The organism is Psychrobacter sp. JB385, assembly GCF_900163785.1.
Classification (GTDB): domain Bacteria; phylum Pseudomonadota; class Gammaproteobacteria; order Pseudomonadales; family Moraxellaceae; genus Psychrobacter.
In genome coordinates, this window is record NZ_FUKN01000012.1 from 57672 (window position 1) to 223532 (window position 165861).

Annotated in this window: 139 protein-coding genes and 3 tRNA genes (1 of these 142 cut by a window edge); 76 read left to right on the top strand and 66 right to left on the bottom strand. The window is 42.8% G+C overall.

What is annotated here, in order from left to right; genetic code table 11:
* Both CZ794_RS06600 and CZ794_RS06605 read right to left on the bottom strand, forming a co-directional pair.
* Window positions 1-42: the beginning of a YchJ family protein gene (locus CZ794_RS06600; RefSeq protein ID WP_087040857.1), read on the bottom strand. It extends 522 nt beyond the left edge of the window; the window shows 42 of its 564 coding nt (coding positions 1-42); it begins with the start codon at window positions 40-42; its stop codon lies beyond the left edge, outside the window.
* Between the two features lie 118 nt (window positions 43-160).
* On the bottom strand, window positions 161-886 hold the full coding sequence (locus tag CZ794_RS06605; RefSeq protein WP_087040858.1) for a metal-dependent hydrolase: 726 nt from the start codon (window positions 884-886) through the stop codon (window positions 161-163).
* A gap of 113 nt (window positions 887-999) precedes the next feature.
* On the opposite strand from CZ794_RS06605, the gene CZ794_RS06610 reads away from it, so the two are divergent.
* Both CZ794_RS06610 and acnA read left to right on the top strand, forming a co-directional pair.
* Window positions 1000-1995, top strand: coding sequence for a DUF3025 domain-containing protein (locus CZ794_RS06610; protein WP_087040859.1), 996 nt, complete (start codon window positions 1000-1002; stop codon window positions 1993-1995).
* Between the two features lie 347 nt (window positions 1996-2342).
* On the top strand, window positions 2343-5183 hold the full coding sequence (gene acnA, locus CZ794_RS06615; RefSeq protein ID WP_087040860.1) for an aconitate hydratase AcnA: 2841 nt from the start codon (window positions 2343-2345) through the stop codon (window positions 5181-5183).
* A gap of 244 nt (window positions 5184-5427) precedes the next feature.
* On the opposite strand, the gene CZ794_RS06620 is transcribed toward acnA, so the two are convergent.
* The 7 genes from CZ794_RS06620 to gltX all read right to left on the bottom strand — a co-directional run bounded on the left by CZ794_RS06620 (window position 5428) and on the right by gltX (window position 14385).
* The gene (locus CZ794_RS06620) at window positions 5428-9327 is read right to left on the bottom strand and encodes a triacylglycerol lipase (protein ID WP_087040861.1); all 3900 of its coding nucleotides are present in this window, start codon (window positions 9325-9327) and stop codon (window positions 5428-5430) included.
* 196 nt (window positions 9328-9523) lie between these two features.
* On the bottom strand, window positions 9524-10177 hold the full coding sequence (locus CZ794_RS06625; RefSeq protein WP_087040862.1) for a LysE family translocator: 654 nt from the start codon (window positions 10175-10177) through the stop codon (window positions 9524-9526).
* Between the two features lie 261 nt (window positions 10178-10438).
* Entirely contained in the window at window positions 10439-11479 is a 1041-nt protein-coding gene (locus CZ794_RS06630) for a hypothetical protein (RefSeq protein ID WP_087040863.1), read from the bottom strand.
* Window positions 11480-11910: 431 nt separating this feature from the next.
* Window positions 11911-11986: transfer RNA gene (locus tag CZ794_RS06635), tRNA-Glu, on the bottom strand.
* A 155-nt stretch (window positions 11987-12141) separates the two neighbouring features.
* Window positions 12142-12217: transfer RNA gene (locus CZ794_RS06640), tRNA-Ala, on the bottom strand.
* Window positions 12218-12339: 122 nt separating this feature from the next.
* On the bottom strand, window positions 12340-12705 hold the full coding sequence (locus CZ794_RS06645) for a hypothetical protein (RefSeq protein WP_087040864.1): 366 nt from the start codon (window positions 12703-12705) through the stop codon (window positions 12340-12342).
* A gap of 144 nt (window positions 12706-12849) precedes the next feature.
* Window positions 12850-14385, bottom strand: a complete 1536-nt coding sequence (gltX, locus tag CZ794_RS06650) for a glutamate--tRNA ligase (RefSeq protein ID WP_087040865.1) — start codon at window positions 14383-14385, stop codon at window positions 12850-12852.
* Window positions 14386-14778: 393 nt separating this feature from the next.
* Here gltX and rsmH point away from each other — a divergent pair, with 393 nt between their 5' ends.
* The 8 genes from rsmH (at window position 14779) to CZ794_RS06690 (ending at window position 25243) form a co-directional block, all read left to right on the top strand.
* Window positions 14779-15813 carry a 16S rRNA (cytosine(1402)-N(4))-methyltransferase RsmH gene (gene rsmH / locus CZ794_RS06655; protein ID WP_087040977.1) on the top strand — a complete coding sequence of 345 codons (1035 nt, stop codon included), beginning with the start codon at window positions 14779-14781 and terminating at the stop codon, window positions 15811-15813.
* Window positions 15814-16047: 234 nt separating this feature from the next.
* Window positions 16048-16590 carry a cell division protein FtsL gene (locus tag CZ794_RS06660; RefSeq protein ID WP_087040866.1) on the top strand — a complete coding sequence of 181 codons (543 nt, stop codon included), beginning with the start codon at window positions 16048-16050 and terminating at the stop codon, window positions 16588-16590.
* On the top strand, window positions 16587-18695 hold the full coding sequence (locus tag CZ794_RS06665) for a penicillin-binding protein 2 (RefSeq protein WP_087040867.1): 2109 nt from the start codon (window positions 16587-16589) through the stop codon (window positions 18693-18695). Before CZ794_RS06660 ends, CZ794_RS06665 begins: the two co-directional genes overlap by 4 nt.
* 71 nt (window positions 18696-18766) lie before the next feature.
* On the top strand, window positions 18767-20533 hold the full coding sequence (locus CZ794_RS06670) for a UDP-N-acetylmuramoyl-L-alanyl-D-glutamate--2,6-diaminopimelate ligase (protein ID WP_087040868.1): 1767 nt from the start codon (window positions 18767-18769) through the stop codon (window positions 20531-20533).
* A gap of 110 nt (window positions 20534-20643) precedes the next feature.
* Window positions 20644-22098 (top strand): UDP-N-acetylmuramoyl-tripeptide--D-alanyl-D-alanine ligase, encoded by a 1455-nt coding sequence (gene murF, locus CZ794_RS06675; protein WP_087040869.1) that lies wholly within the window; start codon window positions 20644-20646, stop codon window positions 22096-22098.
* 3 nt (window positions 22099-22101) lie between these two features.
* Window positions 22102-23220, top strand: coding sequence for a phospho-N-acetylmuramoyl-pentapeptide-transferase (gene mraY, locus CZ794_RS06680; RefSeq protein WP_062845672.1), 1119 nt, complete (start codon window positions 22102-22104; stop codon window positions 23218-23220).
* A gap of 126 nt (window positions 23221-23346) precedes the next feature.
* Window positions 23347-24318 (top strand): putative RNA methyltransferase, encoded by a 972-nt coding sequence (locus CZ794_RS06685; RefSeq protein WP_087040870.1) that lies wholly within the window; start codon window positions 23347-23349, stop codon window positions 24316-24318.
* Window positions 24319-24649: 331 nt separating this feature from the next.
* Window positions 24650-25243, top strand: coding sequence for a PepSY domain-containing protein (locus tag CZ794_RS06690; RefSeq protein WP_227681114.1), 594 nt, complete (start codon window positions 24650-24652; stop codon window positions 25241-25243).
* 163 nt (window positions 25244-25406) lie between these two features.
* On the opposite strand, the gene CZ794_RS06695 is transcribed toward CZ794_RS06690, so the two are convergent.
* Window positions 25407-25607, bottom strand: a complete 201-nt coding sequence (locus tag CZ794_RS06695; protein WP_087040871.1) for a hypothetical protein — start codon at window positions 25605-25607, stop codon at window positions 25407-25409.
* A gap of 398 nt (window positions 25608-26005) precedes the next feature.
* Here CZ794_RS06695 and CZ794_RS06700 point away from each other — a divergent pair, with 398 nt between their 5' ends.
* Window positions 26006-26266, top strand: coding sequence for a hypothetical protein (locus CZ794_RS06700; RefSeq protein WP_087040872.1), 261 nt, complete (start codon window positions 26006-26008; stop codon window positions 26264-26266).
* 127 nt (window positions 26267-26393) lie between these two features.
* Here CZ794_RS06700 and CZ794_RS06705 read toward each other — a convergent pair whose 3' ends face one another.
* From CZ794_RS06705 to CZ794_RS06720, 4 genes are all read right to left on the bottom strand, one after another.
* Window positions 26394-27095 carry a hypothetical protein gene (locus CZ794_RS06705; protein ID WP_087040873.1) on the bottom strand — a complete coding sequence of 234 codons (702 nt, stop codon included), beginning with the start codon at window positions 27093-27095 and terminating at the stop codon, window positions 26394-26396.
* A gap of 452 nt (window positions 27096-27547) precedes the next feature.
* Entirely contained in the window at window positions 27548-28471 is a 924-nt protein-coding gene (locus tag CZ794_RS06710) for a hypothetical protein (RefSeq protein WP_087040874.1), read from the bottom strand.
* Between the two features lie 155 nt (window positions 28472-28626).
* Complete coding sequence (locus tag CZ794_RS06715; protein WP_087040979.1) at window positions 28627-30018, bottom strand: GntP family permease; 1392 nt, start codon at window positions 30016-30018, stop codon at window positions 28627-28629.
* Window positions 30019-30598: 580 nt separating this feature from the next.
* A complete protein-coding gene (locus CZ794_RS06720) occupies window positions 30599-31522 on the bottom strand; it encodes a hypothetical protein (protein ID WP_087040875.1) in 924 nt (307 codons plus the stop codon).
* Window positions 31523-31636: 114 nt separating this feature from the next.
* Between CZ794_RS06720 and CZ794_RS06725 the strand changes: the two genes are divergently transcribed.
* The 13 genes from CZ794_RS06725 (at window position 31637) to CZ794_RS06785 (ending at window position 48062) form a co-directional block, all read left to right on the top strand.
* Window positions 31637-31810 carry a M48 family metallopeptidase gene (locus CZ794_RS06725; RefSeq protein WP_256958911.1) on the top strand — a complete coding sequence of 58 codons (174 nt, stop codon included), beginning with the start codon at window positions 31637-31639 and terminating at the stop codon, window positions 31808-31810.
* An 863-nt stretch (window positions 31811-32673) separates the two neighbouring features.
* Window positions 32674-33285, top strand: a complete 612-nt coding sequence (locus CZ794_RS06730) for a restriction endonuclease subunit S (protein WP_179207265.1) — start codon at window positions 32674-32676, stop codon at window positions 33283-33285.
* Window positions 33285-33920, top strand: coding sequence for a hypothetical protein (locus tag CZ794_RS06735; RefSeq protein WP_087040878.1), 636 nt, complete (start codon window positions 33285-33287; stop codon window positions 33918-33920). Before CZ794_RS06730 ends, CZ794_RS06735 begins: the two co-directional genes overlap by 1 nt.
* Window positions 33921-34017: 97 nt before the next feature.
* On the top strand, window positions 34018-35547 hold the full coding sequence (locus CZ794_RS06740) for a type I restriction-modification system subunit M (protein WP_087040879.1): 1530 nt from the start codon (window positions 34018-34020) through the stop codon (window positions 35545-35547).
* 3 nt (window positions 35548-35550) lie between these two features.
* Window positions 35551-36825: a restriction endonuclease subunit S gene (locus CZ794_RS06745; RefSeq protein ID WP_087040880.1), complete on the top strand. Its 1275-nt coding sequence runs from the start codon at window positions 35551-35553 to the stop codon at window positions 36823-36825.
* Complete coding sequence (locus tag CZ794_RS06750) at window positions 36825-37358, top strand: hypothetical protein (protein WP_087040881.1); 534 nt, start codon at window positions 36825-36827, stop codon at window positions 37356-37358. Before CZ794_RS06745 ends, CZ794_RS06750 begins: the two co-directional genes overlap by 1 nt.
* 14 nt (window positions 37359-37372) lie before the next feature.
* Window positions 37373-38107 carry an adenylate/guanylate cyclase domain-containing protein gene (locus CZ794_RS06755; protein WP_087040882.1) on the top strand — a complete coding sequence of 245 codons (735 nt, stop codon included), beginning with the start codon at window positions 37373-37375 and terminating at the stop codon, window positions 38105-38107.
* Between the two features lie 149 nt (window positions 38108-38256).
* Window positions 38257-39627: a P-loop NTPase fold protein gene (locus CZ794_RS06760; protein ID WP_218778311.1), complete on the top strand. Its 1371-nt coding sequence runs from the start codon at window positions 38257-38259 to the stop codon at window positions 39625-39627.
* A gap of 12 nt (window positions 39628-39639) precedes the next feature.
* A complete protein-coding gene (locus CZ794_RS06765) occupies window positions 39640-42978 on the top strand; it encodes a type I restriction endonuclease subunit R (protein WP_087040883.1) in 3339 nt (1112 codons plus the stop codon).
* Between the two features lie 10 nt (window positions 42979-42988).
* A complete protein-coding gene (locus CZ794_RS06770) occupies window positions 42989-43813 on the top strand; it encodes a M48 family metallopeptidase (protein ID WP_087040884.1) in 825 nt (274 codons plus the stop codon).
* A 305-nt stretch (window positions 43814-44118) separates the two neighbouring features.
* Window positions 44119-44820: a M15 family metallopeptidase gene (locus CZ794_RS06775; RefSeq protein WP_087040885.1), complete on the top strand. Its 702-nt coding sequence runs from the start codon at window positions 44119-44121 to the stop codon at window positions 44818-44820.
* 50 nt (window positions 44821-44870) lie between these two features.
* Window positions 44871-46094: a DUF819 domain-containing protein gene (locus CZ794_RS06780; protein WP_208855347.1), complete on the top strand. Its 1224-nt coding sequence runs from the start codon at window positions 44871-44873 to the stop codon at window positions 46092-46094.
* 804 nt (window positions 46095-46898) lie between these two features.
* Window positions 46899-48062, top strand: a complete 1164-nt coding sequence (locus tag CZ794_RS06785) for a zinc-dependent alcohol dehydrogenase (RefSeq protein ID WP_087040886.1) — start codon at window positions 46899-46901, stop codon at window positions 48060-48062.
* A 212-nt stretch (window positions 48063-48274) separates the two neighbouring features.
* Here CZ794_RS06785 and CZ794_RS06790 read toward each other — a convergent pair whose 3' ends face one another.
* Together CZ794_RS06790 and CZ794_RS06795 are read right to left on the bottom strand one after the other, a co-directional pair.
* Window positions 48275-48475, bottom strand: coding sequence for a hypothetical protein (locus tag CZ794_RS06790; RefSeq protein WP_179207266.1), 201 nt, complete (start codon window positions 48473-48475; stop codon window positions 48275-48277).
* 231 nt (window positions 48476-48706) lie between these two features.
* Window positions 48707-49126, bottom strand: a complete 420-nt coding sequence (locus CZ794_RS06795; RefSeq protein WP_039255596.1) for a PPC domain-containing protein — start codon at window positions 49124-49126, stop codon at window positions 48707-48709.
* A gap of 262 nt (window positions 49127-49388) precedes the next feature.
* Between CZ794_RS06795 and CZ794_RS06800 the strand changes: the two genes are divergently transcribed.
* Window positions 49389-49817 (top strand): hypothetical protein, encoded by a 429-nt coding sequence (locus tag CZ794_RS06800; protein WP_087040888.1) that lies wholly within the window; start codon window positions 49389-49391, stop codon window positions 49815-49817.
* Between the two features lie 310 nt (window positions 49818-50127).
* Here the strand turns inward: CZ794_RS06800 and CZ794_RS06805 are convergent, their stop codons facing one another.
* The 6 genes from CZ794_RS06805 to CZ794_RS06830 form a co-directional block, all read right to left on the bottom strand.
* Window positions 50128-50388 carry an AlpA family transcriptional regulator gene (locus tag CZ794_RS06805; protein ID WP_087040889.1) on the bottom strand — a complete coding sequence of 87 codons (261 nt, stop codon included), beginning with the start codon at window positions 50386-50388 and terminating at the stop codon, window positions 50128-50130.
* 167 nt (window positions 50389-50555) lie between these two features.
* A complete protein-coding gene (locus CZ794_RS06810; RefSeq protein WP_087040890.1) occupies window positions 50556-51467 on the bottom strand; it encodes a hydrolase or metal-binding protein in 912 nt (303 codons plus the stop codon).
* A gap of 132 nt (window positions 51468-51599) precedes the next feature.
* A complete protein-coding gene (locus CZ794_RS06815) occupies window positions 51600-52634 on the bottom strand; it encodes a YqaJ viral recombinase family protein (RefSeq protein ID WP_256958912.1) in 1035 nt (344 codons plus the stop codon).
* 243 nt (window positions 52635-52877) lie between these two features.
* On the bottom strand, window positions 52878-53873 hold the full coding sequence (locus tag CZ794_RS06820; protein WP_087040892.1) for a DUF932 domain-containing protein: 996 nt from the start codon (window positions 53871-53873) through the stop codon (window positions 52878-52880).
* A gap of 64 nt (window positions 53874-53937) precedes the next feature.
* Complete coding sequence (locus CZ794_RS06825; RefSeq protein ID WP_087040893.1) at window positions 53938-54225, bottom strand: hypothetical protein; 288 nt, start codon at window positions 54223-54225, stop codon at window positions 53938-53940.
* A 129-nt stretch (window positions 54226-54354) separates the two neighbouring features.
* The gene (locus CZ794_RS06830; protein WP_256958907.1) at window positions 54355-55215 is read right to left on the bottom strand and encodes an inovirus Gp2 family protein; all 861 of its coding nucleotides are present in this window, start codon (window positions 55213-55215) and stop codon (window positions 54355-54357) included.
* 682 nt (window positions 55216-55897) lie between these two features.
* Here CZ794_RS06830 and CZ794_RS06835 point away from each other — a divergent pair.
* The gene (locus tag CZ794_RS06835) at window positions 55898-57121 is read left to right on the top strand and encodes a hypothetical protein (RefSeq protein ID WP_087040895.1); all 1224 of its coding nucleotides are present in this window, start codon (window positions 55898-55900) and stop codon (window positions 57119-57121) included.
* Between the two features lie 91 nt (window positions 57122-57212).
* On the opposite strand, the gene CZ794_RS06840 is transcribed toward CZ794_RS06835, so the two are convergent.
* Both CZ794_RS06840 and CZ794_RS06845 read right to left on the bottom strand, forming a co-directional pair.
* Complete coding sequence (locus tag CZ794_RS06840; protein ID WP_087040896.1) at window positions 57213-58562, bottom strand: integrase arm-type DNA-binding domain-containing protein; 1350 nt, start codon at window positions 58560-58562, stop codon at window positions 57213-57215.
* A 283-nt stretch (window positions 58563-58845) separates the two neighbouring features.
* Window positions 58846-58936 (bottom strand) — tRNA-Ser (locus CZ794_RS06845).
* A 195-nt stretch (window positions 58937-59131) separates the two neighbouring features.
* Here CZ794_RS06845 and CZ794_RS06850 point away from each other — a divergent pair.
* The 3 genes from CZ794_RS06850 (at window position 59132) to CZ794_RS06860 (ending at window position 61047) form a co-directional block, all read left to right on the top strand.
* On the top strand, window positions 59132-59986 hold the full coding sequence (locus CZ794_RS06850; RefSeq protein ID WP_256958908.1) for a DNA/RNA non-specific endonuclease: 855 nt from the start codon (window positions 59132-59134) through the stop codon (window positions 59984-59986).
* A gap of 164 nt (window positions 59987-60150) precedes the next feature.
* Window positions 60151-60414 carry a hypothetical protein gene (locus CZ794_RS06855; protein WP_087040898.1) on the top strand — a complete coding sequence of 88 codons (264 nt, stop codon included), beginning with the start codon at window positions 60151-60153 and terminating at the stop codon, window positions 60412-60414.
* Between the two features lie 249 nt (window positions 60415-60663).
* Window positions 60664-61047, top strand: coding sequence for a DUF2147 domain-containing protein (locus CZ794_RS06860; RefSeq protein ID WP_087040899.1), 384 nt, complete (start codon window positions 60664-60666; stop codon window positions 61045-61047).
* Window positions 61048-61142: 95 nt separating this feature from the next.
* Here the strand turns inward: CZ794_RS06860 and CZ794_RS06865 are convergent, their stop codons facing one another.
* The 4 genes from CZ794_RS06865 to CZ794_RS06880 form a co-directional block, all read right to left on the bottom strand.
* Window positions 61143-62405 carry an ammonium transporter gene (locus CZ794_RS06865; protein WP_087040900.1) on the bottom strand — a complete coding sequence of 421 codons (1263 nt, stop codon included), beginning with the start codon at window positions 62403-62405 and terminating at the stop codon, window positions 61143-61145.
* A gap of 76 nt (window positions 62406-62481) precedes the next feature.
* Window positions 62482-62820, bottom strand: coding sequence for a P-II family nitrogen regulator (locus tag CZ794_RS06870; RefSeq protein ID WP_010197981.1), 339 nt, complete (start codon window positions 62818-62820; stop codon window positions 62482-62484).
* A 442-nt stretch (window positions 62821-63262) separates the two neighbouring features.
* Window positions 63263-64123, bottom strand: coding sequence for a universal stress protein (locus tag CZ794_RS06875; RefSeq protein ID WP_087040901.1), 861 nt, complete (start codon window positions 64121-64123; stop codon window positions 63263-63265).
* A gap of 158 nt (window positions 64124-64281) precedes the next feature.
* Window positions 64282-65781 carry a SulP family inorganic anion transporter gene (locus CZ794_RS06880; RefSeq protein ID WP_087040902.1) on the bottom strand — a complete coding sequence of 500 codons (1500 nt, stop codon included), beginning with the start codon at window positions 65779-65781 and terminating at the stop codon, window positions 64282-64284.
* Between the two features lie 657 nt (window positions 65782-66438).
* Between CZ794_RS06880 and murD the strand changes: the two genes are divergently transcribed.
* The gene (gene murD, locus CZ794_RS06885) at window positions 66439-67863 is read left to right on the top strand and encodes a UDP-N-acetylmuramoyl-L-alanine--D-glutamate ligase (RefSeq protein ID WP_087040903.1); all 1425 of its coding nucleotides are present in this window, start codon (window positions 66439-66441) and stop codon (window positions 67861-67863) included.
* A 282-nt stretch (window positions 67864-68145) separates the two neighbouring features.
* Complete coding sequence (ftsW, locus tag CZ794_RS06890) at window positions 68146-69342, top strand: putative lipid II flippase FtsW (protein ID WP_179207267.1); 1197 nt, start codon at window positions 68146-68148, stop codon at window positions 69340-69342.
* Window positions 69343-69524: 182 nt separating this feature from the next.
* Here the strand turns inward: ftsW and gluQRS are convergent, their stop codons facing one another.
* From gluQRS to CZ794_RS06920, 6 genes are all read right to left on the bottom strand, one after another.
* Entirely contained in the window at window positions 69525-70466 is a 942-nt protein-coding gene (gene gluQRS, locus CZ794_RS06895; protein ID WP_179207268.1) for a tRNA glutamyl-Q(34) synthetase GluQRS, read from the bottom strand.
* Window positions 70467-70746: 280 nt separating this feature from the next.
* Window positions 70747-71184, bottom strand: a complete 438-nt coding sequence (dksA, locus tag CZ794_RS06900) for an RNA polymerase-binding protein DksA (protein WP_087040904.1) — start codon at window positions 71182-71184, stop codon at window positions 70747-70749.
* A gap of 491 nt (window positions 71185-71675) precedes the next feature.
* Window positions 71676-72512, bottom strand: a complete 837-nt coding sequence (locus CZ794_RS06905; RefSeq protein ID WP_087040905.1) for a metallophosphoesterase — start codon at window positions 72510-72512, stop codon at window positions 71676-71678.
* Window positions 72513-72755: 243 nt separating this feature from the next.
* A complete protein-coding gene (locus tag CZ794_RS06910; RefSeq protein ID WP_087040906.1) occupies window positions 72756-73574 on the bottom strand; it encodes a metal ABC transporter permease in 819 nt (272 codons plus the stop codon).
* Between the two features lie 83 nt (window positions 73575-73657).
* On the bottom strand, window positions 73658-74461 hold the full coding sequence (locus CZ794_RS06915; protein WP_179207269.1) for a metal ABC transporter ATP-binding protein: 804 nt from the start codon (window positions 74459-74461) through the stop codon (window positions 73658-73660).
* Between the two features lie 52 nt (window positions 74462-74513).
* Window positions 74514-75068 (bottom strand): Fur family transcriptional regulator, encoded by a 555-nt coding sequence (locus CZ794_RS06920; protein ID WP_087040907.1) that lies wholly within the window; start codon window positions 75066-75068, stop codon window positions 74514-74516.
* 208 nt (window positions 75069-75276) lie between these two features.
* On the opposite strand from CZ794_RS06920, the gene CZ794_RS06925 reads away from it, so the two are divergent.
* The 13 genes from CZ794_RS06925 (at window position 75277) to CZ794_RS06985 (ending at window position 88280) form a co-directional block, all read left to right on the top strand.
* Window positions 75277-76170: a metal ABC transporter solute-binding protein, Zn/Mn family gene (locus CZ794_RS06925; protein WP_087040908.1), complete on the top strand. Its 894-nt coding sequence runs from the start codon at window positions 75277-75279 to the stop codon at window positions 76168-76170.
* 272 nt (window positions 76171-76442) lie between these two features.
* Window positions 76443-76844, top strand: a complete 402-nt coding sequence (locus CZ794_RS06930) for an ATP synthase subunit I (RefSeq protein WP_087040909.1) — start codon at window positions 76443-76445, stop codon at window positions 76842-76844.
* Between the two features lie 676 nt (window positions 76845-77520).
* A complete protein-coding gene (gene atpB, locus CZ794_RS06935) occupies window positions 77521-78387 on the top strand; it encodes a F0F1 ATP synthase subunit A (protein WP_087040910.1) in 867 nt (288 codons plus the stop codon).
* 33 nt (window positions 78388-78420) lie between these two features.
* Entirely contained in the window at window positions 78421-78669 is a 249-nt protein-coding gene (gene atpE / locus CZ794_RS06940; RefSeq protein ID WP_010197960.1) for a F0F1 ATP synthase subunit C, read from the top strand.
* Window positions 78670-78786: 117 nt separating this feature from the next.
* Window positions 78787-79257: a F0F1 ATP synthase subunit B gene (locus tag CZ794_RS06945; protein ID WP_062845639.1), complete on the top strand. Its 471-nt coding sequence runs from the start codon at window positions 78787-78789 to the stop codon at window positions 79255-79257.
* A gap of 13 nt (window positions 79258-79270) precedes the next feature.
* A complete protein-coding gene (locus CZ794_RS06950) occupies window positions 79271-79894 on the top strand; it encodes a F0F1 ATP synthase subunit delta (protein ID WP_087040911.1) in 624 nt (207 codons plus the stop codon).
* Between the two features lie 93 nt (window positions 79895-79987).
* Window positions 79988-81532 (top strand): F0F1 ATP synthase subunit alpha, encoded by a 1545-nt coding sequence (atpA, locus tag CZ794_RS06955; protein WP_087040912.1) that lies wholly within the window; start codon window positions 79988-79990, stop codon window positions 81530-81532.
* Between the two features lie 207 nt (window positions 81533-81739).
* Complete coding sequence (gene atpG / locus CZ794_RS06960) at window positions 81740-82621, top strand: F0F1 ATP synthase subunit gamma (protein ID WP_087040913.1); 882 nt, start codon at window positions 81740-81742, stop codon at window positions 82619-82621.
* Window positions 82622-82659: 38 nt separating this feature from the next.
* Window positions 82660-84093, top strand: a complete 1434-nt coding sequence (gene atpD / locus CZ794_RS06965; protein WP_087040914.1) for a F0F1 ATP synthase subunit beta — start codon at window positions 82660-82662, stop codon at window positions 84091-84093.
* 95 nt (window positions 84094-84188) lie between these two features.
* Window positions 84189-84605 carry a F0F1 ATP synthase subunit epsilon gene (locus CZ794_RS06970; RefSeq protein WP_087040915.1) on the top strand — a complete coding sequence of 139 codons (417 nt, stop codon included), beginning with the start codon at window positions 84189-84191 and terminating at the stop codon, window positions 84603-84605.
* A 616-nt stretch (window positions 84606-85221) separates the two neighbouring features.
* Window positions 85222-85938 (top strand): response regulator, encoded by a 717-nt coding sequence (locus CZ794_RS06975; protein WP_010197939.1) that lies wholly within the window; start codon window positions 85222-85224, stop codon window positions 85936-85938.
* A 313-nt stretch (window positions 85939-86251) separates the two neighbouring features.
* Window positions 86252-87940 (top strand): ATP-binding protein, encoded by a 1689-nt coding sequence (locus CZ794_RS06980; protein WP_087040916.1) that lies wholly within the window; start codon window positions 86252-86254, stop codon window positions 87938-87940.
* Between the two features lie 160 nt (window positions 87941-88100).
* On the top strand, window positions 88101-88280 hold the full coding sequence (locus tag CZ794_RS06985) for a hypothetical protein (protein ID WP_087040917.1): 180 nt from the start codon (window positions 88101-88103) through the stop codon (window positions 88278-88280).
* A gap of 69 nt (window positions 88281-88349) precedes the next feature.
* Here the strand turns inward: CZ794_RS06985 and CZ794_RS06990 are convergent, their stop codons facing one another.
* The gene (locus tag CZ794_RS06990) at window positions 88350-89837 is read right to left on the bottom strand and encodes an ATP-binding protein (RefSeq protein ID WP_087040918.1); all 1488 of its coding nucleotides are present in this window, start codon (window positions 89835-89837) and stop codon (window positions 88350-88352) included.
* Window positions 89838-90260: 423 nt separating this feature from the next.
* Here CZ794_RS06990 and rpsP point away from each other — a divergent pair, with 423 nt between their 5' ends.
* The 4 genes from rpsP (at window position 90261) to rplS (ending at window position 92687) form a co-directional block, all read left to right on the top strand.
* Complete coding sequence (gene rpsP / locus CZ794_RS06995) at window positions 90261-90530, top strand: 30S ribosomal protein S16 (RefSeq protein WP_021812802.1); 270 nt, start codon at window positions 90261-90263, stop codon at window positions 90528-90530.
* A gap of 157 nt (window positions 90531-90687) precedes the next feature.
* On the top strand, window positions 90688-91221 hold the full coding sequence (rimM, locus tag CZ794_RS07000) for a ribosome maturation factor RimM (protein WP_087040919.1): 534 nt from the start codon (window positions 90688-90690) through the stop codon (window positions 91219-91221).
* 76 nt (window positions 91222-91297) lie between these two features.
* The gene (gene trmD, locus CZ794_RS07005) at window positions 91298-92062 is read left to right on the top strand and encodes a tRNA (guanosine(37)-N1)-methyltransferase TrmD (protein WP_087040920.1); all 765 of its coding nucleotides are present in this window, start codon (window positions 91298-91300) and stop codon (window positions 92060-92062) included.
* Between the two features lie 205 nt (window positions 92063-92267).
* Window positions 92268-92687: a 50S ribosomal protein L19 gene (gene rplS, locus CZ794_RS07010; protein ID WP_087040921.1), complete on the top strand. Its 420-nt coding sequence runs from the start codon at window positions 92268-92270 to the stop codon at window positions 92685-92687.
* Window positions 92688-92912: 225 nt separating this feature from the next.
* On the opposite strand, the gene CZ794_RS07015 is transcribed toward rplS, so the two are convergent.
* Entirely contained in the window at window positions 92913-93470 is a 558-nt protein-coding gene (locus CZ794_RS07015; protein WP_087040922.1) for a DUF4442 domain-containing protein, read from the bottom strand.
* 453 nt (window positions 93471-93923) lie between these two features.
* Here CZ794_RS07015 and CZ794_RS07020 point away from each other — a divergent pair, with 453 nt between their 5' ends.
* Both CZ794_RS07020 and uvrC read left to right on the top strand, forming a co-directional pair.
* Window positions 93924-95444: a DUF3360 family protein gene (locus CZ794_RS07020; protein ID WP_087040923.1), complete on the top strand. Its 1521-nt coding sequence runs from the start codon at window positions 93924-93926 to the stop codon at window positions 95442-95444.
* A gap of 139 nt (window positions 95445-95583) precedes the next feature.
* Window positions 95584-97428, top strand: a complete 1845-nt coding sequence (uvrC, locus tag CZ794_RS07025) for an excinuclease ABC subunit UvrC (protein WP_087040924.1) — start codon at window positions 95584-95586, stop codon at window positions 97426-97428.
* Window positions 97429-97552: 124 nt separating this feature from the next.
* Here the strand turns inward: uvrC and CZ794_RS07030 are convergent, their stop codons facing one another.
* The 3 genes from CZ794_RS07030 to lgt all read right to left on the bottom strand — a co-directional run bounded on the left by CZ794_RS07030 (window position 97553) and on the right by lgt (window position 100004).
* Entirely contained in the window at window positions 97553-98125 is a 573-nt protein-coding gene (locus tag CZ794_RS07030) for a dihydrofolate reductase (protein WP_087040925.1), read from the bottom strand.
* Window positions 98126-98170: 45 nt separating this feature from the next.
* On the bottom strand, window positions 98171-99058 hold the full coding sequence (locus CZ794_RS07035; RefSeq protein WP_087040926.1) for a thymidylate synthase: 888 nt from the start codon (window positions 99056-99058) through the stop codon (window positions 98171-98173).
* Window positions 99059-99119: 61 nt separating this feature from the next.
* Window positions 99120-100004: a prolipoprotein diacylglyceryl transferase gene (gene lgt, locus CZ794_RS07040; protein WP_087040927.1), complete on the bottom strand. Its 885-nt coding sequence runs from the start codon at window positions 100002-100004 to the stop codon at window positions 99120-99122.
* A gap of 438 nt (window positions 100005-100442) precedes the next feature.
* On the opposite strand from lgt, the gene CZ794_RS07050 reads away from it, so the two are divergent.
* Together CZ794_RS07050 and CZ794_RS07055 are read left to right on the top strand one after the other, a co-directional pair.
* Window positions 100443-102092, top strand: coding sequence for a DUF4139 domain-containing protein (locus CZ794_RS07050; RefSeq protein ID WP_087040929.1), 1650 nt, complete (start codon window positions 100443-100445; stop codon window positions 102090-102092).
* Between the two features lie 90 nt (window positions 102093-102182).
* A complete protein-coding gene (locus CZ794_RS07055) occupies window positions 102183-102995 on the top strand; it encodes an NRDE family protein (RefSeq protein ID WP_087040930.1) in 813 nt (270 codons plus the stop codon).
* A gap of 87 nt (window positions 102996-103082) precedes the next feature.
* Here the strand turns inward: CZ794_RS07055 and CZ794_RS07060 are convergent, their stop codons facing one another.
* Window positions 103083-103604 carry an RNA pyrophosphohydrolase gene (locus CZ794_RS07060; protein ID WP_062845620.1) on the bottom strand — a complete coding sequence of 174 codons (522 nt, stop codon included), beginning with the start codon at window positions 103602-103604 and terminating at the stop codon, window positions 103083-103085.
* Between the two features lie 645 nt (window positions 103605-104249).
* Here CZ794_RS07060 and CZ794_RS07065 point away from each other — a divergent pair.
* Together CZ794_RS07065 and CZ794_RS07070 are read left to right on the top strand one after the other, a co-directional pair.
* Window positions 104250-104663, top strand: coding sequence for an OsmC family protein (locus CZ794_RS07065; RefSeq protein ID WP_087040931.1), 414 nt, complete (start codon window positions 104250-104252; stop codon window positions 104661-104663).
* Window positions 104664-104677: 14 nt separating this feature from the next.
* Entirely contained in the window at window positions 104678-105103 is a 426-nt protein-coding gene (locus CZ794_RS07070; RefSeq protein WP_087040932.1) for an MAPEG family protein, read from the top strand.
* A 45-nt stretch (window positions 105104-105148) separates the two neighbouring features.
* On the opposite strand, the gene CZ794_RS07075 is transcribed toward CZ794_RS07070, so the two are convergent.
* The 7 genes from CZ794_RS07075 to CZ794_RS07105 form a co-directional block, all read right to left on the bottom strand.
* Entirely contained in the window at window positions 105149-106183 is a 1035-nt protein-coding gene (locus tag CZ794_RS07075) for a tRNA-dihydrouridine synthase (protein WP_087040933.1), read from the bottom strand.
* Window positions 106184-106259: 76 nt separating this feature from the next.
* The gene (locus CZ794_RS07080; RefSeq protein ID WP_087040934.1) at window positions 106260-107759 is read right to left on the bottom strand and encodes a UvrD-helicase domain-containing protein; all 1500 of its coding nucleotides are present in this window, start codon (window positions 107757-107759) and stop codon (window positions 106260-106262) included.
* Window positions 107760-107966: 207 nt separating this feature from the next.
* Window positions 107967-108854 carry a twin-arginine translocase subunit TatC gene (gene tatC, locus CZ794_RS07085; RefSeq protein ID WP_087040935.1) on the bottom strand — a complete coding sequence of 296 codons (888 nt, stop codon included), beginning with the start codon at window positions 108852-108854 and terminating at the stop codon, window positions 107967-107969.
* Complete coding sequence (gene tatB, locus CZ794_RS07090) at window positions 108854-109462, bottom strand: Sec-independent protein translocase protein TatB (RefSeq protein ID WP_087040936.1); 609 nt, start codon at window positions 109460-109462, stop codon at window positions 108854-108856. The genes tatC and tatB overlap by 1 nt, the downstream gene beginning before the upstream one ends.
* A 50-nt stretch (window positions 109463-109512) precedes the next feature.
* Window positions 109513-109785 (bottom strand): Sec-independent protein translocase subunit TatA, encoded by a 273-nt coding sequence (gene tatA, locus CZ794_RS07095; RefSeq protein WP_087040937.1) that lies wholly within the window; start codon window positions 109783-109785, stop codon window positions 109513-109515.
* Between the two features lie 188 nt (window positions 109786-109973).
* Entirely contained in the window at window positions 109974-110810 is an 837-nt protein-coding gene (hisIE, locus tag CZ794_RS07100) for a bifunctional phosphoribosyl-AMP cyclohydrolase/phosphoribosyl-ATP diphosphatase HisIE (RefSeq protein ID WP_087040938.1), read from the bottom strand.
* A gap of 119 nt (window positions 110811-110929) precedes the next feature.
* Window positions 110930-111373 (bottom strand): thioesterase family protein, encoded by a 444-nt coding sequence (locus CZ794_RS07105; protein ID WP_087040939.1) that lies wholly within the window; start codon window positions 111371-111373, stop codon window positions 110930-110932.
* 459 nt (window positions 111374-111832) lie between these two features.
* Here CZ794_RS07105 and rpmI point away from each other — a divergent pair, with 459 nt between their 5' ends.
* The 5 genes from rpmI (at window position 111833) to CZ794_RS07130 (ending at window position 116973) form a co-directional block, all read left to right on the top strand.
* The gene (rpmI, locus tag CZ794_RS07110; protein WP_058023536.1) at window positions 111833-112030 is read left to right on the top strand and encodes a 50S ribosomal protein L35; all 198 of its coding nucleotides are present in this window, start codon (window positions 111833-111835) and stop codon (window positions 112028-112030) included.
* Window positions 112031-112149: 119 nt separating this feature from the next.
* On the top strand, window positions 112150-112506 hold the full coding sequence (gene rplT / locus CZ794_RS07115) for a 50S ribosomal protein L20 (RefSeq protein ID WP_011281252.1): 357 nt from the start codon (window positions 112150-112152) through the stop codon (window positions 112504-112506).
* Between the two features lie 335 nt (window positions 112507-112841).
* Window positions 112842-113897 (top strand): phenylalanine--tRNA ligase subunit alpha, encoded by a 1056-nt coding sequence (gene pheS / locus CZ794_RS07120; RefSeq protein ID WP_087040940.1) that lies wholly within the window; start codon window positions 112842-112844, stop codon window positions 113895-113897.
* A 103-nt stretch (window positions 113898-114000) separates the two neighbouring features.
* Window positions 114001-116418 (top strand): phenylalanine--tRNA ligase subunit beta, encoded by a 2418-nt coding sequence (gene pheT, locus CZ794_RS07125; protein WP_087040941.1) that lies wholly within the window; start codon window positions 114001-114003, stop codon window positions 116416-116418.
* Window positions 116419-116673: 255 nt separating this feature from the next.
* A complete protein-coding gene (locus CZ794_RS07130) occupies window positions 116674-116973 on the top strand; it encodes an integration host factor subunit alpha (protein WP_062845608.1) in 300 nt (99 codons plus the stop codon).
* Window positions 116974-117215: 242 nt separating this feature from the next.
* Here CZ794_RS07130 and CZ794_RS07135 read toward each other — a convergent pair whose 3' ends face one another.
* Window positions 117216-117578, bottom strand: a complete 363-nt coding sequence (locus CZ794_RS07135) for a hypothetical protein (RefSeq protein WP_087040942.1) — start codon at window positions 117576-117578, stop codon at window positions 117216-117218.
* Between the two features lie 518 nt (window positions 117579-118096).
* Here CZ794_RS07135 and CZ794_RS07140 point away from each other — a divergent pair.
* On the top strand, window positions 118097-118990 hold the full coding sequence (locus CZ794_RS07140) for a neutral zinc metallopeptidase (protein WP_087040943.1): 894 nt from the start codon (window positions 118097-118099) through the stop codon (window positions 118988-118990).
* A gap of 154 nt (window positions 118991-119144) precedes the next feature.
* Here CZ794_RS07140 and CZ794_RS07145 read toward each other — a convergent pair whose 3' ends face one another.
* The 3 genes from CZ794_RS07145 to trxA form a co-directional block, all read right to left on the bottom strand.
* Window positions 119145-119390 (bottom strand): hypothetical protein, encoded by a 246-nt coding sequence (locus tag CZ794_RS07145; protein WP_062845605.1) that lies wholly within the window; start codon window positions 119388-119390, stop codon window positions 119145-119147.
* A gap of 452 nt (window positions 119391-119842) precedes the next feature.
* The gene (rho, locus tag CZ794_RS07150) at window positions 119843-121111 is read right to left on the bottom strand and encodes a transcription termination factor Rho (protein ID WP_087040944.1); all 1269 of its coding nucleotides are present in this window, start codon (window positions 121109-121111) and stop codon (window positions 119843-119845) included.
* Window positions 121112-121647: 536 nt separating this feature from the next.
* Complete coding sequence (gene trxA / locus CZ794_RS07155) at window positions 121648-121974, bottom strand: thioredoxin (RefSeq protein WP_087040945.1); 327 nt, start codon at window positions 121972-121974, stop codon at window positions 121648-121650.
* Between the two features lie 370 nt (window positions 121975-122344).
* Here trxA and CZ794_RS07160 point away from each other — a divergent pair, with 370 nt between their 5' ends.
* Both CZ794_RS07160 and CZ794_RS07165 read left to right on the top strand, forming a co-directional pair.
* Window positions 122345-123058 carry an RluA family pseudouridine synthase gene (locus CZ794_RS07160; RefSeq protein WP_087040946.1) on the top strand — a complete coding sequence of 238 codons (714 nt, stop codon included), beginning with the start codon at window positions 122345-122347 and terminating at the stop codon, window positions 123056-123058.
* A 245-nt stretch (window positions 123059-123303) separates the two neighbouring features.
* Window positions 123304-124926 (top strand): NAD(P)/FAD-dependent oxidoreductase, encoded by a 1623-nt coding sequence (locus tag CZ794_RS07165; protein ID WP_087040947.1) that lies wholly within the window; start codon window positions 123304-123306, stop codon window positions 124924-124926.
* A gap of 170 nt (window positions 124927-125096) precedes the next feature.
* On the opposite strand, the gene CZ794_RS07170 is transcribed toward CZ794_RS07165, so the two are convergent.
* On the bottom strand, window positions 125097-126044 hold the full coding sequence (locus tag CZ794_RS07170; protein WP_087040948.1) for a D-2-hydroxyacid dehydrogenase: 948 nt from the start codon (window positions 126042-126044) through the stop codon (window positions 125097-125099).
* Between the two features lie 383 nt (window positions 126045-126427).
* Here CZ794_RS07170 and rapA point away from each other — a divergent pair, with 383 nt between their 5' ends.
* Together rapA and CZ794_RS07180 are read left to right on the top strand one after the other, a co-directional pair.
* The gene (gene rapA / locus CZ794_RS07175; protein ID WP_179207270.1) at window positions 126428-129316 is read left to right on the top strand and encodes an RNA polymerase-associated protein RapA; all 2889 of its coding nucleotides are present in this window, start codon (window positions 126428-126430) and stop codon (window positions 129314-129316) included.
* A gap of 379 nt (window positions 129317-129695) precedes the next feature.
* Entirely contained in the window at window positions 129696-130598 is a 903-nt protein-coding gene (locus CZ794_RS07180) for an acyl-CoA thioesterase II (RefSeq protein WP_087040949.1), read from the top strand.
* A gap of 64 nt (window positions 130599-130662) precedes the next feature.
* Here CZ794_RS07180 and CZ794_RS07185 read toward each other — a convergent pair whose 3' ends face one another.
* The 6 genes from CZ794_RS07185 to CZ794_RS07210 form a co-directional block, all read right to left on the bottom strand.
* On the bottom strand, window positions 130663-131940 hold the full coding sequence (locus CZ794_RS07185) for a hypothetical protein (protein WP_087040950.1): 1278 nt from the start codon (window positions 131938-131940) through the stop codon (window positions 130663-130665).
* Window positions 131941-131986: 46 nt separating this feature from the next.
* Window positions 131987-133261, bottom strand: a complete 1275-nt coding sequence (gene mutY / locus CZ794_RS07190) for an A/G-specific adenine glycosylase (RefSeq protein ID WP_087040951.1) — start codon at window positions 133259-133261, stop codon at window positions 131987-131989.
* 168 nt (window positions 133262-133429) lie between these two features.
* Window positions 133430-134362, bottom strand: coding sequence for a GIY-YIG nuclease family protein (locus CZ794_RS07195; RefSeq protein ID WP_087040952.1), 933 nt, complete (start codon window positions 134360-134362; stop codon window positions 133430-133432).
* A 23-nt stretch (window positions 134363-134385) separates the two neighbouring features.
* Window positions 134386-135342, bottom strand: a complete 957-nt coding sequence (gene ylqF, locus CZ794_RS07200; protein WP_087040953.1) for a ribosome biogenesis GTPase YlqF — start codon at window positions 135340-135342, stop codon at window positions 134386-134388.
* Between the two features lie 143 nt (window positions 135343-135485).
* Complete coding sequence (locus CZ794_RS07205; RefSeq protein ID WP_087040954.1) at window positions 135486-138596, bottom strand: DUF2339 domain-containing protein; 3111 nt, start codon at window positions 138594-138596, stop codon at window positions 135486-135488.
* Between the two features lie 231 nt (window positions 138597-138827).
* Window positions 138828-139565 (bottom strand): dienelactone hydrolase family protein, encoded by a 738-nt coding sequence (locus tag CZ794_RS07210; protein ID WP_087040955.1) that lies wholly within the window; start codon window positions 139563-139565, stop codon window positions 138828-138830.
* 146 nt (window positions 139566-139711) lie between these two features.
* Between CZ794_RS07210 and CZ794_RS07215 the strand changes: the two genes are divergently transcribed.
* Window positions 139712-140317 (top strand): YcgN family cysteine cluster protein, encoded by a 606-nt coding sequence (locus CZ794_RS07215; RefSeq protein WP_087040956.1) that lies wholly within the window; start codon window positions 139712-139714, stop codon window positions 140315-140317.
* 108 nt (window positions 140318-140425) lie between these two features.
* Here CZ794_RS07215 and CZ794_RS07220 read toward each other — a convergent pair whose 3' ends face one another.
* Window positions 140426-141775: a DUF4105 domain-containing protein gene (locus CZ794_RS07220; RefSeq protein ID WP_087040957.1), complete on the bottom strand. Its 1350-nt coding sequence runs from the start codon at window positions 141773-141775 to the stop codon at window positions 140426-140428.
* A gap of 242 nt (window positions 141776-142017) precedes the next feature.
* Between CZ794_RS07220 and CZ794_RS07225 the strand changes: the two genes are divergently transcribed.
* The 5 genes from CZ794_RS07225 to CZ794_RS07245 all read left to right on the top strand — a co-directional run bounded on the left by CZ794_RS07225 (window position 142018) and on the right by CZ794_RS07245 (window position 149401).
* On the top strand, window positions 142018-142917 hold the full coding sequence (locus tag CZ794_RS07225; RefSeq protein ID WP_062845593.1) for a transporter associated domain-containing protein: 900 nt from the start codon (window positions 142018-142020) through the stop codon (window positions 142915-142917).
* 246 nt (window positions 142918-143163) lie between these two features.
* Entirely contained in the window at window positions 143164-144738 is a 1575-nt protein-coding gene (lnt, locus tag CZ794_RS07230; RefSeq protein WP_087040958.1) for an apolipoprotein N-acyltransferase, read from the top strand.
* Between the two features lie 155 nt (window positions 144739-144893).
* Complete coding sequence (locus CZ794_RS07235) at window positions 144894-145337, top strand: hypothetical protein (protein ID WP_087040959.1); 444 nt, start codon at window positions 144894-144896, stop codon at window positions 145335-145337.
* Window positions 145338-145707: 370 nt separating this feature from the next.
* Window positions 145708-147270, top strand: a complete 1563-nt coding sequence (locus CZ794_RS07240) for a peptide MFS transporter (RefSeq protein WP_087040960.1) — start codon at window positions 145708-145710, stop codon at window positions 147268-147270.
* A 313-nt stretch (window positions 147271-147583) separates the two neighbouring features.
* The gene (locus CZ794_RS07245; RefSeq protein WP_087040961.1) at window positions 147584-149401 is read left to right on the top strand and encodes an aminopeptidase P family protein; all 1818 of its coding nucleotides are present in this window, start codon (window positions 147584-147586) and stop codon (window positions 149399-149401) included.
* 175 nt (window positions 149402-149576) lie between these two features.
* On the opposite strand, the gene CZ794_RS07250 is transcribed toward CZ794_RS07245, so the two are convergent.
* From CZ794_RS07250 to CZ794_RS07260, 3 genes are all read right to left on the bottom strand, one after another.
* Window positions 149577-150416: a hypothetical protein gene (locus tag CZ794_RS07250; protein ID WP_087040962.1), complete on the bottom strand. Its 840-nt coding sequence runs from the start codon at window positions 150414-150416 to the stop codon at window positions 149577-149579.
* A 124-nt stretch (window positions 150417-150540) separates the two neighbouring features.
* Window positions 150541-151920: a beta-ketoacyl-ACP synthase II gene (gene fabF / locus CZ794_RS07255; RefSeq protein ID WP_087040963.1), complete on the bottom strand. Its 1380-nt coding sequence runs from the start codon at window positions 151918-151920 to the stop codon at window positions 150541-150543.
* Window positions 151921-152069: 149 nt separating this feature from the next.
* Window positions 152070-153410 (bottom strand): anhydro-N-acetylmuramic acid kinase, encoded by a 1341-nt coding sequence (locus tag CZ794_RS07260; RefSeq protein WP_373407903.1) that lies wholly within the window; start codon window positions 153408-153410, stop codon window positions 152070-152072.
* 137 nt (window positions 153411-153547) lie between these two features.
* Here CZ794_RS07260 and tyrS point away from each other — a divergent pair, with 137 nt between their 5' ends.
* From tyrS to CZ794_RS07275, 3 genes are read left to right on the top strand one after another with little or no spacing between them, the layout of a single operon-like run.
* Entirely contained in the window at window positions 153548-154762 is a 1215-nt protein-coding gene (gene tyrS, locus CZ794_RS07265) for a tyrosine--tRNA ligase (protein ID WP_087040965.1), read from the top strand.
* Window position 154763: 1 nt separating this feature from the next.
* Window positions 154764-155534 (top strand): TIR domain-containing protein, encoded by a 771-nt coding sequence (locus CZ794_RS07270; RefSeq protein WP_087040966.1) that lies wholly within the window; start codon window positions 154764-154766, stop codon window positions 155532-155534.
* A 2-nt stretch (window positions 155535-155536) separates the two neighbouring features.
* Complete coding sequence (locus tag CZ794_RS07275; protein WP_087040967.1) at window positions 155537-155758, top strand: DUF1653 domain-containing protein; 222 nt, start codon at window positions 155537-155539, stop codon at window positions 155756-155758.
* A 230-nt stretch (window positions 155759-155988) separates the two neighbouring features.
* Here CZ794_RS07275 and CZ794_RS07280 read toward each other — a convergent pair whose 3' ends face one another.
* Both CZ794_RS07280 and CZ794_RS07285 read right to left on the bottom strand, forming a co-directional pair.
* Window positions 155989-156825, bottom strand: coding sequence for an alpha/beta fold hydrolase (locus CZ794_RS07280; protein WP_087040968.1), 837 nt, complete (start codon window positions 156823-156825; stop codon window positions 155989-155991).
* A gap of 218 nt (window positions 156826-157043) precedes the next feature.
* Complete coding sequence (locus tag CZ794_RS07285; protein ID WP_087040969.1) at window positions 157044-157997, bottom strand: alpha/beta fold hydrolase; 954 nt, start codon at window positions 157995-157997, stop codon at window positions 157044-157046.
* Window positions 157998-158188: 191 nt separating this feature from the next.
* On the opposite strand from CZ794_RS07285, the gene CZ794_RS07290 reads away from it, so the two are divergent.
* Window positions 158189-158857, top strand: a complete 669-nt coding sequence (locus CZ794_RS07290; protein WP_087040970.1) for a hypothetical protein — start codon at window positions 158189-158191, stop codon at window positions 158855-158857.
* 27 nt (window positions 158858-158884) lie between these two features.
* On the opposite strand, the gene CZ794_RS07295 is transcribed toward CZ794_RS07290, so the two are convergent.
* Window positions 158885-159634 (bottom strand): SDR family NAD(P)-dependent oxidoreductase, encoded by a 750-nt coding sequence (locus tag CZ794_RS07295; protein WP_087040971.1) that lies wholly within the window; start codon window positions 159632-159634, stop codon window positions 158885-158887.
* Between the two features lie 67 nt (window positions 159635-159701).
* Window positions 159702-160361 carry a uracil phosphoribosyltransferase gene (gene upp / locus CZ794_RS07300; RefSeq protein ID WP_058023728.1) on the bottom strand — a complete coding sequence of 220 codons (660 nt, stop codon included), beginning with the start codon at window positions 160359-160361 and terminating at the stop codon, window positions 159702-159704.
* A 286-nt stretch (window positions 160362-160647) separates the two neighbouring features.
* Here upp and CZ794_RS07305 point away from each other — a divergent pair, with 286 nt between their 5' ends.
* The gene (locus CZ794_RS07305; protein WP_087040972.1) at window positions 160648-161343 is read left to right on the top strand and encodes a DNA glycosylase; all 696 of its coding nucleotides are present in this window, start codon (window positions 160648-160650) and stop codon (window positions 161341-161343) included.
* A gap of 527 nt (window positions 161344-161870) precedes the next feature.
* Window positions 161871-165257: an ESPR-type extended signal peptide-containing protein gene (locus CZ794_RS07310; protein ID WP_087040973.1), complete on the top strand. Its 3387-nt coding sequence runs from the start codon at window positions 161871-161873 to the stop codon at window positions 165255-165257.
* Window positions 165258-165861: the final 604 nt, after the last annotated feature.

Genomic DNA, 165861 nt, shown 5'->3' on the forward strand with positions numbered 1-165861 from the left:
AAAAGTCAACGAGGGTGCGATTCGGCAAGGGCATAGTTTCATAAGGTTTATCCTCTGTCTGCGCAGGCACAGCAAGCTAGAAAATTGATATTAGCCGTGCTTGATATATCGACATTACTTTTCACTGATTATAATAAAGCATTTTGATCGTCAAGCATCATCATGGCCTCTCACGCAGCATGTCTTCTACGATGTCAGGCAAAATTCCTACTTTTAACTGTGCCCACGGTGCTGGGTCTCGAAGCTGTTGCCAAAAAGGGTCAAAGGGCGGGGACAGATACAGCAGCATAGCCAGTACCGCATATATTAATAAGTACCACCACTTATCTTTGTGTTGATAAAATTTCATCGCTGTACCGGATGAGCGCTTCATTTTCATGTTGGATAAATTGACGCTATACAGCTCATCAAGTGCCAAATGTACCAACGCTCCGCCAAATAAAAATAAACCATAAAACCAACTGGCCATCAGCGGAATTTGCAACCCATAATAACTAAGACAGGTGAGTCCCAGTCCCATTATCGCCATATAAGGCACAGAATGGATGACACCGCGGTGCACTGTTATATTGGTAAAGACCGAAAAAACGGTATAACGCATGAAGCAGTAACCTGCTAACCATAACGCTATTAGCGCCAATAAACTCAACTCACTGCGCCAATGCATGACAAGACCGAAGGCAAATACAAAAGAAGTAATGTTAAACCCAAGCTTGATCGGTGTTGAGTGATCAGAGTCCAAATCGGGCAAAAGCCCGCCGATGGTACCCAGCGCCACGCACATCAAAAACCCTGAATCGTCAACTAACCCTGCTTTATAAACCGTTAAACTTAGCGTACCACTCACCATAAATGCAGTGTTTAAGTGGGTATTAAAATTTGCCATAGACACTCATTAATCAATCGCGCTCAAAAAGACCTTTCGAGCGGCTCATCTAGCTGTAAAAAAGCGCACCATGATACCATAGACCAGCCATACGTCTAATAGGGATCGCTCATATGACCGCGACTGATTTACCTTTCAAAACACCTTCTCATGCCTCCTTTAATGATTTACCTATACTTGATAATCAATTTGCTGATATTGACTGGCAAGCGCCTTGGCTTTGTCATTTAAACCAGTTAGATTATCTGAGTAAAACGGTTCATCATTTAAGCAGTTTTTATGAGGAAAGCAACGGTGAAATACGTGACGACCAACCAATTGATATTGTCGCTGGGATATTAAATAACGCTTTACACTTACACCAAAAAAACGTGCAAGTTGATGTCCCAACCACCAAGCCCACTCAGGGCAATCAAGCACAGACGTTAACATTCGTTTCACAAAACGCGCTACCTGAAGGGGACGCGTACGAGAGTTTTATCGCGAAGACGGGCAATATACCCACGCGTGATAATTTGCATGACTTATTTAACGGCAGTATTTGGCTGACATTCCCAAAGACCAAAGCGCTGCTAAATTATCACCATATGCTAGAAATTGCTGCGCAGGGCATTGGCGAGCGTCGAGGGCGGGTTCGCGATACGATTACTGTCTTTGATGAGAATGGTGCAATACTGGTTACGTCTGATAGAGGCATTGGTGAAGGATTAAAAGCATTTGATTGGCAAGCAAGTTTGGTTACGTCGCGTGCGCAGTGGGACAATCCAACACAAGTGAATCGTCACGCACAAGCAGCGGTCTATATTTTTGGTCATGCGCTGCTAGAGCAGTTGATACAACCCCGCAAACCCTTGTGCGCGCACAGTCTTGTTATTTATGTGACACAGGATTTCTTTGTATTGCCCTTGTCTGAACGCATGGCGTATCTAGACGATGCACTTGCTCAACAGATGAACGAGGTATTATGTCAAGATGGGGTTACGCCGCGTCATTTATCGCCACTGCCAATTTTGGGTGTGCCGCACTTTTGCTCTGAAAATGAGCACACTCATTTTTACGATGATCCCTATGTCTTTCGTAGTGGACGTCGCCAAAAAGCAAAAGGATAAAAGCTTCTAGATACTTATCAATAAAGCGTTAAACCATTGTGCCGTTTACGATTGTGCCACGATTTGACAACGTCTAAGCGTTCACAAAGTAATGGATGTTTGTTATGGTAAATAGAGATAGTGTTGAGCACTCAGAAGTATGTTTGTACTATTGTATGGTCGTACTGTGACTGCCAACGTATATCTCTATTTTGAATGGTTCTCTATTAACGACTAATCATTACTAACAGTCATTTTTAGTAAATAATAGATAGTGAGCAACATCTTTAGTTATCTAGCCACCAATCATCCGCATAAACATTTAACGGTTTATGTCCAGAACCCATAACAACGATAAGGAAGCTACCATGAGTGATATTTTTAATGTAAAAGATACGATCTCGGTCGATGGCAAGGAACATGCCTATTATAGTTTGCCAAAGCTGACCAAAAACTTTGCAAATATCAGCAAACTGCCATTTTGTATGAAAATCGTCTTAGAGAATTTATTGCGCAATGAAGATGGTGGTCAATCTGTTGGTGAAAACCATATCGAAGCCGTTGCCAATTGGGATGCAGGTGCCGAAGCGTCAAAAGAGATCGCTTTTATGCCAGCGCGCGTGGTGTTGCAAGATTTTACAGGCGTGCCATCGGTCGTCGATCTAGCAGCCATGCGTGATGCGGTGGTGGAGCTTGGCGGTAAAGCCGAGCAAATCAACCCATTTATCCCAAGTGAATTGGTTGTGGATCACTCTGTACAAGTCGATGCTTATGGCCGCGAAGATGCGCTAGATTTAAACGAAAAAATCGAATTTAAGCGCAATAATGAGCGTTATGAGTTTTTGCATTGGGGCCGTAACGCATTTGAGAACTTCGTTGTCGTACCGCCAGCAACAGGTATTGTACATCAGGTCAACCTTGAGTATCTAGCGCGTGTGGTGATGGCAGCCGATGTAGACGGTGAGCTGACAGCGTATCCAGATACCGTGTTTGGTACAGACAGTCATACGACGATGATTAATGGTATCGGTGTGCTCGGTTGGGGCGTGGGCGGTATTGAAGCGGAAGCGGCGATGCTTGGTCAACCTTCCTCAATGCTGATTCCGCAAGTGGTTGGGTTTGAGCTGAAGGGCAAGCTGACCGAAGGGGTCACAGCAACAGATTTGGTATTGCGTGTCGTTGAGATGCTACGTGCACATGGTGTGGTTGGTAAATTCGTTGAGTTCTATGGTGAAGGCTTACACAGTATGCCGCTTGCCGATCGTGCCACCATTGCCAATATGTCTCCAGAGTATGGCGCAACTTGTGGTATTTTCCCAATCGATCAAATGGCGATTGATTATCTGCGTCTATCAGGTCGTGACGAAGCACAAATTGAGCTGGTCGAAAAATATGCGAAGGCGCAAGGCTTGTGGCATGATGCAGACACGCCAGCCGCTACGTATTCTAGCAAGCTGGAGTTGGATTTATCCTCTGTACAGCCAGCACTGGCAGGTCCCAACTTACCGCAGCAACGCATTAATCTGTCTGATATGCATGAGAAGTTCGGTGAAACGTTAGAAAAAATGACCAAAGATCGTAAGTCAGAAGTTGAAGGCAAAGTTCGTTTTGACCAAGAAGGCGGCGAGCAAGTACAGGCCGATACGTTAGCTGCTGAACCAAAGATTGATGTAGATACCAAAACTGACGATAGCAAAGGCTACCAGCCAGCTAATAATGTGTTCTCAAGCGTCAATATTGATGACAAAGAGCACAAACTGCGCGACGGTTCAGTCGTGATTGCCGCCATTACCTCTTGTACCAACACCTCAAACCCAGCCGTTATGATTGGTGCCGGTCTGGTGGCCAAGAAAGCCGCTGCCAAAGGTCTAAAAGCCAAGCCATGGGTCAAAACCTCACTCGCACCGGGTTCTAAAGTCGTTACTGATTATTTAGAAAAAACCCATCTGATGGATGAGCTAGAAAAAACAGGCTTTTATCTCGTCGGTTATGGTTGTACCACTTGTATTGGTAACTCAGGCCCATTGTCAGAAGAGATTGAAAAAGGCATCGAAGAGAATGATTTGGTAGCGGCAGCGGTGCTATCTGGTAACCGTAACTTTGAAGGTCGTATTCACTCGCATGTCAAAGCCAGTTACTTGGCATCGCCACCGTTGGTTGTCGCCTATGCGCTGGCTGGTACAGTCGATATCGATATGACGACCCATCCGCTAGGCCAAGACCAAGACGGCAATGATGTCTATCTAAAAGACATCTGGCCAACCTCAGAAGAAATTAACGAGCTAATTGCCAATAACATCGATGCTGATATGTTCCGTAAAAACTACGGCGAAGTATTCGACGGTAGCAAGGCGTGGAACGCGATCAGCTCAGCGGATAGCCAACTGTATCCATGGGATGAAGCGTCAACGTATATCAAAAACCCTCCGTTCTTTGATGGTATGACCATGGAGCCAGAAGGTATTCCTGATATCGAAGGTGCGCGTATCCTCGGATTATTCGGCGATTCAATCACGACCGATCATATCTCGCCAGCAGGTAATATCGATCCAGATTCACCAGCCGGTAAGTACTTGCAAGAGCGTGGTGTGATGCAAGCCGACTTTAATAGCTATGGCTCACGTCGTGGTAACGATGCGGTCATGACTCGTGGTACCTTTGCCAATATTCGTATCAAAAATACTATGATGGGTGGCAAAGAGGGTGGTTATACCTATTACTTCAGAGGCGACAATGCCACATTACAAGATGGTGAAGAAATGGCCATCTATGATGCAGCAATGAAGTACAAGGAAGATAAGCGTCCACTCGTAGTATTGGGCGGAGCTGAGTACGGTTCTGGCTCTAGCCGTGATTGGGCGGCTAAAGGGACCATTCTACTGGGCGTAAAAGCGGTATTGACCAGCTCGTTTGAGCGTATTCACCGCTCTAACCTCGTCGGTATGGGTGTATTACCATTGACCTTTAAAGAGGGCGAAAATGCTGAGACTTACAAGCTCGATGGCTCAGAGGTGCTCAGCATCACAGGCCTCGACAATGGTGAGAGCAAGACCGCAAGCGTCACTGCCACACGCGCTAATGGTTCGACTGAAACGTTTGACGTCAACGTCATGCTACAGACACCAAAAGAGCGTGAATATGTGCGTCATGGCGGCGTATTGCACTATGTACTACGTCAATTGGCTGCTGAGAGCAAAGAGGCAGGCTAGTAATTAGTTAAGCTTTATATGACAAAAAGCCCAATCCCCGTCAAAGTAAGGGATTGGGCTTTTTTATGGGTTTATATAAACACTTCACCTTCGACAAAAGATGTTTAAGAGCAACGAGCTTGAATAGGTGTTGCTAAGATAAAGAAAATAAAAATATTTCCACTAAAGAGTCTGTGACATGGCAAACTATTTTCTGATTATATCAAGTTATTATACAACTCGCTGGGAAGATATTTTGAAATTATCAGTAAAGCCCAAAGCCATGCTCTTCATCTCGTCTTGACTCTTCATCTATTTGGCGATTGATATAAGAAATATGGTCTTTAACCCAACTTCTCACATTTAAATTTTCATGATTTAACAAAGGGGTAAAAGCAGCTTTATCAGATTTTAAATAAGGAACTAGAGAGCCTGACCAACCACGGGAACTCATATTGGCTCTAAGCGAACTAGCAACACTTTGATTAGTGCCAAAATTCTCAAGCAATTTTAGAAACAATTGCGTTGGCTGTACTTCATTATCAATTGTTTCTAAAATATTCAAAGATTGAGCTATAAAAACTGGCGCAATCTCTGGGTGTGTTTTGCACCAATGTATGATATCGCTTACAGGGATTACAGATAGTACACTAGGTAAGTTACGTACCAATCCATTTGTTCGACCTAGTAGTTGTTTTAACCAATAACGCTTTCTTACATCTGCCTCAATTATAGCATTGCTGAATATTGGCCAGAGAATATCGCTGTAATTACGCATTAGATTTAATAATAGAGGTTTGATATATGACCAGATATCACCATGATCCAAACCATCCTCAGAATCAGCTATAATCTTTTTAGAAAGTGCAACGGCAAATACAGGATCGTTTACTTTCATCAGCTTTTCTGCTAAATCATTCCAGTGATGAATATCTATACGTGTATCGTTAAGTTTACTATGTAGAGGTACAGTAATAATTAAGTGCTTAAGGGAGCAACGTAACTCTTTCATACTATCTGCATTACTAAAGCAGTACATATAAATTATATTAAGTGCTGTCCAACTTGCTTGTTCCCCTAATTCGGAAAGTTGCAAACAAAAATTAGCTATCACAAGAGGTTCAACACTATTAGTTACACTACCATAACTAAGAACATTCGCACTATTTGGTGATAGTATTTCGCCCTGAATGAGCTGTAATAGTGTGTCTAAGTGTGCTTTTTGGATATTACCAGTTCTAATAAAATCAGGATAAAAATGTACTAAATAGCTATCTAAAACTAGTCGATCAATATTTTTTTGCCATAGTTTTGGTGATTGCTCGAATAAGCCTTTATAGAAACCTAAAATTAACCTCGTATCAGGCTGTTCGATACTAACTAAGCACTCAAATGCCAAATCAATCAATGGTGTAATGTCAGTTAACTCGTATGCCAATTGGTAACCGAAGGAATAGGATTGCTTTTGATCACCTTGCAACAATATACTAATATGAGGTAGAAATTCTTCAATATTATTGGAGAGCTCTTTCGCAAGGGCTTTTGCATTTTCTGCAGCCACATCAATGTATTTGTTGTTTTCATCTTGATGATGTTCCCAAGGAGGGTCAGTCACAATGATTTTTAGTTTCTCTGGTAGTTCAGAATCCTGTGGGCTTAACAAAGCTAACCAACTGTTAAGCATCTCTGTTGTTTCTTGATTCATACCTTCCGAGTCATACTTTAAGGTATTTTTAATACTGGTTAGAGCTGCTGGCCAATAACGACCATTGATATCTACTATTTTTTTTATGGCAGTGTCCAACATTGCTATACGACCTTGACTAACAAACCCTCTAATTGAATTACCTATATTAAAAAGGACTTTAGCTTTTTGAGTATCACCCCGTTCAAGTAGAACTATCATTAAATCAAAAGCTATATTCCAGAAATCAAAAACTTGCTGCCATAGCTCCGGCCGCCACTCTTCAAGTCCAGCTTTGGTCCCCTGATATTCAGCACCAACTGTTCGTCTGTCCCCGTAAGTATCAATGGCCTGCCTCAAAGCTTCTAGGACTACGATGTCAATATTAGAGTCTTCAGTATTAATAGCCCGTTTTAGTACATCGAAGCGAACTTTAGGATTTGCCTGTGTTCCAGATAGATTTACTTGAAATAACTGAGCGAACATACCAGTTGCATTGTTACTCCAACTTTCATTTTCAGCTGATGCAAGCAGTAACATACACCATGCTGACTTTTCAAATACATCAGAATGAAAACATAGTTTCTCTAGTCCCCAAACCAAGTTTCTTCGAGTGTTTCCATCTATAGCTTCAAGATCTTTGTGACTGAATGTAGACAAAATATTGTACAGGGCATTGCTAGTTGATTCACGATTTACTTCTACAAATGCGCGGAAGAGTTTCGAACCCTTTTCTGTAAGTAACGCTTCCGCTTGAACAAAAGGGCTAATCCCTCCAAACAATTGATCTGAAAATCGTTGAACGCTTGGCTGGCTATCAAGATATGCTACTTGCGTACAAAAACTTTGCATGAGAGATTCAGGCATAGTATCAATTAGTTGTTGTTTACGTTCATAAGATGCCTCTTCCCACCATTCAGAGGCTAATGTCACAGCAAGTGGCTTAGGAACTAGCCTAGCGTACCTTCCTGCACGATTTATGATCTGCCGACGAGTGAATTCTCTTAGTACCTTATCAAATATCCTTAGGCTTGATTCAGCGACAACTTCTGCAATGTACTTAGCTTCTTCACCAGCTGTACCTTCTTCTGTACCAAAAACATCGAATAGTGAACAAGCAGACAATATTTCTTTTTCTGCATCCGTTATACCCCCGTCACCATCAATCAGCTTTCTTATTACAGAACTACTCTCAATAGAGCCTAGTAGCTGGCCTTCTTTTTGATATTGTTCAGCTATGAGTGTCGCCATCAAGGGATAGCCTTGAGCAAATTGAGCTACTCGATCAACCTCACCTGAATCCATTTCAACCAGTATTGGCAATAGAATTTGTTTTATAGAGTCGTTCTTCAAAGGAGAAAGTTTAATGTGAATAGAGTCGTCCACTTGTTCATCAGAGTAACCAATGGTAACAACTTTTAGCAAGCACTCTGTTTTATTGACCTCTTTCACCAGTTTTTCGTGCAAATCAACACTGCAGTTTTCAATAACAACTAGGCCATGAACGCGATCTTCAACCATTCTTTTGATACTTTCTTTAATTATTGTATCGTGTCCAGACGAATCAAAAATAAGCACACAGGAATCATCAATAGAGGTAGAGGTTTCAATAGCTTCTAACAGTAAGCGTGTTTTACCTAGCCCAGATGCACCCGTTAATCTTATAACTATAGCTTTTTTTAATTCTAGTGCATCAGTAAGGGCTTCAAAGTTATTTTTTCGCGCGTCATCACTTACGTAAGGATAACTATGTTTTCTTTCGACACTTTTCCAATCTTCAAGGTTGCGGGAAGCCGAGTTCCTATATCTGGATACTGTGTTTTTTTTTAAAACAAAACCCTTAAAAACAATATAAGCTGACGAAAAGGTATCTTTTGGCTTAACAATTGAACGGTGGTTGACGTTGTTGATTGTTTCAACTGCATGTCCTCTAAAAATACTTTTCGAGCTAGAAGAAGAGACGATATCATCATTAGCTGAAATAATACTTAAAATATCTAGAACACCATTAAGATTAGTATTGCTCCACTGATCATTTAGGTCATCCAGTTCACTAGAATCACGACGTAAACCCTTTAAGTGATAATTCCTCCATGAAATAAAAGCTAAAGCATTTGCGAAACTTGAACCATCATGTGGAACATCGAAAAAGCAAACTTTTACTATTTTATGGGAGATATGCTTATTTGCTAAAAGTAAAAGCACTTTCTTTACTATGACTCCACCTAGGCTATGACCTACCAAAATAATTTCATCATTCTCTATGTCACAATGAGCTTTGATGTCAGTTAATAAACCAGCAGCAATATTGACAATGCTTGGAGTTCGCTTCCATACTTGCCATAGACTTGGAGACTCATAACCAAGAAGGAGAATATCAAAATCTATATCGCTGTCTCCTTCTAGAAGATTCGGGAATTGCCCCCAAGTACCATCTTTAGTACCACCTAACCCATGGACCAGTATTATTTTTTTTGCCATTTAAAAATCCATATATGAATAATCTGACTATTTAATAATTGTGAAGTTTATTATAAGCATATTAATTAAATTGATATCAGGTCGATTAGACTACGTATGTCTAGTAATTACAAGGTTGTATTTTCATATTTTGAAAATTACTTGGCATAGTGCTTATCTGCCACAGAGCCTAAATGAATAACTTAGGCACTTCTACCTAACCCTTCTCAGTCAATAATTTAATCCCTAAACCAATAAAGACAAGACCGCTGATCTTGTTTAATATGACTTCAATAGAAGGTTTTTCTCGCAGTTTTTTGCTGAACCGAGCCGCTAATAATGCCAAACACGAACACCATACAAAACCCGTGGTCGCAAAGGTCAGTCCCAATATTAAAAATGACAGCATGCCATAAGCGTAACTGGGATTGATAAACTGCGGAAAAAAGGCGATAAAAAATAAGGCAACCTTTGGATTAAACACATTGGTCAAGACGCCTTGTTTATAAATTTGCCAACCCTCTATCTTGCGCTGTCTGATAACGCATGTGTTTTGAGGCAGACTGCTTACTATCGATGAGGATTGTTTGCTCGTGAGCATTTTGAATCCTAAATAACACAAGTAACCTGCACCAACATATTTGACAAGCATAAAGACAGTGGGGGAGCTAGCCAATAAAACCGACAAGCCTAACGAGGCTAACAAAGTATGAATTAAACTGCCCGTGGTGATACCCAAAACAGAATACAGTCCTGCGCTCTGCCCTTGAGAGACACTACGAGTAATGATATACATACTGTCTGTACCAGGAGTAAGATTGAGTAAAATAGCCGCGAGGATAAACCCTAGGTAGTTTTCAATACCGAACATAGCCAACCACGTCCTTTCATAGCGCCAATCATTATTGTTTAAAACCTGCGAATACAGGTCATAAAAGCTCCCATCGTAGCGATAGTAACGAGTATTAAATGAGTTGGCAATAAGGTTTATAACCATGAATGACTAAAAGTAGAAATAAAGGATAGGCTAAAAATAATAACCATAAAAAAGCCCAATCACCAATGATGATCGGGCTTTTTTTATGTCATACGAATAGGATATTAGTGTCGCTTTGATTTTTTAGCCAGTATCTTAGCGAACGTTGTCATTTAGCGTAACCATAGGCTTGGCTAAACGATATTTTGAAGCGGCGCTTCTTGCACCCATAGTGGCAGCAATGAAAGTCAACAATGTGCTGATTAACCAAAATAGACCACTATATAATGCTGCTTTACGGGCAACATCTTCAGCTTGCTGTAGTCTTTGCTCAGCTGCTTGTCTGGCTTCTGCAATTGTCTGCTCAGTTTTCATTTTGTATTCGTTAAATGACTGCTGAACTTCCGTACGAACCTGAATTGCTTCTGCTTCGCTCAAACCTTCTTGTTGCAAGCGAGCGATAAATTCAGGGCCTTCTAAAGTTTGCTCGATAGATGCCATACGTTGTTTTGCATAATCATCAATGTTGCGCCATGTATCTAAATCGGTGAAGTCCATTTCAGCAACTTCATTTTTAGTACCGTTGACAAGGTCTTCCACCACACGGCTGGTCGCTGCAACTTGCTGTTGATCTAAATTCTGCGTATTTTTTGCAACCATGGCTTGGATATCTTGTTCGCTGATATCACCCGATACACGCTGGTAAATCTCTTGCGCTTTTTGTTGTACGCCTTCGCTTTGAGAGGCTTTACCAGCAGCAGCTGTGCCAGCGGCAGCAGCGCCACCCGCTGTTTTAGCGACTGTACTTACGGTTCCGCCAACCACATTACCTGCTGATGCCAAAATACCAGTGGCACTACTGAGTGTGAAAAAAGTAGTCAATAAAACGATCAAAGCCGCCGTCAACATACCCGTAAGCGTAGCATCTTTTGGATCAATGTCTGTACCATCACCAAACAAAGCTTCTGGCGCTGAAAACTTGATCGCAAAATAACCTGCCACGAACGCACTAACCAAGGCGGTAACAGCTGCATAAATACCACCAGCAATACTAGTACCTTTTAAATCAAACGGTAAGAATGAGCTGAGTACCAAAGCGAGAGCAATCATCGCCATGACCACAATCATTCCCATGACAAGACCGGCAATGACACCGCGCCACGATGGACGACGCTGAGGGGTATAAGTAGATAACATAACCATTCCTTTTAAAAATCACTAATTATTCGTTATTTGTTTAAATTTTTTACTATGTAGACAACAAAGTTTTCTATAATTTCGTTTTTGCCAAATATTATCCATAGTGAATATACGGCAATCATAAGGAAAAAATAATGAGATTAATAATGTGATTGAGTAGGAAAATACAAGCGTTTTGTAGAGGATTGTTAAACTAGGTGAAAAAATCGAGGCTATGTAAGAATGTGTAAAACACCTAAATTGAAGGTTTAAGTGATGGTTGATGAATATAGACAGTCGTTTAGTAAATTAAAGAAAAGTGCAGTGGTGATTCATAAATTTAAGCCATAAAAAAAACCCAGTCATCATATGATGACTGGGTTTTTTAGTGTTCGCTTATTAGTCTTATCTGATGCTAAGCAAAAGTGCTAATAAGTGACGCCGAATAGTGGCGTCCCCAGGGGGATTCGAACCCCCGTTACCGCCGTGAAAGGGCGGTGTCCTAGGCCTCTAGACGATGGGGACGCATAGAGTGTCATAACCAAGGTTACAACGGTACTTCACAATATCAGAGTGCTTATCTATGAATAGAGCAAGCCTTGCCTAGGTGCTGATACTGTTCTACTAGCGAGTATTTATGATGACGTTTCAGTAATACTGAGCGTTGCTATAAATAAGTATGGTGGAGCTAAACGGAGTCGAACCGTTGACCCCTTGCATGCCATGCAAGTGCTCTACCAACTGAGCTATAGCCCCTCGCTAAGAGTGAGCACATTTTAGGGAAGTAACGGGTATGTGTCAACACCTATTTTTAAAAAAAGTCATAAATATGCAAAAAAAATCGTTTTAGTCTATTTTAAAGGCTTAATAAACCTAAATTAGCGTGGATTTTGCTTAAGCGCGATCTCTTTAATGGCTTTATCGGTATAAAACGCTGCTTCGCTACCATCAGAAAAAATAATCGCACCGCATTCCGTTGGTACATACTGACCGCCTTTCTCTCGGATCGTTCTTATACCTTTGACGCCAATGATGTCATATTCGCCCAATTTATCTAGGTTGTGCTTGGTATAGCTACAATAAGTGGTATATATCCATTTTAAATCTTCAAAATCCTGACCTGTGGTTAGGGTAAGGTTTGCCTCAAAAAGCTCTTTTACAATGGCATCATAATATTTCTGTGCTTCTTTTAATGTGTTAAAGACATAATCTTTGCTTTCTATTGTGACGGTTTTAGCGGCCATGTTTATTTCCAATTAAAATTTTGATGATATCGGAGTAGTTGTCTTGACTAACAACAAAAAAAGGGTCAGAGATGGTCTGACCCTTTTAAATTCGACAAGTTTCGCTAATTAACTATTTAGCAGAGAAGTTATTCAGCTTCTAAACTACTCAGCAGCCAAAAAATCTGGCAATTCAGCCGCTTGCTTCTCTAATTTTTTCAGTTTCTTTTTGCCAAGACCGCCAAGGACATCAACGGCATGACGCAAGCGAGTCAGCGTCATATCCGCACCGATAATCGCCATAGAGTTCATGACGGGCGTCGATGAGGTACTACCCGCAATCGCGATAAAGAACGGTGCCATAAAGTCACGCATTTTAATATCAAGATGAGCGGCTAGACCTTTTAGCGTGGCGTAGATATTTTCTTCCGACCACGTTGGTAAGGTCTCAAGCTGCCAAAGCGCCAATTGTAGCGTCTCGATGATTTGCTCAGGCGTCAGCGTTTTATGCGCAAAGCTCTCCGCGGTAATATTAGGTAGGTTTTGGAAATAAAAACCACCCCAGTTCACCGCATCAGACAATAGCTCAATACGTGGCTGAATCGCGGCGGCAATGGCGGTAAGCTTGTCGCTGTTGCTCGCCCACTCAAGAATTTTGTTTTTTAGCTCTTCAGGCGTGAGGGCGCGTAGCCACTCGCTGTTTACCCAGTTGAGTTTTTCGATATCGAAGATCGGCCCACCAAGTGACACGCGCTGAATATCGAAGCTTGCAATCATCTCATCTAAGGTGAATTTTTCAGCGTCATCAGGCATTGAGTAGCCCATGCGACCAAGATAGTTTAGCAACGCCTCTGGCAATACGCCTGCATCACGATAATAAGTGATGGAGGTTGGGTTTTTACGCTTAGACAGTTTTGATTTGTCAGGGTTACGCAGGAGTGGCATGTGGCAAAGCGTTGGCATCTCCCAGCCAAAATACTCATAAAGCAGCTGATGCTTGGGCGCAGAGTTGAGCCACTCTTCACCGCGCATCACATGAGTGATTTCCATCAAGTGATCATCGACGACGTTGGCCAAATGATACGTTGGCATACCGTCTGTTTTTAGCAGCACTTGCATATCCACTTGTGTCCAAGGAATCTCAACCGTACCGCGTAACATATCCTGAACCTGACAAGTGCCTTCGGTTGGCACGCGCATACGAATTACGTGCGGTTTGCCCTCATTGACCAACTGTGCGGTTTTTTCTGGGGCGAGGTGGGCACAGCGACCATCATAACGCGGCGTCTCGCCATTGGCCATTTGCTCAGCGCGCATAGCATCTAGCTCTTCGCTGGTACAAAAACAGCGGAATGCATGATCTTTTTCTATGAGTATCTCTGCATGCTGTTTATAAATATCACTGCGCTCGCTTTGGCGATAAGGGGCGTGCGGGCCACCGATATCTGGGCCTTCGCTCCAATCGAGACCGACCCAATGTAGGGCATCTAAAATCATCTGCTCAGACTGTTCAGTCGAGCGGGTTTGGTCAGTATCTTCGATACGCAAAATAAACTCACCGCCATGGGCTTTGGCAAAGGCTAAGTTAAAAAGAGCGATATAAGCTGTCCCTACATGCGGAAAACCAGTTGGCGATGGCGCAATACGCGTGCGGACAGGACGATTGCTGTCAGTGGTAGAGGGTGTCGAGGTTTGCATCATAAAAATCTCAAAATGTGGTGATGAAAGAAAAGTGACAAATAAAACGATGAATAAAGAAGATGACTAAAAAATACAGGCGAAAGAATAGAAGTCAACGTGAAAAAATAGCGTAAAATATGCCGTTAGTATAACAGACGGACGGGATATTTTTAATGAAAAGCCCGTCTAGCGCTTGACTACCTGCGTATCCTTGCGATAATAATGCTCAGTAAGTCATAACTTGTTTATTTTCATCCGATTTTTTACTATTACTGGCCAACATGGTCATCATCTACTGAGTTGTTTGTGTCCCTATCAAAGTCTAAATCAAATACCAACGCCCATTCTTCTTTAGTCACTGACCATGCTGAGTCAGAGGTAAGTTTGTCTGCTGTCGAAAAAGATGCCAATCACATGCTGATACAGGCATCGATTCAAGACTCGGCCACGTCTGATGAAGTGGATTTTGTCCACGATGCGGTACTGTTGCCAGAGACCGTCGCGGCAGTGCTGGGTGTAAAATCATTACCCACGCAAGCAGAGGGCAATGACCAAAATTGCTTAAATATGAGCGGTATATACGTTGATGCAACCTTTGGTCGTGGCGGCCATAGCAGGCTATTGTTAAGTCAACTTGCCGATGATGCAAAACTGATTGTTTTTGACAAAGATCCGACAGCCATTAGCGTGGCTCAAGAGCTGGCAAGCAAAGACAGCCGTGTGCATGTGGTTCACGATAGTTTTGCTACTTTAACGACCAGTTTGGCAGCCCTTGGTATCACCCAAGTTGACGGGCTCATGGCGGATTTAGGCATTTCCTCTCCGCAGATCGATGACGGTAGCCGAGGTTTTAGCTTTATGCGGGATGGCGCGGTTGATATGCGGATGGACACCAGCCGTGGTCAGTCCGTTGCCGAGTGGCTTGAATACGTCGATGAAGAAACCTTGGCCAATGTGTTGTATGAATTCGGCGAAGAGCGCCATAGTCGCCGCATCGCCCGTGCCATCAAGCAAATGGAGAGCTATGACTCAACGCTTGCGCTGGCAGAAGTGATTAAGGTGGCGCATCCTAATTGGCAGCGTGGCAAACATCCAGCCACACAGAGCTTTCAAGCCATGCGTATTTTTATCAATAATGAGCTTGGCGATGTTGACGATTTTTTAGCACAAAGCATACCGCTTTTAAAAGTAGGCGGGCAGCTGGCAGTGATCAGCTTTCACTCGTTAGAAGATCGCCGCATCAAGCAGTTTTTGCAGCGTCACAGCAAAGGTCAGTATCCAGAAGATGAGAATTTACCGATGCCACCCAAGCGCCCGCGTTATTTTAGCAAGCCCAAACGCGTGGGTCCAAGCAAGACTGAAACCAGTCGCAATCCACGTGCTCGAAGTGCTTGGTTGCGAATGGCCACTCGTACAGACAGTGATTATGTCATCGACGATGCGCCATAAAACGGTGATAAATTGATCGACGTAATGGACAGTTGGTTTTTTATGAGTGGTATATGCCTGAATGTTTCAATGATTACGCTGCTGTTAAAAAGCTGTAAACATTATCTGCTAGGCTCGGCGTTTACTTTTGCATTTGGCTGTATATGTATTGATGGTGCGGATAACTGACAAGGGTTTTAACTCGCAATTGGTTATCGCTTTTTATATTTTTAAGTTCACTTTTTTGAGATAGTCATGGCAATATCTGACAAAACCACAAACCGTCGTGCCGCAATACCTCCTAATGCCGATATTGGCGAATTATTTGTGCGCCGATTCAATATGGTCAGTATTTATGTCGCCATATTAATGCTGCTAGCGGCGGCTATTATTTGGAGTGGAATTAAAACTGCCGAGGGCATTCAGCAATACCATCAGGATTATAAAGCTTTGCAAGACATGAAAAAACAAGAGAGAAAGCTCCAAATCGAACACCAGCGCCTATTGATTGAACAGCAAACATTTAGTGCAACTCCGCAAATTGCCAGTCGTGCCGTCGCTGAGTTGGGTATGTTCTCTCCTATGCTCGAAGATAAGTTGATTATCCAGCCAGGGGTAGCAGGCGCAGAAGCACCAGTCGAGACGACAGATTCTACTGCTGTGGCGACCAATGATTCAGATATCGTTGGTGAAGGACGAGCGAGTAATGTACCACCTACGGTGCCTGCGGAAACCGGCTCTGCCGAGACAAATGAGGTTGCTCCAAGCGAAGCCGACCTAACGGAGGCAGGACAATGAGCGATAAAAAACCCAATACCAAAAACACTAAAGCCGCCTCAAAAAATACCAGTAAAAAAACTGCCAGTGGTAAAGTCATTAAGCCTTTGCGCCGTACTAATGCCGCCAAGTCTGGACAAGCAGGTGGTAAATCTGATTCTAAAGCTGCCAATAGCCGTAAAGAAAGATTATTTGGTCGTCTCAAAAAGAATGATGAACAAGGTGCCTATACCAGCGTCAAAAACCAAAAAAGCAAAAGAGGGTTTTTGGGTAAAGCGTCTGGTGCATCCTCTCGTGGTGGTTTTGAGCAGGACAAAAACCGCTTTCGCATGATTTGGGTCATCTCTTTGGTCATTTTGGGTCTGCTCATCGCCCGTGCTTATTATTTACAAGTGGCCAATGCACAGTTTTATCAAGACAAAGGCAATGAGCTTATCACCAGTGTGCGTACGCAAAAATCCTATCGCGGTATGATTACCGATCGCAACAATCTGCCATTGGCCATCAGTGCGCCTCTTGCGACAGTGACGTTTAGTCCGCACGATTATGCACGTGAATACTATGAGCTCAAACGCATCATTCTGACCAACCCTGATAGTCCGAAGTTGGTCGCACGTATGCAAAAGCGTTTGGACAATATGGATTTAACCAAATTGGCAGCAGCGGCTAATGTACCGGTCGATGAGCTCAAGAAAGTCACTGCCATTGATGCTAGTGTCGATGTGACAGATGAAGAGGCAGTCAAAGCAGCCCTACCCAAGGGTGCAGGTTCCCATTATCTCCCCCTTTTAAACAAAGTCACGCCAGAGATTGCCCAAAGCGTCAGCTCGCTTGATTTTCCTGGTGTTTATGAGAAAAACTTCTTCCAGCGTTACTATCCACAGCCGCAACCAAATTCTCAGCTTTTGGGTTTTATGGGACAAAACTCAACCGATCCTGAAGGGGGCTATGAAGGACGTGCTGGTATAGAGCATCAATACGAAACAGAGCTGTCAGGCTCCGATGGTAAAGTGTTGGTACTCAAAGATGCCAAACAAAACAGCCTAAAAGAGCTGAAACAGATTGAACCTGAAGTTGCTGGCAAAGATGTGGCATTGACCATTGATTCGCGCTTGCAGTATTTACTTTATAAAGAATTAGAAAAGGCAGGACGTGTCCAAAAAGCGCGTTGGTCTACTGGTATGATCGTCGACGTACAAACAGGTGAGGTACTAGCCTTATCGACATGGCCATCATTTAACTCCAATAACCTGAATGAGATGACGGGTGAAAACCAGCGTAACCGTGCCCTCCTTGATGTTTTTGAGCCAGGTTCGGTGATGAAGCCGTTTACCGTTGCTACCGCCTTGGATTCAGGCAAGTATACGCCAACTTCTTTGATTGATACCAACCCAGGCTCTATTCGTGTTCGTGGTTATACCATTCGAGATCATAATAATTTGGGTCGCATTAACTTGGCAACCTTGTTACAAAAATCCAGTAACGTGGCATCAACTAAGATTGCTCTGTCGCTACCACCTGAAGCCATTACCAATATGCAAAGGCAGTTTGGTTTTGGTAAAAAAACACCGCTACAGTTCCCAGGGGAAGGTAGTGGAATGATTGTTACCCCAAAAGAGAAAGAGACGGCAAGACGGGCGACGGTCAGTTACGGGTATGGCCTACAAGTGACGTTGGCGCAAGTTGCACAGGCTTATTCGGCATTGGCTGCGGGCGGCGTTATGCATCCATTGACCCTCATCAAAGACGATAAAACCAAGCCGAGCAAGCGTATTATGGCCCATGAGCAGGCGATGTCTATTGTACAGATGCTGGAGAGTGTCACCGAAACAGGTGGTACGGCAAAAGCAGCTGCTATCGATGGCTACCGCGTCGCGGGTAAAACTGGGACATCGCGCCGTATCAACCCAGAGGGTGGCTATTATTCGGATCAATATCGTAACGTCTTTGCAGGTATAGTGCCTGCATCAAATCCAAGATTGGTGGGTGTGATGTTGATTGAAGACCCGCGTGGTCAGATGTATGCAGGGTTAACCGTAGCACCTGTCTTTCACAATGTGATGAAAGAAGCGCTGCGTTTATATAATGTGCCGTTGGACAAACCGCTAGAAACAAAAGCCAAGTAGATATTGGTAGTCGGTTTTTACATGTTTAGCCATTCTCTTTTTGATTTGTTTTAACTGTTTAGGATTTGCCAATGACCGTGTCTACTTCATCGCTCAACCGCACTACTGTCACCTTGCAACAATTGGTCGAATCCAGTAAGAAACACAGTTTGCAGCAAGCCCTAACAGCGATGATAGCTGAATTTGCGCAATCGCCATTGGCACAGACAGTATCGACGCATACTCGCTACAATCAACAGGACTCAATTGAGGCTATTCCATTCCATCAGTTTTGTTTGCACAGCCGTCAGCTCAAAACCAATGATGTGTTTGTCTTATTAAAAAGCCAAGCACTACAAAACCAAACACGACACAGTCAAAAAAGTCGTGACTATCTGATACAAGCGGCCAACAGTGCCGCATTTATCTTATCTGAAATCGATCCTATCGCTTTACTGACCACAGACGATGTAAATGCGTCTTCACTAGCAGATGATGCACAATCAGTTGTACAGCAGCTTAGCGCGTTGCCTTGTCCCGTTTTATACGTGCCACATATTCGGGATTTTTTGGGTGATTTGATTCAGGCGCGTTTGCAATATCAGCAACCAGTGACTTTGCCAGCAGTCGTAGCCGTTACGGGCACCAACGGTAAAACCACCATCAGTCAACTGGTCGCGCAATTGGCGCAACTAATGGGCATGAGTAGTGCTGTTATGGGTACAGCGGGCAATGGTAAGCTTGGGGCATTGGTGCAAGCCAGTCACACGACAGGGGATGCATTAGCCGTCCAGCAATTCTTGTATCAAATGGGGCAAGAAAACGCTGATCTACTTGCATTGGAAGCAAGTTCGCACGGTCTGGATCAGCAGCGCCTACAAGGCATGCCGGTGTCAGTGGCGATTTATACCAATTTGAGCCGTGATCATTTGGACTATCACGCCGATATGGCAGAGTATGCCGCAGCCAAAGCTAAGCTGTTTGACAAAACGCACTTTTCAGAGTTGACCCATGCCATTATCAATCTTGATGATGAACATGCACAGATTATGCTAGATATGGCGCACGCCAGTGCTTTAACCGTGTGGACATACAGCTTAAACCCTTCCAGCAATGCAACTTTTGTCGCCGCCAGTATCAATCCGAGTTTACAAGGGGTTGAGATTGCTGTGCGCTATAACGTCAGTGATAATACTGGCGACACTCATACAGATTCTCATCAAGACAAAGCCAACACCATAACGGTCATAAGTCCATTGTTGGGCCGCTTTAACGTAGCCAACTTGCTGGCAGCCATTGCCGCAACAGTGGCGCTTGGGTCTGACATTGATCAGGATATCGAGCGTATCGCAGCCGTTGTACCGCAGCTGCAAGGCGCTGTTGGGCGTATGCAGCGCGTACCCTCTCATGAAGGCTGTTTTATTGTGGATTATGCGCACACGCCTGACGCTTTACAACAAGTACTTGCCAGTCTTAAAACCCATTGTGATGGTCAGCTATGGGCGGTATTTGGTTGTGGCGGCGACCGTGATGCTGGTAAGCGCCCATTAATGGCACAAGCGGGTTTGGCAGGTGCAGATCAAGTCATACTGACAGCAGACAATCCTCGTACCGAAGATCCGAATATGATTTTGCAAGACATGCAAGCTGGCATGAGTGCTGAGCAATATCAGCGTACGCATATTGAGCCTGCACGTCAAAAAGCAATTGAGTATGCTGTCCAACAAGCCGCCGCCGCTGATATCGTGGTCATCGCTGGTAAGGGACATGAGACCTACCAAGAAATTAACCATGTGCGTTATGATTTTGATGACAGTGTTGTTTTACAAAATGCGCTTAAGCAAGCTGGACGAGCATAAATCATAGCGGTTGCAGTTGCGTTTTAATTTTTTCTAGAACACGCCCTAGTACGTATAAATCAGTACATTCAAATATAAGAAACAAGTAGTCATCATATAAGGTAACCACTATGACAGCCGACAACGATAACACCATCCAGTCACAAGGGCTGTATGTTTGGCAGGCAGACAATTTGCTTGCGGCCACACAGTCGCTTAATGGACATTGGCAGCTACCAGAAGTCCAAGCAAACGCCGGTCAGGCAGAGCCAGCGAATCATGGGGTAATCAGTAATCGTATTGCCACCGATACGCGTACCATAAAAACAGGTGATATCTTTTTGGCATTAAGTGGTGATAATTTTGATGGTCATCATTATATCAATATGGCAGCATCAAAAGGGGCTGTCGCCGCTATCGTCTCTCGTCCTATCTCTACCAGTATTCCACAGCTGGTTGTGAGTGACACACGATTGGCACTTGGACAACTGGCCGCTTATCGTCGTCAGCAGCATCAAGATTTGACTGTGATTGCCATCACAGGCTCTAGTGGTAAGACCACTTGTAAAGAGATGCTGGGTAGCATTTTTGGTCGCTTGGCACCGACACTGATTACCCGTGGCAACCTAAACAATGATTTGGGTGTGCCAATGATGCTTCTTGAATTGTCTGATCATCATCGTTACGCCATTTTAGAATTGGGTGCCAATCACATTGGCGAGATTGCGTATACCACTGAGATTGTCCAGCCTGATGTCGCTTGTATCTTAAATATTGGTACGGCGCATTTGGGTGAGTTTGGTAGTCGTGAAGGCATTTGCCAAACCAAAGCAGAAATTTATCATACCTTGACCGACACGCAGTTTGCGATTGTTCCTGATAAAGACGATTTTACCAACCAGTTACGCCGTATCGCTGAAAAACACACTTCACACGTTATCGGGTTTGGTAATACCGATGTGAGTGCCAGTCATTTGGATGTAGAGCCTGAACGCAGTGAGTTTAAGCTACATATTGGTAGTCAATTGCACGATATCAATTTGCCACTTGCAGGCGAGCATAATGTCAATAATGCGCTCGCTGCTGCTGCCTGTGCTCATGCATTAAATATTGATGCAAAAGATATCGTCATTGGTCTTGAGAATTCACGTCCTGCCAAAGGTCGTTTGAATAGCCAACTGCTTGGTATGCATCGCTTGATTGATGATACTTATAATGCCAATCCTCATTCGGTACGTGCCGCGGCAAAAGTATTGGCCGCGCAGACGGGCATACAAGTCATGGTGTTGGGTGATATTGGAGAGCTTGGCGATGCGGCAGTGAGCGAGCATCAGAGTTTAGGTCGTACCATTGCGACCACAGGCATAGATGTATTGCTTTGTGTGGGCGAGTATGCGCCTTATACGGTAGCAGGAGCGCAAGAGATTGCTAATATCAGCGCTCACGCGTTCGCCGATAAAGAGCGTTTATTACAATATTTGCAGCCGTATTTGCAAGCGCAACAAGCTCAGACTTGTACCGTGTTATTCAAAGGCTCTCGTTCCATGCAGATGGAAACCCTTATCAATGCGCTAGTCGAGGAGTAGGCGGTGTTAGTTTGGTTGTTTGGCTGGCTTGGTCAGTATTATACGCCGTTTTCGGCGGTTTCTTCGTTGACGCTACGCGCGCTACTTGCGGTCATTACCGCACTTGCCTTTAGTATGATTTTTGGCGGACGTGTCATTAAACATCTACGCTCGCTCAAATACGGACAGGCGATTCGTGATGATGGCCCGCAGTCTCATTTGGTCAAAACGGGCACGCCAACCATGGGCGGCGTGTTGATTCTCAGTGCTATCGGTATATCGACGTTGCTTTGGGCGCGCCTGAACAATCCCTATGTGTGGATTTTGCTGGTCGTGATGGTCATTTTTGGGGCAGTAGGTTGGGCAGATGATTGGCTAAAAATCAAATACAAAGACCCCAAAGGCTTAATCGCCCGCAAGAAGTATTTTTGGTTGTCGATAGGGGCGTTATTTGTTGGTGTGTCTTTATACTATATTGCCACGCTACAGCCTGATATCAATACCACGCGTGAGATGCAAGATTTGTTATTACCGATCTTTAAAGACTGGATGATTCCATTTTCAGTCGTACCCTTTGGTATTGGCTTCATCATTTTTACGTATTTTGTGATCAATGGCGCGTCTAATGCGGTCAATTTAACCGACGGTTTGGATGGTTTGGCGATTTTGCCAGTGGTACTGGTGGCAGCAGGTTTGGGTGCCATGGCCTATGTATCAGGTGATGTGCGTTTTGCTGATTATTTGCATGTACCTTATATCGCTTATAACTCTGAGGTCATCATTGTTTGTGGCGCTATGATTGGCGCAGGGCTGGGTTTCTTATGGTTCAACGCCCATCCAGCACAAGTGTTTATGGGTGATGTCGGTGCGCTGGCACTTGGGGCGATGCTGGGCACCATTGCGGTCATGACACGTCAAGAGATTGCTTTTGCGATTATGGGTGGTCTGTTTGTCGCTGAAGCCTTGTCGGTTATGTTGCAAGTGGGTTCATACAAGCTGCGCAAAAAGCGTGTTTTTCGTATGGCGCCGCTGCATCATCATTTTGAAGAAATCGGCTGGAAAGAAACCCAAGTGGTGGCACGATTTTGGATCATTGCCATCATATTAGTTATTCTTGGCCTAATGACGCTAAAACTGCGGTAAAGAAACGCCTCAAATATTCCTATATTATATTTATAGATGCCATCTCAATGATTATTGAGGTGGCTTTTTATCGCTTAAGGCCCATGAATTTTGTTAAAATGCCAGTCATATTGCTACGATTTTGAGATGCCTGTGTCCTTATTTACCTGTCCCCTTTGTCACTCTCCCATACAGCCTGCACCAGATACATGGCGCTGTGACGGCAGCCTAAATCCCAAACAGACTGTCCATACTTTTGATGTGGCACGGCAAGGTTATGTCAACCTATTACCAGTACAACAAAAAAAATCCAAAGCGCCTGGTGATAGCCAAGATTCTATCGAGGCACGCAAGCGCTTCTTGAAGGCAGGCCATTATCAACCGTTGCAGGCATTGGTTGGTCAACAAATGCAGGCATTGTTGGCAAAGCAATTAAAAGATGAACAAGGTAAAGCCCCTATCAACTGGTTAGATATTGGGTGCGGTGAAGGCTATTACACTCAAGCGATGGCAGAGCTAGAATCAGGTCTTATCGATAATTTGATCGCCGCTGATATTAGTAAGCCTGCGTTGGTTGAGTTGGCCAAGGTAGGGAAGGCAGCAGGCAGGCTCTGGTATCAGCAAGATAAAGCCACCTCTGCTAGAGCGACTATTATTTATCCATTGGTGACGAGTGCGGCGAATCTACCGCTAAGTGCTCATAGTATGACAGGTATCAGTAGTATTTTTAGTCCCATCTTACCAAGCGCATTTGCTGAGGTACTGGTTGACGATGGCTATTTGATCATTGCAAAACCAGACGCAGGACATTTGGCATCGATGCGCGAGGCACTATTTGATGATGTGCGTGAGCATGATTCCGATAAGTTTTTACAAGAGCTGTCCTCTGAATTCACGCTTTTACATACGCATCGGGTCAGTCATGAGTTGGCTTTATCTGCTGATGATTTAAGGGATTTGATGACGATGACGCCATATGCGTACCGTGCTAAAAGCGAAAAAAGACAAGCGCTATTAGAGGCTGTTGCAGCACAAGACTTTAATACAGAAGCAAAGTTTGTGCTTTACGTTTTACAAAAAATCTCTAAACGGTCGGATACTATGAAACCTTTATCGTAATCGTACGATTCGATTTTATACGATATGAGTTTTACGAGTTATGATGTTTGGCTGTAGATGATAGCGCCACAATTTTGTTTAACGAATTCTACATTTTGAAAAGCGGCAAATAATTTGGCTACTTTTTGACATATCTATAAAAGGTTTAGCGCTGTAAACGCTACATTCGTTACTTTTTATCAGCATAAATCATTTAGACATCAAGATTGACACTGTGTCATTATCCTAATCGCAATAGACATTTTATAAAGAGTGTCATGATGGATTCATGACATTATTTCACTGAATACTTGTCTTCAAAGGATATTTGGAGATGCATTAGGATATTATTATGAAAACAACACCAATGACGAAAATAACACCAATGATGAAAAAAACCTCAACATTAAAAAAATCATTAGCGGTAGCACTGAGTGTCGCAACCCTTAGCATGGCCTCTATTTCAGCCAGCCAAGCGGCCACTTCTATGAATGAGATTACCGCTGCTTCGCAAAGCAAGATCAGTCTAGAGCAGGCACTGACGCTTGCCAATAAAGCAGTAAAAGGCGATATCATTAGTGCAGATTTTGATCAAGAAGATCGTGCAGAAGATAGTCACTATGACATCAAAATCATCGCCAATAACAATGAACAAGAAGTCAGAGTGAATGCGAGCACTGGAAAAGTCACAAAAGATGAGACAGAGCGTCTAGATAAAGACGATTTGGCAGAATATAACACCATGAAACAAGCAAAAGTGAGCTTGTCTCAAGCCATCAAGAATGCCAATAAAACGCTAAAAGGATCCGTACTTGAAGCTGAATTCGATATGGATTTTGGCAAGCCCGTTTATAAGATTGAAATTGGCAAAGGCAATCAAGTCCATAAAGTGGTTGTCGATAGTATGACTGGCAAGATTACGAGCAGTCAGATCGACAATGATTAATCACTGACGGTTTAAATCGACTACTAAAAAGCCCCAAACTGCTTCTACGAGTGGTTTGGGGCTTTTTAGTATGCGCTTAATGGTTCAGTCCAAGCAAATGAGCAATACTGTTTAAACCTTATTGAATCAAACCATATTTTACTAAACGATGGCCAAAGTAGGGCTATGTCTCTGTGTGAATGGCTGTTTTGAGCTGACGAATGACTGAGCTGAGTAACATCTCGTCGATATCAGTCATGGCGTTCAACCCGTAGTCATAAGTCTTTAAGATCATGGCTTGTTGGTCTTGCGATAGATGGACGGTGACATCTTTGCTGGCGACCAGATGCCTATAGTCTTCTATGGTCTTTTTATCCTTACTCATATTCAGCTCCTTTTCTCATTATAAACGCCGCTTACCTATGATCATTTTTGAGCTTTTTTATCAAAACATTAGCTAGATTTTATGAAGCCCTGATGACATTGACAACCCTTTTTTAAAGGTGTTGAGTTAGCAATCGCAATAACAACGCTTTGCCATAGGCTTGGTTACTATCTTAGCTTATAACTATTTAAGCGCGATATTTTTTATTTGGAGTAAGCGTATCAAGTAGAATCGAGCCGCGAGCAATAATCGCAACCTTTCTTCAAGTTTCATAAAGCTACTTAATACTAAAGTTGTTTATCATCTCCCTTGTCGATAGAGCGCCGCTTTATCACGATATTTTATTTGATACTTTATAAAGTGTCTGTAATCATCATTTATCAAATTGGGAAACAACAATGAAAAAAATCATAATCAGTTCAATTTTTGCGGTAACTGCTTGCTTATCAATGGTTGGTCAAGCCAATGCAGCGCCTCATTTTACTCAGCATCAGGCGTCTCAAGTACAGCATCAAAAACATGGGAATAAAGACAACCATAAGCACAAGCAGATGAATAATAAGAAAAAAAGTGTCTATTATCACTCAAAGGCTGCGCCAGCTAAATATAAGGTGAAAGGCAAGTATCAAGGTAAACATATCGAAGGACACCGCGGTTAATGGTTAGGGCGTGTTCAACAGGTTCTAAGTCTACACATACAACAATGGCGCCTTAAATAGGCGCCATTGTTGTTTAACGATAAAATCTTACGCATTTATGGACGATATATTAACGCAATCACAAGGACTACTGACTGGTAAATATCACTTTATTCTTACCATTATTAGCAGGCTGGCTAATAGTGACTTTGCTATCTAATATATCGCCTCGGGCATTGATTTTGTAGCATTCTGACGATGTGCCTTGAGGGTCAACCTTGAGGAGTAGATTGCCGGACGTTTCAATACAGAACCACGCCGTATTATTGCTATCTCGCGTCAAAGACCAGTCTTGGTCATAGGTGCCTATTTTTTTGCGCATACTACTATCGCTATACACAGTTTCAGTAATCAATTTGCTAGAAGAACCTACCGTCGCCATTTTAGGAATGGTGGTTGTTTGATTCGAGAGTGAGTATTTGCCAGAGCTGTCTGTAAACCCGTGGAATACCAAAGGATTCAGGGTAAAGTAGTTGATAGCCACCGATTGATCGGTGATTTGATTATTCACTTTATTGATGGTGTTGACCTCGGCACCTTGTACCGCTTTGTTATTGAACATCATCCGGCCTTTAGGCGTGACGTTGATCTCGGCTGAGGCACTTTGATTACCAATCGTCGCCATTAATTTATCACTGCGCGCTTTGGTATAGATATTGAGCATCGCGGTTTCAATAGGATATTGTGTCACTACGTTATTTTGAGTATTGCCCGTTGTTCCGCTGTTCATACCTGTTGCACAAGCACTCAAACTCAAGGCTGCCACCGTACATAATCCAAGTGTTTTCATGATTTGATTCCTCAGTGAGTTTAAATAAATATTATCAATATCCACTATAATCGAATTCATGAGTGAAGGCATCTGTCAACTACCACAGACACGGCCTTCATTACATCACTATAACAACCAGTAATCCTCTAGTGTCTAATGCAAAGGTTTGTATCGAAGAATAGGGCAGTTTTGAGGAGTAAGATGAGTGAACAATAGGGTAAGTGTGGGTATTAAAAAGAGAAAGTATCGATAAAAAGGTGACTGATAACACCTTTAGTTGTTGTATAAAAATCACTCTGAATCTACGACATCAAATAAATAGGAACATGATGACATTTGCAGAATTTGCCGTATTGTTATCCTTCCTAAATTAAGTAAATAGCTATTATTACATAATAAAATAGCGCCTATTTTAGGCGCTATTTTCTATTTATATATATAAGTAGCTAGGTCTTCATGCATAGCTAATATTAATAGCTGGCTTTGACTTGTGTTTCAAAGAAATCGGCCGCTACATCGTTGTATAAGTTGCAATCTACGACATCTTTTGTAAAGTCAGTCATAGCAGCATCTTTCACGCCCTTTTGGTAATAGTAAGCATTATAGACTAAACCATTGTATTGTACGGCTCCTACCATATCGCCGTATTCATCAGTATACCTAACGGCTGGTAGCTCGTTGTTGCGTCCGACTTTCTCTTTGACAAGATCAGTAGCGGTATTGGCTTCTTCTTCGTCAGCGATCCACTCGTCAAGCGTTATATCTTGACCAGCATCATAATCATAAAATGCATAGTAGGACTGGGTAGGTGTTTCTTGTAAGATGTAGCACTGAGAGCCATTAGGGAAAGTAGCACTAAAGTTATCAGAGAAAGAGTTTAAGTCAGTCCTGATACCGGTCGTCGCACTAGACGGAAGCCTACCTACGCCACTAAGGTCAATCGTGACAATATCATAAGTAGAGTCGATAGAAGAGCCATCCATTTGGATGCTTGACTTGAACGTATTGCTATCAGTGAAGTTGGCTTTATAAAATTTATCTTCAGACCCTGCGGGAACTGCCACAAACGTGTTTTTACCTGCATAATACTCTATGTCAGTATATTCACTTGTACTCTCTTGATAAGCGGTAGGTGAGTTACCCACGACGGTAGAGATAGTTTCAGAAAACTTGTTGTTACCGATGACATAAGCGAGCTTACCCCAGCCCCCTTGGAACTGACCATTCACCACCTCAGTGAAAGAATCGAACACCGTATAACTTAGTTCGTTATTAACGATAGGACCGCCATTGTTATCTGGGTTTGACACATTGTTATCGTCATCATCACCGCATCCTGTCAATATTAGTGTACTTGCCAATGCGATCCCTGCGTATAGCTTATTGATTTTCATATTGTTACCTATTGATAGCTTCCCGTAAGAAATCTAAGGTTAGTCTTATAACTTTCTATTTGCAAAACAAATATTCAGTTTTAACAGTGTTGCTACAATAGATCTGCTTTTCTAAAAACCAATGATATTTATATTATTAAAACCAAAAACGCTTTTTAAAAAGAGCCAAACATACTGCCTAGTACAATAACGAGGATAAGCGCAATGATAGGAACGATCACTGCGACCACAAATATATCTTTGTACGATTCTCTATGCGTTAAACCACAAATAGTGAGCATGGTTATGATAGCGCCGTTATGGGGTAGAGAATCTAGACCGCCTGAGGCAAGCGAGGCGATACGGTGCATCAGTTCAGGGTCAATATTGTATTGCTCTGCCAACTGCATATAGTTATCACCCATGATTTCTAATGCAATACCCAAGCCACCGGAAGCAGAGCCTGTCACGCCTGCTAGGACGTTAACCATGATGGCCTCTGATATGAGCGGGTTTTCGGGTGAAATACCCATAAGGTATTGTTTGATCACCGCAAAACCAGCAAGCGTCGCAATCACAGAGCCATAACCCACTTCTGATGCTGTATTGAAAATGGGAAGCAAAGATCCCATTGCGCCTTTGTTCAGGCTTTCTGTCACACTGCCTATTCTTTTAAAATTTAAAGCAATGACAAAAACACAGGCCAAAAACAATGACAAAATAATCGCCCAAATACCAATCACTGAGCTTAAGGCGATCCCGCCAAATTGCTCATCAGCCAAATAGCTGTTATTCCACATCGGGATAATCAGTTTGGAAAATGCGTAATTACCGATAATAACGATAAAAATCGGGGTCAGTGCCAACCAAAAATTCGGTACATCGATACCTGAGTGAGGCGCCTTTTCATTTAACATATGATTGCCATAGCCTTCATGATTAGCATGAGCAACCTGTAATTGGCGATACATCCATAGCATACCGCCACCTAACATGACAATCGCTGCAATGATGCCTAGACCTGGAGCAGCAAAAGCATCGGTCCCAAAATAGGGCATGGGTATGACATTATGGATGGCAGGGGAGCCGGGTAAGGCAGTCATGGTTAAGGTGAGCGCACCAATACAAATTGCTCCTGGTATCAGCCTTTTGGGAATATTTGTCTGCTTAAATAAGGCTGCTGCGATAGGATAGATGGCAAACGTTACAACAAAAGCGGATATACCCCCATAAGTGAGAATACAGCAGGCTAGCACGACCGCTAGCAAAGCATGTTTGTCACCCAATTTTTCGACTATGTTGTGAGCGATACTATAGGCATAACCAGAATCTTCCATTAACGTGCCAAAAATAGCGCCCAATATAAATAATGGAAAATATTTGATAGCAAAGCCGCCCAAGCCTTGCATGAACACTTCTGTATACATACCCATAGTTTGAGTGCTTTCGCCACTTAAAACCACGGCCAAAATAGCGAGTACAGGGGCGAGCACTAAGACGCTAACACCTCTATAAGCAAAATATATCAAGAGTGACAAAGACAACAAAATAGCAAAAATACTCATAATTTTGATTTCCTTCCATGGAAAAACGATGTTGTTGAATATGTTTGTCAAACAAGCTTGATTGTCAGCAACAGATACGGCTTAACCTATTGCTTTTATCTAAAAGAACAGGCGTTATAACTGTACGATGGCTAGATGCTAAAAAATATGGATGCTTTTGAGTTTGACTGTGCGAAAGGCATTTTGAACGGTGGAAGCAGATTTGGTAAATGATCGTTCATCATAGCTATCCTTGGCATGAACTAAATTGACTGACATAACCACTATCAAGGGTATTTTGATGTGGTGAAAAAAACACTATCCATAGTGTTTATTAAAAACGATACGTTTTGTATCGTATTAAAATTTAACAGAGCGACAAACAAAGGTCAACCGTTAAGTATTTATATTGTTTATTCTTACTAAGCTGATTTGTATTGTCGTTTATCTATCTTACGGGATAATGGGCATAGCCGTATGCTATATAGATTCAGAATGAGATAGTAGAGAAGGTGTTAAAATGGATAAAAAAATAGCGCCCATTGTAGGCGCTATTTTTTGTCTTGATGTATACAAGTAGCTAGGTCTTAACTCACAGCTAATACTAATAATTGGCTTTGATTTGTGTTTCAAAGAATTTAGTCGCTACATCGTTATACAGATTACAGTAAACCTCGGAAGTTTCAGGATCAGTATTTTCTTTTTCTTGAATGCCTTTTTGATTGTAGAACGCGTCGTAAATCAACCCTTTGTATCGGACAACGGCAATGGTATCTCCATCCTCGTCGGTATATCTAGCAGCTGGTAATTCATTATTGAGTCCGATATTTTCTTGCACAAGATTAGTGACGGTATTGTTTTCTCTTTCATTAGCAATCCACTGCTCAATAGTCATGCTACCTACATCATCACCATCAGCAAAGCTATAGTAATTTTGCTCAGGGGTCTCTAAAATAATATAGCATTGAGAGCCACTAGGGAAAGTGGCATTAAAGCCCTCAGGGAAATAGTCTAAATCAGTATCTATACCTGTAGTAGCATTGCGTGGTTGCTTGCCTACGCCCGTAAGGTCAAGAGTAGTAATGTCATAAGTAGAGTTAAAAGTTGAATTATCCATTTGAACTTTTAATGTAAAGGTATCGCTATCAACAAAGTTGATTTTATAGAACTTACTATCAAAATTCTCAGGAACAGCGGCAAACGTGTTTTTACCGACATAATATTCCAACTCATTATCGTCACCTCTACTGTCTTGATAAGCAGTAGGTGAGCTTCCTATCACGGTAGATATTGTTTCCGTCAATCCCCTGTTACTGATTTTGTACGCCAGCTTGCCCCAAGCTTCTTCATATTTATCATTTGACATGTCAGTGAAAGGATCGAAAGTTGCATAGTTCAGTTCATTATTAACGATAGGCCCCCCATTATTATCTGAGTTTGATACATTGTCATCGTTATCATTACCGCACCCTGTCAATACTAGTGTAGTTGCCAATGCAATCCCTGCGTATAGCTTATTGGTTTTCATAATGTTACCTATTGTTAGCTTCCCGTAAGAAATATAAGATTAGTCTTATAATTTTCTATTTGCAAAACAAATATTCAGTTTTAACAGTGTTGCTACAATAGCATCCATTTCTATATATTAGTATTTCCGCGTCAGCGACTTGACAACGTAATATTGCACGAGCTGTGTCATATCGCCGAGCACAATCATAATGAGCATTTTTGGCGCTTGTTAACTCAAGTTATGCCGAACTGGAAAGAGGTAAAAGCGAGACTTGATGGTATGGCCGAGCTGTATTTGAATGAGTGAGCAAGAGCGACATTTTAAAATTTTTAAGACAATGGCATTGATCGTTTTAAGGTACAAATGAATATTAAATAAGTCACGCTCTTGAGATGCCTGACATATCTTAGAAGTGTTTCGGACAGCAGTAGATAATTAGTATGGACTGAAAGTCATACTATTAAAAAATTCAAGAGGTTTTAGGAGCGTTTAGGACAAGATAGGAAAACTGAAATAAAAGATGATTTTATAAGATTGGCGGTGAAGGAGGAAGTCGTACTTATATTATAAGTTATTGATTTTAAAATATTTTTTATTATAATTTAAAGATATAGACCAACTATTAGACCAACACCTTTTAAGTATTGGATGCGAAACAGATAATGGGATTTATCTCATATTAAATTGAAACAAAATGTTTCTGGGTTATTATTTAGTTTCAAACACATATTTTTCCTAAAAAACCATTTCTAATAGAATGGTTCAAGTGAACTCTTCTCCACAATACCTGCGTAACGCTCATTATACACACGTAAGATAATATTCTTATCTAGTATCAATTGCCTGTCAACGAAACCACCATTTATCAGCGCAATCGCAATGTCTTGATAGCATTCTATCAGTGAGCGATCAACGATTAATAGATCGTTAGATTAGATAGTGATATTAACTAGACTATTATCCTTCATTTTGACTAGATAAATTGATGCAGAGTAGCGTCTAAACAGATTACTAAAATAGATATGGTTCTACATATAGTTACGTGGTTCAAAAAATAAAGCAAAAATATTTTATGCATAATTGATGTTTATGCATAAAAGTCGTTGACTCCTGTGCTAACTTAGTAGATACTTGCATAACTTGGAATTATGCATAAAAATGGAGTATCTGTGAAGAACCAATATAAGCATTTGGAACTTATTCAAATATGTGAAATAAAATCAGGTCGTTCGATCCGTGGTGCTATCACTGAAGTTGAGGATACTGGTATAAGAATTGTGCAAATGAAAGACTTATCTGTAGATGGTATTTCTTGGGATTCTTGTATTTCTACTGAATTGACAGGTAAAAGCGCGCCTGACTGGCTTGTTAAAGGGGATATTCTAGTACTGGCACGTGGTAATCAAAATTATGCAGTTTTAGTTGATGACTTTATAAACGATATAAATGCTAAGGTGATAGCAGCACCTTATTTTTTTATATTGCAAGCTAAAACTGAAAAAGTACACTCTACCTATTTAACATGGTGGCTGAACCAGAAACCAGTACAAAACTACTTTAAAACTAAGTCTAGAGGTACAGGGTCACTTAGTTTGCCCCGTTCTGCACTAGAGGAAACAGAGATTGTACTACCTACTGTTAAGGAACAACAGATTATCGCCAGTTTATATAGCAATCTCGCTCAGCAGAAGGCTGTGCAGCAAGAACTGATATCCAATAGTGAACAGTTATTAGCTGGGATAGCCCAGAGAATTAATAACAATAAAGAAGGATCTCGCTAATGCTAAAAATTGAAGGTTTGAATTTAGTATTGGTAGGGCTTACTGCGTCAATACCATTGCTATCGCCTTTTCTTCCATTCTTAAGGGATTTTATCTCAGCTACAATAAGTCGAGTGGTTAAAGATAGAGCTGCAATAGAGAAGCTGAGACTAGATTTAGATAATTTGCTAAGTAAAGAAAAATATATACAGGATATTAACGTTTTAAACGTAAAAATGCTTAGAAATATACCGTTTGAAAAGATAAATATCTTGCTGCGTAAAAATATCAGTTTGACACACCTTATAGAAATGAGTGATATCACTAAAAAAGGTTTATGCACCTATGTACCAGAATCCGAAAAAATAGGAATAGTAAGCGCAAAAGAATGTATAGCTGTTAAGAAAAAAGATATTATTTTGCATCTATATTTTATTTCATTTTTAATGACTGTCTTATTACTTTTTATAGATATCGTTTGGCTTCAAGAGCCTATAACAATAGTATTATTGTTTATTTTCTTTTGCATTCTTGAGATTGCTTGGCTCACAAGGAGAAGTCCCTATGAGTCATATAAAGAGCTGACTAAAAATGAAGAAAGCATAAATGAACTTCGTAATCAGGGCATTATAGTTGCTCAGACTATTACTAGCTAAGTCATGCGAACAATTGTAGATACCAGTCATATACAAATCAGTTCTTCAAATAGAACCAATAGAATAAATAATTTTAGCTTATCAATAGGAACAGAGAATGAGTACAACCGATACGATTGCCACCACCCAAATCAATCAAGACGATATCAATAAAGCCGTATGGAACGCCTGCGACACCTTTCGCGGGGTTATCAGCGCCGACACCTATAAAGACTTTATCTTAACCATGCTGTTCCTCAAGTATTTATCTGACGTTTACCGCGATGAGTACATCAAGCTGGTCGAGCAGTTCGGCGACAACCCCGAGCTGATCCACGCCATGATGTCCAAGCAGCGTTTTGTATTGCCTGAGGGCGCAAGCTTTTGGGATCTATACGAGCAGCGTCATCAGCCAGGCAACGGTCAACGTATCGATGAGGCGCTACATGTGATTGAAGAAGCCAACGGAACCAAGCTCAAAAACGTCTTCCAAGACATCAGCTTTAACACCGATAAACTCGGTCAAGAAAAACAAAAGAACGAACTATTACGCCACTTATTAGAAGACTTTGGCAAAGACATTCTCAATCTAAGTGCCGAGCGTGTCGGTAGCCTCGATGTGATCGGTAATGCGTACGAGTATTTAATCAAGCACTTTGCTGCCAGTAGTGGCGCGACGGCTGGTGAGTTTTATACGCCGCCTGAAGTGTCCAATTTGCTAGCGACTATCCTTGAGCCTGTCGAAGGTGATGAAATCTGTGATCCAGCCTGTGGTTCGGGTTCGCTACTCATTAAGTGCGGGGCGATGGTACGCAAAAACTCAAACTCTAAGAAGTATGCACTATACGGTCAAGAAGCCATTGGCTCGACATGGGCACTGGCCAAGATGAATATGTTTTTGCATGGTGAGGACAACCACCGTATTGAGTGGGGCGATACCATCCGTAATCCGCTGCTACTCGACAAAGACGGCAAGCGTTTACTACAGTTCGATGTGGTGACCGCCAATCCGCCGTTTTCACTAGATAAATGGGGTCATGACGATGCCAGCAGCGATCCCTATGGTCGCTTCCATCGCGGCGTACCGCCCAAGACCAAGGGCGACTATGCCTTTATCAGTCATATGATCGAAACGCTCAAACCTGCGACTGGTCGCATGGGCGTGGTCGTACCGCATGGCGTGCTGTTCCGTGCGTCAAGTGAAGGCAAAATCCGTCAGCAGCTCATCGAAGAAAACCTGCTCGATACGGTAATAGGCTTACCAGAAAAGCTATTCTTTGGAACAGGTATTCCAGCGGCTATTTTATTGTTTAAAAAGAACAAAACTGATGACACGGTACTGTTTATCGATGCTAGCAATGAGTTTAAATCAGGTAAAAATCAAAACCAGCTGACTGAAGATAATATTGCTAGGATCATTGAGACCTATAAGGCGAGAGAAAGCGTTGATAAATATGCGTATCTAGCGAGCTTTGATGAGATAGCAGAAAACGATTTTAACCTAAACATTCCACGCTATGTCGATACCTTTGAAGAAGAGGCGGAGATTGATCTGGATGCGGTGCGTAATGAGCGTCTTGAGTTAAAAGCTGAACTCGATAAATTAGAGACTGAGATGGCAGATTTTTTAAAAAGTTTGGGGTATTGATCTATGCGACTATTAGCTAAAGAAGAAACACCTTTAGACTGGACTTCTAAAAAAATAGGTTCTTATGTTTTAGGGCATAAAGGTGGTGCTGCACTACGTCCAAGTGACTTCAGTGATGTTGGATTTCCTGTCATACCAAAAAAAGCTATCCAGCCTACTGGCGAATTGTTGATTGAAAGCCCTACATATTGTACTAATGAATTTGCTAGTAATAACAAGCGTTCTATTGTCGATAATTCTTATACTATAACTACTCTTCGAGATCTTGTTCCAACCGGACCAACTATAGGAACGGTAGTTAATTTTACTAGTGAAGAAAAATATATTCTATCTCAAGGAATATACGGGCTAAAACTTAATGATGATCTTGATAAAAAGTACCTTTCATATTTGAGTAATACGTCTTTTTATAGAAAAGTAATGCAAAGAATTATGGTCGGAAGTACCCAAGTCCACATCCGCACCCCAGAATACCTTGATTTAGAAATTCAAATTCCACCTCTCCCAGAACAACAAAAAATCTCCAACATCCTATCCACTTGGGACAAAGCGATCAGCACGACTGAGCGTTTGATTGAGAATAGTACCCAGCAGAAAAAAGCGTTGATGCAGCAATTGCTGACGGGTAAAAAGCGGTTGCTGGATGATAATGGGGAACGATTTGCGGGGGAGTGGGAAGAGGTTAAGTTAGAAGATATAACTATTGTTAATCCTAAAAAACCATCTCAGCCTGAAGACAGCTTTGTCTCTTTTATACCGATGGAAGCAGTTTCAGAAAATGCTAAGTTGATTAAACAAGAAATTAGGAAGTATGAAGACGTATCTAAGGGCTTTACGGCCTTCATGAATCAAGATGTTGTAGTAGCAAAGATAACCCCGTGCTTTGAAAATGGTAAAGGCGCATTTGTAGATGATCTTCGTAATGGCATTGGTTTTGGTTCAACAGAATTTCACGTACTTCGTGCCAAAAGACAAAATCATCCAAGATTCATTTATTATCTAAGTTTGACTAATGATTTCAGAGGTAGAGGTCAACTAAACATGCAGGGCTCAGCAGGCCATAAACGAGTTACTACTGATTACGTCAAACTGTATAAGTTCTTAGTGCCACCAACCTATAAAGAACAACAAAAAGTCGCCACCGTATTAACCAATGCCGATAAAGAAATCGAATTGCTTGAACAGCAGCTGGCTGATTTACAGCAAGAGAAAAAGGCGTTGATGCAGGTGTTGTTGACGGGTAAGAGGCGGGTGGTAGTTGATGGGGAAGCAATTTAATGGAAGTTAGTCCTCGAATAAGTGATGAAATACTAGAGAGAAATTTAGAGAGAATAATAGGCTTTGTGGCGAACTGTGATAGCAAAGTATCCTACTTACTCTCTGCTGTAGGAATTATTCTTACTATCTTATTTGCTATAAAGCCTACAAATCTCAACTTTCTGAAATCAGCTCTAGGTAGTGATGAGACGAATGTACTCCTTGGATTTAGTGTATTAACAATTATTTTGTCTTCATTCTATTTTCTACAAGGGGTATATCAATTATCACAAGCATTAACAGCACGAACAAAAATACATTCTGGAAATAGCAGCTCTATGATCTTCTTTGGTGCGATATCCGCTCAAGCAGGTAGTCATGATTACTTACAGAATATCGAGAAAAGTGAGTATAGCTACAGAGAGGATCTAGCTTGTCAGATATACATTAATTCAAAAATATGCACAGAGAAATTCGAAAGATACAACAAAGGCTTTAAACTCATTTTATTTAGTTTGCCATTACTTGTAGTTTCTTGGTCCTACTTGTTTTAAATAGGGAGAAAAAAATGTCGGAATATGATTATAAGCAAGGAAAGAACAGAGTGGAGTCTATCCTTGATAACTACATGAAAATAGAAGAAAAAAATAAGCTTCCAAGTGATGATAACTTCACTTTTGAAAATGGTTATTTGTCATGGGTGACTGCTATATTTGTTGATATAAGAGACTCTACTTCTTTATTTTCTAAAAATGATGAACCTACTGCTAAGTTAGTTAGAGCATTTACTTCAGAGATTATTGAGATTCTTAGAGATGATGAAAATATGCGTGAAATAGGTATTCGTGGAGACTGCGTTTATGCGATTTATACTACCCCTGAAAAATCCGATATTCTAGAATGTGCTAACAAAACTTTTTATATTAATACTTTTATTAATATGTTTAACAAATTACTCGAAAATAGAGGACAGGATAAAATTAGAGTAGGGATTGGTATGGCTACCGATAAAGAACTAGTAATTAAAGCGGGTAGGAAAGGAGTAAGTATTAACAGTAAAGTATGGATAGGAAAGGCTGTAACTATTGCATCGAAATTGTCTTCTTATGGTGATAAAAACTTCTATTCTAGATTAATGTATTCTCCAGTATCTTACGAAAACTTTATTGACGGTTTTGAAAAGAAACAACCAAACGATAATGTAAGAAACTGGTTTTCTTATCAAAGCGGCTTAAATGCTTATGGATCAGGGATTTTGATGAGTGAATTTGATGATTGGATCAAAGGTGGTTTCGCAGAATAAGCAGAAACTTAGATGTATATAACCAAACCTAAGAAAATTAAGCTAAAAATCTCCTGGCTTAATCTTGCTTGTGATGCTGGATTGCTAGTTTGTTCTGTAGCAGTTATTAATGCGTGAAAATTATCAATTCCAATTAGAGGAACAATAAAGTGAATGTGACTATTACGAAAAAAACATTCGATGAAGAACAAGGTGGGCGTGATGAGTTTCAACGTAAAAGCATCGCTGTAAAAGTTATTAAGCTTCTGAAATCTGATATAGATATTTCACCAATGGTTATTGATGGCAGCTGGGGCACAGGTAAAACTGAGTTTTGCCATAAACTTATAAATCTAATGAAGCAAGATAATACACACAATATAATTTATATTGACGCTTTCAAAGCTGATCATGTTGATGAGCCTTTGATGACTGTACTCGCAGAGATTATTAAAATCTTACCTGACGGTCCACGTAGAAAGGCTTTTATAAATAGAGTGTTACCAGCTGTACGATATAGTCTAAAAACAGTTGCTAAAGCTGGGGTTTCCCATCTTCTAAGACAAGACTTTGCTGATCTTACAAACGATTTTGATGAGGCAATTCAAAAAGCAGCTGACGATTCAATAGATAAAACAGCAGAGTTAATACTCAAAGATCATGTGGAGGCAGAAAAGAGTTTACAGACGTTACAAACTGCTTTAACTGCTATCGCATCTCAAAATCCTATTATCATATTTATCGATGAACTTGATCGCTGTAGACCAAACTTCGCGGTCGATATGCTTGAGATAATAAAACATACTTTTGATGTTGAAGGCGTTAGCTTTGTACTTATTACTAATACTCAACAACTTAAAGCCTCGATTAATCATTGTTATGGTCAAGCAGTGGATGCACAGCGTTATCTAGATAAGTTTATAAAGTTTCGATTTGAGTTGTCACCGCATTCTCAACGACATATGACAAATCCCGTTTTAGCTGCTAATGCTTACTTTTACCAGCTGATAGGAGAAAAAGGTTTTTTATCTAGTAGACTACTATCAAATACCCTTTTAAAAAAATTTATTGCAAAATTTATTGGTCATCAAGGTCTTTCTCTCAGAGAGATAGAGACATTAGCTCTACATATAGAAGTTGTACAAGTACTATCCAATTCGACTCGTTTTGTTCCTGACGAATATATTGGTTATTCGTTGTTGAGATTAGTTGGTGTTATGCTAGTTTGCTTTAGACCTGATATTTTAAGAAAGATTAGAAAAGGTGTTGTTGATGCTGATTTGCTCGGTGATTTCTTGGGTGTAACAAAATTACCTTACCTTGAAGAGGACGGTCGTGAAATACCTGAAGTATGCGAATTTATCATGGCTTCTCTGATTACCGACTTCAATGAAAATAAGGTTAACTATGCTATATCAGAAGATCAGCAAAGAAAATGGGATTCATACATGAGACATGTCAGTTTTATGGAAGAAATACCATATAGAGGTAGAGCGGTAGCTCAATTTATAGAAACAGCAAATATAATGGCGTTCGAATAATAGGAGTACCTAATGACATCAGCCATAAACTTCGCTGAAGACTTCAGCTCAAAAATCCCTGCCTTAACCTTACTTACTACACTCGGCTATGAGTTTATTCCGCCCAGCCAATGCAACGCCATGCGCTCAAAGGTGGTTTCAAGCAAAGCCACTAACCAAGTGGTACTATTGCCCATCATGCGTGCGTTCTTAGCCAAGCAAACCTTTATGTTTGAAGGCACACCGCATTATTTATCAGATAGTGCCATTGATAAAATCATGCACGAGCTAAACCCAGCGATGAACTTAGGCTTGCAGCTCGCTAATGAAAAGCTCTATAACGCCATGCTATATGGCGTGACGGTGACTGAGTTTATCGATGGTAAAAAAACCTCGCAAACCATCAGCTTGATAGATTGGAATCATATCGATAATAATAGCTTTCATGTGACCGAAGAGCTAGTCGTGCAGAATGCCGAGGGCACCGGCAACATCATTCCTGATATCGTCTGCTTCGTAAATGGTCTACCGTTGGCAGTGATCGAAGCCAAGCGCCCTGACTCCAGTAGAGAGTGGCAATCGACCAATGCTCAAGCTGTCTCCCAGCACATCCGTAATCAAGGTCAAAAACAAATCCCGCACCTGTTTGCCTATAGCCAGTTATTACTAGCGGTCAATGGTAATGACGGTCTATATGCCACTTGCGGTACGCCTGAGAAATTTTGGGCAAAATGGGTCGAAGAAGAGATATCAGAGGCCGAATTTGCCCGATTAAAAAACCAAAAGCTTAATAGTGAGCAGATTGAGAGTTTGTTTAACCATCGTCCTGCCTCAGCTAAAAAAGAATATCTGTCACTGATTAATGCTGGTGATCTGGTCGTTACCGATCAAGACCGCTTAATTATCAGCTTATTACAGCCTGAGCGTTTGCTTGAGATGACACGCCTGTTTACCTTATTTGATAAAAAGGCCGGTAAAATTGTCGCTCGTTATCAGCAAGTCTTTGGTATCAAAGCGCTGATTAAACGTATTAGCAGTTTCGATGAAAAGGGCAGTCGCGAAGGTGGAGTGATTTGGCACACTACAGGCAGTGGTAAATCTTTCACGATGGTGTTCTTCTCCAAGGCGCTCATTTGGTTAGAAGAGCTCGCGAAGTGCCGTGTTATTGTCGTCACCGATCGTGTCGATCTTGAAACTCAGCTTAGTCAAACCTTTGCTTCTGGTGGCGTATTATCCGATCGCGACAAAACGGGTGCCATGGCTACCTCTGGTCGCCGTCTAGCACAGCAAATCGGTCATGGTAATGAGCGCGTTATTTTCTCTATCATTAACAAGTTTGGCTCAGCCGTTAAGTACGATGAATGCTATAACGACAGCCCAAACATCATAGTCATGGTTGATGAAGGTCACCGTAGCCAAAACGGTGAGAATAATATCCGCATGGCACAAGCCCTGCCAAACGCTGCTTTTATTGCCTTTACAGGTACGCCGTTGCTTAAGGATGATAAGACCGAAAACAAATTTGGTAGCATTATTCACTCCTACACCATGCAGCAAGCGGTCAAAGACGAAACCGTCACGCCACTGTTATACGAAGAGCGTATCCCTGAGCTGAATACCAATGACCAAGCCATCGATAGCTGGTTTGACCGTATTACCCAAAAGCTCACCAATGATCAAAAAACGGATCTCAAACGTAAGTTCTCCCAAAAGGGTCAAATATATCAGGTTGAAGGTCGTATTGAGCTAATCGCTCATGACATCTCTGATCACTTCCAAAACTTTAAACAGCAGCATCTAAAAGGTCAATTGGCGTGTGATTCTAAAGCCTCAGCTATCCGTTATAAGATGGCTTTGGATAAGATTGGTAAAGTGACCTCAGTGGTTGCCATGTCACCACCCGATACCCGTGAAGGGCATGATACCGTTGATGGGGAATCAAAAGACATAGTACAAAACTGGTGGCAAGCCAATGTCGTCAAAGAGTACGGCGGTGATGAAAAAGCCTACACCAAAGCCATCATAGAAGCCTTTAGTCAGGACGATGGTCCTGACATTATGATCGTCGTTGATAAGTTATTAACGGGCTTTGATGAGCCAAAGAATACCGTCCTGTATATAGACAAGCCGTTAAAGCAGCATAACCTCATTCAGGCGATTGCACGGGTGAACCGCTTACATGAGAAAAAACGCTTTGGTTATCTGATTGATTATCGTGGCATCTTAAAAGAGCTGGATATCACCATTGAGAAATACCAAGACTTAGCCGAGCGTACACAAGGTGGCTTTGATATCGAAGACCTTAAGGGTCTGTATAACGCGATGGATACCGAGTATAAGCAGCTCCCAAGACTACATAGTGATCTATGGGCTATCTTCTTATCAGTGAAGAATAAACAGGATGGACAAGCGTTAAGACAAGTACTTGCACCAAAAATGCAGGAAATAGATGGCAGGGTAGTCGATACCAAGCTCAAAGAACGTGACGACTTTTATGCGGCTTTGACCAGATTTTCTAACGCCATGAAAATTGCGTTGCAGTCAGCGTCTTTCTTTGAAGATGCCTCGTTTGATGGCAAGCGTGATCGTTATAAACAAGATCTAAAAGCTTTCATCAATTTACGTAAGCAAGTACGCGCTGATGCGGACGAAACTATTGATTATGACGAGTATGAAGCAGATATTCGTAGCTTGCTTGATAAACATATCGCAGGGCTTGAGGTTCGCGAAGCCAAAGGCGTTTACCTAATAGACAACCTAGGAAAAAACGCTAAGCCTGAGGCGATGAGTGATGATGAAGCGCGTAACCAAACAGATAAAATCACTGGTCGTGTGACCAAGATGATTGAACAAGATCTAGCTGATGATCCTTATGCACAAGAGTATTTTTCAAAATTACTTAAGCAAGCAATTGCTGATGCCAAGGCCATGTTTGATGCACCAGTGAAGCAGTACATGATGTTTGCTGACTTCGAGCAAGCCGTAAAAGACCGCGATGTCGCTGATGTACCCGATGACTTTATCGATGATAGTGGCAAATTAAACAAACATGCTCAGGCGTATTTTGGTTTGTTTAAGCATTTATTTGATGCTGGTTTCTTGATAGATAAAGAGTTAAATAACGATAAGCTCGTTGCTTACGCCTTTGAGATTGATAAGATTGTTAAGACAGCAGTGGCTGAGTATTCTATTAATCCAGCAGAAATTGAAAATGCGATTAATAGACGCTTATTGCCAATGTTATTTGCTGACTTAGGTATCGATAAAGCGCAGCAGCTCATTGAAGCAGTACTAAAAATTACCCGACTTGGGCTTTCAAGAGAAACAAGAAATACGAGAGAGAAAAGCAGCGCAAGAGCAGCAAGAGGGTAGGTAATAGGCAATGACTGAGAATGGCATTTTTTATTATGGTCAAGATAAGATCTACTACGAAATCGTGCGTAAAGAAGTAACGTATAAAGCAACAACAGGTAAGTCTAAAGCTGACATTCTGACCACTGAAAAAAGCAAACCTCGCAAAGTTGTGATTAAGGTACATCCTGATCAACGTGTGGTTGCCACCGCACCTATCGATGCGACGAATGAGATGATACATGACGCGATGATAAAGCGTGCGCGCTGGATATGGCAAAACCTACAGGACTTTGCTAAGCAAAAAGACCATGTATTGCCCAAACGTTATGTCAGCGGTGAGACTCAGTTTTATCTGGGTCGTCGTTATGTGTTAAAAGTGATAGCAGATGCAAAAACTAACGATAGAATAAATAGCACGGTGAAGCTCAGTCGCGGTAAGTTACATGTAGAATTGTCTCAAAGTGATTCTGAATTAGACGCTGAAAAAAGAGCGGTTCTAGTGAAAAGCTTGATTGATAAATGGTATAAAAATAAATTTACGTCGGTCTCTAGAGAGAGGCTTGAAGCCTTGATACATAAGGCCTCATGGGTGAAAAATAATCCTTCATTGAAGTTAATAATAATGAAAAAACAATGGGGAAGTTGCTCAAATAAAGGAAATTTAATCCTCAATCCGCACTTAGTCAAAGCGCCGAAAGAATGCATCGATTATGTGATACTGCATGAACTGTGTCATATCGCCGAGCACAATCATAGTGAGCATTTTTGGCGCTTGTTAACCCAAGTTATGCCGAACTGGAAAGAGGTAAAAGCGAGGCTTGATGGTATGGCTGAGTTGTATTTGAATGATTAGCTTTATATAGTTGGAGTAGTAGTCATACATAGTCTTATCTATCAAGATACTCATCAAGACTGTTCTACATTTTGTGATACGTCTTTTTTAGTCTAAAAACATATATATGTTTCTAAGATATCTATGCTAGTATATTTTTTGACTATGTAAATCAAGAAAAAATGTTTTTGGAAATTAATAGTTGATGGTGCGTTAAGACTCGAACTAAGGTTAGTTTAGGTGTCAATATTATTCAGTCTTATCTAAGCATCAAAGATACGTTCAACATTATTTTCTAAAAAATATAGAACCATGTTGAGAGAAAAATGCTTTTATCTTCAATACCTACTCCTATCGAACACGACTGGAGACATATAGAAAATATATCTATATTCGAATCAAATGAATCATTATTAGCTGTTCCAAACACTCAAAACCTTAAGCAACTTCCTATTTATTTTGATAGTAACGTCAAGCATGCCATTAATATTTGTGTGGCAAGGCAATCTGTTATTCAAAAATTACAACAAGCTGCTGATTTGCTTCCTAACCATTTAGGGATTTTGGTACTTGATGCTTGGCGTTCAAGCGCCGTACAAAAAGCCCTGCAAGAAAAAATTGGCGACAATATTAAAACCATATACCCACATCTTAGCGTTGATGAACAACAACAGCTCCTATCGGATTTTGTTGCACCAGTGCGAGCGGATTTTATTAGCCCTCACTTAACAGGAGGCTCTGTAGATATCACTTTGTTCAATCGTGAAACAAATGAATGGCTTGATATGGGTGCTGGTTTTGATGAGCCTACTGAGCGCTCACATACGCATTTTTATGAAGACCAACCTACACATCCTGCTTGCCAAAACCGACGCTTACTGTATTCGGTAATGAATCTTGTAGGTTTTAGCAACTTACCTACTGAGTGGTGGCATTTTGATTATGGCAATTCACTTTGGGCATATTATAACCAAAAAAGCCATGCTATTTATGGTGCCGCTCACTGGGATGTTATAAGCCGTCAATGACTGTAATTTCAAAATTTTGACATTTATCAATATTAGGTTCAAGGAGGAACATGATGGAAACATTGATTCAGGCAGATGATCATTTAGCGCTATGGACATTTGTGATGGTTGCAGCCACTTCTGCTATTTTTATTGAACAACGTTATAAGTGGGCCAGTAAAATACCAGGCGCAATAATTGCATTACTGATTGCAATTATTGCCTCCAATCTAAAAGTTATTCCAACAGACGCTCCTACCTATGACATCGTCTGGGGTTATATTGTTCCTTTAGCAATACCTTTGCTCCTATTTAAAACAAACATACAGTCTCTTGTCAAAGAAAGCTGGAAGTTACTACTGTTATTTTTGACTTCGTCTATAGCGACTATGATTGGTACTGTCTTTGCGTTTATGGCACTACGGCACTACATTCCAGAACTAGACAAAGTAAGTGGCATGATTTCAGCTTCGTATAGTGGTGGAGGGGTAAACTACGCTGCTATGTCAGCTAAGTTAGCACCAAGTGAAAGTATTAATGCTGCGACTATTGTCGCTGACAATATGATGATGGCCGTATATTTCTTAATATTGATTGGATTGGCTGGAGTCCCTATCATACGTCGAGTATGGGGTTCACCGCATACAGACGCAATTGAGAAAAATCCAGAAATGTCGAATAGTCGGACATTGTCTGAAGCATACTGGAAACCCAACCTGATTTCCTTAAAAGATATAGCGATTTGTTTGGCTGCTTCTATGCTCATAGTTTTAATATCATTTAAGCTATCCGCATTTTTACAAGCCTTATTGGGTACTAGCGATAATGTCGTGATTGGTCTGCTTATTAGTTTGATTACTGATAAGTACCTTTTGCTAACAACAATAACCTTTGTAATAGTTTCTATTTTTAAGAGCAGTTTCGAAAAGTTAAATGGTAGCCAAGAGCTGGGAACTTATTGTATTTATCTGTTCTTTGTGGTCATTGGTATTCCAGCCTCTATTGGTCTAATTGTGACCAAAGCACCATTATTATTCGTATTTGTACTCATAATTGCGCTGATTAATCTAGCTATCACTATGGGTGTGGGAAAGCTATTCAAGTTTAGTATTGAGGAAGTCATATTGGCTTGTAATGCCAATATTGGTGGTCCAACAACTGCAGCCGCTTTAGCAATTAGTAAAGGCTGGACGAATTTAGTGGGGCCTATTTTAGTTATCGGTACGGTAGGTTATGTCATTGGTAACTACATAGGCACTATTATTTACTTTATAGTGACCCAGATTGGTATGTAATTATTAGAATATAAAGACGCTATTAATATTGATCTTTTACTTTTTGAAGGCTAGACGAGAAACAGTTATATACGCGGATGCTTTTATATATTTCATAAAACTGATGGACTTACACATAAAAAGAGCCTTTCCTAAATTTCGTGTAAGTACTTCTACAATCTAAATGATAGTTACACACTTTTTAAGAAAGGCTCGATACCCCCCCCTATTACGTCAAGTAGTAGGGGGGGCATTTTTTATATGTTCTAAATTTCCTAGAGAAACAATAGTTTTTTAATGAGATTATGAAGCTTTCATTGTAGACGAGCAGAGTGACGGATTCATTTACTGATTTAATATAACTAAGCTGTTGATTCAAAAATGATCTGTATTTAAAGCCTTCTCGATATCTTCTTTAGACTCAGCACCGACCTCTCTAAAAATATCAACCATATCATTGAGTGAAAATTGACCACCTGACACAAGCTGCCATAACTCGTCACCTACTAACAGATCTTGGCGGTCATAAAAGTTGCCTCAACGCTTATAATTATTATCCGTTCTCGACTCAGGGTTATAAGGAATGGCGATGTAGGTTTGAATTTTATTAGTGTCCTAAATTAGTTGACCGCTACAACTTTTCACTTACAACACGCAACCTTTTTAACACACGTTGATTATAAATCTCGATTTTCAAGGTGCTAATATAATTGAGTAATACTTAACTTAGATAACATAAACCACTGATTCTAATAATTTTCATCTTGTATTATCACAGCTTATTGTTTAGCTAGATTTTGCAATCTTTATTTAATTGGAGAAATTATGCGTGCTTTAACCTACCACGGTGCTAAAGATGTGCGAGTGGACAATGTCCCAGACCCTAAACTGCAAGAAAAAGATGATGTTATTTTACGTGTGACTGCGACTGCAATTTGTGGCTCAGATTTACACTTGTATCGTGGCAAAATGCCTGCAACCGAGGAAGGCGATATTTTCGGTCATGAGTTTATGGGTGTGGTTGAAGAAGTAGGCTCTGAAGTCACTGCTGTTAAGAAAGGCGACAGAGTTGTTATTCCTTTTGTTATTGCATGTGGTAACTGCTTTTTCTGTCAGCATGACTTAATGTCTGCTTGTGAGACTACAAATACAGGCCCAGGCGCTGCTATTAATAAAAAAATAATTCCGCCACCGGCTGCTTTATTTGGTTTTAGCCATTTATATGGTGGGATTCCTGGTGGACAAGCAGAATTTGTACGGGTTCCTAAAGGTAATTTTAATCCGTTCAAAGTACCTGGCTCACTGTCAGATGAGAAGGTTTTATTTTTATCAGATATTTTACCGACTGCTTGGCAGGCCGTGACTAATGCCAATATTACTAAAGGTTCAACCGTAGCTATTTATGGTGCGGGTCCTGTGGGGTTATTATCAGCAGCTTGTGCCAAAATGTTAGGCGCTGAGCAGATCTTCGTGGTAGATCATAATGACTACCGTTTGCAGTATGCCAAAGACACGTACGGCGCTATTCCGGTTAATTTCGATAAGGTAGATGCTGCTGAATTCATCATTGAACAGACCAAAGGACATCGCGGCGTTGACGGCGTTATTGATGCGATTGGCTTTGAAGCCAAAGGCAGTATGCTAGAAACAATAATGACCAATTTGAAAATTGAAGGGTCAAGTGGTGCAGCTTTACGTCAATGTATTGCAGCTGTGCGTCGTGGCGGGGTCGTTAGTGTTCCGGGTGTGTATGCAGGACCCATTCATGGTTTCTTATTTGGTGATGCTTTTGATAAAGGGCTTACTTTCAAAATGGGTCAAACCCATGTACACAAGTATTTACCACAATTATTAGAATATATTGAAAATGGTGATTTATCACCTGAAGCTATTATTACTCACCGTATGAATTTGTCTGACGCTGCTAAAGGTTACGAAATTTTCGAAAAGCGTGAAGAAGAATGTCGTAAAGTCATTTTAACTCCTTAATTTTTCAAATTTACCCTTAACTTTTAACATTTAAAGGTTAGGTCATAGCTGCTTTAACGAGATTATCCTAAATAATGGTTATCGCTAAAGCAGCTAGTAAAAAAATCTTTGACTTGCTTTTCTCTGCACACGGCAAAAAAATCACCCCCCAACCGATTTTCATGGGTTTAGGGATTAAAAAACTAATTAACTGTCTTAGATGGTCTTAAAGCTTAGAAGTGTAAAGCACAATAAACTTTCTTATATTTATCAGGATCATCTTTATTAGCTACAAACCCTTTGCTAACCAACTTTACCGAGTTAAATGTTTCACCTTCATCATTAGTTATCATAACAATCAAGTTTTGATCTTCAAAACTTTGGAGTTCTTTAATCAGCTCTTTAATTGTCTTAGTTCTATCTTCCCATTGCACTATAATCTATTGTAAGTATGCCTATGGCAAACCAGTCAGGCGTCTTTACTGGTATAGTTCCCTAGTGAGGAATTGAATATTTGGCTGTAGGCTAAGAAATAGTCCCAGTGTACTTACCATACAAATTTTATTTGTGATCGGTGCGCTACACAGACTGTAATACTCAGCATGAGTATTACAGTCTGTATATGTGATAGCGTAGGTCAGCATTATAATATTAAGCTTATATAACTATAAAATAGATACTTCTAGCCAATATGGAGGTGTTTTTCCTTTAGAAGCTTGAGAACGTGGCTGAAGAATACGCAATTCATATTTACCTGAATATGGAAGCGTGTAATAACCTTGGTTATCTAGTTCAGAGGAATATTCTCCTACATTGACAGAATCTGATAAATTCTTATTAAATAAATAAGAATCTACATTCCCTCCCGTTGTTTTAACAGAAAGCTTTTGGTTCTTTTTGGCATAAAATGTATAGGAATCGTACTTACTACCCTTTAATTTCCCATAATAGTTAGCTGAACTAGCGCCTTTTTTAAATTGAACATCAACAGTTTTAGCCACTGCATCTGAAGATGCGGCCATGACTGTAGGGCTTACCATTAGAACAGGAAGCGCAATTAGAATAGCAGCAGTTAAGTTTTTCATATTTTAAGTCCCCGAGCAGTAAAAAATACCGATTTTAACTTACTTCACGCTGTTAAATTTTATAGATATGTTACATTAGAATTACTAATATAAAGAGTGTATCGGCAAGGTATTAATGGCGTTACCTGTAATGAATAGTGTGAATCAATGCGCTAGCCTACCGCAAACCAAACTATGATAGCCAAAATCTGAATTTCATCACGTAAACCAAGAGAATACTGCTAGATAGCAGTGTTCTCTTATTATATTCAAAGGGAAAATTATGCGTTCTTTGCTTCTAACGACAATATGCTTAACGGGCAGTTTAGCTCTAGTGGCGTGTAATAACCATCGAGCCGAAACCACGGATCTTAGTCAGCAATCTACAATGAAAATGCCGGTAGCATCAGCGGCATTTACCGCTTTTGGCAATAAAGGAAAAAGTTGGCGGACAGTGGTTAAAGGAAATAAATTAAGTGTAGAAGCAGATTTCTTAAAGCCCACTACAGTTGTAGTAGTGGGCGCCGCTAATACTAACGGCTTCGAATACGAGAGCACAATAAACGGGCAACCTATTATTTTGAATATACGAAAAAATATTTGTATTGATGACAATGGTTATCAAAATGAATTTATTGCCACATTAAGCTATGCAGACAGAACATATCAGGGTTGTGCTGTTACTGGTGCAATAGAAATTGCGCCCACATAGACGATAAGCTTAAGTGGTATCGGAAAAGGCTGCTATCTTATCGAATGAATAGCATACCCCAGCGGAACAAGCTATTTCATCCCTCAAACCTATTAATAGACTACTTAAAATAGACTACTTAAAATAGACTGATGTAATGGAACCACTTATAACAGACTATTTTAGGTGTTTAATTTATCAGAATTCACTTTGCAGTTTTTATAAGATAAAAATTCGTAAGACTTGTTAACAATGGGTTATTCAAATACAAAGCTTTGAAATCTATTAAGAAAACTGCCTTATCTATTTGAGTTAAGGCAGCTTAATAAACTCATGCTGAACGCTCTAAAATCTTGGTATTAATCCACTCAGCGACTTCACTTTCCACCCAGGCAACACGCCCCTTTGATAACTTGACTTGTGTAGGGAAGGTTGGGTCATAGCGGTTTGATCTTTTATCCAGCATATCGTAAATCGTTGTACTACTAAGTCCAGTATAATATATGACCTGCTTGAGTGGTATCATACGCGGTATCTGTAACGTACTAGGTATGGATACGTTTGGTGGTTTGCTCTCGTTTAAATTTTCCATTACTTGCTCCTTATAAGTTAATGAGAACTTTTCTTCTCATACAGTTACGGAGTCCCATATTTTTTTACGGCATCCCATACCGTCCGGCTTCTAACTTTGACTCAGACAATAAAAAAAGAGCTGAATCAATCAGCTCCTGTTTATGCCTCATATCTGACTCGAATGCTTTAACTTACCGCTGTCACGCTTTTTCGTAAACCTTGCTCAATGCTGCTCATGTTCTGAGTGGCTAACCCGTTCTGATAGTTCCTCTGCTGAGTACTACTCACATCCTCTGTCTCCATCGGATAAAACTCTTCAGCCACATCAAGTAGACCATCGCTATCGATCTCAAAGCAGGAATTCACATAGCCTTGTTTGGCCGCTGTCTCTAATGCCGCTTGATCAAAGCCGTGTTCGCTAAGCTCACGATCAATGACCCCAGCATCTTGTACTGCTTGCTTGAGTGTCACATCATCACGCAACGTTAAATCCACAAAGTAAATCGGCGTCCGATAGCTCTGGGTTGTGCTTTTGCCTCGTAAGGTGAGTTGTAGTGGTAAACACGACAGCTTATTACCTGATACTGCGGCAAAGTAGCTTAAGCGTGCTGCAAGCGTTCGAATACTATTAAAGCCAGTGGTTCGAAAGATAAATGTACCTAGCTCATCGTCCTCAGACAGATTGACGTAGAGACGGCCATAAGGCTTACAAGCACCGCCTTGCGCCAACGGACAACGATCGGGTGATAGGCAAGGAAGCTGCTCGACACCATTATTAGTACGACGCTGACAATGTTCACCGTCACCCACGCATAGTGGGCGGCCAGTTTGTCTATCAAATAGCGTGTATTCTGCGCGTAAATTCAGCTCAGGATCATTAAACAACATGCGTACCGGTATTTGTCTGAGCTTACCGTCATTATTTTCGCGTAGCTTTGCATCAAGTGGATGGTTAACCCAGCCATCTTTGTTTTGGATTTGACTGGTAATCGTGAATTGATCGTCTTTGGCAGGCAGACGCTTGCCGTCTTTTTCAATGACACGGCCAATGCTGATGCGACCTAATACGGGCGGGGTAATTGTTAGACCTTTAATCATGGTGATATTCCTTATGTGTTTTTGTTTTGATAAGCCATAAAAAAGCCCACCTGTGATAGGTGGGCTTTATGCGCTGTGATTGATTTGCTTTGATTTGTTGATTGCTGTGTTGATGATTGAGTGACTGACAGCTTAGTCATCTAAGATAACAAAGCGTCTGCTGCCGTGCTTTGTTTTACTAAACTGCTTAAGCAATTCAGGATGTGCCTTGATGACAGCCTTGCTATCAAGACCGACACTGTCTTTCGAACGCTTCCAAGAAATAGCGCCTTTACCGAACACAGCCACCTCATTATCGGCAATCAGTGTTTGCAGTTGATGCTTGACCTGGTCATGACGCTGCTCAATGTCTTCAATGGATGCTCGGTAGCTAAGCAGTTGTTCAAACAACCTGTTGGCCCCGTCATCGCCTCGTAGATCGATCTTGCTTGATGGTTTAGGCGTTGGATACAGCTGTTTTAATGCTCTTGCTGCTGACTCGCTATGATCAGGGGTTGGCGGCGTGTCTGTTTCTACGTATTGCCAGAACAGTCGCTCATGCTCAGTGATGGACTCAATTAAGCGCTCGTCACGCTCAACCTTATAAATCTTCGCTTCATGTCCACACAGCAGTACGCAGATATGGGCAGCTTGTTTACCAGTCACCGCCAGTTGATGTTGTACTTGGCAGGTCACATACAAAGGCACGCCATATTTCCACAGTTTGGCTCCATGTTCACCAGCGGTTTTACACTCTAAAATCTGTACTTCATCATTGCCAGTGATGGCATAGTCTAAATTCGCCAGCATAAACGCTTTATCAGGATCGGGATGCTGCAAGACAGCATTAACGCGGCGTACTTTATTACCTGTATGCTCTTGATAATATTTAGCGACCATGGGCTCTAACGTATTGCCCCAGTAAAGCGGCGAATACCCATCAATACCGTTATTACTACTGGCATCAATGTTTGAGCTCATGCGTCCTGTCTTAATCATCCATAGCTCAAGCATGGATAGATACGGATGGATACCGCAGGCAGCGGCGGCGTCACTACTACCAATACCTTGTCTACGTACCTCAAGCCAGTCTTCACGGCTTAGTTTTTTGGTGTTGATCAAACGCTTAGGCGTGGTTGATGGCTTTGGTTGAGCAAGTTTATCAAACTTCTTATTTTGCTTTAGCATGACTTCTGCTGTTTTGGCCTTGGTTTTAGGTTTAGCAGTTCTGGACGTTTTACCTGTCATGACTGAACGTTTGGGTTTTAGCTGAGTCGTGGTGGTATGGTTTACTGCGATCAGGTTCATGGTGAACTCCTTTAATAGATTTATTCTTAGCGATATGCGCATGTGATTTATTTGGTTGACGGCATAAAAAAACCACGCGCAAAGGCGTGGTTGATTTAAGAGATAGGTAGAGCGGCTAAGCGACTAGGCAATTAAGCGTAGCGCTTCATCAAGGCTTTTGTCTTTGAGCTTAGCACCAGCCCCAAACCAGGCGGAATCCAAACGATGGTCTTGCGACATCGCACGGCGTTCATGATCAACAAACTCCGTCATCGCATTCAATAAACCATAAGCCGTGTCTTTAGCGGACGCCATATCTGCACCGCGACCTTGACCGTTAAACATGGACATGACTTGGTTCATCGCTTTTGCATTAGGAACCGCATCCTTTTCTTTCTTAGCCGTATTAAACAGAATCAAGCCATCGTCTTTGACATCGTTAAACACACGGTTTAAGTAGTTGGCCGCTTCTGCTTGCGTGACGCGTCTATTGGTTAATTGCTTCATCTCATAATTGAAGTCATCCCATTGGCTGACGGAGACGCCCAGTTGTTGCTTGACCTTTTCTGCATCAAAGGTCGTGCTATGCGGTACTTTCACCACACTGCCACTGCCATTAGCCAAGCTGATCGCTAAGGTGTTATTACACACCACGCGAATATTGGTGAACTGTGCTGTGGTGGCAAGCGTACCATCACAAGCGGTTGCTAGTAGCAGATAGCCATGACTGACATCACCGCCACGTAGCGTCGCTGATTGACCAGTACGGGCGAGTGCCCAGAACTTACGGCCTTCTTTAAGTACACCAGCGGTTTCTAATTCAAAGTCTGCTTGTTCAGTCAGATCACGATAAAACTCTAATATCTCACTTGGTTGTACTTCTTGGTAGCGCTGACTCACCACTGATAACGGCTCAAGCGTGTCTGAGCGATACAGCACCTTATTATTGTCATAAGGCATGATCAGGTTTTGACCTTTATCATTGGTTGCCATGTAGCTGACATCTGAGGATTCAATACGCCAATCCATCCCAGCCTCGCGTGCCCAGACCTCAATCGGCTGCTTGGGAGATAGCTCGTTACCCAAGCCGTGCCAAGGGGTTTCACCGACGTATGCCATGCTTTCGATTAAATGTGCCATGATGATTTTCCTTTTAAGTTCAATAAAATAAGTGGTTTGATAAACACGTAAATAAATGAGGACGTCAGATACTAAAGGTATGCTGACAGGTACTGCACAGATAGCGCGGCAGGATAGCCGCTTTCAGTAGTGGCGGCTGCATCAGCCGTTGTTGTGCCAGATTAATCATAGTGGCAATAGCGCCACCTGCAACCATCCCGATCATGGGGTTGATCTTGTAGTACTTGCAGACGCTCATCCCAATACTGACTAATAGCTTGGGTGAGCACAGATGCTCTGACATGCTTTGCATACTGGTATCCGTATTCTCTATAACGTGTGCTGAATGACAGTTCGGACAGATAGGTTTCATAGGATCTCCTTGATAGTGGCGCATAAAAAAGGCCTGCTATAAGCAGACCTTGATTAGACGTTGAGTGATAGACGGATAAGGCAGCGACGGCTTCTTATCTCATCTCATGGGGATACTGTATATCTGAAATTATTTTGCTATTGGTGGTAAGCCTCTACGTTTTGATGTTCTATAAACACCATGACCGAAAGTACGCATATTTGGTAGCAATAGTTTTAGTTGCTGCTTATCCTTATTAGGCCGCTGCTTATCCTTATTAGGCCGCTGCTTATCCTTATTAGGATCAGTTAAATATAGAGCTGATCGCACTGCGTTTTCTACTTCTTGAGGGTTATCACGATGAATCATACCGATACCTAACTTGCCATATTGCTTATACTGCTGCTTACGCTCTGGATCGTGATAGCTATAGTACTCACCTAGACCACCAGTGATGGCTTTCCACTTCTCACCCACTTCTTTAGCAATATGCCAGTCATTCTGTCGCTTTGATCCATCGTACATAAGTAGCAAATGACAGTGCAATCCACCATTGATTCCTCCTTGCTCAAGAGCCCAAGCATTGCCTTGCAGGTGCTCAAAGCAACTTTTTGTTTTACCAATAAGCTCTCTCAATTTGTTCATATGACAGTAGAAATCCTCAAGACTAACGAGATGGCTCGTTTCTTGTGCATATTTTAAATCTATACGGACAAATAGCAGCCTTGAATAGTGGGTGATCAGATTATTAACGTAGCAACGTAACCGTCTTTTATTTTGAGATTCTTGGTAAGTGAACGCATTTCGTTCATTCTCAATATCGTTTTTATAACATGACAGCGTGGCGATGAATCGCTGGGTTTTATCATGATCCCAAATCACATTTTCTGGATAGGTATCGCCAACGACAGCTTGTGTACTACTAAAGAATGCCACGACTGCTTGTGAATAAATTAGATCAGAATTTAGATGATTCATGAACGGGTAATACCACCCGTTCAGTTTATCCATGATCTCGTTAAAACTGACAGTGTTTGCCAGTATATCCGTGACCAAATTATGAACGTTTGCGACAACTAGCGGCTGGTTTAGGTGTGAGTAAGACATGATAGGGTTCCTATGAAGTTGGTTTCATAGGGTGAGGTAAGTCTGTATTTTTATAACTCGATGAATAGATGAATCAGTGCTAAGCGATAAGCGCTTAGCTGTAATAATTAGATAAGCTTAATAGTAATTAGTAATAATATAAATAACCCATTAAGAGCAGGCTGCTAGAGAGCAGATTTTTTCTTGTGTGCTTGGAGTTTTTTTTTCAGATCCGATGGCAGATCGCTGTCTGCTTTGGAGTTTGTATTGGGGTGGAGTTAGCGGACTGTGGATGTTGAGACGTGTCATCAAGTGTCCTTATTTAGTGCGGAGATTATCTGTTCCAACGAACATAGGTAGCGCTTAAACGAAGTGTTGATGTTGAGATAAAGCAATCCAAATTTAGTGCTAGGACGAAGTTTACATACAAGGTATAGTTAAACCGGAAAGTGAAAGAATAAATTCAGTCTATTTTAAGGTAAGAAAGGACATAGGACTGCTCACGCCCCTACATTAGGGAGTTTTAAAGTACCAGATACGTAGTTTTTTCCTACTAAAACAGACTATATACCTACTTTTTAAGAGTTTTTTTGAAGGAAATTTGGCTATGACAGACGCTAATGACACAAATTATAATGATGCAAACTTCGTTTGTACTGATGATCAGTTTAACGATGACTCCGAAGTCTCAGTCGAAGAAAGTGGAGAAGGTACTACAGCTTTAGCCACTACAGTTGATAATAATGAGGTCGTAACAGAAGACCATCATCAGTCAATTAGCAGATTAAATCAGGAATTGTTAAACCAAGCTAATGCATATCATTTGGCCCAACAATATAAATTTAATACTGATTTATATTTTTATCATTTAAACCAAAACTGGAAAAACTCAGAGGACTTTTATAAGACGATTGGACGTTTTAATGAGGAAGAGTGCAAGAGCTTGGTATTTGCGCACAATATGTATTTGGGGAATTTATCAGCTAATATTGATTTAGATAAAGGGGCCTTCAAGTCTATTTTGCTAAGTATCTTTGAATCCCAACAATATCCAATCCCATATTTTCATGAGTTGATGCGGTTTAAAATTAACAATCAACTACCAGATAGTTTGCTCAACTGGATCAAAGATGATCTCCGTAGCGCTCTGCATATTGCTTATTTAGTTCAAGGTATTCTTTACAATAAGACTATGGTTGGAGGTAATGAATTAGTTGCACACATTTTAAATTATTTAAAGTATGAGATCATTCATTTCAATTACATCCCACTCATTTTACCGTATTATGCAAATCATGTAGACGTAAACAGCTATCCGTTGATAGGTACTATTGAAACAGTTAAGTCCAACTATTTTAGAAATCGTACTGATAGAGAAATTAAGTGGCTCAAGGATGATGATAGCAATCAAATTGAATGGGCTTATAATTATCTGAGCTCAGACAAGAGAGACTATCTTGTACTTCAGAATATTTTCATACCCACCTCTCTAGAAGACAAGTACAATTTAATCTTAGCGAGTCTTGATGTCCTATCAAATGTAGAATACACATATGAGACTTATACTCAAGATATAAATATAAACGACTCTACAATTGATCTTGAGTCAATAGCAGAAATATCATATAGAGCTAAAATCATAGAGAACATGAAAGACGCATGGAATAAATTTTCAGCGAGCAACAAGAACGAAGACCTAAGTGAGGTCAAGATATATAAGAAAAACCAAGATCAATTGGACTCTATTATGAAAATCAGAGGCACAACGGCCACTAAGGTTATCAATCAGCTCGTTGAAGATGATTACAAAAAAAAATTCAACAAAGTCTAAATGGATTTAGTAGGTAAAGCCACTTGATTCGATGTAGTTGTTGAGTATTTTATATAAACAGCAGTTATACAGCATCTGGGATGGTATTAAATTATAATAGCTCTTGTAACTCTGTTTTTGTCATACCTTTATTAATGAGTGCTTGAATAAGTTGTTGTTTATTCCTTGCTTCAAGGCTGTCAGATTGATGATTGACTAACGACTGCTCAATTTGCTGCCTAGCAGTTTGAAAGTCTACTACCTCACCTTTGTCTCTGAGCAGATCTAAAAAATCAGCCCAAACTTGCATGATCTTACGGCGCTCTTCTAAGTGTTGCGCGTGGTTATAAACTGCGCGAATGCTGCTTTTTTTATCATGGGCCATCTGCTTTTCGATGGCATCTCCCATATAGCCAAGCTCATTTAGGTTAGTGGATGCGATATGACGGAAACCGTGTCCGGTCTGTCTACCAGCATATCCTAGTATATCTAGCGCGTTATTGATGAATTCTTCGCTATAAGGCTGGTGCATACCAGTATGATAGAACACATATTCGTATTGGCCTGTGATGGGTCTCATCTCTTCTAACGCTGCTAGCATTTGGTCTGACAAAGGAACAACATGCTTACGTGCAATCTTAAGGTTATCAATATCGACACGCCATAGACGGTTGGGGAAGTCGATATGTTCCCATTTCATCATACGTAGCTCGATAGTACGACAGAATGAATAGGCTAAAAATTTCATGCCCAATCGAGTTTGGTCATGACCATGATAGCTTTCAATATCTTGCAAAAGCTTAGGTAGCTCACTAAGCTCAACATGTTTCATGTGCTTAGTCTTGGCTTTTGGATATAGCTCTTTCAACCCTTCAGTATGATTTACCTCGATTAGACGCTCTCTCTTAGCTCTTTTAAGAATATTAGCAACGAGATCAATAGTGCGTCTGGTTACTTCTCGTGGTGGTGTCCCTTTTTTAGCTCTACTTTCAATATTATCTGCCATTGACTTACAATCTTCGAATGTCACATCTTTTAAAGCGATACCTTTAAAGCTCGGCAGCACGTCTTTGTGCATTCGGTTGTAGTCTTGCTGATAGGTGCGAGGTTTCACGTTGCGTTCACGCTCCTCTAGCCATTCAAGCGCATATTCATTGAACATTTTAGCTTGCTCGTTGGCAAGCTTATCTTGACGTTTTTTATTCTTTGGATTGACCCCATTAGCTACTAAAGCCTTGATATCAGAGTTAGCTACTCTCGCTTCTGCTAAGCCCATCTGCGGGTATGTACCTAAGGTAGTCTTCTGCTGCTTACCATCGAAGCGATATGCACTTACCCATGTTCGCGTGCCTGAGCTACGTACCAGTAACTGCAAACCTTGCTGATCGCTATATTTATCTGGCCGAGAAGGGGTGCATTTATCAGTGGGTTTGAGCTTACGAATTTTAGTATCACTTAACATGTTGGTCTATTTCCTATACCTACGAGCTATATGTTTAAAGCGTTAAGACGATTACGTTGGTCTAAGGCATATAAAAATAGATCGAATGTTGGTCTAATTGATGAATATATAGATAATAGACCAACGAATAGACCAACACAAGAAACGGGATAGGTGGGTTATGTTCGGATAGCTTGGGAAAACAGTAGACATAAAAAAAACGCTAGACGCGTTATTTATAAAGGGATTAAGGGGGGTTGAGGAGAGGGTGGGACAGGATAGGAAAACTAGGGTTTTATAAGATTGGCGGTGAAGGAGGGATTCGAACCCTCGATACGCGATTAACGTATACACACTTTCCAGGCGTGCGGTTTCAGCCACTCACCCACTTCACCGTTTTGAGACGGCTTAGTATAGCCGATAGCATTTAAAATGTCACGACTTACGCCTTATCTTTATTTATTGGCAGACGCCTGCTAGGATAGCGTCTATGTAATGACACACATAAACGCCGCAACAGGTATAGATGGTTGAAAGTTAACATGATCAGTCTTGGTAGACTCAAATATAGTTTTAGAAGTGGCCTCTTCGTGGCAGTGATAGCGACGCTAGTCCCAATAGCGACTATCACCTCAGTACAAGCCAACGACTTTAGTCAATGCAGCCAGTCCTTTTATGGCGGTATTTACCCTGAGTTTACAAATGCCAAATTAAGCAATAAAACGCAAGCACTATGCATGGATGGTTTTGCAGTGATGTACTCTGGTGTATCGCGGACGCCACTATGGTCAGCAGAATATTTGGATCGCACCCGTCTACAGCAAGCCAAGCAAATAGACCGCGAAGACAGCTTTCACGAGGAGAGTAGATTACCAAAATCCATGCGCGCCTCATTATCGGACTATTCAGGCTCTGGTTATGACCGTGGGCATTTATCACCCAATGGTGATATGGCAACACGGAGCCAGCAATACGATAGCTTTAGTCTAGCAAATATTGCCCCGCAGTCGCCACGTAACAACCGCTACATTTGGCGCAATATCGAATCGGCGACCCGTTACTTAACTCAGCAGTATGGTGAGGTTTATGCGGTAACAGGAGTCACTTTTACGGACAAAAAAACCAAGCAACTGGCGAATCGAGTGCTCGTACCCAGTCATTTCTATAAAGCTGTTTATATTCCAGCGATTAATCAAGCAGGGGTTTATTATGCGCCCAATGACGAGTCAGAGCGTATAGAAATCATCAGTATTGATGAGTTAATGGATAAGACAGGTATCGATGCATTACCTGTGCTTGATACCGAAACCAGAGCGCAAGCTTTTGACTTGCCACTAAAGGCAGGGGAGAGCTTAGGTGTGCCCGAAGCGTCACAAAAAGAGCCTGAATGGATGCTATTTGTTTGGGCAATTATTGATTGGATATTGACGCAGCTACAAGCGTAAAGCGTAAAAGAACAGTAAGCTCAGTCAATATCGACTTTATGGTCCCCTATTTTAAATCATTATCTAAAAAACCGTTGGTCGGATATGATTAATGATAAGTTGTTTGGTCATAAAGACTGATGAATAAATATAAGTAAAAGCGTGTCAATAAAAAGGATGACAAGATGATTGAACCATTTGCTAACAACCACCAAAGCATGCAGATAGGCGAGCTTGTCATTGAGAATCAAGAAGATAAAATCATTATGTATGGTGATGTTGAATTGACGCTAGACCCCGCTGGGTATGAGCAAGCCAAGCAGTTGCAGGAGCTGGCAAACAGAGTTGTCCAAGCGTTTGAAAGTCATAGCCTGTATAGTAACTCTGAGACCAAGTCAAAAGAAAAAGATGACCAAGTGGGCAAAAATATCGACAACCCCTTCTTGTAACTCTTTGATATGGTTTTGTTTTCTGGAAAGAATAATGCGCAAAAAAATTACTAGGCAAATGCTAAAAATTGCTTATAATGAATTCAAGACATCGCTTATGTCTTTGAAAAAACTAGCAGGCAAACACGATACATATCTTTTACATTATATAAAATCGTGGTGTCTATAGTAGGAAATTCTAGCAAAGGATAAGCATAGAAATCAGAAACATCATGTTTCGAGCAATCATTGTATGAAGGGAGTCAATCTATGAAACTATTTACAAAAACCACATTAGCTGTTGTTGGTATCAGTGTTGCTAGCATGGCATTTGCCGCCGACCCATTAGCCAACACCACTTGGCAGACGTTTGATGAAGGTCAGCCAAAAGGTACTGTAAAAATCACTGAATCTAATGGCGTATTGACTGGTAAACTCATTGCTGCCAATACAGAAAAAGGTAAACAATATATCGGTACGACAGTCATCAAGGGTTTGAAGTCTGATGGCAATGGCAAATATAGTGGCGGTACTATCACTGATCCAGCAAAAGGTAAAGACTATCGTATGACAGCCAGCTTAAGTGGCAATACCTTAAACATCAAAGGGTATATCGGGCCATTTTCACGCAGTCAACAATGGAAAAAGAAATAAGCTGATCTATATTTTTTTATAAAGTTATAACCAATAAAAAACCCGCAGAACCTTTTGGCTCTGCGGGTTTTTTGTTGGATAGTTATTTAGTCATATTATCTGACAAACTCTGGATACGCTTCCATACCACACTCAGCAATATCGGCACCTTCATATTCATCTTCTTCAGAGATACGTAGACCAATCACTAATTTGATAATTGACCAGACGATTAAGCTTGCAACGAATACCCATACAAAGATGGTGGCAGCACCAGCAAGCTGTCCAATAAACGTGACGTCTGGATTGGTAATTGGTACGATAAGTAGACCGAACAAACCTACCACACCGTGAACTGAAATAGCACCAACTGGATCATCTATTTTTATTTTATCCAATGCTAAGATAGACAGTACCACGATGACACCAGCGATCAAACCAAAGATAGTGGCTTGCAGGGCAGAAGGCGTAGAAGGTTCTGCCGTAATTGCAACCAAACCTGCAAGTGCACCATTTAAGAGCATGGTTAAATCTGCTTTACCAAAAATCAAGCGAGCGATTAATAATGCGCCAATAGCACCGCCTGCTGCTGCTGCATTGGTATTCAAAAATACCATGGCAACTGAGTTGGCACTCGCAATATCACCAAGCTTCAACACAGAGCCACCATTGAAGCCGAACCAGCCCATCCATAAGATAAGTGTACCAAGTGCCGCAAGTGGTAAGTTTGCCCCAGGAATGGCACGTATCTCGCCATTAGAGCCATATTTGCCTTTACGTGCACCTAGTAATAAGACACCCGCCAAAGCTGCTGCTGCCCCTGCCATATGGACGATACCAGAGCCGGCAAAGTCAGAAAAACCCATGTCGCCAAGATTGTATAAGCCAAAGACGTCGTTGCCGCCCCATGTCCAGCTGCCTTCCAATGGATAAATAAATCCAGTCATAATGACGGCAAATAGTAAGAAAGACCATAGCTTCATACGCTCAGCCACTGCACCCGATACGATTGACATACAGGTGGCAACAAATACCACTTGGAAAAAGAAGTCAGACGCAGCGGAATAAACAGAATCACCATCAAAGCCATTTTCTGCTGAAGCAGCCAACGCATCTTGTACCAATGTTTCACCGCCTGCGATACCGCTTAAGAAAAAATCGCCGCCATACATAATGGCGTAACCACATACCATGTACATGATACTGGCAGTAGCAAAAAGCGCGACGTTTTTGGTTAAGATTTCAACTGTGTTTTTTGAACGAACCAGACCAGCTTCTAGCATGGTGAAGCCCGCCGCCATCCACATGACTAGCGCCCCACATATTAAAAAATAAAAGGTATCAAGTGCGTACTGGAGCTCGAAGATTTGGTTTTGCATGTTAATTCCCCCTTGAATTGATGCAATAAGCTATAGGTATGACTGTTATGATCTGTCTATAGAGTGGTCTGGTGCGTTAGATAGCATCAGGACCCGTCTCGCCTGTACGGATACGGATGACTTGCTCAAGCGCCGTGACAAAGATTTTGCCATCACCGATTTTACCTGTACTAGCAATGCGAGTAATGGCTTCGATAGCAGGTTCAACCATCTCATCGATAACCGCCACTTCAACTTTTACTTTAGGTAAAAAATCCACCACGTACTCTGCGCCACGATAAAGTTCTGTGTGACCTTTTTGACGACCGAAACCTTTGACCTCAGTAACAGTGACACCTTTTACTCCGATGTCAGAAAGCGCTTCACGTACATCATCGAGCTTAAACGGTTTTAAGATCGCAGTGATTAGCTTCATAAAAAATTCCTTATTTGTGTGATGCCGCAGGTTGATAGAGACTATTAGTATGTATCGTATCGCTGCCTTGCTTACTATTAGTCATTCAAGAACTGTGCCAATTTACTCAAGGGGGGAGGTAAATTGGCTATATTTTCTAAAAATGAGTACAGCAGTGGCAAAAGATACTGACCCGACTGCAACGGCAACAGCAATTGTAATCAGCATCACTAATGTCTATTAACCGTTGGCGTGAACCAACGAAAACTTTATTATAACCAACTTTTTGAGTGCTTGGGGAGGCTATCCCCTTATTTCATGTGATGTTTTGCTAACCTGATTTGACAATACAATGTCAGAGTCTGATAAAACGAGAATGCAGAGAAGAGGTCGATAATGACAAGCAGCAGAGCATGGTACTACTCATGCTCTGCGTGTAGATAGAGGGGGCTTGGGCCCAAGACTACGCGTAGGCTTTCGGTAAAAGAAGATAAGGGGTTTTAGTACTGTGTAGCAGTTTTTTGGTATCGCTGCCTTTTAGTAGGCCACGCAGACGAGATTGACCAAAAGCACCCGTCATCAAAAGCCCGATATTATTTTGCGTCTGATAGTAATTCAAAGCCGCAGTCACGTCACGGCAGTCCAATAGGGCTTTTTTGGATTTGATACCGGCTTGTCTAAGGCGTGCATAGGCTTCACGTAGCGCATCACAGTTCTCAGAATTCTCTTTACCCACCATGACAATGTGAACCGTCAAGGCACGAACGAGAGACGTTTTGCACAGCCAATTAAGGAGTTTGTGGGACGTTGGACTGTTATCAAAGGCAAATAGTGCGGTAGTAGGGGGCAAAAATGGTGCATGCGTCACCAAAATGGGGCAGTGACTGACTCTAATCAGTTGGCCCAATGTTGATTTGCAGGTCACATGGTGACCGATCACAATCAATTGTGCTTCATCATCGACATAATCGATACTTTCGCTCAAGTTTTCGTGACGATGTAAGGTATAGGTCTTGAGCTTGTGACGCTGCTGTTCGCAATAGGTAGTGGCTTGATGTAGGAGCAGCTTGCCTTGCGATTTTAGCTCACAATTACCCAAATGCTCTGTGGTTGTGAACTGCTCTAGCAATGTGTTTTCATCATCAATATTCAAACAGCCTGAATAATTGACAGCGGCTTTTTGCTGTAAGCTGGGTACAGAATGTAGCAATCCCACAGGCGCTTGCATACGGGTAGAAGCCCACATACTTGCTTCTAGTACGGCCTGTACGTGATCTGGGCAGTCTAAACAGGCTATCACACTATCGGGTTTTAAATTACTCATAAGACCACTCTATCATTGCAGTAATAAGATGCAGCTGCTTGCTTCAAGTCAGGGCATCAGATTGACACCCCGTCTTTTATGCCAGTACAGCTGTTTATTCAACCGTTTATTGATGATCGATATCTAACTGTTGGTTCGATCAATAGATATAGCGTTGGCTAATCGAGCAAACCAATCTCGCGAAGATCATGGACAGAAAAGCGATCAATCAATGTTCGGCTTGCATGATTGAGTCCTACCACTTTGACATCTGTACCTTCGCGTTGCAAGCGCATAACCAGCTTATCTAGCGTATCGACGGCACTGACATCCCAAAAATGTGCTTGGCTGACGTCGATCTGAACGTTGTCCAATGCTTCTTTGGTATCAAAACTGCCTAAAAATTGTGTCGTAGACGCAAAGAAAACTTGCCCTTGCACATAATAATAGCGCGTGTTGCTGCTTTCATCATACTCACTAAATATGGTTAAAAATTGACCAATCTTATTGGCAAATGCCAAGGCAGAGAACAACACACCCACGCCGACGCCATAAGCCAAGTTGTGTGTAAACACGGTAGTCAAAACGGTCGCTAACATCACAATATTGAAGGACATAGGATGCGTTTTAAACTCGCGAATAGATTGCCAATTAAACGTACCGATGGAGACCATAATCATCACTGCCACGAGGGCTGCCATTGGAATTTGGCTGACCCACTCACTTAAAAACACCACCATGATGAGCAACACCACCCCTGCGATTAAGGTAGACAACCGTGTCCGCCCACCTGATTTGACATTGATCATAGACTGACCAATCATCGCACAGCCTGCCATACCACCAAAAAAACCAGACACAACGTTTGCCATACCTTGACCGCGACATTCACGGTTTTTATCACTTGGTGTGTCTGTCAACTCATCGACAATCGTGGCTGTCATCATAGACTCTAATAAACCAACGATGGCAAGCGCGATAGAATAAGGCGCAATAATAAACAACGTGTTTAGGTTCAATGGAATATCAGGCAGTAAAAACATCGGTAATGAGTCAGGTAGATCACCCATACTGCCAACATTACGAATATCCAGATTCATATACATCGCGACAGCGGTTAATCCAACAATACAAATGAGCGGTGAAGGAATGACACGTCCAATCTTAGGAATAAGCGGGAACAGATAGATAATTGCTAAACCCGCTGCGGTCATGATATACACCGTCATACCAACGCCTTCAGTCATTGGGTTTAGCTCTGGCAACTGGGCAGCAAATATCAATATTGCCAGCGCATTGACAAAGCCAATGACCACTGAGCGCGACACAAAGCGCATCAAGTTACCAAGTTTTAAGATACCCATCACAATCTGAAAGACACCGCATAGTAAAGTCGCTGCCAGTAAATACTGCAAGCCATGCTCGGCAACCAGATCGACCATCACCAGTGCCATTGCCCCTGTCGCTGCCGAAATCATAGCAGGACGACCTCCGACAAAACTGATGACCACAGCGATACAAAACGAAGCGTATAAGCCAACTTTTGGGTCAACCCCTGCGATAATAGAAAAGGCAATGGCTTCTGGAATTAAGGCCAGTGCAACGACCAAGCCTGATAAAACGTCCCCGCGAATATTGGAAAACCACTCATCACGCAAGTTATCAATAAAAGATGTCATAAGTAAACTGTATAAGGTTGGAGGCAAAAAAAGTAATCATTATTCACTGATAAAATGATTGCGTCGCTATAATCATAGCGGTTCATTTTTTACAACAACATGAGCTTCGTCGTGTTGTGGCATTGAAGTATTAAAGACCAATACGAATCATGGCTACTGATTTATTAACCCATATCATGCATACGCTCGACAATCATCAACACAAGAGTAAACGCTGTGAGATTGCCGAAAAATCGTGTTTAAAATAGGATGCGCAAAGTCAGGTATTAAAAATAGCGTATATAATAACGAATAGCGTCAGCAGTGAGGTGCTGCGTTAGAGAGTGACAAATAACCTGTCAGATAAAAGTGACAGTCTGATATATCATGATCACATACGGACTGCTGCTAAAGGAACGACAGTAGCGCGTCACGTGTGACAACATGATAAACTAAAATGGGTGAGTTAATACCCAATCATATATCAATCAGAATGACTATTATAACATTAGCTTCTGTATATAAAAACAGGCGCATCATAGCATAAAGTCATAAAAAAGCAGTACCGAAATCTAAGCGATACCGTTATGATGCTTCTCATCTCAGCGGCATCGTTTTGCTTATTGCCACCCTAGGTTTGTTTGATGCCATTTTGTGCATTTTATAGAAGGAATAGATATGACCACCAGTACCGCAGCAGACGTTTTACTTCATAAAGGCAGTGGGCTACAAGTTGTGGTCGGTTTGGGACAGTCTGGGCTATCGGTTGCGCGCTATTTGGCCGAGCAAGGTTATCAGGTAGCCGTCACAGACGCGCAAGAGACTCCCAGCTTAGCCAGTCAGCTACCGCCTGAGGTTAGCATTCGCCAGTTTGGTAACATCGACGCAGAGCTATTACAGAAAGCCGCGCGTATTATTATTAGTCCTGGCATCTCTCTTGCTACTGATGCTGTGGCAGCTGCACGGCAAGCCAACATTCCTGTCGTTAGTGACATTCAGCTATTCTGTGAGGCTTGTACTGTACCAATAATAGCGATAACAGGCTCTAACGCCAAAAGTACGGTGACGACATTGGTTGGACAGATGGCAGCGGATGCTGGCGTCAATGTGGGTGTCGGTGGCAACATAGGCGTACCAGCCTTGACACTACTTACCAATGACGACATGGAGTTGGCTGTGCTTGAGCTGTCGAGCTTCCAGCTAGAAACGGTGACTAACTTGGGAGCGCAGGTGGCTACAGTATTGAATATGTCGCCTGATCATTTGGATCGCCATGGCGATATGCTTGGCTATCATCAAGCAAAACATCGTATCTTTCAAGGTGCCAAATCCGTCGTCATCAATCGAGAAGACGCCTTAACTCGTCCACTGGTTGCCGATAACCTGCCGAGAGTGAGTACCAGTATTCAGGCTCCTGATAAAGGACAGTATGGTCTTATCCTCGATTCTGAAGGTCAAACTTATCTGGCGCGTGGTACAGAAAGGCTACTGTCGGCAGACAAACTGTTGATTAAAGGTCGTCATAATCTGCTCAATGCGCAAGCTGCGTTGGCATTGGGCGAGCTTGCTGGTTTGCCACTTGATAGCATGCTACAGACTTTGCAACAGTTTTCAGGACTTGATCATCGCTGTCAGTACGTGGCCAAAGTTGCCGATATCGATTACTTTAATGATTCAAAAGGCACTAATATTGGCTCGACCATAGCTGCTATTCAGGGTTTGGGCGAGGTCTATGCGCCAAAAGATGGTAAGCTATTATTGATTTTAGGCGGGCAGGGTAAAGGTCAGCAATTTGGTGAGTTGACGCCTTTTATCAACCAATATGTCAGTCATGTGCTAATGATTGGAGAAGATGCCAAGATGATTGAGCAGCATCTTCGAGCCGCTAAGCTCAGTGAGGATGTCACACTTTATCAGTGTCAGACCATGGAAAATGCTTTTGCTACTGTACCGCAAGTGACTAAAAGCAGCCTATCACAAGTGCAGGCTGTATTATTGTCACCCGCGTGTGCCAGCTTTGATCAATACAGCGGTTATGCTGCCCGTGGTGAACATTTCAGTCAGATCGTCGCTCAGCTAGGTATGGACAATCAGGCAGTCTGAGTAAATAGACACTTGTATTTTCTGTATAAATGATTGTTTTGGCTATAGATTACTGCTACTGTCAACCATGATTGGCCTATTGGGTAGTAACCTCTACGGTTTGCTCAACGATATGTTTCATATTGAGGCTATATTGAATGAGGAATGGATGTTACATATAACATGATTCCTCTATTAGGGTCGTGTCGTACTATCGGCATCTGATTCGATTTACTTCTTATTTTTCAAACGGTGGCGTTTAATAGACGCCGTGTTTTTTCGTTCGTTAGTGTATATAAAATTATGGCGCTCTCTTCTTTGTTTCGTTCCTCATCTCAGCCAAAACCAGCCTCAGGTACAGATGGTGTGCTATCTATACCATCAGCCCGTGCCATTTTAATCTCAAGCGTTGGCTGTATGATGGTGCTGAGTTTATTGATGGTGGCTTCTGCATCCATTCCTTTTGCCCTTAGTCGCGGTATGACAGAGCTATACTTTTTTGACAACCAGCTTCTGTATATGGCCATCGGTCTGATAATTGCCGCTATTCCTTATTACGGTGTGTCTCTACGAACCTTATATAAGACTGAAACCCAGTTTATATTACTGGGCATCACTGGTTTATTGTTAGTCGCTACTTTATTTAGTACGCCAATTAATGGTTCTAAACGCTGGCTAAATTTGGGCGTTTTTAACTTTCAGGTGGCAGAGCTGGCCAAATTGGTGATGATTGTCTTTGTCTCGGACTTTGTGGTTCGACGCTCGTTTGAAGTACGTAATGGCTTGGATGGCTTTTTACGGATTATGTTGGTGGTGGCACTGATAACCATCTTACTATTGTCACAACCAGACTTTGGTTCCTTCGTGGTGATTTTGGGTACCATTTTTGCAATTTTTTATATTGCTGGTGCGCCTTATAAGCATTTTTTAGCGTTGGGTGCAGCTGCCATTGGTGGTGCAGTTCTCATGGTGACGACAGCACAATATCGATTGGTGCGTGTATTGTCGTTTGTCGATCCTTTTGATGATGTGCAAGATACCGATTATCAGTTAGCACGCAGCTTGATTGCTTTTGGTCGCGGGGAGTTTGCTGGTGTCGGTTATGGTGAGAGTATACAAAAACTCTCGCATCTACCAGAGGCACATACCGATTTCTTGTTGGCGATTACGGGTGAAGAGTTGGGGTTTGTTGGTGTCGCTATGGTACTGATACTCGAAGCATTGATTATCGGTAGTGCGATGCGTATCAGTTATAATGCGCTAAAACGTCGTCAAATGCGTATGAGCTATACCGCGTTTGGTATCGGTGTGGTATTTATCGCGCAGACAATCATTAACGCTGGTATGAATATGGGTGCGCTCCCAACCAAAGGCTTGACCATGCCGTTCTTCAGTTACGGTGGTTCGTCTATGCTGATTAGTCTCGTGATGGTTGCATTACTACTAAAAATCTACAAAGAGAGCCCTGAGATTGAAAAAAGTCAGTGTCGTTATTACTAGATAAAAATTGAATGTGCTACGTGCGAGACTGGTATGAGTTTTATTCGCTTGCTGCGTGTTTGGCACGTCAGAGGCTTTGAAAAATTTAGCCCAATCTTATGGTAGCGTTTATCGTAATAATGGTCTTAATAAATGACTTTTGAGTTTGGTAAAGCGTCGCTAATAGCGGCGCTTTTTTGTGCTTATGGCTCAATAGCGCTGAGCTGTTGTTTGCCTTGTAAAGGCGTATTATCCCATTGAGCAATCGCCTGTTTGAGCATGTTGGCAGGTGTGTCTTTGTCGACATCAGGCTGTTGTAATAGTTGTAGCGCCATGGCTATTAAACTGCTAGGGTCACGTGTATCAATAGGCTGAGCGAGATTTTGTTTAGAGAGTTTTTGCCCGTCTGCATTGCAGATGAGTGGTAAATGATACCAATGGTCGACAGCTGGCAGCTGAGCGGCATGCATGATGCTGACTTGTGCTGTGGTCATAGGCAATATATCCAAACCACGCATGATATGAGAGACCTTTTGCAAACCATCATCGATACTTGCTGCCAATATATAATTGATCATACCATCTTGGCGACGAGCTACCATATCTCCCAGTGTCTGCTGAGGATTGTCCCATTGTATGCCTTGGATGCCGTCATTAAAACCAACCCAATAATCTGGTAGCTGTATGCGTAGCTTGTGCTGCTGTCTATCTAGCTGCTTAGAGACACAGTAGCGTGGGTAATGCGTTCTATTTGGCTGTAATTGATGGGGTTCATCGAGAGCATTTGCCTGCTGTTCTTTCGCCCAGTACTGCTCCAAATCCTTGCGTGAGCACTCACAACCATAGGTTAAAGGGCGTAGCGCAGAGGATAAATAATCATTATAAATATCAATGCGTTCAGATTGATAAATAATATCGCCATCCCAGTGTAGCCCAAGCGCTTCTAGGTCTATGAGGATTTGTTCAGTAAATTGCTGATCGCAGCGCTCGTTATCAGTATCTTCAATACGCAATAGCCATCGACCACCCAATGATTTTATGTGGCAAAAGCTAGCAAGGGCGGTCGTTAATGAACCCAGATGCAACTCCCCAGTGGGCGAAGGGGCAAAGCGGCCAATAGGCGGTGGTGTGATTGAGGTTGGCATAAGAATTTGAATGGCTTATAAAATAAAAGAGGCGTGATAAAAAAGATATATGTCTAGAATAATAAAGATGGTCGCAAAAAGATATGCATAAAATAAATCTATTTTAGGCAGATTTGGTTCATCACCGTCATTATGCCTATTACCAGTTTTTACTTTAGCGCATGCAAGACAGTCAGGTATGATTGCTTAGCAAAATTGCATACCATAAAACGCAAAGAGCGACCAATAGTATGGTCGCTCGCGTTGTTACTTAAGGCATCGTATTGTGTGAAAAAGCGTTCTAAGCGCCTTGGTTTTGACGTTCTTTGATTTCAGACAGTGTCTTACAATCAATACATTGGGTCGCTGTGGGACGCGCTTCAAGGCGACGTAGACCAATCTCTACACCACAAGTCTCACAAAATCCATAGTCATCATTTTCAATTTCTGCCATAGATTTGTCGATTTTGCGGATGAGCTTGCGTTCACGGTCACGCGTACGTAGAGCTAAGGCAAACTCTTCTTCTTGAGTGGCACGATCGTTGATATCTGGCATGGCACTTGATTCGTCTTGGATATAGGTCTTAGTACGATCCGCTTCGCCAATCAATTGGTTTTTCCAGTCTAATAAAATAGCCTTAAAGTGCTCTAGCTGCGCATCAGACATATACTCTTCGCCGTCGGCAGGCACATAAGGAGTAAACTTCACTTCACTCGGGTTTGTGGTCAGGGTGCTCATATAGGTATCCTACTTTTCTCAAATTAATTCAATAAAACGACGTATCAAAAGACAAGACGCTATCAATTTACCAACGCTATGATTTGTCCCTTTACTAAACGTTTTACCACTTGGTGACACAAGTAACACAGCTGATCTAATAGTACAGTATCTCGATGTGCTGACATTGACACATTGCTAGTCAGGTATATTGTTGTATATTTTTTTATTTAAATAGCATCGCCTAAACAATGCTACAAATCGTTGACTGTGAAAGCTTAGCTTGTGGTCGATTAAGCCATCCTAGCTACTATAATTCTGCCCAATATCCAGTATCGGGCAGTTCTCGTTTTATTTTATAAGTTGTATCATTGTTTCCAAAAATAATGAAGTCCTTTTTCATATTGCCGACCGCTTTGCTTAGTAAAGCCTTTTTCATTTGACCAAAACATATGGGTGAAAACCATAACGCATACGGGCTAGACTCATTAAGTCGTCAATAAATCTGGGCATCAAGTATCCAGTCTTTCAACCCAGCTTGCAACCTCTCCATTGTTGGCTAATTGCAACCAGCGATAACCAGGCTGCGTGTTTTTATCATAAGCAAAATCGTTTTCAAAAGGTTTGAACTGGTAACAAGTAGAGGGTGTGCTATAAACTGTTACCCCTTGACGCTGACGAATCTGATCTTGATGGGTATGACCACTGATAATAACTTTTAAGTGGTCATATGCAGCCATATGTTGCCAAAAATCTTCAGCATTTTCTGTCATATGGCCATCAATCCAAGCAGAATCTACTGGTATTACATGGTGATGGAGGGCAATTAAAGCAGGCTTATCGCAGCTCTCTAATCTCTTACACAACCAATCAATATCCGCAGGTGTCACTTCGCCTGCCACTTTACCCGTAATAGACGAATCCAATAACAACAACTGCCAGTAGTCTGTATCAATAACATGTCGAGTCAGTAAACGGGTATCGGCTGGCTGAGGAATCAGCTGGCGCTGTAAAAATGGTAGGTCGGAACCTGCCTCATCGGTGACGTCATGGTTGCCAGCAATACACGCAAACGGAATACCAGTTGCGTGCAGAGTCTCAAAAATATGATCATAAATCGTGGTCTTAACGTGACTGACCAAGTCGCCAGTCACAATGATCAGATCACAACGAATCTCTGTACTCAATGCTTGGTGTAAAACGGTCTCAAAGCAATCTTGACAAACCGCTGCTTTATTATCGCCATCCGCTGTAGATGTCAGAGGCGTTGATAAGTGCAAATCTGTGATTTGTAGGATGTTTACCTGTTTATCTGCTGTGCTGATTTTATGAGCCGGATAGGTGGGCATTGGATGGGCTCCTTATCGAGTCAAAACAATGAATGTTGCTAAAATAAATAAGTAAGCGCCTTCTATCGTTTATTGCCATTATGAGTCATATCCATGAACGTCATTAATAAAAACTCAATGTGGTTGTCGATAATGTTAAGAAAAATTTATAACATAAAGTCCATGAAAGCTCTAGCATTATTGATAAAATAAAGTTGAATCGAAGAATAGCGCAAAACACTAATGTTTTGCACTATACAGCAATCAGTGACGAGCGGACCCAAACTTCTTAGCGATCAATTTTGAGACAATTAAGGCCACAAAGAATAAAATGGCTAAAATTAATACGATAGAGAGTCCTGTCTGTATATCAAGCCAAATGCTACCCCAAACGCCTAATGTGACACCAAGCTGTGCAATAACCAACGCTATGATCACCATATGCTTTGGTGATTTTGACCAGAGGCGCGCTGTGAGTGCTGGCAAGACCAACAAGCCACTGATTAATAAACTGCCCACCGCTTGCAAGGCAATCGCGCAAAATCCTGCCAGCACACCCATAAAAAACAGTCGCTGGCGGGTTGGGTTGATGCCCTGAATACGGGCCAATGCCTCATGGGTGGCAAGTTTGATTTGCGCCGGCCATATATAAATAAGCAGGCCCAATCCGACGACGACGCTACCAGCAATCAGTGGTAAGTCAGCCCAATCCAGCTCAAGCAGGTTCCCAAATAAGAATCCTAATACATTGGCCTGATGGTCGGTCAACTGCGTCAAGGTTAATAACCCCAAGCATAGCAAGGATACCGCCACAACGGCCAATACTGCATCGGATGGCAAGCGCTCATCATCAATCAATACCAAGCCAAATACCACCACAAGACTGACCAAGCCAATACCAATACCCATTGGTAATTGCCACCATACTGCCAAGGCTACGCCGAGTAAAGTACCATGTGCCAATGCATCCGCAAAAAATGCCATACGTCGCCACAATACTAAGCAGCCTAAGGGCGCTGATAATAGCGCTAAAATACTGCCAGCGATCCAAGCAGGGGCGATGATGGCTAACCAAGCAGTCATAATATATATCCGTAAAATTTTATAAGGCACAACGCTAAATACAGGTTATATGCATTCAGCTTAGGTGAGTTTGATGAGAATAATTAGAGCTCAAGTTCGCTTGGTGCGCGATGTGTACAAGCGTGAGGCTGATGTACATAGGGCTGTTCGTAGTAATGTCCAAATAGTTTTTGAAATTCTGTACTAATCGCAAGCTCGCTTGGTTGACCCTCGCAACAAATATGCTTATTCAGACAAATCACTCGGCGACTGCCTCTCATGACCCAATGTAAGTCATGGGATACCACGAGCATGGCACAGCGCAAAAAATCTGGTAACTGATCGATGAACTGATACAACCAAACCTCAGTATCAGGATCTAGCCCTTGCATCGGCTCATCCAAAATCAATAAATTGGGCTTGTCTAGTAATGCCCGAGCCAACAATACGCGCTGGGTTTCCCCGCCTGACAAATGCAGCATTTGTCGCGATAATAAATGCGTTAAGGATAAGTTATCAAAAATGAATTGGCGCTGATCAGAGGTCAATCTTTTTTTGTTGGCTTGACCCAATAAATCACTGACACGTAGCGGCAATATGGGTGGTACAGCAAAACGCTGCGGAACATAGCCAAGCTGTAATGGCTGATGTGCGGTAATGCCACCTTTGGTTGGATCAATCAACCCTAAAATCAGCTTTACCAATGTTGACTTGCCGGCGCCATTAGGACCGACAAGACTCACCGTTTCGTTGACAGCAATATCAATATCAATATCTGAGAGCAATCGCTGTTGCCCAATGGAGTAACTGACGTTTTGCAAACTCAATAGTTGCGTTTTGGCGTCGATAACGGGAGTATCAATAGGGGAGACCGATTGTTTATTCGAAGGTGAAGCAGAAGGTTTCATAAGGTCACAGCGGCTTAATTAAAAAAGAATAGAAATAAGAAAGGAGAACGATCTATCTTGACTGGCACGTCTGACACAAACCGCTCAGCTCAATCACACTACGTGCGACAACAAAACCAATGTCTTGCTCAGCAAACCCCATCATTTCTTGTACCGGTAAGCTGCTACATTCTTGGACACGCTGGCACTGCTCACAAATCAAAAATGCTGCTGTATGCTGCGCTCTTGGATGACAACAAGGGACATAAGCATTGATAGACGTCAATTGATGAATCAAGCCTTCACCTAACAAAAACTCCAAACTGCGATAAACGGTTGGCGGTGCAACATTCTTCGGAGCTTGCTTTTTTGATGATGCTTTTGACGGCTCATCTGAAGGATCAGATTCCAACGAGCGCATTTGTTGCAACTGAGTGATTAAATCGTAGGCACCAATGGGTTTATTGGCTTCTAATACCAATTGATATATTTGTTGACGCAACGCGGTGAAGCGTGCGCCTGTTAAGGTGCATTGTTCTTTGGCTGCCGCCAAACGTTCAGACACATCTTGAGGCGTAAAGTCTTGTACATCATGCAAATGTTCGCACATAGATAAACCGTTGGACATACTGCATGCTCCTAAAAATAAAATGGCTCATTTTATTATAGTGTTTTTTGTTTTATCATAGTATTTCTTATTGTTATAGTATAACATAATAAAGTGAAAAAAAGAGGAGTTGTCTTAAACCATTTGGACATATCTCTATTTTCAATCATCCAATCGCTATCAAGATGTTGATTCATCCTTCTATTATTCATCTATCTAAGAACTTACTATGATCTCAGTTTCCAAACGTCCCCTACGTTCAAACCTCTTATCAAAAAGCGTGCTGATGACAAGTGCTATGCTACTTGGCTCTTTAGCTATACAGGCACAAGCAGCAACGGTTAGCGTCAGTAATCATCCAATGGCTCTACTTAGCAAAGCGGTCACTGAAGGCACGCCCGCTGCCAATCAAATCTTACAAGCTGGCGATGTTGGCCATCATGGGAGTATCAGCCCAAGTGATAAAAAAGCCATTAAAGACAGCAAATATGTGGTTTGGTTTGGTGATGCTTTAGAGAATAGCCTGAAAGGAAGCCTAGATACCGCTCCTAATGCCATTGCATTGTTTGATTTCAAAGCATTTAATCGTCATCCGCTTCGTGATATCACAGGCGCACCGATTGCAGGGACTCTTGACCCTCACATCTGGCTCGATCCAGAAAACGCTAAAGCCATTACCCGTGCATTGGCAGTCATTCATAGCAACGCCAATCCGGAGTACAAAGAAACGTACCAAGCCAATACCAAAAAATTCGCTCAGCGTATGGATGCCGCCGTCGCTCAAATCCAAAAAACCAACTCAAAAGACCGTCCTTATTGGGCCTATCATGACGCGTATCAATACATAGAGGGTGCAGCACAAGTAAAGCTGGCTGGTAGCTTAAGCCCAGATCATCACCTGTCTCCAAAAGCCAGTCAATTGCGCTGGTTAAACGAGCATCGCCCTGCCAAACAGATGTGTCTGGTCAATCAGAGCACAGCCTCAAAAGGCCTACTTGCTAAGCTACAGCCAGTGAGCACTACCACTACCGTACAAATTGAAGACATGAGTGACAGTCAAGAATTTGTAGAAGGTTGGACGCGTATGGCGCAACAAATCAATGATTGTATCGATGGTAAATGAGATTAAATGCAACCAGTGACCAAATAAGTGTTAGTATACACATGATTCCAGTCAATCAAATGTAGACAGTGCTTGGCTTTGGTCATAGGTTGTTGTTAAATAACTGACAAATTTAATATTATGCTTGCTTAAAGGAGATAGGCTCCTTATAATAAGTAGCGTTTTATTTTGGTTAAAAAGTAATGATATAGCGTAAGCTGTGTAAGGATAAAAAATATCGTACGCATAGGTATACGACATTATCCCACTGCGATAGGTCTATAAAAATACTCATGACCAAGCCTGCTAAACGCACACAAAAAGATAAAATCGGCATCTATATCAAACGCCAAGCATGGATATTATTCATTCTTATCCTAATTGTTTCGATATTAGATACGGTTTGGTTTAACAGTAGTCAGCTGACCATAGCGAAAAATACCGCGATTGGTGCGCTACTTAGTTTTGTCACTCAAGCAGTATTTGCTTTTTTTATTTTTTGGTACACAGGTTATCGCGCGCGCCAACATATTGTTAGCCAGCTTTACCGAGGTCAGATGGCCAAATGGTTATTGACCGTGTTTGGTTTCGCACTAATTTTTATTACCGTACAACCCCTATCAGCGCCTGCGCTGTTTATCGGTTTTATGGTAATGCAAATTAGTCACAGTTGGATGTTGTGGCATATACGCTAGTGTTAATAAATAATCGCTATGCAGATAATTGATTAATAGCACTCAGCAAGTCACCCTGCCGTCCAGCTTCTCTATGACTAGTTTTATCAAGTCAAAGCATAAAAGCTGTTTATAAACAGTACCGATGATTTTTAGACCACTGTATGAGCGTTTGAAACAAACGTGATAGGCAATGAATGAGTAATGGGATAGACAAAAAGGTCTGTCTGAAGTGATTGAATGTTTACGAGTCAATTATCTTTATAAGGCTATATTAGTAAACATTGCTAATGGCTAACTTATTCATACAACGGATAAAAAAATCATAATTGACTTTACACGAATACAACGCTGCATTAATATAAGCGGCTCAATATTCTGCTTATAGGCGCTGCACTAAGCGCAAGCTGTGAAAACACGGTACTAAGCAAGCACACATATAATAATTTTGCGTATACATTCAAGGGCTATTACTGAATTATCATAAGCCCTTTTTTGATAACCAAAATTTATTTCAAGTTATTACATTTTGCATTAGCAATAGAACTATGGGTTGGATGTTATTGGTTATATGAGTGCTTTAATATAATTTATTTATTTGCTAATTAGTATGATAAATGAATATATCGAACCTCATCAGATGACAACCATATTTTTGGTAGTTGATTAAATCGTTGATTAATAAGAAGCTTACATTATGGCAGCCGAGCAAACATCATCAGAATATATCTCTCACCACTTAACGAACTGGACGTACGGCTATCTGCCGGGCGAAGGCTGGAAAGTTGCCTATACTGCTGAAGAAGCGGGGCAAATGGGCTTCAACGCTATCCACCTTGACTCTATGCTTTGGTCAATTGGTCTGGGTATTTTATTTTGCACCATTTTTTGGATGGTTGCAAAAAAAGTGACGTCAGGCGTGCCAGGTAAAACGCAAGCAGCGGTTGAGATGATCGTTGAGTTTGTCGATAGCAATGTTCGTGATTCGTATAGTGGAACGTCAAAATTGATTGCGCCTTTGGCGTTAACCATTTTTGTTTGGATCTTCTTGATGAACTTGATGGACTTAATACCTGTTGACTTTATTCCAGGTATTGCGGGTCAAATTGGTGCTGCAATGGGCCACGATCCCCATCATGTTTTCTTTAAGATTGTTCCAACGACTGATCCCAACATCACGCTTGGCATGTCATTTTCTGTCTTTGCACTGATTATCTTTTATAGCATTAAAGAAAAAGGTTTGGGCGGCTTTATTGGTGAATTAACATTACATCCATTTAGTGCCAAAAACCCAATCGTACAAGCAATTTTGATCCCTATCAACTTCATCTTAGAAGCCGTTACTTTGATTGCTAAGCCAGTATCACTTGGTTTGCGTCTATTCGGTAACATGTATGCTGGTGAGTTGATTTTCATACTGATTGCTCTAATGCCGTTTTGGATTCAATGGGCGTTATCGGTACCGTGGGCTATCTTCCACATCTTAGTTATTACACTTCAAGCGTTCGTATTTATGATGCTGACGATAGTTTACATGTCGCTTGCATCATCAACTGAACATTAATTAGACATTCAATAGGTAAATGAGGATACATCAATGGATCCAGTATTAGGTGGTTACACAGTTATCGCAGTAGCGCTACTTATCGGTCTTGGCGCACTTGGCACAGGTATTGGTTTTGCTATTTTAGGTGGCAAATTCTTGGAAGGTGTTGCGCGTCAGCCAGAGCTTGGCTCACAATTGCAAACTCGTATGTTCATCGTAGCAGGTCTTCTTGATGCTATTCCGATGATCGGTGTTGGTATTGCTATGCTATTGTTGTTCGCTAACCCTCTAGCAGGTTAATCCGAAAGCTCAGTTGTAAATGTTTGGTACTCAAGTGCTTTCTATCAAATATAGTCAAAATTTGACTGCCAAACATGATCAATGAAACTGATTTTTCATTAACAAAGAGGTGATCACGTGAATATCAATTTTACCCTCGTCGGTCAAGCCATTGCTTTTGCAATATTTGTGATTTTTTGCATGAAATTCGTGTGGCCACCACTTATCGGTGCCATTAATGAACGTCAGCGTAAAATCACTGAAGGCCTGAATGCCGCAGAAAAAGCGAAAGCAGATTTGGCAACCGCGGAGCAAGAGGTCCAGAACGAACTTGATCTTGCAAAGACCAAAGCTGCTGCTTTAATCGAGCAAGCGAACAAGAGTGCCAATCAGCTTGTTGAAGATGCTAAAGCGCAAGCCCAAGCGGAAAGCGAGCGTATTCGTCAACAAGCTCAAGCGTCTATCGACCAAGAAATCAATCAAGCGCGTGAGTCATTGCGTGCCCAAGTCGCTGAACTAGCGGTACTTGGTGCAGAAAAGATTTTGCAAGACAAAGTCGATGTGCAAAAACATGCCAGCATGTTAGACCAACTGGCGGCGAAGCTATAATTGTGAGGATATAATGGCTGACTTATCAACATTAGCACGACCGTACGCTAAAGCCGCGTTTGACTATGCCAACGAAAACGGGGTAGTAAATGAGTGGGAAGATTTCTTATTTATTGCCAGTACCGTTGTCAATGACAAGTCTTTTAGCACTTGGCTAGACAATCCAGCTGTTTCTGCTGAGCATAAGTCAGCTGCTTTGATCGATCTTTATGATACGCAAATAGCTAGCCCTAGCGATTCTGCTTTTAAGCAATTGTTAGGTGAGACTCGAGGGGTTCGCCCTGACAGTAGTGCCAGTTATCCAAAGGTATCAGTAGCACTTAGTAACTTCGTTAAACAGTTATCAGAACAAGAGCGTCTGGCGCTGCTTCCTGAAGTTTATGAGCATTATCGCCGTCACAAGGCAATAAGCTTAAAGCAGCTTGACGCATATGTGACCTCTGCCTATCCATTGACCGACGCCCAGCGTGAAACGCTTCAAACGCGTCTTGCCGCATCGCTAAATGCTAGTGTGGTGATTCACGAGTCGGTCGATCCGAGTCTATTGGCAGGCGCCACCATCAAGGTCGGTGACAAAGTCATTGATGACTCGATGCGCGGCAAGTTACAACAGTTAAAAACACAGCTAACTGCCTGATACCATTTATTGACGTAGCCATATAATAACTACGCAATTATCAGAGTATTCAAGTCAGTGGGCGGGTTATCATAAATTAAAGGAAACAAGGCAATGCAACAATTGAATCCAGCGGAAATCAGTAACCTGATTAAGCAGCGTATTCAAGACCTTGATGCGGGTGCAACTGCAAAGAATGAAGGCACGATTGTCAAAGTATCTGACGGTATCGTGCAGATTCATGGTCTTGAAGATGCCATGTACGGCGAAATGATTGAGTTTGAAGGCGAAATCTATGGAATGGCGCTTAACTTAGAGCGTGATTCTGTCGGCGCGGTAGTACTTGGTGATTACCTAAAGCTGCAAGAAGGTCAAAAAGCCTATTGTACTGGTCGTATCCTTGAAGTGCCAGTAGGTCCTGAGCTGCTAGGTCGTGTTGTTGACGCCTTAGGTAATCCTATTGATGGCAAAGGTCCTATCGATGCCAAAATGACTGATAAAGTCGAGAAAATCGCCCCAGGCGTTATCGATCGTCAATCAGTAGATCAGCCAGTAATGACTGGTTATAAAGCCGTTGATACCATGATCCCAATCGGTCGTGGCCAGCGTGAGCTTATCATTGGTGACCGTCAGACGGGTAAAACCGCGATGGCTATCGATGCGATCATTGCTCAGAAGTCATCTGGTATTAAGTGTGTATATGTGGCAATCGGTCAAAAACGTTCGACCATTGCTAACGTTGTACGTAAGCTTGAGCAAACTGGTGCCCTAGAATATACCACGGTTGTGGTTGCTTCAGCGTCAGAGCCAGCAGCACTACAGTACATCGCACCATATTCAGGCTGTACGATGGGTGAGTACTTCCGTGACCGCGGTGAAGATGCATTGATTGTATTTGATGACTTATCAAAGCAAGCAGTGGCTTATCGCCAAATTTCACTACTATTACGTCGTCCACCAGGCCGCGAAGCGTATCCTGGGGATGTCTTCTATTTACATTCACGCTTACTTGAGCGTGCATCACGTGTAAATGCTGATTACGTAGAAAAATTCACTAATGGTGAAGTGAAAGGTAAAACAGGTTCTCTAACTGCTCTACCTATCATTGAAACCCAAGCAGGTGACGTATCTGCATTCGTACCGACCAACGTGATCTCAATCACTGACGGTCAGATTTTCTTAGAATCAAGCTTGTTCAACTCAGGTATCCGTCCAGCAGTCAACGCTGGTATCTCGGTATCTCGTGTGGGCGGTGCTGCTCAGACTAAGATTATCAAGAAGCTATCTGGCGGTATTCGTACGGCGCTAGCTCAGTATCGTGAACTGGCTGCATTCGCTCAGTTTGCTTCTGACCTTGACGATGCGACTCGCGAACAGCTTGATCATGGCGAGCGCGTTACTGAACTTATGAAGCAAAAGCAGTATCAGCCGATGTCAATTGCTGAACAAGCGGCGGTTATTTATGCTTCTAACGAAGGGTTCTTAGCTGACGTTCCTGTTGAAAAGATTGGTTCTTTTGAAGAAGCTTACTTACGTTACATGCATGATGAACAAAGTGAATTGATGCGTGAGATTGATGATACTGCGAACTATAACGATGATATCGCAGGTCGTTTAAAGTCAGCTTTAGAGACCTTTAAACAAAATCACAGTTATTAATTTAACGGGTTAAACCGAATTGGTTATAACAGCCTTTTAAAGGTGGCGCGTTATCTGACCAGATATTTGCGCCACTGTTTTAACCATTAGCGGTATTAGATCGCGTAATGCACAAGATATAGAATATTATTCTGTAAGATTGATGTTATATATTAAATAATTGTCGCATGCGCCAATGCTTTTTAACCCTCTTATATTGGAATCATTATGGCAAGCTTAAAAGAGATACGTGCCAAAGTCACCAGTATTAAAAGCACCCAGAAAATTACTCGCGCTATGCAAATGGTAGCAGCAAGTAAAATGCGTCGTGCTCAAGAGCGCATGGAAGTGGGTCGCCCGTATGCTGATAGTATGCGCCGGGTTATTTCACATTTGGTGCATGCCTCATCAGACTATAAGCATCCGTATATGGTATCGCGTCCAGTCAATAAGGTTGGCTATATTGTCATTACCTCTGACCGCGGTCTAGCGGGTGGCTTGAATGTTAATCTATTCAAAGCTTTATCTAAAAGTATCCAGCAATATCAAGACCAGTCAGTACAAGCTGAATTTGCAGTCATTGGCGCTAAGGGTGTGAGCTTTTTCAAAAACTTTGGTGGAAAAGTGACATCAGCAGTGACTGATTATGGCGATAAACCAACGTTTGAGCAATTGAACGCCCCAGTGCAAGCAATGCTTGAAGACTACAGTAACGGTAAATTAGACCGTATCTATGTGGTATACAATCAGTTTATCAATGCCATGACGCAAAAGCCGACCGTCAATCAATTAGTGCCTTTGCCAGAAGGTTCACTAGAAGATGAAGACAGCGGTATGCAAACAGAACTGAGCTGGGATTACATCTACGAGCCTGACATCAAGACGTTGATTGATGAATTGCTCGGCCGTTATATTGAGTCGATTGTCTATCAGGCGGTAATGGAAAACATCGCTTCTGAGCAGTCCTCGCGTATGGTAGCGATGAAAGCAGCAACAGATAATGCTGGTGACCTTATTAACGATTTACAGTTGGTTTATAACAAGCTGCGTCAAGCGGCGATTACCCGAGAGATCTCGGAAATCGTTGGCGGTGCTGCTGCTGTTTCATAATTGACTACACCTATATATAGAAGTTCAAGGAGAACGCAATGAGTAGCGGTCGTATTGTACAGATTATTGGCGCGGTTCTTGACGTTGAGTTCAACCGTAACGAAGTTCCTCAAATTTTTGATGCCTTGCAAGTTGATGGCACTGAAACCACACTAGAAGTACAGCAACAGCTGGGTGACGGCATCGTACGTACTATTGCGATGGGCTCAACTGAAGGTCTAAAGCGTAACTTACCTGTTACCAATACTGGTGCGCCTATTTCTGTGCCTGTTGGTACTGGTACGCTAGGTCGTATCATGGATGTTCTTGGTCGTCCTATCGATGAAGAAGGTCCTGTTGTTGCTGACGATAAATGGTCTATCCATCGTAACGCACCAAGCTATGCAGAACAGTCAAATAGTACTGAATTGCTAGAAACAGGTATTAAAGTTATTGATCTGCTTTGCCCGTTTGCTAAAGGTGGTAAAGTTGGTCTGTTTGGTGGTGCTGGTGTTGGTAAAACCGTCAACATGATGGAATTGATCAATAATATCGCACTTAAACACGAAGGTTTGTCAGTGTTTGCGGGTGTCGGTGAGCGTACTCGTGAAGGTAACGATTTCTATCACGAAATGCAAGAAGCTGGCGTTGTTAATACCGAAGACTTTAGTAAATCTAAAGTAGCAATGGTATATGGCCAGATGAATGAGCCACCAGGTAACCGTTTACGTGTTGCTCTGTCTGGTTTGACCATGGCTGAATACTTCCGTGATACGAAAGATCCTGCTACTGGCAAAGGTCGTGACGTACTATTGTTTGTTGATAACATCTACCGTTATACCCTAGCAGGTACGGAAGTATCAGCACTGCTTGGCCGTATGCCATCAGCGGTTGGTTACCAGCCAACACTAGCTGAAGAGATGGGTTTATTGCAAGAGCGTATTACCTCAACGCAGTCAGGCTCAATCACTTCAGTTCAAGCAGTATATGTACCTGCAGATGATTTGACCGATCCATCACCAGCAACAACGTTTGCTCACTTGGATGCAACAGTTGTACTAAGCCGTGATATTGCTTCACAAGGTATCTATCCTGCGGTTGATCCACTTGATTCAACGTCTCGTCAGCTAGACCCACAAGTCATTGGCGAAGAGCATTATAATGTTGCTCGCGGCGTACAGGTAGTCTTGCAGCGCTATAAAGAGCTAAAAGACATTATCGCCATTTTGGGTATGGATGAGTTATCAGAAGAAGATAAATTGGTTGTTTATCGTGCTCGTAAGATTCAGCGCTTCTTGTCACAACCATTCCACGTAGCCGAAGTCTTTACTGGCGCACCTGGTAAATACGTACCATTACGCGATACCATTGCTAGCTTTAAAGCAATCATTGCAGGTGAATATGATGATCTACCAGAGCAAGCATTCTACATGGCTGGTGGCATTGACGAAGTGGTTGCTAAAGCCGAGAAAATGAAATCTACTGCAGCGTAAGTTGTGTTAGCATTTGCTAAAGAGCAAATAGGTTTTTTATAGCCTATTTGCTGGTAGGTATAACGCATCGCAGTTTTGATTGTAAGGAGTTAAGTATGGCAACGTTACAATGTCGCGTCGTAAGTGCTCGCGAAGAGCTGTATTCAGGCGAAATTAGCATGTTAATAGCGACTGGCACCGAAGGCGAGATTGGTGTATTGCCAGGTCACACACCGCTTATTACTTTGCTAAAACCGGGTGCAATGCGAGTGCAAACAGCAGACGGTGAAGAAGAAGTAATTTACGTCTCAGGTGGTGTGCTAGAAGTGCAACCAAAGATGGTAACAGTGTTGGCTGATACGGCTACGCGCGCACACAATCTTGACGAAAGTAAGATCGTTGCAGCACGCCAGAAAGCTGAACAGATGCTGGTCAACCAATCTGATACGGTACAAACCAATGCAGCCTTAGCTTCATTAGCAGAGTCAGTGGCACAGCTACAGACCATCCGTAAATATAAGAACCGTGCTTAAGATTATTGTTTTTAAGGTTGAATCTGACTTTAGACGATAATAAAAAACAGTCCATTATGGGCTGTTTTTTTATACCTATTGTTCGACTTTTTAGCTATCTTAGCATGTATCAAACTAAGATATGAATCGGGTAGGATCTATAGGATAGATATTATTGAAAGCATTTTTTGTAGCAGGTGTATGTACCATAAGCATATGAAATAATATTAAGAAATTATTAAAAATGTTACTGGCGACAATGATAATATGTCGTTATATTAGATGTGATAGATAATAAGTATTGAGTGGGAATCGAACGCGATGTTACTGTAAAAGCTACTAAGCTTGATTGCTTCTAGATATTTAAAGAGTAAAAGGTTTATGAAACTACTTTGCTCACTGTCATTCACTTAGCGTGCGTAATATTCGGACGTAGACTAAAGTTTTAATGAGTGTAGTTTATAGGTTTTGTTAACGACTATAAGCTATAGTATAGGAAGCTGTAGGTTTAATAGTATACTGTGCTACCAAGCTTGTAACAGCTATACGAACATCGATTGTACCAATTTATGGTGCTATTAATTTTACCGCTCTTACTTTTACTGCTTTTAAATTAGATGTATTAGAGGATATAACAATGACAACGACTGAAGAAGACAACACCCCCCGAATCTTAATTGTTGAGGATGATGAGCGTCTGGCCATGTTGACGCAAGATTACTTGGTCAAAAACGGTTTAGAAGTAGCTATTGAAACTGATGGTAACCGTGCGATTCGCCGCATCGTCAATGAGCAACCAGATTTGGTCGTACTTGATGTCATGCTTCCTGGTAGCGATGGCCTAACGGTGTGCCGTGAAGTTCGCCCGCATTATCAGAATCCTATTTTGATGTTGACTGCGCGTACTGAGGATATGGATCAGGTATTGGGTCTTGAGATGGGTGCTGATGATTATGTCGCAAAACCTGCTCAACCTCGCGTATTGCTTGCTCGTATTCGTGCTTTGCTACGTCGTTCAGAAAATGCACCATCAGAAGATGTGCCACAGCGCTTAGAGTTTGGTGAACTGGTTATCGATAATGGTGGACGCTCTGTCAACCTAGGCGATGAGTTGGTTGATTTCACCAGTGCTGAATATGATCTATTGTGGTTGCTTGCTTCGAACGCTGGTCGCATTCTATCACGTGAAGATATTTTTGAGCGTCTACGCGGTATTGAGTATGACGGTCAAGATCGTTCAATTGATGTACGTATTTCTCGTATTCGTCCAAAAATTGGTGACGATCCAGAAAACCCAAAACGCATCAAAACAGTACGTAGTAAGGGTTATTTGTTTGTGAAAGAAGGCAACTAAGTCTATTTTGCTTGTCTAGTCGCCTTTTGAGGTTTACAGTACAGAAAAAACCAGCCTATATGCTGGTTTTTTTTTGACTAAATTTTAATTTTTAAACTTAAATGCAGCGTTATGTGGTTTAATTAAGCGATTATTGATGAGTGCTGACTAAATAGATAGGATTGAAATGCCGTTTTAGTAAATAGGCACATATCAGGTAAAATATAGCAGCCAAAATGGTCTTTATTCAACAGTGCTTCACATCACTTACAATGCAATATTCATTTATAAATGATGTGAGCAGTTTTTATTCATTAAGTTGGTCACGGCACGTATGTCATTAGTTTCTTCTTTAAAACATAGTATTTTTGTTCGTATTTATGCTGGACTACTCATAGTCTGTCTGTGCGTAGCATTGTTTGCTCAGCTGTTGATGGATACAATCAATAAAGAACGTGTGCAGTCATACCGTGAGAGTATGGCAAAAGGCGCATTTCATTTGGTGAGTGAGGGCATTGCCCATCAGGACAGTGAACAGCAACGCGAATACTGGTTATCAGATGCCAGCAGTTTATTTGGCTCAAAATTCAGTATTATTCCTATCGATGAAGTAGATTTTAACGGCAGTGAACTGAGACGCTTTGAAAGTGGGAGTACGGTCGTTCGTTATGTCAGTCAGCCTGTCTATGCTGATGTCTATTATCGCCTTCCAAATAAAAAGAGTGTGTTGACGGCAAGAATATCGCAAGTGACTGAGCAGCAAGTACGAGCAATCGCAGTTTTCTTATTAGATGATTTGTCATATCACATGACACTGGCCGATAAACGAGCACGTTTGGCGCAATTAGAAGAAAAATTTACTTTTCCGCTGCAACTAAGAGCAGCGAATACATTGGATCTAGATACAGATCAGATGGCGCGCTTGCGACGTGATGAAGTGGTTATCTCATTACAAGATACCAATAGTAGTAAAAGTAACTCGGCCATTAAAATCGTGGTGCCTTCTGAAATCAACGATATGGCCATTCTGATTGGGCCTGTTCCGTTATTCAATTGGTTCCCTCTCAATCTGATCATCAGTATGATTCTTATCAGTATGTTCTTGATAAGCTTGGGGGTCTATGCACTGATTTTCCCACTTGAGCGCAAATTACAGTTGATTCAAGTCGGTGTTAATGAAGTCAGTAAAGGCAATCTTGATATTCAAGTTCAGGTCATAGGACAAGATGAAATTGCTCGTTTATCGGCAACCTTCAACGCGATGACCTCGCATATCAAACGTTTGATTGAGTCACAGCGAGAGCTTACGCGGGCCGTCTCGCATGAGTTACGTACACCCGTTGCTCGTATTCGTTTTGCTGTAGACATGTTGGCAGATACTGACGATGAAGATTCTCGATTCATGCAGCGTGATTATATCGATGAAGATATTGAAGCACTAAATGGTTTGATTGATGAGATTTTGACTTATGCTAAGCTAGAAGAAGGCTCACCGAAGTTGGATTTGGAGCCTGTTAATCTCAGAGAGCTGTTAGAGCAAGTCGAACGTGAGACCAATGCTTTAGGTAAGCCGATCAAAATCGTGACTAAATTGCCAAGTGCTAAAGTAACAGCAATTGCAGATCGTCGTTACTTACACCGTGTGATTCAAAACCTTGCTGGTAATGCTCTGCGTTATGCAGAAACGACAATTATTATTAGTGCTGGGGTCAAAAAGGGCAATGCCTTTGTGACAGTCGAAGATGATGGTCATGGTATCCCTGAAGCAGACCGTGAAAAAGTATTCATTCCCTTCTCACGTTTGGATGACAGTCGCACACGCGCCTCTGGTGGCTATGGCTTGGGCCTATCGATTGTGTCGCGCATTGCTTTTTGGTTTAATGGTGGTATGAAGGTCGATGAGAGTGAAGAGCTTGGCGGCGCCCGATTTGTCATGACATGGCCGATCAAACCGCTCACACAAATCCTTGCTGCGGATGAATTGACGCAAGAAAAAAGCGAGCGTGATTTTGACACCAAATAATGTTGCCATATTAGGTGATTGGTTTATTTTGGTTGAAAATACACACATAGGTTAATCAGATTATAGAACTCTTTGATTAACCTATAGACAGACATCTTATTGATCTGCTCATTATTAATAGTGATTCTAGAAGTAGCTTGAAAATAGAGGAGGGCAAAGGATGCCATATTTATTCGGCAGTTTGGTACTTTTAAATGCGATAACATTGGGCTATTACCTGTTCTTGCAGCAGCCATCTACAACGCAAACCTTAAAGGCGGCGCAAGCGGACATTACCCAACCTTTAGCGTTTACCAATAGTGCCAAATATATTCCGCCAATGATAGGGACTAAAGATTAGACGCTGTCCGGCAATATGGTCATCACAAAGCGTTTGATACAGACTCTCGTCCCTTTTTTACTTAATTAATTACTTACTTTCAGTTTTTTGATTCATCTCATTGTCATCAGAGCTGATGTTTTTTTCTGTATCTGCAGGTACGCTCGTATCGCCTGCTACTTTAGACAGTAGGGGAATACGCACACAGACTTGCAAACCGCCATCAGGGTGATTAATAGCCTCTACGGTGCCGTGATGCAACCTTGCAATACGATCTACAATGGCAAGACCTAGACCACTGCCTTGTGTGGTACGGGCGGTCTCTCCGCGCTCAAACGGTTGCATGATTCGCTCTAGCTGATCTTCTGCCACGCCATCACCGCAGTCACGCACACATATCAATAGCTGCTCTTGTGCTTCTTTATTGACGACATTTTCACTGACAACATCATCATCGTCTTCTGCAACGGTTTCTATAAATGTTGGCACGACAGTCGCCGATAGATAAATGGGTGGCTCGCCATAACGTTTGGCATTATTAACCAAATTGATAATCAGTCGTTTGATAGATAAAGGACGTATAGGCACCACTTTGTGACACTCTGACTGATAAACAAAAGCCATCGGCGCAAACTGCACCATGATCTCATTAAAGATGGTGTCTAGATTGGTTAGGCTAACGGGTTCATCGGAGCCATCTTTCATAAATGAGATGAATTGCTCCAAAATGGCATCCATATCCTCAATATCGTAAATTAGCCCTTCACGAAAAAAGTCATCTGGTAGCATCTCAGCGGTCAACCGCATACGAGTTAAGGGTGTACGCAGATCATGCGAGATACCAGCGAGCATAATCGTGCGCTCTTTTTGGGCTTGATTTAACGTTGTGAATAGACGGTTGAAAGCCATATTCACTTGACGTATCTCAGTAGGGCCTTTTTGCGTTGGCAGTGTGGTCGCATGACCCAGACGAATATAGTTAGTCGCTGCACGTTGTAAGTATCGCAGTGGTCGGTTCAATTGTCGTGCCAATAGGATAATGGTCAGTAGCGATAAAATAGGCAAGCCAATGAGAAATAGTACCAGTAATCCTGGACTATATTGTGAGTAGTAAACCACCGGTTCGCGAATCCAAAAGCTATCATCTCGACTGTCTTGTACCCATAGTTGCGGTGTTGGCTTGAATTTAAAATATACCTCAACAGGTCGGCCTAGCTGTGCACTGATTTCACGCTGTAATACGTCAGTAAATACGCCTACAAAGGCTTTATCAGACACCTTTGGAAAGTCATTGGGATTGTTTACCACTACCACATGTGAGTGCTCATACACCCATCGACGTACTTCAGGCTGATCTTTCCAGTCTTCGTTGACGCTAATCATAAGCCGTAACTCGCTGGTGAGATAGCGGGCATGGTTTTTGAGTTCGGGCAAATACAGACTGCGCCAAAAAAACAAGATCGACAAGCTTACACTGATGAGAACAATGAAAGACACCATCAAGGTTGTCAGCCAAGTGTTGGAATAAGAGCGTGCGAGCCAACTTCTGCGGCGGGGTGGTGGGTTGTGTGTGGTCATATGAGTCCAAGATGTGAAGAGGCGTTTTTTAAATCCAGTACGAAGCCGATGCCCAGCTTATATCGCAAGGCTGACTTCTTTCACTATTATATCAGTGCAACGCTATTAGAGTATGGCAGTGACATATTGTCATAGAGTAGCACAGTCCCTGAGTGACACTCATGGCTTTAAAATATAGTCACTCTACCAAGCCTGATATTAATATACGTTATAGTATTTGATGACTTTGGCCTAAGTCAGAGGTAGATGAGTATAAAAATTACAGGGCAATTATCAAGGATGGCGAGCAATTGTATTGTACATCGATACGCATTTAAGCTATTGTTAATAAATAATTAAATAAGCGCAGTTTATGTTTTCAATAAATCAAGACTGTGATATAATTATGCCCTTTTTGGTATACCTGCGAAAGAGAGAATTCACATGGTTGTTATTCGTTTAGCACGGGGCGGTGCCAAGAAACGCCCATTTTATCAAGTAGTTGTTGCTGATCAACGCCGCGCGCGTGACGGTCGCTATATTGAAAACATCGGCTTTTTTAACCCACTCGCTAAAGAGTCTGAAGAAGCAGTACGTTTGAACATGGAAGCGTACAATGCGTGGATCGCAAAAGGTGCACAACCTTCAGATCGCGTTGCTTCATTAGCAAAAGCTTACAACAAGTCTGCAGCTCAAACTGAAGCAACTGCTTAAGTTTTCGTGACTGTTATCAAGGTGCCAATGGCATGACTTGATAGACTTTAGAACACATAGCGTAACTGGTCTAACCAGGGTACGCCATTAACTGTTTATCGCTTTTGACTCAATTGTCTTTACAATTGCTGTTTAAATCATCGTTAGGTTAGCTGTTATGTCATCTGTTCCAAATGCTAGTGCCCTTATGAAAATTGGTCAGCTTAAGAAGCCTTATGGTATCAAAGGCTGGCTTTGGGTGTTTAGCGATACGGATGATCGAACAGCAATATTCGACATGCAGCCGTGGTGGATGAAGACTGCCACAGGCATGAAGCCTTTGACTGTTAAAGCTTGGCGTGAGCAAGGGACAGGAATTGTGGCTCAATTTGAGCAAGTTCCTGACCGTAATGTCGCTGAGACCATGAACGGTGTGACCGTTTGGGTTGAGCAAGACGTTTTGCCGGAGACAGCAGAGGACGAATATTATTGGTCGGATTTGGTCAGTCTGCGCGTGATGAACGAGCAGGATGAGTATTTAGGTAACATCACCGAAATGTTTGAAACGGGTGCCCATGACATTATGCGCGTGGCAGCCAATTCAGACAGTTTGGATGACGAAGAGCGCCTAATTCCATGGCATAAGCAAACTGTAATAGAAGTCAATATGACTGAAAAAACAGTACTTGTGGCATGGCCAAGTGACTATTAATACAACTTTTGGTTTCATAGCCAAGCGTTTTTAATAGCAACCCCGATTTTTTAGCCGTTATTCAAGTAGATATCAGATGTATTGTGCCGTCATTAGTATTTTTCCTGAGATGTTCGCTACGATTCGTGAGTTTGGTATTACGGGTCGAGCAGTGACTCAGGGACAAGTTACGATTGATTGTATTAATCCACGTGATTATACCGAGGATAACTATCGTCGCATTGACGAACGTCCGTATGGTGGCGGTCCTGGAATGGTGATGATGGCTGAGCCATTGTCGAAAGCTATTGAGGATGCGCGCCTTCGAGCCGGTCAGCACGGTTGCCGTGTCGATAGTGAGCATTGTCCGGTGATTTATATGTCGCCACAAGGACAAACGCTTAATGAAAGCAGCGTGGTCAGTATGGCTAAGTATGACGGTATGATTTTATTATGCGGTCGTTACGAAGGTATTGATGAGCGTTTGCTGTCACACTATGTCGATATGGAAGTATCGATCGGCGATTATGTGCTGACAGGTGGTGAATTGCCAGCGATGGTACTGATGGATAGTGTGATACGTCGTTTGCCTGATACTATGGGTGATGATAAGTCAGCTGAGCAAGACTCCTTTGTTGATGGACTGCTTGACTGCCCACATTATACTAAGCCTCATGAGTTTGCAGGTGTGGCGGTTCCTGAAGTATTACTGTCAGGTCACCATGCCAATATCGCCAAGTGGCGCTTTAGTCAACAAGTTAGTCGTACGCAAGCGCGTCGTCCAGATTTGTGGCAAGCGTTTACCCCAACGGTAGAGCAAGCGAAGTGGCTAAAAGCGCTAGCAAAAGCAGATAAAAAGTAGGGTATTAACCTTTGATTTTATCGTCTTTAGGTTTGATAAACAGTTAAGAAACAGAGTTTTGAGCAATAATAAAACGGGTCATCACATAATGGCCGTTGGTTATAACCCATTTACGTTGTGTCTCACTATAAAGAGATACGATTAATTATTACAAACAGGTGATATGCGTTAAGCCTCTATTATCTAATGTGAGGAGATAACTCTCATGAGCAACAAGCATCCATTGGTTCAGGTCATCGAAAACGCTCAATTGCTTGAGCGCCCAAGCTTTGCACCCGGCGATACCGTTGTGGTTCAAGTAAAAGTACGTGAAGGTGAGCGTGAGCGTCTACAGGCTTTTGAAGGCATTGTAATCGCTAAGCGTAACCGCGGTGTAAACTCAGCGTTCACTGTACGTAAAATCTCAAGCGGCGTTGGTGTTGAGCGTGCATTCCAATTGCATTCACCAATCATTGACAGCATTGAAGTGAAACGCCGTGGTGCTGTTCGCCGTGCGAAACTGTACTACTTACGTGAGCGTTCTGGTAAATCAGCACGTATCCGCGAAAAGCTTCCTGCTCGTTCAGCTCAGAAAAAAACTGACGCTGGCGTACCTAAAGCAGTTGACACTGCACCTGGTATTTAAGCAGCAGCTTACTGTTTTCGGTTGATCGTAAAATTTGCGATTGATTGAAGATAAAGTAAAAGTAGATACAAGCCCTTATTCATAGGTTTATTTATAAATAAGCGGGCCATACCAAAAAAGACAATACCCCAATCTATGCGAATGCGAGATTGGGGTTTTTGTATGTGCAAAGATAATTTTAAATTAAGCGCTCAGTATTGATCTGTATTTTTTATACCCTTCAAGCTAGTTATCAAAGTTCTCTATCCGACTACTTTGGTCTTTAGACTTACTGTACTTACGTAATCGAATATATATTGTCTTAGTGACTGTGGCGATCACTTTTTGTTGATCATCGACGATATCAGCTTGGTATTCACGAAACACAGCATCGCCATCTTTTGCCAGCTCTTGGATAGTCATAATCTCAGAGCTAGGTATCTTCATCCGTGTGGTAACTTTGCTATTACCTGGTGCGATAAATTCAATGTGTGAGCTTTTATCCCAGACTACATAACTGTTACCCAATTGGTGCATGAGTATCAGCATATAAAATGGATCAACCATTGAGTATAAGCTACCACCAAACTGCGTGCCAACGATGTTTTTATTCAGGCTATTTAATCCCATACTCACTACGCAAAGCCCTTGGTCAAGGTCGATGTGATCAATTTTGATACCTGCGCCAACATAGGGTGCATACGTGTTGATACGTAGCTTGAGCAAATGAGGCGTCAGCAACGGCATGATGTTCTTTTTAGCTTTGCGTTTTAGTGTCTCAAAGTTGATGGGTAGTAAACTCATAAATTAATCCTACTATCTTGCTTCTGAAGCTTTTGTAGTTACCAGTTGAGAGACGTGTATCAGGTCTTCAAGATCAATGGATAATAAAAGCCCTTATCATAATTAAAAATTATGCAGGTCGCTAGTCTTAAAATGGGTTAGGACCACACTACCATAACAATGATAGTAAGCCGCAAAAACGTTCCACCCAATTACTTTCATAGTAACGTATCAGTATCTTATATTCTAATGTTACTTTCAAAATACGGAGGTAGTCTTTAAAAAGCTGGCCATAAAGGTTGAGTGACGGCTTACTATAATGAACATAATATCTCTAAATGGTTATAAGTTCGTATTTTGGGGTTCATTCACATACAATAGTCTGCAATTCTTGGCGAGCTATAGAGATTGGATGAACATTTACGTCTCTACATGCTTAGTCAACCGCAACCTCAGCCGATATTAGGAAATGTGATGAGTGATACACAGCTTCCCACTTCAGGAGCCAATCCGCAGCACCCGCGCCCATCTAGTAATGATTTGCAGACAAGCTATGCAGATTTGTATAAGCCCAGTTCAAGTTTTGAAGATCGTAACGCTTACTTAAATCATGAACTACAGATCATGCAGCCAAAACGCTGGCGACCTAATCTGCCGTTTCGCGATTATCGTTTTGAGTATGAAGATACCATTCCAGCGATGGCCGCAACCATTGGAAAAGTAGTCATGGTCGGTGCCATTGCGGCAACGTTTGCAGGGCCCCTAGGTTTGAGCGATGCTTTCGTTTTAGAAAATGTACGCTATGAGCTATTGATTGTTTCATTTTTTGTGATTTTGTTTTCAGGGTTTTTGCTACCGACTGCCAATCTTGCTGGTACTCATGGGCCGCTTATTCCACTCATTCCTATTGTCGTCGCTGCCGGCGGTCACCCCATGGCATTTGGTTTGCTCATTGGCGCTTTTGGTTTGTTGCTGGCAATCAGTAAAGGCGGCAGCTTGCTGGCAAATTTGACCAGTAAAGGCGTGTGTGGCGGTTTGCTACTTTATCTGGGTTTTATCGGAACCACCTCTCAAGTCAAAAATTTATTTGCTTGGGCAGAAGGCATTGGCATGGCACACATTGCTTTTGTGGTGATTCTTCTGACGATTGTTCTTTATGCGGTACTAGAGAATTTTCAAAAGCGCTGGCTTGCGGTTCCTCTTAGCTGTTTGTTAGGAGGCGGCGTTGCGTTTGCCATGGGCGCACCATTTGCATTTGAAACAGCGCCTGGTCTGCCAAACATGAACCCAATGTATTGGTGGGGTGAAAATACAGGTTGGATGTTGGGGCTGCCCACGGTTGAGAGTTTTATTGTGGTCTTGCCATTTGCGGTATTAGCAGTAGCCATGTGGTCACCAGACTTTTTAGGTCATCAGGTATTCCAAAAAATCAGCTATCCAAAACGTACTGAACGTGTGCTCATGGATATCGATGATACGATGACCAGCGCTTCTATTCGTCAAGTTGCAGGCTCAATACTTGGTGGCGCAAATTTTGCGTCATCGTGGGGGACTTATATTGTGCCTGCAGCGATTGCCAAGCGCCCCATTCCCGCAGGAGCAATTCTGACAGGACTGTTTTGTCTCATTGCTGGTATCTGGGGCTATCCGATGGATCTGGCCATTTGGGAACCAGTCATGTGTGTGGCGTTGATCGTTGGGGTCTTTATCCCGCTGCTTGAGGCAGGGATGGAGATGACACGTGAAGGCAAAACAACGCAGTCTGCTGCCATTGTGGTATTTGCATCCGCCTTAGTCAATCCTGCTTTTGGTTGGTCGATTACTTTAGTATTGGATAACCTAGGTCTTATTGGTTCAAAAGAGCGCAGTGCCAGCTTATCAAAAATGAGCCGCTGGATTATCCCTGTCGTGACTTTTGTGATTTTAACTGGAGTCATGGCAATCGTCGGCATGTTGCCGGGTATTCCAGCGTTACTGCCAAATTTTCGCCATTAGATAGCTGGTTTCTTATCCGAAAGCCAGCTTTGTGCTGGTTTTTTTATGGCGTTTGCAAAATCGTACGTTGGCTTGCAAAACCCGTTACGCTGCCCCATAAATATTGGTATTACTCACATTTTTGAGAGCAAAAAATTCTATGGTCAATGTCTCAGCACCGAGTCCCGTCGACGATAAAAAAGCCCGCCTTAAGCATTTGATTCAACGTCTACCGAACCTACCTGGAGTATATAAGATGCTGGGTAAAAATGGCGATATTTTATACGTTGGTAAAGCCAAATCATTAAAAAGCCGTGTGAACAGCTATTTTGCTAAGACGATTGATCATCCAAAAACTCGGGCGCTGGTGGCGCGTATTCATAATATTGAAACCATCATTACTCGTAGTGAAACGGAAGCGTTGTTGCTTGAGCAAAACCTAATCAAAGAGCATCGTCCTCCTTACAATGTGCTACTGCGTGATGATAAATCTTATCTTTACGTATTTATCTCAGCCGACAAGCCGTATCCAAGGTTGGCCTATGGTCGCGGCAAAGGCAATCACCAAAAAGGTCGATTTTTTGGCCCATTCCCCTCAGCCCATGCGGCCAAAGAAACGCTGGTATTGATGCAAAAAATGTTTCAAATGCGCCAGTGTACCAATACTTTTTTTAAGCAGCGTAAGCGCCCTTGTCTTGAGTATCAGATTAAGCGTTGTCGTGCGCCTTGCGTGGGTTTGGTCTCACCCGAGGAATATAGCGAAGACGTCAATAACACCATTCGCTTTTTGAAGGGCGATTCTGGTGATATTCATAGTACTTTGATTGAGAAAATGGAAGGCGCTGCTGACGCATTGGATTTTGAAAAGGCCGTTTTCTACCGTGATCAGCTGTCAATGCTGCGAGAAGTACAGGCTCGGCAGGCGGTTTATACAGTAGAAGGTGAGGCGGATGTGATTGCTATTGCCAGCCAGGCAGGCATGACTTGCGTCAATGTATTGACCGTACGCGGCGGGCGTGTATTGGGCGGTAAAAATTACTTCCCTGATGTCGATAGTAGCGAGTCACTGGCGGATAACTTATCGGCCTTTATCACCTCATTTTATTTTCAGGTGACCGATGACTTGCCAGCAGAGATTATCTTAAGTCATGAGTTGCCCGACCAAAACGCGGTTGGGGAAGCACTGGCGACACATTTTGGCAGTAAGGTGGTTATAAAGACTAGCGTGCGTGAGCATCGGTCAGAATGGTTAGATTTGGCCAAATTAAATACCAATAACGCCCTAAAAACCAAACTGGGTGATTATTTGGAGCTGCATGCGCGTTTTGGTGCGCTAAAAGATGTGTTGACCAATGTCACAGAGCGTACCATTGATCGGATTGAGTGTTTTGATATTTCTCATACGATGGGTGAAGCAACGATTGGTAGCTGCGTGGTCTTCGATCAAGGCGGCTCGCGCAGGCGAGATTATCGTCAGTACGCCATTCATGACATTCAAGGTGGTGATGACTATGCTGCGATGAAGCAAGTATTGACGCGTCGCTATAAAAAGCAGCCGTTGCCTGATTTATTGCTCATTGATGGGGGTAAAGGTCAGCTTGGCATCGCAAAAGAAGTGCTGACAGAATTGGGTATCTTGGGAGATACGTTGCTCGTCAGTGTGGCAAAAGGCGAGGGGCGCAAAGCAGGTCTTGAAGTCTTACACTTTATCGATCATGAGCCATTAGATTTGCCCATGGATAGCAAGGCGCTGCATTTACTGATGCATATTCGTGATGAGGCGCATCGTTTTGCGATTACCGCGCATCGTAAGAAGCGTGACAAGCGTCGTTCCTCATCGGTGCTGGAGGTTATACCAGGTCTTGGTGAAAAGCGTCGCCGTGACTTGCTCAATCACTTTGGTGGTATGCAGCAATTACTTGGTGCCTCTCAGCAAGAGCTGGCAGGTGTACAAGGGATTGGGCCTGTATTGGCAAAAACGGTCTATAAAGTATTGCATGAGTAACTTGGTAGGATTAAAACTGTAGAGCTATTCGACAGTTATTAAATAACTATTAAACAAAGAAGGGTCTGCCTCTGATAATTTTATTCATCAAAGGCAGCCCCATTTTTTGATATTCCAAAATCTACTATTTAGCAGTATCTACTCTATAAGTGGTAAATTTAAAGCTCAAATCACTCTTTTCGTCATGCATCAGCTCAGATTCTACTACTACTTTGAAGCGTTCTGGTAACTCAGGATAAAATGCCTCACCATCCGTAATGTCAGTATCGACGTGGGTTAGCTCAATACGATCGGTATACATCAGCGCATCATTGAACACGCGCTCGCCGCCAATGACCCAAATTGTCTCAAGGTGAGCGCCATGAGCAAGGCTGGCTGCTTGCGTCAGGGCATCGTCTAAATTATGCACCACATGGGCGTTATTTTTGCCGACCAAACCTTTTTGCTCAGCATAATCCATTTGAGTGCTGATGATAAAGCTTACGCGTTTTGGTAACGGCTTGCTGCCCATCGACTCAAATGTCTTGCGACCCATAATGACAATACCTTGTATGTCACCATCATTTTGTGTGGTGGTCATCTGTTTAAAATGCTGCAAATCTGCTGAGATATGCCACGGCAACTCGTTGTTCTTACCGATACAGCGATTGCTACTAATTGCAGCGATTTGGGCAACTTCAGTGTGGGCATAACTCATAATTCATCCTTATTGTTCTTTTTAAAATATGGTAAAAACCACCATTTATACAGCGACTTTTGCTTTGATGGCAGGGTGTGACTCATAACCATTAACGCTAATATCTTCATAGTTGAAAGCAAAAATATCATCAACATCAGGGTTGAGCGTTAAGGTTGGCAGCTCATAAAGTGAGCGGGTCAATTGCAACTCGACTTGTTCGCGATGGTTTTGATAAATGTGGCAATCACCGCCTGTCCAGATAAATTCACCAACGTCCAATCCGCAAACCTGTGCGACCATGTGGGTCAATAGCGCGTAACTGGCAATATTAAATGGCACACCTAAAAATAAATCTGCTGAGCGCTGATATAGCTGACACGATAGCTTATTATCAGCGACAAAGAATTGAAACAGGGTATGGCAAGGCGGCAAGGCGACTTGTTCGGCCTCTCCTGGGTTCCAACCCGATACGATTAAGCGGCGTGAATTGGGATTGCTTTTTATTTGCTCGACAACTTGTGTGATTTGATCGACGCCATCGTTGTGGTAGCTGCCGTCATCCAGCTGGCTTGCACCATAATTACGCCATTGATGACCATACACAGGACCCAAATCGCCTTCAGGACGATTGAAGCGGGCCGTCTGTTCTGCTGTCGCCCATTCATTCCAAATACGAACGCCATTTTTTTGCAGATAATCAACATGAGTGCTGCCACTCAAAAACCACAGTAGCTCATAAACAATAGATTTAAAATGGACTTTTTTTGTGGTTAATAAAGGAAACCCTGACGCTAAGTCAAAGCGCAATTGCGCGCCAAAGTGACTGAGTGTACCAGTACCTGTGCGGTCACCTTTTTCTGTTCCTTCGGTTAGTACCTGATGTAGCAAATTCAGATACGCCTGCTCATTTTTATTATTCAAAGGTTTATTATCAAGGTTACTACTGTTCATAAAACGGCTCTTCTATGCTCTCAAAGCATATGATTAATTTGATACTCGCTAAAAATAACGCTTAATAAGCGGCTTGCTTACCCCAGTCATAAATACCGCGCTTGTAAGCATAAATCAGTAAAATAAAGCCAATAATGACCATTGGTGCACTTAACATTTGACCTTTGGTGAGCCATCCAAGCAACACAAAACCTTGATCAGCATCTGGCTGGCGGAAGAACTCAATGATAAAGCGACTGATACCATAACCCAATAAAAATACAGCGGTGACGGCCATACGTGGACGCGGTTTTGATGAATACCACCAAAGAAAAAGGAATAACAATAAACCTTCAGCAAGCGCTTCGTACAACTGCGATGGATGGCGCGGCAATAGGTATTGTCCGTTTACTTCAGCCATCAATTCTTGTAGCTGAGGGTTGGCTTGTAGTTGCTGCACATCAAACGGAGCGGCTTGCGGGAAATAGGTCAGCCAGTTATAACCGCCATCCGACACACGGCCCCATAATTCACCATTGATATAATTGCCGATACGGCCAAACAACAAACCTGTCGGTACGCAAGGCACGATAAAATCGAGCACTTGAAACGGTGTTTTTTTGTATTTGCGGGCAAAGTACAACATGCCAAGCAAGACACCAATCATACCGCCATGGAAAGACATGCCACCTTCCCAAACTTTGAAAAGATAGGCAGGGTTTTGTAGCAATTCACCAAATTGATAAAATAAGACATAACCGACGCGGCCACCTAAAATAACGCCAAGGGCGCCATAAAAGACCAAGTCAGAGACCATATCAGCCGTCCAATTGTCGCGTTTGGTGCTGCGATACCAAGCCAAACCGTAAGCTGCGGCAAATGCCAGCAGATACATGAGGCCATACCAATGGACTTCGACTGGTCCAAGTGCCAAGGCTACCGGATCGTACTGAGGATGAATCATCATAAGGGCATCATAATATTGGTAATAAAGTGCTGACTATAATAGCAAATTTCATGCGTCGGGCATACATTATTGCTATACCGACAATCAGCGAGGGTGAGTCAAAACATCTGCCGTACAGTCTCTCACTAAGCTGGTTGGTACAAGAGATAATGAATAAAATGCAGCAGGTATCAATGATAAAGGGTGTGGTCGGAAGATTTTTTGGGCAAATAGAGGTGGTATTGATAATGGATAAGAGTAAACTATAGTTTTTAGATTAGTCATATGATAGAGCGTGACTTTATAAAGATATTTATTATCGCTATCGTAAAAAAGTGGTAATCATGCGTTTAATACAGTCATACATTTAATATTTTGTTGTGCGTTTATCTCATATGAGATGTGCGCTGACATTATGAGAAATCTCACTTCTAATATTTCAATTCTAGGGAAAGATATATGAAAGCACGCCCAACCCTCTGGTCTGTATCAACTCATGATATAGGCGCATTATCACCGCTTAATCTAATGAATAAATGCTTTGTCTTACCGCTTGTATTTGGCGGGAGTACCATATTGGGATTGTCTAGCGCACAGGCGGCAATAAGTAGTATCGAGCAAGTGACCGTTTACCAAGGCATGGCAAGCGTCACACGGGCATTACCGCTCACAGGGAATGGTGAGCAAACCGTTGTATTTTCGTGCTTATCGCCTTATCTTGATAAAGAAAGTCTGAGCGTACAGTCAATGGACAACGTCAATATTGGTGAAATCAGTATTGAAGAGTTTGCAGGGGAGCAAGCAGCCGAGTGTCAATATCAGGGTAATGCTAAGGCTCAGCAAAACACCCTAGCCAGTATCAATGCTGAATTAGAAGCGGCGCGCTTAGCAAAAGCATACTTACAAAATCTGACCATAGTCACGCAAGTCAATATGGATGGAACGATTGCCAACAATGCACGCGATATAGAGACTCAAGCTGCCAGTCTTAACCAAAAGATTTTGGAGATCGAGCAGCGTCGGGTAAGTGCCCAAGACGCACTGAGTCAGCTGATCGCAGGCAACTCAACGTCCATTTCTAATAGTGTGATACAGGTGAGTGTGCGTACCGCCAGTCGCTCGCCAAGTACGCTTAAATTGCATTATCAGGTACAAGGCGCAGGTTGGGAGCCGACCTATCAAGCGCGTCTAAACACCAATAGCGATCAGTTGAGTATCACCGCCTCTGCAATCATCGCCCAACAAACTGGCGAGAACTGGTCCAACGTACCTGTGACACTTAGTACGGCCAATCCCAACCAAAGGGCGACAGGACAGCTGCCTTATGTGCCGCGCTTATCGCTATATGAAGAAAATAAAAACAACAATGTGGTCAATGTACCCCCTATGGCAGAGAGCATGCCTGTCGTGGTGGTCTCTGGAAGAGAAGAGTATGGTAATGCTATTGCGGGATCATCGCTACCAAGCTTTGCTGTTAGCAGCCAAAACAAAAATGGTATTATTGAGTATCGGTTGCCACAATTAGTGACTATTCCCAGTGGTGGTAGGCGAGTGCGTACGGTCATTGGAGAGCAATCTGGCCGTAGCAAGCTGTGGGTTCGGAGCACACCTAGTGTTGAAACCGCTGCCTATTGGTATGCGTCTGCACCATTCTTAACGTCAGATTGGGTAGATGGTTCCTTGCAGCTGTACCGTGACGATAACTATGTTGGACAGTCACATTACAATTATCAGATGCTAAAAGAGCAGGGGCTTGGCTTTGGCCGTGATCCAAATATCATGGTGAAAGAGATAATAAATGAAGATAAGCAGAGTGAGAGAGGCGTGCTAAGCCGTACACAAACCTTAACCACAACCAAAGCTTATCAATTTGCCAACCAGCATAACCGATCTGTGCGCTTGCAAGTATTAGGTAGTGAGCCCATCAGTCGCGATGACAATCTAAAAGTGTCGGTCACTCATACACCGCCCGTCACTAAGCAGAATTGGAATGACAATCAAGGGATGGTAGCATGGGAGTTTGACTTACCAAGTAAGCAGTCACAAGTGATACGATCGACGTCTCAAATCAGCTACCCTGCCAATAAACTATTGGATGGCAACCCATGATTGATGTTTTGTTAGCCAATACGCTATAAACAATGTCTTTTATCTTTGTTAAAAAGTGCTCGCACGACACAATATTATAAAAGGAATACTATGTGTATCGTCGCCATTGCTTGGCAATTATTTGATAAGCTGCCTGTGGTATTACTCTCTAATCGTGATGAGTTTTTAGAGCGTCCAACACAAGAGTTGCATCAGTGGCCTGATCAACCCATCTATGCTGGACGTGACAGCCAAAGCGGTGGTACGTGGTTAGGGATTCATCAAGCAGGGCATAAGGGCGTGTATCAACAAAATGGACGCTGGGCGGCAATCTTAAATTTTCGCGATGGGGTGCAAGCTGGTCGTGATGAGCGCTCACGTGGCGAGCTTGTGACCGAGTTTTTAACCACTGATATAAGTCCGATGGATTTTGCGCGAAATATCAGACTACAAGATTATGCTGGTTTCAACCTGATTATTGGTGATGCAACGCAAGCGGTTATTGTCAATAATCGCGGTCATGCGCCCACACCGTTGTATGCAGGATTGCATGTGATATCTAACGGTCAGCCAGAAGACAGTTGGTTCAAAACCGAGCGATTACGAGGCAGGCTACGGCAAGAAGTGTTACCTCTAATCGCTGAGAACAACTCACCTGAATACTGGCAACAGGCTGCGTTTGACGTATTATCCGATACTGTGCAAGCACCAAAAGAGCAGTTGCCGCATACGGGTGTGGCTGTTGAAGTTGAGCATGTTTTGTCGTCTGTTTATATTAAACCGGTCGCTTTTGGTAATGGAGCAAAAGACGTACCAACCTATGGCACACGCACGCAAAGTATTATGACACTGACCAAAAACAGTGAGGCAACTACCAAGGTTGCTGCACAGATAATCAGCCGAGAGTGCATTTACGCTTCATGAACTGCGCTCATAAAAAATGTCCACGATTATCGCTAAAATTTCTAGCGATAATCGTGGACATCTATTACTACGTTTTTATCAAGCGGCTTATTCTACCAATAAATGGTTGTCTTGCTCAGGAATAATCAGCTCTTGTTTTAGGGGCAACTCGCGCACCAACTCTTGCAAAGCACGACGATATACCCCACGTTTAAAGTGAATCACTTGTCCGAGTGGATACCAGTAACTGACCCATTGCCAATGGTCAAATTCTGGCTTTCCTTCATCAAAGCGGATATGTTGTGTATTTGGCTCATCTAAGCGCAGCAAAAACCATTTCTGTTTTTGCCCAATACATAAAGGGTGCTGTCCATGCCGTACGTAACGTTTTGGCAGCCGATAACGCAACCAGTCTTGCGTCACTGCCAATAAGTCTACATGACGCGGATGTAAGCCGACCTCTTCCCAGAGCTCTCGATACATCGCATCCATCGGCGTCTCCCCGCGGTCGATACCACCTTGCGGAAACTGCCAAGCGTTGTGACCAATGCGTTTTGCCCACAGTACTTGCCCTTGTGTATTTGCCAAGATGATGCCGACATTGGCGCGAAAGCCGTCTGCATCTATCATGACTAACCCTTTCTAATTTGTTTAAGACATAGCCTATTCAGACAAGACATCGTGACAGCAATCATAATTATTATAGGGTGATTATTATCGACATCCAGTTAGAATAGGATTCATTACCATCATTAAACCAAGAAACAAGCAAAATGTGTAACAGTATTTTGCTATAAAATGTTTCACGAGTTTTACTGTTTAAAATCAGATAGTTATAAATGGACTTTTGTAAACTTTTTCAGAAAGTTTTACGTTAAGGACAGGTTGCTGTTAGAACAAAAAAATGGTGACGACCTTTGGCAAATAGCATTTATAAGAAATGAGCAATAAAAGGAGAGATACGCCACTTGCATTGCGCTGATTTTGAGGACAATCTGAGACAAGGGTGCTATAAAACCTCATATTGGCTTATGCTACACTAGGACAGATTTCTATTAGAACCATTATAGCTAGGAGAATATTAATAGCTAAATGGCTAAGAAATGATCAGAAAATAATTCAGTTGATTGATATTGCCTGTGAGAATTTTTTCAATTGGCTCATATTTATTACATGTGATTATGAAAATCAACATTAAGGCACGTTTTAACAAGCTAGATCGTTTTTAAAAATAAAAAACAGATAATTTATCAACTACTATAAGGATTACTCAAAATGTCAGAATTAAAAGCAAGTGTTGCATGGCAAGACAATAAAGCATTCATGGGCGTGTCACCATCAGGGCACAATGTACAAATGGATGGCGGTAAAGAAAAGGGTGCCAGCCCAATGGAGCTGATTTTGTTAGGGCTTGGTGGTTGTGCCAGTTACGATGTGGTATCGATCTTACAAAAATCTCGCCAAGAAGTGCAGGATGTGCGCTGCGAGCTGACGGCACAGCGCGCTGAGACCGTACCAGCGGTGTATACGGATATTCATCTGCACTTTATCGTGATTGGTAAAGATATCAAAGACAAGCAAGTGGAAAAAGCGGTAAATCTGTCAGCAGAAAAGTACTGCTCAGCCAGTCGTATGCTCGCGCAAGGTGGCGTAAATATTACCCATGATTTTGAAATTGTTGCAGGGTAGGGGCAAAGACGCTAATGAATGCACTCTTTGGAATGGTCTCTGATACAGCCGCATCCGCCATTTGGGCGATGGTGGTAGCAAGCTTACTGCCATTACTAATGGCCATATCAGCCAAGGTGTTTGGTGGTTTTCATTTGGCTGATAACGCGCATCCGCGTGATTTTTTGCAACAGACAACAGGTGTGGCTGCCCGTGCAAATGCGGCACAGCAAAACAGTTATGAGACATTGCCAGTATTTTTGGCTGCCGTCTTGGTGGCGATGCTGTTCTTTGTACCGCAATTGATTATCAACACATTGGCTTGGTTATATGTGCTGATTCGGGTTGGTTATTGCGTAGCTTATATCACCAATTTGGCAACGTTTCGCTCCATACTTTGGGTGCTGTCTATTGCTTGTTGTTTGATGCTGTTTTATTTAGCGATTCGTATCAGCACTTAACTTAACGGCTGTGATCGCCGTCATTTATTCAAAAGAGACAGTTGGTTATTGTCGAACACTGGCTTGCAGTGCGTCAATAATCACTGTCTTATTTTTTTCTCGCTTGATCTCTTCCCACAGGGTGTGGGCCTCACTAAATCCTTTGGTAAGCATGCCTAGCCATTGCTTATAACGACCGACCAAGACGATATCGTTCTTTGCTGCCCCTTCCAAAAATTTAATCTGATGCGCAATCAAATCTTGCCATAACAATGTAGATGTATTTTCTAGGCTGTCAGCATTGTTTTCAGTGTGGTTATCGACTTGTGCAACCAAATCAGGACGTGTGACCGCGCCGCGACCTAGCATGAGGTGTTTGGTTGCTGCTTGCTGCATACAGTTTTGTGCTTGCTCTACATTCCAAATTTCACCATTGGCAATTACAGGAATATCGAGCGCGTTAAAGCTTTGAATTTTATCCCAATAAGCAGGCGGTTTATAGCCTTGGGTTTTGGTGCGGGCATGAATGGTGAGCCAGTCCGCACCGCTTGACGCAATCGCACCGCGAATATCATCCATGCGACTGGTATCGGTATACCCCAAACGAATCTTGGCAGATACGGGAATATGGTCAGGCACTGCCCCGCGCACCGCACTGATAATTTGATACATGGTTTCAGGCTCATCAAGCAAGACAGAGCCGCCGCGGTGGCTATTCACCGTTTTGGCAGGACAACCAAAATTGATATCAATCGCAGGTGCGCCAAGCTCGGCAGCATAAGCGGCGTTTTCTGCCATAAGCTGCGCATCACTGCCCAATAGCTGTACTTGAATGGGCGTGCCAGATGATGTCTTGGCATCATGACGCAGCTCAGGCACGTACTTATAAAAGACATGCGCAGGCAAGACATGCTGCGTAATGCGAATAAACTCGCTGACCGACCAATCATAAGGACGACCCAAATCCGTCGCAATTTGCGTTAAGATTTGGCGCATTAGTGGGTCAGTCAAGCCTTCCATCGGGGCGAGGAGGCGGACGGGAGCTGCAAATAACTGGCTTATTGTGTTTCGACGTTCTTGGAGCTGCTGACAATTATTCATGCTGGTTATTCACTGCTAAAAGGTCGTTGTAAATAGAGATAGACTAGGGACTGAAATTGGCAAACATGAAAAGTGACTAAGTATTACCAAAAATTACTTTTTTGCCTGTCTGCAAGCCAGATATTAAGTCTTTAATATGATGAATATCCAAATTACTCTGGGCGCGTGTGCAGGCGACATAAAGCAGGCGCAATTCCTCTGGGCTTATTTTGACCGCATTGGTGGTCACATCATAGTAAAAATCATCATCTAGTTGTACTTTGCCCCATTCCAGCCCTTTGGCTTTATGGGCTGTTGAGATGACATAATCCGCATTTTCGATACTGGTAAGACTGTTGACCGCTTGGCTGAGCACATTGGTACCATGATCGTCGACCAGTTTAACCAATGTCTTCAGGTCACTGCCTTCATTGGTTTCAGAGTATTCTTGGACATCGCCCCAATTATAAAAATACGCCAGCTCAGGGACACCATAAGCCGATTTGCCATTCTTTAAGTTTTCTGCTGCTTGACAGAATTTGAGCATACGATCGGTGTCCGCTTGTAGTGCTACTCGATGACCTAACTTTAGGCCTGTCAATAATTGCGCCATGGCGGCCGCGTTGGTACGGCATAAAATAGCATCTTTTTTACTATGTACCATACCTTTGTCAGTTGAGGACTGTTTGTTTGGATTGCCCTTTAGCGGTACGTCTTCTTGTAGGGCTTTTAGTAAGGTATTGGCCACTTCTGCGATGGGCTCACCAAAGCGAAACGACTGCGTTAATAAGGTCTGCGGTAGTGGCAGTTTTTTCATGGCATTGACTGCACCGCGCCATTCATAAATCTGCTGATGCGCGTCACCCACATAGATAACCTGCCTTGACTGCTGAGTCAAGATACCCATCATCAAGGGATCCGCATCTTGCGCTTCGTCAAACAAAATAAAGTCCGCAGGAATGCTGGGTTTAGATAGCGCCCATAGTTTGAGATAAATATCATGGCCAATACCCGCAGGGTGACGTGCATCAATCGACTGTAGCCAACGCTGTTCAACGGCAGGGTAGAGCATTTCGCGCAGTTGCTCGGCGTCTGAATCATCGAGCCAGCTGGGAAACAATATATGCCTTGGCGCAGGATAGCTGGCATGGGTACTACAGAAATTGCTGACCGCGTCGCTAACGAATCGAGACAATCGCGCTGGCGTGAGCGTGATGTATTTATTAACGCCATCCATTTGCCGACGGACTTGTACAGGCTGCAATCCCAAATCATCACCGAGTCGCTTGGGTGAAAAGCGCGGCAAAGACAGCTTGGCAGTAATATCACGAGCGACATGACGGTAGGCCAGTGAGTGAAAAGTACGGCACTCGACGTGAGGCGGAAATTTGGAACGAGCGTCATTGGCAATCGCTTTGTTGAAAGCCAGATACAGTCCGCGACCCCGCAAGCGCTCACCAATCAATTTTAGTGTCGTTGTCTTACCAGCGCCTGCATACGCCACCACTTTAAAAGACTTGTGATCCATCGCCATATTCAGCGCGCTTAGCTGCTCATCAGTGGGGTCGCTCATATAAGCTGGCATTGATGCGGACATAATAAAGCTACCTAAAATGCAAAAAGTGATTAAAAACAAGGACGGTAAAAAAAGCCACTGAATAGACAATGGCTGATAGATTGTGATGATGCGCAATCGTGATAATAAGCATTAAGCTTATTGATGGGATAAGAAGAATTAAACAATCAAAATCGTATTCTATATATTGACTAGACTCACATCGAGCCAAGTGAAGACGTAATTATTTTACTCTTTATTGGTGGTAGATAAAACAGGCGTCTGCTCTTCTTTAATTAAAACTTTGGCCAATAACAAACCAAGTTCAAATAACAACCACATAGGGATCGCGAGCATCAGCATAGACACCCCATCAGGTGGCGTCACAACAGCAGCCACCGCAAAGCAGCCCACGATAATATAACGACGTTTGTCTTCTAGGCTATGAATGGAGACAATGCCCGTCAATATCAAGAGCAAAGTGACGACTGGAATCTCAAACGTTAACCCAAATACCATAAATAGTTTTAGGGCGAAGCTCAGATAACTGTCAATATCTGTCATCGGTAGAACGTTTTGCGGGGCAAACATAATAAAGAATTTCAGCACGCCTTTGAGCACAATAAAATAAGAAAACGCCACGCCAGCATAAAATAAAAGTATAGAGGAGAGTAATACTGGAATCGCAATTTTCTTTTCTTTTTTATATAAACCGGGCGCGACGAATGACCAAATTTGATACAAGATATAAGGCATTGCCAAAAATGCTGCCACAAATACCGTCAGACGTATGGGTGCCATAAAGTTGGAGGTGATATCGGTTGCAATCATGGTGGAATTAGCAGGGAGCTGAGCCACTAGAGGGTCTGATAACAAGTTATACAGCTCACGCGAAAACCCAGCTAGTGCCAAAAAGATGACCAGTACCGCCACACAGATTTTGATCAGGTGTCGACGCAGCTCAATCAAATGCTCAGTGATCGGCATGTCGCCCAATGTACTTAATACATCGGTAGGCGACTCTTCATAGGCACTATCTGTCGGGGTATCGACGCCTAAATCCGCGTTGTCCGCCCCAGCAATGTCCGAATCCATGATTTTTTCTTGACGGCTTTTTTTACGTTTAAACAATCCCATCAATCAGCCTCCTGTTTTTTGATGAAGGCTGGTTGCGCTAATGAAGGATCTGGGTGAGCGTTTAATAAAACGTCCGCTTTGTAATTCGGTAAATAGGGCGGCATGGGGAGACGGCGCGCTTTATCATAGGCACCCAGACGAAACCACATGTTCTCCCACGGTTTGGTTATAATAGGCTGTAGGGATTGATGTGTCTGAGCAGTGGTGGCGGTGTCCGAAACATCTTCTGTGCTTTGTACGGCTATATTCTCATGCTCAGTCTTATCGCTTTGACTATTGTCAATGACGTCAGTTGTAGTCTGGGAGGTTTTTAGGTGCTGATTGTGAGAATGGGCAAACTCTTGCATATTGCCGCGCATCTCCGCCATTTCACGCCGCATGTCGGCCTCAGTTTGGCGAATTTTAGCAAGCTCTTTTTGCATTTGTTGCCGCGTTTCAGCCAAGTCCAGCTCCGCTTCTATTTCAGACTGTAAGGTAGCGACCGTTCGACGTATTTTGGCGTACCATTGACCAGCCGTCCGCGCTGCCTGAGGCAGTTTTTCTGGACCCAAGACGATGAGGGCGATAACACCAAAGAGAAGTAATTCAGAAAACCCAATATCAAACATAATGGTTGAATATCACTATTTTAATTGAGACAGGCTAGATACGATAAATACTATACATTGTGCTTATCATCAACAGGAGTAGAGTGGGTGCTACCAGTATCAACCTTGCTACTTGCTGTGCGCTCGCTGGTATGAGCATTGCCATCATGATCCAGTACCACCTGTTTTTTAGCGTGCTCTGTGTTCTCGTCTTTAACAGCTTCCTTAAAACCTTTGACTGCACCACCCAAATCTTTACCTGCATTTTTAAGTTTTGCAGTGCCAAACACGACCACCACCACAACCAACAATATCAGCCAATGTGTAATAGAAAAACTGCCCATAATGGTATCCTCTTGACTTGGTTTTCAGTCTGTATCATAGGTGCTTTGAGTAGGTAGGAGATGGATATCTACTTACAGCACCCAATATAATATGAAGTAAAAAACGATATTATAACCTGCACTTATGACAAATAGGTGAAACCAAACACAATCCCCGCAGGTAGGTGATTATTTTGTTATTAGACCGATTATCGCGCCGCTTTTTCATCAATGCCTGAGAGACCAAAGCGTCGACCCAGCTCATTTAGTACCGCATCCGATTCTATGTCGAACCATGCCAGCCCAACTAAGGTGTGAAACCAGACATCTGCCACTTCATAAATAAGCTCATGACGGGCCTCATCGTATTGCGCTTTGTCTTTATTTTCATCACAGTGGGCAAAATCTTTGGCAGCGATGATGCTCTCTACGCTTTCTTCGCCTACTTTTTCTAAGATTTTATTTAAGCCTTTGGCATATAAGCTCGCCACATAAGAACTATCGGCATCGGCTTGTTTTCGTTCTGCCAATACGTGATCCAGTTGTTGCAAGATAGAGCGCTTATCCACTGGCGTAGAGTGAGAGTCGGTATCAATATGAGTGCTCAAGTTGGTGTCTTGAACAGCCTTGCCGTCTGATGTCTTTGAATGATAAATATCAGAAGGATCCTTTAAAACTTTATCCACGGTTTGCCATTCTGGGGTCTGACCAGATAGATCCAGACGTCGATAGAAACAAGACTCTCGTCCGGTATGACAAGCAATACCGCCCGCTTGAGTGACACTCAGTACAATAACATCGGCATCGCAGTCCAAGCGGATATCATGGACGGTTTGAGTATGCCCTGAGGATTCTCCTTTATGCCATAACTTGGCACGTGAGCGCGAAAAATAAACAGCCGTTTGAGTTTGTGCAGTCAGCTGTAGCGCTTCTGCATTCATCCAAGCCATCATCAAAATACGGCCAGATTTGTGATCTTGAGCAATGGCAGGAATCAATCCATCAGCGTTAAAATTTATGGCAGCTAGCCAAGCAGGTAAAGTCATCATTCATCCATTTATTAAGGGTATTGTTATCTGGTTACTTTGTTTGTGTTTTAGACAAAAAGCCATTTATACAAAAATATGGTTCGTTTGATAAATACTGTTTGTTGGACCAAACAGCATCAATGCTTGCATGAGCGTGGGTAAAGCGCTCTTTTAATCGTGTTATCAAGCGCAGTTACTTTATTGAGTCTAAAGTCGTAATTGACGAAATGCTGTCTTGCATGTGCCACCAACTCACCTGTGTGCATCCGAGTGACCTTTATTTCTACATGACCGCCATTGTCATAAGAAGGCTTAATGCCTACCTCAAACAATAACTCTTCGCGCACTTTGACACGGCTGCGAATGTTCAGCTGTAACTCATCAATAATCAAACCTTGGTAGTCGGCATTGACTTCTTTAATACCTTTGGCGTACAAAAATCTTAGCCAAGACTCAGTTAGTAAGGCTGTCAGCGATTCAAGTGTCAGATACTGATTTGCATCGGCTTCAGCGTGGCGGACACGCATCACAGTTTCAAAAGCTAAGAATTCATCATCAACGTCTAATTTTTTTTCTGACATGTTGTTTCTCCTAGTGATTACAGACGAGGTATTCTGCATATCATGATGTTAAAGGAGCAAGGTTGTACGGTTGAGCAACTGAACAAAGCATTTAGCCTTGTTGGTCATTAAATTGTTGGTAACTAAACTAGTAGTGCTTAGATAGTCGGTGCTTATATTATACCAAATGTTAGTGTCTACTTAAGCACAGCCTAAGCTGACATTCAATCTATTTGGCGGCAATTCTTAACTTTACTGAGATTTTGAGAGAGTGAGTAAGGAGTCAAATTGTATAATGAGGGTATTCTTGTTGCTGGCTAGAGAGGCGCTAAAACTTTACTTGGCAAAACAACGCGCTATCTGCTAAAATAGCGCCTCCCACCTCGAGGCAAATAGAGGTTTAGTGGTTATTTAGGTAACAACTATTCAGTCCGACTATTTGACGACCAGGTTCTAACACAGAAAAAGAGGCAAATCATCATGAAAGTTAAGATGAAAACCAGAAGCGGTGCCGCTAAACGTTTCAAAAAAACAGCGAACGGCTTCAAGCGTAAGCAAGCATTCAAAAGCCATATTTTGACCAAGAAATCACCTAAGCGTATTCGCCAGTTGCGTGGTCTTAAGTTGGTGCACAAGTCTGACGAAGCAGCAATTCGTCGTATGTGCCCATACATTTAATAGCCTATCGTCACTTATCTTTAATTAAATATATTTGACTTTGCAATCTGACAATGATGTTTGTGATCTAACAACATCATCATTCGCTTAACAGTGATTAAAATATCTTGGAGTAAATTATGGCCCGTGTAAAACGTGGTGTACAGGCAAATCGCCGTCACAAAAAAATCTTAAAGCGCGCAAAAGGCTACTACGGTGCCCGTTCACGTGTTTACCGCGTAGCGGTACAGGCAGTGACCAAAGCTGGTCAATATGCTTATCGTGACCGTCGCAACAAAAAACGTACTTTCCGTCGTCTTTGGATCGCACGTATCAATGCTGGTGCACGTTTAAATGGCTTAAGCTATAGCCGCTTCATCAATGGCATGAAAAAAGCCAACATCGCAATCGATCGTCGCGTACTTGCTGACATCGCTATGCATGATGCTGCAACTTTCACCGCATTGGTCGAAAAAGCAAAAGCGGAATTGGCCTAAATATTAGCCATCCTTTAGATATTCAGTTTATTAAGTGAGTATTTAAATAGATATTCAGTTTATTAAGTGAGTATTTAAATGGACAGCACTGATATTGATTAATAGTACGATATTAATAGAAGCTACCGCTGGTCGGTGGCTTTTTTTATATTGTATGATTTTGCTTGTGGTGTATATAAAATTGAAGCTTAATCCCAAGCCATGCTGAGCTTTGTCTAAATATTCAAGCCATTCATAATCTTCAATTTTTATCAAAATGATTGAGTAAATGGTTTGCAATATTTGGTCAAACCCCTACAATTAATAGTCCGTTCAAATCAGGAATGATGCGTCTTATGACTACCCCTGCTGCCACTATCGACTTGTCGGCGCTACCGACTTTATCTTCAGAGCTGAATGATCTTAATGAAGCGCAATTGACTGCCTTTACCGATGCGGCTGAAGCGCTGATCTTGCAAGTAACTGATACTCGTGTATTGCAAGACTTGCGTGTGCAATTGACTGGTAAGAAGAGCTTACTCACCAGTTGGTCAAAACAGATGGGTAAGCTTGAAGCAGATGACAAAAAGCTCTATGGTGGCTGGTTGCATCAGGTACGTAGCCGTATTCAGCAAGTACTGACTGATCAGCAACAACAGCTCGAAGTCGCTGCGCTAAATGCCAAGCTAGAGGCTGAGAGTATTGATATTACTTTACCGGCTCGTGGTGGCAAAAAAGGCCATTTGCATCCAGTCACGATGATCACCCAGCGTATGCAGCAATATTTTGTGCAAGCGGGTTTCAATGTGGCGACAGGGCCTGAAGTTGAGAGTGATTACTACAATTTTGAAGCGCTGAATATTCCGTCACACCATCCTGCACGTGCTATGCACGACACCTTTTATTTTGATGCACATTATCTACTGCGTACGCATACCAGTCCGGTACAGATTCGCACGATGGAAAAAAATGAGCCGCCGATTCGTATTATTTGTCCTGGTCGTGTTTACCGCAATGACTCAGACCAAACCCACTCGCCAATGTTCCATCAGCTAGAAGGTCTTATGGTCACAGAGTCGAGCACTTTTGCTGAGCTAAAAGGTCTGATCAGTGAGTTTTTGGAAGCGTTCTTTGCCAAAGAATTGACCGTTCGCTTCCGTCCTTCATTTTTCCCATTCACTGAGCCGTCTGCTGAAGTGGATATCTTAGATGACAATGGCAAATGGCTTGAGGTAATGGGCTGCGGTATGGTGCATCCACAAGTACTGACCAACTGCGGTATTGATAGCGATAAATACACAGGCTTTGCGTTTGGTATGGGTATTGAACGCTTTGCCATGCTGTATTATGGCATTGATGATTTGCGTTTGTTTTTCCAAAATGATGTACGCTTCTTAAAGCAGTTTGGCTAGAGGACTTTTTGTTTGTATAAAAGTGCTCCTTGTTTATATGACAAGAGAACTTGCCAACCTTTACTTCAAAATCTTTATTATAAAATTCTGATCCGAGATATTTATGAAAATTAGCGAACAGTGGCTACGTCAATGGGTAAACCCTGAGAATACCAGTGAACAGTTGGCCGAACAGTTAACCATGGCTGGACTTGAAATTGATGATCGTTACGCGGTTGCTCGTGCTTTTACGGGCGTGGTCGTTGGCGAAGTCATGAGCGTCGAGCAACATCCTGACGCGGATAAGCTGCGTGTCACACAGGTAAATATCGGTGACGCTGAGCCATTGCAAATTGTCTGCGGCGCGCCGAATGTGACCGTCGGTATGAAAGTACCTGTTGCTACCGTTGGTGCGGTATTGCCCAGCGATGACGTCAGTAATGGTAAAGCGGGTTTTAAAATCAAAAAAAGCAAACTACGCGGTGTGGCTTCTAACGGCATGCTGTGCGGTGCTTCTGAAATTGATTTGGTTGATAGTATCGATGGTTTGCTTGAGCTGCCAGAAGATGCACCGATTGGGACAGATATCCGTAGTTATTTGGGCTTAGACAATCAAATACTAGATATTTCAATCACACCAAACCGTGGTGATTGCTTTAGTGTACGCGGTATCGCTCGTGAGATATCAGTGCTCAATGACTTGCCTATGCAAATGCCAGAAATCGCTGACAACGTAGCAGACATTGACAATGGTAAGACGCCAGTCGTAACGGTAACAGCGGTAGAAGCTTGCCCACGTTATTTGTTACAGTCGATTAGTCAAATCGATCGTAGCATTGAGACCCCAAAATGGATGCAAGATGCGCTAGTTCAATCAGGCCTACGCTCGCATAACTTTTTGGTCGACGTGACCAACTATGTACTTATGGAGCTTGGTCAACCGCTGCATGCGTTTGATGCAGATAAGATTGAAGGCGACATTGTTGTACGATTGGCACAACCAAAAGAGAGTCTGACGCTATTGAATGAGCAAACCATTACCTTAGTAGGTGATGAGCTGGTGATTGCAGATGATAAAGGTGCCTTGGCGCTTGCTGGTATCATGGGCGGTCAGCGTAGTAGTGTGACGGATAGCACAAGCAATATTGTACTAGAGAGTGCTTTTTTTAATCCTTTAGCAATTGCTGCGCGCGCCCGTCGTTTTGGACTGCATACTGACGCCTCACAACGCTTTGAGCGCGGGGTAGACTTTGAGTTGCCAGCGCTTGCACTGGCACGTGCGCGTGACTTGATTACTAGTGTCACGGCTGGTCAAGCAGGGTCAATCGTAAACGTAGAAAGCCAAGAGCAACTGCCAGCGCGCGCACCTATTAGCTTACCGATTACTAAGGTTCGTGATGTCATCGGCATCGATATCGAGCCTACAGTGATGGTACGCATTTTAACTCAGCTAGGGTTTGAGGTGGAGCAACAAGCGGACGCATTGGTTTGTACGCCACCCTCATACCGTTTTGATATGAGTATCCGCGAGGATCTTATCGAAGAGATTGCTCGTATCTATGGTTATGACAATATTCCAAGTGTATTGCCACATTTACAAGTCAGCATGGACTATGACGATACCGCAGATCTGACTCATGAAATGAAGCTGGCGCTGGTCGATAATGGCTACATGGAGGCGATTAGCTTTAGCTTTAGTGATGCCAAACTAGAAGCATTGCTCGATGATAAAGCGCTGGGAGAAGTGCTGGCATTGGCCAATCCAATCTCTAGCGATTTGGCTGTGATGCGCCGTACGCTACTATCAAGTCTATTGCCTTGTGTACAGTACAATCTAAACCGTCAGCAACCCCGTGTGCGTTTCTTTGAGACTGGTCTTAGTTTTGTTGGTCAGAGTATTAGCGAGTTGGTACAAACCCCAAGCATTGCCTTGGTCGCAGTGGGTGATATTTGGGATGAGCAAGCCTATCAAAACCGTGCGCTAGATTTTTATGATTTAAAACATGACATTGAACAATTATTGCCTGCACAGATTGATAGCGCCCGCATCCGTTATGAGCGTAGCGCCTTAAGTTTCTTGCATCCTGGACAAAGTGCGAAGCTATATATCGACGACGTATATGTCGGCTGGCTTGGACAACTGCATCCCAATACAGCCAAACAGTTAGATTTGCCCGCTACTTGGGTCGCTCAGTTGTCACTGGCACCATTACTGACGCTTGCCCGAGAACAGCATACCATCAGTACGCCAAGTAAGTTCCCGCAAGTACGCCGCGATATCGCCATGTTAGTCGACAGTGAGGTTAGCTTGCAAACCCTAGAGTCAACGATACGCGCTACGGCGGGCGACTTGTTAACCGATCTTTGGTTGTTTGATGTTTACCAAGGCGATAAAGTGCCAGCAGGTCAGCGTTCATTAGCCTTTGCCTTAATATGGCAAGACCGCATGCACACTTTATCTGATGAGGCGGTAAAAACAGCCACTGATAACGTGGTACAAGCATTGATCGAACAACATGCTGTACAGCTGCGTGACAGTTAAAACGTCACATTGAAATACCAGATGCTCTATAGTCTTTTTTGGGCTATGGAGCATTGTTATTCATGACAATGATTATGAATACAAGATATTGTTTTAAAAAATCCAGTTTGGATATAAGTTAAGTCGTTATTAATAAAAGATTTTTATAATGTCTTTGTTAAAAAGACATCAAAAAAGCTTTATAATAACTGACACTAACCTTCATAACGCTAAACCATGATATTCGACATCACGACATAGCATAGGAGTCGTACTGTGAGCACCTTAACCAAATCTGACATGATTGAGCATTTGATGAGTCACCTTAACCTAACACGCCAAGAAGGTCGCTGTTTGGTCGAGAACTTCTTTGATGAGTTGTCAGAGAGTTTGATTGATGGCAAAGAGGTCAAGCTTTCAGGCTTTGGCAACTTTGAGCTTAAAGATAAAAATAGTCGTCCAGGACGCAACCCTAAGACAGGTGAGCCAGTGGCCGTATCTGCACGCCGTGTGGTAACCTTTAAAACGGGTCAAAAGTTTCGTCAGCAAGTCGATGAGAAATTGTTTGATGCCTAGAGATTGGGATTTACTTGGCTATCTGATTGCTTTGGCATTTTAAGGTAGCTTTGTTAACCTAGTGTCTTACTTATCATCGTTTCTCATATTGCTATAAGCGTTTGATGAGAGTATAAGTGTGCTGCAAGACGCTAATAGTTATCGGTCTTTATTATATTTTGTTTTATAAATTGCGCACATAAAAAGAGAGAGCATACGCTCTCTCTTTTAACTACACTGTTTCTATCTTATAAAAGATAAAATTACTGAGCTGGTTGCTCAACAACAACTTCGTCAGAAGCTTCAACAGCAGCAGTATCAGGAGTTTCGCTAGCTACGTCTACGCTAGTAGTAGTACCGTCTACAGGAACTTCAGCGTCCATTTCGTCAGTAGCAGTTGCAGCTTGTGCATCAGCGATGTCAGCTTCAGCGCCAGCAACAGCAGCATCAGCGTCAGCAGTAACTTCGCCTTCAGCAGCAGCTTGGTCTAGTTCTTGTGAAGCGTCTTGCACTTCTTCTTGCGCGTCAGATAAATCTTCAGCAGCGTTTTCTTTGTTGCTGTCACAGGCAGTTAGGCCCATAGTTGCAGTCATGATACCAGCTAGAGCAAGTAATTTAAGTTTCATAAGGTATTCTCCGGAAAAATGAAATGAGCAGTAGCAGCAACAAAGGTTGAAATCCAAGATACCCCGGAAATCAACTCGTCTTAGTCACAGCTACTCAGCTTTCACGCATTCTATATGTTTTTTATTTAAATAGAAATAGCTTGTACAATTAAGTAACAATAAAATGTGAAATAATTTTTAAAATTGTTTACACAGTATAATTTTTAATACAACAACCCTGATTAATCGACGTATAATCAATGACATCGCTCTAGTCTTAAGGGCTTGCTGCGCCTAGATTTTTGCTATATTTTTTAGCATTTTATCGTTGTGATATGCGAAAAACCATCGGTAAACGAGTGATTTATAGCGTTTGTGGTTGCATAAATAGAAACAAAATATCTAAAGAATTTTTTAACGATTTACTTTTACTCTCTCAAATTCAAGCAGCAATGTAGAGAATAGAGTGTAAAAGCATATTATATGAATAACTATTGATACGAATAGCATTGTCTATCGTAAGTTTGAGGAAGAGTACTATGAAATGGCAAGGTAGACGAGGCAGCACGAACGTACGCTCAAGTAAGGGCGGTGGTAAGATGATAGGCGGTGGTATCGGCGGGATTATCATTGCTGGTATCTTATGGCTCGTCTTTGGTGTCAATCCCATGACCGCGTTGCAAACAGGTCAAGTAATTGCAGGAGGCAATGGCGGCGAGGCATCGACTGAACCTGCAACAGAGACGGATAGAGACACGCAATTTGTAAAAGTAGTGCTGGCAGATACCGAAGAGGTATGGAACCAAGTCTTTAATGAAGCGGGCAGTACCTATAAAGAGCCGTCATTGATACTTTTTAATGGACAAGTCAATTCGGCCTGCGGTAGTGCTAGTGCAGCGACGGGCCCTTTTTATTGCCCAGGTGATCAAACCGTATATTTGGACACCTCATTTTTTGTAGAGATGCGTCAGAACTTGGGCATCACTGGCGATCAGCAAGGATCAGGTGGTGAAGACAACCAAGGCAAAGCAGGTGACTTTGCTCAAGCATATGTCATTGCGCATGAAGTTGGTCATCATGTTCAGACATTGTTAGGCATCACGCAACAAGTCAATGAAGCCAGTCGTCAAGTTACGCGAGCACAAGCCAATAAGTTATCAGTGTTACAAGAATTGCAAGCAGATTGCTTTGCTGGCGTTTGGGCGCAGCGCAATCAAGAACGTGTACAGTTCTTAGAAGCGGGTGATATTGATGAAGCCATTAATGCGGCGGGTCAAATTGGTGATGATCGTCTAGCAAAAGCCAGTGGTGGAGAGGTGGTGCCAGATAACTTTACTCATGGCACAAGTCAGCAACGTATTCAGTGGTTCACGCGTGGACTAGAGAGTGGCAATATTCAATCTTGCGATACGTTTAGTGGCGCGTTGTCTTAACCATTTGCCAGCAACCTAAATCTTAAAAACTGTCCATTAAAAAGCCTGCAATATTGCAGGCTTTTTTATACTTTAAGCTATTTAGCTAGGTTAAATTGCTTTGAATCAAATCACAAAAAGTGAAGCGCCAAGAGCCATAACCAGACTTCAGCAATTATCTGCTGTTGTTAAGGATGTAAGCACCTGCACCACCAACTGCAGCACCACCAAGTGCGCCACGAGCGATGTCTTTGCTGTTTCCGCCACTTCTGATCAATGCACCAGCAGCCGCACCAGCAGCCGCGCCTTTAGCTGTATTACTTACACCGCTATTGTAGCCGTAGCCACCGCTTGCACAGCCACCCATGATAAGCGCTGAGCTAGTAAGAGCAGTCATTGCGATAGTTTTAGCAAATTTCATAGTATCACCTATTAGGTTATCAAATTGGTTTGTCAAAATTAGAAGACGATATTTTCATTACGTTAGCTTTTTGTACCAATACATTGGAGTAAAGCTTTTAAGTAATTATCCTAAAATAATCTATTGTGCTACCGCAAAACATAATAAGGTCTGCATTAGTAAGGATTATTAAGCATGGCAAATATCTCAAAAATACTACTATCGATATCTGATAGCAGAGTATATCTATACTGGCTCTTATGCTAACTCATAATCTTGTTTCTAGGCGTAGTAAAAGCGCTAAGCTTTGCAAGAGGTCTGTAAAATATGTTGCCCCACTGTATCCATATCAGGCGTTTGCAAAGTAAGGTATCTTTTTAAATGAGAAAAACCACAAACAAAAAGACCGCACAGAGGCGGTCTTAGGGAATTAAGATATTTTACGTGGCCAGCAAATACGTTGTTGGCTGGTCTTAGTTCTGTGATTTGCGTTTCATTTGCTCAAAAAATTCATCATTGGTTTTTGCTTCTTTGAGACGCTCTAACAAGAACTCAGTGGCTTGAACACCATCCATCGGTTGCAGCAATTTACGTAAGATCCAGACCTTACGCAATTTGTCTTCATCCAATAGACGCTCTTCGCGGCGCGTACCAGATTTTTTGATATTAATCGCAGGGAAGACGCGTTTTTCGGCCAAGTCACGCTCAAGCGTAATCTCTTGGTTGCCTGTACCTTTGAATTCTTCAAAGATAACGCTATCCATTTTACTACCAGTATCAATCAATGCACTGGCAATAATGGTCAAACTACCGCCTTCTTCGACATTACGTGCAGCACCAAAGAAACGCTTTGGACGCTCTAACGCATTGGCATCTAAACCACCAGTCAGTACTTTACCTGATGATGGGATAACCGTGTTATAAGCACGGGCGAGACGAGTGATTGAATCAAGCAAAATAACCACGTCTTGCTTGTGCTCCACCAAACGCTTGGCCTTTTCGATGACCATTTCGGCCACTTGTACGTGACGCTGTGGCGGCTCATCGAAAGTAGAGGCAACCACTTCACCGCGGACAGTACGTACCATCTCGGTCACTTCTTCTGGACGCTCATCAATCAATAGTACAATCAGATAACACTCAGGATTATTACGGGTAATTGACTGAGCGATGGTCTGTAGTAGCATCGTTTTACCCGCTTTTGGCGGTGCCACGATAATAGAGCGTTGACCTTTACCAATCGGAGCAATCAGGTCAATGATACGACCTGTCAAATCTTCAGTGGTGCCATTACCAAGCTCAAGCTTTAATTGCTCGGTTGGAAATAGAGGCGTTAAGTTCTCAAAAATCAGCTTATGACGTGAACGATCTGGCGTGTCAAAGTTAATCTCGCCAACCTTCAATAGCGCAAAATAACGTTCGGAATCTTTTGGGGGACGAATCGTACCAGCAATACTGTCACCCGTCTTGAGACTAAAACGGCGAATTTGGCTGGGGCTGACGTAGATGTCATCAGGGCCTGCCAAATAAGAGCCTTCTGAGGAACGCAAAAAGCCAAAACCGTCAGGAAGAACCTCAAGCACGCCGTCACCATAAATGGCTTCGCCATTACGGGCATGGGTTTTTAGGATAGCAAAGATAATGTCTTGTTTACGGCTACGCGCCATATTATCAAGACCCATTTCCTTGGCGATTGCCAATAGCTCAGCGATTGATTTTTTCTTTAATTCAGTTAGATTCATAGATAGGTCATTAGCAATTGATCAGATGAGAGATGCCATTAGCAGCACAAATCACGACAGTGATTAAAATAACGGTAATATGATGATATAGGTGTGTGCACAGCGCTGTATTTTATGTAGTTTTGGTTTTGCATGTCTGCTTATATACGCACTGCAATCATGGGATGCAAGGTAATAAGAAATAAGGATAAAAAAGGCTACATAAGAGTCTGCGTCAAAAACCCAATATCAGTAATTGCGTTTAGTCATTTTGTTCAGTAATGGTGTTTATAATGACGATTGTGTTTTTGTTGATAAACACGAGGAGAATAGCGACAAGATACTAGGAAAACAGTTGGTTTTCTCTTGTCAGCAGACTATACGGTCTTCACAATAGCGTTGTCAATAAATTTTGCCAAAAAAGTCATATAATTGAGTTTTTTGCATAAAAAATAAGCAAAAAAGCCATCATCTGAGGCAGATGATAGCTTTCTGAAACATAGCATTACTGTTGCTAAACGTGAGCATCAAATGGGCTGATGCCAACGGTTATCCACTTATAGATGCTTGTCTAATACTTTGGCCAATTCCGCTTTTGGCTGTAGACCCATGACTGAATCTACTTTTTCACCGTCTTTGAACACAAACAGTGTTGGGATGTTACGGATACCAAAACGGCTGGCTGCTTGTGGGTTGCTGTCCACATCAACTTTAACGATTTTAACTTTACCTTGGTATTCGGTCGCCAGTTCTTCTAAAATAGGCGCGATAGCTTTACATGGGCCACACCAAGCTGCCCAAAAATCTACCAGTACAGGCACATCTGATTCTAGAACGTCTTGGTCAAAAGCTGTATCGGTGGTGTTAACAATAAGGTCTGACATAATATTATCTCTCTTGTTTTATTATTTCTATTAGCGTGTATCTCTTTCTATAGTGGTGTCACCATAGAAGATTAAAAGCCAAAGAATGGTTTAGAATTGGTAAAAATGTGCGATTATATTAACATGTTTGGCAGCGATTGGCAGAGGTATGCCAGTTAAATTGCTCAACAATTACGATTAGCACAATAAATCAAAACATAACAATACAGGTTATGATTTGTCTGTCACCTATGTTTTCTAGCCGTCCCTTAAGCTTATATTTATATCTATTTTTCTTCTTAATTCAAGTGCTTATCCGTTTTATGCTCACCCATAATAACGGGTTTATAACTCAGCACGCTCAAGTCCAACCATATAAGTAGCTCATTTTATGCCTTTTACCGATGAAGAAGTCCTTACTCTAAACGCTCAAGAAAATGCGTATCCGCTTGAGTTTTTTCAGACCTTTGCACAAGACATTACTGTCTATGAAGACGAGGATATTTGGGTGGTCGATAAGCCCGCCGGATTGCTCAGTGTCGATGGCAAGACCCTCAAAGTCAGCCTACTTGCTCGACTAGAGCGTGCCAATCCAGCAGTTAAGCTGATTCATCGACTCGATATGGATACCTCAGGGCTGATTATTTTTGCCAAAAATGCTGCGGCGCAAACTGACATCAGTAAACAATTTATTGAACGATTACCCCAAAAAAAATATCAAGCCCGCGTGTTTGGTCAGTGGGAGAGTGTGGGTGCCACTGGTGAGATATCCGTGCCAGTGCGTTATGAGCCGATGACAAAACCGCGCCATATTGTCGATTATGACTGGTCAAAGCACGCGTTGACCTTGTACGAAGTGGTGGCTCATGAGGTATGCAATGGTCAGCCAGTCACGCGTGTCCTGTTGAAGCCTGTAACAGGTCGCAGCCACCAGTTACGCGTACATATGGTACATGTCGGTCATGTGATGATTGGTGATCCTATTTATGCTGAAGGTGCTGCTTTAGAAATTGCGCCAAGGCTCAATCTCCACGCGCAGCAATTACGCCTCAAACATCCCACGCTTGCCGCATGGATGGATTGGGAAAGTCCTTGTCCTTTTTAGCATGATATAAGTACTCGCAGGTTTAGGTTGTTAGTAATAGTCAATTCAGAACAGAAGTGGCACATACAGCTATGATGTTCTACTGGTATAAATTTTTCTCACTGGCTGTTCGCAAGCGTGACAGAGGTTTCAAAAAATTCATCCCAGGAGAACTGTACTCTTTTAAAATTGATAGGCCATATAAACGTTATTGCTAAACAAAACCAGGCAAGGCAAGGATGTATGCCACTACAAGGATGATGAATATGCTTGATATGACTTCTGCCAAACAGGCGATTAAAGATCGTTTAAAACTGAATAAATCCTCATCAAACATGCCAGTAGATTATGAGGTGCTGATCATTGGAGCAGGTCTTGCGGGCGTTGGTATGGCGTGTCGTTTACAGCAACGACAGCATAAGAGTAGGTTTGGTCGTAAAAGCGCCAATAAGGCAAAACGCAACCAGCCTTATAAGAAAAAGACGGCTCATCAGTTTGTGATATTAGAAAAACGGACAGATTTGGGCGGCACGTGGGATTTATTTACCTATCCTGGAGTTCGCTCTGACTCTGATGCCTTGACGTTTGGCTATGGCTTTCGTCCATGGCTGGATCACAGAATGCTGGCAAAAGGCGCGGATATCAAACGCTATATTGCCGATACTGCGCGCGAATTTGGGGTGACAGAGCACATTCGTTACCAGCATGAGGTGCAGCAGCTGTCTTGGTCACGTACGACTCAGCGTTGGACAGCGATAGTAAAAAACCATAGTAGTGGCGAAGTGTTTGCGCTAACCGCCAATTTTGTGGTGGGGGCTACTGGTTATTACGATTATGAGCAGGGCTATCGCCCTTACTTTGAGAAAGAAGAGACGTTTTTGGGTCAGATAGTGCATCCGCAGCATTGGCAAAACGTTCATTACCATGACAAAAAAGTAGTGATCATTGGTAGTGGTGCCACGGCGATGACGCTGTTGCCAGCGCTAGTGAGTGAGGACAGTGAGCAGTGCGCACGGCATGTGACGTTATTGCAGCGTACGCCCACTTATGTGGCTAGCGTACCGGGTGATGATTATGCTATCGACTGGCTATCGGGCAAGTTTTCTCCTTTATCAAAAGAGCAGGCCTATACTGTACTGCGCGTCCGTAATGTACTGATGCAACAAAGCCTTTATCGAGCAGCTATCTTTGCACCAAAAGCCATGAAAGCGATATTAAAACATGGGGTTAAAAAAGAATTAAAAGGCAGTAACGTGGACGTGGGGCATTTTTCACCCGATTATAATCCTTGGGATGAGCGCTTATGTGCCGTGCCAGATAGTGATTTATTCCATGCGTTACATCATGAGCGTGCCGATATCGTCACCGATCAAATAGATCACTTTACGCAAACAGGAATCAAGCTGAAATCAGGCAAGCATTTAGAGGCCGATATCATCGTCACGGCGACGGGTCTCAAAATACAAATGCTTGGCGGTGCCAGCGTATATATCGATGGTCAGGCAGTCGATATTGGCAATCGCATGACTTACAAGGCGACCATGATTGAAGGGATACCAAATATGGTCGCTCTGTTCGGCTATACCAACGCCTCGTGGACACTAAAAATTGATCTGGCATGTCAGTATGTCATACGCCTGCTGGACTATATGCATAAGCATCATTATCAAGTGGCAATACCACAAGCAAGAACCGACCATAGCGAGGCGTACATTCAAGAAGACACCGTGATGGGAGCGTTATCGGCAGGATATGTGAAACGAGCAGTAGACGAGCTGCCCAAACAAGGCGATCGCTATCCTTGGTACGTGACCAACAATTATCTTAGCGACCGTGTCATGCTCAAATACCGTCAGATAAAAGATGAGTGGTTGCAGTTTAGTCGTTAAAACAAATACAGGGCGTTATCAGGCAGAACGGGTACAAATTTTTCTTGATGGTTGTGCCTATAGCGGAAGAGGATGCGTAACCTTTATCCCAGTTCTGCTCATTCCTTTTATCCCAATCTAATGCTGTATTGACCTAGCCACAGCCAAGTATCTAAGGCTGCGGCTATCAGTTATTTCGACTGCTTATCAATAAAATCAGTCACTTGCTTACTCAATATTTGCCATAATGTCTCTTGCGCGCTTTTGCTGCCCCAAGCATTGTGCGGGCTAAATATCACACGTGGATGATTGGCAAGGGTGAGTAACGGATCATCATTTGCGATTGGCTCTTGTTCAAATACGTCACTGGCGTAACCGCTGATTTGCTCATGGTTGATGGCATTAGTCAGTGCTTGGCTATCCACAACTCCGCCTCGCGCCACATTAACGATAAGTGGCTTTTTGGTCATTTTTGCCAATGTGTCTTTATTAATCAGATGCTGGGTTTTTTCATTCAATGGGCAATGCAAAGTAAGGACATCGGCACGGGCAAGGACGTCATCAAATGCGGTATAGTCCTCGTTACGAGGCGTTTGCCCTTGATGCTCGGCCCATAAGACGGTCATACCAAAAGCGCGCGCAATGTCAGTGACGCGTTTGCCAATGGTGCCGACGCCAATAATACCAAGCGTTTTGTCTTCTAAATCTATGAGCGGAATATCAAGCAGACAAAAATTGCCATTGGCAAGCCATGTGCCATCAGCGACTTTTTGATGATAATGAATACCAGCACGCATCGCAGTCAGCATCAGCATAAAGGTATGCTCAGGGACGCTTTTGACGGCATACCCAGCGACATTGTAAAGTGCGACATTGTGCTTGTCGCAAGCGCCTTGATCGACGTTGTTCATGCCAGTGGCTGTCAGCTGAATGAGCTTGAGCTTGGGCAAGCTTTCGATGACGTCAGCGCCAATTTGGACTTTATTGGTAATGATGATATCAGCATCTTTACAACGCTCAATAATGGTATTCGTGTCTTTTGGCGTGTCGTTATAAGTGATGTAATCGCTTACTCCTGCTGGTGCAGGCAAGTCAATGCCATCAGAAAAAGTGCCTTTGTCTAAAAAAACCGCTTGCATGCGTCATCCTCAGTTATTGTTTTGAATTTATATTGAAAACATTGAGCGTCTTAATGTAGCACGTGACAATGTTTAGTGAAATCTTAGCTTAGTGAAATATTAGCTTGATCAAATCTTATCTTAGTCAGGTTTAAGTCAAAACCGAATCTGCTAAATATCTTATAATATCAATGGCTATCGTAAGCCCTCTCTTGAAAATTCAACTTAACGCACTCATCTAGCCGCTAACGTTATATAATGGTTCGGTTTAATGGCTGGTTTGTTTTATGTGAGCGTATCACGCATTCGATTTTTGATGCAGTGCTGCGTGAATCACTTTAGCCATATTATAGCCACCATCGCTATTTATTTTCTTATCATCTGAGTACAAAAGACATCGCCCTATGACTATTTCTATTGCTTCATTGCACAGCACCGAATTCGCCGTTGGTCAACGTTATTTATCTGATACGGAGTCCGAGCTGGGCTTGGGTGTGGTCATCGATGTAGACGACCGATGTGTCCATATTTTATTTCCTCAAAGTGAAGAGACACGCGTCTATGCCAAAAACTCTGCGCCTTTATCACGCGTGGTGTTCAAAATTGGCGACAGCATTTATGACCAAGACGGCAAATGCTATACAGTCAATGCGGTTGACGAAGTCATGGGCGTACTCAAGTACGGTGTCGATGAGCACGAAAGAGGCATCATGGAGACCCGTCTGGCAGCCAATATTACGCTAGCAAAGCCGCTTGAGCGTCTGCTCGCAGGTCGTATTGAGCGTGGTGATTGGTACGAGCTGCGTCAAGATATCTTGCGTATGCAATCAGCGCTCGCTGGTCATCCGTTAAAAGGGTTGATGGGCGCACGCGTCGATATTATCGAACATCAGCTCTATATCGCGCATGAAGTGGGCAAACGTATCGCGCCACGTGTATTGCTAGCCGATGAAGTTGGCCTTGGTAAAACCATTGAAGCGGGTTTGATTATTCATCAGCAGCTACTGACAGGCAAGGCTGAGCGTGTGCTTATCCTTGTACCAGACAGTTTGCAATATCAGTGGATGATTGAGCTGCGTCGCCGTTTTAATCTGAACTTTGCGTTGTTTGATTTGGTACGTACTGCTGCGATCAAAGAGCACGATCCTGAACAAAACGTCTTTGCCACTGAGCAATGTATCATCGCTGGTATGGATCTATTGCTTGACCATCCTGATCTATATGACCAAGCGATGGATGCTGGGTTTGATTTGTTGGTGGTCGATGAGGCGCATCACTTGCATTGGGATGAAGCGCAAGGCGGCAACGACAAATACGATTTGATTGCGGACTTTGCAGAAGAGACACCGGGCGTCATGCTATTGACCGCGACCCCTGAGCAGCTTGGCGCGCAAAGTCACTTTGCCCGTTTGCGTCTGCTTGATCCTGATCGTTTTGATGATCTCGACGAGTTCATCGATGGTCAAGAAGCATTTGCTGAAACAGCGGCAGTCGCTGGCGTATTGATAGAAGATAAGCCGTTGAGCGACGGTCAAATCACAGCCTTAAGTAGCTTATTGGATATTAATCTGGATGAGCTGGCCACCATCAACGACGATGAAAAATTGCGTACTTATGCGCTGAATGAGTTACTCGATCGTCATGGTACGGGCCGTATTTTGTTCCGCAATACGCGTGAGAGTGTAAAAGGCTTTTATGGGCGTAGCAGTCAGCCTTATCCGCTGCCACTGCCCGACGCATGGAGAGACAGTTATCAAACCAATGGCAAATTGCGTGAGCAGCTATGGGGCGAAGAGAATCAGCCTGATGGCGGCTGGTTAGAAGATGATCCACGTGTGCCTTGGTTGATTGACATCTTAAAAGGCGACCTCAAACACAATAAAGTATTATTGATTGCGCGTAGTGGCGCAACGGTTGAGAGTTTAGAGGCCGTGTTGCGCTTACATGCCGGCATTAAGACAGCTATCTTTACTGAGCAAATGACTCTGCTTGAGCGTGACCAAGCGGCTGCGTTCTTCGCCGATAGCGAAGGCGCACAGATATTATTGTGCTCAGAGATTGGTTCTGAAGGTCGTAACTTTCAGTTTGCAAGCCAGCTGATATTGTGGGATTTGCCTGCCAACCCAGACACGCTAGAGCAGCGTATTGGTCGCCTAGATCGTATTGGGCAAACACAGCAAATCATGCTGCATGTGCCTTATGTACAAGGCACGGCGCAAGAGCGTTTGTACCAGTGGTACAACGATGCGCTGAATATGTTTAATCAGATTTCACCGACTGCCCAAAGCGTGCAAGAGCAGTATATCCAAGAGTTGAAGCCAATGCTTGAGGGTACGGATACTGATGACAATCGCACCACCTTACAAAATGTGATTGCAGAGGCGCTACAGACACGTTTGGGGCTAGAAGCTCAGCTACAAGCTGGCCGTGATCGTCTGCTTGAATACAATTCTTGCCGTCCGCGCGTTGCAGGGCGTATCGCTGATGCCATGCGTGATTTTGACAGTCACAATCTATTGCCGCAATTTATCGAGCGCTTCTTTGCCTCAGCCAATATCGATCACAATATTCAACGTGATGGCTCATGGGTCATTGCCCCGATTGATAGCACCGAGATCAGTGATTATATCGATGGCTTGCCACTGGGTGACGAAGATGGCATGACGCTGACTTTTGAGCGTGAGCAAGCGTTACAGCGTGAAGATATTGACTTTATCACGCATGAGCATCCATTGATGCGTGCCATCTATGAGCTGGCGAGCACCAGCACCTTTGGTAATACCACGGTTGCCATGCTAAAGAGTGCGGCGGTGCCACAAGGCATGGTATTGCTAGAAGTGAACTTCCGTGTTGAAGCCATCGCACCAAAAGTACTGAATCTGCCAGCGACCTTGACCACGCAAAACATTCGCGTCTTTATCAGTGAGCAGGGCAGTGACTTGTCAGCCCGTATCAGCGCTGACATGATTATGCCGCACATTGAGCGTTTGGATAAAAACCGCGCGCGCCAAGTGATTAAAGTGCGTGGCGACGTGATTGAGCAGCGTTATTATGAAGCCGAAGACATTGCTCGTGAGCAATTAACAGAGATTGGCGCACAGGCAAGCGCGCGTTTTAGCCAGCAATGGTCACGTGAAATCAAACGCCTCAAGCATCTGCAAACCATCAATCCTAACGTACGCCCTGAAGAGATTGAGCGTCTAGAGCAGCTAAAAGCCCAGGGTGAGCAAGCGCTTGGTAATTTATCCTTAGTGCCAGATTCTATTCGCGTATTGGTCGCCGTAAAACCGTAAACTTAAAACAAAAAAACGAGATGTCATCAAACATCTCGTTTTTTATTATTCATCTCACTAACGTAAATAGGGCGTTTTGTATCAGCGCCATTAAATAAATCGAGTGATACTTGTAAGTAAGCGCTTAGTCTCTAGTCAAAGCCACCAATATTGGGTAAGATGTTTACCTTGCCAAATTGTAACACATACCTAGGTAATGAATGCTTAGTGATAGCACTGCTATGACTGTATTTTCTGTTCTAAAATCTCACTTGTGTGCTTTAACAAGTGATTTCATATTATTGTAAATTCAAACGCAACGGATCTGTCGCAATATCATAACCTTATTGATATCGATAGCTGCTGTGCGTTTTTTATAAAAATAAGGAAACATATCGTCATGTCCGATTATTCGCAACTGATTGATGAGCTGCTTGCTACGGTAGCGCTTATTGAAGTGACCCCCGATGTTTTTGAGGGTAAAAGCCATGACTATGTTGGCAGTCGTATTTTTGGCGGACAAGTACTCGCCCAAGCGATGATGGCCGCAGCGCATACGCTAGATCAAGACAAGCCATGTCATTCATTGCATGGATATTTTTTGCGTGGTGGTGATATCAATCAGCCTGTCATCTATCAAGTGCGCCGATTGCGAGATGGTCGCAGCCTGTCAGCGCGTGAAGTGACGGCGATTCAATACAAAGAAGCACGCGGCAAACCACCAGTGGAGCAAGTCATATTTTCGATGATTGCCTCGTTTTCACCGATGGAAGAGGGGCTTGAATATCAAGAAGATATGCCTGTCTACCCGCCGCCCGAAGATTTGCTGGCAGAGCAGGATTTAAAAGAAGAATACGTGGGTAAAGTGCCAGATGCGCTCAAAGCGCGTTTTATGCGTCGTCGCCATGTGGAGATTAAACCAGTCAAACCGCGTGACCCGATTCATCCTGAGCCTATGAAACCCAAACAAGCCAACTGGTTGCGTATTCGTGAGCTGGGCAATCAGCCCGTTGCTATTCAACAAGCACTTCTCGCGTTTTCATCGGATTTTTATCTGGTCGGCACAGGATTAATGTCCCATGGCGTGAGCTTTATGACCAGTGGTTTGCAAGCGGCCAGTATTGATCACTCGATGCATTTCCATCGCAATTTTGATTTGAACGGTTGGATGCTGTACGACATGTGGAGTGATACAACTTCTAATGCTAAAGGGCTCAATCACGGACAGTTTTGGCAAAATGGCAAGCTGGTTGCTACCGTACAACAAGAAGGTTTGATGCGTTTGCGTGTGCCGAAGTCTTAGATTTCTCTTTGAATAATAAGTCTGTCTTAATTATAAACATTAAGACAGACTTATTATTTCTCTATTAAAGGTGAGGGGCATATAAGATACTTGTGAAAGAGCTTTGCATGATTTTCCATTGACCATCATCTTCTGTTCTAACCAAAGGGTTATTTTCTTTATCTAAATAATTAGTTAGTACGTTAACTGTTTTACTAATTCTCTGATTGTTGTCTTCAAATTCTAATTCAACTATTACAAAAGTTATGGCTGCCGCTCTATCTTCAATAGAAATTAGTTTATATGATAAAGGTATGTGATTTCCGAAATCCTTTCTGGCTAGTCCTGATTTTTTCCCTTCAGATTTATCAGAAAAATACACAAGCGATGAGGCTAATAACCCATATTTTCCATTTATCCAATTTTCGATAAATTCTGCAACTGTGCGTTCTGGAGTGTTCAAAGGTAATTCTTCTGCTTTTCCTGTATATGGAAGATAGGCGATGTTCTCATTTGAACGTGGTTTCCAACTTTCTATTAGCTTCTTTTGTCGCTGGGTTTCTACAAAATCATTTAAAACTTCTTTCCAACTTTTTTCTTCTATTGAACTAGAACTCTTAGCGCTTATTAATGCATCTGCCCAATCTCTAGTCGCAAAAAGTGCTGCCCAAACTTTCGCTGCTACTAATTTATTATCAAAAGCTAACTCTCTACCGTGAAGAATCCCATGTCTATAAGGAGTAGTAAGAGCCTCTTCATTAGTTTTATTTCTACTTTTAGTGAATAGAGATGCTACTACTTGTAACCCTGTCTCATGTGCAGCCATAGAATCCCATACTGTCATGTTTGCTGAGTCGGCGAAAAAACCAACATGCTTTGAAATTTCATTCACAATACCATCAAGCAAGCTAAGTAGTAGAGGAATGCAAGCGTGATAACGTTTTGCTAAGTAATCTTCTTTTGCAAGTTCAATAAGGCGGATACGACGTCGAAACTCTTGATTACCTTGTAACTTAAGTACTCCCCATTTTAGACAATCGGCATCATATGAATCAGTAAGAAACTGCTCAGCGACTTTTACACCTTCAGTATCATATTTAGTAATAGCTTCCTTCATAATTTCTAAGCTCATTGATTCATAAGCAACCCAACCCAATTCTGAAAATCGCTCGTTAAATTTATCAGGTACTTCAAAGATTTTAGCTTGATTTTTGATTTCAGGAAAACTATCAAAAGCCTTACTTATCTTCGGAAGAAATATTTTTAGAATTGGAGATATCTTATATAGAGCCTCTATACTTTCCATTTGATTTGTTATTTTAGCAATCGAAGGATTGTCCTTAATCTTTTTAGGCTTGCTCATAAATGACTTCCATATATAGATGTAACATATCTTTGGATAGAACTGTTTACCGCTCAATAATCTTTTCCATCGCGCGAGGCAGACCCAAACTGTCTCGCGCTTTTTGTTCGTCAAGCCATTTAAAAGCGACATCAGCCGCTGCCAATTTATTATTCAGCTCGGTTATTTTTGCCGTATCAACCGTCAGTTTCCGCGGTGTCAGATACCAATGAAAGTGCGTGAGTGAATGCTTAATAGGGTCATCATCCAGTAATGTGCGACTGGTCGATGTGGCGACTAAGTCGTTTTCTATCAGCCATTCATTGATAATTTGCTCAGCTGTGGTAAATTCTGCCTCGTAGACTTTTTCATTACTGCGTACATCACCTGATGGCTTATCCTCGTTACTTCCTGATTTTTTAGTAGCAGTCTTACCATTTGCTTTACCGTCAACTTTTTCTACAAACTGTAATGGCAAGCTCCACAGTCCGCCCCAGATCCCATTATCAGTGCGTTGTAGCCATAGTATGTCACCGTCTATGCTTTCAATAAGCAACGCATCACTAAACTTGCTCGGTTTGGGCTGTTTTTTTGCTTTGACGGGATAATCAGTCTCGCGTCCCTCGGCATGTGCCAAGCAGTCCTCTTGTAATGGACATAATAGACAAGCAGGTTTGCTACGCGTACATAACGTCGCGCCCATGTCCATCATAGCTTGTGCAAATAGTCCTGAATTCTCCATTGGGGTCAAGCGTTCTGCTAATGCCCATAATTCTTTGGTCGTGGCGGATTTGGTAATATCGCCGTCGATGGCTGCCCAACGTGTTAGAACCCGTTTGACATTGCCATCGCAGATGACGCCATAACGATGCAATCCCATTGCCATAATCGCGCCCGCAGTCGATGGGCCAACGCCAGAGATCGCTTCCCAACCTGCAAGCGTTTGCGGAAATTCGCCCGTTTCATCAATCACTTCGACCAATTGCTTCGCGCCTTTATGTAAATTACGCGCACGTGCATAGTAGCCAAGTCCTGCCCAGTGCTCGGCAACTAAATCCCATTCCGCTGCGGCTAAATCTTGTACGGTTGGAAACGTGTCCATAAACCGCGCAAAGTAGGGCAGTACGGTAGTAACCTGCGTTTGCTGGAGCATGACTTCTGATAGCCATACGATATAAGGATTAGGCGTATCGGTTTGGTGCTGTTGCCACGGCAAATCATGGCGACCATTTTCGGCAAACCAATCGAGAAGGCGCGGGGCGAAGGTGTTGAGGGAAGAGTTGGGGTGACTGAAAATTATGTCTAACGGAGTAGCGTTTGAGTTGGCAGTTAGCTGGGTCATAGGCTTTATTATTTGGTTTTTTGAAGGTAACCAATTATACCTGATATACGTATTTGCTACGACCCAACTTTGATGTGATTCTATTAAATAACATAATAAAAATAACTACTTAACGATGTCGAAAAGTAGGAGGTTATTAATGGCAAGTTTGCTAACATAGTTACTCTGTTAGCGATAAACACTATCTAAAGTTTGACCAGCTTCATTTTTCCATACCAACCAACCGTTAGCATTGCGTCCAGTAACTATCTGGGCTGCACCACTCGGTGTCTTAAAGAGGTAATCTTCCTTGAGTTTATAAGACTTACCATCATACTCAACTAAAAGATTACTATTTATCATCTCTTCTTGCTTACGAGTTCCCCATTTTCCTACTGAATTTATTTGCTTTTTACGTAATAACGAACCTGCTAATACTACAAAACCATCATCGTTATAGTACCCTTTTGCCTCAGCATCTATTGCTTTGCAATAAAATAATATAGGTTCAGGATAATGAGGGATTTTGTCAGTCTGTATTGCTACTTGATTAGCATAAGAGGCAGAGGCAACAGTATTCACATTCTTATTATTAAAATGACTAATACTTAAAGACTCAAAAATAGGTTGCCCTAATGTGGATAATAATACATCAAGAGTGTGAAAAAGTTCTTCACAGTCGGCTTTTAATGGTTCGGGAGTATGTGGGAGGTTGCCATTATTACCGTTTTTTATTTCGTAGCGCCCAACTTCAACAGCTGTGGCGATGGCTTTATGTTCCATATATAAAGCATGAGTTTGAGTCATAGTATTATTGGTTGAGAGCATGACAAAAGCTCGCGTCCAAAAGTTCTTCTCACTGTGTTGATTTAGCCTTCTTTTTAAATCGCCAGTTTGACCGATATAAAGCAACGTTTTATCTATACTTTCACTATCACCTACTAAAAAATACAAACCAACTTGATTGGCATCTGGCATCGCAAAAAAGTCATTAATATGAATGCGGGGAATTTCAATCAAACGCACTGTACGAGTTGTCATTTCAGCCAAACGTAATCCGCGAGGATTACCTTTTGGCAGATAAATTTGAATAGTCTTAGCAGATGGTATTGATGGATTCATGGTAGCCTGTATTAATAATGAGTTTACTTCCGATTCTGACGTGTACGCTTTTTACGTAGACGCTTCTCTTCTTCCTTGGCCTTTCTTTTTTCTTCTGCGGCAAGGCGTTGTTCAGCGACGACGATTTCTTCCGCTTCAATCATAGCGGGTGTCTCAAGCGTGATACGCCCAATCTTCGCGCTACGCAGCTCGTTGATGAGAATCTCAGACATGCGGTAGGTATCGACTTGGTTGCCCGAACGTACACAGCCGCGATTACGACCAGCCACTTCAAAAAACTCCCAATCGGTCTTTGGTAGTTCTTCAATTTTATAGCGGGTTTTTAGCAGTTCAGGATATGCTTGCATTAGATATTCAGCCGTATAACTTGCCACATCAGCAAAATCAAAAGCGGTATCACGGATACCGCCTGTCGCTGCTAGACGATAGCCAGAGTTTTCGTTTTCAACCTTTGGCCATAGCATACCAGGCGTGTCATAGAGCATGATGTCATCGTCAAGTTTAATCAGCTGCTGCGACTTGGTCACGGCTGGCTCATCACCCGTCTTCGCCACAGCGCGTCCTGCTAGCGTATTGATCAACGTAGATTTACCTACGTTTGGAATACCCATAATCATGGCTTTGATTTGGCGACCAGTCCCGACTTTATTGGGTACGAGATGCTTACAGATGGCGATGATGCGTTTTACGTCATTGGCTTTTTCAGTATCGCAAGCAATGGCTTTGACCCCATCTTGCTGCTCGAGATAATCCATCCATGCTTGAGTCAACTCAGGATCGGCAAGGTCAGCTTTATTCAGGATTTTGATAACAGGTTTTTCGCCGCGCAGGGCTGCGACCATTGGGTTTTCACTACTATAAGGAATGCGCGCATCGATAACCTCGATGACCACATCCATCTGCGGCATGATTTCTTTGATTTCGTTACGGGCTTTGTTCATATGCCCAGGGAACCACTGAATACTTGCTCTCTTATCCATCTGCTTTCATAACCTTTTATAAAAAATGCTAAAAGTAAAACAATCAACGTTTACTTTCTAATGGTGTCCAGTTTACTACAGAACCACATTGCTCACGGCATAATTTCACTTAACCCTCATGTGAGGTTGTGATCAGGTTATGGTTACGTCTTATTCGTTATTTCATCGTGCGAGGGTGGTAGTGGTGCCAAATAACCAATGAGCAGAATCAAACTACCTGCGCCAAGGAAAGATATCACTCGCCAAATCGCCTCGGTCTGTGATAAATCGACCAAGACCAGTTTGAGCACGACAATGCCGAGTAGCCCAATCCCCATAAACCAAAGTGCGCGCTGCCAGTAGCGGCTGGCGATAATGGTGGCAACCAGTGCGAGAAGTGTCCATAAAATCGTCAGTCCCGTCTGAACTTGCTCGCTACTCCAAGCGCCGCCCTGAGCACCGTCCCATAAAGGTGTACCGATAAAGGCATGCAGCGTTCGTATTAACATACTAGAGATCAGCCAAAAACTAATTGATCCCAAGACAATGAGTAAATTGTCCGTGGTTAATATTTGCTGGCGTTTGGCAACCGTATTTGAGGCAGTTAAAGGATCAGCGCGGCGATGTTGGTACAAGTAGTACAAACCAAAACCAGTCAAGAGTACCAGCCACGAGGTGACATCATATAAGTTCAACAGTGGGAAATAGGGCAAATCCCAAATCACACCGTCATACGACCAGTTGGTGATAATGACCCAAAGTAGCGCTATCGGAGTGAAAACAGCCGCGCAGTTGAATAGGGCCTGTTGCCAGTTAAACCAGTACAGCAGACCTTGTTCCGACACTTTATTAGTCGATATATTTTCTTCATTTTGACTGAGATAACGATGATTGAACCATAATCCCAATAATATGAGTGCCGCTGAAAACAAGAGAGCCATCACGCCATCAGAATCTGGTAGGCCATAATGCGCAGTAGCAGCGATTAATAAAATCCCTGTGCCAAGCCAACTTGCCTCAGAATAACGAGATATATCACCAGCAGCATGCCACGTCTTTAACCAAAGCTGACCGACAATCAACCAGCCAGCTACTAGGACCGCAAACACCAGCCATTCTGCCATTATCCAATGTAAATCAAACTCAAACTTCTGTGGTAGCTGTAGCACCAACATCGCATAAAACAGCCATGATAACGCGCGGCTCAGATGTCTAACCTCTGACCATGATTGATACCGATCAATCAGCCAATAAGCAGACAGACTCATTAGCGCGGCTAGCGCCATCAGCGTGGTTGTGGACTGCCAAATATCAAACCAATGATCCCAATCAATCATCAAAACATATAGCATCCATACCACTGCTGTAAAAGTCAAAAATGAGATCACTCTAGGGCTGTGCCACACAAATTTGAATACTTGGCTTTGACTGTCGATTGAGTGCAACCATTGGTGAGCGGCACGTGTGCTGATGCCTAACGAGTCAGCATAAGTGGAGATGGTGGCTGATGCAGGTTCTGATACGTTGTCAGATTTGACGGTAAATAGCGTCGGTGAGTTGCTGGCACGTAAGATAAAGACAGTCGCCAAATAACTGAGAGCCGAAATACTTAAGGCCAATACAGGATAATCTTTACCCGTAAATACGGCTGTCGTCACAAGCATGCCAATACTGATCAGCTGCAATAATAGACCAAACAGTACGGACCATGCGCGTAATGAGCGCCTGCCAAACCAAACCAGTGCCAGTCCTTGTATGGACCAACCAAAGGCAATCCATTCTGCATCGAGCACCAAAGGCACGACCAACGCTAAAAACCCAAACCCAAGTGCCAACATGCCTTCTGTAATTAAGGCATAACGTTGACTGCGCTTGATAAATAGCCAGCCCACACCAAAATAAACAGCGGCAAAAATGGCACTGGTCATCGATAAAGCATTGGGAATATCGTCTAGTAAGGCTGCAAACAAACCAAACGCAAGCAAAGGCACCGAAAATAATAAGCCTGTATCGATAGGAAACAGATACGTCGTCTGTTCATTGGTCCGATTTTTTAGGGTGTCTGTTGGCTCATCGGCTTGATGCGTGCTGTTGAATGCAGATTCATTAAAGGTGTTATAGCTGATGATTTGCTGCGCGTAGCGAATGACGACGAAGAGGTATAGAAGCCAGTGTAACGCGACTAGCAGCACCAAAGGCCAGCGCTGTAATTGAATGACCGTCGTTAAATCCTCACTTAAGCCCCAATAGTAGGCCAGCCCAAAGGTTACGCCCGCTCCAAACAGATTCAATATTTTCCAAGGTCGATAATGAGCAATCACCGCGATCGTGACATTTAATAAAAGGTAATAGCTGAACAGTACTACCAAGCTGCCGGTATCTTCACTGGTCAAAATAGGGGCAAAAAACCCACCAGACAATGCCAATAACGCAAGTGGAAAAGCGTTTTGCCGAACCGCCAATGCAATAGTGACAGCTGACAATACGCCGAGTCCAATAAAGCTGGGTATACTTGGAAGAATCTGATACACGCTATAAGCGAAAAAGGTACTCAGATAAGCAATCGCGAGCCCCGTGCCTTGTAAGGTGATGCCATAAGAAAACCGTTTGGCCGTCAGTTTATAGCCAAGACCTGCCAACCCAAGCCCTGCAACTCCAATCGCCATGATCTTAGTGGCAATGGAGATTTCAATATATTCGCTCAATAACCGTAGCAATAACACCACACCCACCAGCAATACCAAGACGCCAACCCGTACGACTAAATTCCCACCAAAAAACCAATTTTTAATAGAATGTATCAACGATGTGACCATTGGCACTGAGCGTTCATCAGGCTCTATGGGCGAGGCCAGCTCTCTATTTTTTGCTGTGGCTGTTGCATGAGTATTTGTAGTGATTAACGAGCTGCTGTCTAATGAATCAGCACTAGAAGTAGATGATGAAAGATCGGTTGTAGCAATGGTTGGGCGAGATGGTGGCCATGTAGGCGGCTTAGCAGAGTTATCTACGGATAAGTCTTGTTGATTAAGAAAAGGGTTATCAATGTAATTGTTTGCAACATAGCCATCGTCTCTATCTTTTTTATCAGCTAAGTCAGCGTGCGCAGACGTTGTATCACGCGTTTTTTGCTGTTCAAGTTCTATTTTTAATGCGGTCACATCGCGGCGTAGCTGCTTGACTTGCTGACTTATCCTACTATATAACGCGACAACCACGATTAATAAAGCCGTAAAAGCCAACCAACCCAGCTGCGTTATCAAGAGATATAACATCGTCGTCACTCAATCTGTCTCATAATAAAGGGATAATGACGCTATTTACTGAGAAGTACAAGCCTGCCTATGTCACTTGAATCCTCGAATGACAAACAGCAATAAAAAACTGATACTAATAAAAAAGGTCAGCTTAATGATTAAGCTGACCTCTTATGAATTTTTTATCCGCTTCAATGCTACAAAGCACTTCTTTTACATGCTTAAGCGTTTTACATGCTTGAGCGAAAATTATGCCAAGTTGGTTTTCATAAACTCAAGCATATTTTCCCAGCTTTGCTTGGCAGCAGCTTCATTGTAGCCAAGATCTATCTCATTTTTGGCAGCCTTTTCGTCAGCATGCGGGTTGGTGAAGCCATGCTTAGCATTGTCATAGACATCAATTGTATAGTCGACGTCAGCAGCATCCAGTTCTGATTTTAGGCCTTCAACCGCGTCCATAGATACCATTGAATCATCACGACCATGAGCGACTAATACTTTTGCTGTGAAGTTTTTGTCTGCTGGCTGCTTAGCTGATAGATTACCATGGAAAGTGGCGACGGCTTTTAATGGCATGGCTTCGCGCGCCATATCGAGTACGATTTTACCGCCGAAGCAGTAACCAATGGCGCCTAAATTATTGCCATCAACGGCTAATTGGTCGCTGAAATCATTGAGAATCAAGCGGCAGCGCGCCATGAGCATGTCTTGATCGGCAGTCACTTGCTCCATCCACATATTTGCTTGCGCGGCATCTGTCGTGATCTTGCCTTCACCATACACATCCATGGCCACGGCTGCATAACCAGCTTTGGCCAAACGCTCGGCCACTGATTTTGTATGATCGCTGATGCCCCACCATTCTGGTGCGACCAAGATACCTGCGGTTGGATTGGTATCTGAAGCGTTTTCTGGTAATGCCACATAGCTGATCAGTTCAACATTGTTTTCGGTGGTGCTGATTAATTCAAACGTCTTAATTGACATATTATTGTCCTTTTTTATGTTATGAGTGTTGGTTATCTATATTATTTATCGTGTCTCGTTTTTTACTTTTAATACCTTAACGCCCATGGCAAGCAAAAACAGCTATAATACTGTAACGCTCTTTATCAAAATGCTACTGCCTCTTTATGACTATCAATTTGTTAAACAAAAATACTATCAATTCAACTACTGAATCTGAGTTTGTATCAAACGCTCGCTCAGATATACAGAGAGAACCGTCTGCGACGTTGTTTCCTGAAACCAAAGCCGCAGAATCCTTGCGTCCAGAATTTTGGTCACGATTTGCATTGAGCGAGTTGAATCACAGTGAGTGGGAAGCGTTGTGCGATGGCTGCGGCAGTTGCTGCTTGATTAAGTACATTGACGAAGATGACAATGGCGATGTGGACGAAGCATTGGTTGAATATACCGATGTGACTTGTAAGCTGATGGATTGTGCGACGGGTTATTGTCAGCATTACGCCACGCGCCAAGAGCACGTGCCAGATTGCATTCAGTTAACTATGGAAAATTTGCCAAGCATGATGTGGCTACCATCACACTGTGCCTATAAGCGCTTATATAAAGGACAGGCTTTACCAAGTTGGCATCTGCTGCTGACTGGAGACGCAGTGGTCACACAGCAGCAAATGCGTGCGGCCAATGTGGGCGTAGCAGGTCGCTGCGTGAGCGAAACGGGCATGAGTGATGAAGAGATGGAGATGCGTGTGGTCAATTGGGTCAACCCTTAACCGATACGACTTTTCCATGATTATTTTTTACCATATCTCATTGTTGTGACCAGTAATCATATCCAGCCACTATCTTCAACCCCAACCCTCATACTGAGCCTAGCGATGTTATTGAGCGGTTTGAGCCGTAGATTGTGCATTTGCCTCAGCAGCTGCTTGTGAGTCAGCAAGTGGGGGAATTGGAATACCTTGACGAATCTGCTGAGAAAATACACGAGCATTATCCTCAGAGGTGGCGCCAGAGCGATTATCAAATCCGATTGTTTTTGGATTGATATGGGTACGCTCATACCATGTGTCCATCGACCAAGGCTGCTCATCTTTGTTGGGGTTGGCATCCAGCATGCCGACATCATAGAGATAGTTTGGCAGCCAACCTGATACCCAAATTCGATAGTCCCATGGCAAGCGATCACCACTGACGATACGCGCCATATAAAAGATAATGTTGGTACAGTTACTCGTCAACGTGTTGTACCAAGCGGGCTTGGTATTCAGCTCATCCATGGCTGTTAGGTAAGATTCAAATAACGATCTCACCTCATGTTGCTGCAAATTGCTGATAGGAAACAGATAGACTTGCTCACCGCGGGCATTACTACGAGTATAAATAATATCGCGCTCTTCGGCGGCAATCAGGCTTAATTCATAACGCCTAAAAAACCCTGCCAGCGCCGAAAACGACTCGCCTTTTTCTTTACGAATCTCAAACGAGAAGGCAAGTGGTTTATCATTCTCAAAGCGAAAACTGACCAAGGTATGGGCAATGAGTGGCCCCATCCAATAAGAGTTGGTTACATCGACACCGGACAGATTGGATAAATCGACCGTGCGAGTTTCCCAATGCTCAGTCGCTTCGGTATCTGTCTGCCAATCAAAATTACGGACATTGGTGAGCGTAATCAAATCAGGGTTGGCGGCATCACGCTTATAGTCGACCTGCCGGTCGACCTCAGCCATCCAATCTCGATCTTGCCTGGGCTCAATAGACAAAAACCAGCCAACCCCTGCAAGCCAAGTCGCAGCATACAGTCCTGTCAACCATTTCACACGTGTGCGTCTATAAGGTTGGTTATCTATATTGGAATTTAAGGTCGCATGTTTGGCGATTTTTTTATGAAGCGGGTTCTTATCGAAAAGTTGAGGCCAGTAACGCGCTGCAAACAATGTGGCTAGCAGACCAACCACCACAACTGTTGTCAGCCAAGTGATGGCGCTGGCTATTCCAAATTGGTACCAAACACCCAGCAATAACCAGATCGCAGACAATATCAGAGCAAGTACGATAAAAAATTGCACGATGTAGTGTCGCCAGGTAGATAACCAGTGTTGACCAGATATCTTATTTTCCTTACCGTAACCTTGGTTTTCTCTGATGTGACTATGTGAACCATTGTTTGACTGACGGTCATGAGAGTGAGAAGTAAACAGGCGAGAGAAAAAGGAACGTAGCGACATAAGGGCGGCTTTGATAGATACAGGCTTTGACCATAGCAAAGTTTATAACACACTGACAATACAATTTGAGTGAATTTGTCGTTGAATGTCGGTCAACCATGCGATAAAGTGAAGCTGATTTATACTGGTATATTTATTGTTTAATCACAAAAGATTGGTTTTATTCATGACGTTTGTCCCCATCTACCCGTTATCTGTTGTTTACTTATTGTCATTAACTAAAGAGGTTAAATCACAACACCATGTCTGACGACACTCCCAGCCCGAGTAGTTGGTCGATGCGCGGCTTAAAACGCTGGCTATCGACCGCCCCTGAAACCCGTGATGAACTGGTGCGTCTGGTACAAGACTCGCGCCAGTTTTTAGAACCCGATACCGTTGATATGTTAGAAGGCGTGCTAGATCTGCCAGCGACGCAAGTGCGCGAAATCATGACGCCGCGTCCGCAAGTTATCGGGTTGCACGAAAGCACCAGCATCTCTGAGGTGATGGATATCATCCTTGATACCACACACTCTCGCTACCCAGTATTTGACAGTCAAGACGACGATGCCGTCATTGGAATCTTGTTGGCAAAAGACTTAATTCCTATTCTGGTTCATATGGTTCGCAACCAAGAAGAAAAAATCGACAGCAAACGTCTAAGAGATTTGGTGCGCCAGCCGTTATATATCAGTGAGACCGCACGCTCTGATACCTTGTTACGCTCATTGCAGCGCACACAAGTACACATGGCCATTGTGGTGGATGAGTTTGGTAATTTTGGTGGTGTGGTCACAATGGAAGACCTACTCGAAGAGATTGTCGGCGATATCGTCGATGAGCATGATGACTTTGATGAGGACAGCGACATCAATAACATCATTGCTGACCCCGAAAAATCCAACACTTGGCGTGTGCAAGCCTCTACCGTGATTGAAGACTGTAACGATGAGCTTGGAAGCCAATTTGATGATACCGATGTCGATACCATGGGCGGTTTGGTCATGCAAGCATTGGGTCATGTGGGAGACTTGGAAGGGGAGAGCGTGGTGATAGACGATTGGAAAATCACCATTACCGATGTGGAAGGCCGTTTTATCCAAAACCTAGAGCTGACCAAGATGAATCCTGATCATCAGATATTGATAGGCAGTCATTAATGCGCGCCTAGATGAGCGGCTAAAAGACGAGAGATAACATTTAAAAAACACGATTGCGATCGTGTTTTTTTCTTTTTAGAATTGGGATTTTACTACGCAATTTTACCCATTTAGTAGGTTAGGCTGGTATCATGGGCGGGTTTAATTTTAGATACAGTATCTAACTGGATACGGTCTGCTTTGGCTTGAGTATTAACTGCATACTGAAGCTTCAAATTTTTGAAAATATGGTTTTGGATAACTGCTATGCGCCTGTCTACTGTTGATTTGCAAAAACGTCTGAACCCTGATAAGCCAAAAGGCTTACCAATGCTTGTCACGGTACTGATTGCGTGGCTGGCAGGTGCAGTGTTTACCTTAGCGCTTGCGCCTTATGATATCTGGCCGCTTGCACTAGTATCGCCTGCTATTTTATACGCTTTGTTGATCCCTGCGATGAATGGCAAACGCGCTTTTTTGATTGGTCAGGCTTATGGCACAGGACTGTGGTGCGTGGGCGCTTTTTGGCTCTATACCTCTATTCACGTCTACGGCAATACGCCTGTATGGCTTGCACTCATTATGATTGCACTCATGGGTCTGGGCATGGGGCTGTTTCATGGATTTATGGCGCTAACGTTTAATAAGGTAGTTGGTAAGCAGCCGCTGTCTTTTGCCGCGCTTTGGGTTTTGCAAGAATGGATGAAAACGTGGTTGTTTACCGGTTTTCCGTGGTTGTTTGTGGGTTATGCCTTTACCGAGCAGTATTGGTTGTCCTCGTTGGCACCTGTAGCGGGCGTTTTTGCCATCTCTTTTGTCGCGGTTTTATTGGCCGCCAGTGTGGTCGAGCTATTCCGTCGCCGTAGTGGTTATATGATTCCATCATTGGCGCTACTGGTCATTAGCACCGCCTTATGGTTAATCAATCCGCAGTGGACAAAGCCAAAAGGTACGCCAGATTTATCTGTATCGTTGATCCAAGGCAATATTCCTCAAGATCTCAAATGGCTCACTGAGTATCAAATAGAAACGCTCAAAATCTATGCAACCCTAACGAGTACCGAATGGGATCGTGATCTTGTGTTGTGGCCTGAGTCTTCTATTCCCATGTTTCAAACGGAAGCGGTTGGCTTTATCAATGAAATGGTAAAGATGGCCAAGGAGACTGATACTACATGGGTTACGGGTATTCCTTACAAAGATGAAGCAGCGTTCAATGCCAGTACCGATAAGTATCCGCCGTTTTATAATAGTGTCATTGCACTAGGCGCACAGGCAGAAGGCCTCTATAAAAAACAACGTCTGGTACCTTTTGGCGAGTATATTCCCTTCGAAGGCGTGCTCGATATTTTGCCAAATCTGGCAGGTAGCCAAGACATCATGAGTTACAGTCGTGGTAGTGACAAACAGGCACCATTGCGTGTTCGTGGTCACAACTTGGGCGCAGCCATTTGTTATGAAGTTGCCTATCCAGATACCACGCGCAAAAACGCCATCGGTACGGACTTTTTATTGACCATCTCAAACGATGCTTGGTTTGGTACCTCAGCCGGACCATTGCAACATTTACAAATGGTGCAGATGCGCGCGCTTGAAAACGGGCGCTGGTTTATGCGGGCTACCAATACGGGTGTTACGGCAATCATTGACCACAAAGGTCACATTGTCGAGCGTGCGCCGCAGTTTGAACGCACAGTCTTACGCGGCGAAGTTCAAGCACGAGTTGGCAATACCCCCTTTATGCGTTTTGGTCAGTATCCTATTTTATTTATCATCGCGTTATTATTGGTCTTGAGCTATTTTGGCAAAAAAAACCACACAGGGGTTCGCTCGAAAAAATAAGCATAGTGGAGTAGGTCATCACCATTTATCATCAATGCGGTTGCTAAAAGTGGTTGATAATAAATCCTTTAAATACTTAAGGGTTTTAACAAAACAGTATAAATTGCGATATAATAGGTCAATATTTCAAATATTTTGTGCAAGGTGGATAAGGTATGTCAGAAGGTATCGTCAACAACAATCCAAAAAAAGAGCTGTTATATACTTTGTGCGGCATTGCCTTATTTTTAGGTATTGTCTTATTGATTGGCATTTCTGGATTTTTGCGTCCAGCAGGCGAACATATTAAGGCTGAGACTACCGCCGCCGCCGCTGCTGAAAAAGCCGAAGCAATTGCTGCTGAAGATAATGCAGCGCCAGCAGAGACGACAGCACCTGCGGCAACAGCAGATGCTGCTGCAACGGATACAGCGGCAGACGCGACCGTCACCCCAGTAACACAGGGTGATAGTGCTGTGGTGGCTGCAGAGGCTGGTACAGCGACTGCTTCTGGTACGGTCAATCAAGCAGCAGTTGGCGATGCGGATTTGACGGCTGAACAAGCAGATGGCGATTTGGATGCAGGCGATACGACGGATACACCAGCCGCTGCACAGTAATATTTTCTAAAAAAGAACTTGTCTCAAAAGTTGCTTGATTGCATATTTACTTCATTATAAGAGTATTCACATGCCAACGCTTAAAAGGAAAGTGCGAGATATTTTCTCTAGGTAGCGCTTGAGTGCAACGCGCTATAAACACCGTTTGGTTGTCGTTAATAGTCATAAAAAAACCCGAGCTCATTTTGTGAGCTCGGGTTTTTCTTTGTATGTATTTGTGTAATTTTTAGCCAACTTTTTCTTTACTTGAGTATAACCAAATGAAACAATGACGCGCTTACATGACTGTCTAACGGTAAAGTTAGAGGCTTTCTAATAGCAAAATTAGCAGCTTGGTCATGATTACAGTGGTCTTTAAAGGAATAAAGTTATGAGCATAGAATCAAAATCAGAGGCGAGGACTGCTGAACTGGAAGCATTAGATAATGGTTTTATGGGACACCCCAAGCCATTGCGTTCTCTATTTTTTACCGAAATGTGGGAACGATTTTCTTATTATAGTATCCGTCCATTACTCGTATTATTTATGGTGGCGACGGTCGGCAGTGGTGGTTTCGGCTTCGATGAAGTAACGGCCTCTGCTATTTATGGTATTTTTGCAGGATCGTTATATCTGGCGGCCGTACCAGGTGGTTGGCTGGCAGATAATTGGCTTGGTCAAGAGCGTGCACTATGGTGGGGTAGTATTATTATTGCTCTTGGGCATTTATGTATTGCCCTGTCTGCCGTATTCGGTATGACGCTGTTTTTTGTCGGTTTGATATGTATTGTCTTAGGTTCAGGACTATTCAAGACCTGTATTTCAGTCATGGTTGGCGCCTTATATCCCAAGGGTGATGTCCGCCGCGACGGGGGCTTTACGTTATTTTATATGGGTATCAATATTGGCGCGTTGCTGGCCGCCCTTATTGTAGGTGTCTTTAAAGAAAAAGGCATGTGGCATGTAGGTTTTGGTGTCGGCGGTATCGGTATGCTGATATCGCTATTGGTTTATCGCTTCGCGGCACGAAAGAATTTAACACGTTATGCACGCGCCAAAGGCATTGCCGCTGAATGGGAAAATGCCAACGGTATTTATAAAAATATAGGACGCTGGGTGGCAGGGTTTGTCGCGTTACTCGTGGCAGTGGTGCTTTTGGTATCGACAGGTATGGTCTCGTTCAATCCTCAAATGGTTGCAGAGTATATGACCTATATCATTGCAGCGGTCGTTATATTGTACTTTGCTATCATGTTTATCTCACCAAGATTGGATAAGACGGACAAATTGCGTTTGCTAATTTGTTTTATTCTCATCATTGGCTCTACGCTATTTTGGTCAAGTTTTGAGCAGCAGCCAACGTCGTTTAACTTGTTTGCTGATCGTTATACCGATTTGAATGTTTTAGGGTTTGAGATTCCAAGCATTTGGTTTCAGTCTTTGAATCCCTTGTTTATCTTAATTTTGGCGCCTATCGTCAGCATTGTTTGGGTCAAGCTTGCTAATAAAGGTCTTGAGCCGAGCAGTATGGCTAAGTTTGCACTCGGTATGTTGCTTGCGGCGGCCGGTTTTGCCTTGATGATCTTTGCTTCAAAAAGCATTTTGACCAATGATGGCGGCTTGGCATCACCATTATGGTTGGTAGGCAGTTTGCTGTTACTGACACTTGGTGAGTTGGCATTGAGTCCAGTTGGCCTATCGTCAATGACGAAACTTGCGCCAAAGGGCATGCAAGGTCAGATGATGGGGCTTTTCTTTGCGTCTATCGCTATGGGTAACTTGGTTGCAGCGTTCTTCGGTGGTCATGTGTCTGCTGACAAAATCGAAGGTTTACCGACCCTATTTACGACGATGACGGTCTTTTTGGTGGTGACAGCAATGATCCTGTTGGTATTAGCCAAACCTATCAATAATATGCTCAAAAAGAGCGAGCAAGCAGATCACGTCAGCTAACTAGTAGATAACACCTTTTATCAACTGCTTGTTATACGTATGGCCTAAAGCAGTGATAACGGATGAGACGTGTTACCATGATTGGTAGCACGTTTTATTGTTTTAATTAGCGCAGTATTTTTTATGGGCTATTGAAAGCCTGTGTTCTGCCCAAACATCTAATAATATCCAGCGGTCATCATCGTGTGCTGACGGTTTCTCTATTTTGCCAGACTCACTATGTGCATCTCAAACAGCACGTTGTCTGATTCGAATAAGACGGCTATCCATAGTCGCCTCACCGCTCTATTTAATATTAATAAGGAAGTAATTTATGACTAAACAACTCATCCATGATCGTATCGAGACTCTACGTCAGACGTTAATAGCACAAGATCTGACGGCCATTATCGTGCCATCAGCAGATCCGCATTTGTCTGAATACTTGCCAGAGTATTGGCAAGCAAGACTGTGGTTGTCAGGGTTTACAGGTTCAGTAGGTACATTGGTTGTGACGGCAGATTTCGCAGGTCTTTGGACCGACAGTCGTTACTGGGTACATGCAGCTGACCAGTTGCAAGGCACAGGTATTAGCTTGGAGAAGCTTGCACCAGGTCAACCAAACCACATTGATTGGTTGGCTGAGCATTTGGTCGAGGGCGATAGTGTCGCTGTCGATGGCAATGTCTTATCTATCGCTGAGCAAGATCGTCTACTAAATGCATTTGATGCGCATGAGATTACCTTAATCACTGAGCGTGATGTGCTGGCAGAAATATGGGAAGATCGCCCAGCGTTACCAGACGCTGCACTTTATGCGCACGATGCATCGTTTGTGGCGCAGTCGGCTACTGACAAACTGGCTGCGGTACGTGCTGGTATGGCAGAGGCGGGTGCCACGCATCATTTGCTGTCGAGCTTAGATGATATTGCTTGGCTTACCAATTTACGCGGCGCTGATGTCGATTATAACCCTGTGTTTTTGGCGCATATGCTCATCAGTGAAGACAACGCCACCTTGTTTGTGGAGAACAGCAAGGTCAGTACAGAGATTGCCAACCATTTGGATACAAGCGGTATCACATTGGCGGCTTATGAATCTGTGCAAGAGGCGCTAGGTACATTGACGCCAGAAGATTCGTTGCTATTGGACCCAAATAAAGTAGCCGTCGGCACGCTATCAAAAATGGCAGATGATGTGGGTTTTATCGAACAAATGGCACCAAGTACTTTGTTAAAGTCGGTGAAATCTGACTCAGATATCGATCATGTGCGTGAAGCCATGCGTCAAGATGGCGCAGCATTGTGTGAATTTTTTGCGACGTTCGAGCAGCGCCTTGACGCAGGTGAGCGTTTGAGTGAGTTGGATGTGGACAGTATGCTGATTGAGGTACGTAGTCAGCAACCGCATTATGTCTCGCCAAGTTTTCCGACCATTGCAGGGTTTAATGAAAATGGCGCATTGCCGCATTACCGTGCAACACCAGAAAAATTCAGCTACCTCGATGTGAATGAAGGGGAAGGCGGATTGCTATTGATTGATTCAGGCGCTCAATATCAAAATGGTACGACTGATATTACGCGTGTGGTCGGTATCGGAGCAGTCAATGCTGAGCACAAACGTGACTTTACCACAGTATTAAAAGCGCATATTGCCTTGGCGCGTGCTCATTTTCCAGACGGTATTGCTTCTCCATTAATCGATGCGATTTGCCGCGCACCATTGTGGCAAGCGCAGATGGATTATGGTCATGGAACGGGGCACGGTGTTGGATATTTCTTAAACGTACATGAAGGTCCACAAGTTATTGCTTATAGTGCCAGTACGCCAAAAGAGCGCGCTATGAAAGTCGGTATGATTTCAAGTAATGAGCCAGGTCTCTATCGTGAGGGCAAATGGGGCATTCGTATTGAAAACTTGGTAATCAACACGCCAGTCGCCAACCCCACTGAGACAGAGTTTGGTGATTTCTTACATTTTGAAACTATCACATACTGCCCAATTGATACGCGTTTGATTGAACCGTCGCTATTGGATCAAGTAGAGACTGATTGGCTCAATCAGTATCATCGCCAAGTGTTTGCAGAGTTAAAAGATCGCGTGGATGGCGCTGCACTTGAGTGGTTGACTGAGCGTACGCAAGCCATCTAATAAGAGATGTAGCCAGTCTCAAGTGCTGACAAATCGTACTGAGATAAATTTTTCGCAAAAAAGCCCCATCTATAATAGGTGGGGCTTTTTTGTATGCGCTTTTTGATATTTAGCTACTTGACTGTTTTTATAAAAATTTTTCAGCAGAACGGTGCCTTTACTTATGCGCTCACGATTAATGAATATTTTTCTGAGCGTCCTCTTCTGTTTTTACTGATGCACCTTGATCCCCTAAATGCTGAGTGACTTCTGCTCGTAGCCATGACTTTAGGTTTTCAGACATGAGCATCATCTGCTCACTCAAGTAGTCATCAATCTGCATTTCTAATTCACGAATCAATGCTTGGTGATTGGTATTCGCATTGGTATCTTTTAATGCCAGGCTAATGGCGGCGCTGGCTTTAGTATTAATCGCCTTGATAGCATGGTCGGTTTTGATGCTTGTCTCATTTGTAGTAGTGACAGGTTCACTAGTGCTTTTGAGACCAGAGTCTGTTTCAGACAAGGTTTTGCCAGTATGCTCAGCAGCGTTGTTTTCAATACTCTCAACGTTCTTACTATCAATACCTGTCTTATCTGTGTCATTTGCTACGGTAGACACATTAAGCGCGTCTTTATCCGCTGCTGATTTCGACAGCGCATTTTCTTCTGATTCTTTTTGCGCGGTTGCTTCTGTTTCACGACGGCTGTCTTCTTCTTGCTTAGCCTCTGCTATTGCTTGGCGCTTTTCTTCTTCTAAGCGCTGCTGTTCGGCTGCGGCACGCTCTTTTTCTTGTTTGTCGATGAGGGCTTTTGCAATGGCTTGTTCAGCTTCATGATTTTCGTACAACTCATCGACATGAGCATCCAAATCATGCGTGCGAAAAACGAAACTGTCAAAAGGGGTTTCTGTCTGCAATAGGCTGGTGATATCTTCTAGCTCTTGAGTGATGGCAGCGCGTATCGGCTCAGGAGCACACGTCCAGCGTTGATAAAAATGTTGGGAGAATGAGTAGCTTGACATGGTATCGTCCATAAATGTTCCAAAAATTACCCCTTATCATACGCAAGTACGATAAGGGGCTGCAAGTGGACAAACGTAGCCAATCTGACAACAACGTTACAACGTAAGAATGACACACGTTGACAGCGTGTGTAGATTATTGAGTGATAGGCCAGCGTGCAAAGATTAATGAGCCATTGGTGCCACCGAATCCAAAACTATTGGAAACTGCATACTGTAGGTTTTGGACTTTGCGTGATTCATTGGCCACATAATCAAGATTACAGTTGTCCTCAACATTATCTAAGTTGATGGTTGGCGGTACATGCTGATGCTGTAGGGCAAGGACGGTGAAGATGGCTTCAATACCACCAGCGGCTCCCAGTAAATGCCCAGTCATAGACTTGGTTGAACTCACCAAGATACTGTCTTTCACTGGGGCAAATACCGTTTCGATGGCGATTGATTCAGCCACGTCACCCGCAGGCGTGCTCGTACCATGTGCATTGACATAACCAACCGCGTCAGGCTCGATACCAGCATCTTTCAATGCATTTTTCATTGCTCTTGCTGCGCCGCTACCATCTTCTGGTGGCGCTGTGATATGACTGGCATCATCACTCATACCGAATCCGACCAGCTCTGCTAGAATCGTGGCACCGCGTGCTTTGGCGTGGGCAAGGCTTTCTAAGACCACCATACCTGCGCCATCACCAAGCACAAACCCATCACGGTCTTTATCAAAAGGACGTGAGGCTTTGGTTGGTTCGTCATTGCGAGTCGATAGGGCGTGCATGGCACCAAAACCTGCCATACCAAGTGGGCTAGAGCCTTTTTCGCTACCGCCAGCCAGCATCACATCAGCATCACCGTAGGCAATCAGACGAGCGGCAAGACCCATCGCGTGCGTGGCAGTGGTACAAGCTGTCGATGTGGCAAGATTGGGACCTTGTAACTTGTGCTTAATGGCGACCAATCCTGCTGCCATATTGACAATAGAGCCTGGGATGATAAACGGTGAGACTTTGGTCGCGCCTTTTTCGTGCAGCATATCGCGACTGTTTTCAATGGTTTGGATACCACCAATACCTGAGCCTAGGATAATACCAAAACGCTCTTGAGCAACGTCTTTGACAGGACTGTCCGCTGCACTGACTTCATCAATGAAGCCTGCGTCTTTCAATGCCATTGATGAGGCCGCAATACCATAATGAATAAATTCATCATAGCGACGTGCGTCTTTAGCACTCATATATTGTTTGGCATCGAAGTCTTTTACAACGCCTGCAATTTGTGCACGGTATTCTGTTGCATCAAAATGAGTAATGGCTGTAATACCGCTATCGCCTTTGAGTAGGCTTGTCCATGAGCTATCCACGTCTAGACCAAGCGGTGTGATAGCGCCCATACCGGTGATCACCACTCGCAGGTCATCAGAGCGTTCGTAGTGAGGCGGCTTATGGCGCGTTTTCTGTTCTGGAGCAGCATCAGTATTATTTGCAGCTTGCACGGAAGGTGAATTGCTGTGTTGGCTCATGCGATATATCCTATACTTATGGTCCTAAGAGGATGATGTTTTCCTAATATTTTAATGTGATAACGTGAAGTTATTTATAACGCTATCACTATATTTTGGCAACCATTATAAAACACATTAGTTTACGCATGTAAACTTAAATGAACTGGTCAGGCAAAACAAACTTGACCCAATACCACGCTTTTGTTTGCACCCGTGACTTCGGGCAAATTACCCGATTCACCCATCAACGTCTGCCTTGACAACCACGCAAACGCAACGGCCTCTACCCATGTCGGATCAAGTCCCAAACTTGCGGTAGTAGCCACAGTGCAATGCGGCAAGTTCACCTGCAAACGCTCAATTAAATAATCATTAAGCGCACCGCCGCCGCATACGTAGATGGCACCGCAGTCTTGCTTCTCTTGATGTAAGACTTGCTTGATTTGGACACTGGCACTAATCGCCGTCAGCTCGGTCAAGGTGGCTTGCACATCTGCTGATGAGTAGCGCGTATAAACAGACGCTTGATCGAATTTTTGTAGCTCATCTTGTAGCCATTCTAGATTAAAGTCTTCACGGCCAGTGCTTTTGGGATAAGGTTTAGCAAAAAACGGATGCTCTAAAAGCTGATTCAATAGCGGCTCAACGATTTGTCCTGACTGCGCCCATGCACCGCCTGCGTCATAATCTTTGTCGGTATGCAATGTCGTCCATGCATCTAGTAACAGATTGGCAGGACCGGTGTCATAACCAATCACGCGACTTGGTTGATGATTTGCCGTTGCACTAGCTACAGCTGGCAAGACGGTTATGTTGGCGATACCGCCCAAGTTTAATAGGACACGCGTATTGTCATTGGTGGTAAATAGCGCTTGATGAAAAGCGGGTACTAAGGGCGCACCTTGTCCACCAACTGCCATATCACGGCGGCGAAAATCACTGACCACGCTAATACCAGTACGCTCAGCGATGATATTGCCATCGACCAGTTGTAAGCTAAAACCCATGTGCGGACGATGGCGGACGGTTTGTCCATGACAACCAATCGCCAAAACTGCCTCTACGTCTACTTGAGCTTGCTGCAATAAAGTATTGACCACGTGACTGGCAAACTCACCATACTCACGACTGGCCCAGCCAAACCAATCCAACTCGCTGCTGGGCTCGTTCGCTGCTGGTGTTAATTGATTCACACCATTTGGCTGGCAGAGCGCCAACAATACCTCACGCAGTCGTGGTGGAAAATCTTGGCTATAAGTGGCCAATAGTCGCATGGGCTGCTGTGCCTCACCTTCATGATTGACTGAGTCGCTAAATTGGCAAAGAACCGCATCCATACCATCCAAGCTTGTGCCCGACATCATGCCGATGTATAAGCCATCATCGAAGTTTTCAAACACCGTTTGCTCAAGTGCTTCGGTCAAAGTGGCATAGTTTAAGTCATCGTTATGGTGCATGTGGTCGTCTAAACCACCAGTGACACTTAAATCTACATCGGTATCAATCATCGATACGGGCTTGGTCATGGCAATTTACCTTAAAAAACGCTAGTATATCTGCCAAATTCTAACATTTTTTGACGGCTGCGATATTTTAAATAGCCCAAGTGCATTTACCCATTGATAAAGACCATTAAGAGATTCTCATGACCACTCAGACTTACACCTTAGAAGAACAGCTTGCCCTTATCCAGCGCGGCACACAAGAAATCCTATCGGAAGAAGATTTGGTTGCCAAACTAAAACTTAATCGTCCGCTACGTATCAAAGCGGGTTTTGATCCTACGGCACCTGACTTACACTTAGGTCACACGGTTTTGATTAATAAGCTCAAGCACTTTCAAGACTTGGGTCATGAGATTTATTTTTTAATTGGCGATTATACGGCCAAGATTGGTGATCCCTCTGGTAAGAACAGCACGCGCCCACCATTGACCGATGAGCAAATCAAAGCCAACGCCACCACCTACGCAGAGCAAGTATTCAAAATCTTGGACAAAGAAAAAACCCGTGTGGTTTTTAACTCTGAGTGGTTCAACGACATGACAGCAGCAGATATGATTCAGCTTGCTAGCCAGCAAACGGTCTCACGTATGCTTGAGCGCGATGACTTCTCTAAGCGCTATGCGTCGCAAACGCCAATCTCTATTCATGAGTTTCTTTACCCATTGGTGCAAGGCTATGATTCTATTGCGCTCAAAGCCGATGTCGAGCTTGGCGGTACCGATCAAACCTTTAACTTATTGATGGGACGCACCTTGCAAGGTCGCTACGGTCAAGAGTCGCAAGTGTGTATCACTGTCCCAATCTTAGAGGGTTTGGATGGTGTCAATAAAATGTCTAAGTCACTCGGTAACTATGTCGCCATCTATGATGCGCCAGGTACCATGTACCAAAAAATCTTGTCAATGCCAGACACCTTGATTCATCGCTATTTTGAGTTCTTAAGCTTTAAACCAATGGAAGATATCGAAGCATTGATGAGCGAGATGGAAGCGGGTCGCAACCCACAAGAAATCAAACGCATTTTGGCTGAAGAATTGATCGAGCGTTTCCATGATGCGGATGCGGCGGCCAACGCGCATAAATCAGCGGGCAATGTGCTTGCCGATGGTGAGTTGCCAGTTGATTTACCAGAAGTGACGTTAACGCTTGAAGATGGTCAAGAGGCTTTATTTATCACGCAAATATTGAACCAAGCAGGCTTGACTAAGAATAGTGCAGCGGCAAAAGACATGCTAAAACGCAATGCAGTAAAAGTAGACGGTGAAGAGGTCAATGCAGGCTTTAGCTTAACCTCAGGTCAGACGGTCGTCATCCAAGCTGGCAAGAAAGCCTATGCTAAAGTGACGGTAGGTTGATATGGATAATATTAAACGTTTTAAAAAAGTCAAAGAAGAATTTGAAAACCTAGAGTATGAAGACAAGTTAAAGCTTGATAAATTGTCTAGACAGTTAGTAATGCTTATTGAAAATATATTACCAGAGAAACCGAAATATGCGGCTGAGTTTCAGCTTCTAAAATTTAGAATTAATTCAGCTTTTATGAATGAGAATGATCAACGTATAAGATGGGCTTTAGATAAGCAAAAGACAATTAATTTAATAGATGTTATTGTCGAAGAGCTTGAACATTTTCCAAAAAAAGCTGAGGTCAAGGAACTTGATCAAATACATAAAATAGCTAACTCCTTTAAAGTTTTCATCGTTCACGGTCATGATGACGGTGCTAAAAACGAAGTAGCAAGGTTTGTTGAAAAACTTGGACTTGAAGCGGTTATTCTTCACGAGCAAGTGAATTCAGGTGACACCATTATAGAGAAGCTAGAAAAACATATGGATGTTGGTTTTGCGATTGTGCTTTATACCTCATGTGATATTGGTGGAGTGAAAACTGAACCAGACAAGCTAAAACCAAGAGCAAGACAAAATGTTGTTTTTGAGCATGGACTTTTAATTGGAAAAATTGGTCGTGCCAATGTTATTGCCCTTGTAAAAGAAGAAGTTGAAATTCCAAATGATGTATCAGGCGTAGTGTATGAAACTATGGACAGTAAAGGTGCTTGGAAATTTCAACTTGCAAGAGAAATAAAAGCATCGGGCTATGATATTGATATGAACAAGGTTTATTAAAAATGAATATCCCCCACGGTATCTATCGCCACTATAAAGGCAGTCTTTATCAAGTGCTGCATACGGCGCAGCACTCAGAAACCGAAGAGTCGCTTGTGGTATACCGTTGTCTTTACGGTGAGTATGGCGTTTGGGTAAGACCGCTTGCGATGTTTACAGAAACAGTTACAATTGATGGTCAAAAAGTACCACGCTTCGAGCTGATTCAAGCGTTGGCTGATTAGCATTGGTGCAATCTAAAATCGTTATGCTAATGGCTATGCGTGACTGGGATAAATTTTTCATCGCCTCTATGACAATAGCAAGCAAGGAAAAGACATACCAGTCACAGAGTATGGATTCTAAAATACGTGTGCCATGATTTTGGGTGATGTATCAATCATTGAACAAATAAAAAAAGCGACTTTTGGAGTCGCTTTTTTCTTAAGAAGCCATTGGTCAGTTTAAAGAGCCATTAGCTATTTAAAAAATCAATCAATACTTCATTAAATTCTTCGGCGTGGGTCACATTGATGCCATGCGGGCCACCTTCTACCACATACAATTGACTATCCGCAATCATATCATGCGAGCGTTGTCCACTGGCTTCTAGCGGTACAACTTGATCGGCATTGCCATGTATGACTAATGTCGGTACATCGAACGCTTTTAAATCTTCGCGAAAATCTGTATAGGCAAAGGATTTCACACAATCATAAGTGGCTTTAGGTGAAGCAAATGCCGCAATATCGCGATTATACAAACGCATAGGTTTACTGACCAACAGCTTGCCGTCTTTTGGCGTAAAGAAATTCTTCGTAAAGTCATTTAAGAAGGCAATTCGATCCTCACGCACACCGTCCAAAAACGCTTGAATGTCTGCATCTTCAAGACCGCCATCAGGATTGTCATCGGCTTTGTACAAATATGGGGGAACGGCAGAGGCGAGCACTGCCTTACTGATACGCTCTGAGCCATATTTGCCGAGGTAGCGCGCCACTTCACCGCCGCCCATCGAGAATCCAACAAGGGTGGCATCGTTAAGATCAAGCGTCTCCATTAGTGCTTTTAAATCTTGGGCCAGAGTGTCGTAGTCGTAGCCTTCCCAAGGCTTAGACGACTGACCAAAGCCGCGTCTGTCATAGGTGATGACTTGATAGCCAGCTTCAACCAATGCAGGAAGCTGTGCTTCCCAAGCACGTCCACTCAGTGGCCAGCCATGAATCAATACAATAGGCTTACCACTGCCTTGAACTTCGTAATACAAATCAATAGGGTCATCATTCTGGGTTGCAACCGTTACGTAGGGCATTGTCTTATCCTTTTGAAATTATTATATTTTTACTACTCATAAGTGATACTTACTCGTGTCTTTTTATTGGCTTAGTACTTATCTGACTAATGTTTGTTTAATCCATTGCTGTTCAGATTGGTATCGATTTTTAGTATAAAACCAGCCAAAGCTCATTGCTATGATAAGTCGTAAAGTTATAGTAGTAATTATGAAGTGGTTGTGTAAAACCCTAGTGACTATTGTAGAAATTCTTTTAATTTTTTAAAAAATTGAATAGGCTCATCGATAGGCACCGCGTGACCTGAATGCGGTAGAATAATATCGGTAGCGTTGGGTAACATCTTTGTGATTTGCTGCTGATAATGGGGATCGTATAACGCTGACTTGCCACCGATAAGACTAACGACTGGAATAGTCACATCTTTTGTGACAGAGCGAAAATCGTAAGGTATCGCCAAATACGCTTGTAGACAGCGCATCTTATGTTGCCAAGTCGTGTGATTATAAAACGCAAGCTTGTGATCGTTTTGATGAGTCAATACTTGCACAAGTGCTTTTGAGCGCGAACGACTTACTGATAATAGTGAAAACAAGCGTTCAACATCCGTCACTCGGCGCTTGAGTGCAAAGGGCAGGTGCGTAAAGTGCTCAACTTGTGCGTAGGGTAATGTCATATCAACAATATCTTGTAAGATACCAAACACTTCTTCTTGCCGAGCACCAAATAACCCGCCATGCCAATCTGATTGGTTGTGAATCACAGGGCTTTGATCGATGTTTAGATAACGGCTGACGCGAGAGACACCAAAATAAGTAAAGTAAGACCACATGACTAGTGCACCCATAGAAATGGCTGCGATGGGGAGCGACGCTACTTGGCGAGTCAGACAAATGTGTTCAATCACAAGGTTTGTATCCTCAGCGTATTGGCGTATGAAGTCAAACTGAGTGAGTTTGCTCTTCTTTGCCGCGCCAAACCCTCGAAAATGCGGTAAGTAAAATTGATACTGTCCCGTTAACGGTAAAATAAATGGCAAAAACTCACGTGCATCCATCCCATAAGCATGTAGCATCAGGACAGGTTTGCCACTGCCAATGACAGAAACTGGCAGTACCGCGCCATCAGCTGTTTTTATATAGATTGTCTGTAATTGATATGACAAGGAAAGGGACAGAAGAATTTTTTTCATACAAGGACATCACTTTGGGTTATGAGGCCATCTGTTGATATATTGAGACACATCACTACAAAATGGACTTTACCGCGAATAAAAGACTACTATATTGAAACAACATCTGACCATAGCACAAAACTTGGCCAATGGTAAAAGCGCTAACACTGGGAGCGGATAACTGGTGAAATCAATAGGAACATAAGTATATGAGCAAATTGACGTTATCGTTACTTGATAGTAGCCTCTATCCGCAAATCTGGCAGCAGCAAACCTTTAGCAGTCCGCAAGATTTTTTGATAGCGATGCTGACAGGGCGTATCACACCAGATGCGCAGACATTTACCAAGCAGCTGCTTGCAAACGACGTTTATATAGAGTGGGTCAATACCACAGTGTTTGGACGTTACTTGCACAGGCAATTTACGGCGTACTCTCAGCAAACAGAAGACAGCTTCAATACCGATATGCCTGCATTGTTTCGGCAAGAGCTGACGCGGCACGCACAGTATTTACCACAAGAGCAGACACTCTTTTTTGCAGGGGATTTGCCAAAAAGCGTGCGACAAACCAAGCTCCTTACCACCACAGTCAATCCCGCCACCGTCATAGCCAATGCAAAAAAAATGATAGAAACGAAGACTACAAACGGCTCAAAGATGATTGTTAATGAGATAAAAATCACGGGTAAGCAAGTATTAGGATTTCCCATACGTCACAACAAACGCACCAGCGATAGCTTGCGAAATGAAGTCCTGATTTTAGATTTTCAGGATTTACGATTGGTCAATGAGAGAATCATCGAGGATGTAAAAAAAAGCAACATAGCGTCTATGTTGATAGAAACTATGTTGCTTCGATCTTACGAATTACGTTGATAGGCTTTATCGTGAGATAAAGGTTTACTAGCCTTGCTTGGCAATCGTCAAACCATTATAGGTTTGTGCCACTGGCATCACTTCCAAACGATTGACATTGATATGCGCAGGCGACTCAATCAACCACAGTAATATATCGCCGATATCTTCACCGGTCATGGTTTTAAAGCCATCATATACTTTAGCCGCTTTATCATCATCACCGTGATAGCGCACATTTGAAAACTCAGTACCTGCGACTACGCCTGGTTCAAGGTTGGTCACACGCACCTGCGTACCGATAAGATCAGCGCGCAAGTTTAAGCTGAACTGTTTGACAAAGGCTTTGGTTGCGCCATACACATTGCCACCAAAGTATGGCCAGTTGCCCGCAATCGAGCCGACATTGATGATATAGCCGCTGTCACGATCCACCATCGCTGGCAAGACAGCATGAGTCAATGCCATTAGACCTTTAACATTGGTATCGGTCATGCGCATCCAGTCATCGAGATTGGCTTTGTGCGCAGGCTCTGTACCGAGTGCCAATCCTGCATTGTTGACCAAGACATCGATTGGTTTGAAGTCATCAGGCAAGTCAGCAATGATTTGCGGGATAGATGCCGTATCACTCACATCCATCACCACAGGTAAAAAGTTCTCACCCAAAGTTTCTGCCAAGGCGTTGAGCTTATCGATACGTCTGGCGCAACCGATCACGCGATGACCTTTTGCGACCAAACGCTCAGCCAGTGCTTTACCAAAACCTGCGCTTGCGCCTGTGATCAATACGTTCATTGTCTGTCCTTATTATTGATACTGTGTGCTTTTTTATAATCTTGATGATGGCTTATCTGAGTATTATTTATCGATTTGACAGTTGTTTACCAAAGATTTTATCACCCGCATCACCCAGACCTGGAATGATATAACCGTGCTCATCTAAATGACTGTCTAGTGCAGCGGTATAAATGGTCACGTCAGGATGTGCTTCATTGACCAAACGTACGCCTTCAGGTGCCGCAACCAAAACCAACGCTTTAATATTCGTACAGCCGTTTTTCTTTAGCATCTCGATGGTGGCAACCATTGATCCACCCGTGGCAAGCATTGGATCAATGATAAGCGCAGGACGTTTGTCCATGTGACTCACGAATTTTTCAAAGAAAGGGACTGGTTGCAAGGTTTCTTCATCGCGCTGTAGACCAACTACAGAAATTTTGGCAGTAGGGATCAAGTCGAGCACGCCATCAAGCATGCCAATACCTGCGCGCAAAATCGGTACGATCGTCGCCGTCTTACCGATGATTTGCTCCCCCGTGATTTCGCCACACCAGCCTTGCATTGGGAAAGTCTCAATCTCAAAATCACGACTCGCTTCATAAGCCATCAAGCGTGCAAGCTCTTTAGTCAATGTACGAAATTTATAAGTACTACAGTCTTTTTCGCGCATGAGGCTGAGTTTATGACGGACTAGTGGATGATCAATTACCGTAATGTTTAAATCGTTATTTAAGTCACTCATAAGAACTCTCTTGGTTTTGTCTGATGCTTGCGCAGTCACTGCGGTTGCTATTAGTAGAAAGGATACAAACACTTACCGCACTTTAACGCTAGACAATGCGGCCACATATTAAAATGAAAGCCACAATAGCCAAACTGGCTCAGCGTTGTTTTACCAGCGCCTATAACCATTATGAAAGCCAGCTGTGTCTCACTCACTATACTTGAGCACATGAAGCCATTCTAAGTACGGCAATGTTTAGGCCTGCTATGATACCAAAAAAACCACTTTTCTGATGAAGAATATCATGACTACACAACCTGCCAATGCTCAAAACCTTAATAATCCAAATGCTGAGCATGCAACATTATCCGAAACAAAAGCTGCTGAAGTAGAGACGCATCCATTTGCTCCCGTGTTGCCATCACATGCGACCATTATGATGATGGGGACGTTCCCACCAACCGCTGACAAATGGGCAATGAGCTTTCATTATCCCAACTTTTATAATGATATGTGGCGGATATATGGCCGAGTATTTTTTGATGATGCTGACTACTTTAGAGTAGGGAATGAGAAGCGCTTTGACCCTGAGCGTATTCGTGCCTTTATGTTCGAGCGCGGCATCGCTTCTTGTCCCACGGTCAAACAAGCCATTCGAGAGACAGGCAATGCGTCTGATAAAAATCTAACAGTCGTCACGCCAGTTGATTTGGACAATATTTTGCCACAAGTACCTCATGTAAAGACTTTGTTTACCACAGGCGGCAAAGCTACAGAAGTTTTGATGAGTTTACTTGAGACACCACCAGCCAAATCAACATATCCTAAGACCAATCAAAGTATGGATTATCCTTACCAGTGGCAAAACGGTAACCAGATCGATATGGTTAATGACTTAACTTTATATAGATTACCATCAACCTCACGAGCTTATCCTTTGGCGCTAGACAAAAAAGTCGCTGCTTACAAGGCCTTCTTTGAGAAGATGGGTAAGTTGTAAGTTTAAGAAGTGATAAGTCAATCATGATAATTGCTTAGTAGTAGAATTCCAACAGAGTAACGCAGTCCGCTAAAATCAAATCTTTCAAATGAAAACACCAAACCCCGCTTATTTTTAATAAGTGGGGTTTTTTATGGCTTTTATGTCGCGTTAAAACTACAGATGGTTACATATTTTCTGGTATTGTTAACTTTTATTAAATATAGATTAAAATTTTTCTTAATTGACCGGATTTTATTTACCGTTCATCCGTAATATTGTATTTTTATTTACAAAATAAAGGTTGTTTTGATATATTTGAAATATTAAGTATACAAATATATTACATTAATTTTCGATTATTACAGATTTTTATTCTGATATTGAAAAATAAAGATCTACAGATGGCAATTAGCAAGTGGTTTTACTCAGTTTCAGCAGAACAATCCATCCGTTATTTATTTGGTACAACAAAATATAGCTCTCTTCTGTACGACAACATAATCAACTACCTTACCAGTAATGCTACATACATTTAGGACTCTCTTATGTTAAACCATGTTTACCGCGTTGTTTTTAATCGTTCTACAGGGTGTTATACAGCCGTTAGTGAAATCAGCAAGTCCGGTGGAAAGTCTAATAATAGATCAGGTCAAGTGGGTACTGTAGGCACAATACCAGCTGCGATACTAGGCAAGTCACTACGCCGGAGTGCTATAGGGGTTGCTATTGCTGGCGTACTGGGATTGACGGCAATGAGTAGCCAGGCAGAAGTGTGCATCACGCAGCCCAGTGGAACAAATGGCAGTAACGCTCCACAAAATACATCTATAGCTTGTGGGTATTTCAACACAGCGCAAAATGGAGCCAGCTCAGCAGTAGGTGTAGAAAATAGAGCCTTGAGTTTTGGTTCAACGGCAGTAGGTTACAGCAATGAAGCTGGAGCTACAGGTATTTATAGCTCAGCTGTCGGTACTAGAAACACTGCCTCTGGTGAAAGTAGCTCAGCGATAGGTGCTTATAATAACGCACTAGGCGGTTCCAGTTCGGCTATAGGGTCGCAAAACTCTATCACTGTATTAGGAGGCGGAGGTTCAGCAGTTGGTATTTTAAATAGAGTAACTACAGGTAATGGTACAGCTTTAGGTAATGGCAATAAAGTCAATGGTTACATTGGTACAGCAGTAGGTTATCAGAACGAAGTTTTTGAACCTGCTCATCGCAGCTCAGCACTGGGCTTTTTGAACAAAACTTCAGGTGCCTATAGCCTAGCCACAGGTAGTGAAAACTCAGCTGCTGGTGAACGCAGTTCAGCGGTAGGTAGTCTAAACGAAGCCTCAAAGCTGTATAGTTCAGCTGTGGGTTATAGCAATAAAGCAACTGGTGAAGCTAGCTCAGCAGTGGGTTATACAAATACTGCTTCAGGCGTTCGTAGCTCTGCTACGGGTTATAGCAATGAAGCAATTGGTGAATCTAGCTCGGCATTGGGTAATGACAACAAGGCATTAGGGAGTAGTAGTGCATCAATAGGTCGTGGCAACATTGCCTCAAATGTATCTAGCTCAGCGATAGGTAGTTATAACACTACTTCAGGCGATTATAGCTTAGCAGTGGGTCATGTTAACACAGCTTCAGGCAATAGTAGCTCAGCGATCGGCAGTCGTAATAGTGTTTCTGGTGCAGGGGCTACCGCGATAGGTAGTGGCAGTGATAATATTCAAGTGGCTACAGCAGATGCGACGGTCAATGAGGAGTTTAATACATCCACTTCTCCTATCCAAATAGGTGCTGATGGGCGCCGATTTAAAGATAACGGTAATGGCGGTCAGATTTTTGAGTTCTCAGCCTATGAGCGCTTAGGTAAAGGTGCCACCGCCGAAGGCATACGAGCGACAGCGTTAGGTAATACTTCAGTGGCAAGCGAACGTGATAGCCTCGCGATGGGTACAGGCTCAACGGCCAACATTCGTAACAGCGTTGCTTTAGGCGCACAAAGTCGCACTAGCGTTGAGGCAGGTGTGGCAGGTTATTCAGCTAACGGCAATGTTAGTCCTATTTGGCAGTCAACTCTTGGTGCTGTTAGTGTTGGTGATACCAGTAACGCTGACTCAAACAATTGGAAAACTCGTCAAATTACAGGCGTAGCAGCAGGTACGTCTGATACAGACGCAGTGAACATTGCGCAATTAAAAAGACTAGAAACGACGGGTGTTTCTCATTTTAGTAGCGTAGCAAATGCTTTGGGTGGGGGCGCACAATTTAATAGTACGGGCGTCTTTATAGCACCGTCTTATACTCTTGGCAGCAATACCTATAGAGACGTTGGCAGTGCTTTTGCAGCAGTAGATGGTCGCCTAACTAAATTAGAGAGCCAAGGTGTACAGGGTGATAGCGCTTATAAAGTGGCTGTAAACAACAGTTTTTCAGGTACAGAGACCGAATGGTTAACCAGTCTAAAAGGTGAGCAAGGAATCCAAGGCAAAGATGGTTTAAATGGTAAAGACGGTATCAATGGCTTGAACGGTAAAGATGGCGTACAAGGTCCAGCAGGTCAAAACGGTGTTGATGGCTTGAATGGCAAAGATGGTACTAACGGTTTAAATGGTAAAGACGGTATCAATGGCATTGACGGTAAAGATGGCGCACAAGGTCCAGCAGGTCAAAACGGCAAAGATGGCTTGAATGGTAAAGATGGTACCAATGGCATTGACGGTAAAGATGGCGCGCAAGGCCTAGCTGGACAAAACGGTATTGATGGTTTAAATGGCAAAGATGGCTTGAATGGTAAAGATGGCGCACAAGGTCCAGCAGGTCAAAACGGCAAAGATGGCTTGAATGGTAAAGATGGCGCCCAAGGCCCAGCGGGTCAAAACGGTAAAGATGGCTTGAATGGTAAAGATGGTGCCCAAGGTCCAGCTGGCCAAAACGGTATTGATGGTTTGAATGGCAAAGATGGTGCCAAAGGAGACAAAGGTGATTCAGGGATTAGCGAAGAAGCTCGAGTCGAACTAGAGAATAAGATTGAAGAAAGCCAAAAACATTTTGTTAGTGTCAATACTGTCGGTAATAAAAATGAAGGTAATTACGACAATTCAGGAGCGTCGGGTAAGGGTTCAATTGCCATTGGAGTCAGTGCAAAATCAACCGGAAAAGATAGCGTTTCAGTTGGTAGTGGTTCTACAGTCACTGGCAACAGCTCAATTAGTGTGGGCACAAAAAATACAGTATCTGGTAACATGTCAGGTGCAATTGGTGATCCAAGTATTATTGGAGGCGACAGTAGTTACTCTTTAGGTAATGATAATGTTATTGGGAACACTTCTAATAATGTCTCTGTTGTAGGAAGCAATGTAAAAGTAGGCGCAACAGGTGCAAGTATTGTAGATGGCGCTCCTGTCTTTACTGGAGTTAATGATGCATCGAACTCGGTCGCTGTTGGTGAGTCAGTTAATGTACAAGCAACAAATGCTGTCGCAATTGGTAGCAATAGCAGCGTGACGCATACTAACTCAGTAGCACTAGGTGCAGGCTCGCAGACAAATGCAGCTAATACTGTATCCGTAGGTAATGCCGAGACTCAGCGCCGTATTACTAATGTTGCTGCTGGTATCAATCCAAATGATGCAGTTAATGTCTCTCAACTCAACCAAAATCGTGCTGAAGCCTTTGGTTATACAGATAGAAGAATCAATGATCTTGAAGGAGAGACGCATTCAGCAGTTGCAGGTGCCCTTGCTTTTGGTGCATTGCGTTATCCTAATGTACCAGGAAAAGTTAGCGTCGGTCTGGGCGGCGGTACATGGGAAGGTGAGACAGGTTATGCATTGGGTGTAGGCTATACCACGTCTAACGGACAGTTTTCTATCAGTAGCGCATTTGGTGGTAGTGGTAGTCAGAACGGTGGTAACGTAGGTGTTAGTTATACTTTTAACTAATTTGCATGGTTACTAATTCAAAATAAGTGAGCCTACCTTCTCAAAGAGGGTAGGTTTTATTTTGTATATTAACAACCAATCCTTTCAACAGGTAGCTTAAAACCTTAAAATTCATAACTTATTGAAAAATATAAATAATTAAATTGCTATCTAGATAACTAATAAAAACCTTAAATCACTTCTTGACCCGTTTTCAAACCCGCGTATAATGCCACCCAGTCGAAAGGGAAGGTAGATTGAGTATTGGATTGATGGAGATCATTCAAACAAACTTAAAATAAACCCTTGACACCAAAAATAAAGCGTCTATAATACGCCCTCATCAAGACAGACTGGCAGTGACGGATGTGTGAATTACACATAACTAACGCAGTTAACCTGATGAAACAAATTATAAAAAAGCTTGACAATTCAAATCATTATGATAAGATAATCGGCTCGCTAGATAGCTTAACCGGCAACGGGATGAGTAGATAGCGAAAGTAATACCCTATATATCGATGACTGGACGACAGTGATTGAGACTATTTAAAAGCATAACTAAAGAACAACTTGTGTGGATTTTTGCTGAATCAGAATGCTAAAAAATAAAGTTGACTATCTT

Excerpts from the sequence above, each read along its gene's own strand:
- CZ794_RS06605 (WP_087040858.1), bottom strand. The coding sequence starts at position 886 with ATGGCAAATTTTAATACCCACTTAAACACTGCATTTATGGTGAGTGGT.
- CZ794_RS06610 (WP_087040859.1), top strand. The coding sequence starts at position 1,000 with ATGACCGCGACTGATTTACCTTTCAAAACACCTTCTCATGCCTCCTTT.
- acnA (WP_087040860.1), top strand. The coding sequence starts at position 2,343 with ATGAGTGATATTTTTAATGTAAAAGATACGATCTCGGTCGATGGCAAG.
- CZ794_RS06620 (WP_087040861.1), bottom strand. The coding sequence starts at position 9,327 with ATGGCAAAAAAAATAATACTGGTCCATGGGTTAGGTGGTACTAAAGAT.
- CZ794_RS06625 (WP_087040862.1), bottom strand. The coding sequence starts at position 10,177 with ATGTTCGGTATTGAAAACTACCTAGGGTTTATCCTCGCGGCTATTTTA.
- CZ794_RS06630 (WP_087040863.1), bottom strand. The coding sequence starts at position 11,479 with ATGTTATCTACTTATACCCCTCAGCGTCGTCCATCGTGGCGCGGTGTC.
- CZ794_RS06645 (WP_087040864.1), bottom strand. The coding sequence starts at position 12,705 with ATGGCCGCTAAAACCGTCACAATAGAAAGCAAAGATTATGTCTTTAAC.
- gltX (WP_087040865.1), bottom strand. The coding sequence starts at position 14,385 with ATGATGCAAACCTCGACACCCTCTACCACTGACAGCAATCGTCCTGTC.
- rsmH (WP_087040977.1), top strand. The coding sequence starts at position 14,779 with ATGCTGATACAGGCATCGATTCAAGACTCGGCCACGTCTGATGAAGTG.
- CZ794_RS06660 (WP_087040866.1), top strand. The coding sequence starts at position 16,048 with ATGGCAATATCTGACAAAACCACAAACCGTCGTGCCGCAATACCTCCT.
- CZ794_RS06665 (WP_087040867.1), top strand. The coding sequence starts at position 16,587 with ATGAGCGATAAAAAACCCAATACCAAAAACACTAAAGCCGCCTCAAAA.
- CZ794_RS06670 (WP_087040868.1), top strand. The coding sequence starts at position 18,767 with ATGACCGTGTCTACTTCATCGCTCAACCGCACTACTGTCACCTTGCAA.
- murF (WP_087040869.1), top strand. The coding sequence starts at position 20,644 with ATGACAGCCGACAACGATAACACCATCCAGTCACAAGGGCTGTATGTT.
- CZ794_RS06685 (WP_087040870.1), top strand. The coding sequence starts at position 23,347 with ATGCCTGTGTCCTTATTTACCTGTCCCCTTTGTCACTCTCCCATACAG.
- CZ794_RS06690 (WP_227681114.1), top strand. The coding sequence starts at position 24,650 with ATGAAAACAACACCAATGACGAAAATAACACCAATGATGAAAAAAACC.
- CZ794_RS06695 (WP_087040871.1), bottom strand. The coding sequence starts at position 25,607 with ATGAGTAAGGATAAAAAGACCATAGAAGACTATAGGCATCTGGTCGCC.
- CZ794_RS06700 (WP_087040872.1), top strand. The coding sequence starts at position 26,006 with ATGAAAAAAATCATAATCAGTTCAATTTTTGCGGTAACTGCTTGCTTA.
- CZ794_RS06705 (WP_087040873.1), bottom strand. The coding sequence starts at position 27,095 with ATGAAAACACTTGGATTATGTACGGTGGCAGCCTTGAGTTTGAGTGCT.
- CZ794_RS06710 (WP_087040874.1), bottom strand. The coding sequence starts at position 28,471 with ATGAAAATCAATAAGCTATACGCAGGGATCGCATTGGCAAGTACACTA.
- CZ794_RS06720 (WP_087040875.1), bottom strand. The coding sequence starts at position 31,522 with ATGAAAACCAATAAGCTATACGCAGGGATTGCATTGGCAACTACACTA.
- CZ794_RS06735 (WP_087040878.1), top strand. The coding sequence starts at position 33,285 with ATGCTAAAAATTGAAGGTTTGAATTTAGTATTGGTAGGGCTTACTGCG.
- CZ794_RS06740 (WP_087040879.1), top strand. The coding sequence starts at position 34,018 with ATGAGTACAACCGATACGATTGCCACCACCCAAATCAATCAAGACGAT.
- CZ794_RS06745 (WP_087040880.1), top strand. The coding sequence starts at position 35,551 with ATGCGACTATTAGCTAAAGAAGAAACACCTTTAGACTGGACTTCTAAA.
- CZ794_RS06750 (WP_087040881.1), top strand. The coding sequence starts at position 36,825 with ATGGAAGTTAGTCCTCGAATAAGTGATGAAATACTAGAGAGAAATTTA.
- CZ794_RS06755 (WP_087040882.1), top strand. The coding sequence starts at position 37,373 with ATGTCGGAATATGATTATAAGCAAGGAAAGAACAGAGTGGAGTCTATC.
- CZ794_RS06765 (WP_087040883.1), top strand. The coding sequence starts at position 39,640 with ATGACATCAGCCATAAACTTCGCTGAAGACTTCAGCTCAAAAATCCCT.
- CZ794_RS06770 (WP_087040884.1), top strand. The coding sequence starts at position 42,989 with ATGACTGAGAATGGCATTTTTTATTATGGTCAAGATAAGATCTACTAC.
- CZ794_RS06775 (WP_087040885.1), top strand. The coding sequence starts at position 44,119 with ATGCTTTTATCTTCAATACCTACTCCTATCGAACACGACTGGAGACAT.
- CZ794_RS06780 (WP_208855347.1), top strand. The coding sequence starts at position 44,871 with ATGATGGAAACATTGATTCAGGCAGATGATCATTTAGCGCTATGGACA.
- CZ794_RS06785 (WP_087040886.1), top strand. The coding sequence starts at position 46,899 with ATGCGTGCTTTAACCTACCACGGTGCTAAAGATGTGCGAGTGGACAAT.
- CZ794_RS06795 (WP_039255596.1), bottom strand. The coding sequence starts at position 49,126 with ATGAAAAACTTAACTGCTGCTATTCTAATTGCGCTTCCTGTTCTAATG.
- CZ794_RS06800 (WP_087040888.1), top strand. The coding sequence starts at position 49,389 with ATGCGTTCTTTGCTTCTAACGACAATATGCTTAACGGGCAGTTTAGCT.
- CZ794_RS06805 (WP_087040889.1), bottom strand. The coding sequence starts at position 50,388 with ATGGAAAATTTAAACGAGAGCAAACCACCAAACGTATCCATACCTAGT.
- CZ794_RS06810 (WP_087040890.1), bottom strand. The coding sequence starts at position 51,467 with ATGATTAAAGGTCTAACAATTACCCCGCCCGTATTAGGTCGCATCAGC.
- CZ794_RS06815 (WP_256958912.1), bottom strand. The coding sequence starts at position 52,634 with ATGCTAAAGCAAAATAAGAAGTTTGATAAACTTGCTCAACCAAAGCCA.
- CZ794_RS06820 (WP_087040892.1), bottom strand. The coding sequence starts at position 53,873 with ATGGCACATTTAATCGAAAGCATGGCATACGTCGGTGAAACCCCTTGG.
- CZ794_RS06825 (WP_087040893.1), bottom strand. The coding sequence starts at position 54,225 with ATGAAACCTATCTGTCCGAACTGTCATTCAGCACACGTTATAGAGAAT.
- CZ794_RS06830 (WP_256958907.1), bottom strand. The coding sequence starts at position 55,215 with ATGGATAAACTGAACGGGTGGTATTACCCGTTCATGAATCATCTAAAT.
- CZ794_RS06835 (WP_087040895.1), top strand. The coding sequence starts at position 55,898 with ATGACAGACGCTAATGACACAAATTATAATGATGCAAACTTCGTTTGT.
- CZ794_RS06840 (WP_087040896.1), bottom strand. The coding sequence starts at position 58,562 with ATGTTAAGTGATACTAAAATTCGTAAGCTCAAACCCACTGATAAATGC.
- CZ794_RS06855 (WP_087040898.1), top strand. The coding sequence starts at position 60,151 with ATGATTGAACCATTTGCTAACAACCACCAAAGCATGCAGATAGGCGAG.
- CZ794_RS06860 (WP_087040899.1), top strand. The coding sequence starts at position 60,664 with ATGAAACTATTTACAAAAACCACATTAGCTGTTGTTGGTATCAGTGTT.
- CZ794_RS06865 (WP_087040900.1), bottom strand. The coding sequence starts at position 62,405 with ATGCAAAACCAAATCTTCGAGCTCCAGTACGCACTTGATACCTTTTAT.
- CZ794_RS06870 (WP_010197981.1), bottom strand. The coding sequence starts at position 62,820 with ATGAAGCTAATCACTGCGATCTTAAAACCGTTTAAGCTCGATGATGTA.
- CZ794_RS06875 (WP_087040901.1), bottom strand. The coding sequence starts at position 64,123 with ATGAGTAATTTAAAACCCGATAGTGTGATAGCCTGTTTAGACTGCCCA.
- CZ794_RS06880 (WP_087040902.1), bottom strand. The coding sequence starts at position 65,781 with ATGACATCTTTTATTGATAACTTGCGTGATGAGTGGTTTTCCAATATT.
- murD (WP_087040903.1), top strand. The coding sequence starts at position 66,439 with ATGACCACCAGTACCGCAGCAGACGTTTTACTTCATAAAGGCAGTGGG.
- ftsW (WP_179207267.1), top strand. The coding sequence starts at position 68,146 with ATGGCGCTCTCTTCTTTGTTTCGTTCCTCATCTCAGCCAAAACCAGCC.
- gluQRS (WP_179207268.1), bottom strand. The coding sequence starts at position 70,466 with ATGCCAACCTCAATCACACCACCGCCTATTGGCCGCTTTGCCCCTTCG.
- dksA (WP_087040904.1), bottom strand. The coding sequence starts at position 71,184 with ATGAGCACCCTGACCACAAACCCGAGTGAAGTGAAGTTTACTCCTTAT.
- CZ794_RS06905 (WP_087040905.1), bottom strand. The coding sequence starts at position 72,512 with ATGCCCACCTATCCGGCTCATAAAATCAGCACAGCAGATAAACAGGTA.
- CZ794_RS06910 (WP_087040906.1), bottom strand. The coding sequence starts at position 73,574 with ATGACTGCTTGGTTAGCCATCATCGCCCCTGCTTGGATCGCTGGCAGT.
- CZ794_RS06915 (WP_179207269.1), bottom strand. The coding sequence starts at position 74,461 with ATGAAACCTTCTGCTTCACCTTCGAATAAACAATCGGTCTCCCCTATT.
- CZ794_RS06920 (WP_087040907.1), bottom strand. The coding sequence starts at position 75,068 with ATGTCCAACGGTTTATCTATGTGCGAACATTTGCATGATGTACAAGAC.
- CZ794_RS06925 (WP_087040908.1), top strand. The coding sequence starts at position 75,277 with ATGATCTCAGTTTCCAAACGTCCCCTACGTTCAAACCTCTTATCAAAA.
- CZ794_RS06930 (WP_087040909.1), top strand. The coding sequence starts at position 76,443 with ATGACCAAGCCTGCTAAACGCACACAAAAAGATAAAATCGGCATCTAT.
- atpB (WP_087040910.1), top strand. The coding sequence starts at position 77,521 with ATGGCAGCCGAGCAAACATCATCAGAATATATCTCTCACCACTTAACG.
- atpE (WP_010197960.1), top strand. The coding sequence starts at position 78,421 with ATGGATCCAGTATTAGGTGGTTACACAGTTATCGCAGTAGCGCTACTT.
- CZ794_RS06950 (WP_087040911.1), top strand. The coding sequence starts at position 79,271 with ATGGCTGACTTATCAACATTAGCACGACCGTACGCTAAAGCCGCGTTT.
- atpA (WP_087040912.1), top strand. The coding sequence starts at position 79,988 with ATGCAACAATTGAATCCAGCGGAAATCAGTAACCTGATTAAGCAGCGT.
- atpG (WP_087040913.1), top strand. The coding sequence starts at position 81,740 with ATGGCAAGCTTAAAAGAGATACGTGCCAAAGTCACCAGTATTAAAAGC.
- atpD (WP_087040914.1), top strand. The coding sequence starts at position 82,660 with ATGAGTAGCGGTCGTATTGTACAGATTATTGGCGCGGTTCTTGACGTT.
- CZ794_RS06970 (WP_087040915.1), top strand. The coding sequence starts at position 84,189 with ATGGCAACGTTACAATGTCGCGTCGTAAGTGCTCGCGAAGAGCTGTAT.
- CZ794_RS06975 (WP_010197939.1), top strand. The coding sequence starts at position 85,222 with ATGACAACGACTGAAGAAGACAACACCCCCCGAATCTTAATTGTTGAG.
- CZ794_RS06980 (WP_087040916.1), top strand. The coding sequence starts at position 86,252 with ATGTCATTAGTTTCTTCTTTAAAACATAGTATTTTTGTTCGTATTTAT.
- CZ794_RS06985 (WP_087040917.1), top strand. The coding sequence starts at position 88,101 with ATGCCATATTTATTCGGCAGTTTGGTACTTTTAAATGCGATAACATTG.
- CZ794_RS06990 (WP_087040918.1), bottom strand. The coding sequence starts at position 89,837 with ATGACCACACACAACCCACCACCCCGCCGCAGAAGTTGGCTCGCACGC.
- rpsP (WP_021812802.1), top strand. The coding sequence starts at position 90,261 with ATGGTTGTTATTCGTTTAGCACGGGGCGGTGCCAAGAAACGCCCATTT.
- rimM (WP_087040919.1), top strand. The coding sequence starts at position 90,688 with ATGTCATCTGTTCCAAATGCTAGTGCCCTTATGAAAATTGGTCAGCTT.
- trmD (WP_087040920.1), top strand. The coding sequence starts at position 91,298 with ATGTATTGTGCCGTCATTAGTATTTTTCCTGAGATGTTCGCTACGATT.
- rplS (WP_087040921.1), top strand. The coding sequence starts at position 92,268 with ATGAGCAACAAGCATCCATTGGTTCAGGTCATCGAAAACGCTCAATTG.
- CZ794_RS07015 (WP_087040922.1), bottom strand. The coding sequence starts at position 93,470 with ATGAGTTTACTACCCATCAACTTTGAGACACTAAAACGCAAAGCTAAA.
- CZ794_RS07020 (WP_087040923.1), top strand. The coding sequence starts at position 93,924 with ATGAGTGATACACAGCTTCCCACTTCAGGAGCCAATCCGCAGCACCCG.
- uvrC (WP_087040924.1), top strand. The coding sequence starts at position 95,584 with ATGGTCAATGTCTCAGCACCGAGTCCCGTCGACGATAAAAAAGCCCGC.
- CZ794_RS07030 (WP_087040925.1), bottom strand. The coding sequence starts at position 98,125 with ATGAGTTATGCCCACACTGAAGTTGCCCAAATCGCTGCAATTAGTAGC.
- CZ794_RS07035 (WP_087040926.1), bottom strand. The coding sequence starts at position 99,058 with ATGAACAGTAGTAACCTTGATAATAAACCTTTGAATAATAAAAATGAG.
- lgt (WP_087040927.1), bottom strand. The coding sequence starts at position 100,004 with ATGATGATTCATCCTCAGTACGATCCGGTAGCCTTGGCACTTGGACCA.
- CZ794_RS07050 (WP_087040929.1), top strand. The coding sequence starts at position 100,443 with ATGAAAGCACGCCCAACCCTCTGGTCTGTATCAACTCATGATATAGGC.
- CZ794_RS07055 (WP_087040930.1), top strand. The coding sequence starts at position 102,183 with ATGTGTATCGTCGCCATTGCTTGGCAATTATTTGATAAGCTGCCTGTG.
- CZ794_RS07060 (WP_062845620.1), bottom strand. The coding sequence starts at position 103,604 with ATGATAGATGCAGACGGCTTTCGCGCCAATGTCGGCATCATCTTGGCA.
- CZ794_RS07065 (WP_087040931.1), top strand. The coding sequence starts at position 104,250 with ATGTCAGAATTAAAAGCAAGTGTTGCATGGCAAGACAATAAAGCATTC.
- CZ794_RS07070 (WP_087040932.1), top strand. The coding sequence starts at position 104,678 with ATGAATGCACTCTTTGGAATGGTCTCTGATACAGCCGCATCCGCCATT.
- CZ794_RS07075 (WP_087040933.1), bottom strand. The coding sequence starts at position 106,183 with ATGAATAATTGTCAGCAGCTCCAAGAACGTCGAAACACAATAAGCCAG.
- CZ794_RS07080 (WP_087040934.1), bottom strand. The coding sequence starts at position 107,759 with ATGTCCGCATCAATGCCAGCTTATATGAGCGACCCCACTGATGAGCAG.
- tatC (WP_087040935.1), bottom strand. The coding sequence starts at position 108,854 with ATGGGATTGTTTAAACGTAAAAAAAGCCGTCAAGAAAAAATCATGGAT.
- tatB (WP_087040936.1), bottom strand. The coding sequence starts at position 109,462 with ATGTTTGATATTGGGTTTTCTGAATTACTTCTCTTTGGTGTTATCGCC.
- tatA (WP_087040937.1), bottom strand. The coding sequence starts at position 109,785 with ATGGGCAGTTTTTCTATTACACATTGGCTGATATTGTTGGTTGTGGTG.
- hisIE (WP_087040938.1), bottom strand. The coding sequence starts at position 110,810 with ATGACTTTACCTGCTTGGCTAGCTGCCATAAATTTTAACGCTGATGGA.
- CZ794_RS07105 (WP_087040939.1), bottom strand. The coding sequence starts at position 111,373 with ATGTCAGAAAAAAAATTAGACGTTGATGATGAATTCTTAGCTTTTGAA.
- rpmI (WP_058023536.1), top strand. The coding sequence starts at position 111,833 with ATGAAAGTTAAGATGAAAACCAGAAGCGGTGCCGCTAAACGTTTCAAA.
- rplT (WP_011281252.1), top strand. The coding sequence starts at position 112,150 with ATGGCCCGTGTAAAACGTGGTGTACAGGCAAATCGCCGTCACAAAAAA.
- pheS (WP_087040940.1), top strand. The coding sequence starts at position 112,842 with ATGACTACCCCTGCTGCCACTATCGACTTGTCGGCGCTACCGACTTTA.
- pheT (WP_087040941.1), top strand. The coding sequence starts at position 114,001 with ATGAAAATTAGCGAACAGTGGCTACGTCAATGGGTAAACCCTGAGAAT.
- CZ794_RS07135 (WP_087040942.1), bottom strand. The coding sequence starts at position 117,578 with ATGAAACTTAAATTACTTGCTCTAGCTGGTATCATGACTGCAACTATG.
- CZ794_RS07140 (WP_087040943.1), top strand. The coding sequence starts at position 118,097 with ATGAAATGGCAAGGTAGACGAGGCAGCACGAACGTACGCTCAAGTAAG.
- CZ794_RS07145 (WP_062845605.1), bottom strand. The coding sequence starts at position 119,390 with ATGAAATTTGCTAAAACTATCGCAATGACTGCTCTTACTAGCTCAGCG.
- rho (WP_087040944.1), bottom strand. The coding sequence starts at position 121,111 with ATGAATCTAACTGAATTAAAGAAAAAATCAATCGCTGAGCTATTGGCA.
- trxA (WP_087040945.1), bottom strand. The coding sequence starts at position 121,974 with ATGTCAGACCTTATTGTTAACACCACCGATACAGCTTTTGACCAAGAC.
- CZ794_RS07160 (WP_087040946.1), top strand. The coding sequence starts at position 122,345 with ATGCCTTTTACCGATGAAGAAGTCCTTACTCTAAACGCTCAAGAAAAT.
- CZ794_RS07165 (WP_087040947.1), top strand. The coding sequence starts at position 123,304 with ATGCTTGATATGACTTCTGCCAAACAGGCGATTAAAGATCGTTTAAAA.
- CZ794_RS07170 (WP_087040948.1), bottom strand. The coding sequence starts at position 126,044 with ATGCAAGCGGTTTTTTTAGACAAAGGCACTTTTTCTGATGGCATTGAC.
- rapA (WP_179207270.1), top strand. The coding sequence starts at position 126,428 with ATGACTATTTCTATTGCTTCATTGCACAGCACCGAATTCGCCGTTGGT.
- CZ794_RS07180 (WP_087040949.1), top strand. The coding sequence starts at position 129,696 with ATGTCCGATTATTCGCAACTGATTGATGAGCTGCTTGCTACGGTAGCG.
- CZ794_RS07185 (WP_087040950.1), bottom strand. The coding sequence starts at position 131,940 with ATGAGCAAGCCTAAAAAGATTAAGGACAATCCTTCGATTGCTAAAATA.
- mutY (WP_087040951.1), bottom strand. The coding sequence starts at position 133,261 with ATGACCCAGCTAACTGCCAACTCAAACGCTACTCCGTTAGACATAATT.
- CZ794_RS07195 (WP_087040952.1), bottom strand. The coding sequence starts at position 134,362 with ATGAATCCATCAATACCATCTGCTAAGACTATTCAAATTTATCTGCCA.
- ylqF (WP_087040953.1), bottom strand. The coding sequence starts at position 135,342 with ATGGATAAGAGAGCAAGTATTCAGTGGTTCCCTGGGCATATGAACAAA.
- CZ794_RS07205 (WP_087040954.1), bottom strand. The coding sequence starts at position 138,596 with ATGTTATATCTCTTGATAACGCAGCTGGGTTGGTTGGCTTTTACGGCT.
- CZ794_RS07210 (WP_087040955.1), bottom strand. The coding sequence starts at position 139,565 with ATGTCAATTAAGACGTTTGAATTAATCAGCACCACCGAAAACAATGTT.
- CZ794_RS07215 (WP_087040956.1), top strand. The coding sequence starts at position 139,712 with ATGACTATCAATTTGTTAAACAAAAATACTATCAATTCAACTACTGAA.
- CZ794_RS07220 (WP_087040957.1), bottom strand. The coding sequence starts at position 141,775 with ATGTCGCTACGTTCCTTTTTCTCTCGCCTGTTTACTTCTCACTCTCAT.
- CZ794_RS07225 (WP_062845593.1), top strand. The coding sequence starts at position 142,018 with ATGTCTGACGACACTCCCAGCCCGAGTAGTTGGTCGATGCGCGGCTTA.
- lnt (WP_087040958.1), top strand. The coding sequence starts at position 143,164 with ATGCGCCTGTCTACTGTTGATTTGCAAAAACGTCTGAACCCTGATAAG.
- CZ794_RS07235 (WP_087040959.1), top strand. The coding sequence starts at position 144,894 with ATGTCAGAAGGTATCGTCAACAACAATCCAAAAAAAGAGCTGTTATAT.
- CZ794_RS07240 (WP_087040960.1), top strand. The coding sequence starts at position 145,708 with ATGAGCATAGAATCAAAATCAGAGGCGAGGACTGCTGAACTGGAAGCA.
- CZ794_RS07245 (WP_087040961.1), top strand. The coding sequence starts at position 147,584 with ATGACTAAACAACTCATCCATGATCGTATCGAGACTCTACGTCAGACG.
- CZ794_RS07250 (WP_087040962.1), bottom strand. The coding sequence starts at position 150,416 with ATGGACGATACCATGTCAAGCTACTCATTCTCCCAACATTTTTATCAA.
- fabF (WP_087040963.1), bottom strand. The coding sequence starts at position 151,920 with ATGAGCCAACACAGCAATTCACCTTCCGTGCAAGCTGCAAATAATACT.
- CZ794_RS07260 (WP_373407903.1), bottom strand. The coding sequence starts at position 153,410 with ATGATTGATACCGATGTAGATTTAAGTGTCACTGGTGGTTTAGACGAC.
- tyrS (WP_087040965.1), top strand. The coding sequence starts at position 153,548 with ATGACCACTCAGACTTACACCTTAGAAGAACAGCTTGCCCTTATCCAG.
- CZ794_RS07270 (WP_087040966.1), top strand. The coding sequence starts at position 154,764 with ATGGATAATATTAAACGTTTTAAAAAAGTCAAAGAAGAATTTGAAAAC.
- CZ794_RS07275 (WP_087040967.1), top strand. The coding sequence starts at position 155,537 with ATGAATATCCCCCACGGTATCTATCGCCACTATAAAGGCAGTCTTTAT.
- CZ794_RS07280 (WP_087040968.1), bottom strand. The coding sequence starts at position 156,825 with ATGCCCTACGTAACGGTTGCAACCCAGAATGATGACCCTATTGATTTG.
- CZ794_RS07285 (WP_087040969.1), bottom strand. The coding sequence starts at position 157,997 with ATGAAAAAAATTCTTCTGTCCCTTTCCTTGTCATATCAATTACAGACA.
- CZ794_RS07290 (WP_087040970.1), top strand. The coding sequence starts at position 158,189 with ATGAGCAAATTGACGTTATCGTTACTTGATAGTAGCCTCTATCCGCAA.
- CZ794_RS07295 (WP_087040971.1), bottom strand. The coding sequence starts at position 159,634 with ATGAACGTATTGATCACAGGCGCAAGCGCAGGTTTTGGTAAAGCACTG.
- upp (WP_058023728.1), bottom strand. The coding sequence starts at position 160,361 with ATGAGTGACTTAAATAACGATTTAAACATTACGGTAATTGATCATCCA.
- CZ794_RS07305 (WP_087040972.1), top strand. The coding sequence starts at position 160,648 with ATGACTACACAACCTGCCAATGCTCAAAACCTTAATAATCCAAATGCT.
- CZ794_RS07310 (WP_087040973.1), top strand. The coding sequence starts at position 161,871 with ATGTTAAACCATGTTTACCGCGTTGTTTTTAATCGTTCTACAGGGTGT.